The organism is Bifidobacterium scaligerum, assembly GCF_002802865.1.
Lineage (GTDB): Bacteria > Actinomycetota > Actinomycetes > Actinomycetales > Bifidobacteriaceae > Bifidobacterium > Bifidobacterium scaligerum.
On sequence record NZ_PGLQ01000001.1, the window covers coordinates 461,370 to 650,605 of the forward strand.

Sequence of the window (189,236 nt, forward strand, 5' to 3'; positions counted from 1 at the left end):
ACAACAGGCTATAATACTGTATTCATATGTTCATGTGGTCCGATGTGAGCTGTGCAAACCTTGAAGAAAGGAAGCCTCGAAGTGGGCATCAAACTCAATAAGGTCGCTAAAGCGGCCAAGAAATACAAGCACGTTCTCATCGTCATGCGTCACGCCAAGGCCGAACCATTCGGCGAAAAAGGTGATCGTGACCGCAACTTGACCGATAAAGGACTCAAACAAGCGAAGAGCGTGGGCAAGGGCTTGGTTGCGTTGGGATTGAGTCCTGAGCAGATTTCTTGCTCATCGGCCATGCGCACGCGTCAGACGCTTGACCGCATGCTCAAGTCATTTGACGGAGAGCCGATCGTCGATTACCGCCTGAGTTTGTATGAGGGAGGCGTGCAATCCGTATTCGATGAACTATCTCACGTGAAACCCAAGATTCATGTATTCATGATTGTGGGACATGAGCCGACGGTTTCAATTGCATCCCAGTGGCTGGCCTCCGCCGATTCGGATACCGAACGTCTTGATCTGCTGAATCTTGGTCTTGCTCCGGCGTCCGTTGTCATCATGGGATCAGACAAGCCGTTCGACGAATGGCAGGTGCACAGTGGAGAGCTAATCGCCGTAATCAATGTCAAGGATTTTGACTGACATTTTCGGATGGTTATAAAATTCCTCTATAACGACACTCAAAGCGTTCTTATGGGCCTGAAACGCCGATGGTTTGATACCCTGATCGGGTTACGAACGCATACATTGGAGGATTTATGTCCACTCTGACTTCCGTCTCCGGCTTCCCCCGCATCGGGCAGAACCGTGAACTGAAGAAGATCATCGAAGGCTACTGGAAGGGTGCCAACGATCTCGCCGCTGTCAAGTCCACCGCCGCTGAGCTGCGTGCCAAGCACTGGAAGTTGCAGCAGGCCGCCGGCATTGACCTGATTCCCAGCAACGACTTCAGCTACTACGATCAGATGCTGGACACCGCCATCCTCTTGAACGTGATCCCGAAGCGTTACGAGCGTCTTGCCTTCGAGGACCAGGAAGACACGCTCTTTGCCATGGCCCGTGGCTATCAAGGCGAGAAGGGCGACGTGACCGCCCTGCCGATGAAGAAGTGGTTCACCACCAACTACCACTATCTGGTGCCTGAAGTCGAACCCGGTGAGGAGATCAAGCTCAACTCCACCAAACCGTTCGATGAGTTCAACGAGGCCAAGGCTCTTGGCATCCTCACCAAGCCGGTGTTGATCGGCCCGTACACCTTCCTGAAGCTTGCCCGCACCGATCAGGCCACCGAACTTGAATACGACAAGGGCCTCGTCAATGCGGTGGCCGCCGTCTACGCCGAAGTGCTCACCAAGTTCAATGAGCTTGGTGCCGAATGGCTGCAGCTTGACGAGCCATACCTCGTGCTCGACAAGGAGCCGGGCGACGTGGAGCTCTTCAAGACCCTGTACACCAAGATCCTGGCCGCCAAGGCTGGCGTCAAGGTGTTGCTCAACACCTACTTCGGTCACATCGCGGACGTGTACGAGACCGTAAATCTGCTCGGATTCGACGGCATTGGTCTGGATCTGAACGAAGGCCGTGAGGAGAACCTTGAAGCCGTGGCCAAGTACGGTGTGGCCTCCGACACCACCATCTTCGCCGGTGTGATCAACGGCCGCAACATCTGGCGCAACAACTACGCCACCTCCCTTGGCCTCGTGGACGCTCTCAAGCAGGTCACCGACAACGTGGCCGTCTCCACTGCATCCTCCCTGCTGCACGTGCCGTTCAGCACCGAGGGCGAGACCGGTATCCCGGCTGACGACCTCAAGCACTTCGCCTTCGCTGTCGAGAAGCTTGACGAGCTCAAGGAAGTCGCCGTACTCGCCGACGCCACCGAGGATGAGAAGAAGGCATCTGCTGCCCTTGCCGCCAATCAGGCCTTGTTCGACGGCACCCGTGTGGCCGCCGACCCGGCCGTGGCCGATCGTGTCAACGGCCTGACCGCTGACGATTATGTACGTCAGCCTGCCCGCGAAGAGCGTCAGAAGCTGCAGCGCGAGGCTCTTGGTTTGCCGCTGCTGCCCACCACCACCATCGGCTCCTTCCCCCAGACCAAGGAAGTGCGCGCCGAACGTGCCAAGCTGCGCAAGGGTGAAATCACCAAGGAAGCCTATGACGAGTTCATCAAGGCCCAGATCGACTCCTGTATTAAGCATCAGGAAGAAATCGGCCTCGACGTGCTGGTCCACGGAGAATTCGAGCGCAACGACATGGTCGAATACTTCGGCCAGAACCTCAACGGCTTCCTGTTCACCAAGAACGCTTGGGTGCAGTCCTACGGTACCCGTTGTGTCAAGCCTCCGATCGTCTGGGGTGATGTCTCCCGCGCCAAGCCGATTACCGTGGAGTGGTCTGCATACGCTCAGTCCCGCACCGACCATGTGATGAAGGGTATGCTCACCGGCCCGGTGACCATCCTGAACTGGTCCTGGCCGCGTGAAGACATCACCCACGAAGAGCAGACCAAGCAGCTGGCTCTCGCCATCCGCGACGAAGTACTTGACCTCGAAGCCGCCGGCATCAAGGTCATTCAGATCGATGAGGCCGCTCTGCGTGAGAAGCTGCCGCTCCGTAAGTCCGATTGGCATGTGAAGTATCTCGATTGGGCAGTACCGGCCTTCCGTCTGGTACACTCCGCTGTGAAGCCCACCACCCAGATCCATACCCACATGTGCTACTCCGAGTTCAACGACATCATCCGTGATATCGACGCGATGGATGCGGACGTGATCTCCTTCGAAGCTTCTCGTGGTGATCTGGTCGTGCTCGACGCCATCCACGATGCACACTTCGAAACCGAGGCCGGCCCGGGCGTCTACGATATCCACTCTCCGCGCATTCCCTCCGAGCAGGAGATCGAGGAGCGCATCTACGAGATCCTCAAGAAGATGGATGTTGAAAAGGTGTGGATCAACCCGGACTGCGGTCTGAAGACTCGTGGTAACGCCGAGACCTGGCCGAGCTTGGAGCATCTGGTGGCCGCCGCCAAGGCTGTGCGCGCCAAGCTGGGCTGAATCTAAAAGGGAGTTCCAGCGTGGGAGGCTGGGCGATATGTATGACATCCGACATACTCAAGGCCGTTTGGCCGCGCCTACGGTCGGGAGCCATACGTATCGCCCAGCCTCTATTGCGTGATTCCGCCACGAAAGCGGAACTTGATTTTGGAATGATACCGTCGTGTTTAAGACCATGCCATGGCGGTGATCGAAAAGGGAAAAACAACATGCATACCCCGATGTTTTCGCTGGAGGTATTCCCTCCGAAACGCAACGCGCCTGTCGGCACCATTTATGACACGCTTGACGGTCTTGAAGGTTTGAATCCGGATTTCATTTCCGTGACATATGGCCATGGCACGCACACGGATCGTACTGCCACCGCTCGCATCGCCCACACTATACGCAATGAATACGGTATTCCGGCTGTTGCTCATCTGACCGCCTTGTATTCCGACAAAGCGAAAGTCGATGAGGCACTGGATATGTTTGAGCAGGCTGGAGTCGAAGCCGTGCTCGCCCTGCGCGGTGATTACATCGAGGGGGAGGAGACAGTCGGTGTTTTCAAACATGCCAGTGACCTTGTTGCTTATATCCGCGAACGGAAACCTGAGTTGAAGGTGTTCGGTGCCTGCTATCCGGAAGGACATTATCAGGCGGAATCATTGGATCAGGACATCGAATATCTCAAGGTTAAGGTGGACGCCGGTGTCACTCATCTGATCTCCCAGCTGTTCTACGACAACGACGATTTCTACAGATTCATCGACAAGGCGCGTGCCGCAGGAATCGACGTACCGATTGAAGCGGGTATCATGCCGGTGCGTGGCGCGAAATCCGTGCGACGTATGGCTGAACGGAATGCTTCACGTATTCCGGAGCACCTCGCCGTCATACTTGACAAGTGGGAGGGGAACAGCGAAGCCTTGCGGACGGCAGGAATCGCGTACGCCTCCCAACAGATCGCCGATCTGGTGGCGTATGGGGTGGATGGCATTCACTTGTATTCGATGAATCATCCTGCCAGCACGCGGCGCATCTGGCATAACGTGCAGCCGTTATTCGGAGAATAAGGGCGCAATCCTGCCGCCCGGCGGTATAGTGGAATTCCATGGAACCGAAGACGACGTTCAAACCCAGTGCCATGGACCTCATCCGAGCCGGGCTGCAGGATCTCGACAGGTCCCGCTCTCTATTCGACCAGCTTAAAGTTGACGGCATTCCCGATAGCCGTCTTGTGCAACTTCTGAGCGTTCTTGCCCACGCTTGCGATCCTGATGTGGCTTTGAGCAATTTTGTGGACATCGTCAACGCCATGCAGTCCAGCGGCCGTGACCTTGATTCCATTCTGCAGGATGTATCCGCGCTTAAGCGTCTGATTACCGTGCTCGGTGTTTCCGATGCCATGGGCAAATTCATGAGATTCAAGCCCGAGCTGGTGGAAGCCGCAGCAATCGATCATTGCGATAGTCATTTGTTCAATCACGCTCAGCGACGTTCCCGCCTGTTGCAGGCGGTAGGTGCCGATCCGAGTGAAGCGGCATGCCCCGTGGCATCCAAACCGCTCGCCGAGGCGGCTACTGCGCTTCGTGCCAGCTATCGCAAACAATTGGCGGCAATCATCGCTCAGGATGCGGTGACAGATGATCCGGCTGCCATACAGCCGACCATCAGCCACGAGCTTTCGGATTTGGCGGATGCGGCGCTTGAAGGTGCGTTGGCCATTGCCAGGCATGAAGTGACAGACAGCGAACATGTACGTTTCACTGTCATCGGCATGGGAAAGCTCGGCGCGCAGGAATTGAACTATGTCTCCGATGTGGATCTCATTTATGTGGTCGAACCGGCAGACAGGGAGATCGATCATCAGACGCTTATCCGCGTGGGAACCAAGATGGGCACCATGTTGCAACGCGTTTGTCAGTCCGCCATTATGGGAGTCGCCGAACAGCCCTTATGGCAGATCGACGGAGGATTACGCCCCGAAGGCAAAGACGGACAATTGGTCCGTGTACTTGACTCACACAAGACCTATTACGAGCAATGGGCGGAAAACTGGGAATTCCAGGCCTTGCTTAAAGCGCGACCGGTGGCCGGTGATCCTGCCCTCGGCAAGGCATACATGGATATGACCCGCCCGTTTGTCTGGTCCGCTTCCAAACGCAAAAATTTCGTCTACGACTGCCAGAAGATGCGCCAGCGCGTGGAGAATCTCATTCCTGCACAGCTGAAGGATCGTGAGATCAAGCTCGGTCGCGGAGGGCTACGAGACGTGGAGTTCACCGTGCAGATGCTGCAGCTGGTCCACGGTCGCACCGATGAGACGTTGCGCACCAGTAATACGCTCGATTCCCTGCAGCGGCTTTCCGAAGGCGGCTACATTTCCCGCAAGCAAGCTGTACGCATGTCTCAGGATTACCGATTCGAACGTGTACTCGAACACCGTCAGCAGATATGGTCGTTGAAACGTACCCATCTGTTTCCTGATCTTGGCCGTGCCTCTGTGGGCGGACTGGAGAAAAAACGCGACATCGATGTAGACGAGCTCAATCAGAATCAGGAGCTGCGCCGTCTCGCCCGCACCTTCGGTCTTCACCCGGAGGAACTCGTCGAGAAATATGATGACGTACGCCGTGAAGTGCGTCACCTTCATCTCGATATCTATTACCGTCCCATGCTGCCAGTCAACGCCCAGTTGGAAAACGACCAGATCTCGCTCAGCGTAGAAGCCGCACAGGAACGATTCTCCTCGATCGGTTTCGGCGATCCTCAAGCCGCCGTCCGGCATGTTCAGGCACTTACCGCCGGTGTCGGCCGTGCCGCGAAAATCAACCGCATCATACTGCCTGCAGTACTGCAGTGGCTTGGGGAGGGGCAGAATCCAGACATGGGTCTGCTCAACTGGCGCAAACTGGAGGAGAACTTCGGCACCGAATCCGGTTATCTCGGTTTCCTGAGAGACTCCACGTCCGCGGCGCAGCGTCTGTGCCATGTGCTGTCTAACTCTCGTTTTCTAGGCGATGCTTTGAACAAATCGGTTGAATCGATTAGTTGGCTGGGCGATGACGATAACCTGAAAGCCCGCACCCGTGAGGCCCTTGATGTGCAAACGCATTCTGCACTGGAACGTTTCGGTGGCAGCATCAATGAATTCGCCACATCCGTGCGCGCCATGCGTCGCCATGAGATCGAACGCATCGGCTTGTCGTGGGTGAGCGGTGTCATCACCGATGATGCAAGCCTCAAAGCCATGACCGACGTATACGATGCCATCATTGACGCATCGTTAAGCTGGTCCATTCGTCATCAGCTCGCTCAATTCGGTGTGGAACAGGCGCCGGCGAGCATCGCCGTCATTGCCATGGGACGATACGGTGGACGAGAAGTTAACTTCAGTTCCGATGCAGATGCCATTCTTATTTATCGGCCAGCTGATGGCGCTGATGATGGTGAGGCCAACGCCTTTGCCAAGAAGGTTGTCGAAGATCTGCGCAACATTCTTCAGGGGCCCACCACTATTGAACCCAAAATCGAACTCGATCTGGACCTTCGGCCGGAAGGCAAAAACGGTCCGATTATTCGCTCTTACGCCTCATGTGAGGAATACTACGGCTCATGGGCGTCGACGTGGGAGCATCAGGCCCTGTTGCGCGCCCGATACGCAGCCGGCGACGCCGAGCTGGGCCGTGATTTCCTTATCAACATCGCGGACCCGTTGCGTTACCCAACCCAGGAGCTGAGCGACACCGAGCTGCAAAGCATCCGCAAACTCAAAGCTCGTATGGAAGCTGAACGACTGCCGCGCGGCGTGCGTCGAGAACGTCACCTCAAGCTCGGCAAGGGCGGTCTTTCCGACGTGGAATGGACCGTGCAGTTGCTGCAACTTCAGCATGCGGGCAACATCAAGGATTTGCGCGTCAACGGCACGTTGGAAGCATTGCAAGTACTGGAAGACAAGAAACTCATCAGCGCCATCGACGCAATTCAACTGCGCAAAGCGTGGACCACCTGCACGGCTGCCCGCAATGGCAATTACCTGTGGTCCGGTCGCGCCAATCAGGCGGATATCCTGCCCGATGACATGTATTCGCTCGGTGGCATCGCCGTCTACCTCGGGTATGGCGCACACCGCGGCCAACATTTCGAAAACGATCTGCTCGGTGTGATGCGCAAATGCCGTGACGTGTGCCAGCGGCTGTTCTACGGTCTAACTGAAGAGGACAATGCTGTTGCTTCAACGGTTGCTGATCGCCCGGGAGCACCCGGTGCGCCGCAAAAGCCCGCAAAGCCGCGCATGCATGTTATCGCTCCGCGTCTAGCCGCCAACCGACGTCGCGCCCAGCGATAATTTCGCGAAGTGTTGAACGGGCAGTCGCGCGATATCGAGGGTGAACACTCGGTGAACACGGCTGTCCGAAAAATGGCGTAAGTTAGATAAGGTCACATAAAGGGTGGCCACCTGTAACCACGAGCGAAAAGGTGAGCCTTGTCTAAAGAAACACCCATGGTCGGCAAAAGCGTTGTGACGCTTGACGACTTGTCTACCAATCAGATTCTCGAACTGTTGCATAAGGCCGAGTACATTGACGCCCATCGCAAGGAAGTTTCTCACACTTGCGAAGGCCGCGTGCTCGCCACCTTGTTCTACGAGCCTTCCACCCGCACCCGCCTGAGCTTTGAAACCGCAATGCTGCGTCTCGGCGGCAAAGTCATCGGCTTCGCCGGCGCGCAGTTGGCCTCAGTGACCAAGGGTGAAACGATTTCCGACACTTTGAAAACCGTGTCGAACTACGTGGACGTGGTAGCCATCCGTCACCCGAAGGAAGGTGCCGCTCTGGTGGCCTCCCGCGCCGCTTCCGTGCCGGTGATCAACGCCGGCGACGGTGGTCACATGCACCCCACGCAAACGCTGGCTGATCTGGCCACGTTGCAGTCCCGCTTCGGCCGTATCACCGACTTGACCGTGGGCCTGTGCGGTGACTTGACCTTTGGTCGTACTGTGCACTCCCTGATCGAAACCTTGTGCCGTTTTGGAAACGTTCGTTTCATCTTGATCAGCCCGGACGAACTCAAGACTCCGCAGTACGTCATCGACCGCATCAACGCCACGCTGACCTGCTCCTATGTGGAGGTGCGTGATCTGGCCTCCGTAATCGGCGATCTTGACGTGCTGTACATGACCCGCGTGCAGAAGGAGCGATTCTTCAACGAAGACGACTACCTGCGTCTGCGCGACACCTACATTCTCGATGAGGACAAGCTCTCCCTCGCCAAGCCGCATATGGCCGTGCTGCACCCGCTGCCGCGCGTCAACGAAATCGCTGTGGAAGTGGATGATGACCCGCGTGCGGCCTACTTCGAACAGGTCAAGAACGGCATGCTCATGCGCATGGCCCTCGAAAGCTCCGTGGTAGGCGATGACCTGCCCGGCTACGAACCGCTCAACCCCAAGGAGGTGCAAGCCTGATGGAAGTCACCAGCATCGTCAACGGCATCATCATCGATCATGTGCCGGCCGGTACCTCACTGAAGGTGTTGGAATACCTGAAGATCGACCCGTCCAAAACCAAGCTTGCGCTGATCATGAACACCACATCCAAGCGCTTCGGTTCCAAGGACATCATCAAAATCGAAGACGACAAGGATATCGATCTCGACGTGCTCGGTTTCGTAGCACGTCAGGCCACCGTGGATGTGGTACGCGGAGGGCACATCGTGGAAAAGAAACAGCCGCACCTGCCCGAGCATGTTGTGGGCGTGATCAAGTGCGTGAACCCTCGCTGTGTGACCACCAGTGAGCATGACATCAAGCAGATGTTCCACTTGGTGCACTCCGATCGCCTTGAATACCGATGCGATTACTGCGACGAGGAAGCCAAACTGTGAGCATCACCCTACGCAACATCAAGGTCTGGAACACCGGCGAAATCATCGATTTGGTAGTTCCGGGCCTTGCCGACGCCTACTTCGCCGATACCGACACCGTGCACGATGGTGCCGATATCGATGCCACGGGATTGACCGTGGCCCCCGGCTTCGCAGACCCGCATGTACACTTCCGCGACCCCGGCCAAACCTATAAGGAATCAATGATTTCGGGCTGCCGTGCATCTGCTTCCGGTGGGTACACGAACGTGCTCATCATGCCGAACACGCTGCCTGCGCTCGATGGTCAGACGATCACTGCTTCTGATGCAGAAGCCGACAAGCCGGGCGCACGCGAAGTGCGCGAGGCCGGCTTCAGCAACGTCATCGATTTCCTCCAGAACTACGACGCCGCACACAATGTGAAACTCCCGGTTCGCTACGACCTGTGCGTCTGCGCATCTAAGGATCGTGCCGGCAAGGAAGCAAGCGACACCGCCGATTGGCTCAAATACGTGCCCGGATTCGATGACGATGCCAAAACCCCGGCCATGAACGAGCACCCGGTCACAGCCATCAGCGATGACGGTGCCGCGGTGCCTGAGCCGATTCTGGATCAGGTGCTGGCCAATGCCAAGACTTCAGATTTGTATCTGATCGAGCACTGCGATCATCACGATACCGGTGCCGTCAATGAAGGCCCGGTTTCTCATAAGCTCGGCGTTCCCGGCATTCCGGAAGATACCGAATTGAAGATCGTGGCCCGCGATATCGAGGCCGCACGCCGTACCGGCATCCACGTGCACTTCCAGCACGTGAGCACCGCGATTTCGTTCGAAGCCATCCGCAAAGCCAAGGCCGAAGGATTGCCGATTACCTGCGAAACCGCACCGCACTATCTGGCCCTGAGTGATGAGGCGCTGCTCGAATACGGCACGCTGGCCAAGATGAATCCGCCGCTGCGTTCCGAAGCCGACCGCAAAGCAACCATCGCGGCCATCGCCGATGGCACGGTCGATTTGCTGGCCACCGATCACGCTCCGCACACGATGGATGAGAAGGCGTTGGGCTTCCTCGAAGCCCCCAATGGCATCATCGGCTTGGAATGCGCGTACGGCGTATGCCACAAGGTGCTGGTGGATGGCGGGCACATTTCGGATGAGCGACTGATCGAGCTCATGTCCGTAGCACCGGAAGCACTGATGGGTCATGAGGCCACGGATATCGCCGCGCTTGTGGAGGACTGGGCCGAACCCGCACCCACCGGTGACGATCCGGAAGCGGTGATCGCCGAGGAGACTGCAGAGACTTCTGCGCACGGGGCAGAGGGTCGGGCCTGCAAACGGGAAGGCGTAAACCGGCTGCTCGACCTGAGCCGCGTGGATGATGCCGGGCACGTCGATCTGGCCATCCTGAACACCGATGCGGAATGGACCGTGGACCCGGAACAATTCCACTCCGCAGCACGCAACACCCCATTCGGCGGCTGGAAGGTCACCGGACGCCCGCTTGCCACCGTCATCGGCTCCCAATTCATGTTCAGCCGTCTGTAAAAATGAAAGGACTTCGATGGATCGTCTGATCGAAGCAATCAATAACGTGCAGAACCCATCCGTCGTGGGTCTGGATCCTACTGAAGCACTGGTGCCGCCGCAGGTTGTGGCAAGCTTCGCCGACGAGGTGCGCGACTCGGTGGATTCTCTGGATGAGCTGCCTGCTGCGCAGCTGGCGGTCGCCTACTTCGAATTCAACCGCACCATCATCGATGCGGTGGCCGATATCGTACCTGCCGTCAAGCCGCAAATCGCCATGTATGAAGCACTCGGCCCGGCCGGCGTGGATGTCTACACGATGACCTGCGAATACGCCGCCCAGCAGGGCCTGTACGTGCTTGGTGATGTGAAGCGTGGCGACATCGGTTCCACGGCTGCCGCCTATGCGCATCATCTCAACGGTGTGGCCGCCGCTTCGGAAGATGACAATGCTTTCGACCCGTGGCACGAGGATGCCGTGACCGTGAACCCGTATCTTGGCACGGACGGCATCACTCCGTTTGTCGAAGCCGCCACTGAAGCCGACAAGGACATCTTCGTGTTGGTTCGCACCTCCAACCCGTCCTCCAGCGAACTGCAGATGCTCGATCTGGCTGACGGCAAGAAGGTCTACGAGCATGTGGCTGACCTTGTGGAAGGCTGGGGTGCCGAAACCATCGGCGAACACGGCTACTCCCGCGTAGGTGCCGTGGTCGGTGCCACGCATCCGGAAGAAGGTCGCGCATTGCGTGCCCGCATGCCGCATACGTTCTTCCTGGTGCCGGGCTACGGCGCTCAGGGCGGCACCGCACAGGATGTTGCCGGCATGTTCGACGCCGATGGCAGCGGTGCGCTCGTCAACTCTTCCCGTGGCATCATCGGCGCATGGAAGAAGAGCGGCAAGTATTCCGAATCTTTGAGCGCCGACGAAGCGCTGGACTTGGTTGCCGAAAGCGCCCGCCAAGCTGCTCTTGATATGCGCGACGCTCTGCGCATCGCCGTATACCGTTAATGAAAGATCCCCTCATTCAGCTCCGCTGACAGTTCCCCCCCCTCAATGAGGGAAAACAATAATACAAGGAATCTCATGACTACCTTCACCCCAACGCATGATGTGGTGGCTGAAGCCACTGCAGCGGGATTCTTCCCACCGCGTCACACTGTGGAAGTCACGGCTGTGCGTGAACTGACTGACCATGTGGTGCGTTTGACTTTCCATGACGCGTTCATTGCCTCCCATGCCAAGCCCGCTCAGTTCGTGAACCTGTTCACGCACGACGATTTCATGCTGATGCCGCGTCCGTTTGGCGTCAGCGAAGTCGAAGGCGATGCAGTCAGCGTGATCTTCGCGGTCATCGGCCACGGCACCGAGCAACTGGCTCAATTGCATGCCGGCAACACAGTGGACGTCCTCGGTCCGCTCGGACGCGGCTTCAATCTGAAGCAGGACGCCAACTACATCCTCGTCGGTGGCGGCCTTGGCGTACCTCCGCTGGTGTATGCGGCACAGAAAATCGCTGACATGGCTGATTCCGTGGCAACCTCCGTGATCGGTTACCGTGACGCCCACTTCGGTGAGGAATTCGTGTCCCGCTACACCGACCGTTCCTTCAGTATCGACAACGCGCAGGGCAATGTCGTCGATTTGCTGAACCGACTGGAGCAGTCCGGTGACCTCTACGTCACCGATCATGCGCCAATCATCCTCTCTTGCGGCCCGCTACCAATGATGAAGGCAGTCGCCGCATGGGCTGCCGAACGTGATATGCCGGCACAACTCAGCATGGAACAGCGCATGGGTTGTGGCTACGGCACGTGTGTGCTCTGCACGGTGGACACTGTGGATGGTCGCCTCAAAGTCTGCTCCGACGGTCCGGTATTCACCCGCGAACAACTCGGATGGGGGGAGTGACGATGAGCCTTACCACAGCAACGACTGCCGCACGTCAGACCGACAAGCACATCAACATCTACGAGCCGTATGAGTGGAAGCACTCGACTCAAGTGGCTGGCGTCACGTGGAAGAACCCGGTCGGCACCGCTTCCGGAACCTTCCAATACGCTGCCGTCCGCTGGTTCTACGATGTCAGCCAACTCGGTGCCGTCTCCACCAAAGGCTGCTCGCCGATTCCATGGGAGGGTAATCCGTCCCCACGTACCGCGGAAGGCCCTGCATCTAACCTCAACGCCGTTGGCTTGCAGAATCCCGGCGTAGATCATTATCTCGAAGACGATCTGCCCAAGCTGAAGAAGGCTGGCGCATTGGTGGTGGCCAACGTGGCCGGTCATTGCGACGACGATTACATGCAGGTGGTCGCCAAACTCGCCGATTCCGATGCGGACATGCTCGAAATCAACGTCAGCTGCCCGAACGTAACCCACGGTGGCATGAGCGTCGGTACCGATCCTGTGGCCTTGGCCGCCCTGATGGATAAGCTGCGTCCGATGACCGACAAGCCAATGATAGTTAAGCTCACGCCCAACGTCACCGACATCACCGTGCCGGCTCGCGCAGCCGTGGAGCATGGTGCCGATGCGCTAAGCATGATCAACACTGTGCTTGGCATGAGACTCAACATCCGCACTGGTGAGCCGATCATCGCCAACAAAACCGGCGGCGTATCCGGTCCGGCCGTACTGCCCATCGGCATTGCCGCCGTCTACCGCGTACGTACCGCGTTGCCTGAGATTCCGATCATCGGCATCGGCGGCATCGACTCCGGCGAAAAGGCATTGGAGTATCTGTACGCTGGCGCGAACGCCGTGGAAGTGGGGGCGGCAGCACTCTTCGACCCGGTGGCACCGCTGCGTATCGCTCGCGAATTGGATGACCTGCTCGACGAGCGTCCCGAGCTCGCTGCTAAACTGGCCGCAGGCAAAACTTGGAGGTAAATGCTATGGCAGAAACGCTTGCACATCGTTTTACGGAATTCTTGCTGGAATCCAACGCATTGAAATTCGGCGATTTCACGCTGAAGTCCGGTCGTCAGAGCCCGTACTTCATCAACGCCGGCGCATTCGATGACGGCAAGAAGATCGCGACTTTGGGCGCTTTTTACGCTGAGAAGATTAGCCAGGCCATCGTGCACAACACGATTCCGCGAGACATCGACACCGTGTTCGGTCCGGCATACAAGGGCATTCCGCTGGCTGTCTCCACCGCGATCGCACTGACCGCAGGCCACAACATGACCGTTGGCTACACCTTTGACCGCAAGGAAAAGAAGGATCACGGCGACGGCGGCTGGATGGTCGGCACCCCGCTCACCGACGGCATGAAGGTGCTGCTTGTGGATGATGTGATGACTGCCGGCACCGCAGTACGTGAGGTCATTCCGAAGCTCAAGGCCGAAGCCAACGTGGAGGTCGTGGGGCTGGTGCTCTCCGTGGATCGTATGGAGAAGACCAAGGATTCCGACCTGTCCGCCGTCAAAGCTGTGGAACAGGAGTTCGGTTTCCCGGTGCTCGCCATTGCCAACGTGCGTGAGATCTTCGATGCCGCCGCCAAGATGAAGAAGTCCGATGGCACCCCATTGCTCGACCACGACATCAAGCAGCGTGCTGACGCCTACCTCGAACAGTACGGCGCGTGATTCGACAGCATGACGGACCAAGAAAAGCGGGCGATATGCCCGCTTTTTTCGTAAGTTCCCGCTACTACAATCATGGAATGAACAGACCGTAGAGGAGCTGGCATGGGCAATATCACAGATGATATCCGGGAGCATTTTGACATCTTTGCCGAGCTGCCGTTCAACGAACCGGACAGCTTGGCGTTGTCACAGCTGGCATATGCGCGTATGCCGAATAACGTGCCGAGATATCAAGCGGGTTCACCGATATCAATCGAATCAACTGAGCAATCATCTATGCCGATGGTTTCCATCCGTGATTTGCTGCGCGCCGAATGCTATGACGCCATGTTTGGCAAAGTATGGTCACCGCAGATGAACGTGGATTTGCTGCGTGCGATGTGCGAAAACCCGCGCTGGCGGACCCTCCGTGTTGGCGAATACGTGGATGAATTCGATCCAGAAACCACCAAGCAATTCTCGGCATGCGCGTTCGCGCTCGGTGATGAAACCAATACCCTGTATGTGGCGTTCCGTGGCACCGACAGCTCCATCATCGGCTGGAAAGAGGATTTCACAATGGCCTTCCGCAGGCCGGTCGCCTCACAGGAATCCGCAACGGAATACCTCACCAATGTGGCACGGCGTTGGAATGGCCCGATAATGGTTGGAGGCCATTCCAAAGGCGGTAATCTCGCGGTATACGCTGCCGCCTGTGTGCCAGTCGAAATCCAGGACCGTATTACCGCAGTCTTCTCCCACGATGGTCCTGGTTTCGATGATGATTTCTTTGCACTGCCTGGCTTCAAGCGCATCGATAACAAAGTGCATAAATCCGTACCGGGCTCCTCGATCATCGGCATGCTGTTCGAAACCCGCGAACAGTTGAGCGATGGCTATACCGTGGTCAGCAGCGATGGTATCGGCATCATGCAGCATTTCGCATTGCACTGGCAGGTCGATCACGGACGGTTCGTCCAAGCGGAAGGGCTCACATCCAGCGCGCAGTACTTGGCGCGTACGGTCAACGGCTGGATGGCAAAATACGATGACGATCATCGCCGTAAGTTTATCGAAAACCTGTTTGCCATATTTGAAGCCGGTGGATACCGGACCTTCGGTGAATTGACCTCGCACTTGACGCAGGCATTGCCTTTTATGCTGGCTGCTGCCCGTAACATTGATGCGCAAGATCGTGATGTGATGATTGAGGTGGTCAAGGGGTTCGCGGCGACTGCTGCCAGCGCGGTTCTGCCCGTGCAGCAGTGATTCGTCGCCGGTGCAAATTATGAGTACCGAAAATGAATTTTCGTTGACTTTCCCTCAGTGAAAACCAAGATCTCAGTACAGTGGAAGCATGAAGGAAGGTTCACGATCTCGACGTATGGTTGGGCTGGTTATCACAGCTCTGGTGGTTGCGGCAGCGACGTTTGCCGTGACATTCGCAGTTGGACGCATCACCAAAGATCCCACTACCGATCAGACCTATCTGGCGCTGGCGGCGAAAACCAAGGAAGTCGAAGCAAATACTGCCGAGAACCGCAAAGAGGCCAAGCATCTGACCGAGCAACGCGATGATTTGCGTGAGCAGGTTGTTGAGCAGCGAAAGCAAGCCGCTGAAGACAAGAAGCTATACCGACAGTATGTCGGCGATGCCGTTGCCGGCAAAACCGCGCTTACAGTGAACTCCATCAGCCCTGACGTCGATCCGTTTTACACGTTTATCGGGGGAGAAGGACTTGATAAGTACTACTATCCCAAAATAACTGTAAAGAACACCTCCGGCCATGTGATTTTCAATGCCAGCGTGGATTACAACGTGGTCGGTACAGATGGCAAGGTACTGGTCTCCGATGAAAACGCATATGTTTCCAATGTGGTTGTATATCCAGGCAAAACCGTGGTGCTTGAAGGCATGCTGAAGGATGCGGGTTTTTCCGGGGCGACCATACGACCGACATCTTTTTCGGTGACAATTCCCAATCCGAAATATGATAACTCCACTACCACCGAAAAAGGACAGTTCGGGAACGATGTGAGAACGGTGGTGATTCCATGAGCCGCGGTTCGGATGAAAAGAAGCCGTTTGTCGATACCTTGTTCGATTGTCTCGATGAATCGTTGACTGCGTTGAAACAAATGTCTCATAACAGAACGATTGCGTCATTATGGGAAGCATGGCAAAGGCCTGTGACCGTTGTACTGTGTCTTGTGTTTTTAGCCGTTATAGGGGATGCTGGCTGGCATGCAGGCGGTCATTCGGTGGTGGTGCAGGAGAGCCCGCGATATCTCGCTGAAGCCGAAAACCTGAAATGGGCGAATAGTGATTTTGAAGAGTCAAAGCAAGACATTGCCAATAGACAGTCGCAAATGAAGCAGGCTTCAGCGCAACTTGACCAAATCAAGACGGAGCGTGCGCAAATGGGTCAACTGCTCAAGGAGATACGGCAGGTTGCACAGCCTCAAGATAGCCCATCCATAACCGTCAATGCCATTGGCGATGTATCTTCGTCCATCACGTATTTCACGATTCCGTTTACCGTGCACAACAATACGCAAAATGTACTGACGAATTATCAGGTGTACTACGAAGCGTTGGATTCCAACGGAAATATATTGAACGCAGGATATGCATTGCCGGAGAGCGGGGCCACATGCGAACCGAACTCGGACTGTGCCATCAGCTCTTTGAACATGTTTAATCCCGCTGGCTCAACAATCGTGCCAATATATTGGACTGCGAATACCGCCAATAACGATTGGCATGACGGCTACTACGGTACCGATGTAATACGTAAACAGTTCTAAAACAATTGTGGCTCCCGGCGAAGGGGAGCCACAAACAGTTACCAGTTATACGGAATGTGATGATTAATCAATGAGCTTGTAGCCGTGATCGGCCACTACGGACTTGAGCTTGGTCAAGTAAGTTTCGGCGGCCTTGGAAAGCTTCGCGCGCTCGTTGGTGATCCAGCCGACCAACATCGTCTCATCGGAATCCAACGGGACCGTGACGATCTTCTCATTGTTGAGGTCGCCGTTGTCGATGCCGGTGCACACCGTGTAGCCGTTGAGACCGATGATGAAGTTCAGGATCGTGGCGCGGTCGGTCACATTGATTTGCTTGGGGGAGTATTCCGGCCAGACCGCCTCCTCGTAGAAGTAGAACGAGCCTTCCTCGCCCTGCTCGTACTGGATGAACGGGTAAGGTTTCAGATCCTCCATGGTGATGAGTTTCTTGGCGGCCAGCGGGTTGTTGCGGGAGATGAACACATGCAACGGAGCGCGGAACAACGGGTGGAATTCCAAGTGCTTTTCGCGCAAGAGCTTGCCTATAACGTCCTTGTTGAAATCGGACAGGTAGAGGATGCCGATTTCGGACTGCATGTTGGCGACCTGGTTGATGATGTCGCGCGTACGGGTCTCACGGATGGTGAACTCGTATTCGTCGGACTTGATTGAATTGATCATCTCCACGAATGCCTCGACCGCGAACATATAGTGCTGGGTGGAAACCTGGCACAGCTGCTTGCGCGGCTTGGCATGCTTGTAACGCTCTTCCAGAAGGTCCGCCTGATCGAGCACCTGACGGGCGTAGGTGAGGAATTCTGCGCCGTCCACGGTCAAGGCGATGCCCTGGGAAGAGCGGGTGAAGATTTCGATGCCGAGCTCGTTCTCCAGTTCCTTCACAGAGGAGCTCAAGGCTGGCTGAGAGACATAGAGGGCGTGGGACGCCTCGTTCATCGAACCGCATTCGACGATTTTGACAATATATTTGAGCTGCAGCAGAGTCATAAGCGGTATTTATATCACTAGGGATGGTCGGGAATCGAGGTTATAGCCGCACGCCAAGTTGGGCGAGTGAATCTCGGGCAGCGAGAGCACCTTCGAACAGTATGCCGTGGATGCCGACCTCATTAGCTCCGACCACATTCTTCGCGGTATCGTCAAAGAAAACGCATTGTTCGGCTTTCAGTCCGAAACGCTTCAGTGCAAGCTCATAGATATCCGCGTTCGGCTTGTGCATCTTCTCTACGCCGGATACCACGGTGTCTTCCAGTAATTGTTCCAGACGAGGGAACTTCGCGAACGCCAAGTGGAAGGTCTCATGGGACCAGTTGGTCAGTCCCCATACGCCGTATCCATGCGCCTTCAGATCGGCGAGCAGCTCTACCATGCCCGGCAGAGTGCGAGGCAAAGCATCCTCATAGTGGTCGATGTAGTACTTGAATATCTGTGCGATGTCCTCGCCTTGCTCGCGTACCACGTCCGGGTAGATGTCGGCGAAATCCTCGCCCGCATCCATACGGTCCTCATAGTGGAAGAAGCCACATGGGTCGTCATCTGCACAGATACGGTCGACCACGTCGTCTGGGAATTTGCCTTCCAGGCAGGCGCGAGTGTTCCAATCCAGCAATACGCCACAGAAGTCGAAAATCACATCGGTGATGGGGGAGTTGGCCATGGTGCTCCTCAAAACAAGCAGAAACGGTATTCGGTTTCAGTGTACTTCGTGAATGGGCTAGGCGATTACATCCGCGATGGCATCCGGGATCGCGCGAATCACGTCACTGGCTACGATGGGATGCCCCAGCGTCATGAACCGCTGACGATGGCTATGTCCAACCAGCTCCGGCGTCTGCCAACCTTGTTGTTCGGATTCCGATGCGATCGCCGCCGCCGCGCCATGCAAGTATGCGGCCGAAGCCACGGTTTCCGCTGTGGTGATCTCGTCATTCTGCTGGGCAAGCAACGCGCCGATGATGCCGGCCAACACATCTCCCGCCCCTGCTGTGGCGAGCCATGCGGGAGCACTGCCGGAAACGTAAATATGGTCCTCATCCACCACGATGGTTACCGCGCCTTTGAGCAGTATGGTTGCGCCGGTTAACTCATGTGCACGTTGAGCACATGCCAATGGGTTCGACTGCACGTCCTGCGCGGTCAGCAGTAGAGGCTCGTTGCCTGACGCATGTTGCGGATGCCGTTCATGATCGGAGACAAGATCGTCTGCTTTTTTTGTCACGGCACTGTTGGCGGCAGACGAGGGGTTGTCGAATGACGAAACGACATCGTCAGATGAAATACTTACGGTCTGCGCAATTGCGTCACCGGCATTGTCCAATCGTCCATCGCTCTCGCAGCGGTTCAGCAATGCAGCCATCTCTCCGGCATGCGGCGTGATTACCACCTGACCCGGGACATGGGGTGGTAACAGATCCAATGCACCCGCATCCACCACAATCGGAGGCATGTCATAGACGGCGGAATCTGTCTCGTCGCCGTGCAACGCATAATGCTTCAGCAACGCAGCAATCGTTTCGCGTTGTGTATCGGCGTCGGAGCCGGCTGCGCCAGCAGAAGGCACGCCAGAGCCTACTACCCAGGACTGCACGCGTCCTTTGCCGATCACCGCTTCAGGCAATGCAGTCAGTACCATGTTCTGCGCGCGCTCAGGACCGAGATACCGGACCATACCGGTGTTCGTGCGGGCGGCAGAGCGTGTGGTAAGCACAGCCGCGCCAGGATAACGCTGAGATCCGGTTATAAGTCCTACAACGCCTCGTGAATATTTGCCGTCCTCGATATGTGGCAGACGCACCGCATCCGATGCGAAGGCGTTGTCCACTACCTCTATAGCTGGCTCCACATCATCGATGCTGAAACCAAAATCGACCAGTTCAATGCGGCCACATACGAATGTTGCCGGTGGCAATACAGCACATGGCTTCATCGCGCCAAAAGTCACTGTCAGCGTAGCCGGCAGATATGGTCCGGGCAGCGAACCATCGTTCACTCCTACGCCGGAAGGTGTGTCTACCGCTACCACCAATGGGAAGTCTCTGGGCGACTCACGTCCTGGAAGCACCGGCTCATCCGGCACCTCGCTATCAAGTCCTAATGCCGCCGCCAAAGCGGCCGGAATACCGCGCAATGCCCCCTGAATGCCGATACCGGTCATCGCATCAATGATGAGGTGCGACTTAGAAGCCAACGCGACGGCAGCCTGCAATCGCTCGCCGGCTTCACCAGCAGAGAAACCAGTCGCGCAGCCAGGGATTTCGGCGGCCGGATCGAGCACCAGCACCTTACCTCCGGCTCGGACGAATTCGGCAAACCCCGCCTCATGCAATGACTTACCCACTGCCACGGCTGTGACAGCGGCACCTTCCTGAGCCAGCGCAGCCGCGGCGAACAGTCCGTCGCCGCCGTTGTCTCCGGCGCCAGCAAGCAGTACGATCGATGAATCTTCCAACGCCAAATCTTCATCATCGAGAAGGCCGGCGGCGCTATGGGCCACGGCTTGGGCGGCCATACGCATTAGTGGCACGCCTTTGTCCAACAATGGACGTTCCATGGCTCTCACAGCTTCAGCATCATAGGCGCTGTGCAACAGTAGCTCGCGACGATCGGCGTCATCGGCGTATTCCATAGCAGTCCCCCTCATGTAGCAGCATTTTCCATCACTGATTTTAGTGGGTTGCCAGCCGTGAACCGCCAATGTCGTACGCGGTGGGCATGAGACCTACCTCATATGCTTAGGGAATATCCTTAAGTTCTTCACGCCTTCCGCTACCATGGGCTGTTGGTTTATCGCAAGTTCAACGGATCACAAGGAAAGCGACGGGTGAGGTATGGCGATTGATGCACAGGGTCTGGAGATTCAGATCGGCGCGCGGACGTTGCTGCATCCCACCGACTTTCATGTTGCCAAAGGCGACAAGATTGGTCTGGTGGGCCGCAACGGTGCCGGCAAGACCACGCTCACACGCGTGATCACCGGTGACATGTTACCCACGGCCGGCAAGGTTCGCGTCTCCGGCAAACTCGGCTACCTGCCGCAGGACACACATGCCTCCGACCCGACACAGACTGCGCTCGACCGCATGATGAGCGCGCGTGACATCGCCACCATCATCAACCGCATCCGCAAGGCCGAGAAGGAGATGACCGACCCGGATCCGGACGTGATGAGCAAAGCCATGACCCGCTACGACAAGGCCATGCAGGACTTTGACAAGGCCGGAGGCTACGCGGCCCAGTCCGAGGCGACCGCGATGGCGGCCTCGTTGGGTCTTCCTCAGGAGGTCATGGAACAGCAGCTTGGCACGCTGTCCGGTGGCCAGCGCCGACGCATCGAATTGGCGCGTATCCTCTTCTCTGACGCCGACACGCTCATCCTCGACGAGCCTACCAACCACTTGGATGCCGACTCCATCGAATGGCTACGTGGCTACCTGAAGAAGTATGAGGGTGGTTTCCTGGTAATCTCCCACTCCACCGAACTGCTTGACGAAACCGTGAACAAGGTCTGGCATCTGGATGCGCAGCTTGGCCAGATCGATATGTACTCGCTGAGCTGGAAAGGCTACCTGCATCAGCGCGTGGTAGACGAGGAGCGCCGTCGCCGCGAGCGCGAGGTGGCTGAAAAGAAGGCCGAACGCCTTATGAAGCAAGGCATTCGTCTGCATGCGAAAGCCACCAAGGCCGTGGCTGCGCAGAACATGATGCGTCGCGCCGAAAAGCTGCTGTCCGAAACTTCGGAGGCACAGAAGAAGGAAAAGGTGGCGGACATCCGCTTCCCGGAGCCCGCGCCCTGCGGCAGGACGCCGATCATGGCCAAGGACATTTCCAAGGCATACGGCTCCAACATCGTGTTCGCCGGAGTGAACCTGGCCATCGACAAGGGCTCTCGTGTGGTGATTCTGGGATACAACGGTGCCGGTAAGACCACGACGCTGCGTCTGCTGGCACATATCGAGGAACCGGACACCGGTTCCGTGGACTACGGCCACGGCTGCAAGATCGGCTACTTTGCGCAGGAGCACGATACGTTGGATTTGGATGCCACAGTGCTGGAGAACCTGCAGCATGTGGCTCCCGAATTGGATGACACTCATGCGCGTTCGATTCTCGGCTCGTTCCTGTTCTCCGGCGATGACGCAATGAAGCCGGCACGTGTGCTCTCCGGCGGTGAGAAGACCCGTCTGGCATTGGCGACTCTGGTGACTTCCCGCGCCAATGTGCTGTTGCTCGATGAGCCCACGAACAACCTTGACCCAGCCTCCCGTGAGGAGATTTTGAAGGCCATCGCCAAGTATGAGGGTGCCATCGTGCTCGTCACCCACGATGAGGGTGCCGTCGAGGCACTGAACCCGGAGCGCGTGCTGCTTATGCCGGACGGTGACGAGGATCTGTGGAACGACTCCTACCTAGAATTGGTTGCTGAGGAATAAAGGAGATAGTTATGACCACTGCAAGCGGACAGAAAATCGCCATCGTTACCGGTAGCGCACTGGGACTCGGCTACGAGTTCGCCAGCCAGTTGATCGAAGCCGGTTGGCTGGTGGCCGGCGTCGATTTCAACGCTGAGCGTCAGGCCGAATTGACCGCGCAATGGCCGGCCGAATCCTACCGTGCCTATGTAGGCGATATTACCGATGAGGACTTCGTGCGCAAGTCCGTGGCGGAGATCGCATCTTTCGGCCATATCGATCTGCTCATCAACAACGCCGGTCAGCCATCCTTCAAGGTACCGACCGCCTATGAGGCTGCGGACGTGGATAAGTGCTTGAAGGGTTTGAAGGGCATGATCCTGTGGACCGTGGAAACCTTGAAGGCCTGTGGCGAGCAGGATGTCAAGATCGCGCAGATCATGAGCACCGCCGCCACCCGCGGCAATGCGAACGAAAGCGTGTATTGCGCCACCAAGTGGGGTGAGAAGGGGTACACCAAGAGTCTGCAGGCCGCATACAAGGGCACGAGCGTCAAGGTGGTAGCCGTCTACCCGGGTGGCATCGACACCGCGTTCTACCGTGACAGCCATGATTACGTGTCCGAAGCCAAGCAGCACACCTTCATGCAGCCCGGTCCGCTGGCCGAGGTGATCCTGTTCAACCTCATCAACGAGGCGAACCTGACTGTCACCGACATTGAGATCAATCGCAACAGCTGAGGCCGGAGTCCAACCCTCCGCGCAGTTACTGTCTGTTCCGACGTCCGGAGAGACAGTAACTGCGCGGTCGCGGCTCAGTCCAGATGATGCAACGCGCGAATAATCCGGCAACGGTCTTCAATCGTTCCCTCATCGGCACACATGGTCGCATACCAGCGCGGGTTACGCAGGGTCTCCGCACCGGAGTCGTCAGTTTCAACGAGCGTGTGCAGATCGTTAGCGTACTGGAAATGCAGATGGCTGAGCAGCCCACCCTCGCTGAACGCGGTACGCGACGGCAACGGCGCAATGGACAGCAGCCAACGGAATGGACTATCTTCCGCATGCGGATCATCGGTCACGAACACATAAGTCGGTGAGCCTTCCAAACCATGTTCGATGACATGATCGATGCGATAGTCATAGGCATCAAGGTTCGTGTTGTCTTCCGCATACCAGGTGATGCGCACATCGGCGGTTGTGCTCTCGGGCTCGCCGACGGTCCAATACCCGATATGAATAATATTCTCCGGGCTGGTGGTGGAGCAGGCCATTGCCCAGAACTTGCGGATGCCGTTCGCTGCCATCGGAGCCATCTGAGGATTGGCGAGCACGACCTGTTCCGCCTCGTCCCAAGTACTGCGAATAGTTTCATCCTCGGCATCAATGTAATGCTCGAAGCTCTCCCAATCGCCTAGCCAATCGCTAATATCGAAGTTGGCAAATCGGTCACTCATCATGTACCTCTTTCGATTGTTATTCGGTTTTTAAATAAGGGTGTTCCAGGTTGATGATGGCGGTGCACCAGCCGGCGGCGAGTTCCTCGTCGTGGGTGACTACGAGCACGGTTTTGCCTTGTGCGGCGAGCTGGCGGAGAAGATCGCCCACCTGTTCCATGTGGTATCGGTCGAGACCGCTGGTCGGCTCGTCCAGAATGATGAGATCCTTGCCGCACATCAATGCCGATCCGATAGCCACGCGCTGCTTCTGCCCGCCGGACAGACTCATCGGATGCCGGTCAGCAAACCGTATAAGGTCCAGATTCTCAAGCACTTGAACGCATCGCTTGATGACCACTGGATTGGTTTCGTTAAGTCCGAGCAGTAATTCCTCGCGTACACTGTCGGAGAACAGCTGATAGTTCACGTCCTGCATGACCAGGAATCCGGCACGCGTAAGATCGCGTGGCTTGGCTGGTTTGCCATTCAGCATCACTTTGCCGGATACCGGTTTGATCAGACCGGTGAGCGTACGGACCAGCGTGGTTTTGCCGCAACCATTATGACCCATCAAACCGATGATTTGGCCGGAATAGAAATCAAGGTCCGGGACGGTTCGTGAGAATCCGTCGCGTCCGCGGTAGCCGATATTGAGATGGCGCGTGGACAGTAGCGGTGTCGTGTTTGAGCCGTCGCCCGTATCGGAAGCCGTAAGTTCGCATTCGTTCGTTTGCGATTCCAGTAGCGCGATGCGTTTCCTATACGGTTGCAGATCAAGCGTGCGCAATCCCATTGCGGCGATGCAGCCGGGGGAGAGCGCGAGGAATTCGCTGGCTTCGTATTCGTGTGATATGCGCCCGTTGTCGAAGATGACGTATCGGTCAGCAATGCCATTTAGCCAGGCAAGGCGGTGCTCAGCTATGACGATGGTTATGCCTGTAGCCTTCAGTTGTGTGATGAGCTCGCGCATTTCCGCGATCGCCGCCGCATCCAGATCGCTGGTGGGTTCATCCAGCACGAGCAGCTTTGGATGCAGCATGGTGGCTGCAGCCAAAGCAATACGCTGTTTCTGGCCTCCTTAAAGGTGAAAGATGCTGCGATCCAGCAATGACTCGATATCGAAACGCTGCGCGGTTTCCATGATTCGATGGTTGATGTCTTCCGGTGGCAGGCCCATGTTCTCCGCGGGGAAAGCCAGTTCATCAATGACCTTGGCGTTGAAATATTGTGTTTTGGGATTCTGGAATACGCTACCAACCAGGGGAGTGAGCTTGTCGATGGGTTCGGCAGCTGTATCAATGCCGCAGGTATGCTGCTCTCCGTTGAATCCGCCGTGGAAGAACTGAGGAATCAGGCCATTGACGATACGCGAATACGTGGTTTTCCCGCATCCGCTAGCGCCACACAGTACGACACACTGTCCGTTCGGAATGCTCAACATGGTGTTGATTACGGCAGGTTCGTTGGCATGATCATAAGTAAACGACACGTTGTTGGAATAGACTTCAGCGGTCATCAACGCATCACCCCGGCAACATCAAGCATCAGCGGGACCATCACGGCAATCATCATGAGCCAATCGACGATTTGCATGCGGATTTCAGTGCGCGAGGTGTGCACGCTTTCACGGCCAAGGCCTTTGGTCAGTGCCGCCACGGACAAATCCTGAGCCACATTGGTGGCGTTCATCAACAGTGGGATGAGGATGTATTCCAATGATTGCGCGGGATGGCGAACTAATCCCCATCCACCCGCGGCGATACCGCGCAAGGCCATCGCATTGCGGATCTGCCGGTAATCCTCGGCGATGGTGGGGAAGAAGCGAATCACGACCACGCAGGGAATCACCACGGATTCAGGCGCACGCATACGGCGCATTGCACAGATAAATGCGCTGGGAGAGGTAGTGGTGAATGCATACGCGCCGGTAATGAAACAGGGCAGCATCATCGTGCAACCGACCGCCAAAGCAGAAACCACATGGAGCCACGGCAATCCTATAGCTTCAGGGTCCAGAAAACCCAATCCGGTAAGTATGGCAAAGGTGAGGCCGAAATTCGCGGTCATCTTCCAACGGCCTGCAGCCGCAAGCGGCACCAAGAACAGCAGAACCATGATGATCTGCGTAATGACGCTCACATGGAAGAACAGCATGAGATTGGCGGCCAAAAGAAGAAATAGTTTGGTTCGAGGGTCTAGCGTGCGTTGATTTGATGAGTTGTGGCTGGAGGTCATGGCAACGCCCTCGACGCGCAAAGGCGCGCCTGTACCAGACAGGTGCGCCTTTGTTGAAGTAGTGGCGGAATGCATCAGGCGATGCCGGCCTTGATGAAGTGCTTCTTCATCATCTTCTGGCCGAACCAGCCGCCGATAATTGCGCATACCAAAATCGCGGCCATCGAGATGAAGAACGTGGCGGTATTGATATTGGCGAACACTCCATCGATGTAGGCCGCATCCTTGCCGCGAGCCTGAAGGCTGGCGATATAGGCGTCCTTCATGAACCAGAGCGGCAGAATCGGTCCGGTGAGCCCATAGGAGAACATCACGTAGCTGACCAGCAGCAGCGCCTTGCTCTTGTACTTGCCAACGCGGGCAATAAGATCGGCGGCCACCGGGAATACGATACTGGCGATGAACGAGAGCACGAAATGACCGGAGATGAACAGGAACAGGCCAATGACCACGCCCATGACCGTGATGCCACCGAACTTGCCGAGACGGGCGGCCAGCAGCATGTAGACGCAGCCAGAAATCAAGGCGGCGATGGCGGGCAGGAAGATGGAGCCGAAACCGCCGGTGAACAAGGTGCTGACCAGCGTTGCCACACACACCATCACGAAATACAGTGCGGCGAAAACGCCGATGGTGATGAGGTCGGCGACTTCGAGTTTACCGGTTTTGGCAGGTTTGCCGGAGCTCTGATTAGCGGTCTGGGCGGTGTTGTCTGCGGGCGAATGCGAAGCGGTCACAATACTTTCCGTTTCATGCGAGGGAACTTATACCTCTCGCCAATGTATCGGGGATTGGAAGGAAAGGCAATACCTAATTTTGGAATCGGATGGTGGCTTGGAACTTGGTTGGTTCCGGCTGGCTGAGTTCCAGGGTAGCGTGCATGGCTTGGCAGGCGGCATCTGCGATGGAAAGGCCAAGGCCCACGCCCGGTGTGGCGCTGATGCGTGAATTCTGGCCGCGATGGAACGGCTGAATGAGCTCGGCCAAATCGTCGGGTAGCGTTTCATCGGTGGAATTGGTGACGGTCAGCATTACGCCAGTCACAGACGGGCCAGCATGTTCATCGCTGTCATTGCCGTCGTTGGCATCCTCGGCGACATCGGTATGCGCTGCAGTGCTGATTGCAATATCAATGGACCCATTCTCCATGTTATGTACTGCGGCGTTACGCAACAGATTGCTCACTGCCAATCCCAGTAATGCAGGGTTCGCGGACACTGCAGCATCACCTTCGATGTTGACGGCAATCTTGGCTTGGGTGACTGCATCATCAATATCAGCAAGTGATTGTTCGACGAATTCATGTAAGTCAACGTTGCTCGCGATCTGAGCCTTATCGCCACCAATCGTGCCGCTTTGAATACGGGACAACGTAAGCAACGCCTGCACGAGTTCAGCACCTTTCCTATTGGCTGCGAGCGCACGACGCACCGATGGCTCCACGTCGGCTGGGAAGCGGCCTTGGGAGAGCGGTGCGTCAAGATTGGTTTCCACTGCGGCGATGGGTGTGCGCAGTTCGTGCGAGGCATTGGACACGAATCGTCGTTCGGCGGTCGCGCTGGCCTCCACACGGTCGAGCATGCCATTGATGGAATCGACCAGTCGGTCGATGTCGTCATTGCCGGGTTTCACATTGATTCGGGCGCTTAAATCATTCGGCTGCAGCGAAGCAACCTGCTTATCCACTGCCGTGACTCGTCGGGATAGCATTGTGCCGATCAGCCATGCCGCAAGCACTGCTATAAGGCCAAAAACTGCCAGCGCGATGATGGAAACCGTGCGCATAGTGGTGGTCAGCGTGTTGGCGACGACGTTCGCCGTGTTGATCATCACGCCGTTGTATTCGTCGAGAATCCAAGGGCTGCCGTTTTTGGTTTGTTCCTTCGCCGTATCCCATTCCTCGGAGTTAAAGGGCACGTACAGTTTCATGCCGTCGAGATTCTGTCTCGTACCCGTATAGCAGACTAATGCGCTGACTCCGGTGTCATTGACGGCAGGCGCGGTTTCGGCGTCCATGCCTGTGGTGACGGAAACGGTACCGTCCGAGTTCGCGCACATGGTCATGGTCTGGCTCGCTTCGGCTGTGGTGCGTGCCACGATGACGTTCTGCGTAATAATCAGTGCCGTCATCATCACGATAATGATGAGCGCGATGGCCAGCGTGATTTTCGCGCGGAATGATTTCGGTGTGAGCTTGCCGGCGATGGCAGTAAAATGCGTTTGCAACGATTGGAAGACTTGCATATGGCTACCCCTCAGTCACGCTTCGCGCGCCGGCTCCCCTGACAAGGAGAGTCAGAACCAAGTTAGAAAAACGGTTCATGCGAGTCGGTATCCTTCCCCGCGCGTGGATTCGATGGTTTGGGCATCGCCGAGTTTGCGCCGCAGTGAGTAGATGGTGGTTTTGATCACGTCTGCTGGTTCGGATACGGATGAGTCATCCCAGACGGTTCCATAGAGTTCGTTCACGCTTACGTAGCCACCGTCCGCGCGCATGAGTTCGAGTAGTATCCCGTATTCCTTGGGCGTGAGTTTGATGAGCGTACGTCCGTGGTCTCGGAACACGAGACGTCTTGTGGTGTCGAGGGTCAGATCGCCGTGCGTAAGCACAGCGGCCGTAGCCTGGCCTTTGCCCGCACGGCGTTGCAGCGCTCGGATCCGGGCCAACAGTTCTGGGTAGGCGAACGGTTTGGTCAGATAATCATCAGCACCCAAATTAAGCCCGCTCACCCGATCGCTCACCTCAGCAGCGGCCGTCAGCATGATTACCGCCACGGGAATGCGGTTCGCGGCGATGGTGGCCATCACCGCATCTCCTGAGAGCACCGGCAGATCACGATCCAACAGCACGATATCTACGTTTTGTTCGGCGAGAATTTGCAACGCTTCCACGCCGGTTGTAGCCATGTTTGTGGCATAACCCTCGTAGCGCAGAGCGTCATCCAATGCGGCCGCCAGTTCGCGATCATCCTCGACAATCAAGATTCTCATGCCGTGCCCCCCACACCATCTTTGGTACATCTTCATTATCCGCCTATGCGATTGTTATTCGTTCATTTTCAAGCCTTTAAGGTAAGGCGAAGGTAATCCTTTTCCTCACCGTCAGCGCACCAGAGTGGAGATTGAATGGTATTAATCGCAGTGAAGCGGTGATGAATGCAATGGAGGTGAGAGGATCATGCTACGCGAACGGAATGGCGGCAGAATATATGTCCGAAGGATTATCCGCAACATGATGGCGAGCTTGGTGGCGCTGACATGCCTGATTGGAACAGCTTCCTGCTCATCTGAAACTACGACCGCCGACACAGGTGCCAGCAGCATACACTTCAGCAACAGGGGCACTGGCGATACGGCACAGTCAACGGATGGTGCCGACACCAATCCGTCAACCAACTTCATCACCGCCGAACTGGAGACCATCGCCAAACGATTCGCGGCCTGCTTGGTTGAGAAAGGATTCGATGCGAAAGTCACTGGAAGCTATGCGTTGCAGCCGCTCGGCTTATCGTCCGACGATGCTCCGCAGACCACCGTGGTGGTTCGCCGGCTCGGAGCAGACCGTACTCCGATCGTGCCCGGTTCCGGAGTGGTGATCAGCGCGGATGCAGACCCGCTCTACCCGGACGTGATGTATACCATCGTTTCCGCCAAGGAAGGCGCATGGGTGGGATTCAAGAATTCCAAGTCGCTCACCGGCTCCATCTATGAGGACAAGCAGGCCGATTATGCGGCATGCGAGGCCGCGAATCCTGATTTCGCGCAACCGAATTATTCGAGCTCCAGTACCTCAGCCGGTTCAACATCCACGGATACCGACCAGCAGCAGATCTTGATCGACTTCGCCCGCAAGGCTCGTGCGGACGGCTTCAATTGGATGGCCGACCCCGTACCCGGAGAAACTCAGGCTGTGGAAATACCGTCCGACGTGTCCTATGAGGAACTGCGTCGGTTCTTCGACACCTATTCCGGCGATCAGTGGCCCAGTCACGACGGCATTCCGTTCGGGACCTCCTGCTCCGGGCAATGCACCGCCTACAACCAAATCCTCAGCGAGCGGTAACCGGCAGACTTATCCTCAGCTCCCCTTGTCAGGGGAGTTGTCGGCAAACGCCGACTGAGGGGTAGTCCGCAGTAATTCACACAAATTCATCCTGAAATTTTTTCCTAAACAAGGTAAGGCGAAAGTAAAACGATTCTTCACCGACACGCCACTGCAATCGGAGTTTGATGAAGCCATCGCATACATGCGAATCGTTTGCCGAAAGGAACCGTCATGACCAGTACCATTAATCGCATCCCAAACCAAACTTTGAGGCACACATTGGCGGCCGCCTCCGCATCGGCATTGTGCCTCATCGCGCTCGCTGGCTGTTCCATGCCATTCACCAACCAAGCATCAGATACCAGCGATGCCAGTAACGCTTCTGGATCCTCGGACAATCTTGCAACCGACGCCAATGCCAAGAAATTCGTCTCATGCCTAACCGGCAAGGGCTTCGAGGCGCAGGCTGCGGCCGCACCTGGAATCCCCGATTCGTCCGGCAAACCGAAGACACCAACTACCAAGAACATGGTCATGCTGCGCATGCTCGACGCAAACAGCCAGCCAGTCGAAGCCGATGACAACGGCATGAGCGTGAGCGCCGATTCCACCACCCAGCAGATGTACGCCAATTCCATGTTCACCTCCATCGACTACGGCACGGTATGGGTGGCGTTCAAGGATTCCGCTGCGCTCGCCGGCAGCCCATACGAGTCGAAACGACAGGATTACGCGGACTGCGAGGCCAAGAACCCGAACTTCGCCCAGCCCGCACAGGACCTGAACCAAACGCCAACCTACACTGATGCGGATAAGCAGGCGGCACTCGACTTCGCCAAGAACGCGCGGAGCAAAGGCTTCAGCTGGGTCGCCGATCCGACAGGAAACGAACCGACCACCATCCTCATTCCCAAAACCGTGCCCGAAGACGAGTTGCGCCGCTTCTTCAAGGAATGCCCGGTAGGGGATGCGCACATCACCTACGGCTTTGATGGAACTCCGGATGATTTCGGTTACGACTACACCAAAGTCATGGATGAGGCCATGGGAGTGGTGTCCTATTGAAGACCGATTGGAGCTTATCATGACGAGAACGGAAGCGCGACGATTCTCCAAACGCCGCAGAATCATTACCACTGTCATAGTGCTCATCGCAGTGATAGGTCTCGCCGCAACCTGTGTGATTACACGTCCGTGGACGCTTGTCGGCCATATGACCGCGTCGGGCCAATCATCCACACAACAAATCGACGTGACCACGTTGCGCGCACAGCCGGTCACTAAAGGTGTGCTCAATGCGGAAACTCGGCTTGGTGCGACCCTTCAATACGATGATGCCTCCGATTTCGCCGCCGCTACCGGCATCATCACCCAGTTGCCTGTTGCCGGAAAACAGATCAACACCGGTGAACAGGTGTATGAGATGGATGGCGTACCGGTACCGCTGTTCCATGGCGAGCGCCCCTTCTGGCGCACCATCGAAGAAGGTATTTCGGACGGTCCGGATGTGACCCAGTTGGAGCAGAATCTCAAGGAACTCGGCTTCTATACCGGCGAAGTCGGTCCGCATGCCAATTGGCTGACCCGAGAAGCCATCAAACAATGGCAACGATCCCTCGGCCTCACCGGTGACGCGGTCAACGGGGTGTTTACTCCCGGTTCCGTGGCCTTGGCTTCCTCGGCTCCGGTCCGCATCAAAACCGTGAACGCCAAACTTGGGGATATCAACGTGAGCCCGGCAAGCTACACCGGCGTGACCTTGCACGCGCAATCCACCATCACTGCCACACAAGCCGCCACGTTCAAAGCAGGCGATAAGGCGCAAGTGATTCTGCCGGATAACACCACTGTCGACACCGAACTGATTGCCGTCGACCAAGGCGGTCAATCCACTGGTAAGGACGGGCAGGTCACTTCGCCTTCTGTACGCATCGATTTTCCCGACCAGACGCAGGTGGCGCAATTCGGCCCTGCGACCATCCAAGTCATCGTACCTAACGCCGCAGCGGCAAACACGGAGACGCTCATTGTACCGGTCACCGCGCTGATTGCCGGCACCGGCAACTCGTACGCGGTCGAAGTGATCCGCGGCGATGAGGTCAAGCGCATCAGTGTTGAGATCGGATTGGTGGCGGGCGCCCAAGCGCAAATCACCAAAACTAACGGTTTGAGAGAGGGAGACAAGGTGGTGGTCTCATGACTGCATTGTTGAGTCTGGACCATGTCACCAAAGCATTCACCGGCAAGGACGGCAATCCGCTGGAGATTCTGCACAGCACGACACTTGCCATTGGACACGGCGAGCGCATCGCCATCGTGGGACCATCCGGTTCAGGCAAATCCACACTGCTTTCCCTGCTTGGCACCTTGGATATGCCGACCTCCGGAACACTGGCCTACGACGGCGAGAACGTGGCCGGCATGGGGGAGAAGCGCCGAAGCGTGCTCAGGGTAGCTCGCATCGGATTCGTATTCCAACAATTCCATCTCATCACCACCGTTTCGGCGTTGGAGAATGTGATGACCGGACTGCAATACACTGCATTGCCCCGTGCAGCCCGGCGAGAACAAGCCATAGAGGCACTCGAACAGGTGGGACTCGGCGAGCGCATATTCCACAAGTCCTCCCAACTGTCGGGTGGCGAACAGCAACGCGTCGCCATCGCCCGCGCTTTAGCCAAGAAACCCGACATCATTTTCGCCGACGAGCCCACCGGCGCGCTCGACACCGACACCGGCCATGCCATCATCGAACTGCTCATGGGAGCCGCCAATCAAGGCGCAAGCCTTGTAGTCGTTACCCATGATCCCAACATCGCCGCACGATTCCCGCGCCGCCTGCACATCCAGGATGGCGTGGTCACGGAACTTGGAGAAGGAGGCTACCATGCGTAAGCCGCTTACCACGCGTCTGGCCGACCTTCTGCACACGGCATGGATCGGCACCACAGGACGCATCTCACGTACCATTCTCGCCTCGCTCGGCATCGCCTTGGGCGTGGCCGCCTATGTGGCGCTCTCCGGCATCGCCGCATCCAACCAGGCCGCACTACTTGCTCAGCTGGATGCGCTCGGCGCGAACCTGCAGGTCGTCTCTCCCGGTCAGGATGCCTCAGGCCAACCCGTACCGTTGCCGGAATACGCGCCCCAAACCATCGTCCGTCAACCGGACGTCGAACAGGTCGGCGTATTCCTCACCCCGCCTAAGGATGCTCAGGTCTTCAAAAACGAGCTTGTGCCAAAAACCAACGGCAACGCACTGGCCGTATCCGTAATGAAACCGGGCGCGCTCAAAGCCGTTGATGCCACGTTTGCCCAAGGGCATGGCATCAACAAGCGCAACGAGAACCTTCCGGTCGCGGTCCTTGGCTCCGAAGCAGCCTATCGACTCGGCGTCAACCAGACGGGCGACCGCATCCTCATCGACAACGAATGGTACGGCGTCATCGGCATCCTTGAGCCTGCCCCACAGTCGCAATCCATCAACTCATCCGTCATCATCGGTGCTGATTGGGCGATTAGCCATTATCCCGATCAGAAGGAATCGATAACGCAGATCAGTCAGATCTATGTGCGCACCAAACCGGGGAACGTCGAATCGCTGCGCCGCATCATCGCGCATGCGGCGAACCTTTCCGGCGGCAACGTATCCGTCGCGGCTTCGGCGAATCTCTCCCAAGCCCGCAACGCCACCAACGATTTCCTGACCACCCTGGGACTCATGATCGGTGTCATCGCGCTCGCCGTAGGTGGCATGAGCATTGCGAATATGATGATTGTCACCGTGATGGAACGCCGTGGTGAAATCGGACTGCGGCGTGCACTGGGCGCCACACCCGGCAATATTCGCACGCAGTTCGTCACTGAAGCGGCCCTGTTGTCGGCCATCGGCGGATTGGCAGGCGTCTTGATCGGCGCAGGGACCGCCGTGGGCGTTGCCGCGCATGCCGGCCAGCCATTGACACTGGATTGGGATGGATTGCCGGCAGCATGGGGTGCTGCGGTGCTGGTAGGCATCATCGCCGGTCTTTATCCTGCTTCGCGCGCCGCTCGTCTGACGCCCACGGAGGCGTTGCGCGGCGAGTGACGCTCCCGTGCATGTGCTAGCGTCGATACGTCATTCTGGCACGACGCAAAGGAGACGCATGGGCGATATCAGGCGGGAAATGGAACGTCTGCGGCCGATTTACGAAACCGGTGTGCTCCGTCTGCTCTTGCGTCAGCATGCCATGTTGTATGTGGCATTGCTGCGTGCCGCCTTCGACCCGTTGACCGGCGAGCTGCCGCGCGAAACCGTGGAGGAACGCTTCGCGCATAGTCTAGAACTGCTGGCCTCCAGTGGCGAATATACGTTGAAAGACCAGTCCTATGCTGATGCGGCCCATCGTATCCTCGCCGACCTGACCCGCGAAGGCGAAGGCGATTACGCATGGTTGGCCAACTCGCACGATGCCGCATCACACCGATTCCTCTACAGGCTCACAGCCCGCGCACATCGCGCCATCGAAGCGTTAAGCCGTCTGGAAGACGAATCCCGCGCATTGTCCGGCGCACAGGCGAACAGCATCATCATGGAGATCGAGCATGCGCGCATGCAGCTGACCGCCGATCCCGGCGAGCGCGTCCGATTGCTCAATAGTGAGATCAAGGAACGCAAACACGAGATCAAGCGCATCCAACAGGGCCAGCAGCATGCCACATTGAGCCAGGCCCAGGTGGAGGATGTGATTGAAGTAATCCATAACACCCTTCGCGGTGTGCCCATCGATCTGCGTGAACTCGTGCTCACCGAACGCGACAACGGCGATGCGTTGCGCCGCCGCATGCAAGCCGGCGATATGAGCGTGGACGAAACCCTGAACCGGTATCACGAGGAATACCGCTGCTCGTTCAGCGAATCCGATTCCGGTCGCCGCTTCGAAGACGCGTTCCAAGTGATCATCACCGACGAAGGCCGCCAACAGATCGACTCCGCGTTGCGCGACATCGCGAAAACCCCATATCTGGCAGGGGAGTCCGCAGCACTATTGGGACAGATTCGAGACGAACTTTCCCGCATCTACGACGGCATCGAAGCGGTACGTCATCAGATGCGCGTCTCCGATGAGGCGATCAGCCGACTGGTACGCCAGCAGACCGATACGCGCTACCGTACGATGATGAGTCGCTTGAACCGACTCTACGTGAACTTGAACGCTGATGCGAAAGCCCACGCCGGCGACGCTTCACGACCATACGCAACCGATACATCGAGCGCCCTGTTCGCCCCATTGCCGATGCGCCCGGCACGTTCGATGACCTATACCGAGACACCTGGTTTGGAATCCTCGATGGCAGCCGACCAGCATGCTCCACAGGTCAATCTCAAGGACATGGTCGAAGGTGGAGGCCCGCGTCTGCGACACATGGTGGAGCTGATTCGCCACAATCCCGCCATCGAACACGGCACAGTGAACGTGGCAGCCAGTTTCAACCGTCTGCCCGAGCGGGAACGTCGCGAAAGCGAAATCGTAGGCTTCCTGGGTAGTCTGCCATCGGCATCAGCGGTAGGCGAAGCTTCGGACGCCAATACGGCCAGCACAGTCTGGCATTGCATCGCCTTGGACGGAACACCCAGAGACTGGATCACCAGTCCGGTATGGGCGTCGTTGGAAGAACTTGACAGCATCGTGGAGGAAGGATGAGCATGAGCGAACCAGTCGCCAACCCATACGCCCTGTTTGAAGACGACCACGGCGATATGACCGCGGATGCGCGCATGGCCGCCATCGCATTGAAGCGCGAACGCTATATTTCCGGCCAGCTCTACGATCTGGTCAACGACAATCGCGAGGCGGTGGAACGCTCACTCAACAACGATCTGCTCGCCCTCGTAGTCAACGAACGCTACCGCATCATGTACGCCACTCCGGTGGCCAACGACAACGTGGCATTGCGAGCGCTCAAAACTCGCGCCAGTCTGAAACGCGAGGAGGCGGCATTGCTTGCCTTCCTGCGCATCCGTGTGCTCGAATACGAGAACACCAGAACCGATCAATCCGAATGGCTGGTGAGCTTCGAGGAGATTCGCGCCGCGCTCGCATCCGGTGCCGGATATCTTGCCTCGCGCAACGATGAGGAAGGCGTCTTAAAACAGGTGAGCGCCATCGTCTCCGCAATGATCACCTATGGGTACCTGAACCGATTGGATGATGAGGCCATGTATCTCATCACCCCACTGGTGCCCGTGGTGCTTGACCGCGAACTGGCCGACACATGGCTGGACACCGCGGCAAGGAACTTGGATGACACTGCCGATGTGCATGATACGGGTGCCGAGGAGCCCAAACCGAACGATTCGGACACCAGTTCGGAAGCGTCGGCTGAGGATATTCCGGATGAAAGCCTCTTTACCGAACCATTGTTCGTCGCCTCGGATGGCGACGCGCAAGCAGCGACCGGCGATGGTGAAGATGATGATGCAGACGATACGAACGACATTGTGAAGGAAGGGGAGTGAGATGGCAGCTGAACTGCAGATGATCGCCGACCGTTGGATGATGGTCAGCCGCAGGCTCGTCAACTGGGGCTCCTACGAGGGTTATCACGAATTCCGCCCTTCCACGGATTCCACCCTCCCGGTAACTTTGCTCGCCGGCGCCAGTGAATCCGGTAAATCCACATTGGTGGATGCGCAGATTTCCCTGCTTTACCCGACAGGCACGCCGTTCAACAAAGCATCCAATTCCGGGCGTTCGGAACGCAGCGACTACACATATCTGCGGGGCATGATCGGCGTGGGCAGCAGCGAGCATGGCGACGAACCCATCTACCTGCGCGGCAAAGACAAGGCGACCGGAGCGCCACAGGCGGTCTGGGGCGCCATCGTAGACACCTACCGAAACCAGACCTCCGGGCAAATCCTGTCCTGCGCCAAATTCCTCTACCTGATGCCCGGCGATGGTCGCGCCGACGTTCGCCGCCAATACGCGGTCTGGGGCAAGCCCATCGACCCGAGGCTCATGGACCAGTATCGTGAATCACCGTTTACGCCTGGCCAATTGCGCGACACCTACCCCGACTGCCTGACCTTCCCCAGCGCGGAGGCGTTCCACAGTCACATCTGGTCGATTATGGGCCTGAGCGAGGAGGCCTGCCGACTGTTGCATAAGATCCAGTCTGCGGACGCGCCCTCCAAGCTCGACGACATCTTCAAGCAAGGCGTGCTTGGCGTACCGGAAGCATTGGAGCTCGCGCGCGCCACGGTCGAGGATTACGAACGCTATGACGCAAACTTCCATGCGATGGAGGAGAAAACCAAGCGTATGGATGCGTTGCATGGCATCCAAGACGCCTATGGCGAGTATGCCAAAGCCAACCAGTGCGTACATATGTTCGATGCTGTTGCAGACGGCGATGGCGAGGGCGCTTCGGCGCCATTGCATGATTGGGCTATGACGCGCATGTGCGCGGAAGTCAGTGCACAACTGCCTGTAGATCGCAGCGAAGCGCAAGCCTATGAGTCCGAAGCGCGCAACGCGCGACGCAATGCCGAAAACCTGCGCAGCCGCATCGACATGATCCGTGGTCAGATGCAAGGACTCGATGGCGGCAACCTCACTCGCCTCGAAATGGAACTGGGCCAAGCCAAGCGAGCGTTGGAGGAGACCGAATCCACCCGCAAACGCATCGAACAAACGTTCGCATCCATTGATGAACAACTACCTGCCAGCGAACAGGCGTGGACCGAACGACGCATCAACGCCGTGGAATTCAAGCGCACCTATGATGATCGCGTCAGCGCATGCGAGGAGCAGCTCGCGGCAGCCATGAACACGCGAGCAGCAGCGCGAGATGCGCTCGAACGATTGCAACGCGACTATGACCGCCAAGAATCCCAGCGTACCCGCATCACCCAGCACATGGATGAAACCCGGGCGATGTTGGCACGCGCCACCGGATTGACTCCGGCGGACCTCCCGTATGTGGCCGAACTCATGGACGTCAAGGAAACCGACGAACAATGGCGCATCGCCATGAACGTGGCCTATGGCTCCTTCGCGCAAACCATTCTGGTGGACAAGCGCCACGAACAAGGCTTCGCAGCCAAAGTCAGCACCATCGACCCGCATGCGATGAGCCGGCGCACCTGGCAGTTCGTAGACACCACACGCGACTATGCAGCCGACGATAACCATGCCGGCGTTGACGAATCCGCACACGCAGAAGACGATTGGCTTTCTGGCAAGCTGCGTTACCGTGAAGATTCACCGTTCGCCGGATGGTTGCGCTCGCAGACCCGAGCCGATCGTTACGATGCACTCTGCGTGAGCACCATCGATGACACCGACCGCACCACCCGCCAAGTGCAGACGGACGGTCAAATCAAATCCGGTGCACGCGGCCAGCACGGCATCAAAGACCGCGCACAAGTCATCGGATTCGTCAACGAAGCTTATCTGGATAATCTCAAGCAGCAAATCGATCAATCCCAAGGGAAATTGCATAAGGCGAATGCCGATTACACAGCAGCCAAGCAGCAATCGGACAAACTGCATCGCGAGCTCGAACTCGCCAATCAGCTCGCCTACACATCCTGGGAGCGCATCGACATCGATGGGGCGCGCAAGGCTATCGCGGATATCGAAGCTTCCATTGCCTCCATCAAGAACGATCCCAAGCTCGCCGAACTTGCCGCTCGCAAGGATGAGTTGACCGCTGAACTGGAGCAATTGGGCGAACGCCGCATGCAAGCCGAACAGTCTGCAACCTCGGCCTCACAGGCTGTAGAAGCGGCACTCCTGTGGCTGAATCAGCATGCGGATACAGCGCAAAAGCAGACCGGCGCAGAAACTTCGACTGCGCCGGCTATGCCGAACGATGTGACTGCCGTTCTGGCTGAAGCCTATGAGAATCGTTTCGCTGGCCTGGAAGGTGCGGCGATGCGAGCGCATATGATCATCGGTGCGGGAGCTGCCTCGTCTGATTTCGCCGAACGGGTTCTCGCAGGCATGGTCAAGGATATCGACGCACGTATCACCATGCTGAAGGCGCAGGCTTCCGCGGCACGTACGGCCGTCGAATCGAAGATGAGCGCCTATATCGGCATCTGGGCGGCGGATGATGATGCGCTCACCGCCAGCGTGGAAGACTATCGCTATTACCTCGATGAGCTCGAAAGCCTCACGCAGCTGGCCGCCACCACGGCCACGGAAGCCGAATACCATCGTTGCCTCGACCAGTTGCTGATGAGCTTCCTGACCATCAAGCGAGCCATCGACACCGATGCCACCGACATTCATGACCAGCTTGACCGCATCAACGCCATGCTCAAAGGCCAGCAGTTCGGACCCAAACACGGTAGCTTGTCCCTGCAAGCGGATGTACGCCGGCCGGAACGCGCGTTCTCCAGTCAGCTCACGCGAGCCATCGGCATCTTGAACGATTGGAAGAGCACTGACGGAGCATCGGATGATTCGGCAAAGCGCACCGAATCCCGCCGTGCCTTCGCTGCCTGCGCTCCGATGATCGCGCTGCTGAAGGACGAGCTTGCTCAAGTCAAGGATGCGAACGGCATCAAGCAATACGGCGCCCGCAATCTCGACCCGCGCTGTCGCTCTTCGTTCTATGCCATCGTGCATCATGCGGATGGCCCGGACGAGCGCATCACTTCGACCGGCGGCCGATCAGGCGGCGCATTGCAGGAGCTCACTTCGTTCGTCTATGGCGCTGCATTGATCTACCTGCTGGGCGGCGGCATGGAGAACCGTCTGAAACCGAGCTACACCACACTGTTCCTTGACGAGGCGCTGATCAAGGCGGACGGCCGTTATACGCAGCGTGCTTTGAGCGTGCTACCACGACTTGGCTTCCAGGTCATCGTGTCTGCTCCGGAGAGCAAGACCGGCGAAATCCTTGAGGTGTCCACCAAAGCATACGTGACCTACAAGGATTCTGACACTGGCCTCACTTCCCTGCGCGAAGCCAGCCTGGATGGCATCGATGAAGAGGCCCCATTCGGCTCGGATCAGCCGTTACCAGAAGAACGGTAATGATGCGCTATGGTGAAGATGAAAGATGTAGCAGCAATTACTGAGCAAGTCAGTAATCATATAAACAACCATAAATTTGATATCGCGCTGACATGGCCAATTACCATATCAGTGGGATTACCAAATAAGGCCTTGCTAGAAGCTAACGCTGTTGCCGTGCATAATAACAATAACGCTATCAAAAAATGGGCGAATAAATGCGGTTGCAAATTTGAAACGGTGCATCGTGTAATAGGGACTCCTGTTGAATTGGTATCCAAAATATCGGTTCCAGACGAATTGACGGTACTACGAATACTCAAAAAATCAGAAGTAGAAGAGTACCGAAAAATCCGCCGTCGCATCGACTGGCTATCTGCTGAATTCAGTGTTAGTCCTGAGACGATCTCAGCAGTGGTTCGGATGACAAACAATGAAGAGGAGCTGGATTTCAACCTAATCGTTAAAGCAGCGCATTATTTTCAAAATAATGACGTGTCCGGCATCACACCGAGGCAAGTGCCTTTGACTGGATTCAGCAGCAAATGGCTCAATGAGACGAGAACAAAACGTCGAAAAGCCATCTGCCAACTTCTTGGCATCGAAGCCTTAAACCTTGCAGGCCGCCCAACAGAACTTAGATTCCGTTATCTTGATCCCGCGTATGACGACATTGAACTCGAACGTATCATATTGCTTCCATGGGAAGGTGATGCATTCGCAGGAGCGAAATATGTGATTGTTGTCGAGAATAAAGATACCTATCAGTCTATGCCCCTTATTCCCAATGGTATATGCATATGGGGCTCTGGTAGTGCTGTGAGCAATGCGGTTCCAAAGATATCAGCGTTGCGAAATATGCATATCGTTTATTGGGGAGATATGGACGCTGATGGCTTGGAAATATTGTCATCACTGCGTGAATCAGGCGTCCCATGCGACTCAATTTTAATGGACTGTACCGCATATGATCGCTATTGCCAGTTTGGCACTGAGCTGACCGAACGCGGTACCGAAATTAAGTTGAGAGAACCCAAGCCTGTATTGGGATTACGGGAATCAGAACGAAAACTGTATATGCAACTTTGCAGTGACGCGACCCTTCGCTATCGCCGCATCGAACAAGAACGAATTCCCATTTGCAATGCGCTTGAGGAATTGCATAAGCTCGGTGTCCCTGCCGTGCTCCCGAAGTAGGACTACTCCAGAGGAGAGTTCTTCTGAGAACTTGTATCATGAGTATATGAGTCTTCCTACCTTGGATCAGGTGCGGAATGTCGCCCGTCGCACTGCCGCGAATCATGGCGTAGGGGAGATGTACGTATATGGCTCGGTCGCCAGGGGAGATAACGGCCCCCATTCTGATGTTGATTTTATCTATCGATTGAATGCAGGAAACAAGGCCACTGCCGGAGTTGTTTTGTCATTGAAAGATGATTTGGAGTCGGAGCTTGGTTCGCCGGTGTCACTGCTCTCCATGCGCACGTTGTTATTTAATGCTGAGCATACTGCATCCGGAAAACGTTTTTACGATTCCATTAAGAATGATTTGACGAGGATTGTATGATACGTGCTCAAGAACGGGATGCGCTTCTATTGGATGAACTCATCGAGCATCTGGAATATGCATATGAAGATGTTTCCGCCTTTTCCGAAGGTGAGGCCTTGGCTTTAAGCCGCAAAGATCGCAATTCGGCGGCCAAAGAAATCGAACAGGCACAGGAATGTGCTGCGCATCTGTCTGACTCGTTGCTCGAATCGGTAAAGGATGTTCCTTGGAAAGAGCTGCGGGGTCTACGCAACGAATAGTTCATGAATATGGTGAAGTTGATTGGGACGTTCTGTATGACACGGTCATCATTGATTTCCCTCCGGTAATTGATGCGCTGAAAGCCTATCGAGAGAATATTGAGCGGCATGACGCATCTCAGCATAGGAGTGAGGGAGGAGCGCGATGAGCGACGACAGCAGATCAGTCGATAGTTCGGCTTCTTCAAAGCGCCGAGACAACGAGCGCACTGTAGCCGGTGAACATCGCAGAATGCGGCGAGCGGATCGGGAGATCGTCGATTTCGCGCAGATAGGTGAGATCATCAGCCGCTGCGATATTGTCGATGTCGCATATGTGGATGCCGAAGGTCTGACGATGGTGCCGCTCAACTTCGGATACGACTATGATTCGGCTTCCGACTCCCTCACGCTATGGATTCATTCGGCTGCACGCGGGCGCAAACTCGATGCCATCCGCGCTGCCGATAATCAGTTGCCCGTATCATTCGCCATGAGAACCGATTGCGAGGTCATAGAGGGGCGCACGGCCTGCAATTGGGGTGAGGCGTTCACTTCGGTGATCGGTAACGGCATCGCCTCGATTGTGGATGATCTCGAAGAACGTCGCCGCGGACTGCAGTTGCTTATGGCGCATCAGGCGCATATGCCGCATGTCGAATTCACCGATGCACAGGTGAACGCTGTTACAGTCTGGAAAATCGAAGCCACCAGACTCACGGCAAAATTACATGCCAAACCGAGCCATGCGCATACTCAACGGATTGCATAGCGGAGTGCTTCCTAACAAATAATCATGCTTCGCCGTCAAGTTCTTGCTCCTGCGAGGCGATGGCGGTTTCTACATCGCGCAGTCGGTTGCGTAGGGCAGCTTCGATGTCGATTCCCTCGGATTGAGCATGGCATACGATGGCGAGGATCTCATCGGCATAAGTCGAGGCTTTCGAGTCAGAAGGATTCGTTGTGATTGGTGAATCCGGCATGGCTTCTTCGTTGCAATTCTGGGCATCATTCGTTTTGATCGCCTCATCGAAGACGGCGAGCAACACATCCCGATGCGCTGATTTCATGATGCGTGAGACCACTTTGGCCGCTCGCGGCAACGCACCTTGTGCATGCGAAATGCCTTCGAGCACGGACTTGCGATGCTTCTCCTGCTGTTTCATCCGTTCCCACAGAGCGAGTGTCTCCTCCGGAGAAAGCGTAACCTCATTTACTACTTGCGCCTCATCTTCTGCATCATCAGGCTCGAAGACGTGTGGGTGGCGGGTAATGAGTTTGTTCACCAGACGATCGGCCACCTCGTCAATGTCAAATGGATCGGTTGAGTCGGAAGCGCACACCCGTGCTTGGAACACCGACTGCAGCAACACGTCGCCCAGCTCCTCGCGCATGTTATCCCTGTCGTTCGTTTCAACCGCATCCACATACTCGTAGGTCTCCTCAAGCAGCGGTTTGAGCAGCGAACGATTCGTCTGCTTACCATCCCAAGGGCATCCGCCCGGCGAATACAGAATGTCCACAATGGCCTTGACCCGCTCCAGTGCGCTCGGAGCCTGTGTGACTGGTTTCAGCTTCGAGCACCGTTCAGTTCCAGCCGGCAGGCGATATCCGTGTTGTGCATCCGAAGTCTGTTCCTGGCTGTGTTCCGTGCTGCCATCCATGTTGTTTTTCCTTTCACTCGAACCGTGAATCTGCCTGCTCTAGACATACCAATTATGGCAACGTATCGGGGTTCCACGTTTATTGTCATCCATTGTCCAAAGACAGCAACGGGTGACAATGAAACTTCTGTCTTAAAGCTCGGCATGTTCCCATTGTGATGGCAGTGGGATGTTGCGCGTCGGGGTGACGCAAGCGAGCAGTAGGCCGAGGCCTGCACAAGCAACGACCAGTATCATGACCGCCCGGAAGCCGAGTCCGGGCGTCTGCAGCAGCCAGCCGACCAGTGCAGGTGTTAAGGCTCCGGGAATGCCGATTGCGGTCTCGAATACGGTAGACACTCTTCCTTGCATATCATCCGGTGTGCGTCCGTAGATGAAGCCGAGTTCGCCGGCATTCAGCGCGGGGAACAGCAGGGAAGCCATCACCATGCATACGACGATTACACCGTATGAGTCGGTGAACAGCAACGGTATCATCGCAACCGTAAACACGCCAAAGGTGAGCATGATGAGCTTGCCGGTCGGAATATGATCGACCAACCAGCTGGCAGCCAGCGAACCAATCAATGCGGCAATGCCTGTGGATGTGCCGACCATGCCGATGAGCGCAGCGTCCGTACCGCGTGAGGCAAGCATGATTTGTACGCCGATGATGCTTCCGTAGCAAGCGACGTTGATGACCGCTCCTTGGACGATGGCTGCAAGAACCGTCCGTCTGGTCAACGTCCATCTCCAACCTTCAAGAAACTGGGCAAGGAATGACGAATCCATTGTCGGGTCACTAGCGATTTGTTGATCCGCCGGACCGCTCTCGGCTGCGACCGTCGTTTTCCTCGACAATGCCAGTGCAGTGAGTGCCGCTGCCAGATAAAGCACTGTGGACGCGAGGAACGGGCACCAACCGGCGATCCTATACAGCAGTCCGCCGATCGCCCCGCCGGACAGTTCGACGCAGGATTCGCGCGCCTCACGTATCGCCTGCGCCTTGGCGAATCGTTCCATTGGCACGATTGATTTGAGCATTGCATCGTTGGACGGTCCCAACAGGCCGTTCATCACGGCGAACATGATGACAAACAGCATGAATAGTGCTGCATTCATCATGCCAAAAGCGAGAAGAACGGTCGCTGACATAGATAACACCATGCCGACGAGTCCGAGCAGAATCATCAGCCATCTACGGTCATGACGGTCAGCTATCGCGCCGCCAATCGACATAAGCACAAGCCCTATGGCAGCTTCGATGGTGACTAGTAGACCCGAGATAAAAGCAGAGCCGGATAAAGCCAGACCAATCAGCGGTATGGCAAACGTACGTAGACTGACTGCGAAAACATCGGCTGTATCGGCAATGAACCAGTTGCGGTATGCGGACAGACTCCACAGCGAACGGGAGCTGTGTGCAACGTCGGCAGGGGAGTGGGCAGGTGAGTGAATATCGGTGTTCATGGTGAAACTCGTTTCATGATTGCCATGAACGGCATGCGAAAGCCAATCGAATTACGGCTGGTTATGGCATCGCAAATCGCGTTCATGGGATGCGTTCTGAAATCAGGCATAACAACAAATCGCGCGAGCCTTAATTAGCTCGCAGCGATAGAGGAAACGGCAGGAAAACGAACCGCCAACCCGCTTAGTCGTATGCGAACGATTCCAGAACGTTGTACATGCAAGTCTCCTATGACCGATGAAGTGCTACGAAAAATCCTCGATGATTGGTTCCGTAGCGATACTTATAGATTCCATGGTAATCGGTCGGGAATAGCAAAACGCCATCATTTGGAGTGCATCTGAGAATAGTGATTAGGAGCCAAACCGACCAAACACAATGCGCGTACAGTGGCAATCATGTTGGATCACATCACGTTACATGTACAGGATATTGAACGCAGCATCGCGTTCTATGAAAAGGCGCTCGCTCCACTGGGCTACGTCGCCAAGGCGCATCATGAGCCGACGATCGGCTTCGGAGTGGACGACGGTACACTCCACTCCGATTTCTACGTCTCGCCAGTGGATATTGGGCAGACCACCTCGCCGGTCACTCATATCGCATTCCTCGCTCCTGATCATGAAGCCGTACATGCGTTCTATCAGGCCGCGCTCGCAGCCGGCGGCCGAGACAATGGAGCTCCTGGTCCACGGCCTTATCATCCTGACTACTATTCGGCGTTCGTACTGGATCCGGACGGCAATAACATTGAGGCCGTGGTCGACTGGTCCGGTTGGTTCAAGGACCGTCAAGAACACTGATGTGTCTCGCGAAAAGCAATACGAGGCAATTCATCAAGGAACAGCCACGATATGCCGTGACATGGGAGCATGGGGAAGCAGACGACATATGTACAACGGTGAGCGGTTTAGCCTCGCGATAGTGGATAACGATCAGCTAACGTTGAGGATGCTGCCGCTGATTCGGTGGGAACTTCCCAACGTGAACATGGCTTGGATGTGCCGGAACGGCTGGGACGCAGACGCGCAGTGCGTGATGGACAAGGCACGGGTGGATAACATCAGCGAGGTGGCGGTCGCGCTGGCCAACGGTCGCGCGACGCATGCCCGTTATGTGTTTGATTTGACCGCCAAACAGTCGCATGTGATGCGCGCGGCGGAGCGTTGGGTATTGGGTTGCCGGACGGTTGGGTGTCGGCCACCAAATACATCCTCGTCAACGACGAGGGCGACTCCGTGGGCATCTTCAACCTGCGTCATCAACTCACCGGCTTCCTTCGCAACGGACCGTGATCGGCTGGTCAGGCTGATTCTCAACGGCGTGAAGACCGCCGCCGCCTCGCTGCTGATCGACTATACCGAGTGAGGCAATCACCTACCGCCGATAGTGAACGGTACGCAATGAAGACGATGCGCAACGACGAGGCGATTCTGGTAGGCGAGGGCACACCGCGATTACTGCGGGGCGCTCTTGCCTGATTGCCGCATACCGTCGACTATTCCTTTACAGTTCGGTCTGCTCCCACTGCGACGGCAGAGGAATATTCCTCGTCAGAGTGACACAGGCGAGCAGCAGGCCAACGCTCGCACAGATAACGACGAGCATCATGACCGCACAGAACCCAAGCTGAGGTGTCTGCAACAGCCATCCGACCAGTGCAGGCATCAGGGCTCCCGGAACACTGATGGAGGTTTCGAATACGCCTTAAGCGTATAGTCCATGCCGTCTGGTCCCGTCTCGAACGATCCGCCGGCATCCGTGACCATGCGCTTCAGTCTGTCCAATCCCATGCCGGTGCCGTTCTGGTTCCCATTCCGTGTTGCCAAATCGTTCTGCACGGAGCCGTCGTTCCTTGTCATCACGGCCAATGTCCCGTTGGTTGAGTGATCCCATGCAATGACGATGCGGTGCAGGTCACGGCCGTGACGGATGGCGTTGGTGACGACCTCGCAAGTCACGGCGAAGCACAGATCGGCTTAGAATGCGTCGTCGGGGCGACGCCCGGTTTCCACATGAGCGACGATAAAGCCCCGCTGCTGCGCATGATGCAGAAATTGAATTCCTCCTCTCGATGGTCATGGTTTCCACTATCAGACGGCTCGTTTGGCAAATCTCCAGAAAATCAAGACACCGATAATGACCTAGATCGAGGCGACAATCACCGAGACAAGCATGGAGCCCAGATCAGTGATGCCGGCGAGATCGCGGACGCCTGAGGCACCGGCAATCAGGGCAAGTGGATACATCCCGCGACGGCGGGCGCGGCGAGGCGTCCGGCACCGATGACGCCTACGACCGGCGCCATCTTCTCGATCTCCGAGAGAATATGCGAGCTGACGATCACCGTGATGCCCTGTTCACGACTCAGGCCCATGATCATCTCACGTACCTCAGTCCCAGCCTCCGAGTCCAACCCGTTCGTCGGCTCATCCGACAGGAGCAGTTCGGGCTGCGGGATCAACGCCATCGCAATGCCGAGCCGTTGCTTCATGCCCAGCGCGTAATTCTTCGCCTTCTTGCCCTCATGACCGACCAGACCGACCTGCTTGAGAATATCTGGTGCAGTCGTACACGGCAGATTCAGGTAATCAGGCACTATACGGCAGTTGCCGATACCGCTAAGTCCCGGATAGAAGCTCGCCCCCCCGATTAAAAGAACCCACGCGCCCCCGGCTGCAACCGATGTCGACCACCCACCTTCTCACCCAGCATCCACATGTCACCGCTCGTCGCCGAGGTCAGACCCAACAGTAGTTTCATCGTCGTGGACTTGCCAGCTCCGTTCGGCCCCAACAGAGGGCATCGCGCCCATGGCGGGCGCATGAACTCAAACAATGGTATGCAAGTGCGATTGTCGCAATCGCCACACCGTGCGCCTTGGCCATCGCGGCGAGGGACACCTGCCACAGCGAGCCCCTCGCCGGTCACCCCTATCGCATTTCTTGCCCCGACCGTTACGATTACCGGATGATATTCTGACGTCATGTGCAGATGTTTTGCGGCCGACTTGGACTGGGATGCGATTGCGAATCAGTTCGACGTGGATGAAGATAGCGCGGATCCAGTCACACTTCCGCAGCCGTCGTACAACTTCCGACCCAAGCAGACCATCGGCATCCTGGCGCAGGGGAGGGACGGCCGGCGTCATTTGACCGGTGCGTACTGGTCATTGATTCCGTCGTGGAGTGACAGCAAGGATCTGCCATACCCCACGTATAACGCGCGTATCGAATCAGCGTGCGACAAACCTACGTTCGCCGGCGCAGCTCAATCCATGCGCGCGATTATTCCCGTTTCTGGATACTTTGAATTCCATGGCCGCCGTCCGTACTACTTCCACTCGCCGAACGATGCGCCGCTGCTCTTGGCTGGCCTGTTCTCTTGGTGGCGAACGGGCCGTTCCCCATGGTTATTGACCGCGACAATACTTACTTGTCAGGCGGTGGATGGTCCGGCCACGGTTCACAATCGTATGCCTCTACTGGTGTCTCACAGCATGACCGATGTCTGGCTCGATCGTTCGGTTGATGGCGCGACTCTGATTGCAGACGCGCACAATGACGGTGTCAAGTTGTCCCGCGAGCTCGCCTTCCATGAAGTCGCCTCATTCGGACCGGCAGATGATGGCCGCACGCTGATCCGACAGTTACCTCACCTTCAACAAGTACTTCCATTCTGATATGCCAATCATTACGTGCATATTCGGTTGTATAGAGCCAAAGAAACAATCACTGCCGGTTACGTTGGTTGTACTGATGCCGTTCCCAGAGCAAGTCAGCTACATCCAGAAGAATCGCGATCACAGCCAAAGCAACAAGAAGCAAGCTTTTGCCTACAGAAGCGATAAGAAGAAGAGCGCAACAAACCAAACGCGCAACTCGCCACCAATTTATAGACATAGCCCTATACTACAGCTTTCCCGGTCATCCAGAACGGATTCAAATTCCGGTAATGTACGGTTACCGTAGATATCGATAACCGAATAAATGGACGAAAGGCGGAACGAGATGACAAGGCTACTCATCGGATCTCATTTATCGACATCCGGCGGATGGAAATCGCTGTTGAAACGATCACACGATGAAGACGGTTCCGCATTCGCATTCTTTCCTCGTTCTCCGTATGGTAAACGTTCAAAAGCCCTGGAACCATCTGAGGCAGCGGAGTTCGGCACGCAGCTCAAGGCCGAGGGATACGGGCCGTTGGTAGTCCATGCGCCATATGTATACAACCTCGCAAGCAAGGACGAGGCCAAACGCCAGTTCGCTATAGAGGCGTTGGCTGAGGATATAGAACTGCTGGCACCGATTCGTGAAGCAGGACAGGAAACCTACATCAATATTCATCCAGGAGCGCACGTAGGACAAGGCTCCGAAACCGGATGCCGGTTGATCAGTGAGGGGCTGAATCAGGTGCTGGAGCGCGCGCATGGCATCCCCGTATTGCTGGAGACTATGGCCGGCAAAGGCACCGAGTGCGGACGCAGTTTCGAAGAGCTTGCCATGATCATGAATGATGTTGACAATACCGCAAACGTTGGTGTTACGTTCGATACTTGCCATGTGTTGGATGCTGGATACGATATCGTGAACGATTATGACGGAGTAATGCGTCAGCTGGATGAGATTATTGGTTTAAACAATGTCAAAGCCATCCATGTCAACGATTCTCAATTCGGACTTGGATCGCACAAGGACCGTCACGCCAATATCGGTGAGGGACACCTTGGCATCCCATTCTTTACTCGACTGGTCAACGACCCATATATGGCGCAATTGCCGATGATTCTGGAGACCAAGGAACAGACACCTGATACTCATCGTAATGAAATCACGTTGCTGCGATCGCTGGTGGCATAGGCCGAAGAATATTTCGCTTCGGACGAGGCCCCATCACCTGCCAGAACCAGTATCTGCATTCGGACCATTACGAGCGATAGCCCAAAATGTAGGACAGGGCAAACTGGCCGGGCAGACCATGGCTAGAGTGTCGCATGATCGATCACCAACAAAGGGAGGATCATGTCGGTTTTGGACGAACTGGTAGCGGGCGCGCTGGAAGATCAGCAGACCCGCGAGCGTACCGTGTCACTGGAGGAAGTGAAAAAGGCCGCGCTGGCGGCCTCGGCTCCCATAGATGCGACGCGATGGCTTAAGCGCACGGATGGCATTCCGGTGATTGCCGAGATCAAGCGCGCCTCCCCGTCCAAGGGCCATCTGTCCGATATCCCGGATCCTGCCGGTTTGGCCCGCGAATATGAGAAGGGCGGCGCAAGTGCTATCTCTGTGCTGACTGAAGGCCGCCGTTTTCTCGGCTCACTTGACGATTTGGACAAGGTACGCGCCGCCGTGCATATCCCGGTATTGCGCAAGGACTTCATCGTCACCGATTATCAGATCTACGAGGCTCGTGCACACGGCGCTGATCTGGTGCTGCTTATTGTGGCAGCGCTCGATGATACCAAGCTCAAACATCTACTTGATCTTGCGCATGAACTGGGTATGACCGTACTCGTGGAGACCCATACCCGTGAGGAAATCGAACGTGCGCGCAAGGCCGGTGCCCGCGTGATCGGTATCAATGCACGCAACCTGAAGAACCTGCGTGTGGATGTCAACAAGTACAACGAATTGGCTGCGGACCTACCCGAAGACGTTATCAAAGTGGCGGAATCCGGCGTGTTCGGCGCAGTTGAAGTTGAAGATTACGCCCGCGCGGGAGCGGACGCGGTATTGGTCGGCGAAGGCGTGGCCACCGCCGACGATCACGAACTTGCAGTAGAACGACTAGTAAAGGCAGGAGCACAAGTGAAAGCATCCGAGACCACCCCGTTAAGCGAACATCAGGGACCGTACTGGGGACAGTTCGGCGGCCGCTACGTGACGGAAGCCCTGATTACCGCGCTTGACGAGCTTGAGCGAGTCTACAATGAAGCCAAGGCCGATCCGGAGTTCCATAAGGAATTCATGACCTTGCAGCAGCGCTATGTGGGCCGTCCGAGCCCACTGACCGAGGCACCGCGCTTCGCCAAGCTCGTCAAGGATAAGACCGGTCTCGATGCGCGCATCTTCCTGAAGCGCGAGGATCTGAACCATACGGGTGCCCATAAGATCAACAATGCGCTTGGCCAGGCACTGCTCGTCAAGCGCATGGGAAAGACCCGCGTCATCGCCGAGACCGGCGCTGGCCAGCACGGTGTGGCTACTGCCACCGTATGTGCCATGCTCGGCCTCAAGTGCCGTATCTACATGGGACAAATCGATGCCCGTCGCCAAGCTCTGAACGTAGCTCGCATGCGTATGCTCGGTGCCGAGGTGGTCGAGGTTACGCTTGGAGACCGCATTCTCAAGGACGCCATCAACGAAGCCCTGCGAGACTGGGTGACCAACGTCAAAGATACGCATTATCTGCTCGGCACGGTGGCCGGACCGCACCCGTTCCCGGCTATGGTACGCGATTTCCAGAAGATCATTGGTGAGGAAGCCAAGGAACAGCTCAAGGACTGGTATGGCATTGACCATCCAGACGCGATTTGCGCCTGCGTGGGCGGCGGCTCCAACGCCATTGGCGTGATGAACGCGTTCCTCGATGACGACCGAGTGAATCTGTATGGTTACGAGGCCGGCGGCAACGGCCCTGAATCCGGCAGGCACGCCATCCGCTTTGCCCCCGGCACCGGTCAGCTCGGTATGTTCCAAGGGGCCAAGAGCTACCTGCTGGAGACCGATGAAGGCCAGACCCTCGACACCTACTCCATCTCCGCCGGCCTCGATTACGCATCCGTTGGCCCTGAGCACGCATGGCTCAAAGACATTGGCCGCGTGAATTATTCCTGGGCCACCGATGAGGAGGCCATGAACGCCTTCCGCGACCTGAGCCAGACCGAGGGCATCATTCCCGCCATCGAAAGTTCTCATGCCGTCGCTGGCGCGTACAAAGCTGCCGCCGACCTCAAAGCCAAGGGTTATGACAAGGCCGTGATGATCATCAACATTTCTGGTCGTGGTGACAAGGACATGGCCACCGCGGGCAAGTGGTTCGGTTACCTGACCGACGATCAGGCCAAGGCCTTGGACGTCACCGGTGCACACGGCAACACCGTGGCATGATCCAAAGAATGCGTTAGGAGAAATACATTATGACCAACACAGCAACCACGCCATCAGGTCAGCCGTTAGGCATCAGTCACAAGCTCAGTCAGACCGAGGCGATGTTCACCAAGTTCAAGGCTCAAAACAAGCCGGCATTTATCGGCTATCTGCCATACGGTTTCCCGAATCCCGAGGTAAGTCTTGATGCATTGCGGACCATGGTCGAGCATGGTGTCGATGCCGTCGAAATCGGATTGCCCTACTCCGACCCGGTGATGGACGGTCCGGTGATTCAAGCAGCGTCTTCCATCGCTCTTAAGAACGGCGAGACCATCAAGCGTGTGTTTGAAGCTGTCGAGACTGTGGCCAACGCTGGTGGCGTACCGCTGATCATGAGTTACTGGAATCTCATCTATCATTACGGCGTTGAACGCTTCGCTACCGATTTCGAAAATGCCGGAGGCGCAGGCCTTATCACTCCGGACCTCATTCCGGATGAAGCCGGTGAATGGATTGAAGCGTCCGACCGGCACGGGTTGGATCGCATTTTCTTGGTCTCGCCGGATTCCGCTGACGAACGCCTTGAAACCGTGGCACGTAATGCGCGCGGCTTCGTCTACGCGGCCGCTCGCATGGGTGTGACCGGTGAGCGTTCAACCATTGATGCATCCCCGGAGATGCTTGTGGAACGCACTAGGAAGGCCGGTGCCAAGAATGTATGTGTCGGCATCGGTGTATCCACCGCGGAACAAGGCGCTCAAGTCGGTTCCTATGCGGACGGCGTGATCGTAGGCTCCGCGCTCGTGCACACTTTGCTTGCAGACGATAATAAGACCGCTCGTGACACCACTGAAGGCCTCAGGCTTTTGGCTGCCAAGGCCGAGGAACTTGCGGAGGGCATCCATAACGCCCGTTGACGGTGCGCCTGCTCCCGTTTCGTGCATGACGCGGTAGGGTAGTGGCGTACATCAACGAGCATGACCACCAGCAATACGAGGCAATATGAATCTGGCTTATATTCCTTCGCCGACCTTCTCCAAATTCCAGGTCGGTCCACTCACCATCCACATGTATGCCATCTGCATCTTGATTGGCATATGCGTGGCCGTGTGGATTCTCACGACACGGTGGAAACGGTACGGCGGTAATTTCGACCAGATTCTTGACACTACGCTGGTAACCGTGCCATGCGCACTGGTCGGCGCGCGTCTTTACCACTGCATCACCACGCCGAGCGCCTACTTCCCGCCTACCGGTGAACTGGTGAACATCCTCAAGGTGTGGGAAGGCGGCATGGCCATCTTCGGGGGCATTTCCGTAGGTGCGCTGACCGCCTTCCTATGGTGCCGGCATAGGCATTACCCGTTTGGTATCTTCGCCGATTCCATCGCTCCCGCGCTGCTGGTCGCTCAGGCTATCGGGCGCCTTGGCAACTGGTTCAATCAAGAGCTTTACGGATGGCCCACCAACCTGCCGTGGGGGCTGAAGCTCAACGATGCGGATGCTATCGGCAAATCCGAGATCTGCTACAACGGCTCCCAATGCCCTGACTACACCACCACTTTGTTCCATCCCACTTTCCTGTACGAGATGATCTGGAACCTCATCGGTGCCGCATTGATCGTCTTTCTTGGGCGTAAGCTGGCCAACCGTCTTCAGGCCGGACAACAATTTGCCATGTACATGATGTGGTACGGACTAGGTCGTACTTGGATCGAGAACGTGCGCATCAACTACTCCACGGTGATTCTGGGTCTGCGAACCAACGTTTGGACAGCCATCATCGTGTTTGTTGCCGGTTGCATCCTCTTCGTGGTGCTCTACCAGTATGGACCGGATGTAGAAGCCCAGGCACGCAGACTGCAGGAGGTCACCGCGGACGAACTCGAACGCCAACGCATCGAAGAAGAAAAGAACAAGCAAAAGAACCGTTAACAATAATGCACAAAGCGGGCGGCACACAGTGCAAGTCCGATTTGAAAGATAAGGTAGTAAACCATGAGTATTGCAATTGCCCCCAGCATCCTGTCCGCCGATTTCTGCAACCTTGAGCGTGATCTCAAGGCCATCTCCAATGCTGATCTGGTCCACGTCGATGTGATGGATCATCATTTCGTGCCGAACCTGACCCTCGGCGAGCCGATCGTGGGTCGAATCTGCCAGGTCACCGACCTGCCCGTGGACGTGCACCTCATGATTGAAGATCCGGACCGTTGGGCTCCCGAATACGCTAAGCTGGGTGCTGCTTCCGTTTCCTTCCACATGGGTGCCACTCATGCCCCAGTGCGTCTCGCTCGCCAGCTGCGTGACATGGGTTGCAAGGCTTGCTTCGCGGTGCGTCCGGCTGAACCGGTCGAACCCATCTTTGATATTCTCGACGAATTCGACATGGTTCTTGTCATGACCGTGGAACCCGGCTTCGGTGGCCAGAAGTTCCTCGACAACCAGATGGCCAAGGTCCGTCGCCTACGTGATGAGATCACCCGCCGCGGTCTTAAGACCCGCATTCAGGTCGATGGCGGCGTGAGCCCCAAGACCGCGCACATCGTGGCCGAAGCAGGCGCCGACGTGCTCGTGGCTGGTTCGGCTGTCTACGGTGCCGAAAGCCCCGCTCAGGCCATCGACGACATTCGCGCCAAGGCCGAGGCCGCTTACAAGGACTGAATTGTTGCGACATGGGCATGGACCATCGTTCACAACTGGCGCCATGCTCATACAGTATGCAAAACCATATACAATCCCAAGGAAACATGAATAATGAAGACGTTTGAATCCCTGTTCGCTGAACTGAGCGAAAAAGCCCAGACCCGTCCCGAAGGCTCCTTGACCGTTGACGAACTTGACAAGGGTACCCACTTCATCGGCAAGAAGATCGTCGAAGAAGCCTCCGAAACTTGGATGGCCGCCGAATATGAAGGTGCTGATCGCACTGCAGAGGAAATGAGCCAGCTTATCTACCATGTACAGGTCATGATGATCAAGCATGGTTTGACTCTTGAGGACGTATACAAGCACCTGTGAGCACTGTCAGTGGGCGAGGTCTGAGATACTCCGTCCTCGCCCACTATAATCATCACACCAATCAATCGCGCTGAACCAGACTCCCGTCAGAGGAGAGGAGCACTCATGCTGAGAATCGCTGTACCAAACAAGGGCATGCTTTCCGAGCCTGCATGGAACATGCTGGCTGAAGCCGGTTACCGTTTGCGCACCAATCCGCGCCAGCTCGTTGTCCAGGATCCGGACAACGACATCGAGCTGTTCTATTTGCGTCCGCTTGATATTGCCGTATATGTGGGACGCGGAGCTATTGACGTAGGCATCACCGGCGAGGATTTGCTGAAGAACTCCGGTACGGAAGCCATCGAGCACCTGCCGCTGGGCTTTGGTGCCTCCACCTTCCGCTTCGCCGCACCGAACGAATCCCCGATCTCCAAGCTTGAGGATATTCAAGGCAAGCGCGTGGCTACCACATTTGACAAACTCGTCCACGACTACCTCGTGGAGCACGGCGTCGAAGCCGAGACCATCCACTTGGATGGCGCGGTTGAATCCTCTGTACAGCTCGGTGTAGCCGATCTCATCGCTGACGTGGTCTCCACTGGAACCACCCTGCGCAACGCCGGTCTGCGAGTGTTCGGTGAACCACTCATGCACTCCGAGGCATGCCTGATTCGTTCACCTCGTATTGATGAACACGATCCGCGTCTTGCGGTACTGTCTCGTCGCTTGCGTGGTGTGCTTACCGCTCATCAGTATGTGCTCATGGATTATGATATTCCGGTGAGTAAGGTGGCAGCTGCCGTGGCGGTGACTCCTGGTTTTGAGAGTCCAACCATCTCTCCGTTGCATGACAAGCAATGGAATGCAGTACGCGTCATGGTACCGAAGGCGAAAGTCAATCAGCTTATGGATGACTTGTACGAAGTTGGCGCTCGTGGCATCATCGTCACTGCCCTTCAAGCATCACGTATGTAGGTAGCGGCTCTGCGCATGACCAATCAGCAGAATATGAACACGCGCTATAGTCCGGAAGCACGTGATATCTATTTCACCGTGCCGAATCTCATCAGTGCGTTTCGCATTATTTCGATACCATTCATTACGGTGTTGATCTCACGGCATGAAATGCTTGCTTCCCTGGTTTTGATTGCTGTTTCATCGGCTTCGGACGGGCTGGACGGCATTATCGCACGTAAGTTCAATCAGGTGAGCAAGATTGGTCAGATTCTTGATCCAATCGCTGACCGCTTACTGATTTTCTGCTCGATTCTCGCGCTCGGTATAGCCGGTATCATTCCTTGGTGGATGCTGATTGTGGTCGGCTTAAGGGACCTGTGGATGGCTATTCAAGTACTTTGGCTGGCACAGTATGGATACGGGCCTTTGCCTGTCCATTTCGTTGGAAAAACAGGAACCGCGCTGCTGATGATGTCTATCGTGGGCCTCATTTTTGCGGATCTTGGTCGTACCACGTTCTTCCACACGTTGTACCTCGCTGCGCTTGCTGCGGGTATCTGGGGCATTGCTATGTACTGGCTTGCCGGATACATCTATACCCGTCAGGGCGTCGGTCTGCTTCGCAAGGAACTGGGTGAGCGATATGGTGCCTGATACGTCGGCTCCGGTTTCGTTCCCCGTGCCGAAGGAGAACGAACCGGTACGCCGTCGGTCCGTGTTTTCAAGGTCAATCCGCGGCGCGGATTCGCACCATGCGCTCGCTCCTGATGACGCTTCTGCTATTCGAAGCCGTAGAAGACGTAAAACAAGCGACGACTCACTTAGACTTATCGACGATTTGGTGAATCGTCCGATGGATCCAATGTTCTCCGACTCTCGATTGGTCCATGAACATCATTCAGTGATTGTCACATGGGTGAATCGCGTGATTGTTTTCATCATCTGCGTCGGGGTGGGATTCGCTGGTTCCCTGTTCGTACAGCAGCTCCAATCTGATCCGCGCAAACAGGTTAGGCAAACATTGGCGAGTCAGCTGGAAAATCGGAATTCCCAGATTGATGATTTGACCTCGCAGGTGAATGATTTACGCAGTCAAGTCGATGAACAGTCGAAGAGAATATCCGGCAGCGTGAAGAGCGATATACTGCTACGCGATGAGTTGGTCAATGGCACAGTGGCGGTTACCGGAGAAGGAATAACGATGAGTCTGGCGGACCCCATCGCCGCAAGCCAGTCGGGAACTTCCTCCAATCGTGTGGGCACGACCAGTAGTATTCGAGTCGTTACCGATCTCGATTTGCAGCTATTAGTATCACTGATGTTTCAAAATGGTGCTGAAGCCATTTCGATCAATGGGAACAGGCTTGGTGCACAAACGTCTATTCGCAAAGCTGGAGGTCATATTCTTATCGGTATGACTGCAGTGGAAAGCCCTTATTCCATTGAGGCCATCGGGAATAAAAACACGCTTGCGCAAGCTATGAATGAAGAACATTTGCCAAATCTCTACGCATCGTTCAAGGCGGCAGGTATTTATCCGCAGGTGAGTAAATCCAATTCGATTACACTTAAGGCAGCAGTCACTAGCGAAATACAGTATGCGGAAAGGAACGAGTAATGGCAGCCGTTCTAGGTCTGATTATCGGCGTGGTTGTTGGTGTATTCGTCAAACCAGACATTCCCATTGTTGTGCAGCCGTATCTTCCTATTATGGTGGTTGCGGCTCTTGACGCCTTACTGGGTGCTGCCAGAGCCTACTTCGAGCGCAGTTTCTCCGACCGCGTATTCGTGATTTCGTTCTTTGCCAACGTATTGACCGCGACTCTATTGGTATTTCTCGGCAATCAGCTTGGTGTGGGATCTCAGCTGCAAACGGCTGTCATCGTTGTGCTGGGTATACGCATCTTCTCCAACGTGTCCGCTATTAGACGCTTCATTTTCCGGAGCTGACGATGAAGCGAACAAAGCAGTCGAACACTTTACTCGATAAGATGCGCGATCAACATGCACAAGACAAAGTCAACGATCGGATAGAAACCGGTTCCTTCCCGACGGTACGTAAAAAGCCAAAAAAACGTCTGGACCGTGGATCGACTCGTTCCCGTCTGATTTCTTCCGTGCTGGTCTCTTTGATGTGCGCACTGCTGGGATTTGCCTATATGAGTCAAATCAACAACACCAAATCAACATACGAGACCATGGACGAAAGCGAACTCGTCCGTTTGCTCAATGAATCAAATACGCAGATTTCCAATCTCGAACAACGAAAAAACCAACTGAGCAGTCAGCTGGAATCGCTGAAATCCGCGGCCGACGAGCAAGAACAGGCCAAAAAAATCGCAAAACAGAATGAGGAAACCAGCGGATTAATCTCCGGCAGACTGCCGGCAAAGGGCAAAGGGATCACCATTAAGGTGGACCGAGGTACCACGAAAGTGGATGCTTCGATCATGTTCAATCTCATTGAAGAGTTGCGCAACGCCGGAGCCGAGGTCATCGCTATCAACAATGTCCGAGTCGTGGCATCCACTTATATTCAGGATGCTGAAGACGGGCTGATTGCGGATGGCGTCTCCATCACGCCGACATATGTCGTCAAGGCGATTGGCAACCCTCAAGAGCTTTCCAATGCAGTAGACATCGCTGGCGGTGTGGGTGCCCAGCTGCAGGTCAAATACGGCGCGAATGTAGATGTGGAATCCTCAGACAATGTCGTTATCGATGAAGTTCGAGATGCGGTACAGAACCAATATGCAAAACCAGTCGAACAATAATCCGTATGCAAGATGATGGACGTTGCCGTTGCTTTCACTGATATTTCACTATTGAACACGGATATTGTTGTCCTTACTTGCGATAAAAAGCGCTAGACTAGTGCCTTGTCGTTATACGAAAGGGAACTGAATTGACCGAACTGAACGATGAAGCCCAGCTCAATGCCGTTGCCGCCGGCGACGCGGCGCTGGATGCGGAAGCGCTTGCTGAACAGCAGAAGTCCGATGCTGAAAATGAGGTGTTTCAGCATTCCGCACAGAAAATGCGTGATCACGGTATGAGCGAAACCGCAATCAACCAGTTCCATCATCTATATGACGTGTGGCGTCATGAAGAAGCTTCCAGCTGGATTCGTGAAGAGGATATCGAGCCTCTCGAACGAGTGCCTAGCTTCCATGATGTATATGAGACTATCAATCACGACAAAGCGGTCGATGCGTTCGCCAAAACCGCGTTCTTGAAGCTTAACGGCGGTCTCGGTACCTCGATGGGACTTGATTGCGCCAAATCACTACTGCCGGTGCGTAGGCATAAGGCCAAGCAGATGCGGTTTATCGACATCATTATCGGCCAGGTGCTCACCACACGGACCAGACTGAATGTGGAGCTCCCGCTTACCTTCATGAATTCGTTCCGTACCTCTGCGGATACGATGAAGGTGTTGAAGCATCATCGTAAGTTCGAACAACATGATGTGCCGATGGAAATCATCCAGCATCAGGAACCAAAACTGGTAGCGGCTACCGGCGAACCGGTCAGCTTCCCTGAAAATCCGGATCTCGAATGGTGCCCGCCCGGGCATGGCGATTTGTTCTCCACCATCTGGGAGTCGGGATTGCTGGACACGTTGCAGGAGCACGGATTCGAATATCTCTTCATCTCTAACTCTGACAACCTCGGAGCAAGACCTTCGCGTACCTTGGCCCAGCATTTCGAGAATACCGGCGCACCGTTCATGGCTGAAGTTGCAATCCGTACCAAAGCGGATCGCAAGGGCGGTCATATCGTGCGTGACAAAGTTACCGGCCGTTTGATGCTTCGTGAAATGAGTCAGGTGCATCCGGATGATAAACAAGCGGCTCAGGATATTCAGAAGCATCCGTATTTCAATACGAATTCGATCTGGATTCGTATCGACGCACTTAAGGCAAAGCTCGCGGAATACGATGGCGTCCTGCCTCTTCCGGTGATTCGCAACAAGAAGACCGTTGATCCCACCAATCCGGATACTGAAGAAGTAATTCAGCTGGAAACCGCCATGGGAGCTGCTATCGGACTGTTCAACGGAGCCATTTGCGTGCAGGTGGATCGCATGCGATTCCTGCCTGTCAAGACCACGAATGACCTGTTTATCATGCGCTCCGATCGATTCCATCTCACCGATTCGTACGAAATGGAAGATGGCAACTACATTTTCCCGAACGTGGAACTTGACGCTCGATACTACAAGAATATTCATGATTTCGATGAACGGTTCCCCTATGCGGTTCCTTCCTTAGCCGCAGCCAATTCGGTATCGATCCAAGGTGATTGGACATTCGGCCGCGATGTGATCATGTTTGCCGATGCGAAATTGGAGGATAAAGGCGAGCCCAGTTATGTGCCAAATGGCGAATATGTTGGTCCTCAGGGCATTGAGCCGGATGATTGGGTGTGACCTGCTACGCCACGCGGAAAAACAAAAATATACAAATTTCGCGAAATGACACGCAACTGCAAAAAAAGCCTCTAATATATAGGTGTGGGACAACCCACACCTATAACGAAACTTTAACTATACGTGAGGACTAATGGCAGAGGGCACAAGCGGACGTCGGCGTTTTTCCGACAAATGGGGCAAGCACGAGCTAGACGTATTGGCTGTGCTGTCATCCGCGTTCCCGCAATGGCTCACTTCCCGCCAAATTGCGCAACGTGTGAAGGCATACGCGGATTCGTATGGAGAGCTGGCAGATCAAGCTGCCAAAGCGGCATTTGCCAAGCAATTCCAGCGTGATCGTGCCAAATTGGCGGCTATGGGCATCGCCATTGAATCGCGACAACCTGAATATTCTTCTAAATCGGAAGGGCAGGACTTTGCGTCCTATCGTCTTCAGCTTGGCGATGAACCGCGTATCCGTCTGATGTTCGAGCCGGAGGATATGCCGGTACTTGCGGCAGCCAATTATCTGGCTCGTTCTATGTCCATCTCCTCGGAACCGGATCAGTCTCGTCTGACTCAACATGCCTCGCGTACCACGCCGCGTGTGCCCCAAACCCCGATTCCCGGTCTTGGACTTGATTCCATCGCTCCGGGACTGGGTACGCAGCATATTCCGGATACGTTGGTCAAGGTCATCGATTCACGACGTTTCGCCGCCACTATTGATGTGGATGGCGAACACTTGAACGTGGCGTATGCCGATTCCGACGATTTGGCTATGTATGTGTTGGAGCATCCCGGCGCAACCATTGTCAGCCCGCAGGAAGCTGTTGACGCTTACCATCGTCGTCTGCATGCGGCATCCCTGTTTGCGCTGGCCGATGAATCTGCCGGGCAGATCAGCGCTTCCGTTGTATCGCCTTCCATCAGTCGCGATGTCAGTGAACCGGGTGATCCGGAATCCATCAAGGCTCAGAATAAGAAAAATGGTTCTGCGTTCCAGACGGGAAGCGAAGTCGATAGACGACTGCGTTTGATGCTCTTCCTGTCCGCTCATTTGGGTGAAGAGTTCTCCATGAATGAGTTGGCTGAGCGGTTCATCGGCAAAGCCAAGAACGATGATGAGATGAAGAAATTCGTCAACATCATCCATAAGGACATCAATACGTTGACTACGGTGTCTGACGATGGCGAAATGGCAGGTAGTCAGTTCTTTGATATTGATTGGCCTCTGTTGGACGCAGAAGGGATTGTTTCCGCCACCAATTCGTTGGGGTTGGAACGACTGGCTGGTATTTCGCCGCAGTATCTCAGCATGCTGACCGCTTCTGTCAGCTACTTGGCACATTCTCCGTTACTTCCAGACAAGCAACGTGGTCAAGCTGAATCATTGTATGAGCGCCTGCGCAAGCATGTCAGCCCCGGGCAAACTCCATGGCTGAGTCTTACCGGCTATGAGTTGGAGCCCCGTAGTTTTTCCAAGGTCAAGCGTGCCATCAATACCGACGCCTTATTGGATATGGAATACACTGATGGCACAGGACGCACTAGGCGCAAGCTGGTGGCTCCGGCAAAGATTTTTATCGATGAGGGTGTGTACTACGCCGCAATGTATACCGATGTCGGCTCAGCGGCACCCAAAGACAAGAAGGCGTTTGTCTCTAAAGACAAAACTATAGACAAGGCCAATGGCAAGCCACGAATCTGGCAGGTGCTGCGTCTGGCCCGTATCGAGAAGGCAGAGCTGGTCAAGCCCACCAAGCAGCTTGATATTCCGAATATGCCGGTCAGTGAGTTGCGCAAATGGAGCTTTGACAATGGCACCGAAGCGGTGTTCATCACCGATCAGCGGGATTTGCCGTTCACTAAAACCTTGCCCGGCGCGACCATTGAGCCGTATGGAGAGGGGGAGAAGGTGCATTTGACTGTTTCCTCTGATTCTTGGTTTGTAGCATTCTGCATCGCTCATGCACGGCATATTGCTGCAGTAGCCCCGGAAACACTTCGCACGATGATTATTGCCCGAGCAGAGCGTGAGCTGAGTATCAGCGACGACAGCAAGTAGGGGAGAAACACTTATGCCGTGGTGGATATGGCTGGTTCTTGCCTTGTTTATGCTGACGATGATTACTGTCGGGCTCGTTTATGCGGGTATACATGGAGCTCATTCGCTGAAAGACATGGCTCATACGGGAGAACGTGTAGGGGAGCGTATCTCCGCTATGGCAGAGAACGAATTATCTGATCAAGGTCATGAGGCACCCATATTCGTTCAGCCACTGAGCGTTGCACAAGAGCGATATTCGGATGCATATGCACAAGTGCTTCGTCGCAAAGCCGACAAGCGGAATCGTCATATTCAAGCATGGAATCGCTGGAAACGTTTTAATAACTGACCATTTTTGTTGTGCGATATGGATATTGCACAACCGGCATGGGGCGGAAAGGCATCATGGTACATCACCATCACAGCAAGGAAGACTCGCAATCACGTAACCTCAGTCCTTCGCAACGATATGCCACTTTCCGTAAAATACAACGGCAACGTATGTCGGTGGCGGCTCGTTTCGCCGCCACTCTGCCGTTCGAACTTGACGATTTCCAGACTGAGGCCAATGAGGCGTTAGAGGCCGACAGCAATGTGCTGGTAGCTGCACCTACCGGAGCAGGCAAAACCGTCATAGCGGATTTTGCCATCTTTTTAGCTCAGGAACGCAACGTCAAAGCGTTCTACACCACTCCCATCAAGGCCTTAAGCAATCAGAAATATCACGATCTGGTGGATGCCTATGGTTCGGACCGTGTGGGCTTGCTGACCGGCGACACGTCCATCAATTCCGAAGCGGACATCGTAGTTATGACCACAGAGGTCTTGCGTAACATGCTCTATGAGCATTCTTCAACACTGAACGCATTACGCTATGTGATTCTGGATGAAGTGCATTATCTCGCGGATAGGTTCCGTGGCCCCGTATGGGAAGAAGTAATCATCCACCTGCCGAAATCCGTGAAGATCGTAGGACTGTCTGCGACGGTATCCAATGTAGAGGATTTCTCCAATTGGATCTCTTCAGTACGAGGAGACACCAAGCTGGTAATCAGTGAACACCGTCCCGTGCCATTGGAACAACACGTAATGGTACAAGCGGATGAGCATACTGAGCCCGAAGTGTTTGATTTATATCGCAGAGATGCTCAAGGGAACCAGACGCTTAAGCTTAATTCCGAGTTGATCAACCGGCTTGATCAACTCGATCGTAAAGCGGCAAGACGACGCGGCGAAGAAAGGCCGGATAAAAAACGCACGGGTCGCTCAGCCCGAGGAAAGGGCAAAGAGAGACGCGCGGGCCATATGCCAAAGCCCGAACGCCACACACCTCGCCGATGGGCTGTGGTGGATGAGCTGAATTTTCTTGACATGCTGCCTGGAATTTACTTTATCTTCTCCCGCAATGGTTGCGATCAGGCTGTGGAGCAGTGCATTAATGCCGGGCTTGAACTGACAACCGATCAGGAAGCGATAAGGATTCGTCGTATCGTAGATGAGATGGTGGACGGCCAACTGACACAAGATGATTTGAAGGCGCTTCAATTCTCAAAGTTTCGTTTCGCCTTGGAGGAAGGTTTCGCTTCTCACCATGCAGGCATGATTGCCTTGTTCCGTCAGATTGTCGAGCGCCTGTTCGAGGAGGGGCTCGTCAAAATGGTGTTTGCTACCGAAACACTGGCTCTGGGTATCAACATGCCCGCTCGATGCGTTGTAGTTGAAAAACTTGAGAAATTTGATGGTACCGGGCATGTGAGTCTGACTCCTGGTGAATTCACCCAGCTGACCGGTCGTGCAGGACGCCGTGGCATTGATACCATCGGTCATGCCATTGTCGTCGATCATCATGGTTTTGTGCCAGCTACTGCCGCAGCATTGTCTTCCAAGCGTGTATATCCATTACATTCGAGTTTCCGTCCCACGTTCAATATGGCAGTGAACCTGCTGAACTCCAGTGATTACGAAACCGCTCGCGTGACCTTGGATCAGTCATTCGCTCAGTGGGAAGCCAACGAGTCCGCTTGGCAGTTGGAATCCCAAATCGCAACATTGAAAACTGCACTGGACGGCTATGAGCAAGCATTCCAGTGCAGTCATGGTGATTTTCGCAAATTCATGACCATTCGTATGGAGTTAAGCTCCATCGAGAAAGATGGGCGTCGCAGCCTTAAACGAGAGACGTTTTTAACCGATAAGGAACGTTCCGCAGCTTTTGCCGCACTCGACCAACGAATTCGACAGTTACGTCAAGAAGAGCAACAACATCCGTGCCGTAGCTGTCCTGATTTACAGCAGCATCTCAAATGGGGACATCGTTGGGTGCGTGAGAAACGCGAGTTGGAACGTGTTCAGAACCGTTATGATTCACGCACCGGTTCCGTGGCTCGCCAGTTCGATCTTATCTGCGATATCCTTGCCAGACTTGGTTACCTCGATGTGGAGAGGCGCACAAACGGCAAGATCGACATGACTTTGACAGATAAAGGCCATCTGTTGCGTCGTATCTATAGCGAACATGATTTGGAACTTTGCGAGGCGTTACTCGCCGGCATATTCAATAACCTTGACGACAGGGGACTGGCCGCTGTGCTTTCTTCACTGGTCTATGAGGCTAGACGCGGCACAGGAGGCGAACCAAGACACTATCCCGGTGGCATTACCGGCAGAATCGCTATCGCCTCATCTAAGCTTCAAAATATTTGTGCGGATATCAATACGATGTGCGAGGATCACGGATTAGAAGAGTTGCAGCAACCAGATTGCGGTCTCCTTGATGTGATGTACGAATGGGCGGACGGTTCGTCACTCGCCGCATGCCTCTATGGCACAGACATGACCGGTGGTGACTTCGTGCGTACCGCTAAACGGTTATCGGATGTGCTGCAGCAGATTGCGGTTGCTGGACCGTTACCTGTAGATGGGGGAGATGTGTTAGCAGATACCGCGCGCCACGCTGCTGATGCTGTTAATCGCGGTATTGTAGCGTATTCCGGCGTGGAATGAGGGTTCACTGGATTCTCATGAGATGTGACGAAATGGACGTATCGTCAGGTAAATATCAAGAGAGAATAAAATAGTTCAGTTCAGGTGAAACCGGAATATCGATCTCGTCCGAACTGTTACGTACAGTAATACGGTTACATGTGATTCAAGGAGGATGCCGATATGGCAGAACGCAGCCTGAGGGGTATGAGCATCGGTGCAAAGTCGTTGGAGTCCGACGACAATGTTGATTTCGCTGCACGAAATGATGTAGCGTATTTGTGCCCGAAGGGTCATCGTACAATTCTGCCGTTTGCAGAGGGCGCTGAAGTACCGGACGAGTGGGAGTGCCGCTGCGGTTCCGTGGCTCATCGAGAAGGCGATGGTGACCGTGAGGGCGACGAAATCAGCAAACCAACCCGTACGCACTGGGATATGTTGCTTGAGCGTCGCAGCGAAGAGGAGCTTGCCACTCTTTTGGAAAAGCGTTTGCAGATGCATCGCGATGGGTGGATTCCCGACTACGAGTGATACTGCACTGTGCAGTAGAGATACATTCTACATGAACAACACGTGAACTATATGCCCAGTCATGACGGCTGGGCATAATCATTGCTGGTATGTAGCGCGTTGCGATTGAGTCCATCAGCTAGTAATTGGATGGTTTGCACGTGCGCCAATTACAAGATGAATGACAGGGGGAGAAGACCTCATGGCACAACACCCGAGAAAAGTGGTCCTGCTGGATCTCGATGGCACACTGACCAAGTCTGATGGAGGTATCATCGCATCCGTTGTGAAAACGTTTGAAGCTCTTGGCCGTCCTGTACCAGACGACGCCGAGTTACATCGTTTCATCGGACCTGCGATCATCGAATCCTTGCAACGTAACCATGTGCCAGAGGATGAGCTGGATCGTGCTGTGGACATCTATCGCAGCTTTTACGCAGATAAAGCCGTATTCGACGACCCCAATGAACCGGGGAACAAAGTGCCTGGCCGTTTAGTAAATGTCGTGTTTCCGGGGATTCGTGAACAACTGCTTAAGCTACGCGCTGATGGTTATTATCTGGCACTGGCCAGCTGCAAGCCGGAATACCAATGTATACCGATCTGCGAGCATTTCCATCTCACCGAGCTATTGGATGGAATATATGGCGCATCCAAGGACAACACCCGACTCGACAAGGATCAGGTGATTCGTTACTGCTTCGACAAGATCGGTTTTGATGGTGAAGCTGGTGACCGTGCCGTGATGATCGGCGATCGATACACGGATATTGACGGTGCTCGGGCTTGCGGTCTCGACACAATCGGCTGCCGTTGGGGTTATGCTCCAGCCGGTGAGATGGAAGAACACGGTGTCTATGAAATCATTGAGACCACCAACCAACTTGAGGACGCCGTCAACCGATACTTCGCAACGCACTGATTCCGCTGACTGATCTCGCTGTCCTCAAGCAGTGATGTTACCGCTAGCCACCGAGGGAAGCGAGATCAGAGAGTGATTACAATATCAGATTGAATCGTACAAGAGTGAATTTTTTGGTGTCGTTCTGTTGCTGCTCTATGCAATCTGACATAACGTACATTATCGGCTATTTAGAAAAAGCTCCACTTACCGTTTGCCGATCGCTGATTTCAACCGTTGATCCATCTCAGATTCCATCGCATGGCGTGCCTGAAAATACATGGTTATGATTTCCGCCAATACCAGAATCGAGATAATGATGGCTCCAAAGATACCGACACGTTCATACCAAGTGCGGAATATGCTATCAAGGTCATCGGCGATCAGCATATAAACCGGAAAAGGCAATAACGCCATAATAAATGACATAACATGCAGTCTGACCATGGTCCAGCTGACAATAGGTACATAGGATCTACGAGAACGAGACCTCAGCAATTGGCCGCGATGTACTGTCACAACAATAATGAATATCGCTAAAGCAACAGCGGAAAGCCATAATACGAAAGGCAAAAGATTGTTGACGTTAATCATAGAACGTGTTTTATCCGATCAGTCGTAAGATTCTTCGCGCTGCAACCGTTGCGCTTCAATTTTTTTCCGCATACGCATGGCGGTAAGTTCATCGATTGGTCGTACGGCTCGTCCAGTTGATGGTTGATGTTTAAGATCTACATAATCCTCATGATCCAGAGCAACCGCGATCTGATGCCAAAGCGATCCCACCGAAACCGCAAATACCGCTTTTCCACTGCGCAACAGTTCAAGCATTTGTTCACTCGTCGTGCATTCATGCACTGTCTGGCCATCACACATAATGGTTACATCGGCCAACTGCGCTGTAGCTCGTTGGGTAAGGAAACCGATGGCTGCAGTGACGTTTTGCAGGTTCACACCAGCATCAAGCAATTTCTTGGACACAGCAAGGATTACTACATCTTTAAATGAATACAGACGGCGAGATCCTGAACCATGCGATGGATTAATAGACGGCTCCACGATTTGTTTACGTGCCCAATAATCCAGCTGACGATAGGTTATACCAGCTATTTTCGAGGCAACAGTTCCTCGATATCCGCGTGTGATTTCTTCAACGTCAGGACTTGAAAACAATTCCCCTTGAATTGCACCGTCATTGAGATTCGTGCGTTCCGCGAGAGGAACATGTAAAGACAAACTAGTCTGTTCCATATCCCTCTCCCCTGCACTCATTTTTCATCCTGCATTGACCGCTACGGCAAAAGGAGACAGACTGCCGTAGTAATTTCTACAATCCAACCATGGTTACCGTGAAATAATGGCGGATTTAGTAAAGAAGACGAGCCGGAATTTACCGATCATAATTTCATCGCCGTTTTTCAATGCGACTTGGTCCACACGCTGACGGTTAACGTACGTACCGTTCAAGCTGCCTGCATCAACAACGTAGAAAGTACCGTTAACCCTGCGGAACACGGCATGTTGACGAGACACCGTAGAATCATCCAACAAAATATCTGCCCGAGGATCTCGCCCCACGGTGATTTCATCTTCGTCAAGCAAGTAACGGGAACCAGATACCGCTCCCCTAGCGGAAATGAGCAGAGCCGTTCCCTCAGACAATCTGGTAATCGTATCCAAGTCCTCTTGTGTAAGCGGACGATCACCAGTAGTGGTAATGGGCAATACATTAATTGCAGGCAGGCCAATGATGGTAGTTTCACCTGCGCTTGGAATCGGATCAGTCATAATCTCTTATTCTACCTACTCCCCTGATTTTTTTCCGCATCATTCTGCAGAAACGCCAGAATTTGTGAATCAACCCCGCGCAAGAGGTGCAGGGAAAACGAGTATAACGAAAAACCCGGAACCATAAAGGTTCCGGGTTAATTGTCGGGCCGGCGGGATTTGAACCCGCGACCATAAAACCCGAAAGCCCTACTCCCGCTTGGATTATGCGGCTTCGGAAACTGTTTTTGCCCACATTTTGCCCACATTCTCCTGAAGCAATAGTTCGCCCATACGCTCCGCCAACGCGTCCAGATCATCGTCGAACAGGTCCGCGTACACGTCCAACGTCATCGCCGCCGACGCATGCCCGAGCTGGTGCTGCACCGCCTTCACGTTCGCGCCGCTGCCGACCATGAGGCTCGCCGCCGTATGCCGCAGGTCATGGCAGGTCATGCGCGGCACCCCCGCACGTATGCATGCTTTGGCGAACCAGCTGCGGTCATCGGATTTCGGCGAATGCGGCTGATGCGTGTACCCGTCCGCCGTGGACGAATCCGGGAACACCAATTCGTCCGGTTCGCGCCCGTCGCACAACTCGTGCAGCATGCCATCGAGTTCACGGGGGAACATGACGTTGCGGACCTCCCATGTCTTCGGCGTGCCCACGATCATTCGCCGCTGCACCTGCGTGGCCGATTTGTCCACGTTGATGCGATGCCTGTCGAAATCGATGTCCGCCACCGTGAGCCCCACGCATTCACCCCACCTCAATCCGGTCAATCCCAAGGTGAGCACCAGCGTGCGTTTCAACGGGGTGGGGCACTCCCCCGCCAATCGGCACAGCTGTTCGATGGTCAGATACGTGTGTTTCGCCCGTGTCTTCCTCGGCAGTTCCACGCCGCGTGCCGGATTCGACGGGATTCGCCGGTCCTTGACCGCATCGTCGAGGATCCCGGCCAGCAGGCCGTGCGCCCTCAATACGACGCTCGCGCTCTTCGGCCGGGCCAATACGAGCTCGCGGCCGCGTTCGTCCACGACGGTCTTGCCTTGGCTGATGGACGCGACCCACTGCTGCACGTCCTCGCGGCGCACTTCGGATACGGGGATTCGCTGCCAGACAGGTTCCGCGTATTTGCGCCACGCGCCCTCCAGATCGTCGTAATAGCTGGGCTTGACCGTGAGCTTCTTCTTCGCGAGCCATGCTTCGGCGAGCATGCCGACGGTGGCCTTGCCGGCCTGAGGATCGATGAACGTGCCCTCCGCCTTCGCGACGGTCACCTGCTTCGCGGCCCAGTTGGTCGCGTCGATTTTCCTCTTGAATCCACGCTTGTCGGTCTGCGTTCCATCCGGCTTGCGATACCTCACGCGGTATCGGTTTTCGCCTTTGCTGGTCTTGTATCTGGTGACATTCGCCATGGATGCCTCTATTCCGATATATCCTGATGAGGATGGACGATGAATTCAAAGTGCCACCGAAGCCGTGGACCGGAGCAAGCATCAAGGCGCTCCGAGACGAGATAGTGCGAGGCGGCGAGGAAGTTCCTGGACTGAGCTACCAGACCGTCTATGTCTGGTATTCGCGGGTGTTGCTCGATGTGGTGGACAGGCTTGGCCGCGTCGACTATGTCGGAATCATCGGCGAGCAGCCGGAAATCTCCTTCAGGGTCAAAACGGTCGATACCCTGAGGGACAAGCTCATACGGCAGGACAGCACACCCTTGTATCGGATCCATGACATCATCGGCGCAAGGGTCACCGCCAGTATGACGCTCCAGCAGCAGAATGATCTGGTTCAGGCCATTGCCGCGCTGTTCCCCAAGCACCAGATATCCGATATGAGGGAGCATCCTCATAGCGGATATAGGGGCGTGCACGTCATCGCTGGTCTTCCCCGCGGCATATTCGCAGAAATACAAATTAGGACTCTTCCGCAGGACGCATGGGCCAACTGCTATGAGGCGATAGCTGACCGTTATGGCAGAGAAATAAGGTATGGAGAATACCCCGACTCCCCTAAGGGCAGGGAGCTCGTTCAGGCGATTCAGGGTACATCCGATGGGATAAGAAGCCTGGAACTTCTTGACTCGGAACAGGGAATCGCAGTCGGCGACATCCTCGATAACGTGACCAAGATGATGCGTCATCTGACGGAGTATTATCATGCGCCGAATCCTCAGGAACTTGAGAAGATAATAAAAATCGCTAATAATACTGGTAGTCTGATGCTCAAATTGGGAGGCGAACATGGTCGGAATGGTAATCCGGTACAACCGGAAGACCGGTGACAGGATCGTGCGCGAATACCCCGGCCAGAACGGGTATGCGAATGCGGTCTCCGACCCGGATTTCCGCAAGGACATGGGCAAGCATCTCGGTGATTGGGAGCTGGCCGTCATAGGCTCCGATTCGTTTGATTCGATTCGCACCACGCACTCCCGGTATTTCACGGGACGCGACGTGACTCCCATACACGCATGATTGAATAGCATTTTGGGTGTGCTTCGCCCGTATAATGACGGGTGAAGTCTCCTCCTTTCTTCAAACTACGTGGATTCTTCACTCTGCCGAACGGAATGTTGGTGGCATTCCCCGGCATCGCCTCGTTGACGTTGGTAACGTCGGCGAGGCGTTTTTATATGTTGAAAAATCCGAAAATCAGCATATAGAAGAACGGAATCGGTTGCCGATAGCCATAAAGCATAAGAAATCGAATCATAGGAGCATCCCACTGTCGTGCAGGTATTCCCTGTAGTCGTCGATGACCTCGGGGGTCACGTTCAGCTCCTCCGCCATCTGGAAGCGTTCGCCTTCGTATATGCGTTCCGCCAACGCGTACTCCGTGGGCGATATCAATAGTCTCGCGGTCATGAGCCGGCAGCGATGCTCCCTTTCGTGGCCTTCGTCCTGGTACATGCGGTGCACGAGCTCATGCACGAGCGTGCAGCGTTTCCGCGTGTAGGTCATCGAACGGTCGATGAGTATCGTGTCCTGACTGCGCGAGTACACGCCCTGCAGATCATCACGGAATACTTCGCTCATGACCGTCAATCCGGGAGCAAGCGTGTACAGGCTCATGCGCATCGGCCCGTAATTCAGATGCGCGTCAACAGGCAGGGGAATCATTTTCAGGCCGCGAGTTCGATGGGGGCGCGTTCGCCGAGTTCGCTGTAGCGGATGACGGTGACGCCGTAATTCATGAACGCGTGCACAGCGCCTTCCTGCAAGGGCGTCTCCCGGTCATCGCCAATGACGATGAGCTTGGACTCTCTGCGCTGAGGAGCCTGTTTGGTGTCGTTCCAGCCGAACATGATCTGGCGCACCGTGTCCTTGTCAAGCCTGTTGGGTGCCTGGCAGAAGCGGGTGGGGTGGTTGGCGCTTCTCTGGAACAGGAAATCGAAGTTGTTGTCGTAACTGGAGATGCCGCGTATCTGCACGTCCGGCGTGTAGAACACGTTATGCCTGTCGAGTTCTGCGGCCACGTCTTCGGCGAAGTATTCCGCGACTTTCCTTTGCGTGGTTTCCATGATCGCGCCGATGTTACTCAATGCCTGCACGTATCTGTTCATGGCATCGGCGCGGCCGTCTTCGGCGAATAGTGTGATCTGGCCGTCCGCTTCGAGTTTGGCCCCGAATTTGCAGGCGATGCGTTCCATTCGTGCTTTCCGTGCTTCGGTAAGCGTCATTCCGCCCTGCTGGAACATGGCGAATGTGTATCCGTCATCGGTGAGGCTGATGGAGTCGCCTTCGGTTTTGGCGTAGAAGCACAGTTCGTCGTTCGAACGGTCGAGGTACGGCAGTGTGATTTCGTTCCATTCGCCTGTATTGCGGATGGAGGATTCGTGTTTGAGCCATTCCCCGTATTCCTCGATGAGGCTGTCGGTTTCGGTGTTCATATCAGACTCTCCTGGAAAAGGGGTTTGCGTATCACGTTGAATTTGTCCAATAGCAGTATTGTATCTTTCACGAAGTCGGGTGAGTCGATGTCCGCCGGGTAGGCGTTCCAATCATCTTCGCCTTCTTTGTATATGTGCCAGTGCGTGCCGCCTATTTGGGTGCCGTCCGGGTTTCTGTGCGTGGAGCCGTTGACGCACAGGCGGAGCAGGGGGATTCCGAGACGGGTGATTCGCGCGGACATGGAATGCCGGTCTTTGTTGAGGGTTCCCTGATATACGGCGATGATGAAATCCTCGCCGTCGTCATCGGATTGGACATGGAATTCGGCGTTGTGCTCTCCTGCCATGGGCATTTTGAACACCTGTTCCACGGCGTGCTTTGTCGTGGTTATGAGCCTGTCCGCTTCGTCCTGCGAAAGGAAATATCTTTGAGTGCGGTTTTTCTTCCTCGCCATGATGTTTTCCTCGTCTTCATTCCGCCACGTCCGGGTCGGGGTCGTGTTTGTGGGGGCTGCGGCTGGCGGCGAGACTGTAGGGGTCTTCTGCCAATTGTTGGAGTACGGCGGCACGTTTCGCCTGCTCGGCTGCGGCGATATCCTCCAATTCCGCTGCCGATGGGACGGAAACCGGGGAATCCGCTGCCGAAGAGACGGAAGAAGACTCAACCATCGGCACCACCAATTGACTCGGTGAAATTCCCCATATTCTACTGATTATCTCCAAGTCGTTTAATGTCCATTCCTTCTCGTCATTGACGCGAGCTCGGACATAGCTCTCACTTCGATCCATCTTCCTCGCAAGCTCACGGTTTGACATACGGCGTATCCCAAGTTGAGCACGAATATTAGTACTTGCAATTTTGCCTAAACTGCTTACTTCGATTTTCTTGCTTCCCATGCCTCTCATAATAAACAGCTTTGCACTTAGACGCGCACAAATCTAACTCTTAATAGGTCAAATAATACATATTGCGTTCAATTGACAACACGCCGTGCGTTATCTTGACTTGCTATGCGTTCAATTGAGTGCATAATGAATATTGCAAAGCAAACAGGAGGACAGCAGAGATGGACATCGTAGAAATCAAGGAAACCCCGGCAGAGGAGACCGAAGTGAAAACCGTGGTCACCAGAGAGAACGAGGTCTCCACGTTCACCGCCGAATGGAAGGACGGCCAGAGGCTGACCGTCACCAAGCATCGCGACGGGTCCTACACCCTGCGAATCGGACGCGGCGGACAAGGCGAAAAGGTCAAGCTCAGTAGCGATGCCTACTTCAACCTCGCCAACATCTTCTGAAACCTCGAAACCAAATCGAAAGGCCATCATGCCGGAATTGAATCAGGTCGTCGCTGACCGAATGAAATCGTCTCTGACCTCTTTGCACATATCAATCAGAGATTATGCATCAAAGGCGGGCTTGGGTTACGAAGCAGCAAAAAGACGAGTTAACGGCGAGATTCCATTGACACTCAGCGATATTCAAATCTTCTGCAAAGTGACCGGATACAAGCCATCAGAACTCTTGGAAAACAAGTTTGTTTTGAAGTCTTCTCCTGCGCTCGCTGATGGGAGGGAATGATGGTGTTTTGGAAACGCGAGGACCGGAACCGCTGTCCGGAACCGGTCGAGGGGCCAACGCCTAAGCCGCTCCCCTGCCCATTGTGCGGAGGCGAAGCCCGCACGAGGATGGACGGAATAAGCCAGTCCCCGTATTCCAAAACCGAATACTGGGACTGCCGATGCGAGCAATGCGGGCACGGATTCCGTGAGCCGTTCTCTATGTTCAACAACAACTTCGCTTACAACGAACGCACGGCCATCGAACTATGGAACAGGAACGTCGAATCGGAACGCAAGGTCATCTCCAGCCCATTGGAGGAATGCCCGCAATGCCATTGCCTCCCGAAGGTCATGAAAAACAATAAGAGTGGCGAGGCATTCCTTCGATGTCCGAAATGCGGCCACTACTCCAGCGGTAAAGACCCCATCAAGACCAAATCCATTTGGAACACATGGTGTCAACGGTGTCTGGAGAACCGGACCAAGGCCGAACAACAGGCCGAACAACTGAAACGAATCATCGGAGGAGGCAAGGAATGACCATCACGGATAACACGTCACCCCTGATGCGTCAGCAGTGCGATGGACTCCTCATGCGACTCAAGGGCCTTACCGAACGACTTGATGATCTTGCTTTGCGTCTCAACAATCTCGTTGAGCCGGGCGGCGACATCGACGATCTGCTCCATGCCTGCGATGCTCTCCTGCTGGATTGCATTGAGCTGGGCCGACGCTTTCAGGACATGTTCGACGCACTCCAGCACTCCGAGGAGCTGAGAACGCATCCGTTCCTCAGATTCTGTTGTCGTATCGGCGCTACCGGTTGGAGGCTGATCATCGCTCATTGGTTCAACGACGGGGAAGGATTCTGTGGGCGTCTGGTCTCCAAACTTGGATTCAAGCTTGTCCACCTTGGCTGCGAGCTTTTCAAACTCGGATTCAAGGTCTCCACTCTTCTCCCTAGACCGGGAAAACAGTGACTTGAGCGTATCGATGCCGGTCTTGATGTTCTTTGCGCTTTTCGCACCGCTCACGAACATCTGCGTGCCGAATTCGATTCCCTCCGTTATCTGCTGTACGTCGTTTGCATCCATTTTGATTCTTCCCTTCGTCGGATTGGTTTGTTTGTGTCGCAGCTTCAAGCCTACCGGCGAAGGGATCCTTACCTCTTGAAAGAAGAAACCTCATGAATACGAGTGATTACGGGCGTCATGCCAGCGGGTATCGCAAGCCCGACGCGACTGAGGCGGATCGGCGGCTGGCGTTCAAGGCCGGTTTGTGGCTGGCTGTGCTGGCCGTCTGTCTGGTCTGGGTGTTGACGCATTCGGGTTGCGCCCACCCGGTCGGCAACGGGTTGGCGTCGCTGGTGGGATTCGGTTTCGTGCCCATCCGTCTGGCCTGTCTGCTGACTGCGGACGCGTTGCCCGGCGAATAAACAGGTCTTGCCCACAGGCCGGGGGTTCTTTTCTGGTCAATTTCTTCCCTCCGGCCTGTGGGCGGCGACAAAGGACAGTCGTTAACACCAAATAACTGAACAGGAATTATCCATGGCGGGAACGTGATCGGGTCAGATGCGTCCGTTCCCGTCGCAAGGGCCCGGAAGGTTCCCCGGTACGCAGATCGCACGGTGTCATGTACGTGCGGCAAACGTCGGGTCTTGGTTCGATTCCAAGCGGTCCACTCCCCCAAAGGGAAAAGAAAAAGCCCAATCGACTATCGGAAAGGAATGAAGAATGATGAACGAGGTCGGTGTCATCAACGAGGGCGAGGCCCGTCGTATCACGGAACGCATCTGCATTCTGCTGGATACGACCGCAAGCCAGCTCGACCGTCTGGCCTCGCTCGTGAACGAGGCATACAGAAAAAGGGTGGATAAGGCGCTTGGCTACACGTCGTGGGGCGAATACGCGGAACACGAGTTCGCAACCCATACCGTGAACCTCACCGCACCCATCCGGCGTGAACTGGTAGGCAGGCTCTCCGAAGCCGGCATGAGCACGCGTGCGATAGCGCCTGCAATCAACGTCAGCAAGTCCACCGTTGCCGACGACATTCAACTGTCCAGAAATCGGACAGTTGAAAACCAGGCCATTCCTTCGGCTACGGCGGATCCTTCGGTGGTAGGCATCGACGGCAAGGTTCGCTCGTATCCGAAGCCCGAACCGGTGGAGCATGTCGATACCGATACCGGGGAAGTCGTCGATGAATCCGGAGCCGTCGCATCCGTCCAGCCGGTAACTGTTCGCCGGTCTCCTCGCCGTCCGCTCGCGGAACAGTTCACGCATACCATCGTCCAATTGATGAAGGATACGGATGCATTGTCGAGACTTGTTGACGACGACCGTTTCCAATCCAATAAACAAAACATCGCCCTTCGGAACAAGAGCGATGTGATTCGCGCCATCGAAGCACTATCCAAAGTTCTCGAAGCGCTCAAGTGAAGGAATTCACCATGAACAAGAATACCCAGCAGACAGCCGAATTCAAATACAAGAGTGTCATGCTCACGCCGAGCATGGCCAAGGAACTGCTCGCCCACAACACGCATAACCGCAAGGTCATCCAATCTCGTGTCAACGTCTGGGCGGAAAGCATGAAACGCGGCGAATGGCAGTTCAACGGCCAACCCATCGTCATCGCCAAGGATGGCACCATTCTCGACGGCCAGCACAGGCTGCTCGCATGCGTGCAGTCCGGAGCCACGATTCCCGTGCTTATCATCATCGGGGTCGAGCAGGACGCTCAGGACACGATGGATACGGGCAAGGCGAGAACCTTGAGCGACGTGCTGTCCTTGCGTGGGGAGAAAAACGCGACGAATCTGGCGGCGCTTCTCACGGGACTCGTCAAAAGCGAGAAATACATGCTGTCGGCGGCCTTCAACGGCGGCTCGAATTATCCCGTCACGAACGGTGAATGCCTTGAATACCTGCGACAGCATCCCGAGGTGCGAGATACGGTCAACATCGTCAAACCCGCTTCGAAGAACGCGTACATCAGCCAGAAGTGCATGGGAGTGCTCTACACGAAGTTCCAGGAGGCCGGCGCAGATTACGCCGATGACTTCCTGTACAAGCTCTCAAGCGGTGAAGGCCTGTTAGACGGGGATCCGATTCTCACTCTGCGCAGCACGTTGAAGCGCATCCATGATTCGGTTCACGGCAAACCGAACTATGTCTTTGTCGCCGCCATCATCATCAAGACCTGGAACGCCTTTGTCAACGGGAAGCAGCTGAAGATCCTGAAATACCAGCTCGGGGGGAACAAAGAGACTTTCCCCGTGATCGAGGTTCCGTTCGAAACGCGGTTCGGAGGTGAGGAATCATGAGCGCCACGGAATCGGCGTTGCCTCCGTTGATGTCGATACAGGACATGATGGAGCACACGGGCAAATCGTATTCATTGGTTTCCAAATGGTCTTCCGGCGCGAGGGAATGCCCGTATGGGCCGCCTGTGAGGAACGGGAAGTTCATCATGGGCTGGCGTCCTGAGGTGGTCGCCGCCGTGGACGAGAGGAACACGTACAGCATCGCCGACTACCTGTACGGGAAGGCCGGGAAATGACGGATATCGAATTGTTGGAAGCGTTCTCACGGGCGTTGAGACGGCATTTGGATTCCACGCCCGTGAGGGTTTCGGATGACATGTTCATGAGTCTGGTGGTGATGGCGTTGCAGGAGACGCACGCCGAATTGAGGAAGGTGGAGTGATGGCTGGCGAGACCGTTGTGACGATCATCGGGAACCTGACCCGTGATCCGGAGTTGAGGACCGTTTCCACGGGTGCCGTGGTGGTGAATTTCACGGTGGCGTCCACTCCCAGGACGTTCAACCGTCAATCCGGCCAGTGGGAGGATGGGGCCGCGTTGTATATGCGCTGCTCGTGTTGGCGTGACATGGCCGATCATGTGTCCCGTTCGTTGAAGAAGGGTGATCGTGTGATCGTGCAGGGGTCGCCTCATCCAACGTTCCTATGAGGCCCAGGACGGTTCGACCCGTCAGATCGTGGAGTTGCAGGCGGATGAGATCGGCGCGTCGCTCAGGTATGCGACGGCGGCCGTGGCCCGTCAATCCCGTTCGAACGGTTCTCCGGCACGATCCGGTTACGCGGGCGGCTCCACGTACGGGGCCGTCCCGTCACAGTCCCCGCAACAGCCGACGGAATCCCAGGGCGGGGCCGGGGATCCGTGGGCGGCCTCCGGCGACTGGCAGCCAGCCGCCCCTAATTTTCCTCCGGCCGATGACGATCCGGAATTCTAAGGAGACCTGATCATGAGCCACAAGCCCAGAACACCCTCGCAGACGTGCGTGATCAGCATACGCACCCCATACGGCGGTAACACTGTCCGTCATGAGTTCGTGGGCGACCACATTGGGGTGAGCCCGATGGCGCTCGCCGCCTGGCTGGACATGCTGCATGATCGTTGTTGGATCACTGATATTCGGATTGGAGGTTTGAAATGAGCGCATTGCTTACCGGTAAGGCGTTCGAGGTCAGGGTGGGGCCGTCTCAGGCGGAACGTAACGCGAAGCAGGTGCTGACCCTGCTTGCGAACTTCGCGGATGAGAACGACCGAGCGTGGCCGAGCGTGGACACGCTCGCGGACAAGTTGGAATGCTCTCCCAGCGCCATCAAACGCGCCCTGCGCATCCTTGAGGCCAAGGGTCTGATCGTGCGAGACGAGAACTACGGCACCCGCTACGGAGCCGACCGCAGCCCGTTCGTCTACCAGATCACCATCGACGACGCGGAGCAGGTCACGAAGCAGCGTCGTCGTGCCAAGGCGAAGGCCAAGGAGCGGGAGAAGGCCCGCGAACAACGGGGGTTCACACGTGACACCCCGCGGGATACCACAGCTGAACCCCCGCGGGGGTTCACAAACGACCATGACGGGGGTTCACACGTGACACCCCGCGGGGGTTCACACGTGAACGAACGGGGGTTCACACGTGAACCCCAAACACTTATAGAACATCCAATACAACATCCAAGAGAGAGTACGCGCGCGAACAAAACCGAAAACCAGCGACGCCAAACACTCACCGAATTCCAACCCGACGAAACACTCCAAGCGCTCGCCGACCAACTCGGCTTCAATCTCGCCTACGAACTCGAAAAATTCCGCGACGCCAACACCGCCAAGGGCACCTACCCGGCCGACCCCGCAGCCGCCTTCCGCAACTGGCTCAAACACGGAGCCGAACTCGGCATCAACGGCAAACCCACGGATGGAACCATGCCGGCGCTCGCCGGCGGGGAGTCGGAGTTGGAGCGCAGGGCGCGCAAGCTGGTGGATTCCTCGACGCCGTTGAAGCGACGGCAACCCGATGCGGAGCGTCGCCACGCGTGGATTCCGGCCGTGGCGCGGCTGCTGGGCAAGGGCAGGCCGGCACCGGACATAGTGGCCCTGATCTGCACCGGGAATCCCGAGGAATTGAACGAGATCGGCATCGAAATGGATGATTTGGAGGAGATCGCATGAAGAAGACCGAAGCCCTGCTGTGGGTGGATATCGAGACCACGGGCACGGATCCGTGCACTGATCAGATTCTGGAGATCGGCTTGCGTTGCACTAGCCTGGACACCAGCGAGGAGTATGCGCGTTACGAAAGCATCGTGAAACCTGACTCGTTGCCCACGGGGCGTGAATTCGGCTACGCGTTCAACCTGCACGCGGCGAACGGATTGCTTGCGGAGGTGATCGCCGCCAGCCCGGCAACGCATTCCACGCAACGCATCGCCTGTGAGGTTCTCGCGTTCGTCACCAGTCAGGCGGAAACCCATGTGCTGCATCCGGCGGGCACGAACCTGGTCGGCTTCGATCTGAGGTTCATCGAGCTCATATTCGACAATGCGGCGCTCGAACTGTTCCATAACAGCCTGTCCTACCGGGCGCTGGACATGACCTCGTTCCGATTGATGGAGAAGTCGTTGGGGGCGGACCCGTATGCGGCGCACAAGGGGCCGAAACCGCATCGCGTGCATGATTGCCTGGACACGGACATCGATGATTATCGTCTGTTCCGGGAGTCGATCCGATGAGCGGCAAGGATCACGGCCCGTCCGAACAGGTGCGCCGGCTCGTATTGGCTCGTGACGGCTACCGTTGCGTGGCGTGCGGCCGGTCGGTGGACGGCGTGTGGAGCGGTTACAGCATTCATCACCGTCATCTGCGCAGCCACCCGTTTCCGGGTCTGCATTCACCCTCGAACCTGATCACCTTGTGCGGGTCGGGTACTACCGGCTGTCACGGGGAGGCTCACCAGAATCGGGTTCTGGCCCAACGCATGGGCTGGATCATCCCCATGTGGAACGAGCATCCCGAATCCAGTCCGGTGCGCGATGCCCGTCGAGGCTGGATGCTTTTGGACGATGAGGGGCATGCGACGCCATGCGACGAACACGGCACGCCAAGCCGATGGGGAAGATCATCATGACCGACCTGGGTGAATACTCGCAGTTCACGGCATTGATCCGACAGATGCGCCTCTCCCCCGCATTTTCCCCCACCGGCTGCCAGTGGGCGTACTGCCGTGTCTGCCAGCACCGCTGCCATCCCAGTAAAGACCGGTTATGCGGCCGTTGCCGTGCCCGGCGGCCTCGCTCGTTGAAAACCACCCGATGGGCGTCCTGCACGCGATGCGGCGGCCGCTGCCATCTCCGAGAAGACCGGTTGTGCGGCGTATGCCGCGCCCGTGCGTGGAGGCGAAGCCCTGAAGGCCAAGCCTACCGGCGACAACATGAAAGAAGCATGCGATGATGAACCAAAGCGCATACGACAACCTCAAACAACGAAAACAAGCCGCGGCCGCACGACTCCAAGCGCTCGCCGACCAATGCGGGTCGGACGAACACGAGTTCCTGACGATGGGCGTCCTATGGCTGTCCCTCGTGGGCGAACATGCCAACGACATGGAATGCGGCATGGTCATGCACGCGATCCACACCAAGGACGCGGACCAGCTGCGCACCGCGTTCGCCATCATCCAAGGCACCTATCAAGCGCCTCCACCCGCGAAACCGCCCGCATGCGCCACCTGCGGCGTGAAAGTCAAACCCGGACGCACCACATGCCCCGCGTGCGCGCGAACCGCCAGACGCGCCCGCCGCCGGGCCGGAAGGAGCATGCGATGACACGCCCCAACGACACCCACGCCACGCACATCACCAGCCAAGGCGGCAAGATCGCGAAACACACGTCACGGCATCCCGCCTACCGGCGCGAAGACCCCGAACTCGTGAAGATCATGCTCCGCCTCGCACGCGAAGACCGCGCCGAAACAGAACAACACACCAAACGAAAGGAACAATGACAATGCCGCACTCAATCGACGTTCGTACCGGAAAACGAACCATGATCCTCAAATTCCACAAGCCCAGCCCATGCCCCGCATGCGCGGGCCGCATCAGCCTGAAGGAAATCCCGGCGGACATCGCCCCCAAAAGGTTCCGATACCTGCGGTTCACCTGCAGCCGATGCCACCGGCACGTCAACGTCCTTCACCTTCGCGGCGGGCTCAACGACATGTGGAAGGCAACCGCCATCCGCCTATGGAACACGGCATGCAACGGCGGCCCCACCCACAGCCACATCCTCGATTATTTCACCGGAGGCAACCGATGAGCGAACATGAAGCCAAAATCTACGAACGACAGGAACTGTTCGACGCGCTCGCCGACGCGTTGGACGTCGAGAACCTGACTTTGGCTCCCGCAAACGATTCGGATGACGATGTCGATGACATTCAGGCGCTCGCCGACTACATCTATGAGCATCACGGTCTGCTGACCGATATCAGCCTGTTGGATTCGGATGGCGTCGAACCCGGCCTGTGCTCGCGTTGCGACGACTACGACCCGCGTCTCAACCATGGCCTGTGCCCGGTATGCCGGCAGACCGGAGGGCGATGATGAGTGAACCATTCTGGAAAGGCAAGACCTGCGAGGAGCTGGAAGGCCTGCGGGTCAGGGTCTTTTTCGGGTCGGGCGCGGTGGCGGAGGGAATGCTGAACGCTCAGATGTTGATCGTCTTCACCCGCGGTTTGACGGTCACGGTCTTTCACTACGACGGCGAACATCGAATCCTGCGTCCTTGCGTCCACGTGGAATCCGTTGAACTGTTGGATGCTCCCGACTATGAGCGCATCGAGGATTTCGACGACGTGAGCGCGGGCGATATCGCGGTGTTCGCCAACGGCAACCGGCATCAGGTCACGGACGTTGACCACGAGGACGGGATTATTAGGATCCGGGCCATTGAAGCGCCGGGGGCTTCCGTATGGGCCGACGACCGCATGTTCGATTATGCGTTGCGGCGAAAGCCCCGACTGCCGGATAAGCCCGGCCCGTGGATGGACAAGGACGGAGACCTGTGGTTTTTCGCCGAGGTCGGCAGGATGAATCCCCTCTTCCTGCAGGGCACGCGCGTCAGCCATCAAGACAAGTGGGTTCCCCAAGCGAGTCAGATTCACGTCTACTCGGACAAGACGGCCGACCAGCTCCAATCCCCCGAACCCTATGCCCCGTTCCGCCCATACAAGCCGGGGGTTGAATCATGACGCATCCGAGGATTGACATGCCGCCGACACGATTGCAGTCCATCACGCGATTGTTCACCGGAAGCGAGCACTGCTGCGAATGGTGCTACGAGCGATACATCAAGACGCATCACACCGGCCTGCCGAAGGATTCGATCCCCTGCAAGCGGTGCCCTTACTGCGGCGCATACGGTTGTCCCAGAGCCTTGAGGCATTGGGCCGAATGCCCCGTCTACAATCCGATCGACCCGCCCGCATGGCTCATGCCCATACTCGAACAGATGCTGGAACGGGAATTGGAGGGGTCGAGGAACAAACGTCATATCAACAAGCCGGAACCGGAGGGCGACGATGAGTGAACCGAAACTCACCGAGAACATGATCGCCACCGCCGTCACGTCCATGCTGTGCAACGCATGCGGCTGTCAGCCGCTCGAAGCGCTCGACACATGGGACAGGTGGCTTGTGGAGCATGACCGGCGGATAGCCGAACAGGCATGGGCCGATGGTTGGGAGGAAGGCCAGTATTCGGCCGAATCCTGGTACACGGGCGACACGGAAGCCTCGAAAACCGCCAAGACGCTCGAAGACAACCCGTACTTCAGGAAGGAGGAATCGTGACCAGCGAGCGCAGGAAGGAGATGGCGCGCCACTGGCACGAGCGCGGCACCGACAACGCGACGATAAGCCGACTGCTGGGCTTGAGCGAGGCCGAGGTGAAGGCCATCATCGACAATCCCCCGCAACCGAAACCCGCATCCCACAAACAGTACGGGCCGGAGTTCATCGAACCGCCATTGTTTAACTAGGAGGTCACGTATATGGAAGACCTGCTCAAATCACCCTTCCCGTGGTTCGGCGGCAAGCGCGCCGCCGCGCCCATGGTCTGGCAGCTGTTGGGCGACCTGCTGCAGTACGTGGAGCCGTTCGCCGGCTCGCTGGCCGTCCTGTTGGCCCGCTCCCGCTACGACCGCGACCACGTGGAGACGGTCAACGATCTGGATTGCATGATCGTCAACACATGGCGGGCGATCCGATACGCGCCCGCCGACGTGGCCATACTGTGCACGGCACCGGTCATGGAGGCGGAACTGCACGCGCGGCTCGCCTATGTCAACGAACACCGCACCGATGATTTCACCGCATGGATCGAAGGCGACCCCGCCCATTACGACGCGGCATTGGCCGCCCACTGGCTGTACGCGACCTGCAATTCCATCGGATACCCGTTCGACCCCGGCCCCTGGCACACAGTGGACGGACGCCTCATCCACCTCGCCGACAAGGGACGGGGCATCAACCGGGAGCTGCCCCACCTCGCCGACAAGGGACGGGGCATCAACCGGGAGCTGCCCCACCTCGCCAGCAAGGGGCAGGGCATCCTCGACTACCTGAACCGGTTGGCCAACCGCCTCCAATACACGCGCATCACCTGCGGCGACTGGAGCCGATGCCTCAAACCATCCAGCATCGGACCCAGCGACTGGAACCAGACCGGCGTATTCCTCGACCCGCCCTACCGGAACGCGAACACGAAATACCACACCAGCGACGAGAACACCGTAAGCCAACAGGTCGAGACATGGTGCCTCAACGCACCCGAGGACTGCCGCATCGTCCTGGCAGGCTACGACAACGAACACGACCCGCTGCTCGAACACGGATGGACCAAACACCAAAGCAAACCCGGCGGCAGCGGATACAACCACGGAGCCAACACGAACAGGGAACGACTGTGGGCCAGCCCCGCATGCCACGCCACACCAACCCTCTTCTAAAAAGAAAACCCTCCACTCCGAAGAGCAAAGGGCCAGAACCAATAAGCCATCATACCTTGCGGAGCGGAGGAAATCTTGGACGAAAACAACACCACCCGACAATTCATTCAGGACCTGCGCTCGCTGAAACAGGGTTGGCCCACGCTGGTGCTCATCGCCAACCGACAAGCCACGATAGGCGTCAGCATGCATGGCGGGCATGGGACTCGTAGTGTGGCCGCAAGCCCGTTGAACATGGGAGCATTCCAGCTTGCGGAGGATATCAGCCGGCTGGCTCGAATACTCGTCCGCCGCATGGGATTGCACGCGCACCACGCTATGAGCACGCCCGGACTCCTGCAAGGCTGCATCCTCAACCTGCCGCGCATCGAATCACTCATCCGCGACGACTGGGACAGGCGGAATCTCGCCGTCCACGCGCACGGTCTGGCGGAACGATTGGATTATCTGCTGAACCCGCCTGCCGGTACGCGCATGATCGGCTGGTGTCCCGCCTGTTCGCGTGAGCTGAGAGCCGACGAGCAGGAGCTGGCCGGCGGCTATTTGGAATGCCCGCACTGCCATGCCACACACAAGCTCAAGGACATCCACGAGCTCGACATGCTCCGACTGAGGTTGAGTGGCGTCAAAGGCACACCCGCCCAATTGCAGCGATTGTTGGAGCCGTGGGGCATCGGCATCAAGGCCGACACCATCAAGAAATGGGGTCAACGCGGCATAATCCCGGCCGTGGGCCACGACGGCAACGCTCCCGTCTACCTGATCTGGGACGTGTGGCAGGCGCATACGAGACTCGACGGCTACGACCGCGCCCGGCGGCGTAGCACATCGAAAACCACGAAACGGATAGACGCCGATAGAACGCGATAGAACGCGATATCGAAAGACTCACGTGCCCGCCGCCTTGCATATTGTGCGCATGATGCGTATAATATAGTGTATGAGGTTCAAGGAAATCGAGAAGATACTGCTGACGGACGGCTGGACGCCCATCGCGCAGAAAGGCAGCCACCGCCAGTACATCCATCCCACGAAGACGGGCAAGGTCACAGTGCCCGACCATCGCGGCGACGTGAACCCGTACATCGTCAAATCGATATGGAAGCAAGCCGGAATCAACGAAAAGAGAACGAAATGAAACTCGTCTATCCGATCATCCTCACCCCATACGAGGATCACAGCGGCGGATACGTCGTCACCGCCCCCGACATGCCAGGCCTCGCCACCGGAGGCGACAGCCTCGCCGAAGCCCTCGACATGGCCAAGGACGCCGCCAGCGGCTGGGTGCTCACCGAACTCGAGGAAGGACGCCACGAGCCGCACGCCACGAACATCGCCGACGTGAAACCCGAGGAACCCGGCGGCATCGTCACCCTCATCAGCCTCGACATGGACGCCTACGCCGAAAAATACGGGAAGAAAAGCGTGCGCAAGAACGTCACCATCCCCGCATGGCTCGACACGTTCGGCGAACAACAGGGCATCAACTACAGCCAGGTATTGCGCGAAGGCCTCGAACACCGATACAACGAACTGCAGAACGCATAGAAAACAACGACGCTGCTTGACAAAACCTAACTGTCCCGCACATACTATCTACAGTGGTCATTTCCATACCTACGGTACGGGGATGAAGCGAACGGCCGCACATCACAATACTGATGGCGGCCGTTCGCATATCCACGTCGGCTCAGTCTTTCCGGATGGCAGGTACTCATGCCCCACCTACGGCAGCGCCCCAATTGGAACAGCAGCGACAGGCGAGGCAGGCTCCCCGCGAACTGGCCGGAGCTCAGGGCCAAGGTCAGGGAACGGGCGCACGGCCTATGCCAGGCGAAGCATCACGTTCCCGAATGCGATGGAATCGGAACCGACTGCGACCACGTCACCGCAGGCGACGATCACAGCCTTGACAACCTGCAATGGCTGTCGCATCCTTGCCATAAAGCCAAGACCGAAAAGGAGAACGCCGAAAGAAACGCGCGCAGAGCGCGCATGAGAAAGCATCCGAAGGAAAGATTCCCCGGATTGCTTGATTGAAGCGGTGGAAGCCGAATCCCTCGGGTGGGGGTGGACTCCTCCGTTCCCCGGGTGTAACCGCCGGATAGCACTTCCGGTTGTACGTACGTTCTGGATTCCTGTTTTGGCTGGTTTGGCGGTTTTCCTGTGTCGGGTGGTGTTCGGGGCGGTATGGCCTGTTTTTGTCCGTCCTGTGCCGTGTTTTGGGTGTCGCGCGGCTGGTTGACCGGTTTTATTTCGTGACACTTTTAGCGTTGTCACGAAATATCGTAAACCGTTGGAATTATTGGGTTTTCAGCGTTTTTTAGCACATGTAACGCTATAATTAAATCGTGACATGCTGTGAATACTGCCATAAGGAAATACAACAGCCTTCTGGGCGCGGACGCAAGCGCCGCTACTGCTCCGACGTATGCCGTCAGGCCGCGCACCGGCACGGCAGACCCATGCCGGTACCCTGCGAAATGGTGCTCGCAGACCGGTGGATGCGATGGAAGCGCGTCACCCGAGGCGACGGCACCACCAAGCAACCGCTCACCGCGGACGGCAGGCCCGCGTCAAGCACCGATCCGAGCACATGGACCGCACTCGAACAAGCGGAAAACTCGCCAATAGGCGACGGTCTCGGCTTCGCGCTCGGAGAAGGATTCGCCTGCATCGACCTCGACCACTGCTACGACAACCGAGGATACCTCACCGACTGGGCCAAAATGCTCATCGCACCCGTGACAGACAGGACCTACATCGAAATCAGCCCCAGCGGCGACGGACTGCACATCTGGGGCACCGCCCCACAACAGACCGGCATCAGAATCCGCAACACCCTCGGCATGAACATCGAAGCCTACACGCAAAACCGCTATATGACCTACACCGGCCGCACCTTCCGAGGCTCCCCCGCCAAACTCGCGGACCTCACCTTCCTGCTCACGGTCATACCAAAACTCGCATAACACCAAAGGAGGCACCACATGACGAAAACCTCCACCCCACGCATGCCCAACGGCCTCATACGAGAAGGCAAAGGCCAAAAGCTCTGGCGCGAACTCACCGCCAAATGGGAATTCACCGAATCCGAATACAAACTTCTCGAAGTCGCCTGCTACACCGCCGACCGCATCACCCGCGAACGCCGAGCCATAGGCGACCAACTCACCGTCAAGGGAAGCCAAGGCCAACTCGTAGCCCACCCGCTGCTCGCACAACTCCGGGCCGACGAGGAACACCTCGCCAAACTCCTCGCCAGAATCGACATGCCCGAACCCGAACAGAACACAAAAACGGACTCCGGCGAACGCTCCGCACAAATGCGCGCCATCGTGCAAAGCCGATGGGGAAAGGCCTACGGAAGCTGATGGCACGGCTGCGCACCACACCAACCGCAGCCCTCATCCCCTCACGCCACACCGAATACCAGGAGATCATCGACTGGTACCGACATGCGCTCGCCTCGGAGCCGGCGCGTGAATGGAACATGCGGCCCACGCTCATCGGCCCGACATGGAAGCGTGGCAAGCATGGCTGGCTACTGCCGGAGCATACGCTGGGCTGGAACTTCCTCGCATGGAGCGGCTACTGGCTGCGCGACTCGAAACGACGCCTGCCATGGAAGTGGACGCTCGAGCAGGCGCGCTTCTGGCTATGGTTCTACGCGCTCGACGAGCACGGCACTCCCCTGCACGACAACGCCGTGCTGCAGCGGCTCAAGGGCTGGGGCAAGGATCCTATGGCGGCCGGTGGCGCCGTCGCATCCTGTTTCGCCGATCTCACGTTCGACCATTGGGACGCGAACGGCGATCCGGTGGGCCGCGAGGAGCCGAACGCGTGGGTGCAGGTGTGCGCCGTCAGCCAGGAACAGACCAAGAACACGATGAAGCTGCTGCCCGGATTGATACCCGCCGAAACCAGACGGTATTACGGTATCCAGTTGGGCAAGCTGAACATGTACGCGTTGGGAGATTCGCGGCAGATCGAGGCGGTCACGTCGTCGCCGCTCGCGTTGGAGGGCGGTCGTCCCACGTTTCTGATCCGCAACGAGACGCAGAACTGGAATTCCAGCAACGGCGGCCATGACATGGATGGCGTCCTGTCGGGCAACGCCGCGAAGTCCGAAGACACGGTGAACGTGAAGATGCTCGACATCTGCAACGCGTACCGAGACGGCGAGGATTCCGTGGCGCAGCGCGTGCGCGAGGCATGGGAGGGCACCCAGGGCGACCCGAACTCCGAGGACAAGGGGCTTCGCCCCAAATACATGGATTTCGGTCTCCTGTATGACAGCATCGAGGCCGCCCCGGATACTCCCATGACCGAGGAGAGCATTCCGAAGGTCGTGGAGGACGTGCGCGGGGACTCCACATGGCTGTCCACCGCGAAGATCGTCAAGGAGATCATCAACCCGAAGAACCCCGTCTCGGAGTCCCGGCGCAAATGGTTCAACCAGTGCGAGGCCCCCGAGGACGCCTACGTGACCAGTCAGGAATGGGATTCGAACGAGCATCCCGAACTCCGCTTGGAGCCGGGCGAACGGATCGTCATGTTCCTCGACTGCTCGCTCACCGACGACGCCACCGCGTTGGTCGCATGCCGCATCTCGGACGGTTTCGTCAAACCGTTGGGCATGTGGCAGAAGCCGCCCGGCCCCCGCGGCAGGGATTGGAGAGTGCCGCGCGAAAGCGTCGACGACACGGTGCGCGCGGCCATGACCCGGTATCAGGTGGAGGCGTTCTGGGGCGACCCGAGCCATGTTCTGGACGATGAGACCGGATTGCATTACTGGGATCCGCTGTTCGACGCATGGCACCGCGACTATGGGCGTCGGCTGAAACTGTGGGCCCGCCCCGAGGGGCGCGACCGGCACGCCATCATGTTCGACATGGTACGGCTCGACGTGCAGAAACGGTTCGTGGAATACGTCGATCAGGCGTATACGGCCATCTGCGACAGGGATTTCCCCCACGACGGCGACGCCCGTCTGCGCGCGCACATGCTCAACGCGAGGCGTCAGCCGACGCGTGCGGGCATGAGCATCGCCAAGGAGGGGCGTGAATCGCGTCGCAAGATCGATCTCGCGTTCTGCGCGATAGCCGCGCGCGGCATGCGCCGTGAGTATCTGAACAATCGCAAGAGAGGAGGAGGCCAGGTATGGTGACCACCGAATATACAAGCGAGGCGGAGGCCGAACAGGCGTTGCGAGGCCTCCTGCTGCCGGCATGGGGCATGGAGTTGGAACGGTTGAACCGCATCGACCGTTGGTGGCGGTGGAATCCGAAGCCGGTCAGGTTGAAGCAGGCCACGTTGGAGCATCGCATGCTGCGCGATCTGGGAGTGACCCCGTGGCTGAGACTCGTGGTCACCACCATCAGCCAGACCCTCTACTTGGAGGGCGTGGACATTCCCGGCAAGCCGGATACGGAGTCGGCGCGCGTCTTCTGGCATCCGTGGGTCGCCAACCGCATGGGCCGCAGACAGGTGGCGTTGCACAAGGCCGCGATAGCCTACGGCACCGCCTACGCGGCGGTCAGGGCGGACGCATCCGCGGACGGCGGCGTGAACGCGGTCATCGAATGCTATTCGCCGCGTGAGAGCATCGCCGTCTACGATGACGCGGCGCGCGACACGTTCCCCCAGTCGTTCATGCGTGTCAGGCGTATCAGTCCGCAGGTCGAATCCTACGAATTGTGGGACAAGTGGAACATCTGGCAGTGGACACGTGAGAACGGCTCCTACACGCTGGTCTCCTGCATCCCGCATCTGGCGGTCGACGCGTACGGCAGTCCGGTGTGCCCGGTGGTGCGGTATACGAACGATCTGGATCTGCAGGGCAGGGCTCCCGGCGAGGTGGAGCCGTATATTCCGTTGGCGGGCAGGTTGAACAAGGACAATTACGATCGTCTGCTCGCCCAGCATTACAACAGTTGGAAGGTGCGCACCGTCACCGGTCTGGACATGACAGCGTTGAACGATCAGCAGCGCGGCGAGAAGAAGCTGCAGCTGAGACAGGACGATCTATTGGCAGGCGGAGAGGGCGTGCAGTTCGGCACCCTGCCCGAAACCACGCTGTCGAGCCTCATCGAGGCGAAACAGGCGGACGTGGAGGAGCTGGCCGCGGTGTCGCAGACTCCGACCACCGCGTTCGGCAAGATGGTCAACGTGGGCGACGCCGGCATAGCGGAGAGCCGCGCGGGCTTCTATGCGAAACGCGACGAACGGCAGAAGTCGTTCGGCGTGAGCCACATGGACGTGCTGCGTCTGTGCGCCGGCATCGAGGGACGCATGGACGACGCCCGCAATTTCGACTTGACCCCCATCTGGGAGGATACGGACGTGCGCACCATCAACCAGGCGGTGGACGCGCTCGGCAAGGCCGCGCAGATGCTCGGAGTGCCGAAACAGGAGCTGTGGGACATGATTCCGGGCGTCTCCAAGTCCCGCGCGGATTCATGGCGTGAATACGCCGACGCGCACCCCGACGCGGACACACTCGCCGTGCAGGCGTATCAGGCGCAGTTGAACCCGGTGGTTGACGATGGCGCTGACAGGTGAGGGGGCCGTCCTGACGGACAAGCACCGACGGGATCAGGTGCGGCTGGCCATCACCGCCGACAGTCAGGCAAGAAGGCTCTGGGACTCCACGTTGGACTTGGACGATCTGAAGGGCTCGCAGCCGATATGGAAGAACGCGATACTGAACCTGCTGCAGACATGGTGGCAGGTGAGCGCCGAAACCGCCGCCGACTACCTGCCTCGGTTCCGCGAGGCCGAGACCGGCGACGGCTCGTTCGAAACCGCCGTGCCAAGGTTCGACCGCAAACGGATGGCCGGTCAGGTCGATTGGCTCGGAGCCACGAACGTGCTCTGGCACATCGCACGCGGGGAGACGCAGGAGGCCGCGTATGCGGCAGCCCGCAGCCTGTTCCTCGGCGTGTTCCACGAGGCGGTGCTCACCGGCGGCCGCACCACGATAGAGCATTGGGCGAAAAAAGACACCCGGGCCATCGGCTGGCGCAGGGTCTCCGACGGCGACCCGTGCGCGTTCTGCGCGATGCTCGTCACCCGCGGCCCCGTGTACACGAGCGCCGAAAAAGCCGGCTTGAGCGCCAAGACCGGCAAGAAATACCATCCGCACTGCGGCTGCACCGTCGAGGTCGTCTACGGTGACTGGAATCCCACCGAGCAGGAGAGGCAGTGGATCGACGAATACTATCGCGCGGCCGAAAGCCTGCCCGACCGCACTCCGCGCACCGCCGAAACCGTGTTGCCTCTCATGCGCCGCAACGGCTCGTTCCGAGACTCACGACAGCGCAGAAGCACTCCGGAATATCTCAGGCGGCGACGGCAGGCCGTTTTCGATAAGAGGATTGCGGGGCTGCTCTCCGAAGTCAAACCGGCAGGGCAAAGCCCAGGCATGTGGGCGAATAACGTTCAGCCGCCAAACGAAAAGGTCGTTAATCACATCCTGTACGGGGAAGGCGACGGGAAGCGGGGAGGCCATCTGTATGGTTCGAATATATTAGGCAAGACCGAGTTCCCGCAAGGATGGGACAGGGACAGGATTCTTGACGCGATTCGGCAGGTCATGGAATCCCCGCAATGGGAGAGGCACCCCGACAATGATCGAGCTTTGCACAGGTTCGGTGGAACCGTTGACGGAGTCCAGATTGAAGTCAAGGCGTACCTCGTGAATGGTCAATACATCATCGACAGGGCGATGCCAATCGGCGGCGCCGGTGTGACTCGCAATATTCCAACGGGTAAAATCGCAGTCAAAAGGAGTAAGGCAAAACAATGGAGGGAATCCGATCGTCATGACAATGGATGAACTGATTTCTCTCGCCGAACAATGCCTCGAAATCGTTAAAGGCCTCGATGAGATTACCGAGGAAGACGCCCGTGACATGATTCTTTCCGGAGAACCTGATCTGGCGATCGCTGATGCCCTGGACATTGCATATTCTCATCCTGAACTATACGCAAAATTCCCGGACGGAGTATATGAGCTTGCGAAAGATCCGGATTACATGGCAATCCATGTGTATCTTGATCTTCTGAAAACCCACCGGAAGAGGTAAGCAAAACTTTTAGTCACCTAACCCGTCATGAAGCCCATGGCGGGTTTTCTTATGCCCGCAGGACGGGCGGAAAGGAACCATCATGGCCGATGACACCAACGAGCAGGACAACGCCCCAGAGCCTCCGGACGGGCAGCAGACCGCCGACCTCGGGCAGAAGCCGCCGTGGGAGCGAGACGGGGAGGAGTTCAGCCCCGAGAAGGCATGGAGCCTCATCCAGCATCTGCGTGAGGACAATTCGAAGCTCAGGACCGCCAGCGAGGCCAGCAGCGCCAAACTGCGCGAGATCGAGGACGCGAAACTCACGGAGCAGGAGAAGCTGCAACGCGACCTTAAGGAGGCGCACGAACAGCTCGCCCAAGTCAACATGGCGAAGGCGTGGGCCGAGGCCCGCGCCAAGCACCCGTCCTTGACGGAACAGGATTTCGACCTCATCGGCGGCGGCAGCCCCGAAGAGGTCATGGCCAAGGCCGCGAAGCTCGCGGCACGCATCGACGCACAGGCTGCGAAGAACGCGGACCAGAACAACATCAACCCGATTTTGCGCGCGCAACCCACCGGCGGCAGCGATCCCACCGGAGGAGAGAAGACCGACTGGGCGCGACGCGTGCTGACCGACAAGTAAGGAGCCGACAATGGCAGACAACTTCACCAACACCATCGGCCGCGCCGATCTCGGCGCGAGCCTCATCCCCGACGAAGTCTCCCAGGAGATCATCCAGACCATGCCGGAATCCAGCGTGATCCTCACACGCGCCCGCCGCGTGCCGATGAGCTCCGCGAAGAAGACCCAGCCCGTGCTCGCGGCGCTGCCGGAGGCCTACTGGGTCTCCGAGGGCGCACTCAAGCAGACCACGAAGACCGGTTGGGAGGACGTGCAGATCACGGCCGAGGAGCTCGCCGTGATCGTCCCGATCCCGGATTCCGTCGTGGACGACGCGAAGATCAACCTGTGGGACGCCATCAAGCCGCTCATCGCGGAGGCGTTCGGCAAGAAGCTCGACGCGGCCGCGATCTTCGGCGTTGACAAGCCTGCCGGATGGAACGTCACCGACATCCTCGCCGCCGCCACGGCGGCAGGCACGAACGTCACGCAGGGCACCGGCGCCGATCTGGCGCAGGACGTCGCCAAGCTCGGACAGAAGCTCAGCGAGAAGGGATTCGCGGTCAACGGCTTCGCCAGCCAGCCGGGCCTGAACTGGCAGCTCACCGGCCTGCGCGACGCGAACGGCCAGCCGATCTACACGCCGAACCTGACGCAGGGAGCCCCGGCCAGCCTGTACGGCTATCCGCTCAACGAGGTCAGGAACGGCGCGTGGGACTCCACGAAGGCCGTGCTGCTCGCCGCCGACTGGACCAAGTTCGTCGTCGGCATCCGTCAGGACATCACCTACCAGGTGTTCGATCAGGGCGTGATCTCCAACGCGGACGGACAGGTCGTGTACAACCTCATGCAGCAGGATTCCAAGGCGCTGCGCGTGGTCATGCGCGTCGGCTTCCAGGTCGCCAACCCCATGACCCGCGTCGCCGCCAAGGGCACCCAGTACCCGGCCGGCTTCATCATCCCGAAGGCGGGCAAGTGATGGCCAAGCAGATACGATTCGTCTCCCAACCAGCCATCGTTGACGGTCAGGACGTGGCCGAAATCGCCGCGTTCGACGCCGATGATAATCCAGTCGATGTCGGTGGCGGCTCCAAGGCTCCCGATGCGGGCAGCGTCACGCCGGCCTCGCTCTCCGGCTATGACCCCGGAACCGGCCATTCCAAGATGGTCAAGGTGAAGGCGGACGGCTCCGGCTTCGACTTCGTGGATGATTCCACGACCCCGCCGGCCGGATCGGTGACGAACGCGATGCTGGCCGGCGGCATCACCAAGGACAAGCTGGCCGCCGGCGTGATTCCGGCCGCATACACGCTGCCCGCCGCTTCCTCCGCCGCGCTGGGCGGTGTGAAGAAAGGCGCGGCCGTGCCGAATCTGGCAGCCGACGCGGACGCGACCGCGATCGCGGCGACGGTGAACAGCCTGCTCGTCCAGCTGCGCGCCGCAGGCGTCATCACCGCATAAGGAGAGTCATATGGGCAATCCGCTGCCGACGTTTGCGACGAAGGACGATCTGGCCGAATGGCTCGGAGACTCCATCACGGAAGACGCTGACGTGAAACGTGCGGAACGTTGCCTGCGCGCCGCGTCCAACCGAATCCGCAGGTACACGAAACGCATCTGGGTCGATGACGCCGGCCAGCTCATCGACCCGCTGCCCGAGGATCTGCAGGATGTCTGTCTCGCGTGTGCCGGCCGGTTCTACACGAATCCGGAAGGCGAGACCCAATGGTCACGCCAGATCGACGACGCCATGGACGGCGGCAGCAGAAAGGTCGATGAAGCCGGCATCTATCTGACCGCCAGCGAGATGCAGACGTTGGACGACCTCGTGGCCGACCAATCCCCGCTCGTCGGAGGCTTGGGGGTCATCGGCGTCACACGCAACGAGCTGCCGAGCCGCGACATGAGCCCCTGCTGGTTCGAGGATGACAACGATCCGGTCGCCCTGAATGTGAGACTGAGCCGATGAGCATCCCGCGATTCAAGCCAGCCAGCCTGAAACAGCTGCGCTCCTATGCCAACAGCCTCATGACCGATGAATGCCGGATAGTGCGCAAAGGCGAACCGCACACCGACGCCGATGGCGTGGTCTCCATCCCGGAGACCACGGTCTACGAGGGGCGATGCAAGCTCCAGACGGCCGGAGGCGTCGCATCCGAGAACACGGAGGGCGGCATCGCCCAGGCGATGAACGCCGTCATACCGCAGTGGAGTCTCTACCTGCATCTCCCTTACGGCACGGCCGGCGTCCAATCCGGCGACATCGCGGTAATCAGCGGAGCCGGTGACGGGAATCTCACCGGCCGGCGGCTGCGGCTGGTGAATCTCCAATCGGAGAAAACTCATGCCACGGCCCAACGCTGGAACGTGAAGGAGACATGACATGCCGGACGGAATCAGATTCGATGTGAGCGACGTGCTGCGCGAGGCCGCCGACCTCAAAGCCGCACGTATCCGGGCCATGCCCCTGTTGAAGGCGACCCTGTCCAAAGCGTCGTTGAACATCAAGAACACCATCAACGACGATCTGGGCAAATCCCGTGACGGGGGCTTCCGGAAAATCCGCGTCAGCTACGACATCACCACCACACCCACCGGCCTGCAATCGGAGATAGGCCCCCGCAAGGGCGGTTCGAACGATCTGGCCAACATCGCGTTCTTCGGGACCGCGCGCGGCGGCGGCACCCACCCGTTCTACGAATGGATGGACCCCGAAGCCGAACGCCTCGAACAATACGCGACGCAGGCCGCATGGAAGGCGGTGATGGGATGAGCACCATCAACGATCTCGCGAAAGCGTTAAGGGAATCGATACCCGGCCAGCCGAGCTTCGCCCGCTACGACGGAATCGAACCGCCGGCGAACGCGAAGCCGCCGTGGATCATCACCAGTGTGACCGGTCGGGGGTTGGAGGAGAGCGAACCGCATCGTCTGACGGCCATGCAGTCGAAGCTCACCGCACGCATCGTCGGATTGACCGAGGATCAGGTGAATTTCGCCGCGCATGTGATGCTCATGGGCATCATGACGGCGGAATGCGACGGCTTCGTCATCGGAGCCCCCGTCTTCTACTCGGATTCCGGAGCCTATGCGGCCGGAATGACCTCCAGCGATACCGCCAGACGGTATCCGGTGCGCGTCATCGAATGGCATGTCACCTGGAGCTGGAAGTGAGCCGGAACATCATCTACATCCGTGTCAGAGACACGCAGACCGGCCACCAGTTCGACGCCCTGTCTACCGACCCAAGGCTGAAAACCGGCATATTCATGCCGGTCAACAAGCCCATCTACCCGCCGTCCACTATCCCGAGACGGCCCAAACCCAAGAAATCCATGAAAGACCTTTAAGGAGAAACGATTATGGCAACACAAGGAACCCCGGTGCCGTCCACGCCGATCGACGGCAAGGTGAAGACCGTGTTCGTACCGGCATTGGCCAATCCGGCCGCGCCGACCGTCACCGAAATGACGGCGGACAGCGTCATCGACATCAGCTGCTACCTGACCGGCGACGGCTGGGCCCTGACCACAGGTCAGGACAGCATCGACGACGATCGTGAATGCTCCACGCAGACGTTCCAGCAGCCGGGACGCAAGACCACGGACAACACCACCGTCACCGTCATCGACAACACCAACACCGAAATCGAAGCGGATTCGAACAAGGCCGTGGAGGCCATGCAGGAAGGCGCTACCGGCTATTTCGTGCGCCGACGCGGCAAGGACTTCGACGTGGCGTTCGCCGCCGGCGACAAGGTCAGCGTCTTCCCGGTCAAGTTCGGTGAGAAGCAGCCGGTCGCCACCGAGGCCAACAGCGTGATCCGCTCCACCATCCCGTTCACCGTCACCGGCCCCTGGTACGTGGACAACGCCACCGTTGCGGCTGCCTCGAAAGGCTGACGGCTTCGACCGTGACGCCCCCGCACCCGCAGGCTGACAAAAACCTCCGTGCGGGGTCTTAGCCTTTCTTCCCCGCACGGATCCTCACAGCAAAGGCAACACGTAAAGCAAAGGAACGCTTTCATGGCCATCACCATCAAACGCGCGGAGAAAAGCATGGAGATCGTCACCGACCTGACCATGCTCGACCGACTCGACGAACTCAACGACATCATCCACGACAACACCGGAATGGAGAACGACCCGAAGAAAGTCAAGGCCCGCCGCGAAATCACCCGACTGCATGAATTGTTCGACGATGTGACGCTCGTCGCGAAATTTCGCGCCGTCACCGCCGCCGACTACGCGCTCGCCCTATCGGAATGCCGCGTGGAGCAATCCCCCGACCATCCGGAAGGCATCGACTGGTATCGGCTCACGCTCACGCTCGCACCGAAGTCCTGCATCGAAATCAAATGGAAGAACGGCAAGCCCGCCGACATGGCTCCCGACAGTCCGCAGGATTGGGCCGTGTTATGCGGCTCCATGAGCGACGGGCAGGTGGCGCGCATCCAATCGCTCATCACCGGGCTCGGCTCCCCGCAGGCGTCGGACCTCCCAAAAGCCGTGTTCGCGAATGCCTCGAAACCCGGCGAGACATCCGCACCGACCTCCGAATAGCACGCGAACTCGGCATCAGCTACAAACGGTTCTGCGGATGGCAACCCCGAATACAACTCCTGCCAAACGAAAACGGAGACGGCGGCTACACGCTGCAAGTCGAATCCGAATGGGATGAACTGCAACGCGAACTCATGCGCGAACTCGACGAATACGAGGAAACGCTCTGCCCACTGTGCGGGTTGCCCGAATCCTACTGCCATTCCGACGAACGCTGGCAGGACCTCACGGGAACGGTCGAATCATGCCGCGTCACCAAAATACGCGAGCAGACCATGAAACAGTTCGCCGACAAGGGCCGAGTGGACTACCCCGACGCGATGCTCGTACGCATCCAACCAAAGAAAACCGAAGAACAATAACGATAAGAGAGTGAGGCGCATGGATTATGGCCGACCGTTCGATAACGATGCGCCTCATCCTCGACACCAAAAGCTACGAAAGCTCCCTCAACAAAGCCAGCGACGCCACCGAAGGGTTCGCCGGCAAAACCAAAACCGCCGCCAACATCGCGGGAACCATCAGCAGCGGACTCATGAAAATCGGCGCCGCATCCGCAGCCATGGGCGTCACCGCCGTCAAAAGCTTCGCCGACTTCGACGAAGCCATGAGCTCGATACGAGCCAACACCGGAGCCAGCGGCCGCGAACTCCAGAACCTCTCCGACGCGGCGCTCGACGCAGGAGCCAAAACCGTCTACTCCGCCACCGACTCCGCCAACGCCATCAACGAGCTCGCCAAAGCCGGCATGAGCACCACCAACATCCTCAAAGGCGGACTCTCCGGCGCACTCGACCTCGCCGCATCCGACGGCATGGACGTCGCCGAAGCCGCCGAACTCATGGCATCCACCCTCAGCCAATTCAACCTCAAAGGCACCGACGCCGTCAAAGTCGCCGACGCGCTCGCCTCCGGAGCCGGCCACGCGCAGGGCTCAGCCCATGACCTCGGCTACGCGCTCTCCCAAGCCGGCATGGTCGCCCACTCCTACGGCATCAGCATGGAGGAGACCACCGGCGCGCTGTCCGCGTTCGCCAACGCCGGCATGATCGGCTCGGACGCGGGCACCAGCCTCAAAAGCATGCTCCTCGCACTGGCGAACCCCAGCAAGGAATCCGCCGCCATGATGGAGGAGCTGGGCATCCACGCGTACGACGCCAACGGCCAGTTCATCGGCCTCGCGAACCTCGCCGGAGTATTGAAGGACAAGCTCTCCGGCCTCACGCAGGAGCAACGCAACCAAGCGCTCGCCCAGATTTTCGGCTCCGACGCCACCCGTGCGGCGAACGTGTTGTACGCGGAAGGCCGCGACGGCATCGAGAAATGGACGAAGACCGTATCCGAAAGCGGATACGCGCAGGATGTGGCCGCGAAGAAGACCGATAACCTCAAAGGCGACATCGAACAATTGCAGGGCGCTTTGGAGACCCTGTTCATCAAAGGCGGCTCCGGCGCGAACGCGGGAATCCGCGACTTCGTGCAACAGCTGACCAAGCTCGTGGACTGGTTCGGCCAACTGGATTCCGGCACTCAGCGCAACATCGTGCAGATCGGTCTATGGGCTGGCGCGGCGGGCGTGGCGTTGAAAGCCGCGAGCAAACTGGCCACCGGACTGAAAACCGTGAAGACCGTTGCGTCCGCGATAGGCAGCGTATTCAACCGGATCACCGGTCTCAACAAATCGTTCGAACTCAACCAGACCGTTCAACAGCTCAACAAGGTCGAGACGAGCTCCAAGAAGACGAAGGAATCCGTCAAATCACTCGGCGACGAGATGGGCAAGGCCAAAGGCTCCGGCATGGCATCCGGCGCGTCCAAGGCCGCCGGGCAGGTGGAGAAGCTCGGAGAGAAATCAAAGAGCACCGGCAAGTCAGTCAAATCGCTCGGCGACGAGGTGGAGAAGCTCGGCGATGCGAAAACCTCGACGTTGCCGAACGCGTTCGACGGATTGGATCGGAGCGCGGCCAAGTCGAAGCGCACCGTCAAATCGGTCGGCGACGAGCTTGAGTCCCTTGGTTCGAAAGGCAGAAACGCTGACCTCGGCGGCGTGTTCGACGGGCTCGACGCTTCGGCCGCGAAAGCCGGCAAAAGCCTCGAAGCCGTTGGAGACAAGGCCCAGCAGGTCGGAACCAAGATGGGTGGTGCGGCGAAATCCGCATCCGGCATGTCCTCTGGGTTTGGCGGCATAGCCGCGTCCCTTGGCGTAACCGTCGGACTCGGAGCCGCCGCCGTCGCCATCGGAGCCGTCGCCAACCATATGCAGGAGGCCAGCGACCGTGCCAACGCCATGGCCGACGCCATGCAGAAAGGCAACGGGGCGGTCACCGAATTCATCCAATCCTCCGCCATGACCGGCGAGAACATCAACTGGGATTGGATTGACAGGCTCGCCACAGGATCGCAGAATTTCAGCGACATCCTATCCAAGGCGAATATCAGCCTCAGCCAGTTCTCCACGGCGACGCAGGGCAGCCAATCCAGTGTGGACGCCTACGCGCAATCCCTGTACAAGGCGTGGTCCACCGGCGAGCTGAGCACGACCCAATGGGCGGCCGCGGTGAACGTGCTGCAGGACATGGGCGAGGCGGCGCAGCAGGCCGCATGGCAGCAGAACCAGCTCGTGTCCAGCTCGCAGGGCCTGTCCACCGTGCAGCAGGGATTGAACACGAGCATCCAGAATCTGAACACGAGCATCCAAGCGAACGGATTGACCCTCGACGCGAGCACGACCGCCGGCCAGCAGAACACGTTGGCGTTGCAGCAGCTCGCCGATCAAGCGCTAGTCAGCGCCGAAGCCACACTCCAATACGGTCAGGCGAACGGCACCATGGCCCAATCCTCCCAAGATGCCCGCAATCAGATATACGAGGCCCGGCAGGCTCTCATCGACGCCGCCACCCAATGCGGCATGAGCAAGGAGCAGGCCGAACAATACGCCGATTCGTTGGGGCTCATCCCCTCCAAGGTGGGCACCGACATCAGCCAGAATTCGCAGCTGAACAGGCAGCAGGTCGAAGCCTATCTGAACACGTTGAATCTGACCCCGCAGACGAAGGACACGGTGATGAACGCATGGAAGGATGGGGCCATCCACAACATCGGAGACCTTCAGAACGCCATCCGCAACGTGCCTCAGGAGAAGACCACGGACTTCAAGGGAGTGGACAACGTCAGCCGTGTCGCATCGAACGTGACCAGCTGGATCGAGGGCGTTCCCGGCATGAAGCTGATCACATTCATCGGAAGGAAAATCGGCGAATGGGCGAACGGGGCGACCGGCGGCCTCTACGACGGCATGTCGTTCGGCAGCTATGCCAACGGCGATGTCGTCGGATTGCAGCCGGCCGCACCCGGCGTTGACGGGCTCCACTACCGCAACGGGAACCTGAACGCCGGCGAATATGTGATGCGTCGCAGGGCCACCGGCTATTACGGTGTGAACGCGATGCGCGCCATCAATCAGATGCGCGTGCCGCGAGAACTCCTCAACGGCGGGTTCCAACTGCCCGCGGGGATGAGCAAGCCCATCAGCAAGTCGAATTTCGGCAACACGTATGTGACGCAGAACATCAGCAATCCGATACGCCAACCATGGCCGTTGAAGACCAACGACAATCTGGACCGTATGGCGTCGGGAATCTCGCAGGAAGGTGACTGATGGAATCGATTACCCACTACATCAACGGGGTGAGAATCGACGAATCGTTCTGCAGCATCCAACAGGGGTCCACTCTGCTGGCCGCCATCAGCCCGAACCGCACAGTGACCACCGCTCCGGGACGCCATGGCAGCATCCCAACCGGGTTGCCGCCCGTGTTCCCGGAACGTACGGTGACGCTCAATTGCAAGACGTTCGGAAACAAATACCGTGCAGGTTTGGAGCGATTGGCGCGCATGTGCACCGCCCCTTCGGTCACATTGGGCCGCAGATTCGATGATGGCCCCATGCAGGAGACCGCTGCGGAACTCACCTCGTTCGCCGCCGATGACGACAGCCTACATCCGGGAATCAGCGTCTCGTTCACGGCCGTGTTCGCCATGCCTCAGGTATGGTGGCGCGACCCGCAGGCGTATGACAGGCCGTTGGCGTCGAACGCGACCGCGAGCCTGTGGCCGGCCGCCAGAACATGGACGCAGAAGTACTGGACACGCTGGAGCGGCGAAGCGAACAACTCGACGTCCCTGCTCGCGGATTTCGTGACCATGTGGATGGGCGAGGAAAACAACAGCACCTCATTGCTGATCCCGTTGGCGGACGGCGTCCCGGACGGCATGTTCGGCGACGCGCCCGTCACCGACCTGATTCTCCGCCTGCCGAAAGGCGTGACCAGCGCCACGGTCACCGACCCCGTGAGCAATACGGGCGTCATCTGGCAAGGCAACGCCAACGCGAACATGTTCACGTATGTGGATTGCGGCAACAGCCAGGCATGGCAATCCACCAACGACCACCAATGGACGAAATCGGGCTCGGACGTGACCGGCGGCTTGGATTATCCGGCCGGCGGCATGCTGCAATGCTGGCCCAGCCCGACGGACAACGGCTACCGGCTGGCCACGAAGCTCACCGGTTCCGCGGATCCGTTGCTCGCGCACGTGCGCCGCGCATGGTGGTGACGTTTCTCCCTGTTTCTCCCTTCCCGGTCTCCCTTTTTCTCCCCTCATTGGAGGTTCCATATGGTGAAATCCCTGCACGCGCGGCTGGTCGCCTACCAGCCGGGCGGCGCGAAGCTCGGCATCCTGCAAGCCCCGCTCGGCTTCGACGCATCCATAATCCACAACGATCTGGGCGCGCTCAAAGTCACCTACAGCCGCAGGGCTGTGGGTGGCGGCATCCTGCAGCGCGGTCTCGAAGCCGGTCTGGAGATCGGTCTGGAGGTGTCCGACGGGGGCGCGTGGACGGAACCGTTCAACTGCCGGTATCTGCTCATCGGCCGAAGCCGCAACGCGGAGGACGTCTCGGACACCGTGACCCTGACCTGCCAGAGCATGGCGTGGCTGGGCAACAAGATATTGAACAACGACACCGCGCATCTGATCACGGACGGGGACAACAAGGGCAAGCGCGCGTTCCTGTCCAAGAATCCGGGCGTGATCATCCGCACGATATTAGACGAGAACACGGCCCGCAGGGGCGCGGGCACGGTGCTCGCGGCCGGTTTCGACACCGGCAAGGACGCGGGCGGCGCGGCGTGGAAAAACGTGTACACGCTCTACTACAGCCTTGGCACCAGCCTGAATTCCATGCTCTCATCGATGGTGGGCGGCGGGGCCATCGACTGGCGCACCGACAAACGCGCCCTGAGACTCTGGAACGCGGACAGCACGAACCTCAGCCGAGACCTCTCCAATCAGGTGCATGTCTCGATGATGCACGACGTATTGGAGGCCCCGGAAGAGGAATCGATCGAAGACCTTTCCAGCGACATCCTCGTGGAGGGCGACAACGGGCTCATCTTCCGCGAGTCCAACGCGGCGGCACCCACCCCGTGGGGCAAATGGGAGTCCTACGTGTCACAGGGCGGCGTCAGCGACGAGGCGACCGCCAAGGCGTTCATGCAGGCCACATTGGCGTCCTCGGCGCGCGTGCGCGGACAGTACACGCGATCACTGCTCGTCTCCAACGCGGAATCGCTGCCTTTGATCGACTACCGTCCGGGCGACTGGATCACCGCGCCCACCGTCAAGCACGGCGAGAAGGTCCGCATCCAGCAGGTCACGTTGAGTCTGGATTCCGGCGGGTTGAAGGCCTCGATCACGCTGAACGACAAGGTATACGATTCGCAGGTCCGTCAGGCCAAGAAGATACAGGGCATCACGGGCGGCGCGACGCTGGCCGGCTCGGAGGGCGGGCGTCCCGCCCCGGAGAAGGACCATCGCACCCCCAAGCCGGTGACAGGATTGGTCGTGGCCACCGACGCGTACATCAGCTCGCGTGGCACCGCCCTGGGATTGGCCACCCTGCAGTGGGCGAAGGTCGAGCAGGCCACCGACAATACGGCCATCGACATCAGCTCATACCGGGTGGAATACCGGAAGAACACGGCGGGCGCGCCGTGGCAGAACGGCGGCGTCACCGCGGCCGACGCGCCGACCATCGGCATCGGCGGGTTGGAATGCGGCGTGGAATACGCCTTCCGCGTGCGCGCCGTACCGACTTACTCGGACAGGCTGGGCGAATGGTCGAATGTGGCGGTCGCCCTCGTCGCCTCGGACGTGACCCCGCCTTCCGTGCCCAGCAAGCCGATCCTCACGTCCAAGCTGGGCGTGGTGGACGTCGAATGGGACGGCAAAAACAACGCCGGCGGCGGCATGGAATCGGATTTCGACCACGTCGAGGTCGGCATCTCGAATTCGAACGGCAACTGGACGTATCGGGACAATCTGGCCCGTGACGGGCATTGCATCGTCACCGGCCTGGAATACCGGCAATACTGGTTCGCCCTGCGGTCCGTGGACCATAGCGGCAACAAGTCCCAATGGGGTGCGGGCGCTTCCGTCACGGTCGCCAGCGCGGTCAGCCAAGAAGACCTGGACCAGATCGACAAGGACGTGGCCGCCAACAAGCAGGCCATCGCGGACGCGAACAAGACCCTCGTCCAAGCCCAGTCCGACATCACGGCCAACAAGGGCGCGATCAGTGAGGCGAACAAGCAGATCACCGCGAACAAGACCGCCATCGACAAGGCCAGCCAGCAGTTGACGCAGGCCCAATCGGACATCAAGCAGGCGCAGGCGGATTCCACGAAGGCGAAAACGGACGCGGCCGACGCGAAAAGCGAGGCGGCGAAGGCCACCGGCCAGATCGAGCAGGCGCGCGCCGACATCACTGCCGCATCCTCGAAGGCGCAGACCGCGTTGGACAAGGCCAATTCCGTCGGCAAATCGTTGGACGGACTGCACAACGTGTTCGAGGGCCCCGACGACCCCACCACCCTGTCGGGCGTGACCGTCAAGCAGGGGGACTTCTGGTACAAGACCCAAAAGTATTGGACGCGTTGGAGCGGCGACGAGAACAATTCCACGTCCCTGCTGGCGGACTTCTACACGTACTGGACGGGCGAGGCCAACAATTCCACGAGCGTATTGGTGCCGTTGAGCTCGCGTTTCACCGGCGTGTACGTGTACGACGGCAGCGCGTGGCAGGAACGGAACCTCGTGGCCGCGAACATCCTAGCCACCGGCTCCGTGGTGGCGGACAACATGGCCGCCAACAGCATCACCACGGAGAAGATCGTGGCCGGCGCGATCACCACGGACAGGATCGCCGCCAACGCGATCGTCTCAGGCAAGATCGCCGCCGGAGCCATCTCGACGGACAAGCTCGCCGCACTCGCGGTCACCGCCGACAAGCTCGCCGCGAATTCGGTCGTGGCCGGCAAGCTCGCCGCGAATTCGGTGAACGCGGGCAACATCGTCGCGGGAGCCATCACCGCGGACAAGCTGGCCGCGAACAGCGTGAACGCATCCAAGATCGTGTCCGGCAGCATCACCGCCGACAAGCTCGCCGCCAACAGCGTGACCACGGACAAGCTGGCCGCCAATTCGGTCAACGCGTCCAAGATCGTGGCCCAGTCGATCACCGGCGACAAGATCGCGTCGAACACGATCGTGGCGAGGAACATCGCCGCCCAGTCGATCACGTCGGACCGCATCGCGGCCGGCCAGTTCGTCGGCTACGTGTTCACCGGCTCGATCTTCCAATCCTCCACGGCGGACAACACGGGCTGGAAGCTGAAGGGCAACGCCCTGAGCATGTGGGACTCGGCGCATAACCGCACCGTCTACCTGGACGGCGAAGGCGGGAACAACGTGCTGACTGGCACGTTCCAGACCGCGTTCACCGGGCAGCGCGTCAAGCTCAGCCCCACGTTCAACCAGTCGGAGATCGGCGGCACGGACAGGCTCACCGGTCCGGGCATCCAGTTCTACCACGCGACCGACGCGGCCGAACACCCGTACATCGCCGTCGAATCCACCACGCAGGAGGAGGGCGAGGTGTCCGCGCTCGTGTTCAACGGCGGGCAGCGCGACTCCGGCGCGCTCGGCAGGGGACACGGATACGGCGCGTTCGGACGCGTCGGCATGCGCCGCGACGATCAAAAACGCCAGATCGCAACGGTGTATTTCTCGGCGTCGGCGGACTACGCGCACGCCAACGATACGGACAGGACGCAACGCGAATGGAACTCGTCGGTGAGGCTGAGTGTCCCCGACCAGTCGGACACGACCGCGAGAATCGCGGCCGAAGCCCCCGACAGCCGCTCGGGGGGCGTGTACGCGAACGTCAGCCAGAACTACACGAACCTGTTCTCCCAGAACGCCGCCGGCTGGGTGGGTGTCCAGGCCAACATCGGCACCGGATACCTGTATCTGGGCGGCTACCTCGGCGGCCTCACCAGCTGGCCTACGTTCAACTGCACGCATTGGCGCGCATGGTCGGGCGGAACCAGCACCGCGCCGCAACGGTACGGCGACGTGAAATACACGTTCACCGCGCCACGGACCGGAATCTACCGGTTCGTCGCGTCCGCGGACGCCGGCACCGATCAGGCGCTGGTGCACACCGCGTACACGACGAGCAGTTCGGTCACGGTGCTTGGCTGGGGCAACTATGGGGTGGACGTGTACGCGTCCGTCATGGGATATCTCACGAAGAGCTAAGCGAGGAGCGAATGGAACAGACCATCGAGAACGGGACGCTGCTTCTGGGCGTGCGTTCGGAGGATACGGGGCAGGCCGCGTATTCGGCGATCCCTTTGACCGCGTTGGCCGCGTGGCGTGAACTGCTGGGGGCCGCGTCGGACGTGGAGACGGTCGGTCTGATCATGGCGGCCGCGGATCCGGGCGTCATCGACCCGGACACGGGCCGCAACGCGTGGACCAGCGCCTACGAGCAGTTGGAGCACGACCGGCTGGCCGATCTGAATCAGGTCAAGGCCGCCTCCCTGCATCGCGCGTTCAAGGCTTCCGGCGCACTGGCCGTGGACGGGCGCGCGGAGACGCGCCGACTGTTGGGGTTGCCGGAAACCGTGTCGGACGAATACGAGTCGGACGCCGCGGAGGCCGCAAGCCTCGCGCTCGACGACGGTTCCACGGCCGAAGAGGACGACGTGCCGGATGCGGACGAGGCCACTCCGACCGCATCGCCCGACACCACGGGCCTGGAATCCCTGCTCAAGGCGCACGCCCCGCAGATCAACATCCTGCGCGAACAATTTCTGGACGACATCACCCCGAGGATCACAGACAGGAGGAACCAATGAAGGAACACGACCCATCGAATCTCGTACAGGCGGACGTGAACGACGTGCTCGACAACCTCGCCGCGTCGGTCGCGAGCCTGACACGCCAGCTGGCCATCAGCCAGGCGCAGACGCTCGCACTGCAACGCAAGATCAAGGAGCTGGAGGCCAAGTAATCCCACATGTTTTCAAGCCGTTCCCCACAGGGCGGCATCTCCATACCCAAAACCGAGTGAAAGGAAGTGGTTCGGTATGAGCCTCCTGCGCAACTACATTCCGAATCCCATGTGCGTGGACATGGCCAACTATCTGAGCTCCCACGGAGGAGTGACCAACTGCACGATCGTCAACGTCACCAGCGACTACCAGCCGCCGAGCCTGTATCCGGGCTTCGGCGTGGAGACCGCGGCGGACGGCGACGCATGGTGCGCCATGACGATACCCGACGCGCCACGCGAGACGCCGCTCGTCATCGCCGCCAACATGACTCCCGGCGACGATCAGACCAGCGGCCCCGCATTGTTCGACCAATGGATGCAGGTATGGGGCGGCGACAGTACGAACTGGAGTGTGAGGGGCTCGTTGAGCAAGACGGGCGTGAGCGGCGAGTTCACGATCCCGGCCGGCGGCCAGACCCCACAGATCGTGTTCCGCAGCCCCGCGAAGGCCGGCCAACGCATCTACATCTGGAACATCTACCTCGGCACGAAAGCCGACTGGGAGGCTCTGCAGGGCTATGCGCCCGGAGCACCGTTGGCCGGAAGCCTCATGCCGCTCTAATCGACTGAAAGGAAAGAAGGAATGACCTAGATGACCGAGACACTGCCTACATGGGCGATGCTGCTCGCCGCCGTCATCGGCTCGGGGGCCACGGGCACGTTCACCGCATGGCTGCTGAAACGGTTCGACAAGCCCACCGTGTTGGACCGGGCCGTGCGCGAACTGCTCCTGTGTCGTCTGGAGGATTTGCGCCATGAGATGGTCGCCGACCATCACGGCGTCGCCGACGAGGACCTCAAGGGACGCAGCCAACGACTCTACGACCTGTACCACGAGATGGGCGGCAACGGGCACGGCACCGCGTTGAACCAGGACATCCAGCAGGCGCCCATCGCGCCCAGACAATGACAACGATCCGAAAGGAGCATGAATGTGACAGCGTTCGATGATTGGGTGGCCCGGCACCGCGACCGGGGCACCGACATGGACGGCTACTACGGGACCCAATGCTGGGACCTGTGGGCCAACTACGCGACCGAACTGTTCGGCGCGCCGGCCGGCACGGTGAACACCGCCCCGACCGGGGCGAACGCCGGACTGGCCGGTTCGATCTGGGAGCAGTATCCCACCAGCGGATGGGTGGGCGCGAACTTCACGCGCCTGCCCGCCACCGTCAGCCCTCGCAGGGGCGACGTGGCGTTCTGGGGCAACGATCCCACGCATCCGGTCACCCACGTGGCCATCGTCATCCAAGACGGTGTCCACAACGGCCGCATCCACGTCTTGGCGCAGAACGTGGACGCGTCGATGCTCGCCCGCGACATGTGGGACACCACGGCCACGGACGGCTACCTGCGCCCCAACAACCAGCAACCGATCACAGGAGATGACGACATGCCAACAGCACAGGAGATCGCGGAAGCGGTGTGGAACTTCAACCAGAACGGCACGAAATGCCGCGACAGGTTGCAGGGCATCGACAAGGCGGCGAACGATATCGTCAAGACCGTGGGCGAACGCGTGTGGAGCTTCCCCATCCAGAACGTGCAGGCGCGCGACCGCCTCTACGGCTTGGACAAGCTGCAAGTGCCCGGTCTGAGCAGGCAGCTCGCCACCCTGACCGCCACGGTCGCCGCCCAGCAGACCGCGATCGACACGCTCGCCAAGAGTCTGGGCGCGAACCCGCAGGACATCAGCAAGACCGTCGAGAAGGCCGTCAAGGACAAGCTCGACTCCCTGCAGATCACCGTGACCACGGACGACAAGGAGGCCGAATGATGGCATACGAGAATGACACCGAAGAGCCTGTGGAGGATTCCGACCTGAACGGCGACAACGTGCCCGACTGGCTCATCCCCAGCCATGTGTACGACGTGCTGAAATGGGTCGCGTTGATCGTATTCCCCGCCTTGGCCACGTTGGTGGGCGCGTTGGGCCCCGTATGGGGATTCACCGCACTCGCCTCCAACGTCGCCACCACACTCAACGCATTGGGACTGTTCACCGGCGTCATCATCGGCGCAAGCGCCATCAAAGCCAATACGAGCAAGTGACGTTAAAAAACCGGGTTGAAAATTTCAATTCCACAGGAAAATTTCGGAACAGGGGAAAAATTATTCCATTCCGAACTCCTAATGGGATAATCCACGACAGAAATAAAGAAGCCGCCCTCCCTACAGCCTCACGCTGCATGGGGAGGGCGGCTTTCTCATAGGTGCATCAATCGATGCTATCGAAACCGAAACGCACAAATCGGTGATAATGCTTCTCATAGGGATCGACGCCAGCATCTATGAATCCGTTGCGCTGAAACAGGTTTATGCTTTGCACATTACGTGGGTCGATGCGTGCGCCAATCGTATCATCACGGCCGGTTTTGATTTGGTTCTCCTGCATGATTCGGAGTGCATGCCTGAGAGCCGCGTCTCCAAAATGACAGTGATCGGCTTCTAATGAGCGCGCGATGTACCCGACCATGTAAACGCCTTGATCATCGTCTTTGAATCCGTCGATTATCCCGAACCATACGAATGCCATGATCCGTTCCTCGCCGGTTTTGTCGGGAACACAACAGATATCCGCCCATTCGCTTCTCGGATTGGGTTTGCGGAAGCCGCGAATCATGTTCTGTACTTCCAACTGCCATGGCCAGTAGTATTTGCGATGCTTCATAACCGCATCCATGGAAAAGCCGCCCAGAGGGGCGGCGCATTCGAATTGCTGGAGTCTCCCGTAATAGTCGGGAGAGAGTTCACGCCACTTGTAGTCGCTTCCGCTTGTCATGCTCTTCCTTGGCGGCTTTGATGAAGTCCTTGTTGAATGAACGGGACAGGCTCTTCCAGTATTCTTCCTGATTAGGTCCGGAGCCACTTGGTTTGGCGGCACGGTCCGTTTTGATGTTCTTTGCCATGCTTTCCTCACCTTCAATTGGTTGCTCTACCCTACGACAGCTGTCATCATTCTGGCAAATCTATCCACAATAAATGTGGATAACCGTGTCGTGACATACTCCTAGGTTCCTTAATTTTTGCCCACATTTTGCCCACATTTTTTCTGAAATCGGGTGAAAAACAGTGAAATCGGGTGAAAACGGAAAAGCCGCTCAGCCCTACTCCCGTAAGGCTTTGCGGCTTATTTCAATGGTTCCGAAAAGTCGGGCCGGCGGGATTTGAACCCGCGACCCCTTGACCCCCAGTCAAGTGCGCTACCAAACTGCGCTACGGCCCGATGCTGCAAAAGCAACAGTTGGATAGACTACCGTAAAGGCCGCTGGGGTCAAAATCAATCAGCGTGTCGCCTTCTTTTGCTTCTTTTCTCGAATATTCACCGAAATCTGGATCGGCGTACCTTCAAAGCCGAATTCCTCACGCAACGACCGTTCGATGTACCGACGATAGCCATGCTCCAGGAAACCAGTCGCAAAGATCACGAATCGTGGCGGACGAGTGGATGCCTGTGTAGCAAACAGGATACGAGGCTGCTTGCCGCCACGCAATGGATGCGGGTGAGCTGCCTGAATCTTGCCGAGGAAGGCGTTAAGCTTTCCGGTAGGAATACGTTGGTCCCAGGACTCTAGAGCGGAACGCATTGCGTTGGCCAGACGATTGGTATGCCAGCCCGTCTTAGCGGACAGATTCACTCGCTGCGCCCATGTCACACGGTCGAACTCGGTAATCCACAGACGTTCCAGACGTTGTTTGTCGAATTCGTCCATGGCGTCCCACTTGTTAAATACAAGTACAATCGCACGTCCTGCATCCACGGCTGTGGACATGACTTTCAAATCCTGATCAGAGATCGGCTGAGAAGCATCAAACAGAATCAGAGCCAGCTCGGAGCGCTCAATGGCAGCCTGCGTACGCAACGAAGAGTAATACTCCGCACCTTTGAGCTTATGCTGACGACGTTTGATACCGGCGGTATCGATGAACAGCCAATCCTCGCCATCGATGTCAATGATCTCGTCGACCGGGTCACGCGTAGTGCCTGCCAAGTCATTGACCACGGAACGTTCTTCTCGTGCCAGCTGATTCAGCAGAGAGGACTTGCCTACATTGGGGCGACCGACCAAAGCGACGCGTCGCAGACTGGAAGGAGTCAGAAAACCAGAGGTCTTCTCGGCCTTCCTTAGCTTGTCAAGTGCGACATCCAACAAGTCGCCGACGCCTCTGCCGTGCATGGCGGATACCGAATATGGCTCCCCCAGACCTAGTTTCCAGAACTCAGCAGCAAGATACTCGCTAGCCTGATCATCGATCTTGTTGACCGCCAAAGTCACTGGCTTGCCGGAAGCACGTAGTAGTTTGACTATGCGTTCATCCGTGGAAGTCAGGCCCACCTGTCCGTCTACCACAAACACCACGGCATCAGCAAGCTGAACAGCTACCTGTGCCTGCGAAGCAATGGCTGATTCAATGCCTTCCACATCGGCTTCCCAGCCGCCCGTATCGACTAGCTTGAAATCAGTACCGGCCCATTCCGCATCATAGCTGACGCGATCGCGGGTCACGCCGGGCGTATCTTCCACGACGGCTGCGCGACGTCCAAGAATACGGTTCACCAACGAAGATTTGCCCACGTTCGGGCGTCCGACAATCGCCAGAACACCTACAGGCTTAGGACCGGGCTGAGAGCCGCTTTCCGTAAAGTCACGGCCGGAAATCAGCGCCTCATCGCCTTCGTCAAGCTCATAACCTTCCAGATTGGCTGCATATTGCTCATACTCCTGATTCTCGATGGCTTCTTCCACCAAGCCGATCAGTACATCAAGTGTATGCTCGAAATCCATATCCGAATTGTCTATGGTGGTCACTCCGTCAGCAGCGGTCATAAAACTGGTGACCTTGGAATCCGCCTTATCTCGGGCGGCTACGTCCTCAGCGCCAACTCCTTTGACGGCCTGTCCTGTACGTCGTGCCTGGCGCACTTCCTCACGGGCGGTCAGCAGTACACGAACCTCGGCATCAGGCGCCACCACAGTGGTGATGTCACGCCCTTCAGCCACGATGCCGAGTCCTTCAGAGAATGAGTCGGCAGATGCCTCTCGCGCGATATATGCACGCTGCGCGGCAATCAGGACATTACGTACAGGAATGATGTTTGAGACTTTGGAGACATGGGACGAAACCTCAGACGATCGAATCGCTTCAGAAATATCCTCACTGTCGGCGTATACCTTGGGGGCAGACGGGTCTACCGAAATATCAAAATGGTCGCCGGTGAAGAACTCTCCCACGGTTTCGGTAACGATCCGCTCATCAATGGTCTCAGCATCAAGGTCAATGCCTTGTTTCATACACCACCATGCGCAGGCACGATACATGGCACCTGTATCCAGATACGCATAACCGAAATATTTAGCCAGCGCTTTGGCAGTAGACGATTTGCCGACGCCGGCAGGACCGTCAATGGCGACACGAATCACAGGCCAACCTCCTTGGACAGCGAGCGAACTTCGGTCTGGGAGAGCACGCGGTACGAGCCGGACTTCAGATCGCCGAGTTTAATCGGACCGATTTGCGTGCGTACCAGCCGCTTCACCGGGAATCCGATAGAACCGAAAATACGACGTACGATACGGTTCTTGCCCGAATGCAGCACGACTTTAACCAACGTTACGTCACGGGAAGAATCGATGATGGCGCAATGATCCAACTTGATCCATCCGTCATCGAGCTGGACTCCGGTATTTACCAGACGCCGGCATACGGTACCAGAGATCCGCCCTTCCAAGGTCGCGATATAAGTCTTCTCCACCTCATATTTCGGGTGCATGACATGCTGCGACAACTCACCGTCATTGGTCATAAGAATCAGGCCTTCTGAATCGTAATCCAGACGACCCATATGGAAAATACGCTCGTACTTGTCCCCTACGATATCTCGCAGTGTGTAACGCCCCTTCGGATCCTCCATAGCGGAAAGCACCTTGCGGGGCTTGTTGAGCGCCAGCGTTACATGGTTCGGATTAATCCGAACACGTGAACCGTCTACACGAATCTGCTGCCTTTTCGGATCGACGCGAGTGCCGAGCTCGGTGACCAGCTCACCATCCACCTCGACGCGACCATCGGTAATCATGTCCTCACACTTGCGGCGGGAACCGAAACCAGCCTGAGCGAGCAGTTTCTGCAAACGAATGGAATTGGAATCATCATGCGCCTTAGCAGCGCGAGAATATGCGTTTGGCATCGTTCTCCCAACGTGGCCGGACAGGGAATCCTGTCGATATGTGCAATATGGTTCTGTATTGTTGGTGAAACTGGTTGTTCCCAGCGAATTCCAACGTTTCCATAATACCGCAAAGGCGGACTACTGGTAGACTGACACCGTTTGCGTGGAGGCACCCCGCCTTCCGGCAATTGACAAAAAGGAATAATCATGGAAGAAACCAAGCAAATGCCGTTGGCGTTACGAGCATGCGCCGAACTCGCCGGCAGCTTCTTGCTGTGCTTTGCTGTTTATGCTTTCTCGACATGGGGCTCTGCCGTATTCGGCATCAATATCGTGTTCTTCGCCTTGGCCACCGGCCTAGCTTACGCGGTGGTTACCGCCATATTCTCTCGTATTTCCGGTGGACAGCTCAACCCAGCCATCACCGTCGCCGCTGTCTTATCCTCTAAGACCAGAGCCGTGGATGGTCTGCTATATGTAGTGGCGCAAGTGCTAGGTGCTGTCGCGGCAGGGTTCGCAGTGGTCAAGCTGCTACCCACTTCCGAACAGGTGACTGCCAAGGTATGGCTGACTCCGGCTGTGAATGGATTTGAAAAAGGCTCTGTAGCATACTCAGTACTGTCTCAGTACGGCATTACGTTCTCAGTGACCTTGGCGATTGTCATTGAAGTTGTCGCCAGCCTGATCGTAGTATCCGCAGCCATGGCCACACTTGGCGAGCACGGTGAATCATCTGATCGACATGCAACAACCATGGGTCTTGCCTATGGTCTGGCTGCCGCTATGAGCTATACAGTAACCGGTGCTGGTCTCAATCCTGCACGTTCCACCGGTATTGCGTTAGCCGCTATGAACCAAGGGCTTGACCAAAATCCGGTCCAGCAGTTATGGGTGTTCTGGATCAGCCCGATTCTGGCCGCTGCAGTTGTGTCATTGGCGATGATCATCGCGCAGATGGCCACCACAGCCAAACCGAATGCCACGAACAAGGCTGCGTATGCTGAAGTCAGCGAAGATACTGTTCGCGTAAACTCCGAGGAGACCGAAGACGGCGTATTCTTCGACCAAGCAGCTGCACAGGATGATGCTCGTTCAGATCAAAAAGCTGTTGAGCAGACCGAAGAAACTGAAGTACGTGATCAGCAAGCCAGCTCCCAAAGCCATGCCGATGAAGGAGTCAAACGCGACTGAACGAACCTTCCATGGGCTGCGGTCGCGCAGTATCAGACGGATAAGTCCAGTCATTATGGCCGTCACGGCGATAACCACCGTGGCGGCCATCGTATATCCACAGACAGCGAGGAGCGTGGCGACAATGATGACGCCAAGAACAATCCACTCGAACCAAGGCTTGCCTTCGTGAGCTTCAGATACATACGGATGATTATGCATAACGCTGCTTTCCTGTGAGATCGAGCATATATGAATATATGACAGGGCTCCCCCTCGCAAGAGGGAGAGCCGATTATACGCTGATCGAATAACGATCAGTGGAAGAAGTGACGAGTACCAGTCAGGTACATCGTCACACCAGCTTTCTTGGCTGCTTCAATAACCTCTTCATCGCGGATTGAGCCTCCAGGCTGGACAATCGCTTTGACGCCTGCGTCAATAAGCACCTGAGCACCATCGGCAAACGGGAAGAATGCATCAGAAGCGGCTACGGAACCGGCGGCACGGTCAACACCGTCGGCCAACGTATTGGCACGCTCGACGGCCAGATGGCAGGAGTCAACACGATTGACCTGTCCCATGCCGATGCCGACGGTGGCCTGATCGTGGGCCAACAGAATGGCATTGGACTTGACACAACGAATCGCGCGCCACGCAAATACCAAATCCTTCAGCGTTTCGGCATCCGCCGCCTCACCGGCAACCAGCTTCCACGCATTCGGATCATCGCCCACCGCGTTAATCAGATCCGTATCCTGCACCAGCAGGCCGCCATCGATCTGACGAATAGCCTCGTGACCCTTTGGCGGCTCGGCCACCTTTAGAATACGCAGATTCTTTTTCTTGGTCTGAAGCAGTTCCAATGCGGCAGGCTCATAGTCGGGAGCGACAATGACCTCAGTGAAGATGGGACGTACGCTTTCGGCCATCTCTAGTGTCACGGTGGAATTGCACGCGATCACACCGCCATAGGCGCTCATCGGATCGCAAGCATGAGCTTTCTTGTGAGCTTCAGCCGCAGTCGCGCCAATGGCCAGACCGCATGGATTGTTGTGCTTGACTACTGCCACCGCAATTGAAGGAGCCATGTCCCAGACCGTGCGCCATGCAGCATCGGCATCGACATAGTTGTTATAGCTCATTGGCTTTCCGCCGAGCTGCTGCGCGTGTGCAAAACCGGTCTGGTTGAGCGGATCAACGTACAGGGCCGCCTGCTGATGGGAATTCTCGCCATAACGCAGCGTATGTGCACGATCCCATGTACGGGTGAATTGTGCAGGGAACTTAGCTGTATCGACTTCACTGCCTTGATCGTCGTGGTCGATTTCCACTGTAGCCAACGTATCCGGCTTGGGCCAGTGCTTGGCAGTCCACTCGTTAATAGTGGCGTCATAGGCTGCGGTGTGCGCAAAAGCCTTGGCAGCCAGCCATTTGCGTTCTTCCAAGGAGAAGCCGGTGCCATCGGCGACCCGGGATGCAACCAGAGCATAGTCATTCGGATCAGTGACAATGGCTACGGTAGCGTGGTTCTTGGCGGCGCCGCGAACCATGGACGGTCCACCGATATCAATTTTCTCGATGGTATCCGCTTCGTTCGCACCGCTTCGTACCGTATCGGCGAACGGGTACAGATTGACTACCACGAGATCAAACGGCTTAATACCAAATTCCTCAAGCTGCTTGGCATGTTCAGGATTGGTCATATCAGCCAAAATGCCGGCATGGATATAAGGATGCAGCGTCTTGACGCGACCGTCCAAACATTCGGGGAATCCAGTGACATCGGATACCTCGGTTACCTTGACTCCCAGTTCCGCCAGCTTCTTGGCAGTAGAGCCTGTGGATACGACTTCGGTACCCGCCTTCACAAAAGCCTCGGCGAGCACTTCGATGCCTTCCTTATGGAAGACTGAAACCAGTGCACGACGTATCGGCCGATTTGTGGTTGTCATTCCTGTTCCTCCTTGGATTGTGGGGATTGAGATACGATGGTGCGCCGCTCCGTTGTTCCGTTATTGTGTGGGATATTTCCGGAACGGGGATTCCTGATCCTCTCAGTTATCCAGACTATCGAAAAAACAAGTGCCGTGCTAATCAACGCCACGAGCCATGCAATGCTCAGTCCAATAGCTGTCGCATGTCCTACAGCCCTTGTAGAAGCCATTACGTTGACGCCAACCTGCGCAAGCCGTTGTTCGCCCAGTGAGCCATTGGACAAAGCGAACAACGCAGTGAATGCCAAAGAAATGAGTCCTGCGGCTAGGCAAAACGAAGCAACCGAGTATGCTAGATCCGCCATCAGTGAGGCACGGCTTTCGACATGGCGAACGTTGATAGGCCGATAACGGAAGCCCTGCGGTATGAACAAGGTCACCAATCCCACGATGCAGGAGATAGTGAGGGGAGCGGCCAATGCCGCCATGCGCCATATATCATTGGATATAGGTTCGGGGAATATAGCAAACAGCGGAACCGCCGGTAGCCCATTGGATTGTCCGACCCACAACGTGAAGTTGGCCAAATCGCCTATAGCAAATCCCGCGCCAAACAACCATGAAACGGCCCACAGCGCGAGATTTGGCAGCCAGATAAGCATGGCCAAGCTAGTGGTGATACGCGATCCTGTCTCCATACCGGACATGCTAAAGACAGAAAAGACCGCAGCATGATTCAGCACAGCCCAAACCACCACAGTGATCAGACCAACGACCAAATATATGCCGGTAATGACTGCGGCTATCGACATTCCGATGTTCAAACTATGACGGATTCGGGTTGGAACATGCTGGCGATACCAATGCAAGCAATTCTTCGTCAAGTTGCCATAGGGGAATATGGCACCTGCATATCCAAGGGAGAAAATAAGCGCTGCTTTGCCGAGCACAAGCCATTGATCATCGACAAGACCTACACTGATACCGCTTCGCATGAACTCATTCATTGCCAACCAGGTAATCAGACCAGCCGCATACACATGAACATTGGTTTTCCTGCAGCGCGACACGACTGCACCAATTAGCCAAATCAACATAATGGTAAGCAGCAACGGCGTGATGGTAAGTGTGATGGAACCGGTTTTGAAGCCAGAACCTTCACTGAGCAACACCACAGCTAGAGTCAGCCCATACGTGGCATTAGCAAGGTTGGAGCTGCCCTCTTCCATTGAGATGACCAACAGCATCAAAGCTATATAGCAACCCACTGCAATGGCATAGATAGCCATGGATGCGAATGCCACGCAGGCACCTCGCATCCATTGACGAATCATTGTTTTCATACGGTCGATGAACTGCACTTACGCAATATTGGCCTTGGCGAGCACGTCGCGCATAAGCTGCGCCGCCTGTCCTGGCGTTTTGCCGACCGGAATTCCAGCGGCTTCGAGGGCGTTTTTCTTATCCTGGGCAGTACCCTTGCCTCCGGAGACAATCGCGCCAGCATGGCCCATCTGCTTGCCTTCAGGGGCAGTGAAGCCCGCGATGTAGGCCACGACCGGCTTGGTCATATGTTCTTTAGCCCAAGCCGCTGCCTCTTGCTCTGCAAAACCGCCAATTTCACCGATCATCATCACAGCCTTGGTGTTCGGGTCGGCCTCAAAAGCCTCAAGAGCCTCCAATAACGTGGTACCGACAATAGGATCACCACCGGCACCCAAGCATGCGGTAAAACCAATATCCGAAAGTTCACCCATAAGCTGATAGGTCAGCGTACCGGATTTGGAAACCAAGCCTAACGGACCGCGACCGACAATGCCATCAGGAATAATGCCGAGGTTGACTCCAGGATCGCCCAGCGTGATAAGACCCGGGCAGTTCGGTCCGATGATACGTACACCTTTCTGCAGCGCCAGCTCCACGAAATAGGCAGAATCGGCGACAGGAATGCCTTCGGTGATAACTACCACGAGTTCAATTCCAGCTTCAACGGCCTCGACTACTGCGTCCTTGGCAAAGCGAGGCGGTACAAAGACCACACTGGCCTTGGCACCCGTAGCGTTGCGAGCTTCGGAACAAGTGGCGAACACCGGAATGTCTGCATCCTTCTCACCCTTGACTCCGGGGAAGGTGACGGTGGTTCCCGCCTTGCGGGGGTTTACACCGCCGACGATGTTGGTGCCGGCCCTTAACATGCGTGCGGTATGGGTCATGCCCTGATGGCCAGTCATACCCTGAACGATTACTGGGGCACCGTCTTCAATGAACAGCATCAGCGAACCTCCTTGGAACCGACGGCCTCAGCGGCAAGCTGGGCAGCTTTCTGCGCAGCGCCTTCCATGGTCTGAGACACATGAATGATCGGATTGTTGGCTTCAGCCAGAATATGCAGACCTTCTGCCGCAGCGTTGCCATCGAAACGAACCACAATCGGTTTTGAGCTACCAAGCGTCTTGACGGCTTCCAAAATACCATTGGCAACTTCCACGCAAGAAGTGATACCGCCATAGACGTTAATGAACACCGATTCGACCTGTGGATCGGACAATACGATTTCAAGGCTACCGGCCATTACAGCCGCAGACGCACCGCCGCCGATATCCAGGAAATTGGCAGGTTTGATACCGGTCCCCTGCTCCTCGCCCGCGCCAGAAACAGCATCCAAGGAACTCATGACCAGTCCTGCGCCGTTACCGATTACACCAACCTCGCCGCGCAGATGCACATAGTGCAAACCATGTTCACGGGCTTTCTGCTCGAATGGATCAGGAACAATTGGATCCTCGAAACGCGTCCAACCGCCATGACGGAATGCGGCATTATCATCAAGCGAGATCTTCGCGTCTAAGGCGCACAGCTGCTTGGTGGATTCGTCATCCGGATCACCAATTTTGGCCAATGGGTTTATCTCCACGAGCGTTGCATCGTTCTCTTTGAAGCAACGCCACATTTTGAGTAGAATCTGAGCTGCCTGATCTACATCAGCATGATAGAAACCAATGCTCTCAGCCATTTTGGTGGCAGCTTCAAGGTCAAAATCACCGAGTGCTTCGATATGCAGGCGCTTGACCGATTCCGGATGTTCTTTGGCGATCTCTTCCACTTCCGTGCCGCCATTGGCGGTAGCAAGCACATCAAAATCACGAGAGGTGCGGTCCACGGAGATCGACACATAGTACTCATGCAGAATATTCTTGGCTTCGGCTACAAGCACGCCTGAGACTTTGTGCCCGTGAATGGTCATCGGCAAAATGGCCTCGGATTCGAGAATGGCTTCATCGCGGTTGCGAGCAATCTTCACACCGCCAGCCTGACCACGATGTCCAATCTTCACCTGCGCCTTAATCACGCACGGATAACCGATTTTGTCCGCCGCCTCGGCCACTTCATGGGAGTTCTGTGCGAAGATGGCACCCGGGGTGGGGATGTCCTGTTCCTCAAGCAGCTCACGTGCCTGGTATTCGTAAAGGTCCATGGATCCTTCCCTGACTAAATAATGGTCCGGCATGTAACTGTACACAGTACATGCCGGACCATGACAATACAACGCGCGTTCGTGAGACAGCTCACGCAGGCATGGAGACCAACGAGCTGGTGGGCACGCCGCCGAGCTTGTCAATACCGTCAAGTCCATCAAGACGCATCACGAAGCTGAAGCCAGCCACTTTGCCTCCGGCTTTCTCTATGAGATCTGCACCGGCTTTGGCCGTGCCGCCGGTTGCGATGAGGTCGTCCACAATAAGCACTCGCTCACCATGTGCCACGGCTTCGGTTTCAATCTCCACGCTGGCAGTGCCATATTCGAGATCATAGGATTCGCCGATAGTTTCAGGTGGCAATTTGCCGGCTTTTCGAATGGCGATGAATCCTTTGCCCAAACGTGAAGCGAGCGTAGGACCGAACAGGAATCCACGGGATTCCAGACCAGCGATGGCGTCGAATTCATCCGCGGGAACCGGCAAAGCCTCTTCGAGCGCCTGAAGCAAAATGTTCAGACCCTTCGGATCGGCAAGCACCGGCATAAAATCGCGGAAGATAATACCTTCCTTAGGAAAACCTGGCACAGAACGAATCAGAGATACCAGATATTCGGCGTTCTCCTGACCAACCTTGCCTAATGCGTCGATAGTGATGTCCGACTGCGTCATATATTCGTCCTTAGATTAAGGTTACTTACGGTATTTGACGTGGCTGAATGGTTCATACACATGGACGCGTATGAACCAGAAAGCCTACTTTGCTACGGTTTCGTCCGTTTGGTTGCCCTTTGCAGCACCCTCAATCGGAACCTGAGCGACCTCATCTTCAGTAGCGGCATCTTTCTCTTCGGACAGAGGGTTGCCGTTTTCGTCTACTTCGTCATCGGAGACATAAGCCGGACGAGTGTACTCGCGGGCGATTGCATTAAAAGCGAAACGCATTTTGGAGCCTTCAGAGTCGATCACAATCTCCTCATACTGCTCATCAACTTCCACGACCTTGCCGATTACCTGACCAATAGTAATGACTTCGGTGCCGGGCTGCAGATTGCGACGGAAATCCTGACGCTCCTGCTGCTGCTGCTTGGATTTCTTGGACTGCCACCACATCATGCCGCCGATGACCACGACCATGACAATAAGCATCAAGTAGGAAGAATCCACGGGATAAACTCCTTCAGATCAACGGTCATGGCCGGAAAAATGGCGCGTGACCGGATTGTGCAAACAGGCAAAAGTTTAGAAGGTCTTGCTGACATCGCTCGAAGGTGTTAGCCCCAGATGTTGCCAGGCTTTCTCTGTCGCGACACGGCCTTTGGGCGTACGCATCAGGAATCCCTCGCGTACGAGATACGGTTCGCAAACGGTTTCCACCGTCTCGGATTCTTCACCGACCATGGCGGCGAGATTATTGAGACCAACCGGACCGCCGCCAAAATTACGCACAATGGCGTTAAGCACTGCAAGATCAAGCCGGTCGAGACCTTCCGAATCAATCTGGTAGAGGGCCAAAGCTTCCTTGACATCATCAGGACGCACCATGATGAGATCATGGACGATGGCCCAATCACGCACACGGCGCAACAAACGATTAGCGATACGCGGCGTGCCACGAGAACGCAAGGCAAGCTCGTGAGCAGAGCCGTCATCCAGATTCACGCCCAGCACATTTGCGGATCGCTCTATAAGTTTTTCCAGCTCCTCATGTGGATAGAAGTCAAGATGTGCAGTGAAACCAAAGCGTGCGCGCAATGGGCTCGGCAGCATTCCTTCACGGGTAGTTGCCCCGATCACGGTGAATCGCGGTAATGTCAGTGGAATCGAGCTGGCACCTGGGCCCTTGCCCACCATAACATCCACACGAAAATCCTCCATGGCAATGTACAGCAATTCTTCGGCGGCGCGTGGCAAACGATGAATCTCATCGATGAACAATACTTCACCGGTGTCCAACGAACTCAGGATAGAGGCAAGATCACCGGCGTGTTGCACAGCAGGACCAGAAGTCACACGAATCGGAACTTCCAGTTCGTTGGCGACGATCATAGCCAGTGTGGTCTTGCCAAGTCCGGGAGGACCTGCAAGCAGAATATGGTCCGGTGGCACGTCTCTCTTGCGAGCCGCATCGAGGAACAACTGTAACTGGGCTTTAAGTCTCGGCTGTCCGATGAAACCATCCAGCACATGCGGACGCAGCTCCTCATCACTTACCGGCTCATTGCCAATAGGCGATGACGAAACCATACGTAACGATTCTTCGTTGGCCCCAGTGTTGGAAGTGCCGTAGGTCATCTCATCATTCATCAGCGACCTCTATCCATCAGCGCCAAGGCGAAACGCAACACACGCGGCACATCGTCCGACGTCAGAGGAGTGTTGATGTCATTATCGTTGATGGCCTCGTTGACAGCCTGCTGCGCATCCTGTTGGCGCCATCCCAATGACATCAGGCCCTCGACAACCTGCTCCATACCGGTATCGACTGCAGATACAGTCACACCCTGCTCAGCAGATACGCTGCCTTCTATCTGACTTAGATCGATAGAACCCTTCAATTCGAGGATAATCTTCTGAGCGCCCTTCTTGCCCAGACCTGGTGCCTTGGCGAGGGCCGCAGCATCATTATCTGCAATGGCATGGGCCAATTGGACCGGTGTTAAGGTGGATAGCAACGATTGTGCCACTTTGGGACCAATACCAGACACTTTGATGAGTTGCAAGAAGGTCTTTTTGGCGTCCTTATCCAAGAACCCATGCAGCGTGATGGCATCCTGGGAGAGATTCATGTAGGTGTAGACACTCGTCTCTTGACCTGAATGCAATCGACTCAAATCCGTAGAGGACATACGGACTTCATAGCCCACTCCCCCAACGTTGATCAACGCGGTATCGGCCTCCACCGATTCAACCCGCCCGAACAGCATGCCGATCATGGCTCACTCCTTGCATCAATCTCCTGTGGATGGTAAGACCGCACAGAGCGCCAGACCACACCACACTCGAACAACTGTTCGAATTATACTACATGCCGCGGTCGTGGTTGATACGTCGTCGCGTCATATGCTGTGCGGCTTCGGCCCATTGACGTTGGGCGGGAGTCAGATGCTGTTCGCGCTCTCCGCCCTGCAAAGCCCCTGCAGGACGTAAAGCATGACAGATGGCCAAGGCAAGTGCATCAGCCGCGTCGGCTGGCGTAGGCATTTTCGTCAGGTTCAAAATACGTGTCACCATACGTTCCACTTGAATCTTTTGAGCCTGTCCGTTGCCGGTGATGGCAAGTTTCGCCTCTGTAGGCGTATGCAAAGCCACCGGAATATTTCGTTGCGCTGCAGCCAGCATGGCAAGCCCTGCGGCTTGTGCGGTACCAAGCACCGTATTGCGATTGGATTGCGCGAAAACACGTTCGATGGACACACTGTCTGGTGCGAATCGATCCATTTTTTCCGCCAAACCGTTATAGATAGCCAGCAGACGTAAATCCTGAGATATATCAGGAGAAGAACGCACCACATCCACATGGATAAACGAAAGCCGGCGATGTTCGCCGGCTTCGATCACGCCGACCCCGCAGCGTGTCAGCCCGGGATCGACGCCAAGGATAATCACTGGGAATTACTCCTCGTCAAGCTGGGCCATGACCTCGTCAGAAGCAGTCCAGTTGGAGTAGATGTTCTGCACATCGTCCAGATCATCGAGCTTGTCGATAAGGTTCGACACCTTGCGGGCATCCTCAAGGCTCAGCTCCACCTCATTCTTCGGCTGCATGACCTGATCGGCGGAATCGTAGTCGAAACCGGCATCCTGCAGGGCTTTGCGCACGGTGAACAGATCGGACGGGCCAGTAATGACGGTGAAGACCTCACCATCATCGGTCACATCTTCCGCACCAGCTTCGGCAGCGACTTCAAAGAGCTTATCGAAGTCCACGCCCTCGGACGGCACGACGATCTGTCCCTTACGCTCAAAGTTGAAGGACACAGAACCGGAAGTAGCCAAAGATCCATTGCCCTTGGTCAGGGTAGAACGCACTTCGGCGGCAGCGCGGTTGCGGTTATCAGTCAAACATTCGATGATGAGGCCAACGCCTGCAGGAGCATAGCCCTCGTATACGATGTCCTCGTAGTTGGCAGCGCCATCTTCGGCACCAGAACCGCGCTTAACGGCGCGGGCAATGTTGTCGGCCGGCATGGAAGCCTTCTTGGCCTTGTAAATGGCATCGTACAGGGACGGGTTGCCATCCGGATCACCACCGCCAAGACGGGCGGCGATTTCAATGTTCTTGATGAGCTTGGCGAAGAGCTTGCCGCGCTTGGCGTCGATAGCGGCCTTCTTATGCTTGGTGGTCGCCCACTTGGAATGACCTGACATTAATGCTCCTAGCGATTAGACGGATGATGTCAAACGGAATGATTGTAGGCCTGTAATCAGACATCGCCTGTTCACAGCCACGGTCTTCCATTTATTATGCGTTTTTATTGAGACTATCGAAAAATGTTGACTTATGAAACTAAGCCATAGGCAGCTTGAATTGAGGAGCCAGACGTGTGAACGCCTCGGCATAGGCACGACGCTGATCGGACAACAGAATCGGCATGGTGCGGGTCTGCGCGACGATAGGCATGAAATTCGCGTCTCCGTTCCAACGGGGCACTACATGCTGGTGCAGATGTGCGGCGACACCGGCCCCAGCTATCTCGCCCTGATTGATGCCGATATTGTATCCGTCCGGATGAGAAACGGTCTCCATTACTTTCATGGCAAGAGTTGTGGCTTTCTCGAATTCGAACAGCTCGACATCGTCCAGCTCGGTGATGAATCCGACGTGACGGTAGGGACAAATCATCAAGTGCCCGACATTGTACGGATATAGATTCATAATGGCGAAAACATGTGTGCCACGCCAAGCGATCAGACCATCCTCATCAGATTTATTGGGTCCTGCGCAGAACGGGCATTCCTTAGTCTTTGGCTTCGTGGGACGGTTCTCGTCATTACGCAGCACGTATGTCATACGCTGCGGAGTCCACAAACGTTCAACAGTGTCTTCCTGAGGCGGGAAATCAGCTGGATTATCGACTCGTATAGCCTCGGTCATGAAAGTATTCTCCTTTCCGGAATCGATGCTCATCTTTTGATCAGTTCGATCATCAATAAACTGAGGGGAGCCAGCAGCAATATGACTGGACTCCCCTCAGTTCTTCTGTCTCAACGGCTCTCTCAAGAGCCGAACCTGATTATCGTCAGGCCTCGACTGCGGCGTTGAATTCGTCTGCGGAATTCACTTGGACCCGCTTCTTGATCACGGCGAGAATCTGCTCACGAGCCTTATCGACCGGCACGCCGTTGAGCTGGCTTCCGTCGCGGAAACGGAAACTCACGGCATTGTTATTCATATCCTCCTCGCCGACGATGAGGATGAACGGCACCTTGGACTTAGAAGCATTACGGATCTTCTTGCCGAAACGGTCGTCGGAGTAATCGATCTCGCAACGGACCATTTCATCCTCAAGCGACTTGACGAAGCCAGCCAGATGCGGAGCGAACTCGTCCGCCACCGGCACGCCAAGCACCTGCACCGGGGCAAGCCACGCCGGGAACGCACCGGCATAGTGCTCCAGCAGCACGGCGAAGAAGCGCTCGATGGAGCCGAACAGGGCGCGGTGAATCATCACCGGACGCTGGTGGGTGCCGTCCTTCGCAATGTACTCAAGCTGGAAACGCTCAGGCAGATTGAAATCAAGCTGGATGGTCGAGACCTGCCAAGTACGGCCGATGGCATCGCGGGCCTGCACGGAGATCTTCGGACCGTAGAAGGCGGCACCACCCGGATCAGCAACGAGGTCGAGGTGGGATGCCTCGGCAACCTCACGCAGGGTGTTGGTGGCCTCCTCCCAGATTTCATCGGAACCGACGTACTTATCCGGATCCTTGGTGGAAAGTTCCAGATAGAAATCGGACAGGCCGAAGTCGCGCAACACCTTGAGCACGAAGGTCAGGAGGTTGGTCAGCTCATCCTTCATCTGCTCGCGGGTGCAGTAGATGTGGGAATCATCCTGAGTCAAACCACGCACGCGGGTCAGACCATGCACTTCGCCGGACTTCTCGTAGCGGTACACGGTACCGAACTCGAAGAGACGCAACGGCAGTTCACGGTAAGAACGCTGGCGAGACTTGAAGATCAGGTTGTGCATCGGGCAGTTCATCGGCTTGAGGTAGTAGTCAGCACCAGGCTTGGTGATATTACCCTCGGCGTCCTTCTCCTCATCCAAGTGCATCGGCGGGTACATGCCATCCTTGTACCAGTGCAGGTGGCCAGAGGTCTCGTACAAACCGCCCTTGGTGATGTGCGGGGTCTGCACGAAGCTGTAGTGGTACTTGCGGTGCATCTCGCGGGAGTAATCCTCCATCGCGTTGATCACCGCAGCACCCTTCGGATGGAATACAGCCAGACCGGGGCCGATCTCATCCGGGAAGGAGAACAGGTCCATTTCAGCGCCAAGCTTACGATGGTCACGCTTGGCGGCCTCCTCCAAACGAGTCTGGTAGGCCTTAAGATCTTCCTTGGTGGCCCACGCGGTACCGTAAATGCGCTGCATGGTGGGGTTCTTTTCGGAACCACGCCAGTAGGCGGCGGCGGAGCGCTCGATCTTGAAGGCCTTGATGAAGCGGGTGTTCGGCAGGTGCGGTCCGCGGCACAGGTCCTTCCAAACAGTGTTGCCATCGCGGTCCACGTTGTCGTAGAAGCTCAGTTCCTTCTCAGCGATCTCGGTGGCCGCAGCCGGGTCGAGGTGTGCTTCCTTGTCTTTAATGAGCTCGATCTTGAAAGGCTGGTCGGCCTCTTCGGCCAGAGCCTCATCCTCGGTCACCACACGGCGGCGGAAGGACTGGGAGGACTTGATGATGTGCTGCATGCGCTTTTCGATCTCCTTGAGATCGTCCGGCGTGAAGGGCTTATCTACCTGGAAGTCGTAGTAGAAACCGTCCTTGATCACAGGGCCCACGCCCAGCTTGGCGTTCGGATAGATTTCCTGCACGGCCTGCGCCATAACGTGCGTAGCCGAGTGACGCATGATCGCGAGGCCGTCCTCGGAGTCGAGGGCGATCGGCATCACGGAGTCGCCGTCGGCAAGCGGCGTGTAGAGGTCACGGTTCTCACCGTTGATCTTGACAGCGACGATGTTCTTATCATCAGCAAACAGCTCGACGCCGGTGGTGGTTGCTTCCACCTCCCTCGCTTCGCCGTTGACCGTAATGGAGATGGAGCTTAACGCCATGATATGTCCTTTGCTATCGGGGTCCGCGTTACTAATGTGCAGGCCTGGACTGGTAATCAACAGTGGACACGATAGGCACTGCGTCAGACAAACGCATGGGCGAATCGCAACAATACAGAAAAACCTCGCCGAAGCGAGGTCTCAAGTGGAGCGGACAACGGGACTCGAACCCGCGGTCTCAACCTTGGCAAGGTTGCGCTTTACCAACTAAGCTATGTCCGCAAAGGATTCCGCCGTGAGAAGCGGATCCCAGTGGGCGATGTAGGAATCGAACCTACGACCCCTTCGGTGTGAACGAAGTGCGCTAGCCGCTGCGCCAATCGCCCGATGAAATCGGTATTCAGTTATATGCAACGAGACTTTCATCTCTTGTGGGCGATACAAGATTCGAACTTGTGACCCCTTCCGTGTCAGGGAAGTGCGCTACCTCTGCGCCAACCGCCCGGTCCTAGTCAATACATTGATTCGCATCAACGTCCTGAGAGGTGGGTACGAGAGTCGAACTCGTCTATACGGCTTTGCAGGCCGCTGCCTAACCGCTTGGCTAACCCACCGTAAGGTCTGTCAACTCAAGGACCTAGAGCGGACAACGGGACTCGAACCCGCGGTCTCAACCTTGGCAAGGTTGCGCTTTACCAACTAAGCTATGTCCGCATGTACCCAGCTTGGTTATCCTCGCCGAAGCACGAGTGATTACTATACTCGTCGATCCGCGATTCGTCTAATCCGGCGTGTCGCGATTATTCTACATGCCCCGCTCCGTCATTTTTCTATGCCATCTTCAGCTTACGCTCGCTGATGGCTAAAGCTGAAGATGTGACCGCTTGCGGCACGATACCCTAGGAGCTATGAGTGAAGAGTCGAATATGACGCAGCCGGTGATGATCGCCGCATTTGACGGATGGAATGATGCCTGTCAGGCGGCTACGAATGTCATCCGACATCTGGTGGGACATTATGAGTCTCGTGAGATTGGACATATCGATTGCGATGGTTTCTATGACTATCAAGTAGCCCGACCGATGCTGTGTCATGTATCCGGAAGAGCAAATCTCGTCTGGCCGCAAACCACGTTTTACGACATCACATTGGATGCTGGACGTCACCTGTACGCGCAGATAGCCCCTGAACCTAATTACCATTGGAAGGAATATTGTTCCCAAAGCTTACGTATCGCCGAAGAACTTGATGTGACGAAGGTGATTACCTTGGGATCCATGTTCTCCGATTGTCCACATACTCGTCCGTTGCCAATCGCTGTAAGTGATGGCGAATGCCAGTGCGAATGTGATCGCGAGTACAACGGACCCGTGGGAATTCCCACCATTTTAGACTGGTCAGCGGCCGACGCAGGATTCGAGCATACGTCTATGTGGGTATCCATTCCGCAATATCTCGGTAGCGACGATTGCGCAGCAGGAACAATACGTTTATTAGACGCGTTGGGAAAACACATCGGATATACGTTTGACGTGTCCGCTCTGAAGCGGAGATCGGAGCAATGGAAAACTCAAGCATCCGCGCTGGTACGATGCAACGATCAGTTACGTGAATATGTGGAGCATTTGGAACGCGAGTACGATCTCAAACAGCGAGCGGAAGAAGAAGCAGGATTGGGGACGCCGCAATGTGAGCAGCTAGTCCGTGAGACCGAGGCATTTTTACGGCAAATGGGCGGCGAGTGATCTGATCCGCATTCCGAGGTCATCGGATCACAAAACGACCCGATTGTCACCACCTGTCTTCCTTGGATATGAATCAGACTCTTTCCATAAAACAATGAGGCGCGCCTCCCTTTCCTTATGGAGACACGCCTCATGCGTATGCGCCGATAAATTCCTTTTATGCAGCGGCCACGGACGGATCAATAGCGGGCAGTACTCCGGCAATAAGCAGCAGAGCCACCACCACAGCCAATCCGATTCGATAAATGGCGAAAGCCTTGTAGGAGAATGTAGAGACGAATTTCAGGAATCCGATGATGACCACATATCCTACAAAGAAAGCCACGAAAGTCGCCGCAATCGTAGGAATCCAGCCAGGAAAGGCGCCAATCGCAGTACATGCAGCGGCATCCCCAGCCGAGCACGCATTGACATCCTTCACAGCAGACACGGACTCCAGTATTCCGGCGCCGAAAACCGCAGGAATGGCCATGAGGAAGCTGACACGCACAGCGGCTTCACGGGTATATCCCATTGCTCGGCCGAAAGTGATTGTGCCGCCGGAACGGGATACACCAGGAATGAGCGCCAGCATCTGACCGACGCCAAAGAACAGGGCGTCCTTCCATGTCATCTGGTTCATGGTTTTCACCTGCTTGGCACGCGCATCAAAAACCCATAGAAGTATGCCGAACACGATCAATACGCTTACCGTAATCCACAGGTTTCTCAGTGTCGTCTCAATAGCATCCTTGAACAACAGACCGGCGATGAGAATCGGCATGGTACCGATGATGATGAACCAGCCCATCTGCGTATCCGGGTTGTGCGCACCCAGTCGGCTTTTCAGGTCCTTGCCTTCTTTGCCAAATAGGGAACCGAACCAAGAGCCGAGAATACGAATAATGTCACGACGGTAATAGAGAATCACAGCAAGCTCGGTGCCCAACTGAATGATAGCCGTGAACGCGGCACCCGGATCCTTACCGATCATCAAGTCGCCGATAATGCGAATATGAGCGCTGGATGAAACAGGCAGATATTCGGTAAGCGCCTGGACCAACCCCATGAACAACGCCTGGAAGAAATTCATAACCCCTCGCGTTTTTCCTTATAGATATATGTGTTTTATAACGATGAACACCCTACCCACAGGGGTGTAAAAAACACTAAGCTTTACAGGCATATATGATCCCTACAATGAAACCGGCAATGGTTCGAATAAGGATGGAGCGACTATGGCTATTTATCGCAAAAGCAGGGCGTTCGCCCCGCAGGGATTCTTCGAATGCGAAGGTCGCGGCCTGCAGTGGCTTGGACAAGCTCATGAACAAGGCGGCCCACGTGTGGTTCAGGTATATGACTGGGGCAAAGATCATCTGAATATCGAACGAGTGAACGCATCCTCCCCTACGCCACAAGCCGCTTATGATTTTGGCGCGGCTTTGGCCCATATGCATGATGCCGGCGCCGATTACTTTGGCTCCGCACCAGCCGGCTATAACGGCACCTGCTATTTCGGACCGCTACAGGATCCGGTGAAAATGGATACCGGTACTTGGACCGATCCTATTTCTTATTTTGCTGATGGACGGTTGCGCCCGATGGTTGAACTTGGTGTCCGACGCGGAGAACTCGACCAACGAGACATCGAATTGACTGAACGGGTCATCGAAGCTCTACCGGACATTATGGGACGTGCGGCAGATGACAAGCCGGCGCGTATCCACGGTGATCTGTGGAGCGGCAATGTGATGTGGACCGCTGATAGCGGACATACTGAAGCCGTACTCATTGATCCGGCGGCTCATGGAGGTCATCGAGAAGAGGATCTGGCTATGCTGCACCTGTTCGGGATGAGCTACTTGACGCAGATTATCGATGGGTATCAATCCACGCATCCGCTAAAAGCCGGATGGCAGGATCGCATCACTCTTTGGCAGCTCTACCCCATTGCCGGACATTGCGTGTTCTTCGGCGGTGGATATGTGAACGAATATCGTTCCATGTGCCGCTCGTTGCTGAAATAATAAGCAGTCATCAGATGGACAAAAATGGCTGTGGTCTTACTACAGAAAAGTAAGGACCACAGCCATTTCCAATCCTCGCTCAGCTCAGCGCGTCCTTCAACTTGCTGAAGAAACCACCCTTCTTTTGACCTGTCTGCGGACGTGAAGCTTGCGCCACATGGCCGGCATCGGCGTCATGCAGAGTGGAGAATCGTTCGATGAGATCACGTTCTTCATCATCCAGCTTGGTAGGGATCAGCACGTTCACATGAGCCACGATATCGCCGCGTTCATCGCTGTTGCGCAGATTGGTAACACCCAAGCCCTTCAGCGTGACGGTATCCTCCGGCTGACATCCCGCTGGAATACTCACCGTCTGCTTGCCGTCGAATGTTTCGATGGTAAGGTCATGCCCAAGCACGGCCCAGCTCATCGGCACCTGAATCCAGCAATGCAGGTCATCGCCATCTCGGGTGAACTGCTTATCTGATTTGATACGAATGTCAATATAGAGATCGCCGGCGGCACCACCGCCTTCACCTACTTCTCCTTGAGAGGCGAGCCTCAAACGCGCATTGTCGTTAATGCCAGCGGGAACATTGACGCCAACGTTCCGCGTGGTGCGCACGCGGCCGTGTCCCATACAACTGGGGCACGGATTCGAGATAATGGTGCCATGCCCCTCGCAACGTTCGCACGGCGCTGAGGTCATCATCTGACCGAGCATAGTGCGAACCACCTTCTGCATGAATCCTTGACCATGGCAATCCGGGCAAGTAATGGGCTGCGCGCCGCCCTGAGCACCGGAACCACCACATTCCTGACACAGGGAGAACGTATTGATCTTCACATGTGCCGTGCCGCCGAATACCGCCGTCTTCAAATCGATGGTGGCTGAAGCCAAGGCATCTCGTCCTGGCTGAGTCCGTGGTACCGGTCCTTGCGATCCCGCTCCGAATGCAGAGCCAAAGAATGTGGAGAACACATCTCCCATATCACCGAATCCGCCGGAGAACCCTCCAGCTCCCGCATTGGGATTGTTCGGGTCCACACCCGAATCATACATACGGCGCTTATCCGGATTGGAGAGCACCTCGTAGGCGTTGTTCACTTCCTTGAACTTATCCTCGAACTCCGGACCGGCAATATCGGGGTGGTATTTGCGGCTGAGCTTGCGGTACGCCTTCTTGATCTCATCGTCGCTTGCGTTACGGTCTACGCCCAGCGTCTCGTAATAATCTGCCACTTGGTTCTATTCCTTTGTGTTCATTTGGTCCGGAGTTATTCTGCCACAGCCCACAGTCAGCAGATGGCTCGAATACATGTCGGAGGGTCGATTCGATGGATTACTGATTGTTCATTGCTTCGCCCGCATCCCGTGCATATGTACGACGTCAATCCTGTGCGCCACCTTCGCTGATGAAATCCGTCAGATATCGCGCAACAGCCCTAACCGCTGCCATGGTCGTCGCATAGTCCATATGTGTAGGCCCGATAGAACCCACAAATGCAACGGGCTCAGTACGTGATTCAACCTGTTCTTCTGCGAAGCCCGACCGATCCTGTTGCGGCTTTCCGTCGGTCGTCACCACTCCTCCGCGCCCATACCCGCCGCTGACCACTGAAGCGTGCAGGAGCTGTGGGCTGTGGCTCTCCGATCCAATGGAAACACCCACGCCTGAAGGTGTTGTTTCTTCGCTGAGATTGCTCATCAGTTTCATGAGCACCACTTGTTCTTCCAACGCATCGAACAACGGCGCGAGATCAGTCCATGAACGAGAATGAGCCAGATTCGACGTGCCGGACATATACAACTCACTGGCACGCTCATCGAGTGCCATCGACTCGAAAGCACTCGCAAGATCGTCAGCTACGGAATGGACGGAATCGTAGCCCACCGATGCACCGATGACTCGCACCAAGTCGGCAGCTGCGGAAAAAGACAGTCCATGGCATTGATTGTTAACCGCTGCACTCAGGTGCGCGATATCCTCTGTGGAAGGCATAACGGACACGGTCAATCCATGTTGAGCTACACGCCCGGTATCAGTGATTACCACAGCCAATAACGTAGACATGGATACAGGGACCATCTCCACGTGTCTAAGCGTTGCTTTAGCTAATGATGGGGACGCTACTACGGCTACCTGCCCCGTGATTTCCGAGAGCAGTCTTGCCGCACGTTGTAAGGCATCCTTAAGACTGACGGAGCCGGCCAAAAATTCTCGGATACCTCTCCGCTGCGCCTCACTCAACGGCACCACCGTAGCTAGGCGGTCCACGAAATATCGGTAGCCCTTTTCCGTGGGCACACGTCCAGCAGAGGTATGCGGTTGGATAAGGTAGCCTTCATCCTCCAAAGCCGCCATATCATTGCGGACCGTCGCCGAGCTGACACCCAAATCGTGTTCACGGGTCAACGCAGTGGAGCCAACCGGTTCCTGAGAACGGATGTAATCCTCCACCACGGCGCGCAGCACCAGCATGCGCCTTGATTGCGTCATGCGCGCCTCCTTTGTAGATATGGATATATGGGCCTATTGTTCATGCGAAGTATGTTCCGTGTTCACTCTGCCCACCCTTCGGCGACACGCTGGACATGCAGTATTACTGCATTCGGTGTGTCTTTGTACGCTAGACGCTTTACGAAGCTCGCCAATGGCCTAATGAGTATTGTATTAGCACTCATTGGATTCGAGTGCTAACACGTTCATCGACGGCGAATGAATGTTAATTGTGAACGCTAACAGCACACAACTTACCAAAACACGCCAAATATGCACCACAAACGTCTTCTTCCGACGTTAACATGGGAAACGCAATGTGAGGGCGTCGTGCGCCCGGCACAAGCCGGATACGCGGCCCGACCAATTGGAAGGAAAGTAAATCCATGACCGAATTCAAGGAGACCGAGCTCGACGAGCGCGCCATCGCGATGGCAAAGGTCCTTTCGGCTGACGCGGTTGAGAAGGCTGGTTCCGGCCACCCCGGTTCCCCCATCTCCCTGGCGCCTGTCGCCTACACCCTATACCAGCACTTCATCAAGCACGATCCTAACGATCCCAACTGGGAAGGCCGCGATCGCTTCATTCTTTCCGGCGGTCATGCTTCTCTCACCCAGTACGTCCAGCTGTATTTCTCCGGCTACGGCGTGACCTTGGACGATCTCAAGCACTTCCGTGGCGGTGCCGATACCCGCACTCCGGGTCATCCTGAGTACGGTCTGACCCCGGGCATCGAAATGACCACCGGCCCGCTGGGCCAGGGCTTCGCCTCCGCCATCGGTTTTGCTTATGGTGAGCGTTTCCAGCGCGGTCTGCTTGATCCGGAGACCCCGAAGGAAGACTCCCCGTTCTACCACAAGATCTGGGCCATCTGCGGTGAAGGCGATATTGAGGAAGGCATCTCCGGCGAGGCCGCCGCTCTGGCCGCCAACCAGAAGCTCGGCAACCTGACCGTGATCTTCGACGCTAACCGCATCCAGATCGAAGGCGACACCAATCTGGTGCTGGCCGAAGATGTCCTGAAGCGCTTCCAGGCCTACGGCTGGTACACCGATGAGTTCAGCTTCATCCAGCCCGATGGCTCCTACAAGGAGGACATCGAAGGCCTGGCCGACGTGATCGCCAAGGCCGAGGCCGCCGCTCCGGACCAGCCGAAGCTCATCAAGGTTCACTCCTTGATCGCATGGCCGACCCCGGGCAAGACCAACGATCCGTCTTCCCACGGCTCCAAGCTCGGTGCCGAAGCAGTTGCCGGCCTGAAGAAGGTTCTCGGTTACGATCCGGAAGAATCCTTCCACGTCGACGAAGAGGCTCTGGCTCACGCTCGTAAGGTTGCCGAGCGTGGTCTGGAAGCTCACAAGGCTTGGGATGAGAAGTTCGACGCTTGGCGCAAGGCCAACCCGGACAAGGCTGCCTTGTACGATCGCATCAAGGCCGGCGAACTGCCGGAGGGCTTCGACAAGGCCATCGATGACCTTGAGGCCACCTTCGAAGTCGGCAAGGGTGTCGCCACCCGTGGCGCTTCCGGCTCCGTGCTGAACGCCATCGCTGCCGTCATGCCGGAACTCTGGGGCGGCTCCGCTGATCTCGGTGGCTCCAACAAGACCGATCTGAAGGGTGCCGCCACCTTCGCTCCTGCAGAGTGCGCCACCAAGCAGTGGCCGAACTGCAACGAGTTCGGTCGTCAGCTGCACTTCGGCGTACGTGAGTTCACCATGGGCTGCATCACCAACGGCATTCTGCTGGGCTCCCACACTCGTCCGTTCGGTGGCACCTTCTTCATGTTCTCCGATTACGAGCGCTCCGCCGTCCGTCTGGCCGCCCTCATGGAGATCCCGAACCTCTACGTCTGGACCCACGACTCCGTGGCCGTCGGCGAAGATGGTCCGACCCATCAGCCGGTTGAGCACCTCGCTTCCTTCCGCGCCATCCCGCAGCTTGAGGTCATTCGTCCTGCCGACGCCTTCGAGACCGCCGAAGCTTACCGTTACTTCTTCGAGAAGAAGAATACCCTGCCGGGTGCCATGGTGCTGACCCGTCAGGGTGTGCCGGTTCTCGCTGAGACGGCCGCCAAGGCCAAGGAAGGCGTCAAGAAGGGTGCTTACGTGCTCGTTGACACCGAAGGCACCCCGGACGTCATCATCATGGCTTCCGGTTCCGAAGTCCAGTGGGCTGTCGCCGCCGCCAAGACCCTTGCTGAGAAGGGCACCAAGGCTCGCGTGGTTTCCTTCCCGTCCATGGAATGGTTCGAGGAGCAGGACGCCGAGTACAAGGAGGCCGTGCTTCCGGCTTCCGTCAAGGCCCGCGTCTCCGTCGAGGCTGGCGTTGCCATGCCGTGGTACAAGTACCTCGGCTCCTATGGCAAGCCTGTCTCCATCGAGCAGTTTGGTCTGCAGGGTGACGGCGCTCAGAACATGATCGACCTCGGCATCACCGCCGAGCACGTGGTCGAGGCTGCTGAGGCTTCCATCGCCGAGGCCAACGCCTGATATCAAGCTTCAATAGCTTGAACAAATAAGTATTTCGGCTCCCCCTCTTCAGGGAGGGGAGCCAATAACAAGGAGAAAAATATGACTGAAGCAACTCAGCGTACGTCCGACAACGGCGTTTCCATCTGGCTGGACGATCTGTCCCGCTCCCGCATCGAGTCCGGCTCCCTGCAGGACCTGATCGCCAACAAGAACGTGGTCGGCGTCACCACCAACCCGTCCATCTTCCAGAAGGCCCTGAGCCAGGTCGGCCCGTACGATGCTCAGCTCAAGGAGCTCGGCAAGGTTGACGTTGAGACCGCTGTTCGCGAGCTCACCACCACCGATGTGCGCAACGCCACCGACATCTTCCGTGAGATCGCCGAGAAGACCGACTTCGTCGACGGCCGCGTTTCCATCGAAGTCGACCCGCGTCTGGCCCACGAGACCGAAGCCACCGAGAAGCAGGCTGTTGAGCTCTGGGAGAAGGTCAACCGTCCGAACGCCATGATCAAGATCCCGGCGACCCTCGAAGGTCTGCCGGCCATCACCGCCACCTTGGCCAAGGGCATCTCCGTGAACGTCACCCTGATCTTCTCTCTCGAACGTTACGAGCAGGTCATCGACGCTTACATCGAGGGCATCGCTCAGGCTGCTGCTAACGGCCACGACCTGAAGCACATCGGCTCCGTCGCTTCCTTCTTCGTCTCCCGCGTGGACACTGCTGTGGACAAGCTGCTGGAAGCCAACGGCTCCGACGAAGCCAAGGCTCTGGAGGGTAAGGCTGCTGTGGCCAACGCTCGCCTGGCTTACGAGCTGTTCGAGAAGAAGTTCGCCGAGGATCCGCGTTGGGCCGAGCTGGCCGCCAAGGGCGCCAAGGTTCAGCGTCCGCTGTGGGCTTCCACCGGTACCAAGAACCCGGCTTACTCCGATTGCAAGTACGTTGACGAGCTGGTTGCTCCGCACATCGTCAACACCATGCCGGAGAAGACCCTGAACGCTCTGGCTGACCACGGCAACGGCGCTCCGTCCATCGAGGGCACTTACGAAGAGTCCCACGCCATCATCAACAAGCTGGCTGAGCTCGGTATCAACCTCAAGGACGTCACCGACAAGCTGGAGGCCGACGGTGTCGCCGCCTTCATCAAGTCCTGGGATTCCGTGCTGGCTGACGTGCAGTCCGGCATCGATCGCGTGAATGCCTGAGACTGATTTGAGCTGATGTGTCTTACGGCATATCAGTGAGTTTCGAAAAGGGTTCCCAACCATAGTGGATTATGGTTGGGAACCCTTTTCGCGTACCCGGCTTGCGTACAAGAGAAACCCTGCTGACATGGGCTTCTCGTTGCTCGCACTCAACTCCCCTGAATATAGGACAGGAAAGGTTATAGTCTTTCCAACCATGCCTTCATACGGCGCAGTCCCTCGGCCGTATCCTCGGACGTGCCGACGTACGAAAGCCGCACATAGCCACGCCCGCGCGAGCCAAAACCGGAGGCGGGCGTCACCACCACATGGGCCTCATTCAGCAATCGAATGGCGAAATCACGATCGTTCATGCCGGTGGCCGCGACATTGACGAGAATGTAGAACGCACCATCCGGCACATCGCAGCTTACCAACGGCATACCGGCCACCGCTTGCGCCACCGTGTCTCGATTCGCCCGGTAGGCCGCCTTCATCGTAGACAGAATATCGGCAGACCCATCTAGAGCAGCCACGGCACCCTGCTGCAGCGCACCCGGCACGCAGGAAACCACGTTCTCCTGCATCACTGTCATCTGATCGATGATGGATTTCGGTCCGAACGCGCACCCGATACGCCAACCGGTCATGGCGAAGGTCTTGGAGAATGAGTCGACAACGACCGTGCGCTCCTTCATTCCCGGCATCGCGGATATGGACAGACAGTGCACATGGTCATCGTATACGAACGCCCGATACACCTCGTCGCTGATCACCCATAGATCATGCCGGCGCGCCACGTCGGCAATGGCGGCCAGTTCATCGGGGCCGATGATGGCTCCAGTGGGATTCGACGGCGAGTTAAGCAGCAATGCCTTGGTTCGTGGCGTAATCGACGCCTCAACATCCGCGGCTCGCATGCGGAATCCGTTGTCTTCATACAGAGGCACCGGGACGACGTTCGTTTGTGTCATTTGTGCCTGACCGAAATAGTTCGCATAACCCGGGTCAGAAATAAGAATGTCGTCTCCGGCATCCAATGTGGAGATCATGGCCAGATATACGGCCTCCATGCCACCGGCAGTCACGATGATCTCGCTGTCCGGATCGTAGTCGGTGTCGTCTTGAACGTTGCGATACCGGCACCAGGCCTCGCGCAGCGCCAATGTACCGCGATTGGGAGTGTAGTGCGTATCCCCATGAATCGCCGCCTGATACGCCGCATCGATCATCGGTCTTGGCGTATCGAATCCTGGCTCCCCCACAGCAAACGAAATCACATCCGGCACCCCGGCCGCCAATTCGAACATCTCACGTACGCTGGGATACAGCGCATCTTGTGCACGGCGTGAAATAACAGGCATCCCCAACTCCTCCTGACATTTCATGGATAGGCATTTACCCCGCATTGTATCCATGACGGGGTTTCAGATGCGTGTGATGTTCCATGATCGCAATGTCTGTACGCAAGTAGGGAATGACCACAACGTGAGTCCGGAGAGACCGCGGAAACCGGAATATCTTGACCGGAACCATCTGAAGCTGGTACGTTCGCGACTGGTTCCATACAATACGATGAAAGAACGATCGCGCCATGTCTAACTCGCCTAATCCGATTAAGCATTTGACCGTACACCAACGTCTATTGATGACATTCACATTCTTCTCAATGTTTTTCGGTGCAGGCAATCTCATCTTCCCACCATTTGTGGGAGCGCAGGCTGGAATGGCTACAATCCCAGCCGCTATCGGCTTCATCGTCTCTGCAGTCGGTCTGCCGATTTTGGGGGTATTGTCCGTTACTTTTGCCGGCGGCTTCGATAAGCTGGCTGGCCGCGTCTCCCCCAGATTCGCACTTCTGCTAGGGATCGCCATCATTCTGACCATTGGTCCTTGTTTCGCCATTCCGCGCACAGCCACCACCTCATTCGAAATGATGGTGGCACCGTTTGCGCCAAATGGCTCCATATGGTTCGCACAGCTCATCTATTCCCTATTGTTTTTTGCATTGTCGTTTATATTTGCCCAGCATCCCGAAAAATTATCCAAGGTATTAGGCCGGTTCATGGGGCCATTGCTACTGACCCTTATTGCGATATTGTTCGTAGCTTGTCTGGTACACGGTATTGATCATGCTGCCATTCCTGCAGGCAACTATCAATCGAGCCAAATGGCACGCGGATTCTTAGATGGCTACCAAACCATGGATTTACTGGCGGCTTTGTACTTTGGCATCGTGATTTCCGCAAATGTTCGTGCATTACGCATCGAAGATGAACCACAGGTGCAACGCGAAACCGCATTCGCGGGCCTAGGCACCGGCATATTGCTTATTCTTATTTACGGAGTGCTGAGCTATGTGGGCGTGGTATCTGGTTCCATCGCAATCATCGATCCGGAAAGCGATACGGGCGCGACCGTCTTGACTAATCTCACGTCGTCAGTATTTGGCGCAGAAGGTACGGCATTTCTGGGCGTGGTGTTTGTCATCGCCTGTCTCAACGTGTGTACGGGTCTGATCTGCACGTGTGCCACGTACTTCCACACCAAGTTCCCCACCGTGGCAGGACGTATGGTGAGTTACCGAACCTGGCAGCTGATATTCACGATGTTCAGTTTCGTAGTATCGAACGCTGGGTTGAGCCTCATCATCAAGGTGTCCGTGCCGGTACTTTCGGCACTGTATCCGATGGCGATCGTGCTGGTACTGCTCGCCCTGACACATCGGGTATTCACAACACGATTCCCGCGCGTGTATTTCTGGACCGTGCTGCTGGTCGGCCTTGTAGCGTTTGCCGGATGTGCAGCATCGCTGGTCACTGTGTTTGGCGGTTCTCTGCCATGGCTGGAGTCTGCATTGAACCTGTTGCCACTGCAAAGTAAAGAACTCGGTTGGCTGACGCCTGCAGCTATCGGCGTGGTAATCGGTGTCGGTGATTCACTGATTCGAACGCAACGTGAGCAGAAGTTCTGTTAGTGTACTGGCTCCCCTTCAGCGAGGGGAGCCATCTCCATATATATTCAATAATTGAAATCTCACGCAGCTTTGGCGGCAGCCTCGCTAATGCAACGAATGGCGTTCAGCGTACGCGGATATCCGAGGTAAGGCATGCACTGGGAAACAACGGCAATAAGAAATCGCTGCTCATTGCCCACACGCAGATTAGCACCTGCATGGGCGGTCAGTTGCGGCTCGCAGCCGCCCTGTGCAGCGAGGAAGCATAATGTAATCATCTCGCGCTGGCGTACATCGAGTCCTCCGCGCGTGTAGTAATCACCAAAGCAGTTATCGGCCAGCCATTTATTGATGTGTCGGGTCTCTTCCGGGCCGGTCTGCGCGAATCCACGCATATGCGCGCCGAAGATGTCAATTTGTGATTGTTCACCGGCGGCGGCACGTGTCTCTGGTGTGGTAGTGGACTGGCGTTCCAACGGCAGATTCACTCCGCGATCGGCAAGGAGATGATTGACGATGCCGAGGAACGGCAATACTCGTCCGAAACCGAGGTAGGCGGTAGCTTGATAGACGATTTCCTTGAGCTGGACCGGGGTCAGACCGGCGTCCAACGCCTTGGGCGTCATCAAGGCAAATGCTTCATGTCCTTGACAACCTAACAGTGCAGCGAGAATCGCCATCCAACGGGTCCGTTCGTCCATATCCGGATGGTTTGCGCCCGGCTCGTACCGCACCTCATCATCGACGAAATTGCCGAAGAACTCGACTAATTCAGGATCGCTGGCTGCGAGCGTGGTGTCAGCGAACAACGATTCGGATCCCTGTTTTTGATTATCAGACATGGTGACTTCTCCTTTTCCTCAACCGTCCTGATATCTGGTTTCAGCGTATGAGCCGGCCGAAATCGGGTCAAATGCCTGAATCGCACCGTACGATATAAGCGTCGGGCATAGTCTGGAAAGCATCATCGAAAGCAAACGTTCAACAGTGGAGCCGGCCCGTTACATCCAGTGAGATGGTGGCAAATAGTCACCCGATACGCTGCTAAGGTACGCAACGTATGCGTTTGTTCGCCCCGCGCAAGGATTGCGTGTCTGCGACCGACGCTGATACCGCAATCGCTGGCATACTGCATCGCGCGCCACCATCGTGCGTACAGCATGTTGCGCACAGATAAAGGAGCACATTACATGACCTATCAGCATAACGCCCCGTTCCGCGCGGATGTGGTCGGCAGCTATCTGCGTCCGGCTGAGCTCAAGGCCGCACGTGCCGACTTCGAGGCCGGTCGTATCGATGAGGCAGCGCTTAAGGCCGTCGAGGATAAGGCCATCACCGAGCTGGTGGCCAAGCAGAAGTCCGCCGGCCTGCATGTGATCACGGACGGCGAGTTTCGCCGTGCTTACTGGCATCTCGATTTCATGTGGGGTCTGCAGGGCGTCCGCCGTGGCACCGCGCCCATCCAATTCAAGGGTTCGGACGGCACCGCCGTGGTCGAAGCTGCCGGCGTGGTCGGTGAAATCGGCGGCGAGAACCACCCGTTTGTAGAGCATTACCGCTTTGTCAAGGCCTTGGAGGATGAGAACACCATTGCCAAGCAGACCGTGCCCTCCCCTGCCCAGACGCTATTCGTACTCCAGCAGGGCATAGCCGAGGATGCTGCAAACCCGTATGCGGACAACGATGCACTCGCTCGGGCCATTGCCGACGCCTACATCCAAGTGGCACATGACCTGTACGCAGCCGGCTGCCGTACACTGCAGTTCGATGACTGCACGTGGGGCGCGTTCGTGTCCGAGGACTTCAAGGACACCGTGTTCGGTGTGGATGCCAAGACCGTGCAACGTCAGTACGCGGCCGTGAACAACGCGGTAATCGCCGCCATGCCAGAGGACATGGTAGTCACCACTCATATCTGCCGCGGCAACTACCAGTCGCAATGGTTCTCCGCCGGCGGTTACGGCCAAGTGGCGGATGTGCTCTTCGGCGAAGAGAACGTGTCTGCTTACTATCTGGAATTCGACGATGACCGTTCCGGTGATTTCGAGCCATTGGCCAAAGTATCCGGGGATAAGAAGGTGGTGTTGGGCCTTATTACCTCGAAGAAGCCGGAGCTTGAGGATCCCGAGACCATCAAGGCGCGTATCGCCGAAGCCGCACAATACGTGCCGTTGGAGCGTCTGTGCCTGTCCACGCAGTGCGGTTTCGCTTCTACCGAGGAGGGCAATCACCTGACCGAAGACCAGCAATGGGCCAAGATCGCCCTAGTCCGTTCCATCGCGGAAGAGGTATGGCCGGAGCGTTAAGCGGACAGTCCACTGGGATTTTGATTATCAATAATTCCAACGGTTTTCAAGGATGTTTTAAGTAGCAACCATATTTAGCAACCATTCTTGTTCTTAAAATCGATGTCGTTTATTATAGCTGGTTTATCAGTGCATATAAGCGAACACGCCGATGAAAATCAAGAAAAACGGGGTTTGTGGGCTACTATACATGAACACATAAAATGAACCCCCGGCGTTAAAACCGGGGGTTCATTCATAGAAGAAATATTTATGAGTTTTCAATTTACATTATTTGAATATCAGATATCAGATAAAGTAAAACCACGGGGTCGAGGCCGTGGTTTCATTTTGTTTGTTTTTAATTATATCAAGCCAATATAAGACATACATAATGATTTGATTAGGGGTACAAGTCATTACAATTATTTAATATCATGTGAGCATTGTTTTATTGCATGCCCCCTGTTAATCATTGCATGGTTTTTCAAAAACTTATTCAAACGGCCACTGGTGCCCCTGTTAGCATGAGCATGAAATGATACCTGTTTTACATGAACGGCGTTCTATGACCCCTTTTTGTGAGTTTTAGGACCGTGTATGAATGAACCCCCGGTTTGAACGCCGGGGGTTGGTATCAATTACTGAAACTGTTTGTTGTATAGAGAAACTTATAAGTTGTTAGTATATATTCCTTCACTTACTTTTGTAATATCATGTGTGCATGGTTTTATTGCAACCCGTTTTCAATAAATTGAAAAAAGAAAAATAAAAAGATAAAATGACACGCGTCCAGCATTTTCAGCACACGATTCAAACACAACCATCATAAATTACGGTGATGAATGTAATAGTTGCGAGAGTGGTAGGGCGTTTTTCGCCGCTGCGTTCTTAAAGCTATCCAGTAGTTAATATAAGTGCGTTCAATGCCTGTCATTGTTAGCATTTTTATTCACTGCTGTTTATGTAATTCATCTATTCTATTTATTGGTTTGTTTGTTTGGCTTTTTTGTGGATATAAAAATAAGAAACCACTTTTAAAGCGGTTTCTTACTTATTCATACATCACTATTGCATGACATCTAATATGACATTCGAGTTGACATCATAGTTGACATCTGAAAAGGTCGAATCCCATATAGCTATTTGATAGTAATCCAGTCGTAAGATTCCATCACTTGACTTAATTCATCAAACTCTTTTTTGTCATTGAATCCATAATAATTGGATGTTTGAACATTGTTTGTAAGCTCGTTTTTGATTCTTGTATATAGATTTTCAAGAAACTTAGTGGCTTGTTTGTATTGTTCTAATTCATCATCATCAGGTTCATCATATTCATCAATGTTTTCATAGTAGATGTTGATTTCATCACTCATCCATTCCATTAGTTCCTTGATGGTACTGGTTTCAAACCATGACAAATCTGATTCATCAGCTGGTATGCTATCATTCCATCCCTCATTATTGTCAATGATGGTTTGAATGACATCATCGTACTGGTCGTTTTCATTATCATTTAAGTGTTTGTTTTCTAACATAACTTAATCCGTTCTCTTGTGTTTATTCGTTCGTAGTTGTTTTCAATGTTAGCATGTTTTTAATCGTGCGTATAAATCTTGTGCATGATTTTTTGTGCTACATTATTCAACTGGCATGATGTGAGTTTTATTCCCATAATCACATGTTGAATATGTAATAACCGCCCAGGTATTTACCTTGTTGGTATGAATATGTTGATATGTGAATCTTGTCAATGGTTGCCGTGTTGTTTATATCCGATTCAAGTGGATTGCAATATACGCCGACCATGTTGCAATTAGCTGATTGGTATATTGTGTTTCTCATTCCAACGGTTGGTATTATGTTCTTTTGTAAGTCGACTGGTAGTTTGTTAAAAACCTCGATGTTGACTTTCTTTCTTAATTCAGAATCACGCCATGTTGACAATGCTGTTTTTGTCGTATCAATTGCGAACAGTTCAGGATTGTTTGAATATGAATATATTTCAAATGTCAGTGCTGTTTTCTTACTGGGGTCGCTTGCTTTATCATCAGTGTTCAATCCATATGGCATTGATACAGCGTATTGTTTGTTATCTATAAGAACTTTACCACCGCCACTGTTATTCAATATGGTTTCATACCATTCGCTTTTATTACCATTCTTACTGATATCATCTGCAATCTGTTTCATTCCATCCGCGTTGTATCTGACCCCGTTCAAGTCATAATAGAAACCATTGCAATCAGTTATGTTATTGCATATGCCATTAGCAATGGCATGATTGGTTTCTATGAACAGCGCCGTTGTGAGCACGGTCAGTGTTGCAATGAATGCAATTGTTAGTGTTAGTATCTTTTTCTTTTTCATGCATACCGCCTTTTATTTTCTCTTTATCAATCCCATTGGTTGACCTTTTGTAATGATTTGTTCTAACACTTGATTAGCTGTTAAACCGTTTGTAGCCCCCTCGTAAATCAGTTTCTGCCATGTTGGTTTTGTTCGGTTGGGGTAGTACTCGATTGCTGTTAGCATTAATTCATAGTCAGCATTGAATGTTTGAGCTAACAGTGTTGCACTTACCATTTGTGATGGTTTGTCTACATTTGTGGACTTTTCTTTTTTGTTTCTCATTTTTGTTTGTCCTTTTTGTCATTGGTTGTGTTTTCATGTTTGATTTCTCTTGCACGGCGTAGCATTCTGAAAATCGTTGCTTCTGATTTTTTGAACTTGATACATAGATCACAGATATCAAAATCCTTGTTTTCTCTATAATCCAATGCTTTCAATGCGTCCTTGTCAGTCCATGTTGGTGGGCGGTTGGTTGTCTTACCTTGTTCATGGGCTTTTTTACGGCCTGCTTCTGTTCGTTCAATAATCATGCGTCGTTCAAGTTGGGCTATTGATGCCATGATTTGTAAGTAAGTGATTCCAACCTGTGTGCTGGTGTCAACGCCCTCTTTAAGAGCTATGAGCGTTATATCCCTTTTATTCCAATCATCAGTTATGTTCACTATGTCTTTAAAGTTTCTACCTAAACGGTCGAGTGAGTGAACAATAACGGTGTCCCCCGGGTGTAATGCAATCTGTAATGTGTTGAAACCGGGGCGTTGCATGTTTTTACCACTCACTGATTCATCTGCTAACACATGTTCAGCGCCTGCCTTTATAACAGCGTCCTTTTGATAATCAAGTGAATAACCATATTTTGTTTGTTTGTTAGTTGAAACTCTTATATATCCATATTTCATATAAACCCCCTTAAAGTTGTGTTTAAGTTTCAATTATTAAATATCAATCAAAATCCATACATTTTTGATATTTTTGAAAAAAATAAAGATTTTTCTGTAAAATCATGTGTTTTATGATTAAATATTGTCTTTTATCTATCTATCAAATGTTGTAAACTTTTGATAGTGCTATTTTTGAACCAAAAACAGTGTTTGATAGATAACCTGCTGATAATTCATTTTCATAAATATGTTTGAATGTGATATTATTGATTACAACTTGAAACAACGGCGTCCATTGAATTGGACTGGTCGGATTAAGATAATGGTTTATACTGTTATTGAAGAGGCCTGTTTTAAGTTGTTAGTATAATTTCATAGCAATGGTGGAGCACGCCGGAGTTCTTGTTTTATAGAACAGGTTTAATTGGTGAATCCCTGACAAATCCCATAAAAGTAAGTTCAGGCTGTTTTTCACATCAGTGCGAAAACTGAATGCAAGTCATTGATACAAACAATTAATTCTAACAATTGTTTGATTGATAGGCGTAGGATTTTGAATGGTTCAAGAATTGTAATGGATGCCTGTAAAAGCGGACGATTGTCTTAAAAGTAGCTCATATGATTACAGCGTTTGAATCAGCCTGTTAGAAACTGGCATTGAATAGTTTGTTTGTATCTGTTCTTGTTAGTGGTAATCCGAAACGCGGGGGCTTGCAATCAATCGGATGGTCGATGGTGGTATATGTGTTGGTTGTAAGTAGGACGGTTGTTAAAATCAGCCAGGCGTGTAGAGGTACAAGGCGGAGCCGTCCATTAAAAATAAACTGTATCAATGCAATCATTGATAGCGTGTAAATCCAACAAGAATAAGACGCTGTTGGTAGACCTTTTATTACTTATAGATATATATATAGTTATGTGTTAGTGGTTAACAGTGTTGTTAGCATTCATCATTCAAGAACAGTAGGACCAGCATGGACCTTTACGCGGCCGTTTCAAAAAAGCCTGTAAGCGCCCATGCTGGCCTTTTCTTTATCAATCCATGTCATTAGTCGTGTCAGTGTGTGAACGCCGTTCTATGACCCCTTTTTGTTCGTTTAACATGGTATCTATGTTCATTGCTTGTTCTATGCCATAGTTCAAACTTGTCATTTCGTGTAGCATGTTGTTTTCAAATCGTTCCGCCGTTGCTTTCATCATGGACGCTGTTAAGTGCGTATAGTATTCGGTCATGGACGGGTTCATATGTCCAAGGATTGCTTGTGCTATTTGAATGTTTTCGCCTTGTTCTGCTAATTGTGTAGCTGCCATGTGTCTAAATGCATGCAATCTTATGTATGTTGGTTTAGTATCATCATGTAGCATAATTCGATGGTATTCATCTTGTATTCTTTTCCATATGTAAGTTAGATTGTTATAATCAAACGGTTTGTTATTCTTGATGAACAGTGCATGCCTTGTTTCATTTTTCATGTATTCATCATTCAATTTAACAGGTAGTGAAACCGCGTTTTTATGTTTATTGGTTTCATCAAGTATTGCTTGTTTGTACTGCCTGCCAATTGGTATTGTTCTTGAATGAAAATCTGTTAGCTTACCTTTTGTTCCTAATTTCAAATAGTAAGCGCCGTTTTCTTTTCTTAATTGTGTTGATACTGTTAAACTACTATCAGCATAATTCAATGATTCTTGTGTTAATCCTATTAGCTCACTGGCTCTTAATCCTAATGTGAGCAATAAAAACATGTTGTAGTATTCATGGTATTTACATTGCTCGTAAGACAGCATATTGATGATACCTTTTAATGTTAGTATTATCTGATTTGTCTTATCTATTTCCAATGCACGAGTTTTGTTATTATATGCTGGCTTGTTAACACTGTTTGTAGGATTGAACTGGATATAACCGTTCTTAATTGAATATTCAAATAGTGCATGTAATAACTTATAAATCTTGTTCTTATTACTATCAGTTGTTTCTAATTCATTGAAATACTTGTTTAAAGTTTTTGAATCAACACTGATATCCATATCTGATAAATATGGTTTTATGTGTTTCTTATACATGTTGTTAGTGTTCTTATAATGTTTTTCACTAATTTCATGCTTTTTATCCATTGATTCCAACCGCTCATAAAACACAAAATCAATGGTATGTACTGGTTTTTTTACCGGTACTGGTTTCTTAACTACTGGTTCATCAACACTGATTTTGCCCAGTTTTGCCACTCGTGCGAGTTGTTTTTCTATACAACGCTTTTTGTTATCATCGTAAACATAACGCCATGCGCCGTCTTGTTTCCATTTACAACACCATTGTATTCTTTTGTTATGCATTGTTTGGAATGGTTTCATAGCAACAAGTTTAGCAATCATTCAAGACTGCATGAAACTATGGAACCACTGTTATTGCAATGATTCCATAGTTCCACTGGACTGTCCGTAGTGACGGCCTGAGCGAGGTGAGAGCCGAGCGAAGGTAATGTTGAGACTCGCCGGAAGGCGAGTCCGTAATTGCTGGGCCAAGCCGTTAAGCAGATGGTCCGGTGGACCGTCTGTAGGCGAGGCTGAGCAGCGACAGCTGCGAGGTAATGATGAGTCCCGCTGAGAGCGGGTCTTCAGTTGCTGGGCCAAGCCGTTAAGCAGACAATTTAACAACTGCAGGTTAGGTTTGGCTCCCTCTCCGAGGGGAGCCAAACCTAACTCAAGCCTGCCAATAGTAGCTGAAGAAGTTCGCAATCTTGGCGGTGGCGTCCTTAAGTACCTCGATACGGGGCAGGTAAACAATACGGAAGTGATCCGGCTCGCCCCAGTTGAAGCCTCCACCGCGGGTGATAAGGATACGCTCGTCGTGGAGCAGGTCAAGGGCGAACTGCTCGTCATCGCGGATATTGAACTTTTTCACGTCGATCTTCGGGAAGATGTAGAAAGCGGCTTTCGGCTTAACAGCGGTGAGCCCCGGAATCGAGTTGATGGCGTTGTAAATGTATTCGCGCTGCTCATATAGACGGCCTCCGGGCACGATGTAGTCGTTGACGGACTGATGGCCGCCGAGTGCCGTTTGCACGATGGACTGCGCAGGCACATTCGAACAGATACGCATATTCGCCAACATGTTGAGGCCTTCGATATAGTCCTTGGCGATGCGCTTGTTGCCGGAAAGCACCATCCAGCCCACACGGTAGCCGGCGATCATATGCGATTTGGACAGGCCGGAGAACGTCACGCAGAACAAATCAGGAGCAAGCGACGCAATGGACGTGTGGGTGAGCCCATCCATGACCAGACGATCGTAGATCTCGTCAGAGAAAATCATGAGCTGGTGCTCGCGTGCGATATCCACGATCTCCTGCAGCACTTCTTTCGGGTACAGTGCGCCGGTAGGGTTGTTCGGGTTGATAAGCACAATGGCCACCGTACGGTCGGTGATCTTGGCGCGAATGTCGTCAAGATCCGGATACCATTCGGACTGCTCATCACATACGTAATGTACGGCAGTGCCGCCGGCCAGATTCACACAGGCAGTCCATAGCGGATAGTCGGGGCTGGGAATGAGCACTTCATCGCCATCATCCAGCAACGCAGACATACACAAATTAATGAGCTCACTGACACCGTTTCCGGTGTAAATGTCGTCGATGGTGACATTCGGCAGGTTCTTGAGCTGCGCATACTGCATGATGGCCTTGCGTGCGGAGAACAGTCCCTTGGACGGCGAATATCCTTCAGTATCAGTCAACTGATGCGCCATATCGTAAACGACTTCATCCGGTGTACGGAAACCGAACGGCGCAGGGTTGCCAATGTTCAATTTCAGAATATGTGTGCCGTCCGCCTCCATACGGGCCGCCTCGTCCACCACCGGACCTCGCACATCATACAAAACATTGTCAAGCTTATGTGACTTACCGAATGTACGGCGGCGACTTGAAGGGATTTCCGTTTCCAAAGGGCGAGTATCAGAAAGTTCATTATGGTTCAATTTCAACGCCTCAGTTCTTGTATTGTTATTTGTTGTGATGATATCGTTGTCACGATTAGTGGTGACATCGTTGTCACGCCCGACAAGTGGCGCATCATGCAGCAATCGAGGAGAGGATTCCTCGCCACGCAGCCAGCTCGCGTCTACATCTAATTCCCCGGCAAGAAACAAAAGCACATCCTCGCGCGGTACGGTTTTGCCGGATACGTATTGGCTGATGTGACTTTTCCCCATTTTCACGCCGCTATGCTCAGCCGCGCGAACAAGATCAACCTGCTTTAACCCACGGCTGTTCATCGCATTGCGCAGGCGTTCCGCGAATACTGATGCGCTCATATTGTGCCTCCAACCGAAGTTCAATTCCTTGCGTTGAACTTCGGTTCAAAGCATACGCCTAGTTCAATATAAGTTCAATAACAAGCGTGTAAACACGCATAACCTCGTCACAAGAATGGTTCGATTTCTTGCCGCGATGGACATGTCGCGGGTCCGGATCGCGTGACGGAAATTGCAGCAGCAACGTTGGCTATGCGTACCGCTTCATAGAGTGAAGCGCCGCGAATGAGTTCTGCGCTCATCACCCCTACATGGCAATCGCCTGCTCCGTTAGTATCGACGGCATGCACATGATGGGACGGCACCAATCGCGCACACTCCCCCGCTGCGGCACTCAGCCATGCGCCCGAAGCTCCAGCACGAAGAATCACTGGGGCATTCAATCGTTCACTGAGCGCAGTGCAAACGGTTTCGGCATCTCGCAGAATCGCGCCGGACAATCCTAGACGACGTCCCAGTGCCAGCCCTTCCTCATAGTTGCAGGACCATATAGGACGATGGACAATAATGGCATTCAACAGCCGGTCTTCCGCTCCCGCTGCCACCGAAGATGGATCGAATACGGTGGTGAATCGATGGGAAGTGTACCGTTCGAGGAAAGCGAGCAATCCTCGCGAGGTGGGATGCGCAAACGTGTAACCGTTAATATGAACGATGTCTGTGTCGGCTGGTTCGATGCCATTGAAGCATCGTTCATCACCCTGGGTCTCAGCGCCTCGCACTGTTACGAACGTACGCTCAGCGCGCGCATCGGTCATGGCCATGCAAATACCGGAATCACGAGTTGAATCAGTCAGTCCGATATGCGCGATACCGTCGTCGGCCAATGCATTCCTAATCTGCGTAGCCCATGGACCAGTGCCGATGATACCACCGTGCGCCGCTGCGACGCCCATTTGACGCACAGCATGCAGGATATTGAAACTGGATCCTACTCGGGCCACGGCTTCATCGGCGAAGGCATCACCTCCAGGCTCCGGCACGCGGTCGATGCGCATGGTCAGGTCAACAAGCATCTGACCTAGACTGATGACTCGCCCTGTGGCAGGATTGTCACCGCTCATACTCATCCCTTTCGGACAGCTCCAGCAGTCGTTCGGCCACAGCGGCAAGATCCAAACCGTTCACTTCTTCCACTGTGCGAGCCAAATCAGTGGGTAAGGCGCCGGCTCCATGGCACGCGCCAAGAATTGCACCGCTGATAGCGGCAATGGTGTCAGTGTCGCCGCCTAAGTTAGCGGCCACGACCAGAGCATCATACGGACGCTCAGCATATCGGGCAATAATTGCGCATGCAGCAGGTACGGATTCATTGGCCTCTACACTGGTGCCGATTAGATCACGCAGATGCTGGGCGAACATATCATGATCGTAGAGGTCAGCGGCGTTATCGCCTGTATGATCTCGCGCCCAATTGATGGCCCACCGCGCACGAGCAATCACCGATGCTTTTGCGGACCAATGGCCTGCATCAAGCCCCTCGAACTGTCTCATAGCTAAGTATGCAGTCACAAAATTGCAGGCCAGAAGCAAAGCTTCCACCGGAGCCGCCCCATTGATGCCATAACTGACAGCCGCAGCGACCAGCATGGTGGACTCAAGCCCTTGTCTGGTGTTATGCGTCACGATAGAGGATCGCCGCGCGATTTCCGCCAGATGCGGCCCGGGTCTATTGGCAATGCCAATAGGGCATGCACGCATAGCACCGCCGTTGGTGGTGCCGAGAATACCGGTTTGCTCTACTGCGACACCAGCTTGGAACTGTTCAAGAGCTCGTTTGGTAGAGGGGCCCAGCAAATCCAGTGAGCCCTTGGCTTTCATATCCGCTTCCCAATTCAGCAATGCACAAGCATACTGACGAATGTCAAGTTCACCGTTGCCGTCAATGAGCTGATTGGCCAGCAACAACGCCTGCTCAGTATCATCGGTAACGCTGCCGGCTTGCATGTTCGCAGCAATGGGTTGCCGGGCGGATGCCTCTATGAAAGTGCGAATAGGCGCATTGCCATATTCTGCACGAATTGTCTCCGGGGACATGCTCTGTGTGGGCATGCCGAGCGCATCGCCGATAGCGAGACCCAGTAACGCCCCCATGGCATGATCATGCAAGGAACCAATCACCATGTTTCCTACTGTAGTCGGGATTCGATCCATTGGGCCACGCCGTCTTCGTTATTAGGCGGACAGACTTCGTCGGCGATGGCGAGTACCGCCGGATTGGCGTTGGATACGGCTATTCCCCTACCGGCCGTCTGCATCATCGTTATGTCGATGAGATCATCGCCAAATGCGACTGTCTGTTCGGCAGGTATATCGAATCGATCACAGACAAATCGCATGGCATGCTGCTTGTTGGCTTCGGGATTCATAAGCATCCACATAACGCCTTCGCTCACCGAAATCTCAAAATCGTCCGGTATGAGCGGGTGCAACAAATCCCATTGATCAGGTTCAGGGAAAATCGTAATCTTATCAGCTACGCCATCAGGTACATCATGAAAGTCGGTGTATCGAAAAGTCTGTGTTTTCCAATAAACGCTAATGTCAAAATTGGTGTATCGCACGTCGTCCATTACGATGCCGATTCTCAGCTCCGGAATGGCACTCAACAAATCAAGACAGACTTCACACGCACGGCGTGAGGGAAACCCGATTTTAATCAGGCTACCGTCATTTGGAACCGCTCCAGAGGTGAGCGTGTCGAAGTTGGAATGTGCCGGATCAAAATCAATGAGTGCGCCATTCAGATAGATCACGGCATCGACCGGCAGTTGCTCGGCGAATCTCAATCCTGTACTGACCGGACGTGCAGTGGCAATGACGAATCGAGAGCCCGCGTCATGCGCACGCTCAATAGCGCGGATGCTACGCTCGCTGATGTCACGATCCTCGAATACTTCGGCGTCATGAAGCAGTGTGCCATCAAGATCAGCGACAATCAGTGGCGGTAGCGTATTAGCCAAGGGATCGGGCTCACGAGAAGTATTGCGGACTGGATTATGCATGGTGTCTGTCCGAATATCATCATGAATCGTCATTACAACAGTCCTTGGCAATATGAACGAACGAGTTCTGCAGAATGATGGAGCTTGGAATGTTCTTCTTCAGTGAGTTCAAGCTCCACGATCTCATTGGCACCGTTGGCGCGCAGTTCAGTGGGCACTCCCAGGAATACATCATGCTCGCCATATTCGCCATCGAGCAATGTGGAGACAGGTACGATACGCCGTTCATCCCACAAGATGGTCTGTACGATTCCGGCTACGGTAGAAGCGATGCCAAAGTTGGTCCCTCCCTTGGCCACAACGATCTCGTTGCCGCGCATTCTCGTCTTGGCCTCAATTTCAGCGGTGGATACCGAGGCGAAACGATCCTGATTATCCGCAAGGAATCGGGCGAATGGTTTGCCCCCAAGCGAGACGGTGGACCATGCGGCGAATTGCGAATCGCCGTGCTCGCCCATGACGAAGCCACCCACGTTGCGTGGATCCAAGCCTGTTTCCTCTCCAATAATGGTTTTAAGCCGTGAAGTATCAAGCGCGGTGCCGGTGCCGAGTACCTGCGTACGAGGAAGGCCGGACCTTTTCCATGCGTACCATGCCATCACGTCCACCGGGTTGGACACCATAACAATGACACCATTGAATCCGGAAGCCATAACGTTGTCCACCACTTCTCCGACCAAGCCGACTGTAAAGCCAAGTTCGGCAAGTCGTGTGGAATTGGCCGGTGGCTTGCGGCCCACGGTGATGACCACGATGTCTGCATCCTTGCAATCCGAATAATCACCAGTGCGTACCTTCACATGGCGATCCTGGAACTCACTGCCATCATCCAAATCATGAGCCTCTCCCAGCGCCTTTGCATCGAAATGATCAATGAGCACTAATTCATTGCACAATCCATGTGTAACAATGCCGAATGCCGCGGTGGCTCCCACCTGCCCTGTGCCGACGATAACGACACGGTTCCTGTTCATAGTAACCATCTCATGCTCCTTCCTGAACACTGCTTCAGCCTGACACAATAGTACCGGCCAGCATGGTGCTTGACGGCCGGCAAGCACCATGACGTCAAAAAAGCTGCGGCCCGCAACCGAAAGCAACAGTTGCGGGCCGCAGCTTGATAAAGCCTCTAGGTATTGACTGCACAGAAATCAGCCAATATTGAATTTGGTCATCATATCCAGACCAATAATCAAGGCCACCCACAGCAGGGCGATGATGACGGTCCAACGATTCAGGTTCTTTTCCGCGACGCCAGAGGTGCCGGCATTCTGGGTAAGACCGCCACCGAACATATCGGAAAGGCCACCGCCCTTGCCCTTATGCATAAGGATGAGCAACGTCAGGATGAAGCTGAGCAGCACTACGATGATTTGCAGCGCAATCTTAAGAGCGGTCACAGGGTACCTCCGAATCAATAAAACCAATGTATTAGCTTAGCGCATACGTGGGAGAAACGTCGTATTGTTATCGCCCTTGTGTGGATTTCAATACCAGACGAGCGATTTTCGCCAATTCATCAACGTCCAGAGCAGCCCCTCCGATAAGGAATCCATCCACATCGGGCTGGGAAATAAGCTCCGACGCGTTCTTGGAGGTTACTGACCCGCCATACAGAATACGAACGGCATCGGCGACATCAGCGCCGAAGGTTTCTCGCAGATCCTCTCGAATGGCACAGGATGCCTCCTGCGCAGACTGAGGAGTGGCAACCATTCCTGTACCGATAGCCCATACCGGCTCATATGCCACGATGAGTTTCGAGGTTTCCTCATCGCTGAGGTCACGGGTAACATCGCGCACCTGACCGACGGCAAAGTCAAGCTCAATTCCTTGCCGACGTTCTTCGAAGCTTTCTCCGACGCACAAAATCGGCTGCATCCCGGCAGCAAGCACCGCACGCACTTGATCGACGATATTGGCATCATCCTCCGGGTGATATTTGCGTCTCTCGGAGTGCCCGACGATCACATAAGAGCATCCGAGGTGGGCTATCATATCAGCCGAGACATCTCCGGTAAACGCGCCTTGAGTGGTTACGGATACCGACTGGGCGCCATAGGTCACGCGTAACCGATCCGCTTCGACCAACACCTGTACGCTACGCAAGGAAGTGAAAGAAGGGAATAGCGCGACCTCACAACGTTTGAAATCAAAATGCGCGTCACGTAACAGCCATGCCAGCTTTTGCACGAAATATGTGGCCTCAAGATGATCGAAATTCATTTTCCAATTACCGGCCACCAATGGAATGCGTTTGACTGTCATATGCCCCTCCTCTCAACATCAAAACTCCCCTTCTGAAGGAAGGCATCACTATAGATGGCCGAGGAAAGTCCAAACCTATTCAGGACTATCCTCGGCCATTCAGCGATCTGCATCCTTTCAGATAAGGGGAGCCGCTGTATGCAAACTACTCAAGCACCTTGAGACCCGGGAGCTCCTTGCCCTCAAGGAATTCGAGGGAAGCGCCACCACCGGTGGAGATGTGAGAGAAGCCATCCTCCGGGAAACCGAGGTTGCGCACTGCGGAAGCGGAGTCGCCGCCGCCCACGATGGTGAAGGCACCAGCCGCAGTGGCGTCGACGAGACCCTGAGCCACAGCCTTAGTGCCAGCAGCAAACTCCGGAATCTCGAACACGCCCATCGGGCCGTTCCACACCACGGTCTTGGAGTCCACGATCTTGTCGTGGAACAGCTTCTGGGAATCAGGCCCAATGTCCAGACCCATCTTGTCTGCCGGGATGGCATCGGCAGGGACGACCTCCGGAGCGACCGGGGTATCGCCGGCCGGGAAGCCGGGGTTCACGACGATGTCGGTCGGCAGCACGAGCTCAACGCCGTTCTTCTCAGCGGTCTCGATATAGCCCTTGACCTTGTCGAGCTGATCCTCTTCGAGCAGGGAGGTGCCGACCTCGTAGCCCTTGGCCTTGAGGAAGGTGAACACCATACCGCCGCCAATGACCAGACGGTTGGCCTTGTCGAGCAGGTTCTCGATCACGCCGAGCTTGTCGGAGACCTTGGAACCGCCGAGCACCACGGTGAACGGACGCTCCGGGTTCTCGGTGGCCTTGGACAGGGCCTTGACTTCCTTCTCGACCAACAGACCTGCGGCAGCCGGCAGATCGGCGGCCACATCGTAGTTGGAGCCCTGAGCACGGTGGACCACACCGAAGCCATCGGAGACGAAAGCCTCACCGAGGGCGGCGATCTTCTTGGCGTAAGCGGCACGCACCTCAGCGTCCTTAGAGGTCTCCTCCGGGTTGAAGCGCACGTTCTGCAGCAGCACCACATCGCCGTCGTTCATGGCGGCAACCTTGGCCTGAGCATCCTCGCCATAGGTATCGGATGCCAACGGAACCTCGATGCCGAGCAGCTCGCCGAGGCGGGCGGCAACCGGAGCCAGGCTCAGCTCAGGGACGACCTTGCCCTTCGGGCGGCCGAGGTGAGCCATCAGAATGACCTTGGCGCCTTCTTCGCGCAGGGCCTTGATGGTCGGCAGGGCGGCCTTGATACGACCGTCATCAGTGATGGTGGTGCCGTCCAGCGGGACGTTGAAATCAGCGCGGACGAGAACGCGCTTGCCCTTGAGATCTCCGAGATCCTTGAGTGTCTTCATAATATCCTTTCCTTGACGGATTTCACGTCAAAGTGGCCAGTTTTGCCACTTTGCATATTACAGGCATTTGAGAACAAAACCATGCACCCGCTCAAACAAAACACCGGATTCAATCCTGACGACTGAATCCGGCGATGTTCACGATGCAATGCCCCTTGCGCGCATGGGTCACCTACCTAAATAGATGGGCGCATGCGCACGTTTCACTTACCTTCGGCGGCACGGGCCTTTTCGGTCTTTTCCGCAAGCTGCAGCAGACGGCGAATGCGACCGGCGATTGCATCTTTGGTGATTTGCGGTTCGGCTATCTTGCCGAGCTCTTCAAGGCTCTTATCTACATGATCGATGCGCAGCTGACCAGCCTGACGCAGGTTGTCAGGAATGTTATCCCCCAATACCTCAAAAGCGTGCTGCACCTTCTCGCTAGCCTCGGCAGCGGCCTTTGCGGAACGACGCATGTTGGCGTCGTCGAAGTTGGCCAGACGATTCGCCTTGCCACGAGTTTCGCCATCGGAACGTTTGCCGGTCCACTCACGAGCCGAACGGGAAGCCCCCATCAGCTTGAGCATGCGTTCAATGGCGTCCGGGTCCTTCAGCGTAACCCGCTCGGAGCTGCGCAATGTGCGGTGTTTCGCCTGAATGCCAAGACGGCGAGCCACACCGCACAATGCCATGGCGGCTTCCTCGGACGGGCAGGCAATCTCCAAGAAGCTCGCCTTACCGGGATCAGAAAGGAATCCACGCGCCATGAAGGCTCCACGCCATGCCGCTTTGATCTGAGCGATGGAACCATTGACCACTTCAGCCGGCAAGCCGTGAACCTGCTGCTTACGGCGATCAACCAAGCCGGTCTGCAGAGCAAGAGCCACTACATTGCGTGTAACGAGCACCACATACGTTTCTACAGGGCCGTTCTGCGTCTGTCGCGTAAGATGATTGATCTCAGCCTCATGCCCGAATACGTTGCGCAAGGTGTTGCGCAACCACTCGGCCGCATCAAGCGAAGTGAATACAGCCTGTATAACATAAGCGTTCTGTACGGGACGCAATCCGCCGCCAAAACGAATCATCGCAGCGGCTTGCGCTTTGATAGCCGCCGGTGAATCGCCTTCAAAAGCGGCCAATTCGCTTTTGACATCGTCCAGAAGAGCCAAGATCCAACCTCCTACAGTCCCGTTCTTCTCAATGCATCAAGCGCCTCGGCTTTGTTGCAGTCGGAAGCCATCGGCTTACTGTGATACCTAATCTCGTGGACAACTAAACCCGTTTGACATATAATTCGGGCTCTGTTTTCTCGCACTGTGAGCAATCTAATCAATTGCTATAACGAATGACGTTTATGCAGTTCCCTTGCGGAAACAGAAACGTTCAATCCATGCAGACGGAGTCGACGTGCCAGCTCCTCACTCATAGCCACCGAACGATGCTGGCCACCCGTACAACCTATGGCAATAGTCACATAGTGCTTGTCTTCCTGGGCGTACCCTTCCAGAGCCGTTTCGATTGCCTTCTCATAGGCATCCAGGAATTCCACGGCACCCTTGCTGGAAAGCACATAATCCGACACCGGCTTGTCCAGCCCATTCAGCTCCCGCAATTCAGGCACCCAGAACGGATTGGGCAGGAACCGCACATCAGCTACGAAATCAGCATCAATGGGCATACCGTATTTGAACCCGAAGCTGAATATGTGTACGGAAACGGTAGCGGGACCGGATCCGAGCATCGCATCATAAAGCTTTGTGGAAAGCTGATGAATACTCAAATTACTGGTATCAATAACCCAATCGGCACGTTCTTTAAGATTGTTCAGCAACTGACGTTCCTCAAGAATGCCATCGATCAAACGATTCCCATGCTGCAACGGATGCGGCCTGCGAACAGATTCATATCGTTTGATCAGCACATCGTCACTCGCATCAAGAAACAGTATGCGGGTTTTCACTCCGAGATCATCGAGATGGCTCAGCACCGCCACCAGATCATCGAAATAACTGGAGCGCACATCAATCACCGCAGCGAGCTTATGGACACCTCCATTGGCTCCCGAGGTAGTCATCATATCGACCAATGGGATGAGCAACCGGGGCGGCAGATTATCCACCACATACCAGCCCATATCTTCCACACAATCGGCGGCATGGGAACGACCGGCCCCAGACATACCGGTGATAAGCAACACCTCAAAATCGGCTGCTGGAGACGTTTGCTTCACCGGCATGGAAGCCGCATGCCGAGATTCCGTCTGAGTCTCCCCTATCGATGGCACGCTCGACGTTGACGCCGTACGCACAGATGCAGATTCATTCATCACAGAGCCTCCTCAAGAGCTTTGCGCATGGCTATCTCCAGATGATCGTCTTCGGTGGTTGTATCTTGCAACCGCTGATCAGCGTCGCTGGGCGGATCGGTATCCCAAATACCGGTCATGAGCAACACCTGCACCAAAGCCTGATACAACAGCATTTCCTCACCTCCGATGGCGCGCCCACCGCGGTTTCTCCACGCTTTCATGAGTTTGGTGGGACGTGGATCATATACGACGTCCAGCAGCAAACCATGCACGGATGCCGTGCCGTCAACCAGCATTTCAGCCACACCATCGGCAGCATGACCAGGAATCGTATTGATGGCGTATTCAGCTTGGCCTGCAACGGCTGTAAGCGCTGCAACATCATCTAAGCCGATTTCGTCATAGGGATGGTTGGTTTTGATGAATTTGTCGACCACATCATTCAAGCCAGGGTTTTTCCCGGGATGCCGTGCCGCTACGGTGACATGTCCGATTTCCGGCATCATCGCGCAGGCCGCCGCAGCTGAAGTGGCGGTATTGCCGTTGCCAATAATCAGTGCGTTCAGACTCCGGTCTGGCTTATGGTGTTCGCCGAATTCACGATTGGCATTGTCAAAAGCCAGTTGAATACCAACAACATCCGTGTTGTACAGCCGAATACCGGGTTTGCCATGAGGCCATCCCTGATCATCATAAGTTGCTTTTGACCAATCAAACACTGCGGTGTTGGCAATGTGAAGCTCTTTTGCCCATAGATTCGAGGGGATACCATACGGTTGGATGGTTTTCTTCAACGGCATGGTGAGGCTCAGACCAGCCCACGAAGGGTCGAGTCCTTTCAGGAAAGCATCGAGATCGTCTTCTCCTACTTCATGCTTGTCATAATGCCATTCTGCGAGACCGAGCGCTTGATAGGCGGCATTATGCAGTACGGGGGAAAGCGAATGTGCGATGGGCTTGCCGAGCACCGCGCAATGATGATTGGCCATATCCTCTCCTTCTTAACTCTTCCCATGCTAGTCGACTTCCGAACTTGCGCTGGTACATTTAACCGTCCGCACACCGTCACGGAATCATTCCTCTTGTCGGGTCTCCACATGCAAAGCGTTGTACAGCGTCTCGGCCTTGGCATGGCCGATGCCTCTGACCGCTTCGAAATCCTCCACACTAGCTTCTCGCATGGCCTTTACGGATCCGAAGTGTGCGAGTAGACGCTTCTGGTAACTTTCGCCGATGCCGGGAATATCGTCCAGCGCGCTGCGCAGAGCGCCTTTGCGCCGCTGCTGGCGATGGTAGGTGATGGCGAAACGATGGGATTCGTCACGCACGCGTTGCAACAGATACATACCTTCAGATTGACGTTTGAGGATGATCGGATAGTCATCGTCCGGAACCCATACCTCTTCAAGTCGTTTGGCCAGACCGCAAACGGCCACATCGTCCACACCACAATCGCTTAACGCCTTGGCCGCCGCCATGACCTGTGGTCGCCCACCGTCAACCACTACGAGATTCGGCTTGTAAGCGAAATGCCTCCGGTTGGTGTTTTGCTGGACGAGCATGTCTACGTCATCCGAAGTTGCTTCCGAATGCTCGGATGCACCCTGCGACGGTGCCTCAGCATCTCGGAATGATGCCTGAGCCGTAGCGGCTTGAGCAGCCCGCTCCTCGGCGTCAATGCTCTCGCCTGAATCACCAGCGATATTGCCATGGCGAAAACGCCGGGTCAGAGTCTCGTAAAGAGCGGACAGATCATCCACCGCGCCCTTGCCGTCATTACCTCGGATGGCAAACCGGCGATACTCGGATTTCTTGGCTATCGCATCTTCAAACACCACCATTGAAGCTACTTGGAATGAACCGTCTACGGTATTTGAAATGTCGTAGCACTCAATGCGTAATGGCGCTTCAGACAAGCCCAAAGCCTTGGCCACATCATTCATGGCCTGAGTACGGGCTCCCATGTCTGAGATACGACTCATTTTTGCCCGCGCCAAAGCCTGCTTCGCATTGTCGTTGGCACGATCCATAAGCTGTTTTTTGTCCCCTCGTGCAGCCACTCGAATCGTTACCGCTCCCCCACGCAGCCCGGTCAGCCAATGCTCAAGTTCTCGGCTGCGCGATGGCTCGATGGGGACAATGATCTCACGCGGTATGGGAGCTATCGGAGCGAGTAAATCGGCACGGCCTGTCACTTCCTGACGAGTGTTGCGCTCTCGGGTGGCCTTGGCACGCGACAGCGCGTCGGTCGCGGTAACGGTCTGAGTGGATCCGATGGCTTCTCGCCTAGCGGAGATCGTAGTCCCCTCGCCTTGCGCACCTTGCGCCAAATCATCAGCTCCAGTCGCATTCGCATACTCCGAATACACCTGAACGATGAAATCGGCCATAAGGTCGCCGTCCTCGATATCTTCGACGCGTTCCACACTCCAGTTGCGCTCGCCACGAATCGATCCGGCTCGCACATAGAAGGCATGAACACAGGCTTCGAGCTCATCGCCAGCGAACCCGAATACGTCTGCATCCACATCCTGATCTAAGACAACCGCGTTCTGCTGGACCACGGTTTCAAGCATCTGAATCTGATCGCGCAAACGTGCGGCCTTCTCGAATTCAAGTTCAGAGCTGGCCTCCTTCATCTCACGGGTAAGTTGAGCTATATACGAGCGGCCAAGCCGGCCGGTCATAACTCCTACAAGCTGTTCAGCCAACCTACGGTGTTCATCTGCTCCAATCCGCCCGATGCATGGCGCGGAGCATTTGCCTATGGACGCCAACAGACACGGACGGCCGGTGAGTTGGGCTTTGTGGAACACGTTGGTGGTGCAGGTGCGCACCGGGAAGGTACGGAGTAAGCGGTCAAGGCTATGTCTAAGCTCCCAGACCTTGGCGTAAGGACCAAAATACCGGGTATCACGGCGCTTGCGTGATCGGGTCACCCAGACCCGTGGAATACGCTCTCCTGTGCTTACGGCTAGATACGGATAGGTTTTATCATCACGGAACTGCACGTTGAATCGAGGATCGAATTCCTTGATCCACGTGTACTCCAGAGTCAGTGATTCCAGCTCAGTGGCCACAACGGTCCATTCCAAGCTACGCGCCGTAAGTACCATGGTCTGCGTACGCGGATGCAGTAAATACAACGGTTGAAAATAATTGGTGAGCCTGTTGCGCAGGTTCTTGGCCTTGCCGACATAAATGACGCGCCCTTCACCGTCACGCCATTTATAGACACCCGGCTTGGCGGGAATATCGGAGGTCTTCGGTCGGAACAGGTCACGGGAGTCGCCCAGCAACGGGGCCCCGTTCACATTGACCCGAGCCTGCACTCCCCCAGCTGCCGCATCGTCCGGCCCGCCATAATTCGCTGTGACGCCGTCCATCAGAGCCATGGCGGTCTTGCGCCACTCATCCGGACTATGCCGTTCAATATCGTTCGTCACAATCCTTCCTTTTCATCTCACACCGTTTTGCGGGACGGATTGGGAGGGGAAGACATGCGTTGCAAGACCGTAGGCTTGGCCGAACGGCCTTGAGTGTGTCGCACAACGCATGTCTTCCACTCCCAAGGTCAACTCAGATCGAAGGGTTAGAGCATCGTCTTCAGGAACTTTCCGGTCCAGGAGTCCTCGCATTCAGAGACCTGTTCCGGGGTGCCCTGAGTGACGATGGTGCCGCCTCCGTCACCGCCTTCCGGACCTAGGTCGATCAACCAATCCGCTTCCTTGATCACATCGAGATTATGCTCGATGACGATAACGGTATTCCCTTTGTCCACCAAGGATTGCAGCACCTTCAGCAGCTTGTTCACATCCTCGAAGTGAAGGCCTGTGGTCGGCTCATCGAGGATGTACACGGTTTTGCCATCAGACCTGCGCTGCAGCTCGGTGGCGAGCTTCACTCGCTGCGATTCACCTCCCGAAAGCGTGGGGGCGGGCTGCCCGAGCCGGATATAACCGAGGCCCACATCTACCAAGGTCTTGAGATACCGGGAAATGCCGGTGTACGCCTTGAAGAAATCAGCGGCCTCTTCGATAGGCATGTCAAGGATGTCAGCGACGGTTTTGCCGTTGTAGGTGACTTCTAACGTCTCACGGTTATACCGTTTGCCGTGGCAGACCTCGCAGTCCACATACACGTCCGGCAGGAAGTTCATCTCGATCTTGAGCGTACCGTCACCATGACAGGCCTCGCAGCGACCGCCTTTCACGTTGAAGCTAAAGCGTCCCGGCCCATAGCCACGCACCTGCGCTTCGGGGGTCTTGGCGAACAGTGCGCGAATCTTATCCCAGACACCGGTGTAGGTGGCGGGGTTGGATCGTGGTGTGCGACCGATGGGGTTCTGATCCACATGGATCACTTTGCGCACCTGATCGACGCCTTCCACACGCGTGTGCTTGCCGGGCACGATGCGTGCGCCGTTGAGCTTGTCCGCAAGCACCGGGTAGAGAATCGTATTCACCAGCGAGGATTTGCCGGAGCCGGAAACACCGGTGACCACAGTGAGGACCCCAAGGGGGAAGCTCACGTCAATATTCTTGAGATTGTTCTCACGCGCGCCGACCACCTTGAGCACCTTGGTCTTATGTACCTTGCGCCGATGGGCAGGCACGGCGATCTCACGCCGGTGAGCGATGTAATCGCCGGTGATGGAACGCTTTGCCTCGATGAGATGCTTGGCTGGGCCTGAATAGATGACCTCGCCACCATGTTCGCCGGCACCGGGACCAATGTCCACCACCCAATCGGCTTGACGTATCGTGTCCTCGTCATGTTCGACCACGATGAGCGTGTTGCCGAGGTCACGCAAATGATGCAATGTCTCGATGAGACGTTCATTGTCGCGCTGGTGCAGGCCAATGGACGGCTCGTCCAACACGTACATGACACCGACCAGACCGGAACCGATCTGCGTGGCAAGACGGATGCGCTGTGCTTCACCGCCAGAGAGCGTGGCGGCAGCACGAGACAGAGTCAGGTAATCCAAGCCGACATCGTTGAGGAAGCCGAGACGTGCTTTGATCTCTTTGAGCACTTCCCCGGCAATCATCTGCGCCGCGCCTTCGAGCTTCAATTCATTGACCCATTCCAGTTCGCGGACTACCGGCATGTCACACACGTCGAAGATGGACTTGCCATCCACGGTGACCGCCAAAACCTCGGATTTGAGCCTTCGTCCGTGGCATACCTGACAAGGCACCTCGCGCATGTAGGACTCGTAATATTCGCGCATAGACTGCGAATCGGTTTCATCATGACGACGCATCAGCGTGCGTACCACGCCTTCGAAACCGGTGGAGTATTCGCGCAATCGTCCCCAACGATTGCGGTAGGACACGTCCACCTTGAAGTCATGGCCGTATAGGATGTCATGCTTGACATCGTCCGGCAGATCCTTCCATGGAGTCTTCATGGAGAAGCCCATCTCGCGGGCGAGTCCTTCGAGAATATGACCATAATACTGGGACGTCATCTTGGTGCCGCTCCATGGCTCGATGACGCCTTCAGCCAAAGACTTGTCCGGGTCGGAAATGATGAGGTCGGGGTCGATTTCCAGCTTGAAGCCCAAGCCGGTGCATGCCGGACAGGCGCCGTAGGGCGCATTGAAGGAGAACGTACGTGGTTCGATTTCATCAAGCTCCAACGTATGACCGTTGGGACAGCTGCGGTGTTCGGAGAACGGTTGACGACGAGCCGGGCTGTCTTCCTCCTCGTCCACGAAATCGATGACGATGCTACCATTTGCAAGCTTCAATGCAGTCTCCACCGAATCGGTGAGACGCTGCCGAATACCGTCCTTGACCACAAGACGATCCACCACCACCTCGATGGTGTGTTTCTTCTGCTTGGCGAGTTTGATATCGTCGGACAGCTGCTTCATCTCACCGTCGATAAGGGCACGGGCATATCCGTCGGAACGCAACAATTCGAGCATGTCCACGAACTCGCCTTTGCGCCCTTTGACCACAGGGGCCAGAATCTGGAATCGCGTACGTTCCGGGTAGTCCAGTAATGCGTCCACGATCTGCTGCGGGGTCTGCGACGCCACCGGCTCACCGCATTCAGGACAATGCGGTACACCGGTGCGCGCGAACAAAAGTCGCAGATAATCGTAGATTTCAGTGATGGTGCCAACCGTGGAACGCGGATTACGGTTCGTGGTCTTCTGATCGATGGAAACGGCCGGGCTCAGTCCTTCAATAAAGTCAACATCCGGCTTATCCATCTGCCCTAGGAACTGACGGGCATATGCGGACAACGACTCGACGTACCGGCGCTGGCCCTCGGCAAACAGGGTGTCAAACGCGAGTGATGATTTACCTGAGCCGGACAGGCCGGTGAACACCACCATGCGATTGCGCGGAATCGCCAAATCCACGTTTTTGAGATTATGTTCGCGAGCGCCTTGGATGGTGATCTTGAGATCATTGGGAATGTGTGAGATATCCGCCACAAGCGCCCCATCATGCTCCACGAGCGGTGCTTTCCTGATCTCCCTTGACAGGAACGAGTCGCTGGTCATCACCTTTTCGACGACGACCTCGCCGTTTCTGCTTTTGGTCCGCCGTGCAACGTCGTTCTGCGTTGTCGCCACAGTCTCCCCACTTTCCGTCAATGCTTACTTTCACGCACGCCTCCGGAACATCTATTTTTCTGGAGGCGTGCATGCCAAGTCTGTCCCAAGGATACCCGATTCCCCGACAATATTCGAACACACGTTCGACAATATGCCGGTATGCGTCGTCTTACGCTGCAGCCATTTAGCGATGCTCGGCAAAGACGCATTGGTCTCGTTGGCGTCAACCCTGGGCGATAATGAAGTAAAAAGTCACCTTTCACCCTGTACGAAGATGTTCCGATATTGTTCATCCGTAAACGTACATGGTACATAATTCATATAGAGGAGTTGCAATGATCGATGGGTTCAAGAAGTTTATTGCACGGGGGAACATGATCGATATGGCGGTCGGCGTGGTGATGGGCAGTGCGGTCACTTCAGTGGTGAATGCGATTGTGAGCAGCCTCATCAACCCACTGATTGCCATGGTGTTCGGCAAACCGGATATGAGCGGGCTGCTAACGTTCACGTTCAACGGCGCTACGGTGTCGTTGGGCGCGATTTTGGGCGCTCTGCTCAATTTTCTGGTGATTGCCGTGGCCGTGTATTTCTTCATTCTGGTGCCGATCAACAAGCTCCGCGACATGTCCGATGCACTGCTGGTGAAGGCCAAACTCAAGCAGGAGGCTGAAGATGCGGCCAAGAAGCCGCAGATCACGCCCGAAGCGCAAACCGTGCTTCTACTGACCGAAATCCGTGATCAGCTTGTCAGGCAATCCAAGTCGTCGCTCCAGTGAGATTCATTTCATTCGTCGATTGTGTGTAATCACATTCCGGTGACATTTGAGCTGGAAGAATCAGATGATATGAGACAATTCATTTCCCGTTGGTTGGTGTTGACGATCGCGGCAGCCGTTATGGTCGCCGTATTGCCCGGTATGGAGGCGGTGGGCGAGCCGCCGATTCTTGGCGTCGCTGCGTTCTCCCTGTTCATGGCATTGATCAACGCGTCAATCAAGCCGGCCGTGCATATGCTCGCTTTGCCGATCTCCATCCTGAGCCTTGGCCTGTTCGCGCTGATTCTCAACTGGCTGTTCATGGAGCTCGCTTCTTATCTTGCGTTTTCCTTGTTTGATGTGGGTGTGATCATCCATGGCTTCTGGTGGTCGGTACTTGGCTCGGTCATCATGTCGATGGTTTCCAGCCTTGTCAGCAGCATCATCGGCGAATAGCAACCTCAAATGCTTGGAAATGCGGGTCGCTGCCCCATTGAATACGATTGTGCGCATGCTCCGAATCATATTCGAGGCATGCGCACAATGTAATAGCCAACTCGATTTATCGGTTAACTCGACTTGAGCGCGCTGAGCAACGCTTTATTACTCAAGCACCGCGCCCTTCTTCTCGGGAATGAAGAACATGGTGATGAACGCGATGATGTAAATAGATGCGATGGTGGCTAGGGCGAAGCCGAAGCCATGGCCGGTGGCGATTGCCGCGATGGCAACCGGTCCCAGGCCGCCGCCGATGAAACGGCCGGTGTTGTACAGGGCGGTCTGGGCGGTGGCGCGCAGCTCGGTCGGGAACAATTCGGAGATGAGCGCGCCATAGCCGCCGATCATACCATTGGCGAACATACCCATAAAGAAGCCTCCGATCAGCAGCGTGTTCGGATCCTTGAGCTGGCTGTATATCACCACCATGATGGCCGCTCCGATCTGGAAGATCCAGAACGCCGGGCGACGGCCGAGGTGGTCGGCGAGGAAGCCGAACACGGAGATACCGAGCATCATGCCGAGCACGGTGACAGCAGTCCAGATGCCGGTGGAGGTCAAGGAGAGGTTCAATTCGGTGTTGAGATAGCTGGGAAGCCAAGTCATGATACCGAAGTAACCGCAGTTCTGTACGGTGCACAGGATGATGATGGCGATGGAGAAGCGCACGCGTTCGGGCGTGGAAAACAGCTGACGAATAGAGCCATGCTCTTTGGCGGTCTGCCGGTGCTTGAGGTAGAGCGGCGGTTCGGGCACGAACACTCGGATGAGGATAGCCACGATGGCCGGCACAATGCCGATGGCGAACAGGCCACGCCACCCAAAAGCAGTGAGAATCGGAGCGCTTAGCAAGGATGCGAGCAGCACGCCCACTTGGAAGCCGAGTCCCACGCCGGAAGTCGTCTTGGCTCGGTTGGCCGGGCTGGAGGCCTCGGCGGCGATGGCCATACCAATGCCGAATTCAGCGCCGATGCCCACACCGGCGAGGAAGCGGAACAGCGCCATGAGGAAGAAGTTCAGCGCGAACGCCGAGAACAATGTAAATACGCCGAAGAAAATCACCGAATAGGTCAGCACGCGGATACGACCGTACTTATCTGCCAAACGACCGAAAACCAATCCGCCCAAGAATGCGCCGGCCAGAGTGATGGTCGTCAGTGTGCTTGCCGTGGTCTTGTCAATGTTGAAGCTGGCCATGATTCCGGACATCGCAAAGCCCAGAATCATCAGATCAAGGCCGTCGAGCGCATGCCCAACCGCCGAAGAGAATACAGCCAAACCGGCATAGTGCTTCATGCCGCTGGCCTTATCCACTGTCTCTTTGTCTGCCATAAACATGGCTATCCCTCCGCTCTTCTCGTTACGGTTCGGCGGAAGATTGTAATGGATAAGGTGAACAGAAAGCGAACAGGGTATGTTGGGGTGATGTCGTGAGTTCCGTCGAGCACGGAAGCGTACGGCCTTAGCCCTCCGTGCCGGTTTCCTTGTCCTTACGGCGACGCTCCAGCATGTAGTAGCCGGCATAGCAGCAAGCGACGAACGGAACCATGCAGTAGAGCGTCGATCGTTGCGTTTCGTCGAGTACCACGAGCACAAGCGCACCGATGCACATGACGATAGCCAGCCAAGGCAATACGGGGAAACCGGGTGCCCGGTAGCCGAGCTCAGACACGCTATGCCCCGATTGCGCCCATTCACGCCGGAAACGGATGTGGCACACGCATACGGAGAACCACACCACAAGCGTAGCCAGACCGGAAACGGCCACAAGCACCAGATACACCGTGGATGCGGCAATCACCGAAGAGAGCAACGCCAGCAGCGAGCCGGCCATGGAGAACAATACGGCCCACACCGGCACGCCATGGAAATTAGTCTTGGCGAAGCGGACGGGAATGAGACGCTCCTTGGCCAGCGACCAGACCATGCGCGAGCACACGTACAGGCCGGAGTTCGCAGCGGAAAGCACAGCTGTCAGGACCACGAAATTCATCACGTCTCCCGCAAACGGCATACCGATTGACTGGAATACGAGCACAAACGGACTGGTCTCCACCCCTGCCTGATGCCATGGGATCAAGGCGGCCATTACTGCGATGGACCCGATGAAGAACATGGCTAGACGAAACACCGTGGTGTGTACGGCTTTCGGGATGGCGCGGCCAGGATCTTTCGTCTCGCCGGCGGCTACGCCCACCACTTCGGTGCCGGAGAATGCAAACACCACGGTCAGTAACGTAGAGAACACGGGAGCGAATCCGTTGGGGAACCAACCGTCTGATACAAAGTTATTGAATAAGGGCGCATGGTCGTATCCGCTAATCGGTATTGCGCCGAAAATCGCCAGCAGTCCGATGATGATGAACGCCACGATGGCGAACACTTTGATTGAGGCGAACCAGAATTCCGCCTCGCCATACAGCCGAACAGACAGAATGTTCAGGGCGAACACCACGATGATGAACGCGGCCGACCATACCCATGAAGGCGAATCGGGGAACCAGCGTTGCATGAGCAGCCCAGCCGCCGTGAATTCACTGGCCAACGCCACCGCCCAGTTGAGCCAGTAGAGGATAGCTATGGTGAACGCGCTGCCAGGGCCGATGAATCGCTTCGCATACAAGTGGAAGCTGCCCGCGTACGGCATGGCCACGGACAACTCACCCAAGGAAACCATCACGCAGTAAACGAGTAGCGAACCTACACCGTATGCCAGAATCGCGCCAAGCGGGCCTGCCTGATGAATCGTATAGCCAGAGGAGACAAACAGACCGGTACCGATCACACCGCCCAAGGAGATCATGGTCAGATGACGGGATTCCATTTTCCGTTCAAGACCAGTGTCACTGGTCGTACCGGTTGCGTCGTCTGCATTCAACGTCCCGGTAGCGGGCGTGACCTTTCCGTCGTCCGACATGCCTTCAAACTCCTTCGGTCATGGATGGTTTGTGCGGATGGACTTCCCCATGATAGCCGGACATCGGCCTAGACGGTGAATCATATGATGCTCTATCACGTACTTATCGTTCTACCGCCAAGCTTTGAGTACGTCAGGCGGTATTTGAGAGGCGTCAAAACGATAGTGGCCGGTGACGGTCATGTGCTTTCTGAACGCAAAATAATCGTTTTCGCGCTGCTGTTGCCCCATGTTATGGATGACATAGGGCAGCCCAGTCGCATCACGTTTGCCGGAAATGATACCAATGTGTTTGGTATGCGAGAACACCACGATGTCGCCGGCCTGCCACTGATCTTTGTCGGCAGGATCATCCGTCAGTTTCCGCGCATATTTGGCGAAGAATGTATCAAGCACACCAGTACGGCGGAAGTCGATATTCGGATCCGGATTCGGTGCCACCGTGGCATAGGAAGACGGATCGGCTGATATATCAGCATCAACCATGGCCTTAAGGTCATATCCGGCTTCTCTAAAGGCACGCCAAATCACGTCCGTGCAAGCGCCTCGATCATCCGGCGGATATCCACCTTGGTAATAACCGTCGTCATATTGAGGCTTGTTGGCCGCATCCGCTAAAGCGCCGGCGAGGATATCAGAGTAATCGTCTTTGCCGTTGGCATTGAAATCAACCGGGCTGGCCTGTCTGGGATACTGGCGCTCCGCTTCCTGCCGAGACATGATCGAGGTATCGTCAGATTTGTTTGCGCCGGCAGCTGCGATGGTCTCAACGAGACTATTGCCAAGTGGCCGCCATGGCAACCCTGTCATGTGATGGACAGCAAATGCTCCTGCGGTACACAGAAAGGCAATCAATGCAATGGCAACGCCCGCGGCGACTCGACGCTTGATTCTGTGCTGTCCATCACGAGACATACTGCCATTCATAGGATTCATATGCTGCGCCATCATACGTCCACTCATTCATTTGGATCAGCCATCGTCACAATTGTATGCGTCCCATTTGCTCCTTACACGGTCATCTACAGTTTGCACACAATGCGCATATTACTTTTCTAAACAACATGTTGTTATAGACGTTCGCAATAAAAAGACATCATGTTGATTGACTATTGAATGTTGAAACAAAAAACTCCCCTCATAGAGGGGAGCGCATATGTATCCAGCGTCTTGTGCTGTTAGAGCTCACGCAGTTGCGCTGCGATCTGTACAGCTTCCACGCTGGCCTCCGCCTTGTTCCGAGTCTCCTGCCATTCAGTGGCAGGCACGGAGTCAAGTACGATGCCAGCGCCCGCCTGTACGCTCGCCTCATGGTCGCGCAGGAACGCGGTTCGAATGGCGATGGCCATATCCAGATTGCCGGAGAAATCGAAATAACCGACAGTACCACCGTAGATGCCACGATCCGCAGGTTCCAACTCATCGATAATTTCAATGGCACGAGGCTTAGGTGCGCCGGAGAGCGTGCCCGCAGGGAATGCAGAGGTAAAAACATCAAACGCGGTCATGGACGGGTTCACACGGCCAGTTACTGTGGAGCAGATATGCATAATATGGCTGAAGCGCTTGATATCCATCAGTGATACGACTTCGACCGTGGTCGGATCGCAGACGCGGCTGAGGTCGTTGCGGGCCAGATCCACCAGCATGATATGTTCGCTACGTTCCTTCGGATCGGCAAGCAATTCCTTAGCGAGCTTCTCATCCTCCTCCGGTGTGGCGCCGCGTGGACGCGAGCCGGCGATCGGGAAGGTCATGGCATGGCCGTTGTCCACCTTGATGAGAGTTTCGGGGCTGGAGCCGATCACATTGAAGTCACGCCCTTGCGCATCGGTCAGCGCCATGAAATACATGTACGGACTCGGATTGAGAGTGCGCAACACGCGATACACATCGAATGGATCGGCCGGTGAATCAATGTCGAGCCGTTGGGAGATGACTACTTGGAACACGTCGCCATCAATAATGTGCTGCTTGGCCGCTTCCACCGCATGTTCATAATGGCTCTTCTCCGTACGGAAACGAAGCTCAGGCTGCGCAACGGTCTCGTCCAGCACATTAACGCGTGCCTCACCCAACGTCGGTGTGGCCGCATCGCGCTGCATTTGATCGAGTCTGACAATGGCTTCATTGTAAGCGGCATCCGCACGCGTAGGCTTGTCGTCAACGTTTACCGCATTGGCGATCAGCCACACGGAACCAGATACATGGTCCACCACAGCAATATCCGTGGCCAATGCGAGCACGGTTTCCGGTTGTCCGGTCTCGTTGGGAGCCTCGGCACGCAGTGTGGGCTCCCAGTGACGAATCGCGTCCCAGCCCACGGTACCGACCAATCCACTGGTCAGATTCGGCAACCCCTCCACATGCGGAGCTTTCAAGGTTTTCAACGTGGCATGAGCCACTTCAACCACATCGCCGGTACGAGGCACGCCTGCCGGCACCTTGCCGAGCCAATCAGCCTGACCGTCATGCGAACGCAACTGCGCCATCGAATTGACGCCAATGAAGCTGTAGCGGCTCCAAGTGCCCCCGAATTCCGCTGATTCAAGGATAAAGGTGCCGCTACGGCCGCCGGCGAGTCGTTCGTAGAAGCCAACAGGTGTCAGCGAATCAGCAAGCAATCGACGCACGATCGGAATTACACGATATCCCTCGTCGGCCAGCTCATGGAACTGTTCGCGACTAGGCCAGGTCGCCCCCCATTTCAAATGCTTGACGCTGCATTCGCTCATACGAATCCTCCTTTGGAAAAGCTGTATCGACAAGACGCCGAATCACCGGTCGGCAGGACGGTGACCCTCGACTACAGGCAACGGACCGCCTTCGAGGAAGCAGCTGCGCTTGCCGGTATGGCAAGCGGCACCCACCTGATCAACTTCCACCAGCAATGCATCACCATCGCAATCAAGTGAAACACCCTTGACGTACTGCACATGGCCTGAAGTATCACCCTTACGCCAGTATTCCTGTCGTGACCGGGACCAGAAGGTCACCCGTCCGGTCGTCAAAGTACGACGCAACGCCTCATCATTCATATACCCAACCATCAGCACTTCACGGGTGTCGTATTGCTGCACCACAGCCGCGACCAAGCCTTTGGCATCACGCTTGAGCCGCTCGGCGATACGCGGGTCCAACGTTTCGGTATTGTCGTACGCAATGGTTTCGGTGGTTGTATTCGTCATTTCCTCTTGCATTTCATGTTGTTATTTCGTTTCAGCACTTTCAGCGCACGGTGTAGCCGTGCTTCCTGAGCTCAGCCTTGACATCGGCGATGGTCATGATGCCGTAATGGAACACAGATGCGGCCAACACGGCATCGGCACCAGCTTCGATGGCAGGAGGGAAATCTTCGACTTTACCCGCACCGCCGGAGGCAATAATTGGGATCTTGACTTCCCTGCGTACGGCACGGATCATTTCCAGATCGAAGCCTTCTTGCGTACCGTCGGCGTCCATGGAATTGAGCAGAATCTCCCCCGCGCCCAGTTCTTCGGCGCGCTTGACCCACCAGATGGCATCGATGCCAGTGGATTTACGGCCTCCCATCGTGGTGACTTCGAAACCGGATTGCGTGTGTTGTTCGCCTTGCTCACGACGGGCGTCCACGGAGAGTACCAGCACCTGATTGCCGAAACGGTCCGCGACACGGCTGATCAGCGAGGGGTCGTTGATTGCCGCGGTATTGACTCCTACCTTGTCCGCGCCACAACGCAACAGAGAGTCTACGTCCTCGGGCGTACGCACGCCACCGCCTACAGTCATGGGGATGAACACCTGTTCTGCGGTACGCGAGACTACATCAATCATGGTGCCACGGTGCGAACTGGAGGCGGTCACATCAAGGAACGTGATCTCGTCTGCGCCTTGCCGATAGTATTCGGCAGCCAGCTCTACAGGATCGCCGGCATCCTTAAGGTTTTCGAAATGCACACCTTTCACCACACGACCGGCGTCAACGTCCAGGCACGGGATGACTCGTACCGCCAACGACATGCTGCTCTCCCCTGTTCGGCTTTGCATTAACGCCTTTCAGCCTACCTATCTCACGTTACATGGCTGCGGTCGTTTCTGGAATATGAGAATCGATACGATTGCGCGTCCCGCGAACCGGCACATAGCGTGAATGCGCTCCATGCCTGGATTGTGGGAGAATATGCGATGGAATATCCGCCAATTCAAGGAGGTTGTGATGGCTGTGGAAAACAGCAAGGTGCTGATCATCGTGAACAACTGGGGCATCGAGGAGACCGAACTGACGCGTCCTCTACGCGATCTCAAGGCAGCCGGCGCGCAGGTGACACTTGCCGCCACCACCATGGACCCGTGCGAGACCGTCCAGCATGATCGTTATGAGGGCGAGACTCTCACTCCAGACGCGCTGCTGTCGGATGTGCAAGCCGCTGATTATGACCTACTGGTGGTGCCTGGCGGCACCTGCAACGTGGATCGCATCCGCGTCAATGAGGATGCTATCACGTTGGCACAGGAGTTCGCTCATGAGGGAAAGCCGATTGCGGCTATTTGCCATGGAGCTTGGCTGTTGGTAAACGCTGGTCTCATCGCCGGTAAGACCGCGGCACCCTGCCGCTATATCGCAGCCGACATCGAGAATGCAGGCGGTTACTACGTTGATGAACAAGTGCATGTAGATGACGCAAATGGATTCCGCCTCATCACTTCCCGCAAGCCCGATGATTTGGATTACTTCGTGGATGCGATCAAGGATGCACTGAAGTAGGAGAACTCCTCTCGCGAGACAAACACCGTGGAAGATGAGATGGGGACGGTTCTGCGCACACTGTAATCCCTTTCAATCATTCGGAATCACAGTGATCGCAGGACCGTCCCCATTATGTATGCCACCATTTATATCTAAAGTGGTTATATCTAGAGTGGAAAAGCAACTCGGACGAAATCGCTTCCCTACCGCTCTTTGGCGGCAAGCTGACCGCAAGCACCGTCAATATCCTGACCGCGAGTATCACGCAATGTAGCGGTGATGCCGGCGGCATGGAGAATATCCAAGAACCTAGCCTCATCTTCGGGTTTGGAGGCCGTCCACTTGGATCCTTCAATCGGATTAAGCGGAATCGGATTCACATGCGCCCAATTGTCGCCATAATGATTCAGCCGCTTGGCCAGCAGCCGTGCATGTTCGGCCTGATCGTTGATGCCTCGCATAAGCGCATATTCGATGCTCACGCGACGTTTGGACGCAAGCCAATAGTCGTGCGCGGCATCCAGCACCTGTTCAGTGTTGAAGCGCTTGTTCATCGGCACGAGTTCATCGCGCAGCTCATCGCTCGGGGCATGTAACGAAACAGCCAACCGCACCGGGATGCCTTCTTCGGTAAGTTTCCTGATGCCGGGCACTACACCCACCGTGGATACGGTAATGTTACGTGCCGAAATACCGAATCCTTCCGGCGGCATGGCAGAAATCTGACGGACTGCAGACAGCACGGACTTGTAGTTGCCCATCGGCTCGCCCATGCCCATGAACACGATGTTACTCAGACGCCCGGGGCCACCGGCGACCTCACCGTCACGCATCATCTTGGCGGCCACACGCACCTGCTCCACGATCTCCCCCGCAGACATGTTTCGAGTCAGGCCGAGCTTACCGGTGGCACAGAACGGGCATCCCATGCCACAACCTACCTGAGAGGAGATACACAGCGTGGTACGCGTCGGGTAGCGCATGAGCACGGATTCGATAAGCGAGCCATCGAACAGTTTCCACAATGTTTTTATTGTGGTGCCTTGATCGGCTACCTGCCGGGTTACTTCGGTAATGAGCCGGGGAAAGAATGCAGCCGCGGCGTCATCGCGCTTTGCAGCTGGGAAATCAGTGAATTCAGCCGCATTCACATCACAGTGACCATAGTAGTGGTTGGCCAGCTGCTTGACACGGAACTTGGGCAGACCCAATTCGCCGGCACATGCGATGCGTTCTTCGGCGGTCATATCCACGAAATGCAGCGGAGGCTTGCCTCGCCGAGCATGATCCTTTGACAGTACATCGCGGAATGCCCCTTCGGTACCGCCCGGAGTAATACCGGTTTCCGGTGTTTCTTTCGGTGTCGCAGTCATACGTTCCTCATCCTGTTTCTTGGCTTACGCGGATGCAGGTCCGCGGTTGATACAACATTTCCCAATGCGAAAGCCCGATTACGCGGCCAATACGGGCAACGGAATCGGGCATAGATCATGTCGCATAATCGGTAATCACAGTCCGGTGATCCATAGCAGCACGCAGGTGAAAGGTGCGCTCATGAGAATGGAATCGACACGGTCCATCACACCGCCATGGCCTTTGAGCAGATGGCCCATATCTTTGATGCCGATATCACGTTTGAGCATGGAAGCGCATAAATCTCCGAAAGTGCCGACTGCACCGATGAGGACACCGGCCAGAATCGGCACCCACCAGCGCGTTGACCATGTGGAGGCTTCATATGTACATGCAAACACGGCAAATGCGCCTGCCATGGCAAACAACATGGATCCGATAAGTCCTTCGACAGACTTCTTCGGTGAAATACGCGGACTCAGCTTATGCTTGCCTAACCATGCTCCGGCGAACAGCCCACCGGTATCCGAAAGAGCCGGCAGAAACACCAGCATAATCGCATGTGCCACAGGGTGTTCGTTGAATGTCAAGGAAATAATAATGCAGCTGGCCAAGAGCGGAATGTATAACACCGTGAGCACGGATACCGCCACATGGCTGAGTCTGGAATGATGCTGTTCGCCACCTTCATGGTTAAAAGAAGATTCCAGCCGTGCGCTCGCATCCGTGTTGGACAGCTTGCCGGCAACCGCCAATGACAGGCGGTTGCCGAAGCTGAGTTTTGCGCTGGCTGCAATCGACACGAGCATAATCGCAATGACGATGCTCAGCGACATGGTGATGAGATGGTACGGAGAGTAGTAGGTGGCGATCAACGTGAATGCAGAACAAATCCACAGCATGATTACCGGTATATGAAGGCCTACGGTGGCGAAATCCACACGAAGCTCCCATAATGCCAAGATCATGAATACTACGACCAGCAGTACGAACAAGTCGATGCTGAACAATAGACAACCGACAATAATCGCAACAAGCACTACGGCCGTGCCGATAGCCTGAGGCATGTTACGCCCGGTCTTTTTGTTGATCTGGTCGAGGGTTTCCTCAGCCTCTGCTTGGAGTTGTTCGTTGTATGCCATAATGCTCCGGACCCGGTCTGACGATCAGACCTCCATGATCTCCTTCTGCTTGGTTTCCAGAAGGGCATCGATCTCATCGGTAACGGACTTGGTGACCTTGTCCAGATCCTTGAGCAGACGATCGCCTTCATCCTCGCCCATATCACCATCCTTGACGGACTTGTCAATGGTTTCCTTGGTCTTGCGACGAATGTTGCGCACGGCCACCTTACCGTCTTCTGCCTTGGACTTGGCGAGCTTGACGTATTCCTTGCGGCGTTCCTCAGTCAGCTCCGGCATGGTGAGACGGATAACGTTGCCATCGCGATTCGGGCTGATGCCCAGATCGGAGTTTCGAATGGCCTTTTCCACAGCGGCAATCTGAGAAACATCGAACGGAGACACAGACAGCATACGCGGCTCAGGAACGCCGATGGAGGCGATGGCCTTCAGCGGGGTCGGAGCACCATAGTAATCAACGGTGATGCCGTTGAGCAGGGCGGGATTGGCGCGGCCGGTACGAATGCCGGCAAAGTTTTCCTTGGTGTTCTCGACGGTCTTGGCCATCTGGTCCTTGGCCTGATCGATAAGAGACATATTCAGCTCCTTTGTGTTGAGATGTTCGTCCGTGAACGTTTGAGTTATTGTTCTGTCCGTGTATTCGATTGTAGGCGATACCGCTCCTGCAATCACTCGGCCACACGCGACTCGGCCGTGGAAACCAGCGTACCGATCTCCTCACCGACAAGGGCGCGCGTCACATTGCCTTGTTCTTCAAGTCCGAAGACGCGAATGCGCTTCTTGTTGTCACGGGCCATGGAGAGCGCAGAGGCATCCATCACCGCCAGATTGTCCACCAACGCTCGGTTATAGCTGAGCGTCTCGAAGCGCTTGGCATCGGAATCTTTACGAGGATCGGCGGTATACACGCCATCCACACCGTTCTTGCCCATAAGCACTTCGTCGCAGTGAATCTCCAAGGAGCGCTGGATGGAGACGGTGTCCGTGGAGAAATACGGCATGCCGGCACCGGCACCGAAAATCACCACACGTCCCTTTTCGAGATGACGGATGGCCTTAAGCGGAATGTACGGCTCGGCAACCTGTCCCATGGTAATGGCGGTCTGCACGCGAGTGGCTTGCCCTTCCTGTTCCAGGAAATCCTGCAGAGCCAGACAGTTCATAACCGTACCAAGCATACCCATGTAATCGCCGCGAGAACGATCGATGCCCGCCTGTTGCAGTTCGGCACCACGGAAGAAGTTGCCGCCACCGACCACGATGGCCACCTGAACGCCCTGCTGCACAGCCGGAACGATTTCCTCGGCGATACGACGAACCACGTGGGTATCGATACCGACCTTGCCGCCGCCGAACGCTTCACCGGACAGTTTGAGCAGAACCCTGCGTGGCTTATCGTTATCAGTCATGTTATGCCTTCCTTCACCGAAAGTGCCCAAATATTCGTAGACTAGCGTATCGGCTTACAAAGACACCCTCTGCATCGACACCCCGACATAGGAGACATAAGGAAACGCCACCCGGCTTTCCATAAGCCGCGTGGCGTTTCCTTCAACAAAAATGTGTCTGACGTTACGCCGGACACATTTCAGCGATTAGCGTGACCCGTCAGGTTCACTCCTCTTCGCCCTTGCCGACCTCGATGCGCACGAAAGCGGTGGCGGTGCCGCCAACTTCCTTGAACAGATCGCCAACAGCCTTGGAAGGATCCTTGACGAACGGCTGCTCAAGAAGCACGACTTCCTTGTAGAAGGCGTTGAGGCGACCTTCGACGATCTTGGGAACGATCTTCTCCGGCTTGCCCTCGGCCAGAGACTTCTCGGTGGCCACACGACGCTCGGATTCGACCACGTCAGCCGGAACGTCTTCGCGGGTCAGCCACTTCGCGCCCATAGCGGAAATCTGCAGGGCAGCTTCGTGAGCCACAGCAGCGCCGGCCTTGTCGGTGGCGATCATGGCCACGATGCTCGGCGGCATCTCAGCGGACTTCTTGTGAGCGTAGATCTCGACATGCTCACCGGAAATCTTGGCGTACTGGCCAACCTTGACATGCTCGCCGAACAGGGCGGCGGCCTCTTCGATAGCCACCTTGACGGTGGAATCGCCAGCCTTGGCTTCGAGCAGAGCCTCAGCGTTTTCGGCATCGGCCTCAACGGCGTAGCCGAGAATCTCATCGCTGAACTCAACGAACTTCGGAGTCTTGGCCACGAAGTCGGTCTCGGAGTTCAGCTCGACGGCGTAACCGGTCTCGCCGGCGGCGGTCTCGACGACCTTGGAGGCGATGGTGCCTTCCTGAGCCTTGCGGCCCTCACGCTTGCCAGCTGCGGCGATGCCCTTGGCACGGATGATTTCCTTGGCGCGAGCGACGTCGCCCTCGGCCTCGGTGAGAGCCTTCTTGACGTCCATCATGCCGGCGCCGGTGTCTTCACGAACCTGCTTGATCAGTGCGGCGGTAATTGCTGCCATTGATTGTTCTCCTTATAAGAAGATGTTGCTTACCCGTAGACGACGATGGGAAGCGCTGTGGTATTCAGGCACTTCCCATCGTAGAGCATCACTCGGCCTTTTCGCCCTCGGCGTTCTGGGCCTCAGCTTCAGCAGCGGGAGCCTCGTTGGTCAGAAGTTCCTTCTCCCAAGCTGCCATCGGCTGCTCAGCGGTTTCGCCAGCGGCCTTGGCACCCTGGCCAGCGCGCTCCAGCAGGCCTTCGGCGACGGCGTCGGCCATCAGGCTGGTGAGCAGCTCGATGCCGCGAATGGCGTCATCGTTGGCCGGGATCGGGTATTCGACGGAATCCGGGTCGGCGTTGGTGTCGACAATGGCGACAACCGGGATGCCCAGCTTGTGAGCTTCCTCGACGGCCAGAGATTCCTTGGTGATGTCGACCACGAACATCGCGGACGGGGTGCGGTTCATGTTGCGAATGCCGCCCAGCTGCTTGTTGAGCTTGTCCTTCTCGCGCTCGAGCAGGAGGAGCTCCTTCTTGGTCAGGCCGGAGCCGTGCACGTCGGTGAAGTCCATTTCCTCAAGTTCCTTGAGGCGGTTCACACGCTTGGAAACGGTCTGGAAGTTGGTCAGCATACCGCCGAGCCAGCGCTCGGAGACGTACGGCATGTTCACGCGGGTGGCCTGGTTGGCGATGGCTTCCTGAGCCTGCTTCTTGGTGCCGACGAAGAGCACGGTGCCATTGTGGGCTACGGTGGTCTTGATGAAGTCGTACGCCTTGTCGATCATGTCGAGCGACTTGAACAGGTTGATGATGTGGATGCCGTTGCGCTGGGTGAGGATGAACTGCTTCATCTTCGGGTTCCAGCGGCGGGTCTGATGGCCGAAGTGCAGGCCAGCCTTCAGCATGTCGCTCATAACGATCTGAGCCATGGTATTACTACCTTTCATTGTCGGTTCTTGCCTGGTCATGCGCACCTGCGTGCAGTCCTTGTCCCGCTGGAAGCGGAATCCGGACCGACCGACACAGGCCGTCGCGAGCATAACGCGTATTTGTTGTGCGCCGGTAGACAATATTGGTTGGCTCCAAACGCCAGCGACTGCGTTCGTTGCCGGGGTGGCACACGAATGTTGAGCCTAGCACAACCCCGCGAATAAAGACATGGCTGCGGCAGGCTCTACGGTAACGTCGTTCAGCGGTTGCGCATCTGCTTCAGAGCGGCGCGACGCTCCTCTTTTTCAAGGCGATCAAGATAGACATGGCCGTCGAGGTGATCGCATTCATGCTGAAGCATACGTCCCATCAGACCAGTTCCTTCAAGCACTACTTCATTGCCATCCAAATCGATGCCACGTACACGAGCGTAGTCGGCACGCCGGGTCTTGTACCACAGGCCAGGAACCGATAGACATCCTTCATCGCCGTACTGTTCGCCACGCGTCTCCTCCAGCACCGGGTTGAGCACATAGCCGATTTTGCCTTCGATGTTGTAGGAGAACGCTCTCAAGCTCACGCCAATTTGATTGGCGGACAAGCCAGCACGTCCTGGGTCGTTTACAGTCTCAAGCAGATCGTCAACCAATCGGCGCACGGCAGGGGTGATTTCACGGATTTCGTCACAAGGGGTGCGCAGGACGGGGTCGGGAACGACCCTGATCTCACGGATTGCCACAGATTTACTCCTCGTTCTTTCCACTGTCCTCAGCCGCGGCATGCGCTCCGGTCTCATCCGGCAATGCCGGTTGGCCATCCTCATCATCCTCAGCCTTGGACTTCTTGATTTTCTCCGATACGCTAGCAATCGAATCCGACACGCTCGTCTTGACTTGCTCAGAGGCCTGCTTGACCTGTTCGGAGGCTTTTTTGACGGTCTCAGACGTGCTATCGATGATCTTTGCAGTTGCCGGCAACGGCTTGTTGGAAGGCTTCGGCGCGTAAAGCTCGTCCTCGATGATATCGGCATATCGCTGCAGTACCTTCGGACGTACAACCTTCATACTGGCGGTCAGCGTGCCACGATCCTGACTGAATTCCTCATCGAGCACGACAAACTTGCGTACGGATTCGGCACGGGAGACGTTAGTGTTGGCCTGATCGACGAACTGCTGAATGAACGCCCGCACGGCATCGTTGTCACGAGCCTGCTCCAGCGTCATATCAGCGTCCAGTCCCTGGCCAGCAAGCCACGAGTGCAACATCTCTGGATCAAGTTCGATCAGTGCCGAAACGAACGGCTTGCCGTCGCCCACCACTACCGCATGAGCCACTATCGGGCAGGTGTCGATGATATCCTCCATCGGCGCAGGACTGATGTTCTTGCCGCCGGCGGTGATGATGATGTCCTTCTTGCGACCGGTGATATAGGTGAAGCCACGATCCTCAATACGACCGATGTCCCCTGTTTTGATCCACCCATCCGCAGTCATCGCCTGAGCGGTCAGCTCGGGCTGCTTATAGTAGCCGAGGAACACATTCGGACCGGTCAGCTCGATCTCATCGTCTTCACCCAAACGCACACCCATACCGGGTCCGGGCTTGCCGACCGATCCAACCACGTTATCATCCTGCCAATTGACTAACATTGGAGCGGCGGTTTCCGTCATGCCATAGCCTTGGATAAAAGTGATGTCGTCCATGCCATTAAAGAAATGAGCGAGATCGACATTCAGCGGCGCGCCACCGCATGCAAGCCATTTCAGATTCGGGCCGAGAGCGGAACGGACCGATTTGCCGACAGTGCTCATGAAGAAGGAATGGCACAGTCGTTCAGTCAGAGGATGCCCGGCACCGGATTGCTCATCTTTGCTCCAACGAACAAAATGCTTGGTGGCCTGCGCAAAGATACGGCCTCGGATACCCGCGCCAGCTTTCTGCGAAGCAGCGTTGTACACTTTCTCGAATACGCGAGGTACGCCAAGCAGATACGTAGGCTTGAAACTGCGGATATCAGCCAACAGATGCTTAGCGTTCGGAATGTATCCCACAACACCGCATCCCCCGAGGGCCACATACTGGATGTATCGGGCGAAGCAGTGTGCCAAAGGCAGGAATAACAGCAGACGATTATCCTCATAAAGCATGTCACGGAGAATCTCATAACCGTTGAGCACGATATGGGTGTAATTACGATTCGAGAGCATGGCCCCCTTGGGCTTGCCCGTAGAACCGGATGTGTACACCACAGTGAGCAGGTCGTCCGCCTTGACTCGGGAAATGGCCAAATCAAGTGCTTCATCGGATACGCCATGACCGAAATCAGCAACCGCGTCCAGCCCATCGGCTTTGAAGTTAAATACATACTTCAACCCCGGATGGTTACTTCGAATCTGTTCCAGGGTCTGTGCCCGCTGGAAATCACCGGCGAACGCGATGACGGGGTCAACCTCTTCGACGATGCCAGTCGTCTGCTTCGCGGAGTCGGTTTCATACACGGGCACCACTACCGCGCCGATGGCGGCACATGCAAAATCAACCACTCCCCACTCATAGCAGGTAGGCGAATAGATAAGGACCATGGTTCCAGCTTTGACGCCCAATCCCAGCAAGCCCTTGGCCACCGTGCGCACACGAGCGAGCATCTCGGTTGCGGTGGCACCATGCCACTGATGAGTGTCGTCATCCTGCCATTCGGCGATGACGTCATCCGGCGTACGGGCGGCTCTGCGGACCAGCAGGGAGAAAACCGTGTCTTCGTCCGTGGTCACGTATCTGGGTTCTTCGACATGTTCACGCATGGTCTCCACTATAGGCGGACCGGTCTATGACGGCACGGCGGCTTGCCGTCAATCAGCCCAGATCCGCGTACACACACATCCATCGCGATCCGATAAAGCGCAGTTTGAGATTCACACGGATGTCTTCTTTGCCGATCATGACGAATACTGCCATTTCCAAAGTGTCCTTGCTGATGTTCGTGCCGTCGATAAAAGTGGGCACCACCGGCAAATAGCAAAGCTTCGCTTTGAGTTCCGGATGTGTGAGCATATGGGCATCCAGCAGATACTGCATAGTCTGCAGCCGGTCAAGGCACGGCTTGGTCATCGCTCGATTCAGATGGCTCAGTCCCAGTTTGCCTCGGATGACGTCGGTAGCCGTACATGCCAATCGGCACGAAGCCATCGCCATCGTGTGGCATTCTTGAGCGTCCAACCCGCCGATGAAAGTGGAATGAAAATGATACCGGATTGGACGATCCGACGATTCCAGCACAATATAGCCGTCATAACCTGGCAGCGGCGTACGCGAATTCGTGTTATGAAAATAGTCATCGTAATCCATGACGACCTCTAAATTCCCCCTCAAGCCTTACCTACGTTGGTAAGTGCTGAGAACTACATCACCACGAATAACGGTCCAAGTCAAATTGCGCGAGCGTTCCTTTCCCTGAAGACGCCTCAACAAGGACAGAAGGGCTCCAGCATATGAACACATACACCAGAGCCCTCAACGGTTTCAGGTTTTGACGAATCGCCACGTTCAACGGAACCAGCGAAACACCCAGCCTGCTACTTGAATAATCCTGCAGCTACTGCGCCATATGAGGAGTAACCACCATACCGCAACGCTGGAAATTCTTCACATCCACGTATCCGGTGGAGGCCATGGCACGCTTCAAGGCACCAATGAAATTCGTTTTGCCATCGGCCTGATGACTCGGCCCGAACAGGATCTGCTCCAAGGAGCCGACCGTGCCAACCGTGGTGCGGTAGCCACGCGGCAATGTTTGATGACGAGCCTCGGCACCCCAATGGGTACCCTTTCCGGGCGCTTCGGTGGCCCGTGCGAGCGGAGCGCCAAGCATCACCGCATCAGCGCCAAGAGCCAACGCTTTGACGAAGCTACCGGAATCTCCCATACCGCCATCGGCAATAACCTGTACATAACGGCCGCCGGACTCATCCATGTAATCACGGCGAGCTTCCGCCACATCCGCGATGGCGGTAGCCATCGGCGCATGGACACCGAGAGTCTGGCGGGTGGCAGATACGGCACCACCGCCAAAGCCTACCAGCACACCGGCGGCACCGGTGCGCATCAGATGAAGCGCTGCAGTGTAGTTAGCGGCACCGCCCACAATCACCGGCACATCAAGGTCGTAGATGAACTTCTTCAGATTCAATGGCTCCTGACCCGAGGAAACATGTTCCGCGGAAACCACAGTGCCACGAATCACGAACAGATCAACACCGGCATCAACCACGGTAGAGTAGAACTGCTGCGTGCGCTGCGGAGATAGCGATCCTGCCACGGTTACGCCAGCTGCACGAATCTCGTGCAGCCGCTGCGTAATAAGCTCCGGCTTGATGGGCTCAGCGTATATCTGCTGAATGCGTTCGGTGGCCTGCTCGGCAGGCAAACCGGCGATTTCGTCAAGCAACGACGTCGGATCGTCGTAACGAGTCCATAAACCCTCAAGGTCCAGAACGCCAAGCGCGCCCATCTTACCCATAGCTATGGCGGTAGCCGGGCTAGTCACTGAATCCATCGGAGCGCCGATCACCGGCACATCGAACTCATAGGCATCGATCTGCCAAGACGTGGAGACGTCTTCGGGATCGCGGGTACGACGAGACGGGACGATGGCGACATCGTCAAGTGAATAGCCGAGACGGCCCTTTTTGCCCAAACCGATTTCAATTTCCTGAGACATGGACTCAAGCCTATTGCCGGGGACGGACGCGACGCCTTCAAGTGTCCACATACTCGTATCCATCGGCCCCACGTTACAAACATGCGATATGACTAGAACATCTTCACACCAGCTCTAGGGAGGAAACATGGCCAAAATCAAGGTCGAAGGCACTGTTGTCGAACTCGACGGCGACGAGATGACCCGCGTTATCTGGAAGGACATCAAGGATCGTCTGATTCTGCCGTATCTCGACGTGAATCTCGATTACTACGATCTGGGCATCCAGCACCGTGACGAGACCGACGATCAGGTGACCATCGACGCCGCCCACGCCATTCAGAAGCATCATGTGGGCGTCAAATGCGCCACGATCACTCCTGACGAAGCCCGAGTCAAAGAGTTCGGACTGAAGAAGATGTGGAAATCTCCTAACGGCACCATACGCAACATTCTGGGTGGCACCATTTTCCGTGAACCCATCGTGATGAGCAACGTGCCGCGTCTGGTGCCCGGTTGGACCAAGCCGATCGTGGTGGCCCGCCACGCGTTCGGCGATCAATACAAAGCCACTGATTTCAAGGTGCCGGGAGCCGGACAATTAACCGTCACCTTCACCCCGGATGACGGATCTGAGCCGATTCAGCATGTGGTCTACAATTACGGTCCGGATGGCGGCGTGGCTCAGGTGCAGTACAACGTGAACGATTCGATTCGCGGCTTCGCGCGCGCATGCTTCAACTACGGTCTCATGCGCCACTACCCGGTGTATCTATCCACCAAGAACACCATTCTCAAGGCCTACGACGGTCAGTTCAAGGACATCTTCGCCGAGGTCTACGAGACCGAGTACAAGGATCGGTTCGAGGCGGAGGGGCTGACGTACGAGCACCGTCTTATCGATGACATGGTAGCCAGTTCATTGAAGTGGCATGGCGGCTACATCTGGGCGTGCAAGAACTACGACGGCGATGTGCAGTCTGATTCCGTAGCCCAAGGCTTCGGCTCGCTGGGCCTGATGACCTCCGTGCTCATGACGCCGGACGGCCAGACCGTGGAGGCCGAAGCCGCACATGGCACCGTGACCCGCCATTATCGTCGTTGGCTCAAGGGCGAGAAGACCTCCACCAACCCGATTGCCTCGATCTTCGCTTGGACCGGCGGTCTTAAGCATCGCGCTGATCTGGATGGCACTCCCGAAGTACGACACTTTGCCGAAACCTTGGAGAAGGTCATCGTGGATACCGTTGAAGGAGGCCAGATGACCAAGGATCTCGCCATGCTCATCGGCCCTGACGAACCATGGCTCGACACTGAAGGATTCATGAACGCATTGGACGAGAACCTGCAGAAGGCATTGGCCGACTGACGCTGTTTCTTCCCGACCCCCTATCCTCAGAGTCAACGCGAAAACGCAGAGGATAAGGACAGATCGGCTTACTCCCCTGATTGTTCCCGGATATATGACGATTTACGCCATATGCCCGGGACTTTTCATATACCGGCGACTACTATCGTTGTTCAGCCTGTTGTTTCGACATCCGTTTTCAGGATTTCAAGGAGGTTCCGTCTGCCTATGGTGTCTGCACGCCGCCCATTCACTGTTCTTATTGCAGTCCTTGCATCCTGCGCGACGCTGTTGTCGTTGACAGCATGCGTTTCCGGCTCCGACGCCGGAGATATCAAAGGCAACTCATCCACAGTGACATCATCCTCTGCGGGGTCGGTAGCGCTGTTCACTCCTTCCGACGGCATCACGTTAAATCAACAGACACCGCTCAATAAATGGGCCAAACTGGTGCCCGACCTAACGAAGGCTTTGGTCGAAGCCGGAATGGAAAAAGGCAACATCTCCCATAAAACCTCGGATTCGCTGGATAAGCAGAGTCGAGCCATTCAGGATTTTGTCGTCAACCATCTTTCCGAAACCGGCAGCTCCAATGATTCCAAAATCACCATCGCTCCGGAAAACATGACATTGCTTGTAGCGCCGGTGGTGAAATCGGACGCTTCGACCAGACAATACGGCGACTACGTCAGTCAGGAGCTGACCACCAACGACACCAGCGAAGAAGGAACCGATAACGACAACAACGCGACCTCGCACGAATCAGGTGAAGTCGACGGCGGAGCAACCACATCAGACGATGAACAATCCCAGGCAGCAGATCGTCTGGTTTCCTCTCTGAAGCTGGCGCAGGAATCCGGCATGCATGTGATTTTGCTGGGCAACAGCATCACCGGATATGAACCGGACGCATTCGTGAAATTCTCCGACGCGCAGACCATCGGTAAGATACAGGCCGAGAAGGTGAAGGCCAAGCTGGAGCTCGATAAAGCGAGCAAGGACAATCCGAAACAAATCGAGGTACTGCTGCCCTATGAGACCAAGGACGACAATGGGAAGGCTGCAGACACCACATTCGCGCAAGAAGCGTTCCAAGGTGTTTGGAGCGTGCTTGGCGCCTATTATCAAAAAGGTGTCATAGAGAGTCCGTCTGGCGCGTTGGATGCCGATTCCACACAGGACGATTGGCAAAACGTCGCTTATGATGCCTCACAGGACAATGCCGTTGCCGATACACTCAAAAAACGGCTGGCAGCCAAGTCGTCAGCCTCGTTGACGCGCATTGACGCCATTATCGCTATGAACGACTCCGTGGCTTCTGATGTTGTTACCACTCTCGACGATATGGGATACACCGGTTCCGCCGCAGACATCAACCCTCAGATCACCATTTCCGGCATTGTGGGCAATATCACCGGCAAAAAGGATTTGTCTCGTCAGGCCGTACCTGATCCGATCAAATCCCCGGAGAAGGATAAGGCCGGTACTGAAACCGATGGTTCCAACACCGACGAAAGCACAGCCAGCAAGGATCGTGATTCTCGATGGCCACTGGTGACAGGATACGGCGCTTACGTATCTGTCATCCCTTCCATCGTCAACGGCAAGCAATGGATAACAGGGTTGGAAGATCGTCAGGCGCTGGCATCTGATATCGCCCAAGCATGCACGTTGCTGAACACGGGAAGCACACTCAAATCCATGTCCGTCGTACACAACACTACGGTTGCAGGGGTCAAAAAAATACCGACAATCAGTGAGCCAACCATCGCCGTCAGCGCCAGCAATCTCAAAGCCGAGCTCATTGACCCCGGTTATATCTCTCTGGCCGACGCCGGATTGTGATTTGTTTGTCTTGGATCTTTTGACGTAGGCAATTGAACCGTTCTTTGATCAGTCATCTTGATCAGTCATCTTCGAGATACCCACTGTTCCGCCAGTCAGAAAGGAGAGAAGCCGAAAGCGGCTTTACGGCAACACGACGTCTCGACGCGTACGATTCAGGATCCAGATAATCGGCGGTTCCGCGTTTCAACCCCCAATGCAGACATTGGTCGTCACAATGATCTGAATTACCCGCAACTACGCCTATGGTCTGGCCACGTGTGACCGATTGTCCAGCCGATAGTTCAGTTTCTGCAGGCTCGAACGTTGAGGTAATCCCTCCCCTATGACGTATGCTCAGCACTGTTTTCCCGGCAACGCTTCCGACGAAACTCACAACACCTGCTTTCGGTGCGACAATCGAGGTTCCCGGCCCGGCAGTCAGATCTATGCCACGATGCCCGGCCGACCATGGATTTAGCGGACGTTCGAACTTCCTCATAATCTGTGTAGGAATAACGGGCCAGATATATGCCGCCTCACATGATCCGACCATCTGATGTTCGAGTGCAGCCGAATCGGTAAAATCTGCAATGGAATAATCTGCCGTTCCGCTCACCAGCATGCCATCTCTACCCTCATAATGTGAATCGACGATCAGCCCTAATCCCAGAGCCAGAAGCAACCCCATGGCTGTTACTACGGAGATGACCGCATCCATGCGACGTTTACGCTGTTGTTCCGCTTGTCTGCGTATATAATCTCGCCACTTTGCAACTCGTTGCGCTTCATCGCGACGCCAATCAAACCACGACATGTCTTTCCCTCCTACCTTGACATATCCGTATATTCACCGGCTTTTGCGCCGGTTATTTCAGATTGGCTGACGACAAGCACTACTGTCTACCCATATCGACCTATGTGGTTCTAGCTTCCGAAGTTATCCACATTGCACGTCTCGACGATGCCTGAGCGTTTCCTTTGACCGATACGCATATTGCAAACCGTCGCACAATGGTTCAGCGCGTAATACAAGCAGGGGCCCTTGCTAGGCCGTGAAAACACCCTCTAGGACGAGGTAATTCGGCGGCCAGAGAGCTCCGTAAAAGGAGATTTTGAGGAGATGGGTAAATTTATTGACTATTATTGACTACCAAGGCCATTTTGGTCGGACGGAAAACTATCTGAGACGACGAAACCCCTTGAAAATCAAGGGGTTTCAACTGGCTCCTGCGACTGGGCTTGAACCAGTGACCGTCCGATTAACAGTCGGATGCTCTGCCAACTGAGCTACGCAGGAATATTCAATTTTCCCCAACCGATTACCCGATCAGGAGAGCTCCTGCGACTGGGCTTGAACCAGTGACCGTCCGATTAACAGTCGGATGCTCTGCCAACTGAGCTACGCAGGAATATT

193 protein-coding genes, 8 tRNA genes and 3 pseudogenes are annotated in these 189,236 nt (G+C 55.9%); 114 read left to right on the plus strand and 90 right to left on the minus strand.

What is annotated here, in order from left to right:
- Nucleotides 1–81 precede the first annotated feature (81 nt).
- The 14 genes from CUU80_RS01865 to CUU80_RS01930 all read left to right on the plus strand — a co-directional run bounded on the left by CUU80_RS01865 (nucleotide 82) and on the right by CUU80_RS01930 (nucleotide 16,815).
- Complete coding sequence (locus tag CUU80_RS01865) at nucleotides 82–639, plus strand: SixA phosphatase family protein (RefSeq protein ID WP_100495679.1); 558 nt, start codon at nucleotides 82–84, stop codon at nucleotides 637–639.
- Nucleotides 640–755: 116 nt separating this feature from the next.
- Complete coding sequence (gene metE / locus CUU80_RS01870; RefSeq protein WP_100495680.1) at nucleotides 756–3,056, plus strand: 5-methyltetrahydropteroyltriglutamate--homocysteine S-methyltransferase; 2,301 nt, start codon at nucleotides 756–758, stop codon at nucleotides 3,054–3,056.
- Between the two features lie 209 nt (nucleotides 3,057–3,265).
- Complete coding sequence (gene metF / locus CUU80_RS01875; RefSeq protein WP_100495681.1) at nucleotides 3,266–4,111, plus strand: methylenetetrahydrofolate reductase [NAD(P)H]; 846 nt, start codon at nucleotides 3,266–3,268, stop codon at nucleotides 4,109–4,111.
- 38 nt (nucleotides 4,112–4,149) lie between these two features.
- Nucleotides 4,150–7,386, plus strand: coding sequence for a bifunctional [glutamine synthetase] adenylyltransferase/[glutamine synthetase]-adenylyl-L-tyrosine phosphorylase (locus tag CUU80_RS01880; protein ID WP_100495682.1), 3,237 nt, complete (start codon nucleotides 4,150–4,152; stop codon nucleotides 7,384–7,386).
- Nucleotides 7,387–7,542: 156 nt separating this feature from the next.
- Entirely contained in the window at nucleotides 7,543–8,505 is a 963-nt protein-coding gene (pyrB, locus tag CUU80_RS01885) for an aspartate carbamoyltransferase (RefSeq protein WP_100495683.1), read from the plus strand.
- Nucleotides 8,505–8,924 (plus strand): aspartate carbamoyltransferase regulatory subunit, encoded by a 420-nt coding sequence (locus CUU80_RS01890; protein ID WP_100494048.1) that lies wholly within the window; start codon nucleotides 8,505–8,507, stop codon nucleotides 8,922–8,924. Before pyrB ends, CUU80_RS01890 begins: the two co-directional genes overlap by 1 nt.
- Nucleotides 8,921–10,456: a dihydroorotase gene (locus tag CUU80_RS01895; RefSeq protein WP_100495684.1), complete on the plus strand. Its 1,536-nt coding sequence runs from the start codon at nucleotides 8,921–8,923 to the stop codon at nucleotides 10,454–10,456. Before CUU80_RS01890 ends, CUU80_RS01895 begins: the two co-directional genes overlap by 4 nt.
- Before the next feature lie 16 nt (nucleotides 10,457–10,472).
- Entirely contained in the window at nucleotides 10,473–11,447 is a 975-nt protein-coding gene (pyrF, locus tag CUU80_RS01900; protein ID WP_100495685.1) for an orotidine-5'-phosphate decarboxylase, read from the plus strand.
- Between the two features lie 75 nt (nucleotides 11,448–11,522).
- Nucleotides 11,523–12,347: a dihydroorotate dehydrogenase electron transfer subunit gene (locus CUU80_RS01905; protein WP_100495686.1), complete on the plus strand. Its 825-nt coding sequence runs from the start codon at nucleotides 11,523–11,525 to the stop codon at nucleotides 12,345–12,347.
- On the plus strand, nucleotides 12,335–13,327 hold the full coding sequence (locus CUU80_RS01910) for a dihydroorotate dehydrogenase (protein ID WP_207760064.1): 993 nt from the start codon (nucleotides 12,335–12,337) through the stop codon (nucleotides 13,325–13,327). Before CUU80_RS01905 ends, CUU80_RS01910 begins: the two co-directional genes overlap by 13 nt.
- Before the next feature lie 5 nt (nucleotides 13,328–13,332).
- Nucleotides 13,333–14,028, plus strand: a complete 696-nt coding sequence (gene pyrE / locus CUU80_RS01915; protein ID WP_100495688.1) for an orotate phosphoribosyltransferase — start codon at nucleotides 13,333–13,335, stop codon at nucleotides 14,026–14,028.
- 102 nt (nucleotides 14,029–14,130) lie between these two features.
- The gene (locus CUU80_RS01920) at nucleotides 14,131–15,276 is read left to right on the plus strand and encodes a DUF2974 domain-containing protein (protein ID WP_100495689.1); all 1,146 of its coding nucleotides are present in this window, start codon (nucleotides 14,131–14,133) and stop codon (nucleotides 15,274–15,276) included.
- A 115-nt stretch (nucleotides 15,277–15,391) separates the two neighbouring features.
- On the plus strand, nucleotides 15,392–16,066 hold the full coding sequence (locus CUU80_RS01925; RefSeq protein ID WP_100495690.1) for a hypothetical protein: 675 nt from the start codon (nucleotides 15,392–15,394) through the stop codon (nucleotides 16,064–16,066).
- The gene (locus CUU80_RS01930) at nucleotides 16,063–16,815 is read left to right on the plus strand and encodes a hypothetical protein (RefSeq protein ID WP_100495691.1); all 753 of its coding nucleotides are present in this window, start codon (nucleotides 16,063–16,065) and stop codon (nucleotides 16,813–16,815) included. Before CUU80_RS01925 ends, CUU80_RS01930 begins: the two co-directional genes overlap by 4 nt.
- 63 nt (nucleotides 16,816–16,878) lie before the next feature.
- On the opposite strand, the gene CUU80_RS01935 is transcribed toward CUU80_RS01930, so the two are convergent.
- Genes CUU80_RS01935 through CUU80_RS01950 form a run of 3 tightly spaced genes read right to left on the minus strand, consistent with a single transcriptional unit; the run spans nucleotide 16,879 to nucleotide 20,440 of the window.
- Entirely contained in the window at nucleotides 16,879–17,802 is a 924-nt protein-coding gene (locus CUU80_RS01935; RefSeq protein ID WP_100495692.1) for a LysR family transcriptional regulator, read from the minus strand.
- A gap of 40 nt (nucleotides 17,803–17,842) precedes the next feature.
- The gene (locus CUU80_RS01940; RefSeq protein ID WP_100495693.1) at nucleotides 17,843–18,472 is read right to left on the minus strand and encodes an HAD family hydrolase; all 630 of its coding nucleotides are present in this window, start codon (nucleotides 18,470–18,472) and stop codon (nucleotides 17,843–17,845) included.
- Between the two features lie 57 nt (nucleotides 18,473–18,529).
- Nucleotides 18,530–20,440 carry a bifunctional ADP-dependent NAD(P)H-hydrate dehydratase/NAD(P)H-hydrate epimerase gene (locus tag CUU80_RS01950; protein ID WP_243388616.1) on the minus strand — a complete coding sequence of 637 codons (1,911 nt, stop codon included), beginning with the start codon at nucleotides 20,438–20,440 and terminating at the stop codon, nucleotides 18,530–18,532.
- 202 nt (nucleotides 20,441–20,642) lie between these two features.
- Between CUU80_RS01950 and CUU80_RS01955 the strand changes: the two genes are divergently transcribed.
- Together CUU80_RS01955 and CUU80_RS01960 are read left to right on the plus strand one after the other, a co-directional pair.
- Nucleotides 20,643–22,244 (plus strand): ABC-F family ATP-binding cassette domain-containing protein, encoded by a 1,602-nt coding sequence (locus tag CUU80_RS01955; RefSeq protein WP_100495694.1) that lies wholly within the window; start codon nucleotides 20,643–20,645, stop codon nucleotides 22,242–22,244.
- An 11-nt stretch (nucleotides 22,245–22,255) separates the two neighbouring features.
- Nucleotides 22,256–22,963: an SDR family NAD(P)-dependent oxidoreductase gene (locus tag CUU80_RS01960; protein ID WP_100495695.1), complete on the plus strand. Its 708-nt coding sequence runs from the start codon at nucleotides 22,256–22,258 to the stop codon at nucleotides 22,961–22,963.
- A gap of 74 nt (nucleotides 22,964–23,037) precedes the next feature.
- Here CUU80_RS01960 and CUU80_RS01965 read toward each other — a convergent pair whose 3' ends face one another.
- The 7 genes and pseudogenes from CUU80_RS01965 to CUU80_RS01990 form a co-directional block, all read right to left on the minus strand.
- On the minus strand, nucleotides 23,038–23,682 hold the full coding sequence (locus tag CUU80_RS01965) for a hypothetical protein (RefSeq protein WP_100495696.1): 645 nt from the start codon (nucleotides 23,680–23,682) through the stop codon (nucleotides 23,038–23,040).
- Nucleotides 23,683–23,698: 16 nt separating this feature from the next.
- Entirely contained in the window at nucleotides 23,699–24,631 is a 933-nt protein-coding gene (locus CUU80_RS01970) for an ATP-binding cassette domain-containing protein (RefSeq protein ID WP_341476112.1), read from the minus strand.
- 39 nt (nucleotides 24,632–24,670) lie between these two features.
- Nucleotides 24,671–25,177, minus strand: a pseudogene (locus CUU80_RS10935) (ABC transporter ATP-binding protein); the annotation flags it as partial.
- A complete protein-coding gene (locus tag CUU80_RS01975; RefSeq protein WP_100495697.1) occupies nucleotides 25,177–25,896 on the minus strand; it encodes an energy-coupling factor transporter transmembrane component T in 720 nt (239 codons plus the stop codon). The pseudogene CUU80_RS10935 and the gene CUU80_RS01975, both read right to left, overlap by 1 nt.
- Before the next feature lie 74 nt (nucleotides 25,897–25,970).
- Entirely contained in the window at nucleotides 25,971–26,633 is a 663-nt protein-coding gene (locus CUU80_RS01980; RefSeq protein WP_100495698.1) for an MptD family putative ECF transporter S component, read from the minus strand.
- A 73-nt stretch (nucleotides 26,634–26,706) separates the two neighbouring features.
- Nucleotides 26,707–28,140, minus strand: coding sequence for a sensor histidine kinase (locus tag CUU80_RS01985; protein ID WP_100495699.1), 1,434 nt, complete (start codon nucleotides 28,138–28,140; stop codon nucleotides 26,707–26,709).
- A gap of 75 nt (nucleotides 28,141–28,215) precedes the next feature.
- Complete coding sequence (locus tag CUU80_RS01990; RefSeq protein ID WP_100495700.1) at nucleotides 28,216–28,887, minus strand: response regulator transcription factor; 672 nt, start codon at nucleotides 28,885–28,887, stop codon at nucleotides 28,216–28,218.
- Between the two features lie 241 nt (nucleotides 28,888–29,128).
- On the opposite strand from CUU80_RS01990, the gene CUU80_RS01995 reads away from it, so the two are divergent.
- The 12 genes from CUU80_RS01995 to CUU80_RS02050 all read left to right on the plus strand — a co-directional run bounded on the left by CUU80_RS01995 (nucleotide 29,129) and on the right by CUU80_RS02050 (nucleotide 42,511).
- The gene (locus CUU80_RS01995; protein ID WP_100495701.1) at nucleotides 29,129–29,959 is read left to right on the plus strand and encodes a hypothetical protein; all 831 of its coding nucleotides are present in this window, start codon (nucleotides 29,129–29,131) and stop codon (nucleotides 29,957–29,959) included.
- Nucleotides 29,960–30,172: 213 nt separating this feature from the next.
- Nucleotides 30,173–31,006, plus strand: coding sequence for a hypothetical protein (locus CUU80_RS02000; protein WP_100495702.1), 834 nt, complete (start codon nucleotides 30,173–30,175; stop codon nucleotides 31,004–31,006).
- A 19-nt stretch (nucleotides 31,007–31,025) separates the two neighbouring features.
- Nucleotides 31,026–32,141, plus strand: a complete 1,116-nt coding sequence (locus tag CUU80_RS02005; protein WP_165775786.1) for a peptidoglycan-binding protein — start codon at nucleotides 31,026–31,028, stop codon at nucleotides 32,139–32,141.
- Nucleotides 32,138–32,836, plus strand: a complete 699-nt coding sequence (locus tag CUU80_RS02010; protein WP_100495704.1) for an ABC transporter ATP-binding protein — start codon at nucleotides 32,138–32,140, stop codon at nucleotides 32,834–32,836. Before CUU80_RS02005 ends, CUU80_RS02010 begins: the two co-directional genes overlap by 4 nt.
- On the plus strand, nucleotides 32,829–34,028 hold the full coding sequence (locus tag CUU80_RS02015) for an ABC transporter permease (RefSeq protein ID WP_165775787.1): 1,200 nt from the start codon (nucleotides 32,829–32,831) through the stop codon (nucleotides 34,026–34,028). The genes CUU80_RS02010 and CUU80_RS02015 overlap by 8 nt, the downstream gene beginning before the upstream one ends.
- A gap of 58 nt (nucleotides 34,029–34,086) precedes the next feature.
- Nucleotides 34,087–35,625, plus strand: coding sequence for a DUF3375 domain-containing protein (locus CUU80_RS02020; RefSeq protein WP_100495706.1), 1,539 nt, complete (start codon nucleotides 34,087–34,089; stop codon nucleotides 35,623–35,625).
- A 2-nt stretch (nucleotides 35,626–35,627) separates the two neighbouring features.
- Nucleotides 35,628–36,440, plus strand: coding sequence for a DUF4194 domain-containing protein (locus CUU80_RS02025; protein ID WP_439329961.1), 813 nt, complete (start codon nucleotides 35,628–35,630; stop codon nucleotides 36,438–36,440).
- 1 nt (nucleotide 36,441) lies between these two features.
- The gene (locus CUU80_RS02030; protein WP_100495708.1) at nucleotides 36,442–39,972 is read left to right on the plus strand and encodes an ATP-binding protein; all 3,531 of its coding nucleotides are present in this window, start codon (nucleotides 36,442–36,444) and stop codon (nucleotides 39,970–39,972) included.
- Between the two features lie 9 nt (nucleotides 39,973–39,981).
- Nucleotides 39,982–41,148, plus strand: coding sequence for a DUF3322 and DUF2220 domain-containing protein (locus CUU80_RS02035; RefSeq protein WP_100495709.1), 1,167 nt, complete (start codon nucleotides 39,982–39,984; stop codon nucleotides 41,146–41,148).
- A 46-nt stretch (nucleotides 41,149–41,194) separates the two neighbouring features.
- A complete protein-coding gene (locus CUU80_RS02040; protein ID WP_165775788.1) occupies nucleotides 41,195–41,518 on the plus strand; it encodes a nucleotidyltransferase family protein in 324 nt (107 codons plus the stop codon).
- Entirely contained in the window at nucleotides 41,515–41,760 is a 246-nt protein-coding gene (locus tag CUU80_RS02045) for a ribonuclease HepT family protein (protein WP_100495711.1), read from the plus strand. Before CUU80_RS02040 ends, CUU80_RS02045 begins: the two co-directional genes overlap by 4 nt.
- Nucleotides 41,761–41,905: 145 nt before the next feature.
- Nucleotides 41,906–42,511 carry a pyridoxamine 5'-phosphate oxidase family protein gene (locus CUU80_RS02050; RefSeq protein ID WP_100495712.1) on the plus strand — a complete coding sequence of 202 codons (606 nt, stop codon included), beginning with the start codon at nucleotides 41,906–41,908 and terminating at the stop codon, nucleotides 42,509–42,511.
- A 22-nt stretch (nucleotides 42,512–42,533) separates the two neighbouring features.
- Here CUU80_RS02050 and CUU80_RS02055 read toward each other — a convergent pair whose 3' ends face one another.
- Together CUU80_RS02055 and CUU80_RS02060 are read right to left on the minus strand one after the other, a co-directional pair.
- Nucleotides 42,534–43,403, minus strand: a complete 870-nt coding sequence (locus tag CUU80_RS02055) for a nucleoside triphosphate pyrophosphohydrolase (protein WP_100495713.1) — start codon at nucleotides 43,401–43,403, stop codon at nucleotides 42,534–42,536.
- A gap of 132 nt (nucleotides 43,404–43,535) precedes the next feature.
- A complete protein-coding gene (locus CUU80_RS02060) occupies nucleotides 43,536–44,852 on the minus strand; it encodes an MFS transporter (RefSeq protein WP_100495714.1) in 1,317 nt (438 codons plus the stop codon).
- Between the two features lie 399 nt (nucleotides 44,853–45,251).
- On the opposite strand from CUU80_RS02060, the gene CUU80_RS02065 reads away from it, so the two are divergent.
- Both CUU80_RS02065 and CUU80_RS02070 read left to right on the plus strand, forming a co-directional pair.
- Nucleotides 45,252–45,656, plus strand: a complete 405-nt coding sequence (locus CUU80_RS02065; protein ID WP_100495946.1) for a VOC family protein — start codon at nucleotides 45,252–45,254, stop codon at nucleotides 45,654–45,656.
- A 351-nt stretch (nucleotides 45,657–46,007) separates the two neighbouring features.
- Nucleotides 46,008–46,145, plus strand: a pseudogene (locus CUU80_RS02070) (GNAT family N-acetyltransferase); the annotation flags it as partial.
- A gap of 214 nt (nucleotides 46,146–46,359) precedes the next feature.
- On the opposite strand, the gene CUU80_RS10735 reads toward CUU80_RS02070, so the two are convergent.
- Together CUU80_RS10735 and CUU80_RS10835 are read right to left on the minus strand one after the other, a co-directional pair.
- Nucleotides 46,360–46,521 (minus strand): hypothetical protein, encoded by a 162-nt coding sequence (locus tag CUU80_RS10735; RefSeq protein WP_165775789.1) that lies wholly within the window; start codon nucleotides 46,519–46,521, stop codon nucleotides 46,360–46,362.
- A complete protein-coding gene (locus CUU80_RS10835) occupies nucleotides 46,521–46,814 on the minus strand; it encodes a hypothetical protein (protein ID WP_133119384.1) in 294 nt (97 codons plus the stop codon). The genes CUU80_RS10735 and CUU80_RS10835 overlap by 1 nt, the downstream gene beginning before the upstream one ends.
- Nucleotides 46,815–46,868: 54 nt before the next feature.
- On the opposite strand from CUU80_RS10835, the gene CUU80_RS02075 reads away from it, so the two are divergent.
- Complete coding sequence (locus CUU80_RS02075) at nucleotides 46,869–47,072, plus strand: hypothetical protein (protein WP_133119385.1); 204 nt, start codon at nucleotides 46,869–46,871, stop codon at nucleotides 47,070–47,072.
- A gap of 11 nt (nucleotides 47,073–47,083) precedes the next feature.
- Here the strand turns inward: CUU80_RS02075 and CUU80_RS02080 are convergent, their stop codons facing one another.
- Both CUU80_RS02080 and CUU80_RS11185 read right to left on the minus strand, forming a co-directional pair.
- On the minus strand, nucleotides 47,084–47,452 hold the full coding sequence (locus CUU80_RS02080; protein WP_279324963.1) for an ATP-binding cassette domain-containing protein: 369 nt from the start codon (nucleotides 47,450–47,452) through the stop codon (nucleotides 47,084–47,086).
- 53 nt (nucleotides 47,453–47,505) lie between these two features.
- On the minus strand, nucleotides 47,506–47,841 hold the full coding sequence (locus CUU80_RS11185) for an ATP-binding cassette domain-containing protein (protein ID WP_369333084.1): 336 nt from the start codon (nucleotides 47,839–47,841) through the stop codon (nucleotides 47,506–47,508).
- Between CUU80_RS11185 and CUU80_RS02085 the strand changes: the two genes are divergently transcribed.
- The 18 genes from CUU80_RS02085 to CUU80_RS02170 all read left to right on the plus strand — a co-directional run bounded on the left by CUU80_RS02085 (nucleotide 47,840) and on the right by CUU80_RS02170 (nucleotide 66,785).
- Nucleotides 47,840–48,535, plus strand: coding sequence for an SOS response-associated peptidase (locus CUU80_RS02085; protein ID WP_100495716.1), 696 nt, complete (start codon nucleotides 47,840–47,842; stop codon nucleotides 48,533–48,535). The genes CUU80_RS11185 and CUU80_RS02085 overlap by 2 nt on opposite strands.
- Nucleotides 48,536–48,863: 328 nt before the next feature.
- Nucleotides 48,864–49,715, plus strand: a complete 852-nt coding sequence (locus tag CUU80_RS02090) for a deoxyribonuclease IV (RefSeq protein WP_100495717.1) — start codon at nucleotides 48,864–48,866, stop codon at nucleotides 49,713–49,715.
- A gap of 162 nt (nucleotides 49,716–49,877) precedes the next feature.
- Nucleotides 49,878–51,965 (plus strand): bifunctional indole-3-glycerol phosphate synthase/tryptophan synthase subunit beta, encoded by a 2,088-nt coding sequence (locus tag CUU80_RS02095; protein ID WP_100495718.1) that lies wholly within the window; start codon nucleotides 49,878–49,880, stop codon nucleotides 51,963–51,965.
- 29 nt (nucleotides 51,966–51,994) lie between these two features.
- Nucleotides 51,995–52,864, plus strand: coding sequence for a tryptophan synthase subunit alpha (gene trpA, locus CUU80_RS02100; protein WP_100495719.1), 870 nt, complete (start codon nucleotides 51,995–51,997; stop codon nucleotides 52,862–52,864).
- A gap of 85 nt (nucleotides 52,865–52,949) precedes the next feature.
- Entirely contained in the window at nucleotides 52,950–53,882 is a 933-nt protein-coding gene (lgt, locus tag CUU80_RS02105) for a prolipoprotein diacylglyceryl transferase (RefSeq protein WP_100495720.1), read from the plus strand.
- Between the two features lie 63 nt (nucleotides 53,883–53,945).
- Nucleotides 53,946–54,611 (plus strand): ribulose-phosphate 3-epimerase, encoded by a 666-nt coding sequence (gene rpe / locus CUU80_RS02110; protein ID WP_100495721.1) that lies wholly within the window; start codon nucleotides 53,946–53,948, stop codon nucleotides 54,609–54,611.
- A gap of 93 nt (nucleotides 54,612–54,704) precedes the next feature.
- Nucleotides 54,705–54,968 carry a phosphoribosyl-ATP diphosphatase gene (locus CUU80_RS02115; RefSeq protein WP_100495722.1) on the plus strand — a complete coding sequence of 88 codons (264 nt, stop codon included), beginning with the start codon at nucleotides 54,705–54,707 and terminating at the stop codon, nucleotides 54,966–54,968.
- Nucleotides 54,969–55,073: 105 nt separating this feature from the next.
- The gene (gene hisG / locus CUU80_RS02120; protein WP_100495723.1) at nucleotides 55,074–55,925 is read left to right on the plus strand and encodes an ATP phosphoribosyltransferase; all 852 of its coding nucleotides are present in this window, start codon (nucleotides 55,074–55,076) and stop codon (nucleotides 55,923–55,925) included.
- 15 nt (nucleotides 55,926–55,940) lie between these two features.
- Nucleotides 55,941–56,561 carry a CDP-alcohol phosphatidyltransferase family protein gene (locus CUU80_RS02125; protein WP_100495724.1) on the plus strand — a complete coding sequence of 207 codons (621 nt, stop codon included), beginning with the start codon at nucleotides 55,941–55,943 and terminating at the stop codon, nucleotides 56,559–56,561.
- Nucleotides 56,551–57,525, plus strand: a complete 975-nt coding sequence (locus tag CUU80_RS02130) for a DUF881 domain-containing protein (protein ID WP_100495725.1) — start codon at nucleotides 56,551–56,553, stop codon at nucleotides 57,523–57,525. Before CUU80_RS02125 ends, CUU80_RS02130 begins: the two co-directional genes overlap by 11 nt.
- The gene (locus tag CUU80_RS02135; RefSeq protein WP_100495726.1) at nucleotides 57,525–57,857 is read left to right on the plus strand and encodes a small basic family protein; all 333 of its coding nucleotides are present in this window, start codon (nucleotides 57,525–57,527) and stop codon (nucleotides 57,855–57,857) included. The genes CUU80_RS02130 and CUU80_RS02135 overlap by 1 nt, the downstream gene beginning before the upstream one ends.
- A 2-nt stretch (nucleotides 57,858–57,859) precedes the next feature.
- Nucleotides 57,860–58,681: a DUF881 domain-containing protein gene (locus CUU80_RS02140; protein ID WP_100495727.1), complete on the plus strand. Its 822-nt coding sequence runs from the start codon at nucleotides 57,860–57,862 to the stop codon at nucleotides 58,679–58,681.
- 131 nt (nucleotides 58,682–58,812) lie between these two features.
- Nucleotides 58,813–60,339 (plus strand): UTP--glucose-1-phosphate uridylyltransferase, encoded by a 1,527-nt coding sequence (locus tag CUU80_RS02145; protein WP_100495728.1) that lies wholly within the window; start codon nucleotides 58,813–58,815, stop codon nucleotides 60,337–60,339.
- A gap of 133 nt (nucleotides 60,340–60,472) precedes the next feature.
- Nucleotides 60,473–62,389, plus strand: coding sequence for a helix-turn-helix transcriptional regulator (locus CUU80_RS02150; RefSeq protein WP_100495729.1), 1,917 nt, complete (start codon nucleotides 60,473–60,475; stop codon nucleotides 62,387–62,389).
- 13 nt (nucleotides 62,390–62,402) lie between these two features.
- The gene (locus tag CUU80_RS02155) at nucleotides 62,403–62,720 is read left to right on the plus strand and encodes a hypothetical protein (protein ID WP_100495730.1); all 318 of its coding nucleotides are present in this window, start codon (nucleotides 62,403–62,405) and stop codon (nucleotides 62,718–62,720) included.
- A 56-nt stretch (nucleotides 62,721–62,776) separates the two neighbouring features.
- Nucleotides 62,777–65,374 (plus strand): DEAD/DEAH box helicase, encoded by a 2,598-nt coding sequence (locus CUU80_RS02160; RefSeq protein ID WP_100495731.1) that lies wholly within the window; start codon nucleotides 62,777–62,779, stop codon nucleotides 65,372–65,374.
- A gap of 162 nt (nucleotides 65,375–65,536) precedes the next feature.
- Nucleotides 65,537–65,884 (plus strand): RNA polymerase-binding protein RbpA, encoded by a 348-nt coding sequence (locus CUU80_RS02165; RefSeq protein WP_100495732.1) that lies wholly within the window; start codon nucleotides 65,537–65,539, stop codon nucleotides 65,882–65,884.
- 181 nt (nucleotides 65,885–66,065) lie between these two features.
- Nucleotides 66,066–66,785 carry an HAD hydrolase-like protein gene (locus CUU80_RS02170; protein WP_100495733.1) on the plus strand — a complete coding sequence of 240 codons (720 nt, stop codon included), beginning with the start codon at nucleotides 66,066–66,068 and terminating at the stop codon, nucleotides 66,783–66,785.
- Between the two features lie 186 nt (nucleotides 66,786–66,971).
- Here CUU80_RS02170 and CUU80_RS02175 read toward each other — a convergent pair whose 3' ends face one another.
- The 4 genes from CUU80_RS02175 to CUU80_RS02190 form a co-directional block, all read right to left on the minus strand.
- Entirely contained in the window at nucleotides 66,972–67,358 is a 387-nt protein-coding gene (locus CUU80_RS02175; protein WP_100495734.1) for a hypothetical protein, read from the minus strand.
- An 18-nt stretch (nucleotides 67,359–67,376) separates the two neighbouring features.
- Complete coding sequence (locus CUU80_RS02180) at nucleotides 67,377–68,015, minus strand: MerR family transcriptional regulator (protein ID WP_100495947.1); 639 nt, start codon at nucleotides 68,013–68,015, stop codon at nucleotides 67,377–67,379.
- 93 nt (nucleotides 68,016–68,108) lie between these two features.
- A complete protein-coding gene (locus CUU80_RS02185) occupies nucleotides 68,109–68,552 on the minus strand; it encodes an FHA domain-containing protein (RefSeq protein WP_100495735.1) in 444 nt (147 codons plus the stop codon).
- A gap of 204 nt (nucleotides 68,553–68,756) precedes the next feature.
- The gene (locus CUU80_RS02190) at nucleotides 68,757–69,950 is read right to left on the minus strand and encodes a tyrosine-type recombinase/integrase (RefSeq protein WP_100495736.1); all 1,194 of its coding nucleotides are present in this window, start codon (nucleotides 69,948–69,950) and stop codon (nucleotides 68,757–68,759) included.
- 32 nt (nucleotides 69,951–69,982) lie between these two features.
- Between CUU80_RS02190 and CUU80_RS02195 the strand changes: the two genes are divergently transcribed.
- Both CUU80_RS02195 and CUU80_RS02200 read left to right on the plus strand, forming a co-directional pair.
- Nucleotides 69,983–70,819 carry a RelA/SpoT-related domain-containing protein gene (locus tag CUU80_RS02195; protein ID WP_165775791.1) on the plus strand — a complete coding sequence of 279 codons (837 nt, stop codon included), beginning with the start codon at nucleotides 69,983–69,985 and terminating at the stop codon, nucleotides 70,817–70,819.
- Nucleotides 70,779–71,012: a hypothetical protein gene (locus tag CUU80_RS02200; protein WP_133119386.1), complete on the plus strand. Its 234-nt coding sequence runs from the start codon at nucleotides 70,779–70,781 to the stop codon at nucleotides 71,010–71,012. The genes CUU80_RS02195 and CUU80_RS02200 overlap by 41 nt, the downstream gene beginning before the upstream one ends.
- A 234-nt stretch (nucleotides 71,013–71,246) precedes the next feature.
- On the opposite strand, the gene CUU80_RS02205 is transcribed toward CUU80_RS02200, so the two are convergent.
- The 4 genes from CUU80_RS02205 to CUU80_RS02220 are packed head-to-tail and all read right to left on the minus strand — an operon-like array spanning nucleotide 71,247 to nucleotide 73,324.
- A complete protein-coding gene (locus CUU80_RS02205) occupies nucleotides 71,247–71,657 on the minus strand; it encodes an ImmA/IrrE family metallo-endopeptidase (protein ID WP_100495739.1) in 411 nt (136 codons plus the stop codon).
- A gap of 2 nt (nucleotides 71,658–71,659) precedes the next feature.
- On the minus strand, nucleotides 71,660–72,427 hold the full coding sequence (locus CUU80_RS02210; RefSeq protein ID WP_100495740.1) for a DUF1829 domain-containing protein: 768 nt from the start codon (nucleotides 72,425–72,427) through the stop codon (nucleotides 71,660–71,662).
- Nucleotides 72,424–72,882 carry a DUF6978 family protein gene (locus tag CUU80_RS02215; protein ID WP_100495741.1) on the minus strand — a complete coding sequence of 153 codons (459 nt, stop codon included), beginning with the start codon at nucleotides 72,880–72,882 and terminating at the stop codon, nucleotides 72,424–72,426. The genes CUU80_RS02210 and CUU80_RS02215 overlap by 4 nt, the downstream gene beginning before the upstream one ends.
- A gap of 16 nt (nucleotides 72,883–72,898) precedes the next feature.
- Nucleotides 72,899–73,324 (minus strand): helix-turn-helix domain-containing protein, encoded by a 426-nt coding sequence (locus tag CUU80_RS02220; RefSeq protein ID WP_100495742.1) that lies wholly within the window; start codon nucleotides 73,322–73,324, stop codon nucleotides 72,899–72,901.
- 170 nt (nucleotides 73,325–73,494) lie between these two features.
- Between CUU80_RS02220 and CUU80_RS02225 the strand changes: the two genes are divergently transcribed.
- The 3 genes from CUU80_RS02225 to CUU80_RS11210 all read left to right on the plus strand — a co-directional run bounded on the left by CUU80_RS02225 (nucleotide 73,495) and on the right by CUU80_RS11210 (nucleotide 74,529).
- A complete protein-coding gene (locus CUU80_RS02225) occupies nucleotides 73,495–73,725 on the plus strand; it encodes a hypothetical protein (RefSeq protein ID WP_100495743.1) in 231 nt (76 codons plus the stop codon).
- Nucleotides 73,694–74,008, plus strand: coding sequence for a hypothetical protein (locus tag CUU80_RS02230; protein ID WP_133119387.1), 315 nt, complete (start codon nucleotides 73,694–73,696; stop codon nucleotides 74,006–74,008). Before CUU80_RS02225 ends, CUU80_RS02230 begins: the two co-directional genes overlap by 32 nt.
- A gap of 200 nt (nucleotides 74,009–74,208) precedes the next feature.
- On the plus strand, nucleotides 74,209–74,529 hold the full coding sequence (locus CUU80_RS11210) for a hypothetical protein (RefSeq protein WP_100495745.1): 321 nt from the start codon (nucleotides 74,209–74,211) through the stop codon (nucleotides 74,527–74,529).
- A 17-nt stretch (nucleotides 74,530–74,546) separates the two neighbouring features.
- Here CUU80_RS11210 and CUU80_RS02240 read toward each other — a convergent pair whose 3' ends face one another.
- Nucleotides 74,547–75,083, minus strand: coding sequence for a hypothetical protein (locus tag CUU80_RS02240; protein WP_100495746.1), 537 nt, complete (start codon nucleotides 75,081–75,083; stop codon nucleotides 74,547–74,549).
- 92 nt (nucleotides 75,084–75,175) lie between these two features.
- Here CUU80_RS02240 and CUU80_RS02245 point away from each other — a divergent pair, with 92 nt between their 5' ends.
- The 48 genes and pseudogenes from CUU80_RS02245 to CUU80_RS02475 all read left to right on the plus strand — a co-directional run bounded on the left by CUU80_RS02245 (nucleotide 75,176) and on the right by CUU80_RS02475 (nucleotide 109,078).
- On the plus strand, nucleotides 75,176–75,424 hold the full coding sequence (locus CUU80_RS02245) for a hypothetical protein (RefSeq protein ID WP_100495747.1): 249 nt from the start codon (nucleotides 75,176–75,178) through the stop codon (nucleotides 75,422–75,424).
- 298 nt (nucleotides 75,425–75,722) lie between these two features.
- Entirely contained in the window at nucleotides 75,723–76,430 is a 708-nt protein-coding gene (locus tag CUU80_RS02250; protein WP_100495748.1) for a hypothetical protein, read from the plus strand.
- A gap of 11 nt (nucleotides 76,431–76,441) precedes the next feature.
- Complete coding sequence (locus CUU80_RS02255; protein ID WP_100495749.1) at nucleotides 76,442–77,317, plus strand: ParB N-terminal domain-containing protein; 876 nt, start codon at nucleotides 76,442–76,444, stop codon at nucleotides 77,315–77,317.
- Nucleotides 77,314–77,553: a hypothetical protein gene (locus CUU80_RS02260; protein ID WP_100495750.1), complete on the plus strand. Its 240-nt coding sequence runs from the start codon at nucleotides 77,314–77,316 to the stop codon at nucleotides 77,551–77,553. The genes CUU80_RS02255 and CUU80_RS02260 overlap by 4 nt, the downstream gene beginning before the upstream one ends.
- Nucleotides 77,550–77,699, plus strand: coding sequence for a hypothetical protein (locus CUU80_RS10745; RefSeq protein ID WP_165775793.1), 150 nt, complete (start codon nucleotides 77,550–77,552; stop codon nucleotides 77,697–77,699). Before CUU80_RS02260 ends, CUU80_RS10745 begins: the two co-directional genes overlap by 4 nt.
- A pseudogene (locus CUU80_RS02265) lies at nucleotides 77,699–78,248 on the plus strand (single-stranded DNA-binding protein). Before CUU80_RS10745 ends, CUU80_RS02265 begins: the two are co-directional and overlap by 1 nt.
- A 12-nt stretch (nucleotides 78,249–78,260) precedes the next feature.
- The gene (locus CUU80_RS02270; RefSeq protein WP_100495751.1) at nucleotides 78,261–78,452 is read left to right on the plus strand and encodes a hypothetical protein; all 192 of its coding nucleotides are present in this window, start codon (nucleotides 78,261–78,263) and stop codon (nucleotides 78,450–78,452) included.
- Nucleotides 78,449–79,471, plus strand: a complete 1,023-nt coding sequence (locus tag CUU80_RS02275; protein WP_100495752.1) for a helix-turn-helix domain-containing protein — start codon at nucleotides 78,449–78,451, stop codon at nucleotides 79,469–79,471. Before CUU80_RS02270 ends, CUU80_RS02275 begins: the two co-directional genes overlap by 4 nt.
- Nucleotides 79,468–80,031, plus strand: a complete 564-nt coding sequence (locus CUU80_RS02280) for a 3'-5' exonuclease family protein (protein WP_100495753.1) — start codon at nucleotides 79,468–79,470, stop codon at nucleotides 80,029–80,031. The genes CUU80_RS02275 and CUU80_RS02280 overlap by 4 nt, the downstream gene beginning before the upstream one ends.
- Entirely contained in the window at nucleotides 80,028–80,426 is a 399-nt protein-coding gene (locus CUU80_RS02285; protein WP_100495754.1) for an HNH endonuclease, read from the plus strand. Before CUU80_RS02280 ends, CUU80_RS02285 begins: the two co-directional genes overlap by 4 nt.
- A gap of 319 nt (nucleotides 80,427–80,745) precedes the next feature.
- Nucleotides 80,746–81,123: a hypothetical protein gene (locus CUU80_RS02290; RefSeq protein WP_100495755.1), complete on the plus strand. Its 378-nt coding sequence runs from the start codon at nucleotides 80,746–80,748 to the stop codon at nucleotides 81,121–81,123.
- On the plus strand, nucleotides 81,120–81,302 hold the full coding sequence (locus CUU80_RS02295) for a hypothetical protein (RefSeq protein WP_100495756.1): 183 nt from the start codon (nucleotides 81,120–81,122) through the stop codon (nucleotides 81,300–81,302). The genes CUU80_RS02290 and CUU80_RS02295 overlap by 4 nt, the downstream gene beginning before the upstream one ends.
- Nucleotides 81,303–81,304: 2 nt before the next feature.
- Nucleotides 81,305–81,613, plus strand: coding sequence for a hypothetical protein (locus CUU80_RS02300; RefSeq protein ID WP_100495757.1), 309 nt, complete (start codon nucleotides 81,305–81,307; stop codon nucleotides 81,611–81,613).
- Nucleotides 81,610–81,900, plus strand: a complete 291-nt coding sequence (locus tag CUU80_RS02305) for a hypothetical protein (protein WP_100495758.1) — start codon at nucleotides 81,610–81,612, stop codon at nucleotides 81,898–81,900. Before CUU80_RS02300 ends, CUU80_RS02305 begins: the two co-directional genes overlap by 4 nt.
- Nucleotides 81,897–82,547 (plus strand): hypothetical protein, encoded by a 651-nt coding sequence (locus CUU80_RS02310; protein ID WP_133119388.1) that lies wholly within the window; start codon nucleotides 81,897–81,899, stop codon nucleotides 82,545–82,547. Before CUU80_RS02305 ends, CUU80_RS02310 begins: the two co-directional genes overlap by 4 nt.
- 17 nt (nucleotides 82,548–82,564) lie before the next feature.
- A complete protein-coding gene (locus CUU80_RS02315) occupies nucleotides 82,565–82,885 on the plus strand; it encodes a hypothetical protein (protein ID WP_100495760.1) in 321 nt (106 codons plus the stop codon).
- Complete coding sequence (locus tag CUU80_RS02320; protein ID WP_100495761.1) at nucleotides 82,878–83,147, plus strand: hypothetical protein; 270 nt, start codon at nucleotides 82,878–82,880, stop codon at nucleotides 83,145–83,147. Before CUU80_RS02315 ends, CUU80_RS02320 begins: the two co-directional genes overlap by 8 nt.
- Nucleotides 83,144–83,335, plus strand: a complete 192-nt coding sequence (locus tag CUU80_RS02325; protein WP_100495762.1) for a hypothetical protein — start codon at nucleotides 83,144–83,146, stop codon at nucleotides 83,333–83,335. Before CUU80_RS02320 ends, CUU80_RS02325 begins: the two co-directional genes overlap by 4 nt.
- A gap of 12 nt (nucleotides 83,336–83,347) precedes the next feature.
- Nucleotides 83,348–84,304, plus strand: coding sequence for a DNA adenine methylase (locus CUU80_RS02330; protein WP_100495763.1), 957 nt, complete (start codon nucleotides 83,348–83,350; stop codon nucleotides 84,302–84,304).
- A gap of 75 nt (nucleotides 84,305–84,379) precedes the next feature.
- A complete protein-coding gene (locus CUU80_RS02335) occupies nucleotides 84,380–85,174 on the plus strand; it encodes a hypothetical protein (protein WP_100495764.1) in 795 nt (264 codons plus the stop codon).
- A gap of 70 nt (nucleotides 85,175–85,244) precedes the next feature.
- Entirely contained in the window at nucleotides 85,245–85,442 is a 198-nt protein-coding gene (locus tag CUU80_RS02340; protein ID WP_100495765.1) for a type II toxin-antitoxin system HicA family toxin, read from the plus strand.
- On the plus strand, nucleotides 85,439–85,852 hold the full coding sequence (locus CUU80_RS02345; protein ID WP_100495766.1) for a type II toxin-antitoxin system HicB family antitoxin: 414 nt from the start codon (nucleotides 85,439–85,441) through the stop codon (nucleotides 85,850–85,852). Before CUU80_RS02340 ends, CUU80_RS02345 begins: the two co-directional genes overlap by 4 nt.
- A 917-nt stretch (nucleotides 85,853–86,769) precedes the next feature.
- A complete protein-coding gene (locus tag CUU80_RS02355) occupies nucleotides 86,770–87,276 on the plus strand; it encodes a bifunctional DNA primase/polymerase (RefSeq protein WP_100495768.1) in 507 nt (168 codons plus the stop codon).
- A gap of 18 nt (nucleotides 87,277–87,294) precedes the next feature.
- Entirely contained in the window at nucleotides 87,295–87,678 is a 384-nt protein-coding gene (locus tag CUU80_RS02360; protein WP_100495769.1) for a hypothetical protein, read from the plus strand.
- Nucleotides 87,678–89,474 carry a terminase gene (locus CUU80_RS02365; protein WP_100495770.1) on the plus strand — a complete coding sequence of 599 codons (1,797 nt, stop codon included), beginning with the start codon at nucleotides 87,678–87,680 and terminating at the stop codon, nucleotides 89,472–89,474. The genes CUU80_RS02360 and CUU80_RS02365 overlap by 1 nt, the downstream gene beginning before the upstream one ends.
- Nucleotides 89,468–90,868, plus strand: a complete 1,401-nt coding sequence (locus tag CUU80_RS02370) for a phage portal protein (protein WP_243388599.1) — start codon at nucleotides 89,468–89,470, stop codon at nucleotides 90,866–90,868. The genes CUU80_RS02365 and CUU80_RS02370 overlap by 7 nt, the downstream gene beginning before the upstream one ends.
- Nucleotides 90,852–92,144: a VG15 protein gene (locus CUU80_RS02375; protein WP_100495771.1), complete on the plus strand. Its 1,293-nt coding sequence runs from the start codon at nucleotides 90,852–90,854 to the stop codon at nucleotides 92,142–92,144. The genes CUU80_RS02370 and CUU80_RS02375 overlap by 17 nt, the downstream gene beginning before the upstream one ends.
- The gene (locus tag CUU80_RS02380) at nucleotides 92,131–92,394 is read left to right on the plus strand and encodes a hypothetical protein (RefSeq protein ID WP_133119389.1); all 264 of its coding nucleotides are present in this window, start codon (nucleotides 92,131–92,133) and stop codon (nucleotides 92,392–92,394) included. The genes CUU80_RS02375 and CUU80_RS02380 overlap by 14 nt, the downstream gene beginning before the upstream one ends.
- A gap of 82 nt (nucleotides 92,395–92,476) precedes the next feature.
- Complete coding sequence (locus tag CUU80_RS02385) at nucleotides 92,477–93,019, plus strand: hypothetical protein (RefSeq protein WP_100495773.1); 543 nt, start codon at nucleotides 92,477–92,479, stop codon at nucleotides 93,017–93,019.
- 10 nt (nucleotides 93,020–93,029) lie between these two features.
- Nucleotides 93,030–93,977 (plus strand): phage major capsid protein, encoded by a 948-nt coding sequence (locus CUU80_RS02390; protein ID WP_100495774.1) that lies wholly within the window; start codon nucleotides 93,030–93,032, stop codon nucleotides 93,975–93,977.
- The gene (locus tag CUU80_RS02395) at nucleotides 93,977–94,459 is read left to right on the plus strand and encodes a head fiber protein (protein ID WP_100495775.1); all 483 of its coding nucleotides are present in this window, start codon (nucleotides 93,977–93,979) and stop codon (nucleotides 94,457–94,459) included. Before CUU80_RS02390 ends, CUU80_RS02395 begins: the two co-directional genes overlap by 1 nt.
- Before the next feature lie 10 nt (nucleotides 94,460–94,469).
- Complete coding sequence (locus tag CUU80_RS02400) at nucleotides 94,470–94,967, plus strand: hypothetical protein (RefSeq protein WP_100495776.1); 498 nt, start codon at nucleotides 94,470–94,472, stop codon at nucleotides 94,965–94,967.
- Nucleotides 94,964–95,380, plus strand: coding sequence for a DUF6093 family protein (locus CUU80_RS02405; protein WP_100495777.1), 417 nt, complete (start codon nucleotides 94,964–94,966; stop codon nucleotides 95,378–95,380). Before CUU80_RS02400 ends, CUU80_RS02405 begins: the two co-directional genes overlap by 4 nt.
- A gap of 1 nt (nucleotide 95,381) precedes the next feature.
- Nucleotides 95,382–95,771 carry a hypothetical protein gene (locus tag CUU80_RS02410; RefSeq protein ID WP_100495778.1) on the plus strand — a complete coding sequence of 130 codons (390 nt, stop codon included), beginning with the start codon at nucleotides 95,382–95,384 and terminating at the stop codon, nucleotides 95,769–95,771.
- Complete coding sequence (locus tag CUU80_RS02415; RefSeq protein WP_100495779.1) at nucleotides 95,768–96,172, plus strand: hypothetical protein; 405 nt, start codon at nucleotides 95,768–95,770, stop codon at nucleotides 96,170–96,172. The genes CUU80_RS02410 and CUU80_RS02415 overlap by 4 nt, the downstream gene beginning before the upstream one ends.
- Nucleotides 96,169–96,348 carry a hypothetical protein gene (locus tag CUU80_RS02420; protein ID WP_100495780.1) on the plus strand — a complete coding sequence of 60 codons (180 nt, stop codon included), beginning with the start codon at nucleotides 96,169–96,171 and terminating at the stop codon, nucleotides 96,346–96,348. Before CUU80_RS02415 ends, CUU80_RS02420 begins: the two co-directional genes overlap by 4 nt.
- Nucleotides 96,349–96,360: 12 nt before the next feature.
- A complete protein-coding gene (locus tag CUU80_RS02425; protein ID WP_207760065.1) occupies nucleotides 96,361–96,900 on the plus strand; it encodes a phage tail tube protein in 540 nt (179 codons plus the stop codon).
- Between the two features lie 123 nt (nucleotides 96,901–97,023).
- The gene (locus CUU80_RS02430; protein ID WP_100495781.1) at nucleotides 97,024–97,560 is read left to right on the plus strand and encodes a hypothetical protein; all 537 of its coding nucleotides are present in this window, start codon (nucleotides 97,024–97,026) and stop codon (nucleotides 97,558–97,560) included.
- A 134-nt stretch (nucleotides 97,561–97,694) separates the two neighbouring features.
- Nucleotides 97,695–97,922 carry a hypothetical protein gene (locus CUU80_RS02435; RefSeq protein ID WP_100495782.1) on the plus strand — a complete coding sequence of 76 codons (228 nt, stop codon included), beginning with the start codon at nucleotides 97,695–97,697 and terminating at the stop codon, nucleotides 97,920–97,922.
- A gap of 26 nt (nucleotides 97,923–97,948) precedes the next feature.
- Nucleotides 97,949–101,218 carry a phage tail tape measure protein gene (locus tag CUU80_RS02440; protein ID WP_100495783.1) on the plus strand — a complete coding sequence of 1,090 codons (3,270 nt, stop codon included), beginning with the start codon at nucleotides 97,949–97,951 and terminating at the stop codon, nucleotides 101,216–101,218.
- Nucleotides 101,218–102,177 carry a hypothetical protein gene (locus tag CUU80_RS02445; protein ID WP_100495784.1) on the plus strand — a complete coding sequence of 320 codons (960 nt, stop codon included), beginning with the start codon at nucleotides 101,218–101,220 and terminating at the stop codon, nucleotides 102,175–102,177. Before CUU80_RS02440 ends, CUU80_RS02445 begins: the two co-directional genes overlap by 1 nt.
- Before the next feature lie 60 nt (nucleotides 102,178–102,237).
- Nucleotides 102,238–106,224 carry a hypothetical protein gene (locus CUU80_RS02450; RefSeq protein ID WP_243388600.1) on the plus strand — a complete coding sequence of 1,329 codons (3,987 nt, stop codon included), beginning with the start codon at nucleotides 102,238–102,240 and terminating at the stop codon, nucleotides 106,222–106,224.
- 11 nt (nucleotides 106,225–106,235) lie between these two features.
- Nucleotides 106,236–106,826, plus strand: a complete 591-nt coding sequence (locus CUU80_RS02455) for a hypothetical protein (RefSeq protein ID WP_100495785.1) — start codon at nucleotides 106,236–106,238, stop codon at nucleotides 106,824–106,826.
- Nucleotides 106,823–106,981, plus strand: coding sequence for a hypothetical protein (locus tag CUU80_RS10750; protein ID WP_165775794.1), 159 nt, complete (start codon nucleotides 106,823–106,825; stop codon nucleotides 106,979–106,981). Before CUU80_RS02455 ends, CUU80_RS10750 begins: the two co-directional genes overlap by 4 nt.
- A 76-nt stretch (nucleotides 106,982–107,057) precedes the next feature.
- Nucleotides 107,058–107,585, plus strand: coding sequence for a hypothetical protein (locus CUU80_RS02460; protein WP_100495786.1), 528 nt, complete (start codon nucleotides 107,058–107,060; stop codon nucleotides 107,583–107,585).
- A 30-nt stretch (nucleotides 107,586–107,615) separates the two neighbouring features.
- Complete coding sequence (locus CUU80_RS02465; RefSeq protein ID WP_100495787.1) at nucleotides 107,616–107,933, plus strand: hypothetical protein; 318 nt, start codon at nucleotides 107,616–107,618, stop codon at nucleotides 107,931–107,933.
- A gap of 24 nt (nucleotides 107,934–107,957) precedes the next feature.
- Complete coding sequence (locus CUU80_RS02470) at nucleotides 107,958–108,803, plus strand: CHAP domain-containing protein (RefSeq protein ID WP_165775795.1); 846 nt, start codon at nucleotides 107,958–107,960, stop codon at nucleotides 108,801–108,803.
- Nucleotides 108,803–109,078, plus strand: a complete 276-nt coding sequence (locus tag CUU80_RS02475) for a phage holin (RefSeq protein ID WP_100495949.1) — start codon at nucleotides 108,803–108,805, stop codon at nucleotides 109,076–109,078. The genes CUU80_RS02470 and CUU80_RS02475 overlap by 1 nt, the downstream gene beginning before the upstream one ends.
- A 166-nt stretch (nucleotides 109,079–109,244) precedes the next feature.
- Here the strand turns inward: CUU80_RS02475 and CUU80_RS02480 are convergent, their stop codons facing one another.
- The 5 genes from CUU80_RS02480 to CUU80_RS02495 all read right to left on the minus strand — a co-directional run bounded on the left by CUU80_RS02480 (nucleotide 109,245) and on the right by CUU80_RS02495 (nucleotide 113,216).
- Complete coding sequence (locus tag CUU80_RS02480; protein ID WP_100495789.1) at nucleotides 109,245–109,697, minus strand: hypothetical protein; 453 nt, start codon at nucleotides 109,695–109,697, stop codon at nucleotides 109,245–109,247.
- Nucleotides 109,698–109,776: 79 nt separating this feature from the next.
- Nucleotides 109,777–109,935 (minus strand): hypothetical protein, encoded by a 159-nt coding sequence (locus CUU80_RS10755; RefSeq protein ID WP_165775796.1) that lies wholly within the window; start codon nucleotides 109,933–109,935, stop codon nucleotides 109,777–109,779.
- 243 nt (nucleotides 109,936–110,178) lie between these two features.
- A tRNA-Pro gene (locus tag CUU80_RS02485) sits at nucleotides 110,179–110,252 on the minus strand.
- Nucleotides 110,253–110,310: 58 nt separating this feature from the next.
- Entirely contained in the window at nucleotides 110,311–112,449 is a 2,139-nt protein-coding gene (gene der / locus CUU80_RS02490) for a bifunctional cytidylate kinase/GTPase Der (RefSeq protein ID WP_100495790.1), read from the minus strand.
- Nucleotides 112,446–113,216 carry a pseudouridine synthase gene (locus tag CUU80_RS02495; protein ID WP_100495791.1) on the minus strand — a complete coding sequence of 257 codons (771 nt, stop codon included), beginning with the start codon at nucleotides 113,214–113,216 and terminating at the stop codon, nucleotides 112,446–112,448. The genes der and CUU80_RS02495 overlap by 4 nt, the downstream gene beginning before the upstream one ends.
- A 189-nt stretch (nucleotides 113,217–113,405) precedes the next feature.
- Between CUU80_RS02495 and CUU80_RS02500 the strand changes: the two genes are divergently transcribed.
- Entirely contained in the window at nucleotides 113,406–114,389 is a 984-nt protein-coding gene (locus tag CUU80_RS02500) for an MIP/aquaporin family protein (protein ID WP_100495792.1), read from the plus strand.
- Here the strand turns inward: CUU80_RS02500 and CUU80_RS11150 are convergent.
- From CUU80_RS11150 to CUU80_RS02590, 18 genes are all read right to left on the minus strand, one after another.
- Complete coding sequence (locus CUU80_RS11150) at nucleotides 114,291–114,590, minus strand: DUF3017 domain-containing protein (protein WP_100495793.1); 300 nt, start codon at nucleotides 114,588–114,590, stop codon at nucleotides 114,291–114,293. The genes CUU80_RS02500 and CUU80_RS11150 overlap by 99 nt on opposite strands.
- Nucleotides 114,591–114,685: 95 nt before the next feature.
- On the minus strand, nucleotides 114,686–116,323 hold the full coding sequence (gene purH / locus CUU80_RS02510) for a bifunctional phosphoribosylaminoimidazolecarboxamide formyltransferase/IMP cyclohydrolase (RefSeq protein WP_243388601.1): 1,638 nt from the start codon (nucleotides 116,321–116,323) through the stop codon (nucleotides 114,686–114,688).
- Nucleotides 116,320–117,609, minus strand: a complete 1,290-nt coding sequence (locus tag CUU80_RS02515) for a cell division protein PerM (RefSeq protein WP_243388602.1) — start codon at nucleotides 117,607–117,609, stop codon at nucleotides 116,320–116,322. Before CUU80_RS02515 ends, purH begins: the two co-directional genes overlap by 4 nt.
- 57 nt (nucleotides 117,610–117,666) lie before the next feature.
- Entirely contained in the window at nucleotides 117,667–118,578 is a 912-nt protein-coding gene (gene sucD / locus CUU80_RS02520; protein ID WP_100495795.1) for a succinate--CoA ligase subunit alpha, read from the minus strand.
- Nucleotides 118,578–119,780, minus strand: coding sequence for an ADP-forming succinate--CoA ligase subunit beta (gene sucC, locus CUU80_RS02525; protein ID WP_100495796.1), 1,203 nt, complete (start codon nucleotides 119,778–119,780; stop codon nucleotides 118,578–118,580). The genes sucD and sucC overlap by 1 nt, the downstream gene beginning before the upstream one ends.
- Before the next feature lie 91 nt (nucleotides 119,781–119,871).
- A complete protein-coding gene (locus CUU80_RS02530; protein ID WP_100495797.1) occupies nucleotides 119,872–120,453 on the minus strand; it encodes an adenine phosphoribosyltransferase in 582 nt (193 codons plus the stop codon).
- A gap of 84 nt (nucleotides 120,454–120,537) precedes the next feature.
- Nucleotides 120,538–120,930, minus strand: coding sequence for a preprotein translocase subunit YajC (locus tag CUU80_RS02535; protein WP_100495950.1), 393 nt, complete (start codon nucleotides 120,928–120,930; stop codon nucleotides 120,538–120,540).
- 93 nt (nucleotides 120,931–121,023) lie between these two features.
- On the minus strand, nucleotides 121,024–122,088 hold the full coding sequence (gene ruvB, locus CUU80_RS02540) for a Holliday junction branch migration DNA helicase RuvB (RefSeq protein ID WP_100495798.1): 1,065 nt from the start codon (nucleotides 122,086–122,088) through the stop codon (nucleotides 121,024–121,026).
- Nucleotides 122,088–122,717, minus strand: a complete 630-nt coding sequence (gene ruvA, locus CUU80_RS02545; RefSeq protein WP_100495799.1) for a Holliday junction branch migration protein RuvA — start codon at nucleotides 122,715–122,717, stop codon at nucleotides 122,088–122,090. The genes ruvB and ruvA overlap by 1 nt, the downstream gene beginning before the upstream one ends.
- 88 nt (nucleotides 122,718–122,805) lie before the next feature.
- Complete coding sequence (gene ruvC / locus CUU80_RS02550; protein ID WP_100495800.1) at nucleotides 122,806–123,390, minus strand: crossover junction endodeoxyribonuclease RuvC; 585 nt, start codon at nucleotides 123,388–123,390, stop codon at nucleotides 122,806–122,808.
- Nucleotides 123,391–123,396: 6 nt separating this feature from the next.
- Entirely contained in the window at nucleotides 123,397–124,152 is a 756-nt protein-coding gene (locus CUU80_RS02555; RefSeq protein WP_100495801.1) for a YebC/PmpR family DNA-binding transcriptional regulator, read from the minus strand.
- A gap of 139 nt (nucleotides 124,153–124,291) precedes the next feature.
- Entirely contained in the window at nucleotides 124,292–124,879 is a 588-nt protein-coding gene (locus tag CUU80_RS02560; protein WP_100495802.1) for an HIT family protein, read from the minus strand.
- A 145-nt stretch (nucleotides 124,880–125,024) separates the two neighbouring features.
- Entirely contained in the window at nucleotides 125,025–127,058 is a 2,034-nt protein-coding gene (gene thrS / locus CUU80_RS02565; RefSeq protein ID WP_100495803.1) for a threonine--tRNA ligase, read from the minus strand.
- A gap of 146 nt (nucleotides 127,059–127,204) precedes the next feature.
- A tRNA-Gly gene (locus CUU80_RS02570) sits at nucleotides 127,205–127,280 on the minus strand.
- A gap of 31 nt (nucleotides 127,281–127,311) precedes the next feature.
- Nucleotides 127,312–127,384: transfer RNA gene (locus CUU80_RS02575), tRNA-Val, on the minus strand.
- A gap of 46 nt (nucleotides 127,385–127,430) precedes the next feature.
- Nucleotides 127,431–127,502 (minus strand) — tRNA-Val (locus CUU80_RS02580).
- A 39-nt stretch (nucleotides 127,503–127,541) separates the two neighbouring features.
- A tRNA-Cys gene (locus CUU80_RS02585) sits at nucleotides 127,542–127,612 on the minus strand.
- Nucleotides 127,613–127,639: 27 nt separating this feature from the next.
- Nucleotides 127,640–127,712, minus strand: a tRNA-Gly gene (locus tag CUU80_RS02590).
- Nucleotides 127,713–127,906: 194 nt separating this feature from the next.
- Here CUU80_RS02590 and CUU80_RS02595 point away from each other — a divergent pair.
- Nucleotides 127,907–128,743 carry a PAC2 family protein gene (locus CUU80_RS02595; protein WP_100495804.1) on the plus strand — a complete coding sequence of 279 codons (837 nt, stop codon included), beginning with the start codon at nucleotides 127,907–127,909 and terminating at the stop codon, nucleotides 128,741–128,743.
- Between the two features lie 157 nt (nucleotides 128,744–128,900).
- Here the strand turns inward: CUU80_RS02595 and CUU80_RS02600 are convergent, their stop codons facing one another.
- Nucleotides 128,901–129,815 (minus strand): undecaprenyl-diphosphate phosphatase, encoded by a 915-nt coding sequence (locus CUU80_RS02600; RefSeq protein ID WP_100495805.1) that lies wholly within the window; start codon nucleotides 129,813–129,815, stop codon nucleotides 128,901–128,903.
- A 145-nt stretch (nucleotides 129,816–129,960) separates the two neighbouring features.
- Here CUU80_RS02600 and CUU80_RS02605 point away from each other — a divergent pair, with 145 nt between their 5' ends.
- Complete coding sequence (locus CUU80_RS02605; protein WP_100495806.1) at nucleotides 129,961–130,752, plus strand: fructosamine kinase family protein; 792 nt, start codon at nucleotides 129,961–129,963, stop codon at nucleotides 130,750–130,752.
- 79 nt (nucleotides 130,753–130,831) lie between these two features.
- On the opposite strand, the gene dnaJ is transcribed toward CUU80_RS02605, so the two are convergent.
- Nucleotides 130,832–131,977, minus strand: coding sequence for a molecular chaperone DnaJ (dnaJ, locus tag CUU80_RS02610; RefSeq protein WP_100495807.1), 1,146 nt, complete (start codon nucleotides 131,975–131,977; stop codon nucleotides 130,832–130,834).
- Nucleotides 131,978–132,125: 148 nt separating this feature from the next.
- Complete coding sequence (hrcA, locus tag CUU80_RS02615) at nucleotides 132,126–133,235, minus strand: heat-inducible transcriptional repressor HrcA (protein ID WP_100495808.1); 1,110 nt, start codon at nucleotides 133,233–133,235, stop codon at nucleotides 132,126–132,128.
- Between the two features lie 386 nt (nucleotides 133,236–133,621).
- Between hrcA and tkt the strand changes: the two genes are divergently transcribed.
- The gene (tkt, locus tag CUU80_RS02620; protein WP_100495809.1) at nucleotides 133,622–135,724 is read left to right on the plus strand and encodes a transketolase; all 2,103 of its coding nucleotides are present in this window, start codon (nucleotides 133,622–133,624) and stop codon (nucleotides 135,722–135,724) included.
- Between the two features lie 81 nt (nucleotides 135,725–135,805).
- Nucleotides 135,806–136,909, plus strand: a complete 1,104-nt coding sequence (gene tal, locus CUU80_RS02625) for a transaldolase (RefSeq protein WP_094729408.1) — start codon at nucleotides 135,806–135,808, stop codon at nucleotides 136,907–136,909.
- A gap of 179 nt (nucleotides 136,910–137,088) precedes the next feature.
- Here the strand turns inward: tal and CUU80_RS02630 are convergent, their stop codons facing one another.
- Nucleotides 137,089–138,252, minus strand: a complete 1,164-nt coding sequence (locus CUU80_RS02630) for a pyridoxal phosphate-dependent aminotransferase (RefSeq protein WP_165775797.1) — start codon at nucleotides 138,250–138,252, stop codon at nucleotides 137,089–137,091.
- Nucleotides 138,253–138,482: 230 nt separating this feature from the next.
- Here CUU80_RS02630 and brnQ point away from each other — a divergent pair, with 230 nt between their 5' ends.
- Nucleotides 138,483–139,865 (plus strand): branched-chain amino acid transport system II carrier protein, encoded by a 1,383-nt coding sequence (gene brnQ / locus CUU80_RS02635; protein ID WP_243388603.1) that lies wholly within the window; start codon nucleotides 138,483–138,485, stop codon nucleotides 139,863–139,865.
- Nucleotides 139,866–139,924: 59 nt separating this feature from the next.
- Here brnQ and CUU80_RS02640 read toward each other — a convergent pair whose 3' ends face one another.
- Nucleotides 139,925–140,686 carry a carboxymuconolactone decarboxylase family protein gene (locus CUU80_RS02640; RefSeq protein ID WP_100495811.1) on the minus strand — a complete coding sequence of 254 codons (762 nt, stop codon included), beginning with the start codon at nucleotides 140,684–140,686 and terminating at the stop codon, nucleotides 139,925–139,927.
- A 348-nt stretch (nucleotides 140,687–141,034) separates the two neighbouring features.
- Here CUU80_RS02640 and CUU80_RS02645 point away from each other — a divergent pair, with 348 nt between their 5' ends.
- Nucleotides 141,035–142,150 carry a 5-methyltetrahydropteroyltriglutamate--homocysteine S-methyltransferase gene (locus tag CUU80_RS02645; RefSeq protein WP_100495812.1) on the plus strand — a complete coding sequence of 372 codons (1,116 nt, stop codon included), beginning with the start codon at nucleotides 141,035–141,037 and terminating at the stop codon, nucleotides 142,148–142,150.
- 1,121 nt (nucleotides 142,151–143,271) lie between these two features.
- On the opposite strand, the gene CUU80_RS02650 is transcribed toward CUU80_RS02645, so the two are convergent.
- The 18 genes from CUU80_RS02650 to uvrA form a co-directional block, all read right to left on the minus strand.
- On the minus strand, nucleotides 143,272–143,670 hold the full coding sequence (locus tag CUU80_RS02650) for a hypothetical protein (protein WP_033889589.1): 399 nt from the start codon (nucleotides 143,668–143,670) through the stop codon (nucleotides 143,272–143,274).
- Nucleotides 143,671–143,809: 139 nt separating this feature from the next.
- Nucleotides 143,810–144,502, minus strand: a complete 693-nt coding sequence (locus tag CUU80_RS02655) for a hypothetical protein (protein WP_100495813.1) — start codon at nucleotides 144,500–144,502, stop codon at nucleotides 143,810–143,812.
- Nucleotides 144,503–144,514: 12 nt separating this feature from the next.
- Entirely contained in the window at nucleotides 144,515–144,766 is a 252-nt protein-coding gene (locus CUU80_RS02660; protein ID WP_034534821.1) for a hypothetical protein, read from the minus strand.
- On the minus strand, nucleotides 144,763–145,383 hold the full coding sequence (locus tag CUU80_RS02665) for a recombinase family protein (protein WP_100495814.1): 621 nt from the start codon (nucleotides 145,381–145,383) through the stop codon (nucleotides 144,763–144,765). Before CUU80_RS02665 ends, CUU80_RS02660 begins: the two co-directional genes overlap by 4 nt.
- A gap of 1,017 nt (nucleotides 145,384–146,400) precedes the next feature.
- Entirely contained in the window at nucleotides 146,401–147,741 is a 1,341-nt protein-coding gene (locus tag CUU80_RS02670) for a tyrosine-type recombinase/integrase (protein WP_100495815.1), read from the minus strand.
- 328 nt (nucleotides 147,742–148,069) lie between these two features.
- On the minus strand, nucleotides 148,070–149,683 hold the full coding sequence (locus CUU80_RS02675) for an aminotransferase class I/II-fold pyridoxal phosphate-dependent enzyme (RefSeq protein ID WP_100495816.1): 1,614 nt from the start codon (nucleotides 149,681–149,683) through the stop codon (nucleotides 148,070–148,072).
- 107 nt (nucleotides 149,684–149,790) lie between these two features.
- Complete coding sequence (locus CUU80_RS02680) at nucleotides 149,791–150,747, minus strand: PfkB family carbohydrate kinase (RefSeq protein ID WP_100495817.1); 957 nt, start codon at nucleotides 150,745–150,747, stop codon at nucleotides 149,791–149,793.
- Nucleotides 150,737–151,807 (minus strand): ADP-ribosylglycohydrolase family protein, encoded by a 1,071-nt coding sequence (locus tag CUU80_RS02685; protein ID WP_100495818.1) that lies wholly within the window; start codon nucleotides 151,805–151,807, stop codon nucleotides 150,737–150,739. Before CUU80_RS02685 ends, CUU80_RS02680 begins: the two co-directional genes overlap by 11 nt.
- A 5-nt stretch (nucleotides 151,808–151,812) precedes the next feature.
- Nucleotides 151,813–152,688, minus strand: a complete 876-nt coding sequence (locus CUU80_RS02690; RefSeq protein WP_100495952.1) for an HAD family hydrolase — start codon at nucleotides 152,686–152,688, stop codon at nucleotides 151,813–151,815.
- A gap of 32 nt (nucleotides 152,689–152,720) precedes the next feature.
- On the minus strand, nucleotides 152,721–153,671 hold the full coding sequence (locus tag CUU80_RS02695; protein WP_100495819.1) for an L-lactate dehydrogenase: 951 nt from the start codon (nucleotides 153,669–153,671) through the stop codon (nucleotides 152,721–152,723).
- Nucleotides 153,672–153,839: 168 nt separating this feature from the next.
- The gene (gene secG / locus CUU80_RS02700) at nucleotides 153,840–154,088 is read right to left on the minus strand and encodes a preprotein translocase subunit SecG (RefSeq protein WP_100495820.1); all 249 of its coding nucleotides are present in this window, start codon (nucleotides 154,086–154,088) and stop codon (nucleotides 153,840–153,842) included.
- 67 nt (nucleotides 154,089–154,155) lie between these two features.
- Nucleotides 154,156–154,956, minus strand: a complete 801-nt coding sequence (gene tpiA / locus CUU80_RS02705) for a triose-phosphate isomerase (protein WP_100495821.1) — start codon at nucleotides 154,954–154,956, stop codon at nucleotides 154,156–154,158.
- 145 nt (nucleotides 154,957–155,101) lie between these two features.
- A complete protein-coding gene (locus CUU80_RS02710; protein WP_100495822.1) occupies nucleotides 155,102–156,307 on the minus strand; it encodes a phosphoglycerate kinase in 1,206 nt (401 codons plus the stop codon).
- Between the two features lie 203 nt (nucleotides 156,308–156,510).
- On the minus strand, nucleotides 156,511–157,461 hold the full coding sequence (gene whiA, locus CUU80_RS02715) for a DNA-binding protein WhiA (protein WP_100495823.1): 951 nt from the start codon (nucleotides 157,459–157,461) through the stop codon (nucleotides 156,511–156,513).
- Between the two features lie 167 nt (nucleotides 157,462–157,628).
- On the minus strand, nucleotides 157,629–158,528 hold the full coding sequence (rapZ, locus tag CUU80_RS02720; protein WP_100495953.1) for an RNase adapter RapZ: 900 nt from the start codon (nucleotides 158,526–158,528) through the stop codon (nucleotides 157,629–157,631).
- An 89-nt stretch (nucleotides 158,529–158,617) separates the two neighbouring features.
- Complete coding sequence (locus CUU80_RS02725; protein WP_100495824.1) at nucleotides 158,618–159,589, minus strand: shikimate dehydrogenase family protein; 972 nt, start codon at nucleotides 159,587–159,589, stop codon at nucleotides 158,618–158,620.
- An 84-nt stretch (nucleotides 159,590–159,673) separates the two neighbouring features.
- Entirely contained in the window at nucleotides 159,674–162,046 is a 2,373-nt protein-coding gene (gene uvrC / locus CUU80_RS02730; protein ID WP_100495825.1) for an excinuclease ABC subunit UvrC, read from the minus strand.
- Between the two features lie 146 nt (nucleotides 162,047–162,192).
- Nucleotides 162,193–165,126: an excinuclease ABC subunit UvrA gene (gene uvrA / locus CUU80_RS02735; RefSeq protein ID WP_100495826.1), complete on the minus strand. Its 2,934-nt coding sequence runs from the start codon at nucleotides 165,124–165,126 to the stop codon at nucleotides 162,193–162,195.
- A 389-nt stretch (nucleotides 165,127–165,515) separates the two neighbouring features.
- Between uvrA and mscL the strand changes: the two genes are divergently transcribed.
- On the plus strand, nucleotides 165,516–165,959 hold the full coding sequence (gene mscL, locus CUU80_RS02740) for a large conductance mechanosensitive channel protein MscL (RefSeq protein WP_100495827.1): 444 nt from the start codon (nucleotides 165,516–165,518) through the stop codon (nucleotides 165,957–165,959).
- A gap of 69 nt (nucleotides 165,960–166,028) precedes the next feature.
- Nucleotides 166,029–166,394, plus strand: coding sequence for a phage holin family protein (locus tag CUU80_RS02745; RefSeq protein ID WP_100495828.1), 366 nt, complete (start codon nucleotides 166,029–166,031; stop codon nucleotides 166,392–166,394).
- Between the two features lie 147 nt (nucleotides 166,395–166,541).
- Here CUU80_RS02745 and CUU80_RS02750 read toward each other — a convergent pair whose 3' ends face one another.
- From CUU80_RS02750 to hisF, 6 genes are all read right to left on the minus strand, one after another.
- On the minus strand, nucleotides 166,542–167,768 hold the full coding sequence (locus CUU80_RS02750) for an MFS transporter (RefSeq protein ID WP_207760066.1): 1,227 nt from the start codon (nucleotides 167,766–167,768) through the stop codon (nucleotides 166,542–166,544).
- Nucleotides 167,769–167,898: 130 nt separating this feature from the next.
- Complete coding sequence (locus CUU80_RS02755) at nucleotides 167,899–169,260, minus strand: amino acid permease (protein WP_100495954.1); 1,362 nt, start codon at nucleotides 169,258–169,260, stop codon at nucleotides 167,899–167,901.
- 204 nt (nucleotides 169,261–169,464) lie between these two features.
- Complete coding sequence (locus CUU80_RS02760) at nucleotides 169,465–170,304, minus strand: DUF1287 domain-containing protein (protein WP_243388604.1); 840 nt, start codon at nucleotides 170,302–170,304, stop codon at nucleotides 169,465–169,467.
- Nucleotides 170,305–170,531: 227 nt separating this feature from the next.
- The gene (locus tag CUU80_RS02765) at nucleotides 170,532–172,088 is read right to left on the minus strand and encodes an anthranilate synthase component I (RefSeq protein WP_100495830.1); all 1,557 of its coding nucleotides are present in this window, start codon (nucleotides 172,086–172,088) and stop codon (nucleotides 170,532–170,534) included.
- A gap of 42 nt (nucleotides 172,089–172,130) precedes the next feature.
- A complete protein-coding gene (hisI, locus tag CUU80_RS02770) occupies nucleotides 172,131–172,541 on the minus strand; it encodes a phosphoribosyl-AMP cyclohydrolase (RefSeq protein ID WP_100495956.1) in 411 nt (136 codons plus the stop codon).
- A gap of 40 nt (nucleotides 172,542–172,581) precedes the next feature.
- The gene (hisF, locus tag CUU80_RS02775) at nucleotides 172,582–173,352 is read right to left on the minus strand and encodes an imidazole glycerol phosphate synthase subunit HisF (RefSeq protein ID WP_100495831.1); all 771 of its coding nucleotides are present in this window, start codon (nucleotides 173,350–173,352) and stop codon (nucleotides 172,582–172,584) included.
- 196 nt (nucleotides 173,353–173,548) lie between these two features.
- On the opposite strand from hisF, the gene CUU80_RS02780 reads away from it, so the two are divergent.
- Nucleotides 173,549–174,097: a type 1 glutamine amidotransferase domain-containing protein gene (locus CUU80_RS02780; protein WP_100495832.1), complete on the plus strand. Its 549-nt coding sequence runs from the start codon at nucleotides 173,549–173,551 to the stop codon at nucleotides 174,095–174,097.
- 185 nt (nucleotides 174,098–174,282) lie between these two features.
- On the opposite strand, the gene rlmN is transcribed toward CUU80_RS02780, so the two are convergent.
- The 10 genes from rlmN to CUU80_RS02830 form a co-directional block, all read right to left on the minus strand.
- Nucleotides 174,283–175,452, minus strand: a complete 1,170-nt coding sequence (rlmN, locus tag CUU80_RS02785; protein WP_100495833.1) for a dual-specificity RNA methyltransferase RlmN — start codon at nucleotides 175,450–175,452, stop codon at nucleotides 174,283–174,285.
- A gap of 135 nt (nucleotides 175,453–175,587) precedes the next feature.
- Nucleotides 175,588–176,574, minus strand: coding sequence for a phosphatidate cytidylyltransferase (locus CUU80_RS02790; protein ID WP_100495834.1), 987 nt, complete (start codon nucleotides 176,572–176,574; stop codon nucleotides 175,588–175,590).
- Nucleotides 176,575–176,598: 24 nt separating this feature from the next.
- On the minus strand, nucleotides 176,599–177,150 hold the full coding sequence (gene frr / locus CUU80_RS02795) for a ribosome recycling factor (protein WP_100495835.1): 552 nt from the start codon (nucleotides 177,148–177,150) through the stop codon (nucleotides 176,599–176,601).
- A 92-nt stretch (nucleotides 177,151–177,242) separates the two neighbouring features.
- A complete protein-coding gene (gene pyrH / locus CUU80_RS02800) occupies nucleotides 177,243–177,983 on the minus strand; it encodes a UMP kinase (protein ID WP_100495836.1) in 741 nt (246 codons plus the stop codon).
- A 205-nt stretch (nucleotides 177,984–178,188) separates the two neighbouring features.
- Complete coding sequence (tsf, locus tag CUU80_RS02805; RefSeq protein WP_100495837.1) at nucleotides 178,189–179,040, minus strand: translation elongation factor Ts; 852 nt, start codon at nucleotides 179,038–179,040, stop codon at nucleotides 178,189–178,191.
- A gap of 88 nt (nucleotides 179,041–179,128) precedes the next feature.
- Nucleotides 179,129–179,950: a 30S ribosomal protein S2 gene (gene rpsB, locus CUU80_RS02810; RefSeq protein WP_100495838.1), complete on the minus strand. Its 822-nt coding sequence runs from the start codon at nucleotides 179,948–179,950 to the stop codon at nucleotides 179,129–179,131.
- Between the two features lie 260 nt (nucleotides 179,951–180,210).
- Nucleotides 180,211–180,690: a peptide deformylase gene (gene def / locus CUU80_RS02815; RefSeq protein ID WP_100495839.1), complete on the minus strand. Its 480-nt coding sequence runs from the start codon at nucleotides 180,688–180,690 to the stop codon at nucleotides 180,211–180,213.
- 4 nt (nucleotides 180,691–180,694) lie between these two features.
- A complete protein-coding gene (locus tag CUU80_RS02820) occupies nucleotides 180,695–182,752 on the minus strand; it encodes an AMP-dependent synthetase/ligase (protein WP_100495840.1) in 2,058 nt (685 codons plus the stop codon).
- A gap of 52 nt (nucleotides 182,753–182,804) precedes the next feature.
- Complete coding sequence (locus CUU80_RS02825) at nucleotides 182,805–183,143, minus strand: hypothetical protein (RefSeq protein WP_100495957.1); 339 nt, start codon at nucleotides 183,141–183,143, stop codon at nucleotides 182,805–182,807.
- Nucleotides 183,144–183,543: 400 nt separating this feature from the next.
- A complete protein-coding gene (locus tag CUU80_RS02830; RefSeq protein ID WP_100495841.1) occupies nucleotides 183,544–184,668 on the minus strand; it encodes a GuaB3 family IMP dehydrogenase-related protein in 1,125 nt (374 codons plus the stop codon).
- A 127-nt stretch (nucleotides 184,669–184,795) separates the two neighbouring features.
- On the opposite strand from CUU80_RS02830, the gene CUU80_RS02835 reads away from it, so the two are divergent.
- Nucleotides 184,796–186,016: an NADP-dependent isocitrate dehydrogenase gene (locus tag CUU80_RS02835; protein WP_100495842.1), complete on the plus strand. Its 1,221-nt coding sequence runs from the start codon at nucleotides 184,796–184,798 to the stop codon at nucleotides 186,014–186,016.
- A 207-nt stretch (nucleotides 186,017–186,223) separates the two neighbouring features.
- Nucleotides 186,224–187,840, plus strand: coding sequence for a substrate-binding domain-containing protein (locus CUU80_RS02840; RefSeq protein WP_100495843.1), 1,617 nt, complete (start codon nucleotides 186,224–186,226; stop codon nucleotides 187,838–187,840).
- A gap of 61 nt (nucleotides 187,841–187,901) precedes the next feature.
- Here the strand turns inward: CUU80_RS02840 and CUU80_RS02845 are convergent, their stop codons facing one another.
- The 3 genes from CUU80_RS02845 to CUU80_RS02855 all read right to left on the minus strand — a co-directional run bounded on the left by CUU80_RS02845 (nucleotide 187,902) and on the right by CUU80_RS02855 (nucleotide 189,231).
- The gene (locus CUU80_RS02845; protein WP_100495844.1) at nucleotides 187,902–188,636 is read right to left on the minus strand and encodes a M23 family metallopeptidase; all 735 of its coding nucleotides are present in this window, start codon (nucleotides 188,634–188,636) and stop codon (nucleotides 187,902–187,904) included.
- A 407-nt stretch (nucleotides 188,637–189,043) separates the two neighbouring features.
- A tRNA-Asn gene (locus CUU80_RS02850) sits at nucleotides 189,044–189,119 on the minus strand.
- A 39-nt stretch (nucleotides 189,120–189,158) separates the two neighbouring features.
- Nucleotides 189,159–189,231, minus strand: a tRNA-Asn gene (locus CUU80_RS02855).
- Nucleotides 189,232–189,236 lie beyond the last annotated feature (5 nt).

Bases quoted from the DNA above. Each gene is read 5' to 3' on its own strand.
- metE (WP_100495680.1), top strand. From the start codon at position 756: ATGTCCACTCTGACTTCCGTCTCCGGCTTCCCCCGCATCGGGCAGAAC.
- metF (WP_100495681.1), top strand. From the start codon at position 3,266: ATGCATACCCCGATGTTTTCGCTGGAGGTATTCCCTCCGAAACGCAAC.
- CUU80_RS01880 (WP_100495682.1), top strand. From the start codon at position 4,150: ATGGAACCGAAGACGACGTTCAAACCCAGTGCCATGGACCTCATCCGA.
- pyrB (WP_100495683.1), top strand. From the start codon at position 7,543: ATGGTCGGCAAAAGCGTTGTGACGCTTGACGACTTGTCTACCAATCAG.
- CUU80_RS01890 (WP_100494048.1), top strand. From the start codon at position 8,505: ATGGAAGTCACCAGCATCGTCAACGGCATCATCATCGATCATGTGCCG.
- pyrF (WP_100495685.1), top strand. From the start codon at position 10,473: ATGGATCGTCTGATCGAAGCAATCAATAACGTGCAGAACCCATCCGTC.
- CUU80_RS01905 (WP_100495686.1), top strand. From the start codon at position 11,523: ATGACTACCTTCACCCCAACGCATGATGTGGTGGCTGAAGCCACTGCA.
- CUU80_RS01910 (WP_207760064.1), top strand. From the start codon at position 12,335: ATGGGGGGAGTGACGATGAGCCTTACCACAGCAACGACTGCCGCACGT.
- pyrE (WP_100495688.1), top strand. From the start codon at position 13,333: ATGGCAGAAACGCTTGCACATCGTTTTACGGAATTCTTGCTGGAATCC.
- CUU80_RS01920 (WP_100495689.1), top strand. From the start codon at position 14,131: ATGGGCAATATCACAGATGATATCCGGGAGCATTTTGACATCTTTGCC.
- CUU80_RS01925 (WP_100495690.1), top strand. From the start codon at position 15,392: ATGGTTGGGCTGGTTATCACAGCTCTGGTGGTTGCGGCAGCGACGTTT.
- CUU80_RS01930 (WP_100495691.1), top strand. From the start codon at position 16,063: ATGAGCCGCGGTTCGGATGAAAAGAAGCCGTTTGTCGATACCTTGTTC.
- CUU80_RS01935 (WP_100495692.1), bottom strand. From the start codon at position 17,802: ATGACTCTGCTGCAGCTCAAATATATTGTCAAAATCGTCGAATGCGGT.
- CUU80_RS01940 (WP_100495693.1), bottom strand. From the start codon at position 18,472: ATGGCCAACTCCCCCATCACCGATGTGATTTTCGACTTCTGTGGCGTA.
- CUU80_RS01950 (WP_243388616.1), bottom strand. From the start codon at position 20,440: ATGGAATACGCCGATGACGCCGATCGTCGCGAGCTACTGTTGCACAGC.
- CUU80_RS01955 (WP_100495694.1), top strand. From the start codon at position 20,643: ATGGCGATTGATGCACAGGGTCTGGAGATTCAGATCGGCGCGCGGACG.
- CUU80_RS01960 (WP_100495695.1), top strand. From the start codon at position 22,256: ATGACCACTGCAAGCGGACAGAAAATCGCCATCGTTACCGGTAGCGCA.
- CUU80_RS01965 (WP_100495696.1), bottom strand. From the start codon at position 23,682: ATGATGAGTGACCGATTTGCCAACTTCGATATTAGCGATTGGCTAGGC.
- CUU80_RS01970 (WP_341476112.1), bottom strand. From the start codon at position 24,631: ATGCGCGAGCTCATCACACAACTGAAGGCTACAGGCATAACCATCGTC.
- CUU80_RS01975 (WP_100495697.1), bottom strand. From the start codon at position 25,896: ATGACCTCCAGCCACAACTCATCAAATCAACGCACGCTAGACCCTCGA.
- CUU80_RS01985 (WP_100495699.1), bottom strand. From the start codon at position 28,140: ATGCAAGTCTTCCAATCGTTGCAAACGCATTTTACTGCCATCGCCGGC.
- CUU80_RS01990 (WP_100495700.1), bottom strand. From the start codon at position 28,887: ATGAGAATCTTGATTGTCGAGGATGATCGCGAACTGGCGGCCGCATTG.
- CUU80_RS01995 (WP_100495701.1), top strand. From the start codon at position 29,129: ATGATGGCGAGCTTGGTGGCGCTGACATGCCTGATTGGAACAGCTTCC.
- CUU80_RS02000 (WP_100495702.1), top strand. From the start codon at position 30,173: ATGACCAGTACCATTAATCGCATCCCAAACCAAACTTTGAGGCACACA.
- CUU80_RS02005 (WP_165775786.1), top strand. From the start codon at position 31,026: ATGACGAGAACGGAAGCGCGACGATTCTCCAAACGCCGCAGAATCATT.
- CUU80_RS02010 (WP_100495704.1), top strand. From the start codon at position 32,138: ATGACTGCATTGTTGAGTCTGGACCATGTCACCAAAGCATTCACCGGC.
- CUU80_RS02015 (WP_165775787.1), top strand. From the start codon at position 32,829: ATGCGTAAGCCGCTTACCACGCGTCTGGCCGACCTTCTGCACACGGCA.
- CUU80_RS02020 (WP_100495706.1), top strand. From the start codon at position 34,087: ATGGGCGATATCAGGCGGGAAATGGAACGTCTGCGGCCGATTTACGAA.
- CUU80_RS02025 (WP_439329961.1), top strand. From the start codon at position 35,628: ATGAGCGAACCAGTCGCCAACCCATACGCCCTGTTTGAAGACGACCAC.
- CUU80_RS02030 (WP_100495708.1), top strand. From the start codon at position 36,442: ATGGCAGCTGAACTGCAGATGATCGCCGACCGTTGGATGATGGTCAGC.
- CUU80_RS02035 (WP_100495709.1), top strand. From the start codon at position 39,982: ATGGTGAAGATGAAAGATGTAGCAGCAATTACTGAGCAAGTCAGTAAT.
- CUU80_RS02040 (WP_165775788.1), top strand. From the start codon at position 41,195: ATGAGTCTTCCTACCTTGGATCAGGTGCGGAATGTCGCCCGTCGCACT.
- CUU80_RS02045 (WP_100495711.1), top strand. From the start codon at position 41,515: ATGATACGTGCTCAAGAACGGGATGCGCTTCTATTGGATGAACTCATC.
- CUU80_RS02050 (WP_100495712.1), top strand. From the start codon at position 41,906: ATGAGCGACGACAGCAGATCAGTCGATAGTTCGGCTTCTTCAAAGCGC.
- CUU80_RS02055 (WP_100495713.1), bottom strand. From the start codon at position 43,403: ATGGATGGCAGCACGGAACACAGCCAGGAACAGACTTCGGATGCACAA.
- CUU80_RS02060 (WP_100495714.1), bottom strand. From the start codon at position 44,852: ATGAACACCGATATTCACTCACCTGCCCACTCCCCTGCCGACGTTGCA.
- CUU80_RS02065 (WP_100495946.1), top strand. From the start codon at position 45,252: ATGTTGGATCACATCACGTTACATGTACAGGATATTGAACGCAGCATC.
- CUU80_RS10735 (WP_165775789.1), bottom strand. From the start codon at position 46,521: ATGCCTGCACTGGTCGGATGGCTGTTGCAGACACCTCAGCTTGGGTTC.
- CUU80_RS02075 (WP_133119385.1), top strand. From the start codon at position 46,869: ATGAGCGACGATAAAGCCCCGCTGCTGCGCATGATGCAGAAATTGAAT.
- CUU80_RS02085 (WP_100495716.1), top strand. From the start codon at position 47,840: ATGTGCAGATGTTTTGCGGCCGACTTGGACTGGGATGCGATTGCGAAT.
- CUU80_RS11185 (WP_369333084.1), bottom strand. From the start codon at position 47,841: ATGACGTCAGAATATCATCCGGTAATCGTAACGGTCGGGGCAAGAAAT.
- CUU80_RS02090 (WP_100495717.1), top strand. From the start codon at position 48,864: ATGACAAGGCTACTCATCGGATCTCATTTATCGACATCCGGCGGATGG.
- CUU80_RS02095 (WP_100495718.1), top strand. From the start codon at position 49,878: ATGTCGGTTTTGGACGAACTGGTAGCGGGCGCGCTGGAAGATCAGCAG.
- trpA (WP_100495719.1), top strand. From the start codon at position 51,995: ATGACCAACACAGCAACCACGCCATCAGGTCAGCCGTTAGGCATCAGT.
- lgt (WP_100495720.1), top strand. From the start codon at position 52,950: ATGAATCTGGCTTATATTCCTTCGCCGACCTTCTCCAAATTCCAGGTC.
- rpe (WP_100495721.1), top strand. From the start codon at position 53,946: ATGAGTATTGCAATTGCCCCCAGCATCCTGTCCGCCGATTTCTGCAAC.
- CUU80_RS02115 (WP_100495722.1), top strand. From the start codon at position 54,705: ATGAAGACGTTTGAATCCCTGTTCGCTGAACTGAGCGAAAAAGCCCAG.
- hisG (WP_100495723.1), top strand. From the start codon at position 55,074: ATGCTGAGAATCGCTGTACCAAACAAGGGCATGCTTTCCGAGCCTGCA.
- CUU80_RS02125 (WP_100495724.1), top strand. From the start codon at position 55,941: ATGACCAATCAGCAGAATATGAACACGCGCTATAGTCCGGAAGCACGT.
- CUU80_RS02130 (WP_100495725.1), top strand. From the start codon at position 56,551: ATGGTGCCTGATACGTCGGCTCCGGTTTCGTTCCCCGTGCCGAAGGAG.
- CUU80_RS02135 (WP_100495726.1), top strand. From the start codon at position 57,525: ATGGCAGCCGTTCTAGGTCTGATTATCGGCGTGGTTGTTGGTGTATTC.
- CUU80_RS02140 (WP_100495727.1), top strand. From the start codon at position 57,860: ATGAAGCGAACAAAGCAGTCGAACACTTTACTCGATAAGATGCGCGAT.
- CUU80_RS02150 (WP_100495729.1), top strand. From the start codon at position 60,473: ATGGCAGAGGGCACAAGCGGACGTCGGCGTTTTTCCGACAAATGGGGC.
- CUU80_RS02155 (WP_100495730.1), top strand. From the start codon at position 62,403: ATGCCGTGGTGGATATGGCTGGTTCTTGCCTTGTTTATGCTGACGATG.
- CUU80_RS02160 (WP_100495731.1), top strand. From the start codon at position 62,777: ATGGTACATCACCATCACAGCAAGGAAGACTCGCAATCACGTAACCTC.
- CUU80_RS02165 (WP_100495732.1), top strand. From the start codon at position 65,537: ATGGCAGAACGCAGCCTGAGGGGTATGAGCATCGGTGCAAAGTCGTTG.
- CUU80_RS02170 (WP_100495733.1), top strand. From the start codon at position 66,066: ATGGCACAACACCCGAGAAAAGTGGTCCTGCTGGATCTCGATGGCACA.
- CUU80_RS02175 (WP_100495734.1), bottom strand. From the start codon at position 67,358: ATGATTAACGTCAACAATCTTTTGCCTTTCGTATTATGGCTTTCCGCT.
- CUU80_RS02180 (WP_100495947.1), bottom strand. From the start codon at position 68,015: ATGGAACAGACTAGTTTGTCTTTACATGTTCCTCTCGCGGAACGCACG.
- CUU80_RS02185 (WP_100495735.1), bottom strand. From the start codon at position 68,552: ATGACTGATCCGATTCCAAGCGCAGGTGAAACTACCATCATTGGCCTG.
- CUU80_RS02190 (WP_100495736.1), bottom strand. From the start codon at position 69,950: ATGGCGAATGTCACCAGATACAAGACCAGCAAAGGCGAAAACCGATAC.
- CUU80_RS02195 (WP_165775791.1), top strand. From the start codon at position 69,983: ATGGACGATGAATTCAAAGTGCCACCGAAGCCGTGGACCGGAGCAAGC.
- CUU80_RS02200 (WP_133119386.1), top strand. From the start codon at position 70,779: ATGGTCGGAATGGTAATCCGGTACAACCGGAAGACCGGTGACAGGATC.
- CUU80_RS02205 (WP_100495739.1), bottom strand. From the start codon at position 71,657: ATGATTCCCCTGCCTGTTGACGCGCATCTGAATTACGGGCCGATGCGC.
- CUU80_RS02210 (WP_100495740.1), bottom strand. From the start codon at position 72,427: ATGAACACCGAAACCGACAGCCTCATCGAGGAATACGGGGAATGGCTC.
- CUU80_RS02215 (WP_100495741.1), bottom strand. From the start codon at position 72,882: ATGGCGAGGAAGAAAAACCGCACTCAAAGATATTTCCTTTCGCAGGAC.
- CUU80_RS02220 (WP_100495742.1), bottom strand. From the start codon at position 73,324: ATGGGAAGCAAGAAAATCGAAGTAAGCAGTTTAGGCAAAATTGCAAGT.
- CUU80_RS02225 (WP_100495743.1), top strand. From the start codon at position 73,495: ATGGACATCGTAGAAATCAAGGAAACCCCGGCAGAGGAGACCGAAGTG.
- CUU80_RS02230 (WP_133119387.1), top strand. From the start codon at position 73,694: ATGCCTACTTCAACCTCGCCAACATCTTCTGAAACCTCGAAACCAAAT.
- CUU80_RS11210 (WP_100495745.1), top strand. From the start codon at position 74,209: ATGTTCAACAACAACTTCGCTTACAACGAACGCACGGCCATCGAACTA.
- CUU80_RS02240 (WP_100495746.1), bottom strand. From the start codon at position 75,083: ATGGATGCAAACGACGTACAGCAGATAACGGAGGGAATCGAATTCGGC.
- CUU80_RS02245 (WP_100495747.1), top strand. From the start codon at position 75,176: ATGAATACGAGTGATTACGGGCGTCATGCCAGCGGGTATCGCAAGCCC.
- CUU80_RS02250 (WP_100495748.1), top strand. From the start codon at position 75,723: ATGATGAACGAGGTCGGTGTCATCAACGAGGGCGAGGCCCGTCGTATC.
- CUU80_RS02255 (WP_100495749.1), top strand. From the start codon at position 76,442: ATGAACAAGAATACCCAGCAGACAGCCGAATTCAAATACAAGAGTGTC.
- CUU80_RS02260 (WP_100495750.1), top strand. From the start codon at position 77,314: ATGAGCGCCACGGAATCGGCGTTGCCTCCGTTGATGTCGATACAGGAC.
- CUU80_RS10745 (WP_165775793.1), top strand. From the start codon at position 77,550: ATGACGGATATCGAATTGTTGGAAGCGTTCTCACGGGCGTTGAGACGG.
- CUU80_RS02270 (WP_100495751.1), top strand. From the start codon at position 78,261: ATGAGCCACAAGCCCAGAACACCCTCGCAGACGTGCGTGATCAGCATA.
- CUU80_RS02275 (WP_100495752.1), top strand. From the start codon at position 78,449: ATGAGCGCATTGCTTACCGGTAAGGCGTTCGAGGTCAGGGTGGGGCCG.
- CUU80_RS02280 (WP_100495753.1), top strand. From the start codon at position 79,468: ATGAAGAAGACCGAAGCCCTGCTGTGGGTGGATATCGAGACCACGGGC.
- CUU80_RS02285 (WP_100495754.1), top strand. From the start codon at position 80,028: ATGAGCGGCAAGGATCACGGCCCGTCCGAACAGGTGCGCCGGCTCGTA.
- CUU80_RS02290 (WP_100495755.1), top strand. From the start codon at position 80,746: ATGATGAACCAAAGCGCATACGACAACCTCAAACAACGAAAACAAGCC.
- CUU80_RS02295 (WP_100495756.1), top strand. From the start codon at position 81,120: ATGACACGCCCCAACGACACCCACGCCACGCACATCACCAGCCAAGGC.
- CUU80_RS02300 (WP_100495757.1), top strand. From the start codon at position 81,305: ATGCCGCACTCAATCGACGTTCGTACCGGAAAACGAACCATGATCCTC.
- CUU80_RS02305 (WP_100495758.1), top strand. From the start codon at position 81,610: ATGAGCGAACATGAAGCCAAAATCTACGAACGACAGGAACTGTTCGAC.
- CUU80_RS02310 (WP_133119388.1), top strand. From the start codon at position 81,897: ATGATGAGTGAACCATTCTGGAAAGGCAAGACCTGCGAGGAGCTGGAA.
- CUU80_RS02315 (WP_100495760.1), top strand. From the start codon at position 82,565: ATGCCGCCGACACGATTGCAGTCCATCACGCGATTGTTCACCGGAAGC.
- CUU80_RS02320 (WP_100495761.1), top strand. From the start codon at position 82,878: ATGAGTGAACCGAAACTCACCGAGAACATGATCGCCACCGCCGTCACG.
- CUU80_RS02330 (WP_100495763.1), top strand. From the start codon at position 83,348: ATGGAAGACCTGCTCAAATCACCCTTCCCGTGGTTCGGCGGCAAGCGC.
- CUU80_RS02340 (WP_100495765.1), top strand. From the start codon at position 85,245: ATGAGGTTCAAGGAAATCGAGAAGATACTGCTGACGGACGGCTGGACG.
- CUU80_RS02345 (WP_100495766.1), top strand. From the start codon at position 85,439: ATGAAACTCGTCTATCCGATCATCCTCACCCCATACGAGGATCACAGC.
- CUU80_RS02355 (WP_100495768.1), top strand. From the start codon at position 86,770: ATGCCGGTACCCTGCGAAATGGTGCTCGCAGACCGGTGGATGCGATGG.
- CUU80_RS02360 (WP_100495769.1), top strand. From the start codon at position 87,295: ATGACGAAAACCTCCACCCCACGCATGCCCAACGGCCTCATACGAGAA.
- CUU80_RS02365 (WP_100495770.1), top strand. From the start codon at position 87,678: ATGGCACGGCTGCGCACCACACCAACCGCAGCCCTCATCCCCTCACGC.
- CUU80_RS02370 (WP_243388599.1), top strand. From the start codon at position 89,468: ATGGTGACCACCGAATATACAAGCGAGGCGGAGGCCGAACAGGCGTTG.
- CUU80_RS02375 (WP_100495771.1), top strand. From the start codon at position 90,852: ATGGCGCTGACAGGTGAGGGGGCCGTCCTGACGGACAAGCACCGACGG.
- CUU80_RS02380 (WP_133119389.1), top strand. From the start codon at position 92,131: ATGACAATGGATGAACTGATTTCTCTCGCCGAACAATGCCTCGAAATC.
- CUU80_RS02385 (WP_100495773.1), top strand. From the start codon at position 92,477: ATGGCCGATGACACCAACGAGCAGGACAACGCCCCAGAGCCTCCGGAC.
- CUU80_RS02390 (WP_100495774.1), top strand. From the start codon at position 93,030: ATGGCAGACAACTTCACCAACACCATCGGCCGCGCCGATCTCGGCGCG.
- CUU80_RS02395 (WP_100495775.1), top strand. From the start codon at position 93,977: ATGGCCAAGCAGATACGATTCGTCTCCCAACCAGCCATCGTTGACGGT.
- CUU80_RS02400 (WP_100495776.1), top strand. From the start codon at position 94,470: ATGGGCAATCCGCTGCCGACGTTTGCGACGAAGGACGATCTGGCCGAA.
- CUU80_RS02405 (WP_100495777.1), top strand. From the start codon at position 94,964: ATGAGCATCCCGCGATTCAAGCCAGCCAGCCTGAAACAGCTGCGCTCC.
- CUU80_RS02410 (WP_100495778.1), top strand. From the start codon at position 95,382: ATGCCGGACGGAATCAGATTCGATGTGAGCGACGTGCTGCGCGAGGCC.
- CUU80_RS02415 (WP_100495779.1), top strand. From the start codon at position 95,768: ATGAGCACCATCAACGATCTCGCGAAAGCGTTAAGGGAATCGATACCC.
- CUU80_RS02425 (WP_207760065.1), top strand. From the start codon at position 96,361: ATGGCAACACAAGGAACCCCGGTGCCGTCCACGCCGATCGACGGCAAG.
- CUU80_RS02430 (WP_100495781.1), top strand. From the start codon at position 97,024: ATGGCCATCACCATCAAACGCGCGGAGAAAAGCATGGAGATCGTCACC.
- CUU80_RS02435 (WP_100495782.1), top strand. From the start codon at position 97,695: ATGCGCGAACTCGACGAATACGAGGAAACGCTCTGCCCACTGTGCGGG.
- CUU80_RS02440 (WP_100495783.1), top strand. From the start codon at position 97,949: ATGGCCGACCGTTCGATAACGATGCGCCTCATCCTCGACACCAAAAGC.
- CUU80_RS02445 (WP_100495784.1), top strand. From the start codon at position 101,218: ATGGAATCGATTACCCACTACATCAACGGGGTGAGAATCGACGAATCG.
- CUU80_RS02450 (WP_243388600.1), top strand. From the start codon at position 102,238: ATGGTGAAATCCCTGCACGCGCGGCTGGTCGCCTACCAGCCGGGCGGC.
- CUU80_RS02455 (WP_100495785.1), top strand. From the start codon at position 106,236: ATGGAACAGACCATCGAGAACGGGACGCTGCTTCTGGGCGTGCGTTCG.
- CUU80_RS10750 (WP_165775794.1), top strand. From the start codon at position 106,823: ATGAAGGAACACGACCCATCGAATCTCGTACAGGCGGACGTGAACGAC.
- CUU80_RS02460 (WP_100495786.1), top strand. From the start codon at position 107,058: ATGAGCCTCCTGCGCAACTACATTCCGAATCCCATGTGCGTGGACATG.
- CUU80_RS02465 (WP_100495787.1), top strand. From the start codon at position 107,616: ATGACCGAGACACTGCCTACATGGGCGATGCTGCTCGCCGCCGTCATC.
- CUU80_RS02475 (WP_100495949.1), top strand. From the start codon at position 108,803: ATGGCATACGAGAATGACACCGAAGAGCCTGTGGAGGATTCCGACCTG.
- CUU80_RS02480 (WP_100495789.1), bottom strand. From the start codon at position 109,697: ATGAAGCATCGCAAATACTACTGGCCATGGCAGTTGGAAGTACAGAAC.
- CUU80_RS10755 (WP_165775796.1), bottom strand. From the start codon at position 109,935: ATGGCAAAGAACATCAAAACGGACCGTGCCGCCAAACCAAGTGGCTCC.
- CUU80_RS02495 (WP_100495791.1), bottom strand. From the start codon at position 113,216: ATGCCAAACGCATATTCTCGCGCTGCTAAGGCGCATGATGATTCCAAT.
- CUU80_RS02500 (WP_100495792.1), top strand. From the start codon at position 113,406: ATGGAAGAAACCAAGCAAATGCCGTTGGCGTTACGAGCATGCGCCGAA.
- CUU80_RS11150 (WP_100495793.1), bottom strand. From the start codon at position 114,590: ATGCATAATCATCCGTATGTATCTGAAGCTCACGAAGGCAAGCCTTGG.
- purH (WP_243388601.1), bottom strand. From the start codon at position 116,323: ATGACAACCACAAATCGGCCGATACGTCGTGCACTGGTTTCAGTCTTC.
- sucD (WP_100495795.1), bottom strand. From the start codon at position 118,578: ATGCTGTTCATTGAAGACGGTGCCCCAGTAATCGTTCAGGGTATGACT.
- sucC (WP_100495796.1), bottom strand. From the start codon at position 119,780: ATGGACCTTTACGAATACCAGGCACGTGAGCTGCTTGAGGAACAGGAC.
- CUU80_RS02530 (WP_100495797.1), bottom strand. From the start codon at position 120,453: ATGACGCAGTCGGACATCACTATCGACGCATTAGGCAAGGTTGGTCAG.
- CUU80_RS02535 (WP_100495950.1), bottom strand. From the start codon at position 120,930: ATGCTTATTGTCATGGTCGTGGTCATCGGCGGCATGATGTGGTGGCAG.
- ruvB (WP_100495798.1), bottom strand. From the start codon at position 122,088: ATGAATGATGAGATGACCTACGGCACTTCCAACACTGGGGCCAACGAA.
- ruvA (WP_100495799.1), bottom strand. From the start codon at position 122,717: ATGATCGGCATGCTGTTCGGGCGGGTTGAATCGGTGGAGGCCGATACC.
- CUU80_RS02555 (WP_100495801.1), bottom strand. From the start codon at position 124,152: ATGTCAGGTCATTCCAAGTGGGCGACCACCAAGCATAAGAAGGCCGCT.
- CUU80_RS02560 (WP_100495802.1), bottom strand. From the start codon at position 124,879: ATGACCGAGGCTATACGAGTCGATAATCCAGCTGATTTCCCGCCTCAG.
- thrS (WP_100495803.1), bottom strand. From the start codon at position 127,058: ATGGCGTTAAGCTCCATCTCCATTACGGTCAACGGCGAAGCGAGGGAG.
- CUU80_RS02595 (WP_100495804.1), top strand. From the start codon at position 127,907: ATGAGTGAAGAGTCGAATATGACGCAGCCGGTGATGATCGCCGCATTT.
- CUU80_RS02600 (WP_100495805.1), bottom strand. From the start codon at position 129,815: ATGAATTTCTTCCAGGCGTTGTTCATGGGGTTGGTCCAGGCGCTTACC.
- CUU80_RS02605 (WP_100495806.1), top strand. From the start codon at position 129,961: ATGGCTATTTATCGCAAAAGCAGGGCGTTCGCCCCGCAGGGATTCTTC.
- hrcA (WP_100495808.1), bottom strand. From the start codon at position 133,235: ATGACGCAATCAAGGCGCATGCTGGTGCTGCGCGCCGTGGTGGAGGAT.
- tkt (WP_100495809.1), top strand. From the start codon at position 133,622: ATGACCGAATTCAAGGAGACCGAGCTCGACGAGCGCGCCATCGCGATG.
- tal (WP_094729408.1), top strand. From the start codon at position 135,806: ATGACTGAAGCAACTCAGCGTACGTCCGACAACGGCGTTTCCATCTGG.
- CUU80_RS02630 (WP_165775797.1), bottom strand. From the start codon at position 138,252: ATGCCTGTTATTTCACGCCGTGCACAAGATGCGCTGTATCCCAGCGTA.
- brnQ (WP_243388603.1), top strand. From the start codon at position 138,483: ATGTCTAACTCGCCTAATCCGATTAAGCATTTGACCGTACACCAACGT.
- CUU80_RS02640 (WP_100495811.1), bottom strand. From the start codon at position 140,686: ATGTCTGATAATCAAAAACAGGGATCCGAATCGTTGTTCGCTGACACC.
- CUU80_RS02645 (WP_100495812.1), top strand. From the start codon at position 141,035: ATGACCTATCAGCATAACGCCCCGTTCCGCGCGGATGTGGTCGGCAGC.
- CUU80_RS02650 (WP_033889589.1), bottom strand. From the start codon at position 143,670: ATGTTAGAAAACAAACACTTAAATGATAATGAAAACGACCAGTACGAT.
- CUU80_RS02655 (WP_100495813.1), bottom strand. From the start codon at position 144,502: ATGAAAAAGAAAAAGATACTAACACTAACAATTGCATTCATTGCAACA.
- CUU80_RS02660 (WP_034534821.1), bottom strand. From the start codon at position 144,766: ATGAGAAACAAAAAAGAAAAGTCCACAAATGTAGACAAACCATCACAA.
- CUU80_RS02665 (WP_100495814.1), bottom strand. From the start codon at position 145,383: ATGAAATATGGATATATAAGAGTTTCAACTAACAAACAAACAAAATAT.
- CUU80_RS02670 (WP_100495815.1), bottom strand. From the start codon at position 147,741: ATGATTGCTAAACTTGTTGCTATGAAACCATTCCAAACAATGCATAAC.
- CUU80_RS02675 (WP_100495816.1), bottom strand. From the start codon at position 149,683: ATGAGCGCATCAGTATTCGCGGAACGCCTGCGCAATGCGATGAACAGC.
- CUU80_RS02680 (WP_100495817.1), bottom strand. From the start codon at position 150,747: ATGAGCGGTGACAATCCTGCCACAGGGCGAGTCATCAGTCTAGGTCAG.
- CUU80_RS02685 (WP_100495818.1), bottom strand. From the start codon at position 151,807: ATGGTGATTGGTTCCTTGCATGATCATGCCATGGGGGCGTTACTGGGT.
- CUU80_RS02690 (WP_100495952.1), bottom strand. From the start codon at position 152,688: ATGCATAATCCAGTCCGCAATACTTCTCGTGAGCCCGATCCCTTGGCT.
- CUU80_RS02695 (WP_100495819.1), bottom strand. From the start codon at position 153,671: ATGGTTACTATGAACAGGAACCGTGTCGTTATCGTCGGCACAGGGCAG.
- tpiA (WP_100495821.1), bottom strand. From the start codon at position 154,956: ATGACAGTCAAACGCATTCCATTGGTGGCCGGTAATTGGAAAATGAAT.
- CUU80_RS02710 (WP_100495822.1), bottom strand. From the start codon at position 156,307: ATGAAGACACTCAAGGATCTCGGAGATCTCAAGGGCAAGCGCGTTCTC.
- rapZ (WP_100495953.1), bottom strand. From the start codon at position 158,528: ATGCCGGTGAAGCAAACGTCTCCAGCAGCCGATTTTGAGGTGTTGCTT.
- CUU80_RS02725 (WP_100495824.1), bottom strand. From the start codon at position 159,589: ATGGCCAATCATCATTGCGCGGTGCTCGGCAAGCCCATCGCACATTCG.
- uvrA (WP_100495826.1), bottom strand. From the start codon at position 165,126: ATGACCAGCGACTCGTTCCTGTCAAGGGAGATCAGGAAAGCACCGCTC.
- mscL (WP_100495827.1), top strand. From the start codon at position 165,516: ATGATCGATGGGTTCAAGAAGTTTATTGCACGGGGGAACATGATCGAT.
- CUU80_RS02745 (WP_100495828.1), top strand. From the start codon at position 166,029: ATGAGACAATTCATTTCCCGTTGGTTGGTGTTGACGATCGCGGCAGCC.
- CUU80_RS02750 (WP_207760066.1), bottom strand. From the start codon at position 167,768: ATGGCAGACAAAGAGACAGTGGATAAGGCCAGCGGCATGAAGCACTAT.
- CUU80_RS02755 (WP_100495954.1), bottom strand. From the start codon at position 169,260: ATGGAATCCCGTCATCTGACCATGATCTCCTTGGGCGGTGTGATCGGT.
- CUU80_RS02760 (WP_243388604.1), bottom strand. From the start codon at position 170,304: ATGATGGCGCAGCATATGAATCCTATGAATGGCAGTATGTCTCGTGAT.
- CUU80_RS02765 (WP_100495830.1), bottom strand. From the start codon at position 172,088: ATGAGCGAATGCAGCGTCAAGCATTTGAAATGGGGGGCGACCTGGCCT.
- hisI (WP_100495956.1), bottom strand. From the start codon at position 172,541: ATGACGAATACAACCACCGAAACCATTGCGTACGACAATACCGAAACG.
- hisF (WP_100495831.1), bottom strand. From the start codon at position 173,352: ATGTCGTTGGCGGTACGAGTCATCCCGTGCCTGGACGTTGACGCCGGT.
- CUU80_RS02780 (WP_100495832.1), top strand. From the start codon at position 173,549: ATGGCTGTGGAAAACAGCAAGGTGCTGATCATCGTGAACAACTGGGGC.
- rlmN (WP_100495833.1), bottom strand. From the start codon at position 175,452: ATGACTGCGACACCGAAAGAAACACCGGAAACCGGTATTACTCCGGGC.
- CUU80_RS02790 (WP_100495834.1), bottom strand. From the start codon at position 176,574: ATGGCATACAACGAACAACTCCAAGCAGAGGCTGAGGAAACCCTCGAC.
- frr (WP_100495835.1), bottom strand. From the start codon at position 177,150: ATGTCTCTTATCGATCAGGCCAAGGACCAGATGGCCAAGACCGTCGAG.
- pyrH (WP_100495836.1), bottom strand. From the start codon at position 177,983: ATGACTGATAACGATAAGCCACGCAGGGTTCTGCTCAAACTGTCCGGT.
- tsf (WP_100495837.1), bottom strand. From the start codon at position 179,040: ATGGCAGCAATTACCGCCGCACTGATCAAGCAGGTTCGTGAAGACACC.
- rpsB (WP_100495838.1), bottom strand. From the start codon at position 179,950: ATGGCTCAGATCGTTATGAGCGACATGCTGAAGGCTGGCCTGCACTTC.
- CUU80_RS02820 (WP_100495840.1), bottom strand. From the start codon at position 182,752: ATGCGTGAACATGTCGAAGAACCCAGATACGTGACCACGGACGAAGAC.
- CUU80_RS02825 (WP_100495957.1), bottom strand. From the start codon at position 183,143: ATGGCGATGGCTTCGTGCCGATTGGCATGTACGGCTACCGACGTCATC.
- CUU80_RS02830 (WP_100495841.1), bottom strand. From the start codon at position 184,668: ATGTCTCAGGAAATTGAAATCGGTTTGGGCAAAAAGGGCCGTCTCGGC.
- CUU80_RS02835 (WP_100495842.1), top strand. From the start codon at position 184,796: ATGGCCAAAATCAAGGTCGAAGGCACTGTTGTCGAACTCGACGGCGAC.
- CUU80_RS02840 (WP_100495843.1), top strand. From the start codon at position 186,224: ATGGTGTCTGCACGCCGCCCATTCACTGTTCTTATTGCAGTCCTTGCA.
- CUU80_RS02845 (WP_100495844.1), bottom strand. From the start codon at position 188,636: ATGTCGTGGTTTGATTGGCGTCGCGATGAAGCGCAACGAGTTGCAAAG.